Source organism: Streptomyces sp. NPDC093261, assembly GCF_044753645.1.
GTDB lineage: Bacteria > Actinomycetota > Actinomycetes > Streptomycetales > Streptomycetaceae > Streptomyces.
The window spans coordinates 184186-414871 of sequence record NZ_JBIVNO010000004.1 but is presented as its reverse complement, the minus strand read 5'-3'; the positions used below and the strand labels follow the sequence as shown (position 1 = coordinate 414871).

The window sequence follows — 230686 nt, the reverse complement described above, 5'->3', positions numbered from 1 at the left end:
GCCCCGTCGGTGAGCTTGATGCCCGCCATGCCTCCCGCCGGGCGGCCCTGCGGACGCACCTGGGACGCCGGGTAGCGCAGCAGCTGTGCGTCGTCCGTGATGAAGACCAGGTCCTCCTCCCCGGTGCGCAGTTCGGTCGCGCCGACGATCCGGTCGCCCTCCTTGAGGGTGATGACCTCCAGCTCCTCCCTGTTCGCCGGGTAGTCGGGGACCACACGCTTGACGACGCCCTGCGCCGTGCCGAGCGCGAGGCCCGGCGAGGACTCGTCCAGCGTCGTCAGGCAGACCACCGTCTCGTCCGCCTCCAGGGAGACGAACTCCGAGACGGGCGCGCCCCCGGACAGGCTCGGCCGTGCCGCCGTCTCCGGCAGCTGCGGCAGGTCGATCACGTTCAGCCGCAGCAGCCGCCCGGCCGACGTCACCGCGCCCACCTCGCCGCGCGCCGTCGCCGGGACCGCGGAGACGATCACATCGTGCTTCGCGCGCCTGCCCTCGGTTTCCTCCTCGAACGGGTCGCCGTTCGCCGTCCGCGCCAGCAGGCCCGTCGAGGACATCAGCACCCGGCACGGGGCGTCCTCGACCTGAAGCGGGACCGTCGGGGCCGGGGCACCGGAGGACTCCAGGAGCACCGTGCGCCGCTCCGTGCCGAACTTCTTGGCCACCGCGGCCAGTTCGGCCGAGACCAGCTTGCGCAGTTCCGCGTCCGACTCCAGGATCCGGGTCAGCTCCGCGATCTCGGCGTTGAGCCGGTCCTTCTCCGCCTCCAGTTCGATCCGGTCGTACTTGGTCAGACGGCGCAGCGGGGTGTCGAGGATGTACTGCGTCTGGACCTCGCTCAGCGAGAAGCGCTCCATCAGGCGCTCCTTGGCCTGCGCGGAGTTGTCGCTGGAGCGGATCAGGCGGATGACCTCGTCGATGTCCACGAGCGCCGTGAGCAGGCCCTCCACCAGGTGGAGGCGGTCGCGGCGCTTTCCGCGGCGGAACTCCGAGCGGCGGCGGACGACGTCGAAGCGGTGGTCGAGGTAGACCTCCAGCAGCTCCTTGAGGCCCAGGGTCAGCGGCTGGCCGTCGACCAGCGCCACGTTGTTGATGCCGAAGGACTCCTCCATGGGCGTCAGCTTGTAGAGCTGCTCCAGGACCGCCTCCGGCACGAAGCCGTTCTTGATCTCGATGACCAGGCGCAGACCGTGCTCGCGGTCGGTGAGGTCCTTGACGTCGGCGATGCCCTGGAGCTTCTTCGAGCCGACCAGGTCCTTGATCTTGGCGATCACCTTCTCCGGGCCGACCGTGAAGGGCAGCTCCGTGACGACGAGGCCCTTGCGGCGCGCGGTCACGTTCTCCACCGACACCGTGGCGCGGATCCGGAAGGTGCCGCGGCCCGTCTCGTACGCGTCGCGGATGCCCGAGAGGCCGACGATCCGGCCGCCGGTCGGCAGGTCCGGGCCCGGGACGTGCCTCATCAGGGTGTCCAGATCCGCGTTCGGGTGGCGGATCAGGTGGCGGGCGGCCGCGATGACCTCACCCAGGTTGTGGGGCGGCATGTTCGTGGCCATGCCGACCGCGATGCCCGAGGCGCCGTTCACCAGAAGGTTCGGGAAGGCGGCCGGCAGGGCCACCGGCTCCTGCTCCTGGCCGTCGTAGTTGGGCGCGAAGTCGACCGTGTCCTCGTCGATCGACTCGGTCATCAGGCTCGTCGCCTCGGCCATCCGGCACTCGGTGTACCGCATGGCGGCCGGCGGGTCGTCGTTGCCCAGCGAACCGAAGTTGCCGTGTCCGTCGACGAGCGGGACGCGCATCGAGAAGGGCTGCGCCATGCGCACCAGGGCGTCGTAGATCGACGCGTCGCCGTGCGGGTGCAGCTTGCCCATGACCTCGCCCACGACGCGGGCGCACTTCACATAGCCGCGCTCGGGGCGCAGGCCCATCTCGTTCATCTGGTAGACGATCCGCCGGTGCACCGGCTTGAGGCCGTCGCGGGCGTCCGGCAGGGCCCTGGAGTAGATGACCGAGTACGCGTACTCGAGGAAGGAGCCCTGCATCTCGTCGACGACGTCGATGTCGAGGATCCTCTCCTCGTACGCGTCGTCGGGCGGCGGGGTCTTCGTGCTGCGGCGGGCCATTGCTGCCGGCTCCTTCACAGTCTGTGCTGGGCATGAACGAATCTGACGCGGACCATTGTGGACCGCCGCACCGACAACGCGGACCAGGACCCGTCCTCCGACGCCCTCGGCCCGGGAACGGGCGCGTTTCGGGGCCGTCAACACCGTAGGGTGTCCTCCACCCCCCGTAATCGCGGTCTCGCTCTCGGCGTACGCAGGCCGGGAACTTCGCCACTGGTCCGCACGCTTGCATACAGTGACAGGACCGGCAGGAAACCGCGGGTTTCCGCGACAGCTCCGCGATCGAAGGGACGTACATGCCCATGGGTCACACGGCCACAGCCGAGGCAGGCTCCGGGGGCCTGACAGCGACCGAGCACCGCCTGGCCAACGGCTTGCGCGTGGTGCTCTCCGAGGACCACCTGACCCCGGTCGCGGCGGTGTGCCTCTGGTACGACGTCGGCTCGCGTCACGAGGTCGAGGGCCGCACCGGTCTCGCCCACCTCTTCGAGCACCTGATGTTCCAGGGCTCGGGGCAGGTGAAGGGCAACGGCCACTTCGAACTGGTGCAGGGCGCGGGCGGCTCGCTGAACGGCACGACGAGCTTCGAGCGCACGAACTACTTCGAGACCATGCCGGCTCACCAGTTGGAGCTCGCCCTCTGGCTGGAGGCCGACCGCATGGGCTCCCTGCTCGCCGCGCTGGACGACGAGTCCATGGAGAACCAGCGGGACGTCGTGAAGAACGAGCGCCGCCAGCGCTACGACAACGTTCCGTACGGCACCGCCTTCGAGAAGCTGACCGCGCTCGCCTACCCCGAGGGCCACCCATACCACCACACGCCCATCGGCTCGATGGCGGACCTGGACGCGGCCACCCTGGAGGACGCGCGCGCCTTCTTCCGCACGTACTACGCGCCCAACAACGCCGTCCTCTCCGTCGTCGGCGACATCGACCCGCAGCAGACCCTCGCCTGGGTCGAGAAGTACTTCGGGTCCATCCCGGCCCACGACGGCAAGCCCACGCCGCGCGACGGATCGCTGCCCGACGTCATCGGCGAGCAGCTGCGCGAGGTCGTCGAGGACGAGGTCCCGGCGCGCGCCCTCATGGCCGCCTACCGGCTGCCGCACGACGGCACGCGCGCGTGCGACGCGGCGGATCTGGCCCTCACCATCCTCGGCGGCGGCGAGTCCTCCCGTCTCTACAACCGGCTCGTACGGCGGGACCGCACCGCCGTCGCCGCCGGCTTCGGTCTCCTCCGGCTCGCCGGGGCACCCTCTCTTGGCTGGCTGGACGTCAAGGCCTCCGGCGACGTCGAGGTGCCCGTCATCGAGTCCGCCATCGACGAGGAGCTCGCCCGGTTGGCCGAGGAGGGCCCCACGGCCGAGGAAATGGAGCGCGCCCAGGCCCAGTTGGAGCGCGAATGGCTGGACCGGCTCGGCACGGTCGCCGGCCGCGCCGACGAACTGTGCCGGTACGCCGTGCTGTTCGGCGACCCGCAGCTCGCCCTGACCGCCGTGCGGCGGGTGCTCGACGTCACCGCCGAGGAGGTGCAGGAGATCGCCAAGGCCCGCCTGCGTCCCGACAACCGCGCGGTGCTCGTGTACGAGCCGGTCGCGGCCGAGCCCCCGGAAGCCGCCGGGACCACCACCGCCGAAGGCACCAGCGACGACGAGGAGGCGGCGAAGTGACCGAGCTCGCGACCATGGACTTCCACCCGCGGCCCCAGGCCGGGACGGCCCGGCCCTGGGCGTTCCCGGCACCCGAGCGCGGCGCCCTGGACAACGGCCTGACGGTGCTGCGCTGCCACCGCCCCGGCCAGCAGGTCGTCGCCGTCGAGGTGCTCCTCGACGCGCCCCTGGACGCCGAGCCGGCCGGCCTCGACGGCGTCGCCACGATCATGGCGCGCGCCTTCTCCGAGGGCACCGACAAGCACTCCGCCGAGGAGTTCGCCGCCGAGCTGGAGCGCTGCGGCGCCACCCTGGACACCCACGCCGACCACCCCGGTGTGCGCCTGTCCCTCGAAGTGCCCGTCTCCCGCCTCCCGAAGGCGCTCGGGCTGCTCGCCGACGCCCTGAGGTCACCGGCGTTCGACGTCAGCGAGGTCGAGCGCCTGGTGCGCAACCGCCTCGACGAGATCCCGCACGAGATGGCCAACCCGGCCCGCCGCGCGGCCAAGGAACTCTCCAAGGAGCTGTTCCCGGCAACCTCGCGGATGTCGCGCCCGCGTCAGGGCACCGAGGAGACGGTCGCGCACATCGACGCCGCCGCCGTCCGCGCCTTCTACGAGCGCCATGTACGGCCCTCGACGGCCTCCGTGGTCGTGGTCGGCGACCTGCACGGCGTCGACCTCGACGCGCTCCTCGGCGACACGCTCGGCGCCTGGACGGGGAAGCCCGCCAAGCCGCGCCCCGTGCCGCCGGTCACTGCCGACGACACCGGCCGGGTGATCATCGTGGACCGCCCCGGGGCCGTCCAGACGCAGCTGCTCATCGGCCGCATCGGCGCGGACCGCCACGACCGGGTGTGGCCCGCACAGGTGCTCGGCACCTACTGCCTCGGCGGCACCCTCACCTCCCGCCTGGACCGCGTCCTGCGGGAGGAGAAGGGCTACACCTATGGTGTGCGGGCGTTCGGCCAGGTGCTGCGCTCCGCGCCCGACGGCACCGGCGCCGCGATGCTGGCCATCAGCGGCTCCGTCGACACGCCGAACACCGGGCCGGCGCTCGACGACCTCTGGAAGGTGCTGCGCACCCTCGCCGCCGAGGGACTGACCGATGCCGAGCGTGACGTCGCCGTGCAGAACCTGGTGGGCGTGGCGCCGCTCAAGTACGAGACGGCGGCGGCCGTCGCGAGCACGCTCGCCGACCAGGTCGAGCAGCATCTGCCGGACGACTACCAGGCGACGCTCTATCAGAAGCTGGCCGAGACGGGCACGGTCGAGGCCACGGCCGCCGTCGTGAACGCCTTCCCCGTGGACCGTCTGGTGACCGTCCTGGTCGGTGACGCCGCACAGATCGAGGAGCCCGTCACGGCGCTCGGCATCGGCGAAGTGCACGTCGTACGGGCCGAGTAGAGACTCCTCGTACGCGTCCGGAACGGCGAGGTCGCGAAGGGGCCCTGGTGACATCTTCCGTCACCAGGGCCCCTCACGCGGTTTGTCCGTATTGCCTTGGAGGCTGCTTCTCCGCCCTGTGGGATGCGCTACAAACCCCCTGCTCGGTTTGCCGAGGGAAAGAGGGCCCTTCTAGCGTCTGTCGGGCTGTCCGTCAGGCAGTGCGCCGCACCCGCGGCACCGGACAGTCATCGCCGAGTCCCCGTACGGCGCGAGCCAGGGGAGCCGGGGACCCACCCTGCCCTCGCGCCTTCGCGGCGAGGGGGCTTACGCAGTCCCTGGGGTGAATCGGGCGTCAGCCCGTAGGAGACCTTCCTGCTCCGAACCCGTCAGCTAACCCGGTAGGCGAGAGGGAAGGAAAGGACCAGCCACTTCATGGCGTTCACCTGCGCCACCGGGAAGCACCGCCGTCCGAGCCGTATGCGGCGTACGGCCACGAACGCGGTGGGCGTCGCGGCGCTCACCACCACCGGCGCCATCGGCGCCCTGGCCGCCCCGGCCTTCGCCGCCGGGCACCCGGTCGAGGAGACCGGACTCATCCAGGCCGTCACCCTCGGCGACTCGGTCGCCGAGAAGATCGACGCCCAGGCCGCCGCACAGAAGCAGGCCGCCGAGCAGAAGCAGGCCGCGGAGGCCGCGCGCCGGCAGGCGGCGGAGAAGGCCCGTGAGGCGCGCGAGGCCAAGGAGCGCGCGGCGCGCGACGCCGAGCGTGAGCGCCTGAACGCCTTCGTGCCGCCGATCTACCACTCGTTCGTCTCCACCGGCTACAAGACCGGCGGCTCACTGTGGTCCTCCGGCGCCCACACCGGCATCGACTTCCACGCCGCCACGGGCACGCCCGTCCACGCGGTCGGCGCGGGCACCATCGTGGAGACCGGCTGGGGCGGCGCGTACGGCAACCAGATCGTCATCAGGATGAACGACGGCACCTACACGCAGTACGGCCATCTGTCGTCCATCGGTGTCTCCGTGGGCCGGCGTGTCGCCCCCGGTCAGCAGATCGGCCTCTCCGGGGCCACGGGCAACACGACCGGGCCGCACCTCCACTTCGAGGCGCGCACGACCCAGGAGTACGGCTCGGACATGGACCCGGTCGCCTATCTCAGGTCGCACGGCGTGAACGTCTGACCGCGGCCGCCGTACGGCGGCCGGACGTGAGACGGCCCCGTCCGCCGGGGCCGTCGTCGTTTCGAACTGCTGTCTGCCAAAAAATATCCATGGATTCCGGTCTGCCGTCGGAAATTCCGCCCCGCTGCAATAGAGTCGGCTGGACACATGTCAACCGGCGACGTTTCCCGGGGATTAAGGCGGTGGTCGGTCATGCGTATTCCGGCGCACTCGGTATGCACGGCGATCCGTGATGACATCGTCGCGGGTGTCTACGAGCGCGGCGGCCGGCTCACCGAGGAACTGCTCGCCCGCCGCTACGGCGTCTCCCGCGTCCCTGTCCGCGAGGCCCTACGCACCCTGGAGGCCGAGGGCTTCGTCGTCACCCGCAGACACGCGGGCGCGTGTGTCGCGGAACCCACCGAGCAGGAGGCCGCCGACCTCCTGGAGATGCGGATGCTGCTGGAGCCGCTGGGGGCCGCCCGCGCGGCGCAGCGCCGTACCGAGGCCCATCTCAAGGTGCTGCGTGGCCTGGTCAGACTGGGCCAGGAGCGCGCAAGAAGGGGCCCGAGCGAGGATCTGCGCTCGCTGGGAGGCTGGTTCCACGAGACCCTGGCGCAGGCCTGCGGGAGCCCCGCGCTCACCTCGACGCTCGGCCAGCTGCGCCACAAGATCGCCTGGATGTACGCGGTCGAGGCGCCGGCCAACCCCATGGAGTCCTGGGCCGAGCACGGCGGCATCGTGGACGCCGTCGCGCGCGGCGACAGCGAGCGGGCGCGCGCCATCACGGCGCTGCACACCGAACGCGCGACCGCCGCGCACCGGCTGCGTTTCCCCGGCGCGGGCGACCGCGGTGACCGTGTGAGGACTTCGCAACATGCCGTAAACGTGTCGGGGTCCCGGCATTAACACAGGCGCCGTATACAAAGAGGGATATTCCGCGAAGCGCATTTCGGCTGCGCTGGTTGCCGTGTGCCCCGTAAATTCGGCGTACGTGATTTCCGTGCGCCACGCGTAATTCTCGCGAGCGCGCCGCATTTCCCCGCGCGCGCCCTGTCAAGGCGCCGTCCTCGCGACCGCGAAGCCCACCGCGTCCGCTGCCCGAAGACGGCGAAAGCCGCGTCCGCCCGAGGCGACGCGGCTTTCGTGACCGGTTCTCTCCGAAGGGTCAGACGGTCTCGGGAAGCTCCTCGAGGCCCTCGGCGACCAGCTTGGCCAGGCGGTCCAGCGCGGCGTCCGCACCCTCCGCGTCGGAGGCCAGGACGACCTCTTCGCCGCCCTGGGCGCCCAGGCCGAGAACCGCCAGCATGGACGCGGCGTTGACCGGGTTGCCGCCGGCCTTGGCGATGGTCACGGGGACCCCGGAAGCCGTGGCTGCCCGGACGAAGATGGAGGCGGGGCGGGCGTGGAGGCCCTCGGCCCAGCCGACGTTGACGCGGCGCTCAGCCATGTGTTGCTGCCCTTCAGGTGTTCAGGGTTGTCTAGACCAGTTTTCCATATGGTGAAGGGTTCCCGGACCGGACGGAAGCCCCTTCCCCGGGCGGTCCGCATGCTGGGACGGCCCGCGCACGTGCCCCCAGCCTGCCTCGCACCGTTGTCGGACGCGAGCCGTACTCTGGGGCCCATGCAGACCGCGTCGGACCGGCACGAGTACCCCGCCCACTGGGAGGCCGACGTGGTGCTGCGCGACGGGGGCACCGCACGCATCAGACCCATCACCGTTGATGACGCCGAGCGCCTCGTCAGCTTCTACGAGCAGGTCTCCGCCGAGTCGAAGTACTACCGCTTCTTCGCGCCGTACCCTCGTCTGTCCGCCAGGGACGTCCACCGCTTCACGCACCACGACTTTGTGGACAGGGTGGGACTCGCGGCCACGATCGGCGGCGAGTTCATCGCCACCGTACGCTACGACCGCATCGGCACCGACGGCATGCCCGCCTCCTCGCCCGCCGACGAGGCCGAGGTCGCCTTTCTCGTGCAGGACGCGCACCAGGGACGCGGGGTCGCCTCGGCCCTCCTCGAGCACATCGCGGCGGTCGCCAGGGAGCGCGGCATCCGCCGGTTCGCCGCCGAGGTGCTGCCCGCCAACGCCAAGATGATCAAGGTGTTCACGGACGCCGGATACCGGCAGAAGCGCAGCTTCGAGGACGGCGTCGTACGCCTGGAGCTGGACCTGAAGCCCACCGACCGGTCGCTGGCCGTGCAACAGGCGCGGGAGCAGCGGGCCGAGGCACGGTCGGTGCAGCGGCTGCTGGCGCCCGGCTCGGTGGCCGTGATCGGCGCGGGCCGCACAGCCGGGGGAGTGGGCCGCAGTGTGCTCGGCAATCTCAGGGACGGCGGGTACACCGGCCGCCTGTACGCGGTGAACAAGGCCTTCGAGGAGGACCGGAAGGAACTCGACGGGGTGCCCGCCCACCGCTCCGTCCGCGAGGTCCCCGAGCCGGTGGACCTCGCGGTCGTCGCCGTCCCCGCGGAGCGCGTCCCCGAGGTCGTCGCCGAGTGCGGCGAGCACGGGGTGCAGGGGCTTGTGGTGATCTCCGCGGGATACGCCGAGATCGGACCGGAGGGACGGGAGCGTCAGCGCGAGCTGGTGCGCCAGGCACGGTCGTACGGCATGCGGATCATCGGACCCAACGCCTTCGGGATCATCAACACCTCACCGGACGTCCGGCTCAACGCCTCCCTCGCGCCCGATATGCCGCGCACCGGGCGCATAGGGCTGTTCGCCCAGTCCGGCGCCATCGGCATCGCGCTGCTCTCGCGGCTGCACCGGCGCGGTGGAGGCGTGACCGGGGTCACCGGGGTGTCGACCTTCGTCTCCTCCGGGAACCGGGCGGATGTCTCGGGCAACGACGTCCTCCAGTACTGGTACGAAGACCCGGACACCGATGTCGCCTTGATGTACCTGGAGACCATCGGCAGCCCGCGCAAGTTCAACCGGCTCGCACGGCGCACGGCGGCCGCCAAGCCCCTTGTCGTGGTGCAGGGCGCGCGGCACGGAGGCGCCCCTCAGGGCCATGCCGTACGCGCCACGCGACTGCCGCACGCCACGGTCTCCGCGCTGCTGCGGCAGGCCGGGGTGATCCGGGTGGACACGATCACGGAACTGGTGGACACGGGGCTGCTGCTGGCCCGCCAGCCGCTGCCCGCCGGGCCACGGGTGGCGATCCTCGGCAACTCCGAGTCGCTCGGCCTGCTGACCTACGACGCCTGCCTGACGGAGGGGCTGCGCCCCCTGCCGCCGCTCGACCTGACGACGGCGGCGTCGGCCGAGGACTTCCACCGGGCGCTCACCACGGCGCTCGCCGACGACGCGTGCGACGCCGTGGTGGTGACGGCCATCCCGACGGTGGGGGAGACCTCGGCCGGGGACGCCGCGCTCGCGCGGGCCCTCCGCTCGGCCGCCGCGGCTGCCCCCGCGAAGCCGGTACTCGTGGTCCACGTCGAGCTGGGCGGGCTCGCCGAGGCCTTGTCCGCCGCGGCCGGCACCTCGCCCCAGGCACAGCGCACCGACCTCCCGCGCCCGGCGGAACGGCCGCCCACCACGGTTCAGACGCCGGCGGACGCCCGTCTGATCCCCGCCTATCCCGCCTCCGAGCGCGCCGTCCGGGCCCTGGCGGAAGCGGTCAGATACGGACAGTGGCGACGCGACGCCGCCGAGCCCGGCAAGGTGCCCGAGTACGACGACATCGACGAGAAGGGCGCCGCCTCGCTGATCGGGAGGCTCCTCGCCCGGGGCCAGGGCCTCACGCTCGGCGCCGACGAGACCTGCGACCTGCTGGCGCGCTACGGCATCCACGTCCGCAGGGCCCTGCCCGCACCCACCCCCGACGACGCCGCCCGCGCCGCCCGGGTGATCGGCTACCCGGTCGCCCTCAAGGCCACCGCGCCGCACCTGCGGCACCGCGCCGACCTGGGCGGGGTACGCCTCGACCTGGCCGACGAGGAGCAACTGCGGCGCGCGTACGCCGAATTGACCGAGCTGTTCGGGAAGCCGGAGGAGCTGCGGCCGGTCGTGCAGGGCATGGCGCCACGCGGCGTGGACACGCTCGTACGGGCCGTGATCGACCCGGCCGCCGGCGCCGTGCTGTCCTTCGGGCTGGCCGGGGCCGCCTCACAACTCCTCGACGACATGGCGCACCGCCTGATTCCGGTCACCGACCGCGATGCCGTCTCCCTGGTCCGGTCGATCCGGACCGCGCCGCTCCTGTTCGGCTGGCGGGGCTCCGCACCCGTGGACACTCCCGCCCTCGAAGAGCTGATGCTGCGCGTGTCACGCCTGGTCGACGACCACCCCGAGGTCGTCGCGGTCACCCTGGAGCCCGTCGTCGTCGCGCCCCGTGGCCTCAGCGTGCTCGGCGCCTCCGTGCGGCTCGCGCCGCCGCCGGCCCGCGGCGACCTCGGCCCGAGGACGCTCCCGCCGTACTGAGCGGCGACAAGCGGTGCCTCGCAGTCAGTGCGCCCCCGTAGGATGGACGTCATGGCCAAGACCAGTACGACGACCCAGGGGCTGCGCGCGGCGATCGAGCGCAGCGGCTACTACCCGGCTCTCGTGGCCGAAGCGGTGGAAGCCGCGGTGGGCGGCGAGCCCATCCGGTCGTACCTGGTCCACCAGGAGACCACGTTCGACGCCAACGAGGTGCGTCGCCACGTCACCGTGCTGGTCCTCACCGGGACCCGTTTCATCGTCAGCCACACCGACGAGCAGGCCGCGGACGACACCTCCCCGACGCCGTACGCCACGACGTCGACGGAGTCGGTGAAGCTCGGCCGGATCTCGTCGGTCGTCGTCAGCCGGGTGGTCGCCAACCCGGAGGCGTACACGCCGGGCACCCTGCCCCGCGAGATCGTGCTGACCATCGGCTGGGGTGCCGTCTCCCGCATCGACCTGGAGCCCGCCGCCTGCGGCGACCCCAACTGCGAGGCGGACCACGGCTACACGGGCAGCTCGACGGCGGACGATCTCAGCCTCCGGGTCAGCGAGGCCGGGGACGGCCCGGAGACGGTGCGCCAGGCACTCGCCTTCGCGCAGTCCCTCTCCGAGGCGACCGCGGATCCGAACCACTGATGGCGCTGCCCACCTGGGAGGACCACCCGGAGCCGCTCGCCGCCGGGTCCGCGCCCCTGCCCCAGTACGGATCCGGCTCCCTCGCCGACCTCCTGCCCACCCTGGCCGCAGGCATGGACGTGCCGGGCCAGACCCCGGTGATAACGGAACTGACCGCAGCCGACCGCAACTGCGTGTTCCTGATCGACGGTCTCGGCTGGGAGCAACTGAAGGCGCACCCCGACGAGGCACCCTTCCTCACCTCCCTCCTGGCGTCCTCCCGCGGCGGCACCGGCCGCCCCCTGACCGCGGGCTACCCGGCGACCACCGCGACGTCGCTCGCCTCGGTCGGCACCGGTCTGCCGCCGGGAGCGCACGGACTGCCCGGATACACGGTCCGCAACCCCGACACCGGCGAGCTGATGAACCAGCTCCGCTGGCAGCCCTGGACCGACCCGTACGCCTGGCAGCCGTACCCGACCGTCTTCCAGCTCGCGGACGCGGCCGGGGTGCACACCGTCCAGGTCTCCTCCCCTACCTTCGAGCACACCCCGCTCACCAAGGTCGCGCTCAGCGGCGGCACCTTCCTCGGCCGGCTGACCGGTGAGGACCGCATGGACCTGGCCGCCGAGCAACTGGCCGCCGGCGACCGCTCATTGGTGTACACGTACTACGCCGAACTGGACGGCGCCGGCCACCGCCACGGCGTCGACTCCGACACCTGGCGCGGCCAGCTCATGCACGTCGACCGGCTCGTCCAGCGCCTGGCGGAGCAGCTGCCGCCGCGCACCGCTCTGTATGTCACCGCCGACCACGGCATGCTCGACATTCCGTTCGACGAGCGGCACCGCATCGACTTCGACGAGGACTGGGAGCTGCGCGCCGGAGTCGCCCTCCTGGGCGGCGAGGGACGCGCCCGGCATGTCTACGCCCTTCCCGGCGCCGAGAACGATGTGCTGACCTGCTGGCGCGAGGTGCTCGGCGAGCAGTTCTGGGTGGCCTCACGGGACGAGGCGATCGCGGCCGGCTGGTTCGGCCCGCACGTCGACGAACGGGTGTACGCCCGCATCGGTGACGTGGTCGCGGCGGCCCACGACGACGTCCTCATCATCGCCTCGCAGCGGGAGCCGAAGGAGTCGTCGATGGTCGGCAACCATGGCTCGATGACGGCCGTGGAGCAGTTGGTGCCACTGCTCGAAGTCCGCACCTGAGGCGCGGGGCGCACACCCGCGCCTCCTGCCCTCCTCCTTCCCCCCTGCCCTGAAAGGCCGCACTTCCCCATGCCCGAGCTGGTGTTCTTCTCCGGGACTATGGACTGTGGAAAGTCAACTTTGGCGCTTCAAATTGGGCACAACCGTTCGGCTCGCGGGCTGCAGGGGCTGATCTTCACGCGTGACGACCGTGCTGGGGAGGGGAAGTTGTCGTCCCGTCTGGGATTGGTCACCGATGCGGTGGAGGCCGAGCCGGGTCTGGATCTGTACGGGTATGTGGTGGAGGAGCTGTCGCGAGGCGGCAGGGTTGACTACGTGATCGTGGACGAGGCCCAGTTCCTGGCCCCCGAGCAGATCGACCAGCTCGGTCGGATCGTGGACGACCTTGAGCTGGACGTTTTCGCCTTCGGTATCACCACGGACTTCCGTACCCGGTTGTTCCCTGGCTCGCAGCGGTTGATCGAGTTGGCCGACCGGCTGGAGACGTTGCAGGTCGAGGCGATGTGCTGGTGCGGGGCGCGGGCGACGCACAACGCTCGGACGCTGGGCGGGGAGATGGTGGTCGAGGGGGAGCAGGTCGTGGTCGGTGACGTGGACCGGTCGGCCGGGGAGGTCGGCTACGAGGTGCTGTGCCGTCGCCATCACCGCCGGCGGATGACGGCGGCCGCTGCCCGTGCGGCCGCCCTCTCCCCGGACGTGCTGCCGGTGTCGTCCACCTGACGACCCGCCGGTTCACCCGCGCACCCGGTCGTGCCGGCTGACGAGCGCGAACACCGCGCCCTCCGGGTCCGCGACGGTGGCCGCGCGGCCGACGGCCGTGACGCCCCCGGGACGCACCACACGCCCGCCCAGTGCGGCGACCCGCTCGGCCGCCCGGTCGACGTCCTCGACCTGGAAGTACGTCATCCAGTGCGGGCCGTGGTCCCGGGACAGTGCGGGACCGGCGCCATGGATCGCGGCGACCGGACGCCCCTCGATGCGCAGGGTGATGTCATCGGGGCTGTCGTGCACGTCCGGATCCCCTCCGGAGGCGAAGACGGTCCGGTAGAACTTGGCGACACCCGCGGCGTCGTAGGTGAGCAGCTCGTTCCAGGCGGGGGCCCCGGGGATGCCCGTCAGGCTCGTGCCGAGGTGCCGTGCCGCCTGCCAGATGCCGAACACCGCGCCCATCGGGTCCGAGGCGATCGCGAGCCGTCCGGCCTCGGCGGCGTCCAGCGGACCGACCGCGACCGTTCCGCCGCAGCTACGCACCGATTCGGCGGTCGCGTCCACGTCGTCCGAGGCGAAGTACGGAGTCCAGGCGACCGGCAGATGGCGGTCCGGCGGCAGCCGCCCGATGCCGGCCACCTCGCAGCCGTTCAGCAGGGCCCGCACATACGGCCCCAGCGGCCGGGGCCCCGGCCGGAACTCCCAGCCGAACAGCGCCCCGTAGAACTCCTTGGTCTCGGCCATCCCGTGCACCATGAGACTCGCCCAGCACGGGGTGCCGGGCGGCTGCCATGAGTGCGTCGTGCCGTTCGGGCCGGCCGGCTCCCGCGCCTCGGTCATGGTCACTCTCTTCTCGGCCTCTCGTGGTGGCCGCTCGCCTTCCACCGCGTGCGCATGTGCCGCGCACGCGCAGGTGCACGCCCCGTGCCGATGCTCGCACCACGGCGCGTGTCCTGCGCCGTGGCCGCGCCGGGGCGCGGCGCCCGTGGTCGGCGGAGGCCGCGAGCCCTGGGTCCTGGCCGTCCCGGCGTGAGGGCGCGGTCAGGGGTACGGGGTGTGCCCGATTCCGTACGGACGGTGATCGGGCTCGTCCGGCCGAGCAGAGTAGCCGGACCCGGGCCAGGCGGCCACCCCGTGCGCAAGGATGGGGCCATGAAGGCCATCATCTCCGCATCCGAACTCGCCAGTGACCTGGCGGGACCACGTCCGCCGACGCTCCTGGACATCCGCTGGCAGCTCAGTACGGCGGCCGGTACCCGCTTCGACGGCCGCGCCGCCCACGCGGCCGGGCACATTCCGGGGGCCGTCTTCGTAGACCTGGACGCCGACCTCGCGGGCCCGCCCGGTCCCGGGGGCCGCCATCCGCTGCCCGACACGGATCGCTTCGGTGCGGCGATGCGGGCCGCCGGCGTCTCCTCCGACAGGCCGGTCGTCGTGTACGACGGCGGACCGGGCTGGGCCGCCGCGCGCGCGTGGTGGATGCTGCGCTGGACGGGCCACCCGGATGTGCGGGTACTCGACGGTGGACTGAACGCCTGGGAAGGGCCGCTGGCCACCGGAACCGAGGAGACCGCCGTCGGCGACTTCCGGCCCACGCCGGGCGCGCTGCGACTGCTCGACGCCGACGGCGCAGCGGCGCTCGCCCGCACGGGCCTGCTGCTGGACGCGCGGGCCGGCGAGCGCTACCGGGGCGAGGTCGAGCCGCTCGACCGCGTGGGCGGCCATGTCCCGGGCGCGGTCTCCGCGCCGACCACGGAGAACCTGACGGAGAGCGGGCACTTCCGGCCCGCCGCCGAACTCGCCGACCGCTTCAAGGCGCTCGGCGTGACGGAGGGCACCGAGGTCGGCGTGTACTGCGGTTCGGGGGTCTCCGCCGCCCAGGAGGTCCTGGCGCTCACGCTCGCGGGGATTCCCGCCGCGCTGTATGTGGGCTCGTGGTCGGAGTGGTCGTCGGACGGAAGCCGCCCGGTGGCGGTGGGTTCCGACCCGCAGTGAACGCGCGTCAGCCGGCTTGATCGCCTGAGGACGACCACATGGGTGCGGGGCCCACGCGATCGCGTGGGCCCCGCACCCATGTGTCTACCGTTCCTGTGGGCGTCGACGTGGAGCGTCCGCCTACTCCTGCTTCTTGCGCCGTGTCCCGAACACGATCTCGTCCCAGCTCGGGACCGCCGCCCGCCGGCCCGGACGGACCCCGTCCGCCTCGGCCTGACGGTCCGTCGCACCGATGAGGCGATCGCGGTGGCTGTTCACCGTGCGCGGCATGAGAACGTCCGCGTACGCCGAACCGGCCGAGGCCGAGGCCGCGGGCGCCGGGGGCTCCTCCGCCACGGGCTCCTCGACGGGCTCCTCCTGCGGTTCCGCGGGCCGCTCGGGCACCACCATGTCGCCGCGGAAGCTCGGCACCGCCTCCAGGAGACTGGTGAGCGAGTCCCGGTCACCGGTGCTCTCCTCCCCGGGCTCGGGCGCCTGCGAGGGCAGGACGGGCCGGTCCGCCGAACGGTCCAGGGCGCGGTCGAGCCGGCCCTCGCGCGGCAGCCGGGCGATCCGCGGTACGAACGGGTAGCTCGGTTCGGGCGCCGCCAGGTCGTCGGACTCCCCGATCAGCGAACGCGCCTCGTCGTCGACGGCCTGGACGAGTCGGCGGGGCGGGTCGTACGTCCAGCTCGCCGAGTGGGTCTCGCCCGCGACCCGGTAGACGAGCAGGACCTCCCAGGTGCCGTCGTCGCGGCGCCAGGAGTCCCACTGGACGGTGTCCTTCTCGGCGCCGCGCAGCAACAGCCGTTCCTGGACGGCCTCGCCGAGCTGGGGGCCGGCGTTCTCCCCGGGCCTGCGCACGGGGGTCTTGCGGGCCCGCTCGGCCATGAAGGCACGCTCGGCGAGCACCGGACCCTCGAAGCGGCGTACGCGGTCGACGGGAATTCCGGCGAGCTGTGCCACCTCTTCGGCGGACGCGCCGGCCCGTATCCGGGCCTGGATGTCTCGGGGGCGGAGATGGCTCTCCACCTCGATCTCGATCTGGCCGAGGCGGGGACGGTCGCCGCGCACGGCGGCGCGGAGCCGTTCATCGATCGGAAGCGTGTACTCCGTGCTGTCCGCAGCCTTCAGCACCAGCCGTGTGCCGTCATTGGAGACGGCCACGACACGCAGTTCGGGCATGGGGACCTCCCGGGTGGTGCCTGCCGACGTCACGTGCGTCGCTGCTTCCGCTAGTCGAGTGTGGCCTGCCCGGGTGCAGCCTGCCACAACCTTGCCGAGTTGCCCGGCGTGTCGGGCACGGGCCCTGGATCGCCGTTATGGCACGGTTACCTATTCGCAACGCTAAGTGACCAACTGCGTCACCCTGTGCAACTAGCCCCCTCCAGGCGGTCCGGCAAGGCCCCGGACATCCTGGCGGGAGACCGGACCCAGGGCTCGCAACAGTACTCCATTCGGGCCACCTCCGTGGATCGGCGCGCCGCCCAACTTCTGGCAAGGTGCGCGACTTGGCCGTCCGATGCGCCGTTTTCGTGGCCCCCAAACGTGGCACACCTCACCCAACCACCCGAAACGGAACCAATGGTGAGGGCCGCGCGTCCTCCTCTCGCGTGGGCGGACGATCGTCCACGGCCGGCCGGGTGCGCCTGTGCGGAAGGCTGAGGGGCGCGGGAGGCGCGGGCCATGGGGGTGCGAGAAGCGCGAGCCATAGGGGTGCGGGTAGGTGGAAGCCGGTGTTGATGCGGAATCCGGAGCGCGAACAGTGGGCGCCACGGCCGAATCTGAGCGCCCGTTACGAGCCCAGTACCCGGCGGAGGTAGTCGTTCCCGAAGCGTCGGTCGGGGTCGAGCCGGTCCCGTACGGCCGTGAACTCGCCGAAGCGCGGATAGACCCCGGCGAAGTACTCCGCGTCCCGGGTGTGCACCTTGCCCCAGTGCGGCCGTCCCTCGTGCGCCGTGAAGATCCGCTCGGCGGCGGTGAAGTATGCCTGATATGGCGTAGCGCGGAACATGTGTACAGCGACGTACGCGCTGTCCCGCCCGGAGGCCGTGGACAGGATGATGTCGTCGGCCGGGGCGGTGCGGACCTCGACGGGGAAACTGACGCGCAGGCTCGATCGGTCGACCATGGCCTTCAGTTCACGCAGCGTGTCCACCAGGGCCGCGCGCGGGACCGCGTACTCCATCTCCACGAACCGCACCCGCCGCGGCGAGGTGAAGACCTTGTAGGGGATGTCGGTGTAGGTGCGTGCCGACAGGGCGCGGCTGGAGATCCGGGCGATCGCCGGGATGGCGGCGGGAACGGCGCGGCCGACCAGGTTGGCCGCCTGGAAGACGCCGTTGGAGAGGAACTCGTCCTCGAACCAGCCGCGGAATTGCCCGACCGGCTTCTCGGGGCCGGCGCTTCGGTTGTTGCGCTTGGTGTTGGTGTTCCCGGTGTGCGGGAACCAGTAGAACTCGAAGTGCTCGTTCTCGGCCCACAGTTCATCGAAGTCGGTGAGGACCTTCTCGAGCGGCATCGGCTCCTCGCGGGCCGTGAGCAGGAAGATCGGCTCCACCGCGAAGGTGATCGCGGTGATGACCCCCAGGGCGCCGATGCCGATGCGCGCCGCCGCGAAGATCTCCGGGTTCTCCTTCTCGGAGCAGGTGAGCACCGAGCCGTCGGCCGTGACCAGTTCGAGTCCCCTGATCTGAGCGGCGATCGAGCCCGAGTCGCGGCCGGTGCCGTGCGTACCGGTGCTGGTGGCGCCGGAGACGGTCTGCTCCATGATGTCGCCCATGTTCGTGAGCGACAGCCCCTCGCGCGCGAGCGCCGCATTGAGCCGCTTGAGCGGGGTGCCCGCCTCGACGGTGACCGTGCCGGCCGCACGATCGATCGCGCGTATCCCGGTCAGCAGTTGAGGACGTATCAAGACGCCGTCGGTGGCCGCGGCGGCCGTGAAGGAGTGCCCGGTGCCGACAGCCTTCATCTTGAGGCCGTCCTCGGCCGCCCTGCGTACGGCGGCGGAGAGTTCCTCGACCGAGGCGGGGGTGATCTCCCGCAGGGGCCGGGCGGTGACGTTCCCCGCCCAGTTACGCCACGTGCCGCTCTTCCCGCTCACTGTGGTGCTCATGGGACCCTCCCCGCTGCGGAGCCGGCCTGCCGAGCCGGCGGTACCCGAGGAAACCGACCGCGGCCGCGACGGCACCGGACACGGCCGGAACCCCGTACCCGGTCCTCGCGCCGGCCGCGTCGATCACCCAGCCTGCCGCGGAGGAGCCGATCGCGACCCCGACCGCGAGCCCGGTGGACACCCAGGTCATTCCCTCGGTCAGATGCGCGCGTGGTACGTGCCGCTCGATGAGGGCCATCGTCGTGATCATGGTGGGTGCGATGGTCAGGCCCGCAACGAACAACGCCACGGCCAGAAACGGCAAGTTCCCGACCAGTAGGAGGGGGATCATACTCACGGCCATGGCACATATGCCCAGCAGCCACCTGCGTTCCGGGGCGCCCGTGAAGCGCAGCAGCCCGAAGACCAGGCCGGCGACGCAGGAGCCCGCCGCGTAGAGCGCCAGGACGACGCTGGCGGCCGCCTTGTGGCCCTGCTCGTCGGCGAAGGCCACCGTCACCACGTCGACCGCGCCGAAGATCGTTCCCGTGGCCACGAACGTGGCGACCAGCACCTGGAGTCCCGGTGAGCGCAGCGCGGTGCCGCCGGTGTGGTGGTCGCGCGGGTGCGGCGCGGGTTCGGTGGCGCGCTGCGCGGTGAGCCAGAAGACGCCGGTGGCGAGGAAGCATGCGGCGAGGAGGGGCCCGGCCTCAGGGAACCAGCTCGTGGACAGGCCGATGGAGATGATCGGCCCGAAGATGAAGCACACCTCGTCGACCACCGACTCGAAGGAGTAGGCGGTGTGCAGGTGCGGGGTGCCCCCGTACAGGGTCGCCCAGCGGGCCCTGACCATGGCGCCGAGACTGGGCACCGCGCCGATACCCGCGGCGCACCCGAAGAGCACCCAGTCCGGCCAGGCGAGGTGGGCGGCCAGGAGCAGACCGGCGGCCGCGGTCAGCGCGAAGAGTGTCGCCGGGCGCAGCACCCGGCGTTGCCCGTACCGGTCGACCAGGCGCGAGATCTGGGGGCCGACGACGGCGGCGGAGAGCGCGATGGTGGCCGAGAGCCCGCCTGCCGGCCCGTAGCGCCCCGTGAGCTGGGAGAGCATCGTGACCACGCCGATGCCCATCATCGACAGCGGCATCCGGCCGACGAAGCCGGCGGCGGAGAAGCCCTTGGAGCCTGGAGCGGCGAACAAAGCGCGGTAGGGGCTGGGCACGGCGTCTCCGATACGTCCGGTAAGGCGTGAAAAGGAGGCATGCACCTTACGAGCTAGGCAACCCTAACGTATTCGGCGCGCCCTGTCCGCGCCAGTGTTCGGACATGGATGGGCCGGGTGCCGCCGGTGCCCTCGGTGGCCGGACCCGGGGGACCGGCCGGCCGAACCGCCGCGGTCCCGCGGGCGAACCCCCGGTCGCTCGCGGGTGAAGCGTCAGGCCGAGCGTCATCGGCACGGGCGGGTGGCGGAAGCGCTGTCGGTCGCGAGTGGCAGGATCGTAGACATGCCCGACGCAACTGACGCCAGCCCGTACGACGCCCTGCTGCTCCTCTCGTTCGGAGGTCCGGAGGGCCCGGACGACGTGGTTCCGTTCCTGGAGAACGTGACGCGGGGCCGGGGCATCCCCAAGGAGCGCCTGAAGGAAGTGGGGCAGCACTACTTCCTCTTCGGCGGGGTCAGCCCCATCAACGGCCAGAACCGCGCCCTCCTGGACGCCCTCCGCAAGGACTTCGCCGGTCACGGCCTCGACCTGCCCGTCTACTGGGGCAACCGCAACTGGGCGCCCTATGTGACCGACACCCTGCGGGAGATGGTCACGGACGGCCACCGCCGCATCCTGGTCCTCGCGACCAGCGCGTACGCCTCCTACTCGGGCTGCCGTCAGTACCGCGAGGACCTCGCCGGAGCCCTGGCCACGCTGGAGGCCGAGGGCCTTCAGCCGCCGAAGGTCGACAAGCTGCGGCACTACTTCAACCACCCCGGTTTCGTGGAGCCGATGATCGAAGGCGTCCTCACATCCCTGGCCGACCTCCCCGAGGACGTCCGGGACGGTGCCCACATCGCCTTCACCACCCACTCCATCCCGACGTCGGCGGCCGACACCTCCGGCCCGGCCGAGGAGCACGGGGACGGCGGGGCCTATGTGAAGCAGCACCTGGAGGTGGCGCGGCTGATCGCGGACGCCGTGCGCGAGCGGACGGGTGTGGACCACCCCTGGCGACTCGTCTACCAGTCGCGCTCGGGCGCGCCGCACATCCCCTGGCTCGAACCGGACATCTGCGACCACCTGGAGGAGCTGCACGGCGCCGGGGTCCCGGCCGCGGTGATGGCGCCGATCGGGTTCGTCTCGGACCACATGGAGGTCCTGTACGACCTGGACACGGAGGCCAAGGCGAAGGCCGAGGAGTTGGGCCTGCCGGTCCGCCGCTCGGCCACCGTCGGGGCCGACCCGCGGTTCGCCGCCGCCGTCCGCGACCTGGTCGTGGAGCGCGCGGCGACCGAGCGCGGGCTGCAGGCGACCCCGTGCGCCCTCGGGGCGCTGGGTCCGAGCCACCACGTCTGCCCGGTGGGCTGCTGCCCGTCCCGCGCTCCCAAGCCCGCCGCAGCGGGCGCCGACAGCCCGTACGCATGAGGAGCACCGTGACCGACCAGGCAGCGCCGTCCGAACGGCTGAAGACCGAACTCCTGGAACTCGCGCTGGAGGCGGCGACCCGGGCGGGGACCTTCCTGCGCGAGGGGCGCCCCGAAGACCTCGGGGTGGCCGCCACAAAGTCCAGCGCCATCGATGTCGTCACCGAGATGGACATCGCGGCGGAAAAGCTGATCACCGGCCTGATCACCGACCGCAGGCCGGACGACGGCCTCCTCGGTGAGGAGGGGGCCTGCGTCGAGAGCCGCAGTGGCGTCGAATGGGTGATCGACCCGATCGACGGCACGGTGAACTACCTCTACGGGCTGCCGAGCTGGGCGATCTCCATCGCGGCCCGCAAGGACGGGGAGACCCTCGTCGGGGTGGTTCACGCGCCGCTCCGCGGGGAGATCTTCCGGGCGGTCCAGCGCGGGGGCGCGTTCCTGAACGACCGCCCCGTACGGGTGCGCCCGGCGCCCGAGCTGGGGCTCGCCCTGGTGAGCACCGGCTTCGGCTATCTCGCCGAGCGCAAGGCCCAGCAGGCCGAGGTGGCGCGGCGGCTGATCCCCGAGGTGCGGGACATCCGCCGGGGTGGTTCCGCCGCGATCGACCTGTGCGACGTGGCGGCGGGACGCCTGGACGCGTACTACGAACGGGGACTGAACCCCTGGGACTACGCGGCCGGCGACCTGATCGCCCGCGAGGCGGGCGCCCTGACCGGCGGCCGCCCCGGGGAGCCGCTCTCCCCGGCCCTGACGATCGCGGCCCCACCGGGCCTGTTCGAACGCCTCCAGACCAGACTGGACGAACTGGGGGCGTGGCACGACTGACCGGCCACCGGGGGAGGCATCGCCGCCGCCGGGCCCGTCGGCGGCGGCGAGCCCACGGCGCCGAAGCTGCCTGCGGCCCCGGACCGGGGCGAGCCCGTGCGAAGGCGCTACGGCCCCGCCGGCCCCCGGAGGCGAGTTCATGGCGCGCGGAACCGCCCGCCGGCCCGGGCCCGGCGGCCCAGCCCGCGTGCAGCGCCGCGCGCCGCCAGGTCGGCGGTGCCGCACGTGAAGCGGGGCCCCGGCCTGGATCTGCCGGGGCCCCGCTTCGAGCGAGCTGATCAGACGCGTGTCGCGCCGACTTCCACACCGTGCTCGGCGGCAAGGCGGTGCAGGTCGTCGAGCTCCGACTGTTCGACATCCGCAAGGAAGTCGTCGCCGGTTTCGCGGGCACGCGTCAGGTCGGACTCGGTCGCCCGTATGCGCTGCAGAAGTCCTGCGGTGAATGCGTCCATGCTGCGCCCCCTCGTCCTGGGTCGTGGGTCGGTGGCACGGGGGTGTGCCGTCGGGAAGGGGCGATCACGTCTCCTGGGTGCCCAGCGCTGCCCTGGCTGGGCGGCGACGGTGCCGGACACCCACGCCCGCTCTACGGGAAGCGGTCAGCAGCCGACCACACGTGGTGTGGCACATGCAGAGCGTGATCGCGGGGTGTAAAGCCGTCCTCCCCCAGCGCTCTTCCCGGGAAACCTCAACCGCACGAGAAAATTTCTCACTCCCTTGGGCCGGGCCCCCGCCCAGACCCCCTCCCACCCGTCTTACAGCCGGTTTACGGCCGAAAAGGGCAGGATGGATGTCACACACCTACGACAGACCCGCCCGAGGGCTGCCCGCACCCGGGCGGCGCGGGTGGACACAGGAAGGACAAGCGACGTGCGCGTACTCGTCGTCGAGGACGAGCAACTGCTCGCCGATGCGGTGGCCACCGGGCTGCGCCGGGAGGCCATGGCCGTCGACGTCGTGTACGACGGTGCGGCCGCCCTGGAGCGCATCGGCGTCAACGACTACGACGTGGTCGTCCTCGACCGGGACCTTCCGCTGGTGCACGGTGACGATGTCTGCCGCAAGATCGTCGAGCTGGGGATGCCCACCCGCGTCCTGATGCTCACCGCTTCGGGCGATGTCAGCGACCGCGTGGAGGGCCTGGAGATCGGCGCGGACGACTATCTGCCCAAGCCGTTCGCGTTCAGCGAGCTGATCGCCCGGGTGCGGGCCCTCGGCCGGCGTACGAGCGTCCCGCTGCCGCCCGTTCTGGAGCGCGCCGGGATCAAGCTCGACCCCAACCGCCGCGAGGTCTTCAGGGAGGGCAGGGAGGTCCAGCTCGCGCCCAAGGAGTTCGCCGTCCTGGAGGTTCTCATGCGCAGCGAAGGCGCCGTCGTCTCGGCCGAGCAGCTCCTGGAGAAGGCCTGGGACGAGAACACGGACCCGTTCACCAACGTGGTGCGCGTAACCGTCATGACCCTGCGCCGCAAGCTCGGCGAGCCCCCGGTGATCGTCACCGTGCCCGGCTCCGGATACCGGATCTGATGACCGTGGCCACGACACCCGCACCGCCCACGGCACCGCCGCCCAAGCCCACCTGGGACCCCCGGCGGCCGGAACCCCCGTTCCCCTGGCTGCGCCCGACCATCCGGATAAGGCTCACGCTGCTGTACGGGGGCATGTTCCTGATCGCCGGCATCCTGCTGCTGTCGATCATCTATCTGTTCGCGGCACACGCGCTCAACGTGGGCAGCGACCTGCCGTTCAAGATCACCAAGGGTGAGGTCGTCAGCGACACCTGCAACTTCCCGGCCTCGGCGACGACGACGGCGAACGAGCTGAACGACGCCCTGAGCGCGTGCGTGAACGAGCAGCGCCAGCAAGCCCTGAACAACCTGCTCAGCCGCTCGCTGCTGGCCCTGCTCGGCCTCGCCGTGATCGCCTTCGCCTTCGGCTACGCGATGGCGGGCCGGGTGCTGTCGCCCCTCGGCCGGATCACCCGCACGGCCCGTGCGGTGGCCGGCTCGGACCTGTCCCGCCGGATCGAGCTGGACGGCCCGGACGACGAGCTGAAGGAACTCGCGGACACCTTCGACGACATGCTGGAGCGGCTCCAGCGGGCCTTCACGGCCCAACAGCGCTTCGTCGGCAACGCCTCGCACGAGCTGCGCACACCGCTCGCGATCAACCGCACGCTCCTGGAGGTCCACCTGTCCGACCCCGGGGCGCCCGTGGAGCTGCAACAGCTCGGCAAGACGCTGCTCGCCACCAACGAGCGCAGCGAGCAGCTCGTGGAGGGGCTGCTGCTGCTCGCCCGTAGCGACAACCAGATCGTCGAGCGCAAGCCCGTCGACCTCGCCGAGGTGGCCTCGCAGGCCGCCGACCAGGTACACACCGAGGCGGAGGCCAAGGGCGTCGAGATCCGCGGCGAGCGCGCCCCCGCGATCGTCCAGGGCAACGGGGTGCTCCTGGAGCGGATCGCGCTGAACCTCGTCCAGAACGCGGTGCGCTACAACATCCCCGAGGGCGGCTGGGTGGAGGTGACCACCCAGGCTCAGCACGGGCAGGCGGTCCTGGTGGTCACGAACACCGGCCCCGTCGTCCCGGCGTATGAGATCGACAATCTGTTTGAGCCGTTCACGCGGCTGCGGACGGAGCGCACGGGCAGCGACAAGGGCGTCGGCCTCGGGCTGTCCATCGCCCGGTCCGTGGCGCGCGCCCATGGCGGCCACATCACCGCGCAGCCCCGTGAAGGGGGTGGCCTGGTGATGCGAGTCATGCTGCCGGTCTGAGATCACGCTGCCCCTGGGCGACCCCGACGTTCGCTTTGAGCGGAATTTTCGGGCACGTGATCCCGGAGGCCGGTGTGTGATCTCTCACAAGGGCGGCTTTCCAGCCATCTACTCTCCGTGACCCGATGGCTCCCGTAAAGCCGGGAAAATCCGGGTTTTCCGGGGGCCTGATCACGGGAAGTACACGGTGAGATGGCTTTGAAGTGCGGCCCCCGGACCGTGTACGGTCCGCTTCGCCATCCAACCCGATCACTCTTGAGGAGTCCGGTTGGGTGTCGATTGAGTAACAGACCTTGATGTGAGGCAAAATCTCCGCCTCGAGGCGGGCACAAGTCCGGCCTCTCACGCGTTACGTGCGCTGGAGACACCCGCAGACACCCAGAGGGGGAGAGCGAAATGGCAACGGATTACGACACCCCACGCAAGACCGACGACGACGTGGACTCCGACAGCCTTGAAGAGCTGAAGGCCCGGCGGAACGACAAGTCCGCGTCGGCCGTCGATGTCGACGAGTTCGAGGCCGCCGAAGGCCTGGAGCTGCCGGGCGCCGACCTCTCGAACGAGGAGCTGGCCGTCCGGGTGCTCCCGAAGCAGCAGGACGAGTTCACCTGCATGAGCTGCTTCCTGGTGCACCACCGCAGCCAGTTGGCCCGCGAGAAGAACGGTCAGCCGATCTGTCGCGACTGCGACTGAGGCGGGGTCGGCCGTGAACGGCTCGACCCCTCCTAGGAAGCGCCGCTTCCCGCGCCGGGGAGCGGACCTCGAGCCGCTTGGCGGCTCTGACGGCGTGCGTGACGACGAGCGGGGCTCTTCCATCGAGGAAGTCGAGGGAACAGCCTCGCTCGAACCGGTACACGCCTCCGCGGCCCCCCAGGGGCCCGAGGAGGTGCCGGCCGACCCGCCGGCACCCGTCGCGCGCCGCCGTGCGGCCGCCGTCCGGGCCGGAATCCGGGAAGGCGTCCGCCAGGGCGGCAGCCGGGCCAGGGCGGGTCTGGCGTATCTCGCCGACCGGATCATCGACGTGGCCCCGCGGGTCCCGGTACGGGACCTTCAGACCCTCCGCAGGCAGTTCCCCGGGCTCGGGCCCGAGGAGCTGGCCGACAGGCTTGTGACAGGCGCGTCGAGAGCGACGGCCACCGTCGGGGCCGGAGTCGGCGCGGCCGCGATGATGCCGGTGCCGCCGGCCATGCCGACCGAACTGGCAGCGGAGATCACCGGCGTCGCGGCGATAGAACTGAAGCTGATCGCCGAACTGCACGAGGTGTACGGGGTACGGCCGTCCGGGACCCTCACTCAGCGCAGTTCCGCGTATCTGAGGTCCTGGTCCGGGGAGCGCGGGATCGAGGTGACCAAGCCCGCGACGATAGACGCGGCCCTGGGCGGCCGGATGAAGCGGGAACTGCGTCAGCGGATCATGAAGCGTGTGGTGCGGGGTCTGCCGAACCTGATGCCGTTCATGGTCGGGGCCGCGGTCGGAGCGGTCATGAACCGACGGGACACCCGGCGCCTCGCGGAACGCATCCGCAGGGATCTGCGACGCCGGCAGGTGGCCTGGGAGGCGCTGCCGGAGCTGCCGCCTCTGGAGGAGCCGAAGAACCCCCTGGAACTCGAGCCCTGACCGTCGGTGAAGCGGCCGTAGGGGAAGGGCGCGCCGCAGCGCGGCCCTATGCCTGGGTCCGGGCCGTCCTGAGCGCCGCCGCCAGCCGCTCCGGCTCCCGCGTCGACAGATACAGATAGGGCGTCGGGTCGGCCGGGTCCGTGACCTCGACCTTCAGGGCCGTCGGAATGTACGCCCGCAGCAGCATGAAGGCGCGTGTGTCCGCCTTGAACGTCCGCCAGGCACGCGCCTCCTCCGGGTCCAGCTCCTCGGCGTCTCCGAGGGCCGACAGCGGGATCCTCGCCTCGCCCGCCAGGAGCGAGTCCCCGACCACGCGGATCCGTACCGAGCCGTAGGAGCTGACCACCACGGCCGAGACCGCGGTGCCGCCGACCAGTCCGCCGAGCAGCGGGAGCGTGCCGAAGGGAAGCAGGACGAGAGCCAGGGCGACACCGACCAGGAGGCACATCAGCCACCAGGAGCGGGGCGCGGTGAGGCGTTCTTCGTACGGCGACGCGGAGGGCTGCATGGGCCCAAGCTTGGCATGGTGTCCGGGGGGCGTTCACGCGCGGGTAAGGTCTGCGGCTGTGAGTGGTACTTCCGCAGCCCTGACGCCCCCCGCCGACGCCGTGGCGCCCGTGCGGCACCCCGATGCGCCCGCTCCGGGAGAGCTGCTCGGCGCGCACTACGCGCAGTGCTTCGGATGCGGGGGAGACCAGCCCCACGGACTGCACCTCCAGGCGCGGGCGGGTGAGGGTGTGTCCCTCACCGCGGAGTTCACCGTCCAGGCCGGCCAGCAGGGGGCACCCGGCCTCGCCCACGGCGGGGTGCTCGCCACCGCCCTCGACGAGACCCTCGGCTCCCTGAACTGGCTGCTGCGTACCATCGCGGTCACCGGGCGGCTGGAGACCGACTTCGTACGGCCGGTTCCCGTGGGTACCGTGCTGTATCTGGAGGCCGAGGTGACGGCCGTGGCCGGACGGAAGATCTACTCGAGGGCCACCGGCCGGGTCGGCGGACCCGACGGGCCCGTCGCCGTCCGTGCCGAGGCCCTCTTCATCGAGGTCAAGGTCGACCACTTCATCGACCACGGCCGCCCACGGGAGATCCAGGCGGCCATGAACGACCCGGACCAGCTCCGGCGCGCACGAGCCTTCGAGGTGAACCCGTGACCCGCGACCCCGTGAACGTGCTGATCAGGCGCGTCGATCCCGATGTACCCCTTCCGGCGTACGCGCACCCCGGCGACGCGGGGGCCGATCTGCGCACCACCGAGAGCTGCGAACTCGGCCCCGGCGAACGCGCTGTTCTGCCCACGGGGGTGTCTGTCGCACTGCCTGAGGGGTACGCGGCCTTCGTGCATCCGCGTTCGGGTCTCGCCGCGCGCTGCGGTGTCGCCCTCGTGAATGCCCCGGGGACGGTTGATGCCGGGTACCGTGGGGAGATCAAGGTGATCGTGGTGAATCTCGACCCGCGCGAACCCGTGCGGTTCGAGCGCTTCGACCGGATTGCCCAACTGGTCGTCCAGCAGGTCGAGAGGGTCCGCTTCCACGAGGTCGCGGAGCTTCCCGGCTCTACGCGGGCCGAGGGGGGCTTCGGGTCCACCGGCGGTCACGCCGCCGTGGGCGGGGCAACGGGTGGGAATCGATACGCTTCGGTCGTATCCGACCGGGAAGGACAGTGACGTGTTCGGACGTCGCAACAAGAAGGGTGCCGCCGAGGACGCGGCCGGCGAGGCCGAGCAGGTCGTCGACGGTGTCGACACCGAGGCGGAGGAAGAGGTCGACCGTGAGCGCGTGAGGCTCGAGCCGGAGCCGCGCCCCGACGGCCCCTGGGACGACTCCGAGGTCCGCGAGCCCGGCGAGGGCCGGGTGGATCTGGGCGGTCTGTTCGTGCCCGGGGTCGAGGGCATGGAGCTGCGGGTCGAGGTCGCGGGCGACGCGATCGTCGCGGCGACCGTCGTGCTGCGGGACAGCGCCATCCAGCTCCAGGCCTTCGCCGCGCCCAAGCGTGAGGGCATCTGGGGTGAGGTCCGCGAGGAGATCGCCAGCGGCATCACCCAGCAGGGTGGCATCGTCGACGAGGTCGAGGGGCCGCTGGGCTGGGAGCTGCGCGCCCAGGTGCCGGTGCAGCTCCCGGACGGCACGAGCGGTTTCCAGGTCGTGCGGTTCGTCGGCGTGGACGGTCCGCGCTGGTTCCTGCGGGGTGTGATCTCCGGTCAGGGAGCCGTGCAGCCGCAGGCCGCGGGGCTGCTGGAGCAGATCTTCCGGGACACCGTCGTGGTGCGGGGCGAGGGCCCGATGGCGCCGCGCGACCCGATCGTGCTGAAGCTGCCGAACGACGCGCAGATGGTGCCCGAGGGTGTGCAGCAGGAGGAGGGCGGTTCCCGCTTCTCCGGTGGCATGGGCCAGCTGCAGCGCGGACCCGAGATCACCGAGGTGCGCTGACCGCTCGGCGGACACCACCATTCGAGGCCGTACCCCCAGGGGGTGCGGCCTCCGGAGTGTGCGGGCCCTTCCGGCCCCCGGCGCGTTCTTCCGGGCCCGGCTTGGCGGCCCGCCCAGGGGCCGCCGGACGCCGTGCGGGGTGCATCAGGGTTCCGTCAAAGAGGCATGCCCGGGTGCACCCTGTCCCATTTGTCGTAATTGTTGGCCGTAAGGTCGACGAAGCGTACGCAGGTATGTGTAGGAAGACAATGGGGCCATGGGACGCGGCAAGCTACGGATCTACCTCGGTGCGGCACCGGGCGTCGGCAAGACCTACGCCATGCTCTCGGAGGCCCATCGCCGCATCGAGCGGGGCACGGACTGCGTGGTGGCCTTCGTCGAGCACCATGACCGGCCGCGCACCGAGGTGATGCTGCACGGCCTGGAGCAGATGACGCGCAAGGAACTCGTCCACCGGGGTGCGGTCTTCACCGAGATGGACGTGGACGCGGTGCTGCGCCGCGCCCCCGCGGTCGCCCTCGTGGACGAACTCGCCCACACCAACATCCCCGGCTCGCGCAACGCCAAGCGCTGGCAGGACGTCGAGGAGCTGCTGGCCGCCGGGATCGACGTGGTCTCGACGGTCAACATCCAGCACCTGGAGTCTCTCGGCGATGTCGTGGAGTCCATAACGGGCGTACGGCAGCGGGAGACGGTCCCCGACGAGGTGGTGCGCCGCGCGGACCAGATCGAGCTGGTCGACATGTCCCCGCAGGCACTGCGCCGGCGTATGGCGCACGGCAACATCTACAAGCCGGACAAGGTCGACGCGGCGCTGTCGAACTACTTCCGCCCCGGAAACCTGACCGCCCTGCGGGAACTGGCCCTGCTGTGGGTGGCCGACCGCGTCGACGAGTACCTGAACGAGTACCGCAGGCGGCACCGGGTGTCCACGATCTGGGGCTCGCGCGAGCGGATCGTGGTCGGCGTGACCGGCGGCCCCGAGGGGCGGACCCTGATCCGCCGGGCCGCCCGGCTGGCGGAGAAGGGCGCCGGCGGCGAGGTGCTCGCCGTCTACATCTCCCGCAGCGACGGACTCACCTCCGCCTCACCCAAGGAGCTGGCGGTCCAGCGCACGCTGGTGGAGGAACTCGGCGGAACCTTCCACCACGTCGTCGGCGACGACATCCCGGCGGCGCTCCTGGACTTCGCCCGCGGAGTGAACGCCACCCAGATCGTCCTCGGCTCCTCGCGCCGCAAGGCATGGCAGTACGTCTTCGGGCCCGGCGTCGGCGCCACGGTCGCCCGTGAGTCGGGGCCCGACCTCGACGTGCACATCGTCACCCACGAGGAGGTCGCCAAGGGGCGCGGCCTGCCGGTGGGGCGGGGCGCACGGCTCGGCCGCACCCGCATCATCGCGGGCTGGCTGGTCGGCATCGTCGGCCCGGCCGTCCTCGCGGTGCTGCTGAACACCGTGGACCTCGGCCTCGCCAACGACATGCTGCTGTTCCTGTCGCTGACCGTGGCGGCGGCCCTGCTCGGCGGTCTCTACCCGGCGCTCGCCTCGGCGGCCTTCGGTTCCCTGCTGCTGAACTACTACTACACGCCCCCGTTGCACCGGCTGACGATCGCCGACCCGAAGAACATCGTCGCCATCGCGATCTTCGTCGGGGTCGCGGTGTCGGTGGCCTCGGTGGTGGACCTCGCCGCCCGGCGTACCCACCAGGCGGCACGGCTGCGGGCCGAGTCGGAGATCCTCTCCTTCCTGGCGGGCAGCGTGCTGCGCGGCGAGACCGGACTCCAGGACATCCTGGAACGGGTGCGCGAGACCTTCGGCATGGAGTCGGCGGCCCTGCTGGAGCGGACGAGCGATGTCGACCCCTGGACCTGCGCGGGCAGCGTGGGCCCGGGCACCGCGGTCGAACGGCCCGAGGACGCCGACGTGGACGTGCCGGTGGGTGATCACATGGCGCTGGCACTGTCGGGGCGGGTCCTGCCCGCCTCCGACCGCCGGGTGCTGGCCGCTTTCGCCGCGCAGGCCGCCGTGGTGCTGGACCGCCAGCGCCTCCAGCAGGAGGCCGAACAGGCTCGCGGGCTGGCCGAGGGCAACCGCATCCGCACCGCCCTGCTCGCGGCCGTCAGCCATGATCTCCGCACCCCGCTCGCGGGCATCAAGGCGTCGGTCACCTCGCTCAGGTCGGACGACGTGGAGTGGTCTGAGGAGGACCGCGCCGAGTTGCTGGCGGCGATCGAGGACGGCGCCGACCGGCTCGACCACCTGGTGGGCAACCTGCTGGACATGTCCCGCCTCCAGACCGGTACCGTCACTCCGCTCATCCGGGCGATCGACCTGGACGAGGTCGTGCCGATGGCGCTCGGCGGGGTGCCCGAGGACAGTGTCGAGCTGGACGTCCCGGAGACGCTGCCGATGGTCGCCGTGGACGCCGGGCTGCTGGAGCGGACGGTGGCCAACCTGGTCGAGAACGCGGTCAAGTACAGCCCCCGGGAATCGCACGTGCTGGTCTCCGCGAGCGCCCTCGCCGACCGGGTCGAGGTGCGCGTGGTGGACCAGGGACCGGGCGTCCCCGACGAGGCGAAGGACCGCATCTTCGAACCCTTCCAGCGCTACGGCGACGCCCCCCGCGGCGCCGGCGTCGGTCTCGGCCTCGCGGTCGCCCGTGGCTTCGCCGAAGCCATGGGTGGCACCCTGAACGCCGAGGACACCCCCGGTGGCGGACTCACGATGGTCCTCTCCCTGCGTGGCGTCGGGATTCCTGAGGGCCCCGCGCGCATCGCCGAACCAGAAAGGCAAACCACATGACCCGGGTGCTCGTGGTCGACGACGAGCCGCAGATCGTGCGCGCCCTCGTGATCAACCTCAGGGCGCGCAAGTACGAGGTGGACGCGGCTCCCGACGGCGCTACCGCACTCCAGCTCGCCGCCGCCCGCCACCCCGATGTCGTCGTGCTCGACCTGGGACTGCCCGACATGGACGGCGTCGAGGTGATCAAGGGGCTGCGCGGCTGGACCCGGGTGCCGATCCTCGTGCTGTCCGCCCGCCACTCCTCGGACGAGAAGGTCGAGGCGCTGGACGCGGGCGCCGACGACTACGTCACCAAGCCGTTCGGCATGGACGAGCTGCTGGCCCGCCTCCGCGCCGCCGTCCGCCGGACCGAGCCGACCGGGGGCAGCGAGGACGACGTCCTGGTGGAGACCGACGGGTTCACCGTCGACCTGGCCGCGAAGAAGGTCAACCGGGCCGGGAAGGACGTACGCCTCACCCCCACGGAGTGGCATCTGCTGGAGGTGCTCGTGCGCAACACCGGCCGCCTGGTCAGCCAGAAACAGCTGCTCCAGGAGGTGTGGGGGCCGTCGTACGGCACGGAGACGAACTATCTGCGGGTGTACATGGCCCAGCTGCGACGCAAACTGGAGGCGGACCCCTCGCACCCGAAGCACTTCATCACCGAGCCGGGCATGGGGTACAGATTCGAGAAGTGAGGTGCGTGAGTGGGGCGCCGGCAAGGGTGCTTGGCTGTCGCAGGGCCCCGGTACGCTTTCGGGTATGAGCGCTGTCCCTCGTTCCGAAAAACCGGTGAGCCGTTTCCGGCGGATGCTCGACCGGCTTTCCTCGTCACAGGAGGATCTGGAATCCGAGGAACTGCGTGAGGACGCCGAGACCGCGGGATGTACGCGTATCGGCGACTGCCACGACCGGCAGATCGTGACGGTTACTGGTACGTTGCGCACGGTCACCTTGCGCCCCCGGGCCGGTGTCCCGGCCCTGGAAGCCGAGTTGTTCGACGGCTCGGCCGCGCTGGACCTGGTCTGGCTCGGCCGGCGTTCCATCGTCGGCATAGAGCCGGGGCGCAAGCTCATCGCTTCGGGCCGGATCTCGATGAGCCGGGGCCGCAGGGTGCTGTTCAATCCCAAGTACGAACTCAGACCGCTCGGACGGGAGTAGCCGGTGACGTCACTCGAGAAGCCGACCGAAGACGCCCAGCACGATTCACGGGCGGTGACCGAGGCCGCGCTGTTCGAGGCGTTCGGCGGGGTGCGCGGCATGGTCGAGACCGTGGTGCCCGGTCTCTTCTTCGTCACCATCTTCACGATCAACAAGAACCTGCACTGGTCGGCGATCACCGCGCTCGCGGTGTCGCTGTTGCTCGTGGTCGTCCGCCTTGTCATGCGGGACACCGTGAAGCACGCCTTCAGCGGTGTGTTCGGTGTGGCCTTCGGCGTGGTCTTCGCGATGATGACCGGCAACGCGAAGGACTTCTATCTGCCGGGCATGCTCTACACGCTGGGCCTGGCCCTGGCGTACATCATCACCACGCTCGCCGGAGTGCCGCTGATCGGGCTGATCCTCGGCCCGGTCTTCAAGGAGAACCTCTCCTGGCGCACCCGCAACCCGGGGCGCAAGAAGGCGTACACCAAGGCCAGTTGGGCCTGGGGCCTGATCCTGCTCGCCAAGTGCGCGATTCTGTTCCCCCTGTACTGGTGGGCCAACACCGCCCAGCTCGGCTGGGTGCTGATCGCGCTCAAGATCCCGCCGTTTCTGCTCGCCGTCTGGCTCACCTGGGTCTTCCTGGCGAAGGCGCCCGCGCCGATCGACGTCTTCGCGGAGATGGAAGCGGAGGAGAAGGCCGAGGAGGAGCGAAAGGCAACAGTGACGGCCGTCGCCGAGGGGGAGACCCGGTCCGGGCGCCATCGGCGGGAGTCGTAGGCGATTACGTCGTCGGCACGGGCTTTGGGTGGCAGGCCGTCGCCTCAGTGCCGGCCGAGTGGACCGTCGCGGGGAGTCCCGGCCGTGCACGCCCTCGCCCGAGGCACCCGCACGGGGCCGCGACCGCCCGGCGTTCCCGGCAGGCACCCCATTCCCAGACCCGGGGCGGACACGTCGACGCCCGGAACCCCAGGACCGGCAAGCCCAGACCGGCACCCCCCGCACGAGAAAGAGCCGGGGCGCTCTGACGATGGCAGAGCGCCCCGGAGTGACGGATACGGCGGGGAACTAGTCCGCCGAGTCCTCCCGGCGCACCGAGAGCAGGTCCTCCAGCTGGCCCTCGCGTGCCTGGGCCGCCACGAACAGCAGTTCGTCGCCCGCCTCCAGGGAGTCCTCCCGGGACGGGGTCAGCACCCGGGTTCCGCGGATGATGGTCACCAGGGAGGTGTCCTGCGGCCACTCCACGTCACCGACCTGCGTGCCGGCCAGGGCCGACTCCGGAGGCAGGGTCAGCTCGACCAGGTTCGCGTCGCCGTGGCTGAAGCGGAGCAGACGGACCAGGTCGCCGACGCTCACCGCCTCCTCGACGAGCGCCGACATCAGTCGCGGGGTGGAGACCGCCACGTCCACGCCCCACGCCTCGTTGAACAGCCACTCGTTCTTCGGGTTGTTCACGCGGGCGACGACGCGCGGAACGCCGTACTCCGTCTTCGCCAGCAGGGACACGACCAGGTTCACTTTGTCGTCGCCCGTCGCGGCGATCACCACATTGCAGCGCTGCAGCGCCGCCTCGTCCAGCGACGTGATCTCGCAGGCGTCGGCCAGCAGCCACTCCGCCTGCGGTACCCGCTCGACCGAGATCGCGGTGGGCGCCTTGTCGATCAGCAGGACCTCGTGCCCGTTCTCCAGCAACTCGCCCGCGATCGAGCGACCCACGGCGCCGGCACCGGCAATGGCGACCCTCATCAGTGCCCGCCCTCTCCTTCAGGCCCCTTGGCGAACGCCGCCTCGACCTTCTCGACGTCGTGCGTCCGCATCATCACGTGCACCAGATCGCCCTCCTGCAACACCGTCTGCGAGCTGGGCAGCATCGCCTCGCCCAGCCGGGTGAGGAACGCGACGCGCACCCCGGTCTCCTCCTGGAGCCGGCTGATCTTGTGCCCGACCCAGGCCGGTGAGGCGTGCACCTCGGCGAGCTGGACACCGCCGGTGGGGTCCCGCCACAGCGGCTCGGCGCCCGAGGGGAGCAGACGGCGCAGCATCTGGTCGGCGGTCCAGCGGACGGTCGCCACGGTCGGGATGCCCAGGCGCTGGTAGACCTCCGCACGGCGGGGGTCGTAGATACGGGCCGCCACGTTCTCGATGCCGAACATCTCGCGGGCCACGCGTGCGGCGATGATGTTCGAGTTGTCCCCGCTGGAGACGGCGGCGAAGGCGCCGGCCTCCTCGATGCCCGCCTCGCGCAGGGTGTCCTGGTCGAAGCCCACTCCGGTGACACGGCGGCCGCCGAACCCGGAGCCCAGCCGTCGGAAGGCGGTGGGGTCCTGGTCGATCACGGCGACCGTGTGCCCCTGTTGCTCCAGGGTCTGGGCAAGAGCGGAGCCCACTCTTCCGCAGCCCATGATGACGATGTGCACGACCGTCCTTCCGATGTCAAGGGTCATGGCTCGGTCGAAAACCAAGAACAGGGTCTCAGACCGCCGCCCAAGCTACACACACGCGGTCCGCGGAGGGACCCCCGTGCACGCGCGCCGGACGGCTTCGTGCGCTCAGCGCCGGCCGAGGCCGCGGACGCGGAGAACTGTCAGGATTCCGAGGCCGACGAGCCGGGTCAGGACGCCGACGAGCGCCGCGGACACATGCATGGATCCTCCGGGGGCGGCAACTGAACGGGTTTTGTCATATAGGCATGCCTAACTCCTCACCTGCGGAATCCGCAGCGGGGCCCCTCCCCGAATTCACCCGTGAGGCAGATCTCCCACAGCGGGTGGGCTACGCCGGGACCGACCCCTTACGATCCTCTCTTGTGTCCAAACTGACCGACGTGCCCAAACGCATCCTCATCGGGCGCGCACTGCGCAGTGATCGGCTGGGGGAGACCCTCCTGCCCAAGCGCATCGCACTCCCCGTCTTCGCCTCCGACCCGCTCTCCTCCGTGGCCTACGCCCCGGGGGAAGTCCTGCTGGTCCTGTCCATCGCGGGCGTGTCGGCCTACCACTTCAGCCCCTGGATCGCGGTCGCCGTCGTCGTGCTGATGTTCACGGTGGTCGCCTCCTACCGGCAGAACGTGCACGCCTATCCGAGCGGCGGCGGCGACTACGAGGTCGCGACCACCAACCTCGGGCCCAAGGCGGGCCTCACCGTCGCCAGCGCCCTCCTCGTCGACTACGTCCTCACGGTCGCGGTGTCGATCTCCTCGGGCATCGAGAACCTGGGTTCAGCGATCCCCTTCGTCGTCGAGCACAAGGTCCTCTGCGCGGTCGCGGTGGTCGTCCTGCTCACGCTGATGAACCTGCGCGGGGTCAAGGAGTCCGGCACGCTGTTCGCGATCCCGACGTATGTCTTCGTCGCGGGCGTGTTCATCATGATCGCGTGGGGCGCGTTCCGCGGGCTGGTCCTCGGGGACACCATGCGCGCGCCCACGGCGTCGTACGCGATCAGGGCGGAGCACCAGGGCATAGCGGGATTCGCGCTCGTCTTCCTGCTGCTGCGTGCCTTCTCCTCCGGCTGTGCCGCGCTCACCGGTGTCGAGGCGATCTCCAACGGCGTCCCGGCCTTCCGCAAGCCCAAGTCGAAGAACGCCGCGACGACGCTCGCGATGATGGGCCTGCTCGCCGTCACCATGTTCTGCGGCATCATCGTGCTGGCCATGACGACCAAGGTCCGCATGGCCGAGAACCCGGCCACCGACCTGCTCCACCACGGTGTCGCGCTGGGCTCCGGCTATGTCCAGAACCCGGTGATCTCGCAGGTCGCCGAGGCCGTCTTCGGCAAGGGCAGCCTGCTGTTCATCGTGCTGGCCGCGGCCACCGCGCTGGTGCTGTTCCTCGCCGCGAACACCGCGTACAACGGCTTCCCGCTGCTCGGCTCGATCCTCGCCCAGGACCGCTATCTGCCGCGCCAGCTGCACACCCGCGGCGACCGCCTCGCCTTCTCCAACGGCATCGTGCTGCTCGCGGGCGCGGCCACCATGCTGATCTGCATCTACGGCGCCGACTCGACCCGGCTGATCCAGTTGTACATCGTCGGTGTGTTCGTGTCGTTCACGCTGAGCCAGACCGGCATGGTCCGCCACTGGAACCGGCACCTCGCCACCGAGCAGGACCAGGCCAAGCGCCGCCACATGGTCCGCTCGCGCGCGATCAACGCCTTCGGCGCCTTCTTCACCGGCCTGGTCCTGGTCGTCGTCCTCGTCACGAAGTTCACGCACGGCGCCTGGGTCGCCCTGCTGGGCATGTGCATCTTCTACGCGACGATGACCGCGATCCGCCGCCACTACGACAGGGTGTCCGAGGAACTGGCCGCACCCGAGGGCCCCAGCGACGACAGCGTCCGCCCCTCGCGCGTCCACTCGGTGGTCCTCATCTCCAAGATCCACCGTCCGACGCTGCGCGCCCTCGCCTACGCCGAGCTGCTGCGCACCGACACCCTGGAGGCGCTCAGCGTCAATGTCGACCCGGCGGAGACAAAGGCGCTCAAGGACGAGTGGGAGCGGCGGGGCATCGACGTACCGCTGAAGATCCTCGACTCTCCGTACCGCGAGATCACACGACCGGTGATCGAGTATGTGAAGAGCCTGCGCCGCGAGTCCCCGCGCGACGCCGTGTCCGTGATCATCCCGGAGTACGTGGTCGGCCACTGGTACGAGCACCTGCTGCACAACCAGAGCGCACTGCGGCTCAAGGGCCGGCTGCTGTTCACGCCGGGCGTCATGGTGACCTCCGTGCCGTACCAGTTGCAGTCGTCCGAGCTGGCGAAACAGCGGGCCCGCAGGCGGCAGGACTGGAGCGCGCCCGGCGCGGTGCGGCGCGGCCCGGCGGAGCAGCGCCCGAAGGAGTCGTCGGCCTCGCAGAGCTGAGCCCCTCGTCGCACAGCACGGCCCTCATGGTGAACGGCCGGACGACAGCCACGTAAACTGGTGGGCTGTCGTCCGGCCGCACCCATTGCGCACCGTTCCCCTCTCTCATCTGGAGTCGTCCCACCATGCAGGCAGAACCGAAGAAGTCTCTGGTGGACGAGGAGTACGAGGTCGAGATCGGCCCCGTCGCCCACGGCGGCCACTGCATCGCCCGTACCGAGACCGGCCAGGTCCTCTTCGTCCGGCACGCGCTGCCCGGGGAGCGCGTGGTGGCCCGCGTCACGGAGGGCGAGGAGGGAGCCCGCTTTCTGCGCGCGGACGCGGTGCGGGTGCTGGAGGCCTCGAAGGACCGCATCGACGCACCCTGCCCGTACGCGGGCCCCGGCCGCTGCGGCGGGTGCGACTGGCAGCACGCCAAGCCGGGCGCGCAGCGCCGGCTCAAGGGCGAGGTGATCGCCGAGCAGTTGCAGCGGCTCGCGGGCCTCACCCCCGAGGAGGCGGGCTGGGACGGCACGGTGGTGCCGGCCGAGGGCGACAAGCTGCCGGCCGGCGAGGTGCCGCAGTGGCGCACCCGGGTGCAGTACGCGGTGGATCCCTCCGGTCGGGCGGGTCTGCGCCGTCACCGCTCGCACGAGGTCGAACCGGTCGACCACTGCATGATCGCCGCCGAGGGTGTCAGCGAGCTGGGCATCGAGAAGCGGGACTGGACGGGCATGGACTCCGTCGAGGCCATCGCGGCGACGGGCTCACAGGACCGACAAGTCATCCTGACGCCGAAGCCGGGCGCGCGACTGCCGCTGGTCGAACTGGACAAGCCGGTCTCGGTCCTGCGGGTCGACGAGAGGACGGGGGGCGTGCACCGCGTGCACGGCCGCCCCTTCGTACGCGAACGCGCCGACGGCCGTACCCACCGCGTCGGCGCCGGCGGCTTCTGGCAGGTCCACCCGAAGGCGGCGGACACCCTGGTGACGGCGGTGATGCAGGGTCTGCTGCCGCGCAAGGGTGAGACCGCGCTCGACCTGTACTGCGGTGTCGGCCTCTTCGCCGGCGCGCTCGCGGACAGGCTCGGCGAGAAGGGCGCGGTGCTCGGCATCGAGTCCGGCAAGCGCGCGGTGGAGGACGCCCGGCACAACCTCGCCGACTTCCCCCGGGTGCGCATCGAACAGGGCAAGGTCGAGTCGGTCCTGCCGCGCACCGGCATCACGGAGGTCGACCTGATCGTCCTGGACCCGCCCCGCGCCGGCGCGGGCAGGGACACCGTGGCCCACCTGGCATCCCTGGGCGCACGCCGCATCGCCTACGTCGCCTGCGACCCGGCGGCCCTCGCCCGGGACTTGGCGTACTTCCGTGACGGCGGCTACCGGGTGCGCACGATGAGGGCGTTCGATCTGTTTCCGATGACGCATCATGTGGAGTGCGTGGCGATTCTGGAGCGTGCGGAAAAGGGGCTGTGACCTGCGGGCTCTTGTAGATTCCTCAGGCGCGGCCTGTGCGCTCGATCTGTTTCCCGGAATGCATGACGTGAACCACGTCCGATGCGCCTGAGCGTCACTGACCTGCTGTTTTGCGAGCACTACGGGGACGGCGGCTGTGCCTCGTTCGGTGCAGGCCAGCACGGCGGCAGGTTGTCTTGACGCTCGGACGACGCTCGCTCTGATGGCCTGTCAGGGCAGTGTCGACCGCGCTCGGCGCCGTGCGACGCGCCTTGGGCAGTCCGGGCCCGGTCCTGCTGGACGTCCTCACCAACCCCGACGAGATCGCCGTCCCGGCCAAGCCGACCGTCGAGCAGGGCTGGGGGCTTCGCGGTCGCCAAGGTGAAGGAAATCGTACGCAGCCATGGAGAGTCCGGCGAAAACTGACAGCAGTTCGAGGAATACCGCTCGCCAGCCCGGGTATGCGCGTGCTTGCCGGTCCAAGGGCCGGCGCAGACGAGGCCGATCGACTGGGAAGGGCGCAAACATGGCGACGACGACCGTGCGGACTGCCGAGCAGACGGTGGACGTTCCGGAGATCGCGGATCCTTCCAAGGTCGCGCCGAAGGACGCGCGGGAGTTGTCGAAGCTGTTCTTCGACCAGTTGGCGGTGCTGGAGGAGGGCACGCCGGAGTATCAGTACGCGCGCAACACGCTGATCGAGATGAACATGTCCCTGGTCCGCTACGCGGCCGGCCGGTTCCGCAGCCGGGGGCCGGAGGAGATGGAGGACATCGTCCAGGTCGGCATGATCGGCTTGATCAAGGCGATCGACCGGTTCGAGCTGTCCCGCGAGGTGGAGTTCACCTCCTTCGCCGTCCCCTACATCATCGGCGAGATCAAGCGGTTCTTTCGCGACACCTCCTGGGCCGTGCACGTCCCGCGCCGGCTCCAGGAAGCCCGCGTCCAACTCGCCCGCGCCAACGAGGAACTGCGTAGCCGCATGGGCCGGACACCGACGACCAAAGAGCTTGCCGAGCTGATGAGCCTCTCGGAGGACGAGGTCGTCGAGGCGCAGCTGGCCTCCAACGGCTACAAGTCGGCCTCTCTGGACGCGGCGATCAACGGCAGCGAGGACGGCGAGGCCGCGCTGGCGGACTTCATCGGCGACGAGGACGCCGCCCTCGGCCTGATCGAGGACTTCCACGCCCTCGCCCCGATGATCGCCGAGCTCGACGAACGTGACCGCAAGATCATCCACTGGCGCTTCGTCGAGGAACTCACCCAGGCCCAGATCGGCGAACGTCTCGGTGTCTCCCAGATGCACGTCTCCCGGCTGATCTCCCGTCTCCTGGCCCGCCTGCGCGAAGGCATGCTCAGCTCCATCTGACGCGTGAAGGCATGCTCAGCACCGTCTGACGGTCGGGGGCCCGGCAGCCGGACGGCAGCCGGGCGTCCTGCGGAGCGGGGGAGATGTCGGGTGTAGTGCCTCACTCTTGCGAGGTCCTGCCGATCGGGCCGGGCCCCGCGGCTGCGTGGTGCGGTCCGCCTCCACACTCGCCGCGCCGTTCTGCTTCCTGCACTGCTCCTCTTCGGTGCCGGCTTCGCCATCAAGATCCTCTGGTGGGTCGCTGTCGCCGTCCTGGTGCTGTGGCTTCTCGGCTTCGTCATGCGCTCGACCACCGCCGGTGGCGGCCGAGGTCGTTGGTACCGATGGTGATCTGACCCGCAGCGCGCCTTCATCACGGGGTCCGGCCGATATGACGGCCGGGCCCCGTGCGCATGCCGGACGTGAGGCGACCTGGTACGTAACAGGCTATACAGCCCATAGGCGTCCCAAACGGCAGCAGGGTAGGCGTGGTGCAGTCGGGGGCGGGACACGCACGCGCGATGGAACCCGCGACCTCCTGCCGTGTCCCCGTCGCCGGCCTTACCGGCGGCCGTGCGCCCAGCCGGGCTGCGGCGGCGTGCGGAGGTCCCGCGGCGCGACTCCCGGACGCAGTGGCCGGCGACCGGGACGCGGCTACCGAGGTTGCCAGGTAGAAAGCGACCGCGGCCGAGCTGATCCGTCGCAGCCCCGACCACGCCCGTACGGACCTCCCGTTGCCTTTCAGCTTCGGCTTCCGTTCGAAGCCTGACCCTGGGGAGACGTAACAGTGCTTCGATACCTGGATGCGGAGAGCGGCTCAGAGCCGGGCAGGGGCGGGGAGCCTTCTCCTCCCGGACTCCTGTACCCCGAGGCCGGCTTCTTGTACGCGCCCCGCCCTCAACGCCGCCCGTGCGGGCCGGTTTGACCTGACAGACCTGGGCATGGACCGCGGTGAGCAGGTTGCGGACGACCATGTGGCGGGCCGTCGCGGCAATGTGTCCACCGGTGACCGAAGCCGTTTCCGGTTCTCAGCGGCCAGATGCGGCAACTCGCAGTGCGCTGCGTCTCGTTCTGCGGCAGGGTCGCGAGGGGCCGCCTACCTGTGGCCGAGCCCGCCGACCGGCCCTGGAACCGCCCCGGTGAGCGGCTTTCGCGTGCCGCCGGGAGGACGATCGGTCTGTGGGACCGCGGGTACGGCGTGCCTTCGCTTCACGCGTGCGGCGCTGGTTGGCTCGTGCGGATCCTGCGGTTCGCCATTGTGCCGGGGTGCCGGTCGGCTCACAGGAAGCGCCGGATCGGGGTGACGGCGGCTTCCTTGGCGCGTTGCAGCACTGCCCGTCGTCTCCATCGAGTGAGCTCGATGCCCACGCTGTGGCGCAGGTCCGCCTCGTAGTCGCGGTCGAGGGAGGCAGTGAACTCCTCGTCCAGGACGGCGAGCATCACTTCTTCGTCGTGGTCCATGGACCGGCGGTTGAAATTGGTGGATCCGATGAGAGAGGCGACCGAGTCCACGGTGATGATCTTGGCGTGCATCATGGTCGGCTGGTACTGGCGGATGTGCACGCCGGCCTGCAGCAGACGCGTGTAGTGGTGTTGACCGGCGAGCTGGCAGGCGCGCTGGTCGGTGTGGGGGCCGGGCAGCAGGATCTCGACACGCACGCCGCGCCGTGCGGTCTGGCACAGCAGGTCGATGAAGTAGGCGTCAGGGGCGAAGTAGGCGGTGGCCAGCCGGAAGCGTTCCTCGGCGGAGGTGAGCATGACCCGGATGAGGGTTTGCATGTCCTGCCAGCCGATGCTTGCGGAGCCGCGCACGACCTGCACCACCGACGAGCCGGCCTGCGGGTGTTCCGTGAAACGGTCGCGGTCATCGAAGAGTTCGTCATGACACTCGGCCCAGTTCTGCGCGAACGCGGCGGCGATGCCGTCCACGGCCGGGCCGCGCACCTGGACGTGGGTGTCGCGCCACTCGGCAGGGTTGCGGGCGTTGCCGCTCCATTCCTCCGCGATGCCGACGCCGCCGGTGAAGGCGGTGTGTTCGTCGACGATGAGGGCCTTGCGGTGGCAACGGTGGTTCTGTTTGAACGGTGACAGCCACACGGGTTTGCGGAACCAGGCCACCTGCACGCCCGCGGCGCTCATGAGGTCCAGCAGCCGCCGCTCGATCTCCTTGGCGCCGAAGCCGTCGAGCAGCAGTCGCACGCGCACCCCCGCGCGGGCGCGGTCGGCCAAAGTGACGGCGAAGTCGTGGGCGATCTGACCCCGCCAATACACGAACGTCATCATGTCGACGGTATGCCGAGCCGAACGGATCGCCCCGAGCATCGCGGGGAAGATCTCATCACCATTGCGCAGGGGCACCAGGTCATTGCCTTCGGTGGCGGCCACGCCGATCAGTCGCTCCAGGCGACGGCGTAGGCGCTGCTTGCGCGCTGCTGCGTCAGGCGCGGTGTCGCGCGCAGGGGGTGCCGGTATGCCGTCGAGTATCACGCCGAATCTCCCACTGGACCATGAAGACAGAACGTCACGGGCGCTGGGCGGGCCCGAACAACCACATTCCCGGCCGGCACCGCGGCACTCCAGCAGTCTGCCTGGACCGAGCCCACCGACACCGCGACGCCAGCCGCACAGTCTTCGCTGTGGACGTCACTCGAGCGATCACCGTCGTGTCGTCACGAAGCTCGTTTGACGTTCCAGACATCCGCAAGGGTGGTCGGTGCAGCCGCAACCCCCGATCTGACCTGCGGTTGTTTCGGCTCCGGGTTCCTGTGACGTGATTTCCATGACGTCGCACATGGAGTGCGTGGCTGTTTTGGAGCCTGCCGCAAAGGGGCTCTGACCTGCTGTTTCCCTGGTTTCCCAGGGTCCGGGCCGGTCGCGTCGACATGTTTTCGGTGGGCGCATGACGTGGAGCGGGTCGTGTGCCGGACGTACGCCCCTGACCTGCGGCTTCGATCAGTAAGGAGAAGGTGGGCGCGTGGCGCTCTCGGTCTTCGCAGGGTCCGCGCCAGGCAGTTCCGACGCTCATGTGACGCTCGCTCTGATGGTGCGTCAGGTCGTGGGCGAGGGGGTGGACTGTGCGGTCCGTGACTCGAGTCGGGCGGCGACCGGACAGGGCGTGCCGCCATGACGGCCTTTGAATGTGAGGGGGAGGTTGGTCAGTGCTGGGCGGCGAAGACCGACCGTACCTCGCGGATGGCGTAGTAGACGAGCACGTACCCCGCGGCGGGGTCGGCCCACCAGAAGCCGAAGGCGGCGTTGAGGACCAGACCGAGCAGGACTGCGGCGGCCAGCAGCCCGTCGATGAGTGTCACCCGGCCCTCGGTCTTGAGGACCGGGTTGTCCAGCGCGGTGCCGGTGCGAGCTTTGCCCGCAGCGAGGGCGAACATCACGGCCGCGGTGATGGCCGTCCATCCGATGCCCAGTGGTGAGTGGTGGGGGCGGTAGTCGACGGCCAGCACCCAGGTGGATTGCACCACCAGATAGACGGCCAGGAGCGCGAAGCCGATACCGATCAGCTTCAGCGCGCGGCGCTGGCGGGCCTCGCCGGTCCCGGACAGTTCCCAGATCACCACGGTTGAGGCACCGATTTCGATCAGGGAGTCCAGGCCGAACCCGGCCAGCGCCACGGACCTGGCGGAGATCGCCGCGAGGGCGAGCACCACGATCCCGACGACGTTCCAGGCGAGCGTGGCGTATTCCAGGGCGAAGCCCCTGCGGAGCAGGGTGCTGCGGGCGGCGTCGGCAGTGGTCACCGGCCCGATTCTGACAGGCGGCTTGGTGGTCACCGGCCAGGGGTCATGCGTCATCACCTTCGGCGAGGATGCGGTAGTCGGTGGCGACCGAGGGGTGTTCGCCCTTGTTCTTGCCCGAGGTGATGACGAGCTTGCTCGCGATCTGCGGCACGGGCACCCCTTTGGCGCGCAGGCCACGGGCGTAGGTGGCCATGTCGTCGTCGACGACCTTCGGGCGTCCGCCGTGACGGCCGCGCTCGCGGGCGGACGCCTGTCCTTCGAGGGACTTCTCCCGGATGTACTCCCGCTCGGACTCCGCCATGCCGGCGAAGAACGCGAACAGCGCGGCCCCGTGCCCCGAGGGGTCGTACACGCCCTGGCCGGGCCGTACTGCAACGGGCATACCTCACCCTCGTGGGCTTCGTCGCGGCCTCGGGCACCGCCGCGTCGATGGTCGGGCCCTTCTCCCAGGCGCGGTCGGGGCCGCGGTCGGCGGGGGTGCGGACTTCGAGTTCGGCGCGGGGCTGGGGGACGAGCATGAAGCGCGGGGTGTGATATTTGCGGGCGACCTTGCCGCCGCGGGTGCCGCAGGTGTTCCGGCGGGCACCTCACAGGTCGGACAGTCAACCGACCGACGGCGGCGGCCGTCTCGTGCGGCGCGGTGGTCTACGCCGTCCAACGCCCCGCCCCCTCGCCCCGCTGGTTCGGCTTCCACGAGGTGTTCCACGCCTTGACCGTGGCGGCCTTCACCGCGCACTACATCGCCATCTCCCTCGCCGCCTACTGACGGGGGAGCCGTTCGGACACGAGAATCATCTCTGCGTGCCGGGTGACCCGGATGCGGTCATCGAAGACCCTGCGGAAGCCGAACGGCAGCAGACCAATGCCTCGAAGCACGCCCTGGCTCGCAGCCGCCGCACATGCGCACCCCCGGCCTGTAGTGCGGCACCAGGGGAGCCGTATGCGCCCGTCTCGCCCGGTTGCGCCATCGTCCAAGCCGCTCGGGCGGGCCGGTGCATAGAATCCGATCCCATGCCGAAGCTTGACGAGCTGCTCGTTGCGATAGCTGCCCTTGTGGAGTCCGGGCAGAGCAATCAAATGTCCCTGACCGTGGTCACCAGTGGTGCTGTCATCACCGGTCGGCTGGCTCCGGAAGCCATGTGGAGGCAGAGGGTGTCTGAGGTGCTGACGGACTCCGCCGACCTGGGCGAGTTCTCCGCCGTCTTCGACACCCCCGCGAGGAAGGACGGACCGCCCACGCACCTGCATTTCCACGTCGCCCGGATCCTGCAGGGTACGGTGGGGATCCCGGAGACAGGCGGGATGTACCGCGTCGCGATCGAGGACGTCAGTGCCTGGACCGTGGGCGACTTCAGCTACTCCGACCACTGACTCACCGACCCACAGCACGCAGTGAGGCCCCACCGGCACGCTTCCGTTCTAGTGGTCGTCGCAACACCCCAGTCCAAGGGGTGCGATGGACTTCGAGATCCGGAAGGATCTGCGGCCTCAGGGGCCCAGGAGGTTGGACCCTGAGTGGGAGGAATACCTTCGGCTCGTGGATCTTGGAATAGGGAACGCGGAAGTTTGGTACAGGGCAGCCCCGCCCAGCGTGGACACGGGGCTGCCCTGGCAAGCACCCGAACCCCCGGCTCGCCCTGAGGAACCCATCGACCCGTCGCGCTACCTCACCGAGGCCGACCGCATCCACCTCGCTGACCGGCTCCGGGAGAAGGCGTTCGTCCGGGCCATCGCGGCCGAGCTGCCCGCAGTCCCTCCACCGTAGGCCGGGAGATCCGCCGCAACCACGGGCTCATGTCAGGCGGCGGCTGGTCCTACCGTCCGCACGCCGGCCAGCGGCGCGCGGACGCCCGCGAACCGCGCCCCAAGCCCGGCAAGATCGGCCAGAAGGTGGTCCCCGGTCACGCATCCGCGATCCCCGCAGCCCCGCCCTCCCAGGCGGCACCTGCGAAAAAGGAAGGCCGGCACGGTGTGCCGGTAGATGGTGTTGAAAGCTCGGGGCCCGGGTCCCAGTACGGCGCCCGGGCCCCCCGACGCGTCCCCCGGAAGAAGAGTCGTCCCCGGACACCGTTGTGGTGCCCCGACCCTGTCGGGAGGAGGTAATGGATCACCCTGTCCCGCTCTCCGGGTACCGTCAGGGTATGAGTCATCCGCATCCCGAGCTGAAAGCCCCGCCGCCTCTTCCCGAAGGTGGGCTGCGGGTCATCGCCCTGGGCGGCCTGGGGGAGATCGGCCGCAACATGACCGTCTTCGAGCACGCGGGCAAGCTGCTCATCGTCGACTGCGGCGTGCTGTTCCCCGAGGAGACCCAGCCCGGGGTGGACGTGATCCTGCCGGACTTCACCTCGATCCGGGACCGGCTGGACGACATCGTCGCCGTGGTCCTCACCCACGGCCACGAGGACCACATCGGCGGCGTGCCGTACCTGCTGCGGGAGCGGTCCGGCATCCCCGTCGTCGGCTCCAAGCTGACGCTTGCGTTCCTGGAGGCCAAGCTCAAGGAACACGGCATCCGGCCGCGGACGGTGCGGGTGCGGGAGGGCGACCGGCGTGGCTTCGGGCCCTTCGACTGCGAGTTCGTGGCGGTCAACCACTCCATTCCCGACAGCCTCGCGGTTGCGATCCGTACCCGGGCCGGGATGGTGCTGCACACCGGCGACTTCAAGATGGACCAGTTCCCTCTCGACGACCGCATCACCGATCTGCGCGCCTTCGCCCGCCTCGGCGAGGAGGGCGTGGACCTGTTCCTCACCGACTCGACCAACGCCGAAGTACCCGGCTTCACCACCTCCGAGCGTGAGCTGAACCCGGCGATCGAGCAGGTGATGCGCACCGCGCCGCGCCGGGTCATCGTCTCCAGCTTCGCCAGCCACGTGCACCGCATCCAGCAGGTCCTGGACGCCGCCCACCAGCACGGCCGCAAGGTCGCCTTCGTCGGCCGTTCGATGGTCCGCAACATGGGCATCGCCCGTGACCTGGGCTATCTGAAGGTCCCCTCCGGTCTGGTCGTGAGCACGAAGGAGCTGGAGAAGCTCCCGGACCACAAGATCACTCTGGTGTGCACCGGCTCCCAGGGCGAACCGATGGCCGCGCTGTCACGGATGGCCAACCGCGACCACGTGATCCGCATCGGCAAGGACGACACCGTCCTGCTCGCCAGCTCCCTCATCCCCGGCAACGAGAACGCCATCTACCGGGTGATCAACGGACTGACCCGGTGGGGCGCCCACGTGGTCCACAAGGGCAACGCCAAGGTGCACGTCTCCGGGCACGCCAGCGCCGGCGAACTCGTCTACTGCTACAACATCGTCAAGCCCCGCAACGTCATGCCCGTGCACGGTGAATGGCGCCACCTGCGGGCCAACGGCGACCTCGCCATCCGTACCGGTGTCGACCCCGAACGGGTCGTCATCGCCGAGGACGGTGTCGTCGTCGACCTGGTCGATGGGCGCGCCTCCATCACGGGCAAGGTCCCCGCCGGCAACGTCTACGTGGACGGCATGGAGGTCGGCGGCGCCACCGAAGCGTCCCTCAAGGACCGCCTCACCCTCGCCGCCGAAGGCGTGGTGACGGTGGTGGCGATCGTCGACGCGGACACCGGCGCGCTCGCCGAGGCCCCGGACTTCCTGGCCCGGGGCTTCGTGCACGACGACGCCACCTTCGAGCCGGTCATCCCCGTCATCGAGAAGACCCTGGCCACCGCAGCCGAGGAAGGTGTCGGGGACGCGCGCCAACTCGAACAACTCCTCGCCCGCGCCGTGGCGAACTGGGCGTTCCGCACCTACCGCCGCAAGCCCCTCATCATCCCCGTCATCATCGACGCCTGAGCCACACCCGGGCAGGCTTCCGGGGGCGGACGCCGATGTGCACGAGGTGAAACTCGGCGACTAGTCGGTCCTGATGTCCAGCCTCATCACCGGCCCGCCGGGTCGGCCCGGGCGGCCCGGTGGCGAGCGCTGCGCCGGGCATCCCGCAGCGCTTCCAGCAGCTGACCTACCGCCCGAGCAGCAAAATGACGGCCACGGGGATCAGAAACGCGGACAGCCCGGTGTACTGGCCAAAGGAGGAGAAAAAGTCCGTCAGACATGACGCTCATTTGACGCTCCGGCCGCCTCAAGCCCGTGCCCAAGGCCGGAAAACCCCATGTGACTTGCAGATTCCCCCGTCCACACACCTTGTGACGTGTTTCCGATGACCCATCACGTGGAGTGCGTGGCGATCCTGGAGCCCGCGCGAAAGGTCGGTTGACCTGGCAGGGCCCCGTGCGTTGGGGCCTGCGTCCTCTGCGTCGAGGACGTTGTCCGGGTCCTGGCTCGCGGGGAGACCGGCGACCCGGCCCCGCAGAGTGCTCGCCCTCACCGGCCGGCGGGCGGGCCTGACCCGCGGGGCAAGGGTCCCGGCCGCCGGCCGGCGGTGTGGGGGCGCTCAGCCCAGTTCGGCTCCCTTGGCCGCGGCCTCCTCCTCGGTCCGGGCCTGCCCGGTGGCGAGAGTGCCGCCCGCACTCTCCAGGTGGGCCCGCACGAACCACTGGAACTGCTCCAGGTCGCGCAGCTGCTCGATGAGCAGGTCCTCGGTGGCAGTGTCGATGTCCCCCGCCTCCTTGATCGCGGCACGGACGCCCTCGACCACTCCCGTGTAGACGAGGTCGAGCGCACCGAGATGGGCGATCGCGTCGGCCCGGCCGATGGAGTAGTCGTCCCAGGTGCGCTCGGCGACGAGCGTCCCCGGCGTGCCCTGCGCGACGCCGCCGAGCGCGGCGATGCGCTCTGCCACGTCGTCGGCCATGTCCCGGACCCGGTCCACCTGGGGGTCGATCATCTCGTGGACGGCGATGAAGTGCGGCCCGACCACGTTCCAGTGCACATGCTTGAGCGTCAGATGCAGATCGTTGAGCGCGTGCAGGCGCAGCCGGAGCAGACCGATCAGTCGGCCGGCCGCCTCGCGCTCGATGCCGGGAACCGTGTACTTGGGGGTCAGATCCTGCGTCATGGCTCACCTCGGTTTTCGGTGCAATACATAGCTGCACCAGCACGGTTGCCCCGGTTCGCCCAGGTCAGACCTGGCGAACCGGGAACGTCGGTCCGGGGTGCACCCCTGGGTCACCGAACGGGACGTGTACCGCGGGCGATGATGTTCACCGTCAGCCGCACCCAGGCCCGCCGATGCCGCACGAACACCTGCCCACCGGATCCCCGCCGTGGCCGCGCCCTGGACCCTGGACGGGAAGGAGTCGTCCGGAGCCGAGGTGAGTCGAGCGGAAACCGGAAGAAGTTCGAGGAATACCGCTCGCCAGCCCGGGTATGCGCGTGCTTGCCGGCCCAAGGGCCGGCGCAGACGAGGCCGATCGACTGGGAAGGGCGCAAACATGGCGACGACGACCGTGCGGACTGCCGAGCAGACGGTGGACGTTCCGGAGATCGCGGATCCTTCCAAGGTCGCGCCGAAGGACGCGCGGGAGTTGTCGAAGCTGTTCTTCGACCAGTTGGCGGTGCTGGAGGAGGGCACGCCGGAGTATCAGTACGCGCGCAACACGCTGATCGAGATGAACATGTCGCTGGTCCGCTACGCGGCCGGCCGGTTCCGCAGCCGGGGGCCGGAGGAGATGGAGGACATCGTCCAGGTCGGCATGATCGGCTTGATCAAGGCGATCGACCGGTTCGAGCTGTCCCGCGAGGTGGAGTTCACCTCCTTCGCCGTCCCCTACATCATCGGCGAGATCAAGCGGTTCTTCCGCGACACCTCCTGGGCCGTGCACGTCCCGCGCCGGCTCCAGGAAGCCCGCGTCCAACTCGCCCGCGCCAACGAGGAACTGCGCAGCCGCATGGGCCGGACACCGACGACCAAAGAGCTTGCCGAGCTGATGAGCCTCCCGGAGGACGAGGTCGTCGAGGCGCAGCTGGCCTCCAACGGCTACAAGTCGGCCTCTCTGGACGCGGCGATCAACGGCAGCGAGGACGGCGAGGCCGCGCTGGCGGACTTCATCGGCGACGAGGACGCCGCCCTCGGCCTGATCGAGGACTTCCACGCCCTCGCCCCGATGATCGCCGAGCTCGACGAACGTGACCGCAAGATCATCCACTGGCGGTTCGTCGAGGAACTCACCCAGGCCCAGATCGGCGAACGTCTCGGTGTCTCCCAGATGCACGTCTCCCGGCTGATCTCCCGCCTCCTGGCCCGCCTGCGCGAAGGCATGCTCACCACCGACTGACGGCTTGGGACCACACTGAACCGGTCGGCCTGGCGCAGACGGCGCCAGGCCGTCGCCCGCCGCTGCCTCCACCGGAGAAGAACCGGATCAGGTGACGCTTTTCGACCGGAAACTAGTCCTTGGGGGGCTTGACGGCGATGTCGAGGTAGAAGGCGTCGATGCTGCGGACCGCCGCCTCGAATTGCTCGAGGTTGACCGGCTTGGTGACGTAGGCGTTGGCATGGTGGCGGTACGCTCCGCTGACGTCGTCGGGAGCGGCGGACGTGGTCAGTACGACGACCGGGATGGTCCGCAGGTCGGCGTCCTCCTTCACCACCGCCAGGAACTCGCGGCCGTTCATACGCGGCATGTTGAGGTCGAGCACGATCAGGTCAGGGCGCTCGTTGTCCGGGTCGCGCAGATACTCCAGGGCCTCGATGCCGTCGGAGACCCGGGTGAGGTTACGAGTACCGCGCTCGGCGAGGGCATCCTGGATGAGCATCGCGTCAGCGACGTCGTCTTCGACCAGCAGCACGTCGTAGGGGCGGGTTGCGGCGGCAGCCATGATTCACGAGCTCCGAGGTGTGGGGCGATGGGTCGGGTGGTCCGTGCTGTTGGTGATCAGCCCGGGCCAGCGGCGCCGGGCTCCTTGGCGGCTCATGCCGACGGCCTGGCCGATCTCGGGGTAGCCGGCTCCGCTCGCGGCAGCGGCGTGGGCGGCCTGGTCCTCCAGGCGCCGTACGGCCTGCTTGACGTTGGCGAGGACGCGCAGCCGCAGCAGGGCATGCCGACGGGACTCGTCGGCCTTGTCGATGGGTTCTGCCGGCGGGTGGGCGGTCTCCTGCGTAAGCCGCCGGGTGAGTTCGTCCACCACCTGAGTCACCAGCGCGGCCGTCTCCCCGCCCGCAGGACGAGAGGTGGAGGGTGGACCAGGCATGGCACCACTCTAAAGCGTTGATCCAGGACGGGACAACATGCGTTGTCGGGCCGCAGGTACAGTGTGCTTGCCGCGCGCTGCGATGCGGCCCGGGCGGTCGGCCGAGGAAGGAAGCTCACCGCGATGACAAGCAGACCGTCGGACACCGTGGGCCCGTTCGCCGGCTGGACCACCCGTCGTTGGCTGCGGGCAGGGGTAGCCGGCACCTTGGTCGTTCTCGCGGTATTGGGGTCACTCGGCGGCTGGGCCGTGTGGCGCACCTCGCAGATCACGACCTCGTTGGTGGACCGGCGCTCTCCGGCCTTGATCGAGTCGATGCGGGTGGAGGAGGCTCTGGTCAACCAGGAGACCGGCATCCGCGGCTACGGTCTGTCCGGCCGACAGGACTTCCTGGAGCCTTACGCGCAGGGCGCGGCCGACGAGAAGGCGGCGCTCAAGCGGCTGCGGCCCCTGCTCCGCGACGACGGCCGGGCTCTCGCCGACCTGGCCGATGTGGAGAAACTGGCCGACGCCTGGCAGGAGCGAATAGCCCAGCCCATCTCGGCGGCTCCACCCGAGGCGGCTGTGCAGATCACTACGGCGCGGGCTGCCGAGGGCAAGGCCGCGTTCGACGCGCTGCGGCGCGCGATGGGACGTCAGCAGGCCCATCTGCAGGACGAGCGGGTGGCGGCCACTCGTGAGTTGCGGCAGGCGGTGACACTGCGGAACTGGATGTGCGCCGTCATCGCGGTCGTCATCGCCCTGGTGGCGGTGCTCGTCTTCGAGGCACTGCGGCGCGGTGTCACCGGTCCGCTCAGCGGGCTCGGCTCGGCCGCCCGTGACGTCGCGCGGGGCCGTTTCGACCGTTCCCTCGTCGGCACCGGTCCCGCCGACCTGCGGCAGCTGGCCTCCGACGTGGACTCCATGCGCCTGCGGCTGGTGGAGGAACTGCGGTTCAGTGAGGCGGCCCGCAGGCTGCTGGACGAGCAGGCGGAGGACCTGAAGCGCTCGAACGCGGAACTGGAGCAGTTCGCCTACGTCGCCTCGCACGACCTGCAGGAACCGCTGCGCAAGGTGTCCAGCTTCACCCAGCTGCTGCAACGTCGCTACGGCGGCCGGCTGGACGCGAAGGCCGATCAGTACATCGGCTTCGCCGTCGACGGCGCCAACCGCATGCAGACGCTGATCAACGACCTGCTGGCCTTCTCCCGGGTCGGCCGCGTTCACAACGACCACCAGACCGTGGACCTGGAGGAGTTGGTAAGCAGGACGCTGGACGACCTCAGCATGAGCGTCGAGGAGACCGGCGCCGAGATCACTCACGACGCGCTGCCCACCGTCGTGGGGGACGCGACCCAGCTGGGCATGCTGTGGCAGAACCTGCTGTCCAACGCGATCAAGTTCCGCAGTCCCGACCAGCCGCCTCGTATTCACATCAGTGCCGTGTGCGACGAGGGGGTGTGGGAGCTCACGGTGACCGACAACGGCATCGGCATCGCGCCCGAGTTCCAGCAGAAGGTCTTCATCCTCTTCCAACGACTGCACACCAAGGACGCTTATCCGGGCACCGGCATCGGCCTGGCGATGTGCAAAAAGGTCGTGGAGTTCCACGGCGGCGCGATCAAGATCGACCCCGACTACAGGCTCGGCACCCGCGTGGTCTTCAGCCTTCCCGCCGTCGCGGCCGCGCCGGCGGCTCCGGACAGAGAGACACAGCCGTGACCGCTCCAGCCGCAGGCCGCGCCGAACAGTATGACGTGCTGCTGGTGGAGGACGACGACGGAGACGCTCTCCTGGTCGAGGAGCTCCTCTACGACACCGATCTGCCGCATACCCTGACGCGCTGCCGCACGGCCGCCGAAGCGCGCCGGGCGCTCACGGCGGGCCCCGTCGACTGTGTCCTGCTCGACCTGCACCTGCCCGACGCGTCCGGCGTGGAGACGGTACAGGCGATCCAGGCGGACACACACGCCGCCATCATCGTCCTGACCGGCCTGGAGGAACCCCGCGCGGGCGTCGACGCCCTCGCCGCCGGTGCCCAGGACTACCTGATCAAGGGCAAGGTCGAACCGGACCTGATGCAGCGCGCCGTCCGCTACGCCGTCCAGCGCAAGCAGGCCGAGCGCGCCAACGCCGCCCTCCAGATCGGGCGCCTGCGCGCGGAGGAGAACGCACGTCTGGAACGCGGGCTGCTGCCGGAGCCCCTGTTGTCCTCCTCCGCCGCCGTCACCGCCTCCAGCCGCTACTACCCCGGACGGGCCCAGGCCCTGCTGGGCGGAGACTTCCTCGACGTCGTCCAGACGGACGACGACCAGGTCCACGCGATCATCGGAGACGTCAGCGGCCACGGGCCCGACGCCGCCGCGCTCGGCGTCTGCCTCCGCATAGCCTGGCGCGCCCTCACACTGGGTGGTCACCGCGACCAGCAGCTGCTCCACCTGCTGGAACAGATACACATCGCCGAACGCGCAGGCAGCGACCTGTTCACCACCTGCACTCTCATCACCCTGGACCCCAAGGCCGCCACCCTCACCCTGCACCTGGCCGGCCATCACGAACCCCTCATCGTCACCTCCGACGGCACGCGGCAGGTCGGCGCCGCCCACGGGATCGCGCTGGGCATCGCACCCGGGCTGGGCAACTGGCCCGCCACCACGCTGGCTCTGCCCGCCGACGGCGCGCTCATCGCGTACACCGACGGTCTCATCGAGGGCTTCGCGGACAGTACGGGCGCCCGGCTCGGAGTGGATGGCCTGCTGCGCATCATCGACACACTGCACACGCCGGATCCCGGCACCCACCTCGACCAGCTCATCGCCCGCACCCGCGCGCTCAACGCGGACCGTCACACCGACGATCTCGCGGTCCTGCGCCTGGACTGGAACACCGGCACGTCCGGTCATACGGCGAGGGGCTGACGCTCCACCCACTGCGGTCCGGGAACCTGGGGCCGGTGATGCCGTCGAAAAAGCCGAAAGGGGCCTCCCCTGTCGAAAGGGGCCTCCCCTATGCCGGGCGGGCAGGCACGAGGGAACCCGCGCGGCCTCCTGCGGTGTCTGCCCCCGGCGGCGCGGCCCGTGCCGTTGGGCGATGCGGCTCCTAACGGCGTTTGCGCAGGCTGAGCTCGGTTGTGACCTGTTTGCCGACGTCGAGCGGGACGGTGTGGAACCGTCCGCAAAGCCGGGTGATCAAGTGCAGGCCGCGTCCCCCGATGCGGTACGGGTCGGGGACAAGCAGGCGCGGCTGCCAGGGTGAGCTGTCGTGGACGGTGACCCGCAGCAGGCTGTTCTCGGGAATGACTTCCAGGAAAAGTTGGCCGGGGCCGGGTGCGTGGCGCAGTGCGTTGGTGACGAGTTCGCTGACGACGATCTGGGCGTCCTGACTCGGCTGGCGGTCAAAGTGGTGTCCTGCCCGGCGAAGCAACGTGCGAACGGCGTGCCGGGCGTCTGCGATGGATGTCCCTTCGCTGCCCCAGGCGGCGCCGTAACGCAGGGGCGCTGCCGGGTCGTGCTCATCCACCGCCTGATTCCTGAGCGGGATCACCATGGCCTTTCCTGTGCGGTGAGGTCGGATTTCCGGTTACTGATCGTTTCTGTCGTGTTTTCACTTGCCCGCTGTGGCCGCATTCATGGGGACGACTGATGTCACGGGCGCTGACGAGGATCCGAATTCACGATCGTGAGGTGCTCGAGGGCCGCCGCTGACGACCGGAAATCGAGCCGAGCCCGCGCTCTCGACCGGGCGCGTCGCAGGAGCGGTGGCGCGGACTTCGGGGCAGGCGCCGACGGGCCGGGCGTTGTCTTCGAGGTGCGCACTTGAGACCTTCTTGAAGAAACCGCAGGACTGGGACGCGGCCACGGGGCAATCAGCGAGGGGTGAAACGCATTGCAATCGTCGTCCTGACTCTGGTTGCCGGCATGCTGGCGCTCGCCGCCGCGATGGGTGCATCGCCGTGGTGGTGGTTCGGCGCCGTACCGGTCATGTTCCTGGGGCTCGTGGGTGCCTGGGATCTGCTGCAGCGTCGGCATTCGGTGCTGCGAAACTACCCCGTTCTGGGGCATGCCCGGTTCCTGCTGGAGCGGATCCGTCCGGAGTTGCAGCAGTACTTCATCGAGCGGAACTTCGACGGTCGTCCCTTCGACCGGGATGTCCGCGACATCGTCTACGAGCGGGCGAAAGGCACGGACGCCGAACAGCCCTACGGCACCGAACGGGACGTGTACCTGCCCGGCTACGAGTTCCTGGTCCCGTCGATGGCTCCGTGTCCGGTGCCGAAGACGCCTCCGCGGGTGCGGATCGGCGGCCCCGACTGCAGCCGTCCCTACGACATGGCCTTGCTGAACGTGTCGGCGATGAGCTTCGGCTCGCTGTCGGCCAACGCGGTCCTCGCCCTCAACGGCGGTGCCGCCGCCGGGGGTTTCGCCCACGACACCGGCGAAGGCGGCCTGTCCGAGTACCACCTGCGGCCGGGCGGAGACCTGATCTGGGAGATAGGCACCGGATACTTCGGCTGCCGGACCCGCGATGGCGACTTCGATCCCGCCGAGTTCGCCGACAAGGCCGCGCACGATCACGTCAAGTGTGTGTCACTCAAGATCTCGCAGGGCGCCAAGCCGGGCATTGGCGGGGTTCTGCCGGGTGCGAAGGTGAATGCCGAGATAGCGAGGGTGCGAGACGTTCCCGAGGGGCGGACGGTGATCTCGCCGCCGTACCACCGGGTGTTCTCCACCCCACGTGAGCTGGTGCGTTTCATCGCGCGGATGCGGGAACTGGCGGGCGGCAAGCCGACCGGCTTCAAACTGTGTGTCGGTTCGCGCCGGCAGTTTCTCGCCGTCTGCAAGGCGATGCTGGAGGAGGGGACCGCTCCCGACTTCATTGTCGTGGACGGCGCCGAGGGCGGGACGGGTGCGGCGCCCCTGGAGTTCGCCGACCATGTGGGCGCTCCACTCACGGAGGGCCTTGTCACCGTGCACAACGCCCTGGTCGGCGCCGGTCTGCGCGACCGGGTCAGGGTGGGGGCGAGCGGCAAGATCGCCACCGGAACCGACCTGGTGAAACGCCTCGTGCAGGGCGCCGACTACGGCAACGCCGCACGGGCGATGATGTTCGCCGTAGGCTGCATCCAGGCCCAGAGGTGCCATACCAACGCCTGCCCCACGGGTGTCACGACCCAGGATCCCCGCCGCGCCCGTGCCCTTGACGTGCGGGACAAGACCCCGCGCGTGCGGCGCTTCCAGCAGGCGACCGTCGCCAGCGCTCTGCAGATCATGGCGTCCATGGGCGTCACCGATCCCGCGGAGCTGCGTCCCCACATGCTCCGGCGGCGCATCGACCCGCACACCGAGCGTTCGTACGCGGAGCTGTACGAGTGGCTGGAGCCGGGGCAGTTGCTCGCCGAGCCCCCGGCATCCTGGGCGGCCGACTGGAAGGCCGCCGACCCCGACCGTTTCACCGTGTGATCTGGAGGTTCTCGTGGCTCGTACCGTCGCCCGCGTCATCGTTGACGCGCTGAGTGAACTGGGTGTGCGTCAGGTGTTCGGCGTCGTGGGGGACGCGCTCAATCCCCTCACGGATGCCGTGCGTACCACCGAGGGACTGGAATGGCTCGGCTGCCGGCACGAGGAGGCCGCGGCGTTCGCCGCGAGCGCCCAGGCGCAGCTCACCGGCACCCTCGGCGTCTGCATGGGCACGGTCGGACCCGGTTCGGTGCACTTGCTGAACGGACTGTACGACGCGGCGAAGAGCCACGCCCCGGTCCTCGCGATCGCCGGCCAGGTACCGCTCGCCGAGCTCGGCAGTGACTACTTCCAGGAAGTGGACAACGACGCCCTCTTCAACGACGTGGCCGTCTTCCGCGCCACCATCACCTCGCCCGACCAGCTGCCGCAGATGCTGGAGACGGCGGTGCGCGGCGCACTGGGCCGCAAGGGCGTGGCCGTCCTGACGATTCCCGGCGACCTGGGGGAGCGGGAGGTGAGCACGGACCGTGCGGCGCGCTTCTCGCTGAACCCTCCGGTGAGCCGGCCGGAGGAGTCCGCCGTGCGGAAAGCGGCCGAACTCCTCGATCAGGCCGAACGGGTCACCCTACTCGTCGGGAGGGGTGCCCATGCCGCTCGCAAGGATGTGCTCGCCCTGGCCGACCGGCTGGCCGCGCCGATGGTCCTCACGCTGAAGGCCAAGGAGGGCTTCGAGGGCGATGCCAACCCGTTCCAGGTCGGCCAGACGGGGCTGATCGGCAACCCGGCGGCCGCGGCGGCCCTGCAGGACGCGGGCACCCTGCTGCTCCTCGGCACCGACTTCCCCTACCGGGACTGGTATCCGGAAGGGAAGACCGTGATCCAGGTGGACACCGAGGCCGCCCACATCGGGCGGCGCGTACCCGTCGACCTCGGCCTCGTCGGCGACACGGGCGCCACCGTCCGGGACCTCCTCACGCACCTCGCGGCGCCGCCCGCCGGGACCGAAGGCGCGCGGGACCGCACGCATCTGGAGCAGGCGCGTGCGCGTTTCCGGCACTGGCGCGAGGGTCAGGCCCGGCTCGCCGACCCGGCGCACGACAAGGGCCTGATCGGCCGTGTCCGCTCCTCGCTCGACAACCGCACCCACGACATCCGCCCGGAAGCACTGGCGGCCGTGGTGGACCGGCTGGCCGACGACGACGCCGTCTTCACGTCAGACACGGGCATGGCTACGGTGTGGCTCTCACGGTTCGTCGAGATGCGCGACGAGCGGCGGCTGATCGGTTCCTACAACCTCGGCTCGATGGCCAACGCGATGCCGCAGGCGCTGGGCGCCCAGTGCCTGGACCGGGAGCGTCAGGTCGTGGCCTTCTGCGGAGACGGCGGGCTGAGCATGCTCCTCGGTGACCTCATGACACTCAGGACGCACCGGCTGCCCGTGAAGCTCGTCGTCTTCGACAACCGGCGGTTGGGCATGGTCAAGCTCGAACAGGAACAGGCCGGGCTCCCGGAGTTCGGCACCGTCCTGGACAATCCTGACTTCGCCGCCGTTGCCACGGCCATGGGCCTCCCCGGGATCCGCGTGACCGACCCGGCGGAACTGGAGAAGGCCGTACGCCGTGCCTTCGACACCCCGGGGCCCGTACTGCTCGACGTGCTCACCAACCCGGACGAGGTCGCGGTGCCCGCCAAGCCGACAGTCGAGCAGGGCTGGGGGTTCGCGGTGGCCAAGGTCAAGGAGATCGTGCGCAGTCACGGTGACGACAGCGCGCACTGACACGGCCGCAGCAGTCCCGGCAAAGGCCGGGCATGTACGTCTCGGCTCGGGCACGCGGCCCCGCGCCGTGCGGGGCCTTAACAGGTGCCGGGGCGCCCGGGCGCACGGCCCTCTGTAGGATCGACCCCGTTCGCGATCTTGGAGCGGGGGCCTGAACGGCAGTGAGCGACAAGCGAGTTGTCATCGTGACCGGCGGAGGCACGGGCATCGGGGCGGCCACCGCGGTACGGTGCCGGAGCGCGCCCGGACCGTGTTCTGTGCCCTCAGGCGACGTTCCCCTCGGAGCCGGGCCAGGTCACCGGCGTGTTCGAGGCGTGTCTCGGTGTCGAGTACGACGCGTTCGATCTCGTCCGCCGCCTCGGCGCGGTCCCGGGCGGTGAGGTCCCGGGCGTCGCCGTGGAAGCGGCGCGGCCATGCGCCCGCGCGGCGGTGCAGGGCACGCCGGCGGCCGGGGTGAGGACGAGGGCCCCCACGGGGCGGCCGGGGACCGCGGTCAGCAGCAGGCCCGGTGGTGTGCGTCGGTCTCCAGCAACCGTGGCACGCTGTCCCGCTCCAGCGCGGGGGCCGCCTCGCGGTAGGCGCGGGTCTCGCGGGCGTACGACGCCGGTGTCGGGGCGACCTTGAGGTAGGCGCGGCCGCCTTCTCCCAGGCGTCCAGGGTTTCCCCCGCCTCCTTGGCCGGCTTCTTCCGGGCGGCCGGAGGGCCCGGCGGCACGCCTCGCGCCCGATGTGTCGCCGCCGGGTCACCTGAACACGTGGGTGAGCAGGTGCAGCAGATCCCCGGTGGCATCCGCGGCGCCCAGCGCCGGCAGGGCCCCGAGCGCCAGCGTCGTCGCGGCGAGCGGCCACAGGTGCGGCGGGGGAGCGACCTGGAGGGCGGCGATACGGCGGCTGACCGCGCGGTCGGTGAAGTGCAGGGCGCACGCCGGTGCCCGGCGACCTGCGCTCAGCGCGGCGCGCGCGAGGGCCCGGGCCGTGGTGGAGCGGTCGCCGACCGCGTCGGCCGCCTGCTCGTCCGCCCAGCGTTCGATCAGGAACGTGACCGTGTTGCGGACGGGAGCGAGGAGCGGGTCGGCCGCGGTGGCGAGCGTCAGCGCCGTCACCAGAGTTGCGTGCCGGTGGTGAAGGTGGGCGCGCTCATGGGCCAGCAGAACACGGCGCTCTGCGGGTTCGAGGGCGCTGAGCATCGCCGAGGTGACCAGGATCCGGCCCGGTGCGCCGCCGCTGCCGGGGATGGCGAACGCCTGGGGTACGGGTGAGGCGGCGACGACCAGTTCGGTGTCCGGCGGATGCCCGGCGCACAGGCGGCGCAGCGCGCGGCGGGTGTGGCGCTCGGCGCGGGCGGTGCGGTAGACGCGCAGGGCGACCAGGACGAGGGTGAGGGCGGCGGCCAGGGCGACCGCCTCCGGGACCGGATCGGGCAGCCCGCGGCCGTCGTCGCGGGCGTCCGCCACGATGGGCGGGGCCCGGTCGATCAGCGTGACGGCGAGCAGGAGCAGCGACCAGGTGGTGGCGGCCGCCGTGAACACGGCGGAGGCGGTCAGCACCCGGGCCGCGAGCGCGGGCGCCACCCGCCGGCCGACCGCCGGACCGACCACGGCCAGCAGCAGCGAGAGCAGGATCGGGAGGTAGACGTCGATCTTCATGCGGCGTCCCCGTTCGGATGCCGGTGCGCACCCCCGCCCAGGAGATCGCGCAGGGCCTGCTCCTCCTCGGGGCTCAGTCCGGTCACGAACTGCTGGAGCGTGGCGATCGGGTCGGGCCCGCGGTTCAGGGCCTCGTGCATGGCCTCGGCGGTGAGCTGGGCCGCGTTCTTGGCGGCCCGGTACGCGCCGCGCCGCCCGTCCACGTCGCGCAGCACAAGTCCCTTGTCGTAGAGGCGCTTCAGAATGGTGTGCACGGTGTTGTAGGCGAGGCCGCCGCCGATCTCGGCCTGGATCTCGGCGGGGGTGAGGGTCCGCTCGGTGGCCCACAGCGTGGCGAGCACCTCGCTCTCCAGCTCGCCGGCGTTGCGCCGTTCCGCCCTGCCCTGGGGGCCTCTGCCAGCCATGCCCGCAACCTTACAGCGCGTAGGGAAGTGGCCTGCACCGGCGGTGGGGGGTCGCCGGGCGGGCGCCCGGATCACCCGTTCGGCTCAGTGCGATCCACTCTGACCGGTGTGGCGCGCCGGTTCGCCCTGCAACGCCCCGCCACCCGGGTTAACTTGTCCGTGTTGTGCCGACTTCATTCGCGACTCACGCCGTCGACCCTACGGCTTGTAGGGTGTGAGGTCCCTACAGTCTGTAGGGAAGTGAGGGGTGAGCCGTGGCCAACAGCTCGAACATCACGCTCGCGGGAGTCCGCCGGACCGCCGGACCGTCGGTCGCCGGCACCTCGTGGCGCGACCGCGGCCCGCGCCTGATCGCCGTGGTGGCGGGCGCCTTCACCCTGGCCCAGCTCGTCCTCGTACGGCCGGGGATGGGTCTCGGCTGGGACGAGACGGTGTACGTCAGCCAGGTCAGCGCCCACGCCCCCGCCGCGTACTTCAGCGCGCCGCGTGCCCGGGGCATACCCCTGCTGGTCGCGCCCGTCACCCTGTGGTCCTCGTCCACCGCACTGCTCCGGGTCTATCTGGCGGTGCTGTCCGGGACCGCCCTGTACGCCGCCCTGCGCGCCTGGCGGGGTCTGTTCCCGGTCCGGGTGCTCGCGCTCGGCGGCGCCCTGTTCGCGAGTCTGTGGGTCACCCTGTTCTACGGCCCGCAGGTCATGCCCAACTACTGGGTCGCGATCGGCGCCCTGGCCGGTGCCGGCTGCTTTCTGCGCGCCCATGCCGACAGCACCGACCAGCCGGCCGTGTGGGGGGTCGCCGTGAGCGCCGCGCTCATGGCGTGGATGCGGCCCACGGACGCCCTGTGGATCACGACACCCCTGCTGGTGCTTGTGGTGTTCCTCCGCCGATGGCGGCGCGCCGCACTGCTGTTCGCACTGGTGGCCGGGCTGGTCGTCGGGGCGGCCGAGTGGGTCGCCGAGGCGTATGCCGCCGACTACGGGGGACTGCTGCGGCGCCTGTCCGAGGGCTCCCGGATCCAGGGCGGCCTGGGCTGGGACATCGCCGTCGCGGACCAGCTGCGCAGTCTCGCCGGACGATCCCTGTGCCGCCCGTGCACCGGCCCTCTGCCCAACCCCGCGGTCACCGCCTGGTGGTTCGCGCTGCCGCTGCTCGCCGGTCTCGCGGCGTTCGTCGCGATCGGGGACCGGCGCCCGGCCCGCACCCTGGTGCCGCTGGCCTGCGCGGCGACCGCGGCCTTCCCCTACCTCTTCCTGATCGGATACGCCGCGCCCCGCTTCCTGCTCCCCGCCTACGCCCTCCTCGCGATCCCGGTCGCCGATGCCCTCCTCGAGCTGGTCACCGCACCGGACGGCCGGTGGCGGCCCCTCATGGGGGCGCTCGTGGCGCTCGGGCTGGCCGGCCATCTGGCGGTGCAGTTCACGATCCTGCACCGCACGGTGGCCCGCACCGACACCGACCGCCACGGCTGGTCCCGCACCGCCGCCGAACTGCACCGGCTCGGCGTCCGGCCGCCCTGTCTGCTGACCGGGAACGAGTCCGTCCCGATCGCCTTCTACGCCGGCTGCTCCTCGGCGGCGACCAGCGGCAGCAACGCCAACAGCACCGCCGCCGTCATCACGCGCACCGCACAGCGCATGCCCGTCGCCTATCTGGGCACCCCGACGGGCCGTCCGCCGGGGTACGCCCATGGCTGGACCGCCCACTCCTTCGATGGCATCCGCCTGTACATCGCACCGAGGACCAGTGCCCCGACGCCCGCGGGCGGACACCGATGACGCCGCCCACGACCAGGCAGGCGGTCCCCGACGCCCCGGCGGCGGCGCCCGCCCGGACCAGGCCCCTGCCGGTACGCGCCTCCTGGCACGCCGCCGTCACCCTGGTGGTGCTCGTATGCACCGCGCCGCTGGCCTGGCGCCACTGGCCCGTGATCGAGGCCGGCGCCGCCCGGCTCGCGGGCGCCGACCCGGGCTGGCTGCTGCTCGGGGCGACCGCCGCCGCGTCGACCTGGGCCTGCTCGGCCATCGCCCAGCAGGGCGCGGTGGCCGAGGCGCTGCCCGGCCGACGGCTGGTGGCGGCGCAGTTCGCCGCCTCCGCCGCCAACCATGTGCTGCCCGCGGGCGTCGGCGCGGGCGCCGTCAACCTGCGCTTTCTGACCCGCTGCGGACTGTCCGTGCCCCGCTCGGCGACCGCGCTCGCGGTCAAGGCCACCGCCGGGGCCGTGGCCCGCGGCGCACTGATCGCCCTCCTCGCCCTCGCCGGACCCGGGCTGCTACGGCTGCCGCGCGTCTCCCCGACCGTGGTGACGGCGGCGCTGCTGTCGATCGCCGCGCTTTCGCTGCTGCTCCTGTCCGGACCGCTGCGCCGTGCCGTGCGGGCCGTGTCGGCGGACGTACGGGCCGTGCACCGGCTGCCCGCCCGGGCGGCCGCCCTGTGGGGCGGGTCCCTGGCCTTCGCCACGCTGCACGCGCTGGTGGTCATCGCCGTCAGCCGCGCGCTCGGCCTGCCCCTGCCACCGGAGCGGCTGGCGCTGGCCTACCTCGCGGCGAGCAGCGCGGCCGTCCTGCTGCCCACCCCCGGCGGCATCGGCTCCCTCGACGCCGCGCTGGCACTCGCGCTCACTCTCGCCGGAGTCCCCGGCAGCGCGGCGGCCTCCGTGGTCATCGGCTACCGGCTGCTGACGGTGTGGCTGCCGCTCGTCCCCGGTCTGCTGGTCCTCGGCCTGCTCGTACGCCGCAGGGCACTGTGATCCGGCGAGGAGCCGGGCGGCAGTCAGAACGAGTTCAGGTTCCCGGTGGCAGCGTCCGGTCCCATGAGTGGCGGTGGCCCGCTTCGGCCTCGGCCTGAGCGCCGTGTGCAGCTTCCGGATCGCGTACGTCCTCACCCGTCCGCTGGGCGCCTCGACGGGTGATTACCTCTCCCAGCCGACCGGCGACGGCGGCCTCGGCCTGGGACCGTGGTGACCGGCGCACTGTTCCCCGCGGTCATCCTCGGCCTGGTCATCCGCCTCTCCGTGACCCGCACGGACGTCACCGAGACCGAAACCCCCACGGAACACGCCGTATGACGGCTCGTCATACGTTCAGGATCAATTCAGGGCACCACTGACAGGGTCGGACACCGACGCGGCCGTCGCGCGCGGCCGTCCCCACCGTCCGTGCAGGGCGCTCGCCATGGACGAGCGCCCTGCGTCGTCGCACGAACAGGAGTGTCCGCCCATGGAGAAGTCCGAGACCCGCACCGGTCCCGACAGCGCAGAGGCGCGACAAGAGGCACGAAAGAGCGTGGTGAAGAAGCTCCCGGAGGTCACCCTCGCCTTCTGGATCATGAAGGTCGCGGCGACGACGCTGGGCGAGACCGCGGGCGACCTGCTCGCCCAGACCCTCAGGCTGGGCTATTTCCTCACCACGATCGCGCTGCTCCTGGTCTTCGCGGTGACCCTGGTCGTCCAGCTGCGCTCCGCCCGCTACAACCCCTTCTTCTACTGGACCGTCATCCTGTCGACCAGCATGGCCGGCACCACCATGTCCGACTTCATGAACCGTGACGCCGGCGCCGAGTACCTGTCGAACGGCGCCACCTCGCTCGGCTGGGGACCGCAGGGCCTGGGGCTCGGCTACCCCGCCGGCGCCACCCTCCTCATCTCGGTCCTGCTCGTCATCTTCGGGATCTGGAAGCTGACCGGGATGACGTTCCGGATCCGTGACATCGTCAGCTTCCGCGGCGAGGCTTTGTTCTGGTCGGCGATCCTCGTCTCCAACACGCTCGGCACCTCCATGGGCGACTTCCTCTCCGACAGCTCCGGCCTCGGCTACGCGGGCGGGGCACTGCTCGTGACCGGCCTGCTGCTGGTGCTCGTGGCCTTGACGCGGGTGCCCTCGGTGCCCAATGTGCTGCTGTTCTGGATCGCCTTCGTCCTCACCCGCCCGCTCGGTGCCACCGCCGGTGACTTCCTCACCAAGCCGGTCGCCAAGGGCGGACTGGACCTCGGCACCCCGGGCTCGTCCGCCGTGCTCCTCGCGATCCTGTTCGGTCTCATGGCCTACGCCCACTTCCGGGAACGCAGGCGGGGTACCGCGCTCGCGCCGGACGCCGGCGGGAGGGAGCCGGTCACCCAGCAGGCAGGCTGACCACGAACCGTGCGCCGGGGCCCTGCCCGGGATCGTGGTGCACCTCGCCGCCGACCGAGCGGGCCAGTCGTCGCGCCAGCGGCAGCCCCAGGCCCGCCCCGCCGTGCCCGTCGTGCGGGTCGGCCCGCTGTCCCGGCTGGAAGAGCCGCCCGGCGAACGACTCCGGCACCCCGGGGCCATCGTCCATGACATCGATGCGTACGCCGTCGGTGGTACGCCGGGCCTCCACGGTGATGTGCGCCCGGGCGTACCGCAGGGCATTGGCGAGCAGCGGGCTGACGATCCGTTCGAGCAGCGCGTCCTGGACGCCCGCCTCCAGCCGCTCGTCCTCCGCGCGGACCTCGGCCGTCACCCCGGCCGGGTGGTCGAGGCCCGCGGCGAGGTGCCGCAGTGCCGGCAGCAGCCGGGTCGTGCCGGGAGCCGCGGACGCGCCCTCCCGGGCGTCGTCGAGAAGGGTGTCGCAGATGGTGCGCATCGACTGGGCGGCGTCGGCGATCACCGCGTGGGTGGCCCTGGTCTCGGCGTCCGTGCGCGGCCGGGCCTGCCACCAGTCCAGTTCGGCGACGATCCGGCTGAGCGGTGTGCGCAGCTCGTGCGACAACTCGGCGGTCAGCTGCCGCTCATGGCGCAGCACCGCCCGGATGCGGTCGAGGAGGGCATCCAACGAGCCTCCCAGGAGGGCGAGTTCGGTCGGCCGCGGGACCGTGCCGAACCGCTCCCCGGAGGCCACGGCACCCCACTGTGTGGCCTGGTCCGTCATCGTGCGCACGGGCCACAGGGCTCGGCCCACCGCCAGACGGGTGAGCGCGTAGGTGCACACGAGCATCACGGTGTCCAGGACGAGCGACCCCAGCAGCAGCGTGTCCGCCGAACTCCGGTACGGCGACAGGTCCAGGGCGGTGACCACCGTGGCCGCGCGCTCTCCCGCACCCCTCGGCAGGGGCCGGGCGCACAGCCGGACAAGCCCGTGGCCGTGGTCCTCGACGGTGACGCAGCCGGGGCCGCCCCGGGCCACCAGGGCGTTCGCGACCCGGGTCAGCGGCCCGCGCGCCCAGGGGGAGGAGGGCTGTTCGAGCAGACGGGCACCGGCGTAGATCCATGCATCGGCATCGAGGAGCGCGTCGTTGGAGTTCTCCAGGACGCGCACCCGGGGGCCCCTGGTGTCGATCGTCGTGGCGACCGCCGCCGCCCGGGTGCGCAGTTCGTCGTCCGCCTGACGCTGGAGGTGCTGTCGTACCACGGTGTTGAAGACGACGGTGAGGATCACCATGATGAGCGCGGCCGTGGTGAGCGCGACCAGAGAGAGACGGCCCCGCAGGGTGCGCGGTTCCAGCCGGGCGAGGAGTGACGCCGGCCGGGCGAAAGGTGACCTCGGCCGGGTGGACCCGGTTCTCATGACAGCCGGTGGCCGATGCCGCGTGCGGTGCCGATCGTCCGCCCGCTGCCCGCCTCCCGCAGCTTGCGGCGCAGCCGGCTCAGATACTGGTCCAGCGTGTTGTCGCTGACCTGGGCGCCCTCGGGCCAGCCCGCCCGGACCAGCTCGCGCCGGCGCACGATGTCCCCGGAAGCCGCCGTCAGAGCCGCGAGGAGACGGAACTCCGTCGGCGTCAGATCGACATGTCTGCCGTGCACGGTCACGTCGTGCCGGACGGCGTCCAGGACCAGGTCCCCGACGGGGGCCGGACGGGGGGCGGTCCGCTTGAGCGCCGCCCGCAGCCGGGCGGTGAGTTCGGCGAGGTGGAAGGGCTTGGCCAGATAGTCGTCGCCGCCCGCGGAGAACCCGGAGAGCCGGTCCGTGAGCCGGTGATGGGCCGTCAGGAAGATGACGGGTCCGGCGAACCCGTTGGCCCGGATCGCCTGACACACATCCCGCCCGTCGGCGTCCGGCAGCCCGATGTCGAGGATGGTCGCGGAGACGTCGTCGCCGGCCAGCCGCAGCGCGGTCGCGCCGTCCGGGGCGGCCACGGTGTCGTACTCCTCGTCCCGCAGTCCGCGCAGCAGCACATCCTGCAGTGCGTGGTCGTCCTCCACGACCAGGATCCTGTGACGCATGGTTCTCCGTGGCTCGCTACTCGGGTGCTGTGCCGGGGGTTAGGCGGCGGTGTCGACCCGCTCCGAGGCGGTTTCCGACTCGGGCGCGGACGCCGTGAGCAGAGGGCGGAGCCGGGTGCTCTCCAGGCGACGGGCCAGGGTGTCCGGGCGGCTGCTCAGCGGGATCATCGTGACAGAGGAGACAAGCGCTCCGACGACGAACCCGGCCACCACGTCGTGCGGGTAGTGGGCGCCGACCCACACCCGGGCAACGGCCATCGCGCCCGCCGCCACCAGCGCGACGTAACCGATCCGGCGCGAGACGAATATCAGGGCGACCGCGGCCGCCGCGGCTATCGCCGTGTGGTTGCTGGGGAACGACCAGTCGCCCGGCGCCGGACACGCCTCCAGCGTCACGACGTGCAGGCTCTGACAGGGGCGGTCCTCACGGACCAGCAGCTTGACCACCGAGTTCACCGCGTACCCGAGGACGGCCACCAGCGGCACCGCAAGAGCGACCAGGCCCGGACCCGAACCGGCGTGCCGCGCCCTCCACCAGCCGGCCAGCATCAGCGCGGCGAACAGCCCGAGCCCGTACGCCGACCAGGCGGAGACCAGGGAGTCCAGCCAGGAGGGGGCGCGGTGGGCCAGGTCCACCACATCGGTGTAGGCGGGGCCGTCGATCGACGAACCGTCAAAGGCGTACATCATCCGCGGACACTCTCCTTGGCGGCACGGCGGGAGCGCAGGAACTCCAGGGCGAGGGGGATCAGCGAGACCGCGACGATCACCGCGATCATCGGCAGCAGATATCTGTCGACGTTCGGCACCGACGAACCGAGCGCGTACCCGGCGAGGGTGAGGCCGAGGCTCCACACCAGGCCGCCGGCCATCTGCCAGACGGTGAAGGTCCGCACGGGCACGCGCAGCGCGCCGGCCATCGGATTGAGCACCGTGCGCACCACGGGGACGAAGCGGGCCAGGACGATCGCCTTCGCGTGTCCGTACCGCTCGAGGAGTTCCTCGGCGCGCTGCGCGCCCTCGTGCAGCCGGGCCGAGCGGCTGCGGGCGAGCAGTGCGCCGCCGGCCTTGCGTCCGAGCAGATAGCCGCACTGGGACCCGGCGAGCGCGCCCACGGCCGCCGCGACAAGCAGCGCGGGCAGCGACAGCTTCACCCCGTGCCGGCCGGAGCCGGTGCACAGCAGGCCCGCCGTGAACAGCAGGGAGTCGCCGGGGAGGAAGAAGCCGATCAGCAGCCCCGTCTCGGCGAACATCACGACGCCCACCCCCAGGACGCCGAAGGCCGCCAGCAGGGACTGGGCGTCCAGCACATTCACCGCGAGCTGTGAGCCCAGGGACAGGGATGTCGCCATCGTCGCGCGCCTTTCCGTACCGGGAGGCCGGGGCGCGACAAGCCGCCACCGGCGTCCGACTACACACATGTAGACGTCTACTGAACTGTAGACGAGAACGGGGTGGCCGGCGTTCCCTCGATCACCGTCACGAGTGAGTGACGCGGCTCGCGGCCACCGCCCGGGTGTGGGGGAGCCGTCGGGTGCGCTCAGGAGGTGGCGAGCGAGATCTCCGTCGACTTGATCAGGGCGACGACCGTAGAGCCGGGCAGGAGTCCCAAGTCGTCCGCCGCGTCCCTGGTGATCGCGGCCGTCAGTGTGCCGCCCACGATCGCGACCTTCACCGAAGCCATCGCCGCGCCCGTGATGACGCCGTCGACGGTGCCGGGGAGCTGGTTGCGGATGGACACGCCCTCCACCGCCGCCGTGGCGAGCGCGACCTCCGTGGACTTGACCAGGGCGGACACGGAGGCTCCGGGAGCGAGGTCCAGCTCGTCCACGGCCTCCGCGGTGACCGCCGCCGTGATGTCCTGACCTCCGGCCAGTCTCACCTTGACGGTCGCCATGACCTCGCCCGGGGTGACGGACGTGACGATGCCGGGAATCCGGTTGCGGATGCTCAGGTGCATGGGCGCGCCTCGCGGAAGGTGGGGGAGTGGGGAACACGGCAACTCCGGGAAAGGTCGGATTCCGTCCCGGTGGACCACCGTAGCCGCAGTCGGGGGCGTGGCCGGTGCGGCGCTCGCGCGGCGCGTCAGGCGGGATACGCGTGCGTCTGCGCCGCCTTCACCGTCGCCCAGACCGTGGCGCCCGGCTGGAGACCGAGTTCGGCCGCGGCGACGGTGGTCAGGTCCGCGGCCAGGGGCAGTTCACCGGTGAGGTCGGCGCGGATCTGGTCACCGTGAGTCTCGAGCCCCGCGACCTCGCAGCGCCACAGGTTCCGGGCGCTGGAGCCGCCGGGCCGCTCCCGGTACAGGGTCACGGAGGCCGGCGGGAACGCCACGAAGACGGGCCCGGCGAGGTCCTCCGTAGTGGTGATCGCGGGTCCGGAGTCGAGCCGCACGGTGTGGCCGTCGGCATGCCCCCGGTAGAGGTTCAGGCCGACGAGCTGCGCGATGTAGTCCGTACGGGGACGGCGGGCGATCTCGCCGGGGGCGCCCGTCTGGACGACGCGGCCGTGCTCGATCACGACCAGCCGGTCGGCGAGCACCATCGCGTCCAGCGGGTCATGGGTGACCAGCACCGCGACCGCCTCGAACTCGTCGAGATGGCGCCGGAGCTGGGCGCGCACATCGAGCCGGGTACGGGCGTCGAGCGCGGCGAGCGGCTCGTCCAGGAGCAGCAGCCGGGGACGGATGGCCAGGGCGCGGGCCAGGGCGACGCGCTGGGCCTGGCCGCCGGAGAGCCTCCGGGGCTTGGCGCCGGCGTGGTCGGCGAGGTTCATGCGGTCCAGCCACGCGGCGGCCTGCCGGCGCGCCTCCGCCCTGGACGCGCCCCGGCAGCGCGGGCCGAAGGCCACGTTGTCCAGCGCGGACAGATGCGGGAAGAGCAGGTAGTCCTGGAAGACCACCCCGACCGGGCGGGACTCAGGCGGCGTACGGTCCAGGGCCCTGCCGTCCAGGCGCAGATGGCCGCCGGTGAGCGGGACGAGACCGGCCAGGGCGCGCAACGCGGTGGTCTTGCCCGCGCCGTTCGGGCCGAGTACGGCGAGGACGTCGCCCGGCGCGGCGGACAGCGCGACGTCCAGGCGGAAGGAGCCGCGGTCGACCACGAGCCGGGCGTCGAGGCCCTCCGCACGGACGCCGGCCCCCCGAGCGGCCGTGGTGTCGTCGATGTCGGTCATCGCGGGGCCGCCCATGCTTCCGTGGGGCGGCCGGTCATCGCGGGGCCGCCCATGCTTCCGTGGGGCGGCCGGTCATCGCGGGGCCGCCTGGCTCTTCGTAGGACGGCCGGTCATGGCCCCGTCATCCAACGGTCCCGCAGCCCCGCCAGGACCGCGATCGACACCGCCAGCAGCACCAGGCTCAGCGCGATCGCAGCCGCCGGGTCGTTCTGCAGCGCCAGGTAGACGGCCAGCGGCATCGTCTGCGTACGGCCGGGGAAGTTGCCCGCGAAGGTGATCGTGGCCCCGAACTCGCCGAGCGCCCGGGCCCACGCGAGCACGGCACCGGCCGCGACGCCCGGCGCGACCAGCGGCAGCGTGACCCGGCGGAAAGCGGTGAAACGGGATGCGCCGAGCGTCGCGGCGGCCTCCTCGTATCGCGGATCGGCGGCCCGCAGTGTGCCCTCGACACTGATGACCAGGAACGGCATCGCCACGAACGCCTCCGCCACCACCACACCGGCCGTGGTGAACGGCAGTGTGATCCCGAACCATGCGTCCAGCCACCGCCCCACCACCCCGTTGCGCCCGAGCGCCAGCAGCAGCGCCACACCGCCCACCACCGGGGGCAGCACGAGCGGCAGCGTCACCAGGGCCCGTACCAGGCGCCGCCCCGGGAAGTCCGTACGAGCCAGCAGCCACGCCAGCGGAACGCCCAGCACCAGGCTCAGCGCGGTGGCGGCGGTCGCGCTCACCAGGGACAGCCGGAGCGCCTGCCACACCTCTGTGCTGGTCAGCTGGGCCGGCAGGGTGCGCCACGGGGCTCGTATCAGCAGAGCCACCAGCGGCAGCAGCAAAAACGCCAGGCCGGCCAGCGCGGGCAGCAGCAGCGGCAGCGGCACCCCCGGCCCCCGGGCACGCCCGCGCCGCGGCCCGCCCCACAGGGGGCCGGCCGCGGTGTCGGAGGTGCCGGTGCGGGTCACGGCTGGAGGAACCCGGCCCGGGTCAGCACGTTGCGGCCCTCGTCGGACCGCACCAGGGCGATGAACGCCCTGGCCGCCTCGGCGTTGGGGGCGTTCTTGAGCAGGGCGATCGGGTAGTCGTTGACGGCCTTGGCGGACTCGGGGAACTCCACGCCCTCCACCTTGTCACCCGCCGCCTTCACATCGGTCTTGTAGACGACCGCGGCGTCGGCCTCCTTCAGCTCCACCTTTGTCAGGGCGCTCTTGACGTCCTGCTCGTACGACACCGGCGTGAGCTTCAGCTTGCTCGCGTCCAGCGCCTTCTGCGCGGCGGCGCCGCAGGGGACGGTCCTGTCGCACAGCACGACCTTCAGGCCGGACTTGGTGAGGTCCTTCAGGGAGGCGAGCCTGTCCGGGTTGCCGGGCAGGGTGGCGATCTCCAGCTGGTTGCGCACGAAGGTGGCCGGGGTGCCGGCCGCGTCCTTCTTGTCGGTCACGATGGCCATGGTCTTGGGGCTGGCCGCGGCGAAGACGTCGGCGGGGGCACCGCCGGTGATGCTCGCGGCGAGGGTGTCGCTGCCGCCGAAGTTGAGGACGACATGCGTGCCGGGGTGCTCCTTCTCGAACCGCTTGCCCAGGGTGGTGAAGCTCTCCTTGAGGGAGGCGGCGGCGAAGACGGTGACCGTACCGGACGGCTTCTGCGACGAGGCCGCCGAGGAGTCCGGCCTCCTCGTGGAGCCGGAGCCCGAGCCGGACCCGGAGCCGGACGAGGAGGAACAGGCGCTCAGGGCCAGCAGCGCGGCGGCCACCGCACCGGTCATGTGCAGCATCCGGCGGCCGAGGCGCACGGAAGAGGTCATCACGGGTCCACTCCCTCTGTTCGTCGCGAGAGAGATCCCCCGGACCCCTCCGATACGCCGATCATACTGACGCAGATGCCATCCGAAAGTCCGCTGCGGCATCGCATGAGCTGGGTGATCGCGCACCGAGGCCCGCATGTGCGTTCCTACGGGGCTCCTCTCCGCCGGACCGCGGCACCTCCCACCCGTCCGGCGGGTCACGCGCGGCCGGAGCGGCGGCACTCCCGAAGGGGCGTCACGGGCGGTCGATGTGCACGTTCGTCGACTTCACTCGGGCGGTGGCCTCCATCCCGACCTCCAGGCCGAGTTCCTCCACCGCCTCCCGGGTCAGCAGCGAGACCAGGCGGTGCGGACCCGCCTGGATCTCCACCTGGGCGGCCACATCACCGAGCTTCACGGCGGTGACGATCCCGGAGAAGGCGTTGCGGGCGGAGGTGTACGAGGGGGCGTCCTCCTCGCCGGTGTCGCCGCGTGCCAGCTCCACCGAGAACGCGGCCAGATCCCTGCCGTCGACGACCCGGCGCCCGCTCTCGTCGCGACGGGTCGCCACCCGGCCCGCGTCCGCCCACCGCCGGGCGGTGTCCGGGCTCACCCCGAGCAGACGGGCGGCCTGCCCGATTGTGTAGGACTGCATGGGCGCCACGATAGGCGCCCCGGTCGACCCGGCCGCAACACGCCCCGGACGGCCTCCGGCGCGCCGGATCTGCGGAATCCGGCGTGGCCGTCTCCGCCCGCATGGCAGGATCCCACCCCATGGGTGTGTCCTGGGCGGTGCGGAGCGTGCGCGCGGCGGTGTTCGCCGTCGTGTGCGTCCTGCTGGCCGCCGGTGGGCACACACTGGCCACCGGCGCGGTGCCCGCGCTGTGGGTGGACGCGGCCGGATTCCTGCCCGTGTTCGCGGGCAGCGCCCTGCTCGCCGGACGTGAGCGTTCGCTCCTCGGCATCGGCTTCGCGATGCTCCTCGTGCAGGGCGGGCTGCACCTCGTCTTCGACGCGGTCGGGCCGCGGGACACGGTGATGCACATGCCGGGCATGGCGATGCAGATGCCGGGCATGGCGATGCACATGGCGGGCATGGCGCACGGCATGCCTATGGCGGCCGAGCCGCCTGCCATGACCTCGCACGCCATCGCCGCGCACCTGACTGCCGCACTCCTGGCCGCCTGGTGCCTGCGGCGCGGCGAAGCCGCCCTGTGGTCCCTGCTGCGCAAGGCCGTGGCATTCGTCCCGCGTCTCGTCGCCTGGTGGCGCAGGGCGCCCCTGCCCGCGTACGCCCGGCTCCCGCGTCCGTACGCCCACCCGCGCCGCCCCCTCCGGCAGGCGCTGCTCCGCCACGCCCTGTCCCGGCGTGGACCGCCCCCGGCTGCCTCGTACACGATCTGAACCCCCAAAAACCGAGCACGAGTACGGAGCGCCACCACCCATGTCCCCCCTGCGTATCACCCTGCGCCGCGCCGGCACCGTCGCCGCCCTCACCGCCGGCGGTGTCCTCGCCGCGGCGGGCGCGGCCTTCGCGCATGTCACCGTCCACCCCGAGAGCTACGCGAAGGGCGCCACCGACGGCGTGCTGACCTTCCGCGTCCCCAATGAGGAGGACACCGCCGCCACCACGAAGGTGCAGGTCTTCCTGCCCACCGACCACCCGGTGCTGGGCGTGCTGGTCACCCCCGAGGACGGCTGGACCGCCCAGGTGACCACCACCAGGCTCAAGACGCCGGTCAAGACGGACGACGGCACCATCACCGACGCGGTCTCCGAGGTCACCTGGTCCGGCGGGCGCATCCGGCACGGCCAGTACCAGGACTTCCACGTCGCCTTCGGTCAGCTGCCCGACGACACCGACCAGCTGACCTTCAAGACGCTGCAGACCTACTCCGACGGCAATGTCGTCCGCTGGATCGAGGAGACGCCGAAGGGCGGGGCGGAGCCGGAGAACCCCGCGCCGGTCCTCTCGCTCACGGCCAAGGGAACGGCGGAGGGCACGGCCGAGGGCGGCGCCTCGACGGCGGCTTCGTCCGGCAGCGGCACCACCGGGAAGGCGGGCGCGGCCGTCACGAAGGCCACTTCCACCAGTGACTCCACGGCCCGGGGGCTAGGCATCGCCGGCCTGGTCGTCGGCGTTCTGGGCCTGGCCGCCGCCGGCTTCGCGTTCGTCCGCGGCCGTGGCCGCACCGGCGCCGCCTCCGAGTGACCGGATCCCGTCCCGCCGGCGTCGGTTCCGCCGGCGGGACGGGATGTACACCGCGTGTCGATCCCTGTCGGCCGCCGGCACGCCGGGGCGGCCGCCCACGGGACGTGACGAGCGATCAGTTCGAGCGCTCGCGTCTCTCGGGCCCCCTCGGCCGTACGCGGCCCTGGAGCCCTCTCAGCTCGTCGCGCCCTTCGAGGTCTTCGGCCCCTTCGAGCCCTTGGACCCCTTCGAGCCCTTGGCATCCTTCGACCCCTTCAAGGGCACCTGCTCGCGCTCCAGGCGAATGTCCTGGCTCGACAGGGTCATCGGTGACGCGGAGAACGCGCGCAGCCGGATGCGGGTGCCCTTCTTGGGGATCACGAAGCTGCCGCCCGGCGCCTGGATCCGGTAGGTGGCCGTCGTATGACCGGCGACGGACGAGGGGCCGTCGAGCACCGTCCAGTACCGGCTCATGCCCTGCCCGGTGGTCACCATGAAGTGGGGCTGCAGGGCCGCGTCCCCGCTGTTGCGGACCTGGATCCCGAGTGTGCTGACCGTCAGGGGTGTCCGGGAGACGGCGGTGGTCCGCATGCGCAGCGGCGGCCGGCCGGTCGCCGCCACGGCCACGGCCACCAGCGAGGGCGCCACCAGGGCACCGGCCACCACCATCCGGGCCACCCGCCGCCCGTGCAGCAGCCGGGGCTGCCAGGCGGTGGTGAAGGCCGTGGGCGGCACGGTGACGGCGGCCGCCAGCCACAGCGGCGTCATCAGCAGGTAGTAGCCGTCCTGCGAGCGGGTGGCGAGGAAGAACGCGCACCACGGCAGCACGGTCGCCGCCGGTCCCAGCCGGCGCACGAACAGCACGAACAGCACCAGCAGGCCCGCGAGCAGCAGCATGCTGGCGTGCGAGTACCAGGTCAGACGGTCGCTGCCGTCGGTGTAGTACAGGGAGATGCCGACCAGGCCCTGGCCGTGGATCACCGCGCCCTGGGTGATCGGCAGCACGATGCCCGACAGCCAGGTGCGCGGCTCGCTCACGATGAAGTACACGTTGATCAGCAGCCAGGTTCCGGCGGCTATGCCGACGATGCGTCCCACCGCCGCGGCGGCCCCGCGCATGCCCAGCTCACTGCGGCGCAGCGCGAAGACCCCGGCGAGCAGGAACGGTGCCAGGAACCAGGGCAGTTGCTGGGTGGCGCAGGCCGCGCCCAGACATGCGGCCCGCACCCAGTCGGCCGGGCCGCCCGCGCCCATGCGCGTCCAGCGCACCACGACCGGGATCAGGAGGGCGAGCGCGACGACCGCCGGATAGCCGAGCCGGGCATAGGTCGGGACCATGCCGAAGCCGAGACACACCATGGTGGCCGCCGAGCGCCACGGCGTCGGCAGCATCCTCCACATGACGACCGCCCCGAGGGTGATCGCGGTCGTGGTGACCAGGGTCTCGGGTATCGCGCCGTGGCCGAGCCAGAGCAGGGGAGCGGTCAGCAGGGCGGTGAGCGGCGGGTAGCCGTAGGTGTAGTCGTAACCGCCCGTGACCGTCGGGGTGTAGGCGATACCGTGGCCGAACAGCCAGGGCCACGGCTGCCCGTACACCGGGTGGCCGTGGAGCAGTTCACGGGCGGCCTGTGTGGTGAGGATCGACTCGTCGCTGAAGCCGTGCTTCACGGCCAGCGCGCAGTAGGCGAGGATGACCGCCGTCACCAGGACGACGAGGTCGAGCCGCGCCAGCGACCGGCTGTTCCGTACCACCAGTGTCAGCACGCCGGTGACCAGGATCGACGCGTAGCACAGGGAGATGACCGCGGCGATCAACGGCTGGTGGCTGGCGGCGGAGGTCCACACGTCGCGGGTGCCGATGAACAGGCTGATGTCCGCGAGCAGTGTCAGCACGCGATGCCACTGCGCGGGAGTCCGTTCCGGCTCGTCCGGCGCCACCAGGGGCCGCAGACGCGCCCATCGGCTGCTTGTCGAGGGCCTCACTTCTGCCAACTGCACGCCACGGAACGTAAGCGGACTGGATGAACGTCGACCCCCTGGAGGTGAAGAGTCCGGTGTGAGGGCAGTAAGAAGTACGCGTCGATGTTGCCCGCCGCCTGGCCGAGGCCGAGGACCTGGCCGACGCGGTCGCCGCCGGGCCCCCCGGACGGCACTTCCGGCCGCGGTGATCCTGCTCTTCATCCTCGGAAGGCGATCCTGGTCCAGGGCCGGACCCCGGCTGTAGCCGAGCGGCACCGCCAGGGCGACCTTCCGGTGGTACTGGAGACCAGGGGGGCGGATGCCGTCCCGGCTGCTGGAAGTGGTTTTGCCGCGGCTGCGGCAGCCGACTCCCGGCGCCGGTCCCGCCCCGGCCGGCCTCAGCCCACCGCCTTCTCGACGAGCGCGCTGATGCGCTGTTCGTCGGCTGCGGTCAGCTTCTTCAGGGCGTAGGCGGTCGGCCACAAGACGCCGTCGTCGAGCGCCGCCTGGTCGCTGAATCCGAGCGTGGCATACCTCGACTTGAACTTCTGCGCGCTCTGGAAGTGACAGACGACCTTGCCGTCTCTGGCGTAGGCGGGCATGCCGTACCAGAGCTTCGGCGTGAGGTCGGGAGCGGCGGCCTTGACGATGGCGTGAATCCGCTCGGCGAGGACCCGGTCCGCCTCCGGCATCTCGGCGATCTTCGCGAGCACATCCCGCTCCGCTGCCGCCTCCTTCTCCTCCCGCGAACCGCGCCGCGCCGCCGCCTTCTTCTGCTCCTGCGCGTGCTCCTTCATCGCGGCCCGCTCGTCGGCGGTGAATCCGCTGTACTGCTCGGCGGCCGTGCCGGAGTTCTCGGCGGACGACTTCGTGTGCTGCATGGCAGATTTCCTCTCGTACAGGGATGGCGCAGGGCGGGGCGGGAGTTCCGGGCGGGAGTCAGGTCAGGGCGGACTGCCTGGAGGGCGCGGGGACGAGCGACGTGGCGGCCTCCCAGGCGAATCCGTCCGGGTCGGTGAAGGGGCCGGCGGTGCTGCCGAGGACGACGCGGTGCGAGCCGGTGCCGTCGGCGGGGACGCCGAGGTCCTTGGCCAGGCCGCGGCGCTTGTACAGCGCCAGCTTGACGGGGCTGGACTCGTCGGAGGCGAATTCGGCGTACTTGCCTCCGAAGCTCCTGGCCACGGTCAGGCCCCGGCCGACGTAGAACTCCTTGCTGGCCTTCACGTCCTCGACACCGAGCAGGAGGACGATCCGGTCGATCTCGCGGGTGGCCGGGCCGGTGTCCTTCTTCGCCGAAGTCGCGACCTTCCAGATCGTCCCGTCCGGCGCCTGGACGACGCCGCCGTAGCCCCACAGCGACTTCTCGGCGGGCTTCAGCACCGTGGCGCCGGCGTCCACGGCGCTGCCGAGGAAGCCGGCGACGGTGGCCGGCCGGGACACCGTGAGCGCCAGGGTGAAGCCGCGGAATCCGGTGGAATGCGCCTCGGACGCCCGCAGACGTATGTGCGTGTCCACTCCGAAGGTGCTGTAGAAGCGGTGGGCGGCATCGGGGTCGGCCACCTCGAGGGTGACGGACGTGATGGACGTCGTGGATGCGGTGGTTGCCATGGCCGTCACGCTAGGGGCTGCGCGGCGGCCGCCGCTTCTCGATTCCTGACCGATCCCGTCACCGCTCCGCCTCACACGCCGGCATCCCCTGCACCCTGACGATGCCGCCCTGCTGATTGCTCGACGGAGGCCGCGGGAGCCGGCGGCGCACCCTAGTAGACGTCACGCAGATAGCGCTTCTCGGCGGCCAGTTGCTTCACATACGCGGCCGCCTCCGGTTCGCTCAGCCCGCCGTGCACGGCCGCGATGTCCCGCAGCGCCCGGTCGACGTCCTTGGCCATGCGGGAGGCGTCCCCGCAGACGTAGAGGCAGGCGCCCTCCAGCAGCCAGTGCCACAGCTCCGGGCCGTGTTCGCGCATCCGGTCCTGGACGTACACCTTGGCCCGCTGGTCGCGGGAGAAGGCGGTGTCGAGCCGGGTGAGGAGGCCTTCCCGGTGGAGCGAGGACAGCTCGTCCTCGTAGTAGAAGTCCGTGGCGCGGTGCTGCTCGCCGAAGAACAGCCAGTTCGGCGCCTTGTGCCCCAATGCGCGGCGCTCCTGGAGGAAACCGAGGAAGGGCGCGACTCCGGTCCCGGGTCCCACCATCACCATCGGCGTCGAGCCGTCGGCCGGCGGGCGGAAGTGCGGGGAGCGCTGTACGAAGACCGGTACCGGCGTGCCCGGCTCGGTGTCCGCGAGGAAGCCGCCGCAGACTCCGGCCCGGCGCCGCCCGCCCAGGCCCTCGTAGCGCACCACGGACACCGTCAGCGACACCCGGTGCGGGTCGACGAGCGGGCTCGACGAGATCGAGTACAGCCGGGGCCGCAGTCGCCTGAGTACTCCGGTCCACTCCTCGGCCGACGCCTTCACCCCGTGCTCCGCCACCACGTCGACGGCCTGCCGTCCCCACGACCAGCGCGCCAGGCCGTCCTTGTTGTCGGGCCGCAGCAACTGCCGTAGTTCCCGGTCGTCACGGGTGCGGTCGGCGACGAAACGCAGCAGGTCCGGGGTGATCCGGGTAATGTCGAGATGCCGCAGCAGGAGGTCGGCGAAGGGAATCCCGTCGCCCTCCGGGGCCTGGACCGCCGTGGAGCCGTCGTTCCCCGTCGCCTCAAGCCACTCCTCCACAAGGGCGGGGGAGTTGACCGGGTACACCCCGAGCGCGTCCCCGGACTCGTACGAGAGGTCCGTCCCGCTCGTGTCGAAGGTGAACCGCCGCACCTCCTTGCCCGCACCGGGCCGGCTGAGCGGCCGATTGCCGATGAGGCGGGCGGTGGCCGGGGAGGGCTTCCCGGCCCCGGTGGCGGCCGGGGCCGGCTCGCTCGCGCCCTCGGCCGTCTGTAGCGGGGGCCGCGGACCCGGTACTGGTGCGGCGGGTGCTCCCGTGCCGGGCGCCTGCGGGTCCCGCGCCGATGGCGTGCCGCCGAGGGCGCCGAGGACCTCCTCCAGCCAGGCCCCGGCCGACGGCTCGTAGTCGGGCTCGCAGTCCGTGCGCGGCGCGAGGCGCACCCCGCCCAGCTCGTGCAGGCGCGCGTCCAGCCGGCGTCCGTGCCCGCAGAAGTCGTCATACGAGGAGTCCCCGAAGGCGAGCACGGCGTACCGCACGCCGTCGAGCCGTGGGGCCTCCTGGCCCGAGAGGTCGCTCCAGAACCCGGAGCCGTTGTCCGGGGGCTCCCCGTCGCCGAACGTGCTCGTTATGAGCAACAGGTCGGCCCCGAGGGGAAGTTGACGGACATCGGTCTCGTCCATGCCGACCAATGTCACCCGGTGTCCGGTCTCCGTGAGCCGCCGTACGGTGGCGGCCGCGAACTCCTCCGCGTTCCCCGTCTGCGAGGCCCACAGCACGACGACCTCGCGGCCCGCCTGCTCCGCGGGTGCGCTCCCGGACCTGGAGTACAGGCCGGCCAGAAGGCCGTTGACCCACAGGGCGTGCTCGGCGCTGAACGGTGCGTCCGGCGGCAGTACGGGCACGCCCGGCGCGCCGGAACCGAGGCCCGCGAGGAACCCGGTCAGATACCGGCGTTCCCGGCTGGTCAGGACCGGGGGCGGGGAGGGGACGAAACCGAAGGGGGCGCCGGCCGAGGCGGCGGGGGACGGGGGAGTGCCCGGTGCGGAGGCGTCGGCGCGAGCGTGGCCGTCGGCGGCGGGCGGGTCCGCGAGGGAGGCACCGGCCGCCGAGGCCACTGCGGCCTGCGGGCCCCCTGCGGGCGGGACCGGTCCCGCCACCTTCGTCAGCGATACGGCGCACGCCTTGAACTCCGGCTGGAACGACACCGGGTCCACCGCGTCGCTGGTCACCGCGTTGACGCTCAGATACTCGCCGAACAGGTCATTCCAGTGGAACGGCGCGAAACAGCACCCCGGCCGCACCCGGTCCGTCACCACCGCCGGCAGCACGGCCCGCCCGCGCCGCGAGGCGACCTCGACCCGGTCGCCCTCCGCGAGCCCGAGCGCCGCGGCGTCCTCGGGATGCACTTCCACGAACGGCCCCGAGTTGAGCCTGTTGAGTCTGGCGACCTTCCCGGTCTTCGTCAGCGTGTGCCACTGGTGCTGCACCCGCCCGGTGTTGAGCAGGAACGGGAAGTCGTCGTCCGGGAGTTCGGCGGGCGGCAGATGCGGCCGTGCGTGGAACACCGCCCGCCCGCTCGGTGTCGGAAAGGACAGCCCGCCCTCGACGTACCGGATGGGATTGCGGGCCGGGCCGTCCTCCCGCGCGGCCGGCCACTGCACGGGGCCGGACCGCAGCCGCCCGTACGTCACCCCTCGCAGATCCCAGCCGGTCACCGGGTTCCAGGCCCGCCTGATCTCCTCGAAGATCTCCTCCGCGCTGTCGTACGAGAACCCGTCCGCGTACCCCATCTCCCGTGCGACGGCGGCGACAAGCCGCCAGTCGGCCGTCGCCTCACCCGGCGGGTCCAGCGCGGGACGCGCGAGCGTCAGCCCGCGCTCGCTGTTGACCATGACGCCCTCCGCCTCGGCCCACAGCGCGCCGGGCAGCACCACATCGGCGTACGCGTTGGTCTCGGTCTCGGCGAACGCGTCCTGCACGACGACGAACTCCGCGGCCTCCAGCCCCTCGATGACCGTCTTCCGGTTCGCCACCGACGCCACGGGGTTGGTGCACATGATCCAGCAGGCCTTGATCTCCCCGTCCGCCATCTTCCGGAACATCTCGACGGTCCCGCGTCCGGTCCCGTCCGCGCGGAGCGTGCCGGAGGGCAGCCCCCACAACTCCTCGACGCACGCTCGCTCCTCGGGCACCAGCACGGAGCGCTGCCCCGGCAACCCGGGCCCCATATAGCCCATTTCGCGTCCGCCCATGGCATTGGGCTGACCGGTCAGCGAGAGGGGACCGCTGCCCGGGCGGCAGATCGCACCGGTCGCGAGATGCAGATTGACGAGCGCGTTGGTGTTCCACGTCCCGTGTGTGGACTGGTTGAGCCCCATCGTCCAGCAGCTGGTCCACTCCTTCGCCTCGCCGATGAGCCGCGCCGCCTCCCGGATGTCGCGCTCGGCGAGACCGGTGATCTCCGCTACGGTCGCGGGCGGATAGTCGGCGAGGAAGCCGGGCATCGCCTCCCAGCCCTCGGTGTGCCGGGCGATGAAGGCGTCGTCCGTGTGACCGGCCTCGTGCAGCAGCTGCAGCAGGCCGTTGAGCAGGGCGAGATCGGTCCCTGGCCGGATCTGGAGAAACAGATCGGCCTTCGCCGCGGTCGCGGTGCGCCGAGGATCGACGACGATCAGTCTGGCACCCGCCTTGACCCGGTCCATCAGCCGCAGAAAGAGGATCGGGTGGCAGTCGGCCATGTTGGAGCCGATGACCAGGAAGACGTCCGCCTGGTCCAGGTCGTCGTACGACCCCGGCGGTCCGTCGGCACCCAGCGACAGCTTGTAGCCCGCGCCCGCGCTCGCCATGCACAGCCGTGAGTTGGACTCGATCCGGTTCGTCCGCACAAAGCCCTTGGCGAGTTTGTTGGCCAGATACTGCGCCTCCAGGCTGAGCTGCCCCGACACATAGAACGCGACCGCGTCCGGACCGTGCCGGTCCACGATCTCCCGCAGCCGGTGCGCGGTCGCCCGGACCGCCGCGTCGACGGACGCGGGCTCCGGCTCCGCACCGCGGTCGGCGCGGACGAGTGCCGTGGTCAGCCGCCCCGGGGCGGCCAGCAGGTCCGCGGTGGTCGCGCCCTTGGTGCACAGCCGGCCGCGGTTGGCCGGGTGCTCCTTGTCGCCGGACGCCTTGACGACGCGGCGGCGGCCGTCGGCGCCGGTCGCGACGTCGAGCACGATCCCGCAGCCGACGCCGCAGTACGAGCAGACGGTCCGTACCCGCCGCGTTCCGGGACTGGTGGTCATGACGACGACCGTAGGAACCGGCGGTTACGCGGATGTCACACGCCTCGATCTTGAGGGGTTACGGGCGCTGCACAGGGGGCGCCCGGACGCTGTGAGGGGGCGCGCGGGCGGTGCCAGGGGAGCGCGGTGCGGCGGAAGCGGCCGCTTCGGTCGGAGTGACCGGTGCGGTCTGAATGCATGGTGCGCCTGGAAGCGCCCACTGCGACCCAAGCGGCCGGAGCGGCGGAAACGACTGCTGCGGTCGCGGCGGCCGGAGCGGCGGAAACGACTGCTGCGGCCGTGGCGGCCGGAGCGGCGGAAACGACCCCTATAGCCGCGGTGGCCGGAGCGGCGGATGCGTCCGAAGCGGCCACCGGTGGCGTCGCGATCCGTGTCGCTGTTGGGCCGAACGGGTGACCATGCGTAAGAATTGGCCGGTGCAGACGATGAGTGCGAGCCAGCGGGGAGGGCCGGTGAACAGCCACGATGTCACCGACGAACAGTGGGAAGGGCTCGCTCAGGTCGTTCCGTTGCGTGGCCGGGACGCCTGGCCGTCCTCGGTCGGCCACCGGTCCATACCCGAGGCGCCGACCGAGGCCCGCCGCCGTTTTGTGGTCCTGCGGGTCAACGTGTTCGCGGACGCCCGCGAGGTCGCCGAGACGCTGATGGCGGGCGTGCCCGTGCTGCTCGACCTCACGGGCGCCGAGACCGAGGTGGCCAAGCGGGTGCTGGACTTCAGCACGGGTGTCGTCTTCGGTCTGGCCAGCGGGATGCACCGCGTCGACCGCAATGTCTTCCTCCTGACCCCGCCGGGGACCGAGGTGCGGGGCCTGATGGAGGGGGCGGGAGTCCCCGGCCTCTGAACGCCGGGTGCCGGCCGTTGACGTCGGGTCGCCGGGTCGCCGGGTCGTCGGGTGCCGGGTTGTCGGGTTGTCGGGTTGTCGGGGTGCCTCGCCGGATCTCCGGATCTCCGGATCTCCGGGTCGTCGGGTTGCCGGGTTGCCGGATCGCCTCGCCGGGGTGCCGATGGGCGTCCGTCGTCGTCGTGCGGCTGCTGAGGTCGCCCGATCGTAGGAAGGGTGTGAGGGCGGAACGGTTCGCCCGGGCCGCGGGCCCCTACGGTCCCGGACATGACCGCCTTACCCGCGCTGTTCCCGCCCAACGGGCCCGGCTCCATCGATCCGCGTCCGGACCGGCCCCGCGTTCCCGACCAGGGCCCGGGCCGCCCCCGCGTCACCGAGCTGCGGCTGTCCGCGTTCGCCGGGCACCGGCGGGCCGTTTTCGCGCTGGGCCCGTTGACGCTCCTGACCGGGCCGAGCGGCTCGGGCAAGTCCCGGGTGTTGCAGGCCTACGAGGCGCTGGCGCGGCTCGGCGGCGGCGCCGAGCTGGGGGAGGCGTTCCCGGACCCGGCGCGCTGCGTGCCCGAGCGGGCGCGGCCCGACGCCCAGCGGCGCCGGGGCTTCCGCATCGGTTGCACGGCCGACGGCCCCGAGGGACCCGTGCGGCTCGACCTCGCGGTGCAGGCCGAGCCCGACCTGCGCATCGTCGGTGAGCGGCTGACCTCGGGCGGGCTGGTGCTGCTGGAGACAGCCCTGCGCGATCCGGGCCGGGCGGCGGTGCAGGCGGCCTGGCACACGGCCGGCTCCGCACCGGTCACGCGGGGTCCGCTCCCGGACGACCGCCTCGGCACCGCCCTGCTGCCGCTGCGGGTCGCGGGCAAGACCGAGGGCCAGCGCCGGGTGCTCGCCGCGGCCGAGCAGATGGTGGTCGCCCTGCGCTCGGTCTTCGCCTGCGACCCGCGTCCCCGCCGGATGCGTGCCCCCGTCCCGTCGGGAGCGGGCCGGCTGCTGCCCGGGTGCGACAACCTCGCCGACGTCCTGTGGCGTACCCGTGAGGAGTGTGCCAGGCGGCACGCTCTGCTGGCCTCGGCGGTCGGTGCCGGATGCGCGGGACCGGTCGCCGACCTGCTGGCCGAACCGCTCGGCGACGGCAGGGTCCGTGCCCTGCTCGACCGGGGCGACGGGCTGCGGACACCGCTGGAACTCCTGGGCGACGGCGAACTGCGCTATGTGGCCCTGGCCCTGGTGCTCCTCACCGGTCCGGGCGTGCTCGACGTCGACCCGGTGGGGGAGGTGCCGGCGGCGATGCAGACCCTCACGGTGCTGGCGGACGGCTTCGACCGCTGCCTGGACCCCACGCAGACGCGGGAACTGCTCCGGCTGGCGGCGCGGATGTGCGAACGCGGCCATGTCCGTCTGGTAGGAGCGGTGAGTGAGGCGCGCTGGGCGACGGAGACGGACGGGGTGACGGTGGTAGACCTGAGCCCGTGACACCGGAAAGCGAACCCAAACCCCAGCCGGAACCCGAACCCGCACCCGAACCGGGACGAGGCGAGGGGCTCGATGTGGCACGGCTGCAGCGGCGCCTCGCCGACTTCGCCGCGGCCCGCGACTGGCAGCCGTACCACACGCCCAAGAACCTGGCGACCGCGCTGAGCGTCGAGGCCTCCGAACTGGTCGAGATCTTCCAGTGGTTGACGCCGGAGGAGTCCGCGCGGGTGATGGACGACCCGGCGACGGCGCATCGGGTGACGGACGAGGTGGCGGATGTGCTCGCGTATCTGCTCCAACTGTGCGAGGTGCTCGGCATCGACGCGCTGGCCGCGCTCGACGCGAAGATCGACCGCAACGAGGAGAGGTTCCCGCTTCCGGGAGACGGCTGACACGAAAACCGCCCCAGCCCCCGGCAGGGTGGGTGACGCCCGGCCCCCCCGCCACCCCGGAGGCCCATCCGGCAGTCACTCTCCGGAGTCACCGAGTTGTCCCCACTCCGCATGTTGTCCACAGATTTCGGTCCAGCTCTGGCTTTTCGTCCCGCGAGCATTCACTCTGGGTAGTGGACAACGGAGTTCGGGCTGGACGTGCGCGAGCGCGTCGGGACAGAGCGGGGGCAGCGCATGGACGCGGTGCGGCTCATCGTGATGAGCAGGCGCGCCCTGTCGGGGAGCGAGGACGGGACGAGGATCATGACGGAGGCGTGGCAGGCCTACGCACTGGCACAGGCGATCGGCAGTCGCCTGGCGGTCTCGGGCCCGCCCGAACTGCGGGGCGAGGCACTGGGGTTGACGGAGCTGGCGGGCAGAGGCTGCGGTGTCCTGGACACACCCTCCATCGACGTGGCGCAGCTGCGAGCGGCTCAGCTCACGGACCTCGGCGACGCCCGCACGGCTCTTCTCGACCTCGGCACCCTCCTCACGGAGCTTGGCATGGCCCTGGTCGCGGTCGCGAGCGCGGCGGACGAGGAGGGCACGTACTGGCAGTGCATGGAGGCCATAGACGCGGCCGACGAGTCGAGGGACCGGGTCAGGGAGATGCTGCGCAGACTGGCGGCCAGGGACGGCGAGATACGGGAGCGGTACAGAACGGCGGGCTGAGCGACACCCCCTCCCCCCCGGCCGGGAGCAGGTCGACGGTCTCACGGATCTCACCCGACCGATTCCGCGGGAGCCGGCGGCAGTGCCGAGGCCGCCGGGCGTTCGAGCGTGCAGGATGGAGGCATGGATCTTCGCGTCTTCACCGAGCCCCAGCAGGGGGCGACCTATGACACCCTCCTCGCCGTCGCCAAGGCCACCGAGGAACTGGCCTTCGACGGGTTCTTCCGTTCGGACCACTATCTGAAGATGGGCGCCGTGGACGGCCTTCCCGGTCCCACCGATGCCTGGATCACCCTCGCCGGCATCGCCCGCGAGACCAAGCGCATCCGCCTCGGCACGCTGATGACCGCCGCCACCTTCCGCCTCCCCGGTGTCCTCGCCATCCAGGTCGCGCAGGTCGACCAGATGTCCGGGGGCCGCGTCGAACTGGGCCTGGGTGCGGGCTGGTTCGAGGAGGAGCACAAGGCCTACGGCATTCCGTTCCCGAAGGACAAGTTCGCCCGTCTCGAGGAGCAGCTGGCGATCGTCACCGGGCTGTGGGCGACCGAGGTCGGCAAGACCTTCAGCTTCCATGGGAAGTACTACGACCTGACCGACTCGCCCGCCCTGCCCAAGCCCGCCCAGCCCAAGGTCCCGGTGCTCATCGGCGGCCACGGCACGACCCGCACCCCGCGGCTGGCCGCTCGGTACGCCGACGAGTTCAACATGCCGTTCGCGTCGATCGAGGACAGCGAGCGTCAGTTCGGCCGGGTCCGTGCGGCCGCCGAGCAGGCCGGACGCGGCGCGGACGCGTTGACGTACTCGAACGCGCTGGTGGCCTGTGTCGGCAAGGACGACCAGGAGGTGGCCCGCCGCGCCGCCGCGATCGGCCGCGAGGTCGAGGAGCTGAAGGCCAACGGCCTGGCGGGCTCCCCGGCCGAGGTCGTCGACAAGATCGGCCGCTATCAGGAGATCGGCTCCCGCCGTATCTACCTCCAGATCCTCGACCTCCACGACCTGGACCACCTGGAGCTGATCTCCTCCCAGGTCCAGTCCCAGCTCCGCTGACCCGAGCGAGCCCCGGGCCCGGTCCGGGGCCCCGCCCCGGACCGGAGGGAGCCCGGCCGGGTCACCGCCCCAGGCCGGCCGGGCGCGCCGTCCGAAAACCGGTGGTCGCCGGCGCCCGGTGCCGGAAGACTCGGTGCATGTTCCTGACGATCAGTACCACCGGCACGTCCGAACGACCGGCGGCCGACCTGGGTTTCCTGCTGCACAAGCACCCCGGAAAGGCGCAGGCGTTCTCCACCTCCTACGGCACCGCGCACGTCCTCTACCCCGAGGCGGACGCCGAGCGCTGCACGGCGGCGCTGCTGCTGGAGGTCGACGCGGTGGCACTGGTCCGGCGCGGCAAGGGCAAGGGCCGTGGCGGTGCTCCCGACGCGGCCCTCGCGCAGTACGTCAACGACCGCCCGTACGCGGCCTCCTCCCTGCTCGCCGTGGCGCTGAGCGGTGTGTTCTCGACCGCGATGCGGGGGGTGTGCACGGCCCTGCCCGAGCGCGCCGCGCAGCCGCTGCCCCTGCGCATCGAGATACCCGCCCTGCCCGCCCGGGGTGGCCCCCATCTCGTACACCGTCTCTTCGCGCCGCTCGGCTGGACGGTCACCGCCGAACCGGTGGCGCTGGACACCGAGTTCCCGCAGTGGGGCGACTCGCGGTATGTGCGCCTGGTGCTGGAGTCGGAGGCGCTGACCCTGGCCGAGGCCCTGCGCCATCTGTATGTCCTGCTCCCGGTCCTCGACGACGCCAAGCACTACTGGGTCTCCGCCGACGAGGTCGACAAGCTGCTGCGGGCGGGCGAGGGCTGGCTGCCCGGTCATCCGGAGCAGGCGCTGATCACCAGCCGTTATCTGTCGCGCCGCTGGTCGCTGACCCGGCAGGCGAGGGAGCGACTGGAGCTGGTGCGGCTCGCGGAGACCGACGACAGCGAGGTCGAGGAGATCGACAACGCGGTCGAGGCGGAGGCCGAGACCGAGGAGAAGCCGACCCCGCTCGCGGTGCTGCGCAGGGAGGCGATCATCGCCGCGCTCCAAGAGTCCGGCGCCGCCCGTGTCCTCGATCTGGGCTGCGGACAGGGCCAGTTGGTGCAGGCGCTCCTGAAGGACGCCCGGTTCACGGAGATCGTGGGCATGGACGTCTCGGTGCGGGCGCTCACCATCGCCGCCCGGCGCCTGAAGCTGGAGCGCATGGGCGAGCGGCAGGCCTCGCGCGTGCGGCTTTTTCAAGGCTCGCTCGCGTACACCGACCGCCGTCTCAAGGGCTATGACGCCGCCGTGCTCAGCGAGGTCGTCGAGCATGTCGACCCGCCGCGGCTGTCCGCCGTGGAGTACGCGGTCTTCGGCGCCGCCCGCCCCCGGACGGTGCTCGTGACGACCCCCAACGTCGAGTACAACGTCCGCTGGGAGAGCCTCCCGGCCGGGCACGTCCGCCGTGGCGACCACCGCTTCGAATGGACCCGCGGGGAGTTCCGCGCGTGGGCGGACGCGGTGGCCGAACGGCATGGCTACGACGTGCGGTTCGTCGCTGTGGGACCCGACGACCCCGAGGTGGGGCCGCCCACCCAGATGGCCGTGTTCACGCTGACCACGAAGGAGGAGAAGGCCGCATGACCGAGACCCACGCCACGGGACGCACCCTGCCCGTGACCGACCTCTCCCTGGTGGTCCTGATCGGCGCGTCCGGCTCGGGCAAGTCCACCTTCGCCCGCCGGCACTTCCGGCCGACCGAGGTCATCTCGTCGGACTTCTGCCGCGGGCTGGTCGCCGACGACGAGAACGACCAGAGCGCGAGCCGGGACGCCTTCGACGTCCTGCACTACATCGCGGGCAAGCGGCTGGCGGCGGGCCGCCGCACGGTGGTCGACGCCACCAGCGTGCAGCAGGAGAGCCGCCGCCGGCTGATCGAGCTGGCCAGGCAGTACGACGTGCTGCCGATCGCGATCGTGCTGGACGTGCCCGAGGAGGTGTGCGCCGAGCGCAACGCGGCCCGTACCGACCGGGCGGACATGCCGCGCCGGGTCATCCAGCGCCACACCCGCGAACTGCGCCGCTCCCTGCGGCACCTGGAGCGCGAGGGCTTCCGCAAGGTGCACATCCTGCGAGGCGTGGCGGAGGTCGAGAACGCGACCGTCGTCACCGAGAGGCGCTTCAACGACCTGACCCATCTCACCGGCCCCTTCGACATCATCGGCGACATCCACGGCTGCGCGTCCGAACTGGAGGCCCTGCTCGCCAAGTTGGGCTACGCCGATGGCACGCACCCCGAGGGCCGCACCGCCGTCTTCGTCGGCGACCTGGTCGACCGCGGCCCGGACAGCCCGGGCGTGCTGCGCCGGGTGATGTCCATGGTGGCGTCCGGCGACGCGCTGTGCGTGCCCGGCAACCACGAGAACAAGTTCGGGCGCCATCTGCGCGGCCGCACGGTCCAGCACACCCACGGACTCGCCGAGACCATCGCGCAGATGGAGGGCGAGAGCGAGGGGTTCAGGCAGCGGGTACGGGAGTTCATCGACGGCCTGGTCAGCCACTACGTCCTCGACGGCGGACGGCTGGTGGTGTGCCACGCCGGGCTGCCGGAGAAGTACCACGGCCGCACCTCGGGCCGGGTCCGCTCGCACGCGCTGTACGGCGACACCACGGGCGAGACGGACGAGTTCGGCCTGCCGGTGCGCTACCCGTGGGCGGAGGACTACCGGGGCCGGGCGGCCGTGGTGTACGGACACACCCCGGTCCCCGAGGCCACATGGCTCAACAACACGATCTGCCTGGATACCGGTGCCGTCTTCGGCGGCAAGCTGACCGCGCTGCGCTGGCCGGAGCGGCAGCTCGTCGACGTACCGGCCGAGCGGGTCTGGTATGAGCCGGCCAGGCCCCTGCGCAGCGAGGCGCCCGGCGGCCACGACGGCCGTCCGCTGGATCTCGCCGACGTCCAGGGCCGCAGGGTCGTGGAGACCCGGCACGCGGGCCGGGTCTCGATCCGCGAGGAGAACGCCGCGGCGGCCCTCGAGGTCATGAGCCGCTTCGCGGTGGACCCGCGGCTGCTGCCCTATCTGCCCCCGACGATGGCACCGACCGCGACCAGCCACGTCGAGGGCTATCTGGAGCACCCGGCCGAGGCCTTCGCGCAGTACCGGGAGGACGGGGTCGCGCGGGTCGTGTGCGAGGAGAAGCACATGGGTTCGCGGGCGGTGGCCCTGGTGTGCCGGGACGCCGGGGCGGCACGGAAGCGCTTCGGCGTCGGGAGTGCCTTCGGCCCGGGCACGGGCGGGAGCGACGACGGTCCCACCGGGTCGCTGTACACCCGCACCGGCCGCCCGTTCTTCGACGACGACGCGGTCACCGAGGAGATCCTCGGCCGGCTGCGCTCGGCGATAGGCGAGGCGGGCCTGTGGCAGGAGCTCCAGACGGACTGGCTGCTGCTCGACGCCGAGCTGATGCCGTGGTCGCTGAAGGCCTCCGGGCTGATGCGCTCGCAGTACGCGGCGGTGGGCGCGGCGTCCGGGGCGGCGTTCCCCGGGGCGCTGGCCGCGCTGGAGGGTGCGGCGCGGCGGGGCGTGGACGTGACGGACCTGCTGGCGCGCCAGCAGGCACGGGCGGCGGACGCGGCGGCGTTCACGGCGGCGTACCGCCGCTACTGCTGGACGACCGAGGGACTGGACGGCGTGCGCCTGGCCCCGTTCCAACTGCTGGCGGTCCAGGGCCGCAGTCTCGCGGCGGTGCCGCACGACGAGCAACTGGCGCTGATCGACCGGCTGGTCGAGCACGACGGAAGCGGGCTGCTGCAGACGACCCGCCGGCTCTACGTCGACACCGGCGACCCGGAGTCGGTGCGCGCCGGGATCGACTGGTGGCTGGAGATGACCGGGCGCGGCGGCGAGGGCATGGTCGTCAAGCCGGTGGATGCCGTGGTGCGCAGTGCGGCCGGCCGTCTGGTGCAGCCGGGCATCAAGTGCCGCGGCCGTGAGTACCTGAGGATCATCTACGGTCCCGAGTACACACGCCCGGAGAACCTCGCCCGGCTGCGCGGCCGGTTCCTGAACCACAAGCGCTCCCTCGCACTGCGCGAGTACGCCCTCGGCCTGGAGGCCCTGGACCGTCTCGCGGAGGGTGAGCCGCTGTGGCGGATCCACGAGGCGGTTTTCGGGGTGCTCGCCCTGGAGTCGGAACCGGTGGACCCCCGGCTGTGACGGAACCGTACTCCTCGGGCGGGGCGTCCTTGCGGACGATCAAGCCCGAGGAGTACGCACTGTGCGGATCTACATCAGCGCCGACATGGAGGGCATCACCGGACTCGTCGACCGTGACGACGTCCAGCCCGGCGGCCGGGACTACGAGCGCGGTCGGCGGATGATGGCGGAGGACGTCAACGCGGCGGTCCGGGGCGCGCTCGCGGCCGGGGCCACCGACGTCCTGGTCAACGACGCCCACGGTCCCATGCGCAATCTGCTGCCCGAGTTCCTGCACCCCGCGGTCCGGCTGGTCCGGGGCAGGCCCAAGCGGATGGGCATGCTCGAAGGGCTCATCGCCGGGCACGACGCCATGGTCTGCGTCGGCTACCACTCCCGGGCCGGCGAACCCGGCGTGCTCAGCCACAGCTTCATGGGGCACGAGATCGAGGACATGTGGCTGGACGGCCGGCCGGTCGGCGAGATCGGACTCGCCCACGCCACCGCGGCGGCGCTGGGCGTCCCCGTCGTGGCGCTCACCGGGGACGACGCGGCGTGCGGGGAGGCCGCCGCCTGGGACGGGTCGATCACCACCGTGGCGGTGAAGTACGCGCGCGACCGGTTCGCGGCCGAGCTGCGCCCGGAGGCGGAGGCCCGGCAGGCGATCGAGGAGGCGGTCACCGCCGCCCTCACCGCACCACGCGATCCGGTTCCTGCGGCACAGGGGCCGTCCGTCCTCACCGTCCGCTGGCAGTCGGCCTCGGTGCCCGCCACGCTGCTCGGCATCCCCGGCGTCACCGCCACCGACAGCCGGACCGTCCGCGCCGAGGGCGAACTGCCCGCGCTCTACCGGCTCTTCGGCGTGTGGATGCGCGTCGCGGCTTCCCTGACCGACCAGCCGCCGTACTGCTGAGGGGTGTCTGCCGGCGGTCCACGGGGCGTCGTATCGCCGATTGCCGATTGCCGATTGCCGATTGCCGATGCGCCCGCCCTCAGCCCACCAGCCGCAACCGCTCCCCGCACACCCCCACCCGCACCGTCTGCCCCCACGTCAGCTCCACCGCGTCGCCCTCCATGCCGTCCCCGAAGGCGATCAGCCGGTCCGACTCCACGGTGACCCGGAGCCGGTCGGAGTGCGTGAGCTCGCCGGCCACCAGGGACGTCCCGGTGGCCGGCGACGGCCAGGCCTCGCGGACGAACCACAGCAGGCGCGGTTCCGCGGCGCCCGGGAGCGGGAGCGCGCTGCCCCGTTCCTGCCACACCGAGCGGAGCCATCCCGTGGCGCCGGTGCCCGTGCCCACCAGCACCCCGGAGGAGGCCTGGGCCTCGACGACACCCCTGTCGCCGTCGAGGCCCAGGCGGTAGCGGGCGGTCTGGTGACCGGCGGCTCCCAGATAGATCTCGTTGAGCGCGACGAGCCGCTGGGTGTCGTCGGCCACGGCCTCGACCATGGTGAGTTCGTCGACCCCGCCGTCGCGGGCGAGGGCGGCCGGCAGCAGGGTGCCCGCGTCCCGCGCCCGGTGCCTGACCAGCACCCCCGGGTTGCGCCCGGGATCCGTGTCGATCCCCACCACCGGCTGGCCCGCGAGGTACTTGGCGACGTTCGCCACCAGGCCGTCCTGCCCGACCACGACCACCACGTCCTCGGGCGCGAACAGGAACCGGTCCAGGTCGCGCCGCTCCACCCGTGCCTGACGCCAGGTCAGCGGCACCGCGGCAGCCACCTCGGCCATCGCCTGACGCGCCCGCCGGTGCCGCTCCGCCACCTCCTCCAGCGACCGCCCCCGGGACGCCAGGAAGAACGCGGCCTGCCCGTGTGTGCCGTGCCGGGCCACCAACTCCTCGTACTCGGTGGCGCGATGGACCAGCACGGCGCGTGGCGCGAGGCTCAAGACCGCTCTCCCGAGGCTCCGCCCAGCCGGGCCAGCAGCCCGGTGAGCACATCCGGCGAGACGGTCACGCTGTCGATGCGCGGCAGGTTCTCGGCCAGCAGGGTCCCCGTCAGCGCGTGCAGCGTCGCGACATCCACGTCCGCGTGCACCCGCAGCCAGGCCGCCTGCGCCCGGGCCCGCGCCTCGCCGATCTCTCGCGCGCCCTCGGCCTCCGCGCGGGCGAGCCGCACGGAGCGGGCCGCCTCCGCCTCGGCGAGCCGCTCGGTGCGCCGCGCCTCGGCGTCGGCCAGCCGTACCGTCCGCGCGGCCTCCGCCTGGGCGCGCACCGCGTCCGCAGCCGCCTGCTCCTCCGCCTCGCGCCGTGCGTTCGTGCCCCGCTGCTCGACCAACTGCTCCTCGCGCCGGGCCAGTTCGATCCGGCTGGCCAGTTCGTTCTCGGCGATGGCGCGTTCCCGCTCGACGGCCACGGCCCGGCGCTCGTACGTGGCCCGGTCCGCGTCCTGCTGGATCCGCTCGCGCGCCGGAGTGCGCAGCGCCCGCTCCACCTCGGGCTCCGGGCGCAGCGCCACCACCCGGACCGCGACCATCTCGATCCCTGTCGCGGGCAGCCGGGGCTCGGCGGCGAGTCCGGCCGCGACGCGCTCCCGTACCGCCGCGACGCCGTCGACGAGCGCCGCCGACAGGGGCGTACGGGCCAGGACGTCCAGGGCGTGCTGCTGGGCCGTCTCCGTCAGCAGCGTGGAGAGCTGTTCCAGCGGCGCCCCCCGCCAGACTCCCGTGTCCGGGTCGATGGAGAAGTCCAGCCGCTCGGCGGCGACGCCCGGGTCGCTGATCCGGTAGGTGACGGTCGCCTGCACCGCGATGTCCTGGAAGTCGGACGTACGGGCGCGGAACGTCATCGCCAGCTCGCGGTCCTCCACGGGGATCTCGGAGAGCGCGGCGGTCAGCGAGCGGTACCAGAAGCTGAGCCCCGGCCCGTCGTGGACCAGGCGGCCCGCCCGGTGGTGCCGGATGTGCGCGGTCGGTGCCCCGCGCAGATGACGCCAGCCGAGGCGTCTGGTGATGTCGGCCATGTGTGCTGGGCCCCCTTGTCCGCGAGCGGATTATCGTCACGGGGACGATAACGAGGGAGGAGTCTTATCGTCAAGCAGACGAAATCGAGGGCTCTGCTCCGCACGGACCAAACCGCCCCGTTCTCGTGGAACGAAGGGTGAACAGGCGCCCGAATGGTCAGGATGGAGGCATGGGATTCCATGTCGACTCCGAGGCCGGGCGACTGCGCCGCGTCATCCTCCACCGGCCGGATCTCGAGCTGAAACGGCTCACGCCGAGCAACAAGGACGCGCTGCTCTTCGACGACGTGCTGTGGGTGCGCCGGGCGCGCGCCGAGCACGACGGTTTCGCCGATGTGCTGCGCGACCGCGGGGTCGAGGTCCATCTCTTCGGTGATCTGCTCACCGAGGTCCTGGAGATCCCGGCGGCCAGGGCCCTCGTCCTGGACCGTGTCTTCGACGAGAAGGAGTACGGGCCGCTCGCCACCGATCATCTGCGCGCCGCCTTCGAGGCCATGCCCGCCGCCGAACTGGGCGAGGCCCTTGTTGGGGGCATGACCAAGCGGGAGTTCCTGGAGGGTCATCCGGAGCCGATGTCCGTGCGGTTCCATGTCATGGATCTCGACGACTTCCTGCTGCGCCCCCTCCCGAATCACCTCTTCACCCGCGACACCTCCGCCTGGATCTACGACGGTGTCTCCATCAACGCCATGCGCTGGCCCGCCCGGCAGCGCGAGACCGTCCACTTCGAGGCGATCTACCGGCACCATCCGCTCTTCCGCGACGAGACCTTCCATGTCTGGTCGGAGGGGCAGGCCGACTATCCCTCCACCATCGAGGGCGGGGACGTGCTGGTCATCGGCAACGGCGCCGTGCTCATCGGCATCAGCGAACGGACCACGCCCCAGGCTGTCGAGATGCTCGCGACCAAGCTCTTCGCCGCGGGCTCGGCGCGGTCCATCGTGGCGCTCGATCTGCCCAAGCGGCGCGCCCTCATGCATCTCGACACCGTGATGAGCATGGTGGACGCGGACACCTTCACCCAGTACGCGGGGCTCGGCATGCTCCGCTCGTACACCATCGAGCCCGGGGGCGGCGACAAGGAACTGAAGGTCACCGATCATCCGCCGGAGCATATGCACCGGGCCATCGCCGCATCGCTGGGGCTGAGCGAGATCCGGGTGCTGACGCCCATGCAGGATGTGCACGCGGCCGAGCGGGAGCAGTGGGACGACGGCTGTAATGTCCTCGCTGTCGAGCCGGGGGTCGTCATCGCCTATGAGCGGAACTCGACCACCAACACTCACCTGCGCAAACAGGGGATCGAAGTGATCGAGATCCCGGGGAGCGAGCTCGGCAGGGGCAGGGGCGGGCCCCGGTGCATGAGCTGTCCGGTGGAGAGGGACGGTATCTGAGGGGCGGGGCGGCCGGGGCGGGCCAGGGTCCGTATAGAAATGTGGAGCATCGTATAGACTTCCATTCGTCCCCTTGTTCGTCCTGCCTTCGCACCCCCTGGAGCGCCCCCATGGCGACAGTCCCGACCGCCCTCGCCGGACGTCACTTCCTCAAGGAGCTGGACTTCACCGCCGAGGAGTTCCGCTTCCTGGTGGAGCTGGCGGCCGAGCTCAAGGCGGCCAAGAAGGCCGGGACCGAGACACGTCATCTGACCGGCAGGAACATCGCCCTGATCTTCGAGAAGACCTCGACCCGCACCCGGTGCGCCTTCGAGGTCGCCGCCGCCGACCAGGGCGCCCACACCACCTATCTGGACCCGGCCGGCTCACAGCTCGGGCACAAGGAGTCGGTCAAGGACACCGCCCGGGTGCTCGGCCGGATGTTCGACGCCATCGAGTACCGGGGACACGGGCAGCACGTGGTCGAGGAACTGGCCACCCACGCCGGGGTCCCCGTCTACAACGGCCTCACCGACGAGTGGCACCCCACCCAGATGCTCGCCGACGTCCTCACCATGACCGAGCACTGCGCCAAGCCGCCGGCCGGCATCGCCTTCGCCTACCTCGGCGACGCGCGCTCCAACATGGGCAACTCCTACCTCGTCACCGGCGCCCTGCTCGGCATGGACATCCGGGTCGTGGCGCCCCGGGCGCTGTGGCCGGACGGCACGGTCGTCGAGGCGGCCGAGCGGCTCGCCGCCGCCTCCGGCGCCCGGATCACGCTCACCGAGGACGTGAAGGACGGCGTGCGCGGCGCCGACTTCGTCGCCACGGACGTATGGGTGTCGATGGGCGAGCCCAAGGAGGTCTGGGACGAGCGCATAGCGCTGCTCGGCCCCTACGCCGTGACCATGGACGTGCTGCGCGCCACCGGGAACGACGACGTGAAGTTCCTGCATTGCCTGCCGGCCTTCCACGACCTCGGCACCGAGGTGGGCCGCGAGATCCACCGGCGGCACGGGCTGACCGAACTGGAGGTCACCGACGAGGTGTTCGAGTCCGCGCACTCCCTCGTCTTCGACGAGGCGGAGAACCGGATGCACACGATCAAGGCCATGCTGGTCGCCACTCTCGCCTGACCGGCGTGCCCGCTGCCACAGCGGAACCCGGCACCCTTCCCGTACGATCCTCGGCGAGCCCGGAACCACCCCTTCCGCGGCTCGTCTCGCGACCTCCCTCAGCGCCCGGCAAGCTCTCGGCTTCGCCCGGGTGGAGGACCACCCCCCGGTCGCCCCGCACCATGGAAAAGAGCACCGCCTTCATGCCCGGCAGCCCCGCCAACCGCTTCCGTATCAAGTCACCCGAGCTGCTCGTCGCCGAGGCCGGCGCCGATCTCGCGGGTCATGGCCTCAAGCGCCATATGGGCCTGTTCCAGCTCGTCTGCTTCGGCGTCGGAGCGATCGTCGGCACCGGCATCTTCGTCGGCCTGTCCGACTCGGTCGCCCAGGCCGGGCCCGCGGTCGTGGTCTCCTTCGTACTCGCCGCCCTCACCTGCGTCTTCACCGCCTTCGCGTTCGCCGAACTGGGCGGGGCCATCCCGGTCTCCGGGTCCTCGTACTCCTTCGCCTACGCGGGCCTCGGCGAGGGCACGGCCTTCCTCGTCGGCTGGTGCCTGCTGCTGGAGTACGGGGTGTCCGTGTCGGCGGTCGCGGTCGGCTGGAGCCAGTATGTGAACGAACTGCTGTCCAGCCTCACCGGATGGGAGCTGCCCGCGGCGCTCTCCGCCGGACCGGGCGACGGCGGGGTGATCAACCTGCCCGCCGTGATCGTCATCGCCCTGGCCTCCGTCCTCCTGGTGCGCGGTGTCCGCGAGAGCGCCCGGGCCACCGCCGCGATGGCGGTCCTCAAGCTCGCCATCCTCGTCGCCTTCTGCGCCATCGGCTTCACCGCCTTCAAGCACGGCAACCTGACCCCGTTCGCGCCCGCCGGGCTCGGTGGCATCGGCGCCGGCACCACGGCGGCGTTCTTCTCGTACATCGGCTTCGACGCGATCACCACCGCCGGCGAGGAGGCCAGGAACCCCCGCCGGAACATCCCCGTCGCGATCCTCGTCTGCATCGGCCTGGTCACCCTGCTGTACTGCGCGGTCGCGCTCGCGGCGGTCGGCGCCATCGGCGGCCCCGGGGTCGGCGGCCGGCCCGCGGCACTGTCGTACGTCGTCAACCAGGTCACCGGCTCGACGGTCGGCGGCGGTGTCATCGCCTTCGGCGCGGTCGTCGCCATCGCCTCGGTCGTGCTCGCGGTGATGTACGGCCAGACCCGCATCCTGATGTCGATGTCCCGCGACGGCCTCGTCCCGCGCGTGTTCGAGCGGGTCTCGCCGAAGACCTCGACCCCGGTCAGCGGCACCCTGATCGTGGCGGTCGTCTTCGCCGTCCCGGCGGCCTTCTCCTCACTGGACGCGGTGGTCAACCTGTGCACCATCGGCACCCTCGCCACCATGGCCGTGGTCAACGTCGCGGTGATCACCCTGCGCCGCCGCGAACCGGGCCTCGCCCGCTCCTTCCGGGTGCCGCTGTACCCCGTGATGCCGCTGCTCGGCGTCGGCTTCTGCCTCTACCTCATGTACGAGACCGGCTGGACGACCTGGGTGCAGTTCGCGGCCTTCCTGGCGGCCGGCTGCCTGGTCTACGCGCTCTACGGCCGTCGCCGCTCCCGGCTCGTGGCCGCACCCGTCACCGCGGACGACGCTGTCGCGGAACCGCAGGCAGTCTGAACCACACCGCCTTGCCGGACGCGGTGGGGCGGTGACCACAGGAGGAGCTGAGGCTGCGGATCAGCAGCAGGCCGCGCCCGTGCTCCTGCCAGGGGTCGGCGTGCGTCACGGCGGCCCGGGTCAGATCGCCCGGCGGCGCCGGGTCCGGATCGTGGACCTCGACCGTGCAGCCGGTCGGCATCAGCTCGACGACCAGCTCGATCGGCCCCTCGCCCGCCGCGTGCTCCACGGCGTTCGCCACCAGCTCCGCGGTCAGCAGTTCCGCGGTGTCGCTGTCGGCCGTGTGCTCCAGCCCCGCCAGGGCCGTACGGACCAGTGCGCGGGCGACCGGCACCGCCGCGGCGGTGTGCGGCAGCGCGACGCGCCAGGAGGCGGGTGCGGGGGGTTCGTACACGGCGGGTCCGTTCATGGCGCAGGCGGTCCTGCTTTCGACACGAGGCATGCATGGTACGGCGCGCCCCGTGCGGGGCGGTCGGCGGGGGCGCCGGGGGCCCCGCGCGCCCCGGGGCGGGGCCGGCCCCGGGACCCCCGCAGGACGCCCGCCCCCCCCCCTCGGGTGCCCGTCGTACCAGGCTGCCGACGAGGCGTGACGAGCCGCGGGCGGCTGTCACACGGCGCCGCACGGCACACATCCCCCCGTTCGGGGTATCGCGCACTCGTGACGACAGTCACGGATCAGTGATAACTTCATCACAGAGCAGCAGTGCGGACAGCCGCCCCCCTACCGAGGAGGCCGCACGTCATGAGTCCCTTCACCGGCTCCGCCGCCCACACCTCCGAGTGGCGTCACCTCAGGTGCGCCCAGGCCGACGGGGTCGCCACGGTCACCCTGGCCCGCCCCGAGAAACTCAACGCACTCACCTTCGGCGCCTACGCCGACCTGCGCGACCTGCTCGCCCAGCTGTCCCGGGAGAGATCCGTACGGGCCCTGGTGCTGGCCGGCGAGGGACGCGGCTTCTGCTCCGGCGGCGACGTCGACGAGATCATCGGCGCCACCCTCTCCATGGACACCGCCCAGCTTCTCGACTTCAACCGCATGACCGGGCAGGTCGTCCGGGCCGTCCGGGAGTGCCCGTTCCCGGTGATCGCCGCCGTGCACGGGGTCGCCGCGGGCGCGGGCGCGGTGCTGGCGCTGGCCGCGGACTTCCGGGTGGCGGACCCCTCCGCCCGCTTCGCGTTCCTCTTCACCCGGGTGGGGCTGTCCGGCGGCGACATGGGCGCCGCCTATCTGCTGCCCAGGGTCGTCGGGCTCGGCCACGCCACCCGGCTGCTCATGCTCGGAGAGCCGGTGCGGGCACCCGAGGCCGAGCGGATCGGGCTGATCAGCGAGCTGACCGAGGAGGGCCACGCAGACGAGGCGGCCCAAGCGCTGGCCCGCCGTCTCGCCGACGGCCCGGCACTGGCGTACGCGCAGACGAAGGCGCTGCTCACCGCCGAGCTGGACATGCCGCTCGCCGCGTCCGTCGAACTGGACGCCTCGACCCAGGCACTGCTGATGAACGGCGAGGACTACGCCGAGTTCCACGCCGCCTTCACCGAGAAGCGGCCCCCGAAATGGCAGGGGAGGTAGCCATGACAGCGGCCCACCGGCCCCTGCGCGTCGCCGTCATCGGCGGGGGGCCCGGCGGGCTGTACGCCGCGGCCCTGCTCAAGCGTCTCGACCCGGCGCGGGAGGTCACCGTCTGGGAGCGCAACGCCCCCGACGACACCTTCGGCTTCGGTGTCGTCCTGTCGGACGAGACCCTCGGCGGCATCGAGCACGCCGACCCCGTCGTGCACGCGGCCCTGAAGAACGAGTTCGTGCGCTGGGACGACATCGACATCGTGCACCGGGGAGTGCGCCAGACCTCCGGCGGCCACGGCTTCGCCGCACTCGGCAGGCGGCGGCTGCTGCAGATCCTGCACGAGCGCTGCCGCTCGCTCGGCGTCGAGCTGCGCTTCCACGCCGAGGCCCCGCACCCGGCCCGGCTCATGAAGACGTACGACCTGGTGATCGCCGCCGACGGCGTGCACAGCACCGCCCGCGAGGCCTACGCCGAGGTGTTCCGGCCGTCCGTCGAAGAGCATCGCTGCCGCTACATCTGGCTCGGCGCCGACTTCGCCTTCGACGCGTTCCGCTTCGAGATCGCCGAGACCGAACACGGCGTGATGCAGTTGCACGGCTATCCCTACTCCCGCCCCACGCCCGGCCACCAGCCCGCGACGAAGCCTGCCGCACCGGCGGATCAGGGGGCCTCCACGGTGATCGTGGAGATGCGCGAGGAGGTCTGGCAGGCGGCCGGATTCGCCGAGCTGGACACGGCCGAGTCGATCGAGCGCTGCGCCAAGATCTTCGCGGACGCGCTCGGCGGCCGGCCCCTGCGCTCGAACAACTCCACCTGGACCACCTTCCGCACGGTCGTCAACGCCCGCTGGTCGCACGGCAACCTGGTCCTCCTCGGCGACGCCGCGCACACCGCCCACTTCTCCATCGGCTCCGGCACCAAACTCGCCGTGGAGGACGCGCTGGCGCTGGCCGCGTGTCTGGAGGAGCACTCCTCGCCGGTGGACGCCCTTGTCGCCTACGAGGAGGAGCGGCGCCCGGTCGTCGCCTCCACCCAGCGCGCGGCCCGGGCCAGCCTGGAGTGGTTCGAGAACCTGCGGCTCCACCTCGACCAGCCGGCCCGGCAGTTCGCGTTCAACCTCCTCACGCGCAGCCGCCGGGTCACCCATGACAATCTGCGGCTGCGCGACGCGCGCTTCACCGAGTCGGTGGAACGGGAGTTCGGCTGCCCGCCCGGAACCCCGCCCATGTTCACCCCCTTCCGGCTGCGCGGCCTGACCCTGCGCAACCGGGTCGTGGTCTCACCGATGGACATGTACTCGGCGGTGGACGGAGTCCCAGGCGACTTCCACCTCGTCCACCTGGGCGCCCGGGCGCTCGGCGGGGCCGGCCTGGTGATGACCGAGATGGTGTGCGTCAGCGCCGAGGGGCGCATCACCCCGGGCTGCGCCGGACTCTACACGGGACGGCAGGCCGAGGCCTGGCGGCGGATCACGGACTTCGTGCACGCCCAGGCCCCGGGCACCGCGATCGGCGTGCAGCTCGGACACAGCGGACGCAAGGGCTCGACCAGGCTGATGTGGGAGGGCATGGACGAGCCGCTGGAAGAGGGCAACTGGCCTCTGATGGCCGCCTCCCCGATCCCGTACAAGCCCGGCAGCCAGACGCCCCGTGAGCTGTCCCGCGCCCAACTCACCGACGTCCGCGAGCAGTTCGCGTCCGCCGCGTGCCGGGCTGCCCGCAGCGGCTTCGACCTGCTCGAACTGCACTGCGCCCACGGCTATCTGCTGTCCGGCTTCCTCTCGCCGCTCACCAACCGGCGCACCGACGCCTACGGCGGCACCCTCGCCAGGCGGCTCCGCTTCCCGCTGGAGGTCTTCGACGCCGTGCGGGCGGTGTGGCCCGAGGAGCGGCCCATGACCGTACGGATCTCCGCGACCGACTGGGCCGAGGGCGGCACCACCGCCGAGGAGGCCGTCGAGATCGCCCGTGCCTTCGCCGCCCACGGCGCCGACGCGATCGATGTGTCGACCGGCCAGGTGGTGGCCGAGGAACGGCCGCAGTACGGGCGGTCGTACCAGACGCCGTACGCCGACCGGATCCGCCATGAGACCGGCGTCCCGGTGATCGCGGTGGGCGCGATCTCGTCCTGGGACGACGTCAACTCGCTGATCCTGGCCGGGCGCACCGATCTGTGCGCCCTCGCCCGGCCGCATCTGTACGACCCGCACTGGACGCTGCACGCGGCGGCCGAGCAGGGCTACAGCGGACCGGGCGTCGCGTGGCCCGCGCCCTACCGCGCGGGCAGCCGCCGCCCGCAGACCGGACGCACGGACGCCCCCAAACCCCGCCTCGCCTTCAGCAGTTGAGGAGGCAGTCGCCCGGCGGGGAAAGCGGCACATCCCGGAGCCTCACCAGGTCATCCCTCCGGGCTGGTCCCCGCGAAGACCGCCGGATCATGCCTCCGGGCTGATCCCCGCGAAGACGACCGGATCATGCCTCCGGGCTGATCCCCGCGAAGACGACCGGATCATGCCTCCGGGCTGATCCCCGCGAAGACCGCACCCGCGTCCCGAAGGCGCTCGTGCAGCGCCCGGAAGACCGCGGCGGAGCGGGTGCCGGGCCAGTCCTCGGGGAGCAACTCGGCCGGCAGCCCCGGGTCGACGTACGGCAGATGCCGCCAGGAGTCCAGGGCGAGCAGATAGTCGCGGTAGGCCGCCTCCGGAGGGGTGCCCTCGCGTGCCTCCCAGTCGTGCAGGACGCGCGCGTGACGGCCGAGGAACGCCTCGTGCTGCTTGGCGATCCCGGCCAGGTCCCACCAGCGCGCCACCGCCTGACCGGTCGGCGCGAAGCCGAGGTGCTCACCGCGGAAGAAGTCCACATACGGGTCGAGGCGCAGCCGCTGAAGGGTGTGCCGGGTCTCCTCGTACAGCCGGGCCGGAGCGATCCACACCCCGGGGGCCGCGGTGCCGAAACCGAGCCCGGCGAGCCGGGAGCGCAGCAGATGGCGCTTCTGCCGCTCCGACTCCGGCACCGAGAACACCGCGAGCACCCAGCCCTCGTCCTCGGGCGGCGTCGTCGCGTACACGCGCCGGTCGCCGTCGTCGAGCAGTTGCAGGGCGTCCGGCGACAGCGCGTACCCGGCCGCGCCCGTGGCCGTGCGCGCCGGCACCAGCAGCCCGCGCCGCTTCAGCCGGGACACCGACGAGCGCACGGAGGGTGCGTCCACGCCGACCGCGGCGAGCAGTCTGATCAGCTCGGCGACCGGCACCGGTCCGGGCGTGAAACGGCCGTAGGCGCCGTAGAACGTCACGATGAGGGAACGGGGAGCGTGCTGATCGGACACGATGATCACTCTAGAACGTCCGCGTCACTCATGATCGCCAAGTGGCGGCACCCGGTGGATGTCCGTCCGCAGCCGGAAGCGCTGGAGCTTGCCCGTCGCCGTGCGCGGCAGCGCGTCGGGGAAGACGAACTCGCGCGGGCACTTGTACGGCGCCAGCTCGGCCTTGAGGAAGGCACGCAGCGCCTCCGGGTCGCGGCGCGCCCCAGGCCTGAGGACCGCGTACGCCACCACCACCTGCCCGCGCGCCTCGTCCGGCCGGCCGACGACCGCCGTCTCGACCACGTCCGGGTGACGCAGCAGGGCCTCCTCGACCTCCGGCCCGGCGATGTTGTACCCGGCCGAGATGATCATGTCGTCGGCGCGCGCCACATAACGGAAGTACCCGTCGGGGTCGCGGACATAGGTGTCGCCCGTGATGTTCCAGCCGTCCCGGACGTACTCCCGCTGCCGGGGGTCGGCGAGGTAGCGGCAGCCGACCGGGCCGCGCACGGCGAGCAGCCCGGGTTCGCCGTCGGGCACGGGCGTGCCGTTCGCGTCCTGCACCCGGGCGTGCCACCCCGGCACCGGAACCCCCGTGGTCCCCGGGCGGATCCCGCCGTCCGCGGCGGAGATGAAGATGTGCAGCAGTTCCGTCGCGCCGATGCCGTTGATGATCCGCAGCCCGGTGCGCTCGTGCCAGGCCCGCCAGGTCGCGGCCGGAAGGTTCTCACCGGCCGACACACATCGCCGCAGCGACGCGATGTCGTGTCGGCCGTGCTCGCCGTCCCCGTTCAGCTCGTCGAGCATCGCGCGGTACGCCGTCGGGGCCGTGAACAGCACGGAGACCCGGTGTTCGGCGATCGCGGGCAACAGCTGCCGGGGGCCCGCCTGTTCGAGCAGCAGGGCGCTCGCGCCCGCCCGCAGCGGGAAGACGACGAGCCCGCCGAGCCCGAAGGTGAAACCGAGCGGGGGACTGCCCGCGAAGACGTCGTCGGGGCGGGGCCCGAGCACATGCCGGGAGAAGGTGTCCGCGATGGCGAGCAGATCGCGGTGGAAGTGCATACAGCCCTTCGGGCGGCCCGTGGTGCCCGAGGTGAAGGCGATCAGCGCCACATCGTCGGCCGCAGTGTCCACCGGTGTGTACGGCTCCCCGGGCGCCGGCAGTCGCAGCAGGTCGTCCGGGGAGTCGCCGCCGTAGGGGGTGATGCGCAGCCCGGGAACGTCGGCCTTGACCAGGTCGTCGACGGCGCGGGCGTCGCACAGGGCGTGCCCGACCCGGGCGATCTCGCACAGGGTGCGCAGCTCGTGCGCACGCTGCTGGGCGAGCACGGTGACGGCGACCGCGCCCGCCTTCAGCACCGCGAGCCAGCAGGCGGCGAGCCAGGGGGTGGTGGGGCCGCGCAGCAGGACGCGGTTGCCGGGGACGACGCCGAGGTGGCCGGTGAGCGTGTGCGCGATCCGGTCGACCCGGGCCCGGAGCCGACCGTACGTCCACACCTCCCCGGCCGCCGTGCGGAAGGCGGGGCGCCCGGGGGCGGTGCCCGCCAGCAACTCGACGGCGGCGTTGAGCCGTTCGGGGTACCGCAGCTCCGGCAGATCGAAGCGGAGTTCGGGCCACTGCTCGGGGGGCGGGAGGTGGTCCCGGGAGAACGTGTCGAGGTGGGCGGTGGGGGCGCCGACCGGGTCGACGGCGCCGGTTGCCTCCGCGGCGCCGGTTGCCTCCGCGGCGCCGGATCTCTCCGCGCTGTCGGAGGCCTCCGCGATATCGGAGGTGCCCGCGCGGCCGGCGGTGTCCGAGGCGCTGCCGGCGTCCCTCGGGTCCCTGGCTTGCCTGGCTTCCATGGCGTCTCGCCCCCTTGTCGTGGTGGGCTCGCGCATCGAGCGTATCGTGTTGGTGACGACAGTCAATGGTCCGCGATACGCTCGGGTGGGCAGCCCACCCGCCCCGGTGCGCCGTCAGGGAGAGGGACCGGCAATGACCGCATTCTCGCTCGATCCGGCACAAATCGCCTGGTGCACGGAACTGCACACCCTGGCCGAGCAGCGACTGCGCCCGCTCGCGGGTAAGGGCGAGCCGGGCCGGGTCAACCGGGACCTCGTCGCGGAACTCGGCCGGCTCGGACTGCTGGACCGGCTGTTCACCTCGGGCGCGCTGGAGCTGTGTCTGATGCGGGAGTCGCTGGCCCAGTCCTGCACGGAGGCGGAGACGGCCCTCGCCCTGCAGGGCCTCGGCGCGTACCCCGTGCACGCCCACGGCACATCGGCCCAGCGCGCCCGCTGGCTCCCCGGTGTCCGCGCGGGTACCGCGGTGGCGGCCTTCGCCCTGACCGAGCCGGACGCGGGCTCGGACGCCGCGGCGCTGGCCCTGCGCGCGGACCCGGACGGCACCGCGCCCGTCCCGGCACCGTCCGCCGACGACAGCGAAGGCCGCGGTGGTGGCGGCAGCGACGAGGGCGGCGGCAGTGGCAGGGACATGGACGGCGACGGCAACGGCAACGGTTCCGTGCGTGCCGAGCGCGACGGCGGGCGGGGCTGGCGGCTCACCGGCGAGAAGTGCTGGATCTCCAACGCCCCCGAGGCCGACTTCTACACCGTCTTCGCCCGCACCACCCCCGGCGCGGGCGCGCGCGGCGTGACCGCCTTCCTCGTTCCCGCCGACCGCCCCGGCCTCACCGGCTCCCCGCTCGACATGCTCTCGCCGCACCCCATCGGCGCCCTCGTGTTCGACGCCGTGCCCGTGACCGCCGCCGACGTCCTCGGGGAGCCGGGCAGGGGCTTCCGGGTCGCCATGGGCACCCTCAATCTCTTCCGGCCCAGCGTCGGCGCCTTCGCGGTCGGCATGGCGCAGTCGGCCCTCGACGCCACCCTCGTCCATACGGCGCAGCGGGACGCGTTCGGCGGCAAGCTGAAGGACCTCCAGGCCGTCGCGCACCAGGTCGCCGAGATGGCCCTGCGCACCGAGGCGGCCCGTCTCATGGTCTACGCGGCGGCCACGGCGTACGACGAGGGCGCCCCGGACGTCCCGAAACGGGCCGCGATGGCGAAGCTGCTGGCCACCGAGACCGCGCAGTACGTCGTCGACGCGGCCATCCAGTTGCACGGCGCCCGGGCCCTGCGCCGCGGCCACCTTCTCGAGCACCTGTACCGCGAGGTGCGCGCGCCCCGCATCTACGAGGGCGCGAGCGAGGTTCAACGCGGCATTGTCGCCAAGGAGTCGTACGCCACCGTGGAGGCCCCGTGACCACCGAGCGCCCCGATCCGCCCGACCTCGCGCGCATCAACCCGCCCGACCTGTCCCCTCCGGGGGGCTTCTCCCACGCGGTGGTCGCCGCCGGTTCCCGGGTGGTCTTCCTGGCGGGGCAGACCGCCCTCGACACGGACGGCAAGGTCGTCGGCGCCACCCTCCCCGAGCAGTTCGAGCGGGCGCTCACCAACCTGCTCACCGCCCTGCGCGCAGCCGGCGGCGCTCCCGCCGACCTCGCCCGCGTCACCGTCTACGCCACCGACGTCGCCGGCTACCGCGCCCACGCCCCCGAACTCGGCCGCATCTGGCGGCGACTGGCGGGCCGCGCCTATCCCGCGATGGCCGTCGTGGGAGCCGTGCGCCTCTGGGACGAAGAGGCCCTCGTGGAACTCGACGGCTTCGCGGTGCTTCCGTAACCGCCGCCTCCAAGGCACGGAGTGAACCGTGCGACAGTGCCCGAGCCCCCTCGTTCGACGCGGTGAGCGAGGGGGCTCAGGGCCGCCCCGTGGCAGCGGACCGTGTCTCAGATGTTCCGGAACGTCTCGATCTGCGCGCCGACCGAGTTGAGTCGTTCGGCCAGGTCCTCATAGCCGCGGTTGATGACGTACACATTGCGCAGCACGGAGGTGCCCTCGGCCGCCATCATCGCCAGCAGGACCACCACGGCGGGCCGCAGGGCCGGCGGGCACATCATCTCGGCGGCGCGCCAGCGGGTCGGGCCCTCCACCAGGACGCGGTGCGGGTCGAGAAGCTGAAGCCGCCCACCGAGCCGGTTGAGGTCGGTGAGGTAGATGGCCCGGTTGTCGTACACCCAGTCGTGGATCAGCGTCTTGCCCTGCGCGGAGGCCGCGATGGCCGCGAAGAACGGGACGTTGTCGATGTTCAGGCCGGGGAACGGCATCGGGTGGATCTTGTCGATCGGCGCCTCCAGCTTGGAGGGCCGTACGGTGAGGTCGACCAGCCGGGTGCGGCCGTTGTCCGCCACGTACTCGGGGCTGCGGTCGTGGTCGAGCCCCATCTCCTCCAGTACCGCCAGCTCGATCTCCAGGAACTCGATCGGCACCCGGCGCACGGTCAGCTCCGACTCGGTGACGACCGCGGCGGCCAGCAGGCTCATCGCCTCGACCGGGTCCTCGGAGGGGGAGTAGTCGACGTCGACGTCGATGTTCGGCACACCGTGCACCGTGAGCGTGGTGGTGCCGATGCCCTCGACCGCGACGCCGAGCGCCTCCAGGAAGAAGCACAGGTCCTGGACCATGTAGTTGGAGGACGCGTTGCGGATGACCGTGACCCCGTCGTGGCGGGCGGCGGCGAGCAAGGCGTTCTCGGTCACGGTGTCGCCGCGCTCGGTCAGCACAATCGGCCGGCCGGGGGAGACGGACCGGTCCACCACCGCGTGGTAGTGCCCCTCGGTGGCGGTGACGTCCAGCCCGAACCGGCGCAGGGCGATCATATGCGGCTCGACGGTGCGCGTACCGAGGTCGCAGCCGCCCGCGTACGGCAGCTTGAAGCGGTCCATACGGTGCAGCAGCGGACCGAGGAACATGATGATGGACCGCGTGCGGCGGGCGGCCTCGGCGTCGATGGCGTCCAGGTCGAGGTCGGCGGGCGGCACGATCTCCAGATCGATCCCCTCGTTGATCCACCGGGCCCGCACACCGATCGAGGCCAGCACCTCCAGGAGGCGGTACACCTCCTCGATGCGGGCGACCCGGCGAAGTACGGTGCGCCCCTTGTTGAGCAGCGAGGCACACAGCAGGGCCACGCACGCGTTCTTGCTTGTCTTGACGTTGATGGCGCCGGAGAGCCGGCGGCCGCCGACCACCCGCAGATGCATGGGACCCGCGTAGCCCAGGGACACGATCTCGCTGTCCAGGGCCTCGCCGATCCTGGCGATCATCTCAAGACTGAGGTTCTGGTTGCCGCGCTCGATCCGGTTGACGGCGCTCTGGCTGGTGCCGAGCGCCTCGGCGAGCTGCGCCTGAGTCCAGCCACGGTGCTGCCGGGCGTCACGGATGAGCTTGCCGATACGTACGAGGTAGTCGTCTGACATGTGACCGAGGTTATCTCAGATATGAGATGGTGCCTCCCGGGGGGTCCATTCGGGTGATGCGCCGTCAAGAATGCCTGGTGGAACGGGTGCGAGCCAGCCGAAAGTACCCGGCAAATCACTCGATATCGTACGACGTCCCGTACTGCTGGGTGGGCGCGATCCGTACCGCCTGCCCGGTTCACGCCCGATTCATGCCGCATACCCCGGCTCGGTGGATTGATGGCAGGCCGGACGGAGAGTCCGGCGTACCTAAGGCCCCGGGGATCTGCCGGACCCTGCGGAGTCTTTCGGGAACCTGGGGCGGCTCCGGCATGACCGAGCCGCACCCATGTACTAGAGTTATCTCGACATCGAGATATCTGCCGAGGCGCACCGCAGCCACCGCTCCAGTAAGGGTTACCTAACTTAGCCTTACCTTAGCGGATCGGTCGAGCCGTCATGGCGGCAGGATTGCGGTGGTACGCGCACATCAATGAAGGAGACTGTCGTGTCGGCGAACAGCTTCGACGCCCGCAGCACGCTGCAGGTGGGCGACGAGTCGTACGAGATCTTCCGGCTGGACAAGGTGGAGGGCTCGGCCCGCCTTCCGTACAGCCTCAAGGTCCTGCTGGAGAACCTGCTCCGCACCGAGGACGGCGCGAACATCACCGCCGACCACATCCGCGCCCTCGGCACCTGGGACTCCCAGGCCCAGCCGTCGCAGGAGATCCAGTTCACGCCGGCTCGCGTGATCATGCAGGACTTCACCGGCGTTCCCTGTGTCGTGGACCTCGCCACCATGCGTGAGGCCGTGAAGGAGCTGGGCGGCGACCCGGCGAAGATCAACCCGCTGGCCCCGGCCGAGCTGGTCATCGACCACTCCGTCATCGCCGACAAGTTCGGCACGAACGACGCCTTCAAGGTGAACGTCGACCTGGAGTACGGCCGCAACAAGGAGCGCTACCAGTTCCTGCGCTGGGGCCAGACCGCCTTCGACGAGTTCAAGGTCGTCCCGCCGGGCACCGGCATCGTCCACCAGGTCAACATCGAGCACCTGGCCCGTGTCGTCATGGTCCGCGACGGCAAGGCCTACCCCGACACCCTGGTCGGCACCGACTCCCACACCACCATGGTCAACGGCCTCGGCGTCCTCGGCTGGGGCGTCGGCGGCATCGAGGCCGAGGCCGCGATGCTCGGCCAGCCGGTCTCCATGCTGATCCCGCGCGTCGTGGGCTTCAAGCTCACCGGTCAGCTCCAGCCCGGCACCACCGCCACCGACCTCGTGCTCACCATCACCGAGATGCTCCGCAAGCACGGTGTGGTCGGCAAGTTCGTCGAGTTCTACGGCGAGGGCGTCGCCGCCACCTCCCTGGCCAACCGCGCCACGATCGGCAACATGTCGCCGGAGTTCGGCTCCACCGCCGCGATCTTCCCGATCGACGACGAGACCCTGAACTACCTGCGCCTGACCGGCCGCTCCGAGCAGCAGGTCGCGCTCGTCGAGGCCTACGCCAAGGAGCAGGGCCTCTGGCTGGACCCGAAGGCCGAGCCGGACTTCTCCGAGAAGCTCGAGCTGGACCTGTCCACCGTCGTCCCGTCGATCGCCGGCCCGAAGCGCCCGCAGGACCGTATCGTCCTCGCCAACGCCGCCGAGCAGTTCAAGCAGGATGTCCGCAACTATGTGGACGTCGTGGACGAGGCCGGCGTCGAGTCCTTCCCGGCCTCGGACGCCCCGGCCCTCCACCCCAACGGCGCCCCGTCCAACCCGGTCCAGGTCACCGCCCCCGACGGCACGAGCTACACCCTGGACCACGGTGCGGTGACGGTCGCGGCCATCACCTCCTGCACCAACACCTCCAACCCGTACGTCATGGTCGCCGCCGCCCTGGTGGCCAAGAAGGCGGTCGAGAAGGGCCTGACCCGCAAGCCGTGGGTCAAGACCACCCTCGCCCCGGGCTCGAAGGTCGTCACCGACTACTTCGAGAAGGCGGGCCTGACCCCGTACCTGGACAAGGTCGGCTTCAACCTGGTCGGCTACGGCTGCACCACCTGCATCGGCAACTCCGGCCCGCTGCCGGACGAGGTCTCCAAGGCCGTCAACGACCACGACCTCGCGGTCACCTCGGTCCTCTCCGGCAACCGGAACTTCGAGGGCCGGATCAACCCGGACGTCAAGATGAACTACCTGGCGTCCCCGCCGCTGGTCGTCGCGTACGCCCTCGCGGGCTCCATGAAGGTGGACATCACCAAGGACGCCCTGGGCACCGACCAGGACGGCAACCCGGTCTACCTGAAGGACATCTGGCCCTCCGAGGCCGAGGTGAACGACGTCGTCGCCAACGCCATCGGCGAGGACATGTTCAACAAGTCCTACCAGGACGTCTTCGCGGGCGACGCCCAGTGGCAGTCCCTGCCGATCCCGACCGGCAACACCTTCGATTGGGACGCCGAGTCGACCTATGTCCGCAAGCCCCCGTACTTCGAGGGCATGCAGATGGAGCCGGCCCCGGTCACCGACATCGCCGGCGCCCGCGTCCTCGCCAAGCTGGGCGACTCGGTCACCACCGACCACATCTCCCCGGCGGGCGCGATCAAGGCCGACACCCCGGCCGGCAAGTACCTCACCGAGCACGGTGTGGAGCGTCGCGACTTCAACAGCTACGGCTCGCGCCGTGGCAACCACGAGGTCATGATCCGGGGTACCTTCGCCAACATCCGCCTGCGCAACCAGATCGCGCCGGGCACCGAGGGCGGCTACACCCGCGACTTCACCCAGCCCGACGCACCGGTGTCGTTCATCTACGACGCCTCGCGCAACTACATCGAGCAGGGCATCCCGCTGGTCGTCCTGGCCGGCAAGGAGTACGGCTCCGGCTCCTCCCGCGACTGGGCCGCGAAGGGCACCGCGCTGCTCGGCGTCAAGGCCGTCATCGCCGAGTCCTACGAGCGCATCCACCGCTCGAACCTGATCGGCATGGGCGTGCTGCCGCTCCAGTTCCCGGAGGGCCGGTCCGCCGAGTCCCTCGGCCTGACCGGCGAGGAGACCTTCTCCATCTCCGGCGTCACCGAGCTGAACGAGGGCACCACGCCGCGCACGGTCAAGGTCACCACCGACACCGGTGTCGAGTTCGACGCGGTCGTCCGCATCGACACCCCCGGTGAGGCCGACTACTACCGCAACGGCGGCATCATGCAGTACGTGCTGCGCAGCCTGATCCGCAAGTAAGCGGTCCGGCACGGCAGTAGAGGGCCGCATCCCCGCCCGGCGGGGATGCGGCCCTTGCCGTGTTCCGGGCCGGGGGGTCACACCCACCCGGACCCGGGCCCCACACCGCCTAGATCCACCCCGCGGCCTGAGCGATCGCGAACGGCGCGGGGACCAGGGTCGCCATGCCGAGCCACAGATGCAGCGGCCGGCCCTCCTGCCAGGGCATGAGAACGTCCACCACCAGCACCATGCCGAGGACGAACGCGCCGCCCAGCACCGCGCCGAGCGTCATGCCGAGCGTGTTGTCCGGTGACTTGCCGACACAGCCGAATCCGTCGGCGCAGTGGATCACCGCGTATCTGGCGAGCAGCCACCGCACGCACAGGCCGGGCAGTATCGCGATCAGTCCGATCAGGAGATTCGCCACGGCGGGCGCCCACCAGGAACCGGCGGTGCCCTTCTCGTGGTCACCGTCCGCACCGGAACCGTGCACAGCCCGCCCTCTCCCAGGTCATCACGTTCGTACAGGTAGATGACCACGAGAGCACTGGGGTTGCCCCGTTCGCGCCCTGGTACGGCCAACACCGCCCCCACGAGTGACCTCTCGGGTACCAGGGGTGCCTCGGGTGGCCAAGGAGGGTGGGGATGTGGACGCAGGGTGACGGACGGGACTCCGGGCGGACCGGGTGGGCGGTGAGCGTGCCACCCGGTCCGCGAGCCGGCTCGGCCGGAAGGGGGGAGTGGGCCGTACCGGAGGGGACATGGCTTGTGGCGACCGGCGACAACGTTGTCTCAGTGGTCTGTACATGACTGTACCGGGTCAACGGACAACGATGTCAAGGGCGTTCACCCGTACCGGGGATGCCGAGGGGTGCTCTTCCCCGGCGCGGGCGGCGCACGCCTCCGCGCCCGCCCCTTGGCTCACGGGGGTGTCAGGAGAGCAGCTCCACCTCCGCCAGTGTCGACTCGGTGTTCAGGACCAGGCGGTAGTGCGCGTACGAGCCGGGGTGCGGGATCGAGAACGCCCTGGTCTGCCGGTCCCAGGGGAAAGACTGGTCCGAGCGCTGGTCGAGGGTCGTCCACCCGGTGCCGTCCTCCGAGCCCTGCAAGGTCCAGCCGGTGGGGGCCTTCGTGTGGTCCGCCGGGGACGTCAGCGTGTACTGCACCGCCTTGGCGGGGCCCGCCACCGGCAGGTCCACGCTCGTCGCGGCGGCCTCCGTCACCGAGGTGTCGTCGAAGAGCGGCCCGTCGCCCTTGAGCACGTCGGCGCGCGGCGAGGGCACCTTGTCGTCCTGGGTGACCGACACGGGGGCCGCGTTCTTCCCGCTGCCCCAGGCCGACGGCCGCGGGCCCATGTCGAAGTCCAGCACTCCGCCCCGGGACAGCAGGGAGTGCGGCAGCGCCGTCGACGTCCACGGGTCGCCGTTGACCTTCAGCCCCTGGATGTACACGTTCCGCGTGTTGTTCCTCGGGGCGTTGACGACCAGGTCCCGGCCGTTCTCCAGATGCACGGTGGCCTTCTTGAACAGCGGCGACCCGATGGCGTACTCCCCGCTGCCCATCACCAGCGGGTAGAAGCCAAGCGCCGAGAACACATACCAGGCCGACTGCTCGCCGTTGTCCTCGTCGCCGTGGTAGCCCTGCCCGATCTCGCTGCCGTTGTACAGCCGGGCGAGCACCTCGCGGACCTTGGCCTGGGCCTCCCAGGGGCGGCCCGCCGCGTCGTACATGTAGATCACATGATGCGCGACCTGGTTGGAGTGCCCGTACATGCCCATCCGGACGTCACGCGCCTCCGTCATCTCGTGGATGATCCCGCCGTAGGAGCCGACGAACTCCGGCGAGGCCGTCTCCGGTGTCGCGAAGTACTGGTCCAGCTTGTCCGCCAGCTTGGCGCGGCCGCCGTACAGGTTCGCCAGACCCCGGCTGTCCTGGGGGACCGAGAAGGCATAGCCCCAGCCGTTGGTCTCGGTGTAGTCGTAGCCCCACACCCTCGGGTCGTACTTCGACGAGTCGACCCGCCAGTTGCCCTGCGCGTCGCGGCCCTGGAAGAAGCCGGCCTTCGCGTCGAAGAGGTCGACGTAGTCCCGGGCGCGGTTCAGGAAGTACTGCGACTCCTCCTGGTAGCGCTTGTCGCCGGTCTTCTCGTACAGCGCCTGGCCCATCTTCGCGATGCCGTAGTCGTTGACATAGCCCTCCATCGCCCACGACATGCCCTCGCCGGTGCTGGTGCTGGTGTAGCCGAGGAACGGCGAGGTCGCCATGCCCTTGCGGCCGACGCCGGACGCGGGCGGTGCGACCGTCGCGTTCTTCACCGCCGCGTCGTAGGCGGCCGTCGCGTCGAACTTCACGCCCTTCACATAGGCGTCCGCGAACGCCACGTCCGAGGAGGTGCCCGTCATCAGGTCCGCGTAGCCGGGCGAGGACCACCGGGAGGTCCAGCCGCCGTCCTTGTACTGCTGCACAAAGCCGTCGACCAGTTCACCGGCCTGCTTCGGGGTGAAGAAGGAGTACGCCGGCCAGGTCGTCCGATAGGTGTCCCAGAAGCCGTTGTTGACGTACACCTTGCCGTCGACGATCTTCGCCCCGGTGTGCGTGGGGGTGTCCTGACCCGTCATCGGGGAGAACGGAGAGGCGTACTGGTAGCCCGAACCGACCTTCTCGAAGCCGGAGTTGGGGTAGAGATACAGCCGGTACATCGAGGAGTAGAGCGTCGTCAGCTGGTCGGTGGTCGCGCCCTCGACCTCGATCGTGCCGAGCAGCTTGTCCCAGGCGCGCTGGGCGCGTGCCTTCACCTGGTCGAACGAGGTGCCGTCCGGGACCTCCTGGCGCAGATTGTCCTTCGCCTGGTCGATGCCGATCAGCGAGGTGGCGAGGCGGAGGGTCACGGTGTGGTCCGCACCCGGGCGCAGACGCAGATACCCCTTCACCCCCGAGGTCGCCCCGTCCGTCACGGGTGCGTCGAAGACGCCGTAGACGAACAGGCGTGTAGCCCCCGTCGACAGCCCGGACTTCACGTCGGAGAACCCGGTGACGATCCCCTTCTCCTTGTCGAGGGTCAGCCCGGCCTGCTCGGTCACATTGTCGAAGATCACGCTCGCGTTGTCGCCGGGATAGGTGAACCGGAGCACCGCCGCGTGGTCCGTCGGCGTCATCTCCGCCTTGAGCCCGTTCTCGAAGGTCACCCCGTAGTAGTACGGGCGCGCCGTCTCGTTCTCGTGCTTGAACGCCAGCGCCCGCGCGCCGCGGCCGGTGTCCGGGGTGCCGGCGGCGGTCGACGGCATGACCTGGAACGTCTGCCGGTCACCCATCCACGGGCTCGGCTCATGGCTCGCGCTGAACGCCTCGATGGTCGGCAGGTTGTCCGCGTTGTTCGCCCGGGCGTAGTCGTACAGCCAGTTCAGCGAGCCCGCGTTGGTCACCGGCGTCCAGAAGTTGAAGCCGTGCGGCAGGGCGGTCGCCGGGAAGGTGTTGCCGCGCGAGAAGGAGCCGCTGGAGTTGGTGCCGCGGGTGGTGAGCGCGTAGTCGGACAGATGGGCCCTCGGCTTCTCCGGCGGCGCCACCTTCAGGGCGACGTCGTCCAGCCAGCCACGGAACTTCGCCGGTCCCTTCGGCGAGTCGTACGCCACCAGGATCCGGTCCACCGTCTTGCCCGCCGCGACCGACCCGATCCGCGAGGCCACGTCGTTCCACTGGTTGACGTAGAGCACCTTGGACGCGCCCTGGCCCTGCGGGGTCAGCGGGAAGCCGTGCTCGTCGAGCGCCCCGAGGCCGCTCAGATAGGTGCCGTCGGTGAAGGCGAGGTCGACGGAGACGTTCGTGGCGTCGTAGTCCCGGTCCTTGTCCGCCATCGACGGGAAGACCCGGTAGGACAGCCGCGTGTTCGGCTCGACGCGCACGTTCACGTCGAAGACCTTGTTGTACGAGTACGCCCGGCCGTCCGTCGTGTGCGTTCCCGCGTACCTCAGGGCCCGCCGGCCCGTGAAGCCGGCGCCCGCCTTGGCGGTGGGGGAGCCGATCGGGCCGCGGTCCACCAGCGTGCGCATGTCCTTGGGCGTGGGCTCGCTGTCCTTGCCGGTGGACAACTGCACATCGGCGAGCTGGAGGATGTCCGCGCCGTGGTTCTTGGTGATGTCGAGCCGGAAGTGGGCGTACTCGGCCGGCTCCGCGAGGTCGTACGACCTGGTCTGGAAGCGCTGGTCGAACGATTCGCCGGTGCGGGTGTCGAGGGTCTTCCAGTCCTTGCCGTCCGTGGAGCCCTGAAGGGTCCAGTCGGCGGGGTCCCGCTCGGCGTAGTCGTTGGCCGAAGTCAGCGCATAGGTGACCACCTTGACGGGCGCGTCGAGGTCGAACTCGACCCAGCCCGTGGGCGCGAATGTGAGCCATTTGGTGCCGGGCTCGCCGTCGATGAGGTTCTCCTTGACCTCTCCGGCGCCCGCGTTCTCGGCGCTCGCACGGACGTCGGTGACCTCGTCGGTCACATTGCCGGGGATGCCCGTGGTGTATCCGCCGTCCACGCCGGACGCCCGCTTGCTGCCGTCCGCTGCCGTGTCCACGGTGTTCAGCCACGTCGGCGCCGGGTCACCCGCCTCGAACGAGGAGGCGAACTCCCGGTCCGCGGTGGAGCCTTGGCCGGGCAGCGCCTCCGCCGCGCCCTGAAGACCCACCAGCAATGCGAAGGCGGCCGTTGCCACGACCGCCGACCGAGCCCGTCTGTGCCGAGATCTGTGCTGCATGCGCGAGCACCCTCCCTGCGCTGTGAAAATATGGACAACGTTGTCAACTCTGCTGCGCAAGGACCAGTAGGTGCCCAAGTGCTCTGTGATGTCAAGGGCGTTGAGTGTGGCATTCGGGGTCATTGCGGCGGATATCCCGTCCGAGTGGCATACGGGCATCCCGTATTTCCGCGAGGTCTCAACTCGGAAAAGCAAAGAGTCAACCTTGCATTCGATCTTGCTCCGTTGGCGGGAAGTGGACTATACCTGTCGGCGTTCGGACAGCCGTCGCCCCGCGCCACGGCAGCCGTGGACAGGCACGACCGGGGGGAATCGGGAGGTGGCGGACCGTTTTCGGCACGACGGGCCGCAATGCCGTCCCACTGAATCCCTCATGCACGACCCCAGCTTCACCATCACCGCGGTGCCGGGGAGGATCCGGTTCACCGCCTGAGTCCTGGAGAAGGCGAGGACTTGAGCATGGGATCCACTTCCGGCGAGAACACCACCCCCGGCGGCGTCGGCCGCCGCGACCTCATCAAGCGGTCCGCCGCGCTCGGCCTGATCTCCGTCCCCGCGATGGGCTTTCTGTCGGCGTGCGCCAGTGGCGGCGGCAACAGCTCCGGCGATGACAACACCAAGGGGAAGACGTCGAAGACAAACCCCTTCGGCGCGGAGAAGGGCAGCAAGCTCGACGTCGTCATCTTCAAGGGCGGCTACGGCGACGACTACGCCAAGGCGTGGGAGGCCGACTACCAGAAGAAGCTCGGCATCACCTCGACCCACACCGGCACCCAGGAGATCACGGGCAAACTCCAGCCCCGCTTCAACGCGGGCAACCCGCCGGACCTCGTGGACGACTCCGGTGCCCAGCAGATCAAGGTCGACGTCCTCTACAAGAACGGGCAACTGCTCGACCTCGCTGAGGTCCTCGACGCGCCGTCGGTCGACGACCCGAGCAAGAAGGTCCGCGACACCCTCATCCCCGGCACCCTGGACCCGGGCGTCCAGGAGGGCAAGGTCGTCGCCCTCAACTACATCTACACGGTGTGGGGCCTGTGGTATTCCGGCAAGCTCTTCAAGGAGAAGGGCTGGACGGCGCCCAAGACCTGGGACGACTTCCTCGCCATCTGCCAGGAGGCCAAGAAGCAGGGCATCGGCGGGCTCGCCCACCAGGGCAAGTACCCCTACTACATCAACGTCGCCATCATGGACCTGATCGCCAAGAAGGGCGGCATCGACGCCGTCAAGGCGATCGACAACCTCGACCCGAAGGCGTTCGTCGGCTCCGACGCCGCGCTGGCGGGCATCGAGGCGATCTACGAGGTCGTCGAGAAGGGCCTGTTGATGCCCGGTACGAACGGCCTGACCCACACCGAGTCGCAGACCCGCTGGAACCAGTACAAGGCCGCGTTCATCACCTGCGGTTCGTGGCTGGAGAACGAGCAGCTCAAGCAGACGCCGTCCGACTTCGACATGAAGTTCCTGCCGATGCCGCTGCTGTCCGGCAGCGCGATGCCCTTCGAGGCGATCAGGGCCGGCTCGGGCGAGCCCTTCATCATTCCCGCGAAGGCCAAGAACCTGCCCGGGGCCAAGGAGTTCATGCGGCACATGCTCTCCAAGGAGTGGTCGACGCTGTTCGCCAAGCAGGCCAACTCGCTCACCATCCTCCAGGACGGCGTCGACGCCGGCGTGACCCTGCGCCCGGGTACGCAGTCCACGGTCGAGGCGTCCAAGGCGGCCGGCACCAACACCTTCCGCTACCTCTACCCGGACTGGTACAGCGAGATGGACACCGCGATCCAGAACGCGTCCAACGAGCTGATGGCCAAGCGGATCCAGCCCAAGGAGTGGCTGAAGCGCTGTCAGGCCGCGGTCGACAAGCAGGCCAAGGACCCGGCCTCCAAGAAGAACCACCACGACTGAGGCTCGCCGCCGGCCGGGCCCCCGCGACCGGGCCCGCTCGACCGACCGGATTCCGGGCCGGGAATCCTTCCGATTCCCGGCCCGGGACGGGACACCAGGGGCAGGAACGCATGCGCAAAGGGCAGTACCGGTTCGTCGCGGGTTTTCTCTTCGTCCCCGTGGCGCTCTATCTGATCTTCGTCATCTGGCCGTACATCCAGACGTTCGGCTATTCGCTGACCGACTGGAAAGGCCAGTCGCAGACCTTCAAGTTCGTCGGCCTGGCCAACTACCGGGCGCTGTTCCAGGACGACGTCTTCCTGGAGGCCATCTGGCACAACATCCTGTTTCTGATCTTCATCCCGGTGATCACCATTCTGCTCGCCCTGTTCTTCGCCTTCATGGTGAACGCGGGCGGGCGCGGCCGGGCCGGCGGCGTCCAGGGCGTGGCCGGGGCGAAGTTCTACAAAGTCGTCTACTTCTTCCCCCAGGTGCTGTCACTGGCGATTCTCGCGGTGCTGTTCAACGCGGTGTACCGCAGTGACGGCGGCGGTCTGCTGAACGGCTTCCTGATCAAGCTCGGCCTGGTCGACCCCGACAATCCCGTGGAATGGCTCAACGAGCCCAACCTGGTGCTGTGGGCGCTGATCCTGGTCGTGGTCTGGCACGGCGTCGGCTTCTATCTGGTGCTGTTCTCGGCCGCCATGCAGTCCATTCCGAAGGACATCTACGAGGCGGCACTCATCGACGGGGCCAACCGTTCCCAGTCCTTCTTCGGCATCACGCTGCCGCTGCTGTGGGACACCGTGCAGACCGCATGGGTGTACCTGGGCATCGTGGCCATGGACATGTTCGTCCTGGTCTCCTCCATGACCCAGAACATGGGGGCCTACGGCGGCGGCCCCGACCATCACAGCGACGTCATGTCGACCGTGATGATGCGCAATTTCCTCTATTTCGGAAAGAGCGGCTATGCCTGCGCCATGGGCGTCGTCATGCTGCTGCTCACCCTGGTCCTGTCCGTGGTCACGCTGCGCGCCACCCGCCGCGAGCGCATCGAGTTCTGAGCGGGAGAGACGACGATGAGCGCACCCATCCAGGAGACCGCGGCCGTTCCCGCCCAGCGGTCCGCGGCCAAGGTTCCCGTCCGCCCCGGCGACCGGCGCAGCGAGGGCGTCGTCCTGAACGTCTTCTCGCACGGCTTCCTCGCCCTGTGGGCCCTGCTGATCGTGCTGCCGCTGCTGTGGCTGGTGCTCAGCTCCTTCAAGACCGACGCCCAGATCGGCGGCTCGGCCTTCGGCTGGCCGCACGACTGGTCCTTCGACGTATTCCGGCGCGCCTGGGACAAGGGCATCGGCGACTACTTCCTGAACACCGTGATCGTGCTGGTGTTCTCGGTGCCGCTGACGATGCTGTTCGGCTCGATGGCCGCGTACGTGCTCGCCCGCTACCCGTTCCCGGGCAACCGGTTCCTCTACTACTTCTTCGTCGCCGGCGCGATGTTCCCGGTGTTCCTGGCGCTGGTCCCGCTGTTCTTCATGGTCAAGCGGCTGGACATGCTGAACACCTACCAGGGCCTGATCCTGGTCTACATCGCCTACTCGATGCCGTTCACGGTGTTCTTCATGCACGCCTTCTTCCGGACCCTGCCGACGGCGGTGTTCGAGGCGGCCGTCCTGGACGGTGCCTCGCACACCCGCACCTTCTTCCAGGTGATGCTGCCGATGGCGAAGCCGGGTCTGCTCAGTGTCGGGATCTTCAACACGCTGGGTCAGTGGAACCAGTTCATCCTGCCGACGGTCCTGATGCAGCCGCAGAGCGGTTCGGACCCCGAGCGCTATGTGCTCACCCAGGGCCTCATCCAGCTTCAGCAACAGCAGGGGTACGCCTCCGACCTGCCCGTTCTCTTCGCGGGCGTGACCATCGCCATGATCCCGATGCTGGTGGTCTATCTGTCCTTCCAGCGCCAGGTGCAGGCGGGCCTGACCTCGGCGACCCTCAAGTAGCCCAGCGGGGCATCACGCTCCGTGACGAGTTCGGTGCGCGCCGCTCAGGTCTCCCGGGTGGCGCGCACAGATGTGTCCAAGGACCCGGATGCGGTTCAACCTCTTGACGGGAGGCAACCCGAACGGCTCAGCTTAGAGTTCACTAGTTGGACATAGGCGGGGCCTCACCGAAGCGGTCCCGTGCTCAGGAGGTCGTCGTGGAGACTCCAGGGTCGCAGTCGTCGCTGCACCGAGCCAACCTGGAGCGGGTCGTACGCGCCGTGCGGCTGGCAGGATCCCTCACGCAGGCGGAGATCGCGAGGACGACGGGCCTGTCCGCGGCAACGGTCTCCAACATCGTGCGGGAGCTCAAAGACGGTGGAACCGTCGAGGTCACGCCCACGTCGTCGGGCGGCCGACGGGCCCGGAGCGTCTCCCTGAGCGGTGATGCCGGCATTGTGATCGGCGTCGACTTCGGGCACACCCATTTGCGCGTCGCGGTCGGGAACCTCGCCCATCAGGTGCTGGCCGAGGAGTCGGAGCCCCTGGATGTGGACGCCTCCGCCGCGCAGGGCTTCGACCGGGCGGAAGAGCTGGTCAACAGGCTGATCGAGGCGACCGGGGTGGACCGTTCCAAGATCGCGGGGGTGGGTCTCGGCGTGCCCGGTCCCATCGACGTCGAGTCGGGCACGCTCGGCTCCACCGCGATCCTGCCGGGCTGGACCGGCGCCAGGCCCGCCGAGGAGCTGCGGGGGCGGCTCGGCGTTCCGGTGCACGTGGACAACGACGCCAACCTGGGCGCCCTCGGCGAGCTGGTCTGGGGCAGTGGCCGGGGGGTCAAGGACCTCGCCTACATCAAGGTCGCGAGCGGTGTCGGCGCCGGGCTGGTGATCGACGGGACGATCTACCGTGGGCCCGGCGGCACGGCAGGAGAAATCGGGCATATCACCCTTGATGAATCCGGTCCCGTCTGCCGCTGCGGCAACCGGGGCTGCCTGGAGACGTTCACGGCGGCGCGGTATGTGCTGCCCCTGCTCCAGCCCAGCCACGGCACCGATCTGACCATGGAGGGCGTGGTCAGGCTGGCGCGGGACGGTGACCCTGGCTGCCGTCGGGTGATCGCCGACGTCGGTCGCCACATCGGCAGCGGAGTCGCCAATCTCTGCAATCTGCTGAACCCGAGCCGAGTGGTCCTGGGCGGTGACCTCGCCGAGGCCGGAGAGCTGGTTCTCGGGCCCATCAGGGAGTCGGTCGGCCGCTATGCGATTCCCAGTGCCGCACGTCAGCTCTCGGTGTTGCCGGGGGCCCTCGGCGGCCGCGCCGAGGTGCTCGGGGCGCTCGCGCTCGCGCTCAGCGAGATGGGTGATTCGACCCTTTTGGATGGCTCGCTTCCCGCCGTGGCCCCTGCCTTCACTTAGAGAACGGATGGCACCGTTGCCATCTCGTTAAGGATTTACTTCTTGACGTCGCACGTGCGGCCGAGTTGACTTCCAGCCACCTCGGCCGCAACGACGCGGCCTCGTCAGGGAGGTTTCTGAAGTGAACACGCGTATGCGTCGTGCGGCCTTTGCCGTTGCTGCTGGTGCCATGGCCGTCTCGCTGGCCGCATGTGGCAGCGCCAAGGAGTCGGGTGGCGGCTCCTCCTCGTCGTCCTCGTCGAGCGCCAAGAAGGGCGACGCCATCAAGGTGGGTCTGCTTCTCCCCGAGAACCAGACCGCGCGTTACGAGAAGTTCGACCGCCCCTTGATCGAGAAGAAGGTCAAGGAGCTCACGAACGGCAAGGGCGAGGTCGTCTACGCCAACGCCAAGCAGGACGCCAGCCTGCAGAACCAGCAGGTCGACACCATGATCACCAACAAGGTCGACGTGCTGATCGTGGACGCGGTGGACTCCGCGGCCATAAAGAACTCGGTCCAGAAGGCGAAGGACGCCGGCATCCCGGTCGTCGCCTACGACCGCCTGGCGCAGGGCCCGATCAGCGCCTACACCTCGTTCGACAACGAGACCGTCGGCAAGACCCAGGGCCAGGCCCTCCTTGACGCGCTCGGCTCCAAGGCCAAGTCCGGCAAGATCGTCATGATGAACGGCTCCGTCACCGACCCGAACGCCGCGCAGTTCAAGAAGGGCGCCCACGAGGTGCTCGACGGCAAGGTGAACATCGGCAAGGAGTACGACACCAAGGACTGGAAGCCGGAGAACGCCAACCAGAACATGGAAGGCGCCATCTCCGCCCTTGGCAAGAAGAACATCGTCGGCGTCTACTCCGCCAACGACGGCATGGCCGGCGGTATCATCACCGCCCTCAAGGCCGCCGGCATCTCCAACATCCCGGTCACGGGCCAGGACGCGGAGCTCGCGGGTGTGCAGCGCATCGTCACGGGCGAGCAGTACATGAGCGTCTACAAGTCCTACCCGCAGGAGGCGGACATCGCCGCGCAGATGGCCGTCGCCCTCGCCCAGGGCAAGTCGCTCGACTCGATCGCCAAGGACAAGGTCGACAGCCCGACCACCAAGCAGGTCCCGTCGGTCCTGGTCCCGGTCCAGTCGCTGACCAAGGACAAGATCAAGGACACCGTCATCAAGGACGGCATCTACACGGTCGCCGACATCTGCACCGCCCAGTACAAGGCGGCCTGCGACAAGATCGGCCTGAAGTAATACACCGAGAGTCCTTTCCCCGTAAGGGAATTCGCTCTTGAATTCCCTTACGGGACTGGCGAATGAAGGCTCCTCCGGCGTCCCGCTCTCACCAGCCCCGCAAGCTCGTAGCGGGGCGCCGGACGGAACATCCCCCAAACTTCTGCACAACCTCCCGCCGGGTCAGGCGGCGAAGGAGATGGTTCACGTGTCCGCTACGCCCGTGCTGGCGTTGCGCGGGGTCTCCAAGCGGTTCGGTGCCGTACAGGCGCTCACCGACGTAGAGCTTGAGGTCCACTCCGGAGAGGTCGTCGCCCTGGTCGGCGACAACGGCGCCGGAAAATCCACGCTGGTCAAGACGATCGCCGGCGTGCACCCCATCGATGAGGGCGTCATCGAGTGGGAGGGCAAGACCGTCCACATCGGCAAGCCGCACGACGCCCAGAACCTGGGCATCGCGACGGTCTACCAGGACCTCGCGCTGTGCGACAACATCGACGTCGTCGGCAACCTGTACCTGGGCCGGGAGATCCGCCGCCGCGGCGTGCTGGACGAGGTGGAGATGGAGCGCCGCTCGCGTGAGCTCCTGGACCAGCTGTCCATCCGCATCCCGAGCGTCCGCATCCCGATCGCCTCGCTCTCCGGCGGTCAGCGTCAGGTCGTGGCCATCGCCCGTTCCATGCTCGGCGAGCCCAAGCTGGTCATCCTCGACGAGCCCACCGCCGCCCTCGGCGTCGAGCAGACCGCGCAGGTCCTCGACCTCGTGGAGCGGCTGCGCGAGCGCGGTCACGCCGTGATCCTCATCAGCCACAACATGGCCGATGTGAAGGCCGTCGCCGACAAGGTGGCCGTGCTGCGTCTGGGACGCAACAACGGCATCTTCGAGGTCAAGTCGACCTCGCAGGAAGAGATCATCTCCGCCATCACCGGCGCCACGGACAACGCCGTGACCCGTCGTGCGGCGCGCAGCAATGGGGAGATCAAGAAGTGAGCATCGACAAGACCTCCACGCCCCCCGAGGACACAGCCGTGGAGAACCCCGAGGCGGCCGCGAATGCGGTCACCGCGGTCGACCCCCGGCTGCTGGTGCGCGAGCAGGGATTCGCGGGCTACATCAGCGAGTTCAAGCGCAAGATGAAGGCCGGTGACCTGGGCGCGATCCCGGTCGTCCTCGGCCTGGCGATCATCTGGATCATCTTCCAGAGCCTGAACTCGAACTTCCTCACCGCGGGCAACCTCTCCGACATCTCCGTCGCCATGGTCGGCACGGGCATGATCGCCGTCGGTATCGTCTTCGTGCTGCTGCTCGGTGAGATCGACCTGTCGGTCGGCTCGGTGTCCGGTGTCGCGGGCGCCACCTTCGCGGTGCTGAACATCACCCACGGCATGAACGAGGTGCTGGCCTTCGTGCTGGCCATCCTCACCGGCACGGTCGCCGGAGCCCTCCACGGCTTCGTCTTCGCGAAGATCGGTGTGCCGGCGTTCGCCGTGACCCTGGCCGGTCTGCTGTTCTGGAACGGCTTCATGCTCCAGATCCTGGGCGACAGCGGCACGATCAACCTGAACAGCGACGGTCTGGTCGCCAAGCTGACGACGTACTACTTCTCCGACGTGGCCGCCGCCTACGGGCTCGCGCTCGCCGTGACGGTTCTGTACTTCCTCAGCTCCTACTTCGGCAACAAGCGGCGCGAGGCCGCCGGTGTGCCGTCCCGGCCGCTGAGCGAGACGATCCTGCGGACGGTGCTGCTGGCGATCGTCGCGTTCGCGGTGGCCGTCGTCTTCAACCAGTACAAGGGCCTGCCGCTCGCCGTGGTGATCTTCATCGGTGTGCTGCTGATCACCGACTTCGTCCTGCGCCGCACCGCGTACGGCCGCAAGGTGTTCGCACTCGGCGGCAGCGTGGAGGCGTCCCGCCGTGCCGGTATCAACGTGGCCGCGGTCCGGATCTCGGTGTTCGCCATCTCCGGCACGTTCGCCGCGATCGGCGGTCTGTTCATCGCCTCGAAGATCGCGTCCGCCAACCAGGGTGCCGGTGCCGGTGACCTGCTGATGAACGCGATCGCGGCGGCGGTCATCGGTGGTACCTCGCTGTTCGGTGGCCGTGGGCGCACATGGAACGCGCTGCTCGGTGTGCTGGTCATCGTGTCGATCCAGTACGGCCTCGCCCTCGAGGGCATCGCCTCGCCGGTCCAGTACATGATCACCGGTGGCGTTCTGCTGGCGACCGTCGTCATCGACGCGGTCACCCGCAAGACCCAGAAGACGGCGGGCCGCGCGTAGTCCCACGACCGCGGGGGCGCGCACAGCGCCTCGTGGACGGGACGCGGCCGTCCCTCTTCGACCCGTGCCCGGTACCCATGGGGGTGCCGGGCACAGTCCTGTGCGGCCGGGGCGGCCCGGGAAGCCGTGGAGCCCACGCGGCCTGGGCAACGTCGTGGACCCCGCTGCCCCGGGAGCCCGTAGCGCGCCCACGCGGCCGGTGCAGCCCGTGGAACGCACGCTGCCCGGGAGGCTCCCGGACCGCCCGTGCAGCTCACAGGGCCCGTGCGGCGTGGTGCGGCCGAAAACGGATACGCCGAATGTGAGGGCGGCCCATGATCCGCACAGGCGGAACATTAGACTCGACGGGCCCGGCAAGCTCGACTCAGCTCTACTGCAAGGAGGCACGGGTGCCGCTGCTGACCCGCATCAGGGGACCGCGCGATCTGGACCGGCTCAGCCTGGAGGAGCTGGACCAGCTGGCAGAGGAGATCCGGACCTTCCTCGTCGACGCCGTCTCCAAGACCGGCGGCCACCTCGGCCCCAACCTCGGTGTGGTCGAGCTCACCATCGCGCTGCACCGCGTCTTCGACTCGCCCAAGGACAAGGTCCTCTTCGACACCGGTCACCAGGCCTATGTGCACAAACTGCTCACCGGCCGTCAGAACTTCTCCGGGCTGCGCAGCAAGGGCGGTCTCTCCGGCTACCCCTCCCGCGCCGAGTCCGAGCACGACATCATCGAGAACTCGCACGCCTCCACCGTCCTCGGCTGGGCCGACGGCCTCGCCAAGGCCAACGAACTGCTGGAGCGCGACAGCCATGTCGTCGCCGTCATCGGTGACGGGGCGCTGACCGGCGGCATGGCCTGGGAGGCGCTCAACAACATCGCGGACGCCAAGGACCGCCCCCTGGTCATCGTCGTCAACGACAACGAGCGCTCGTACGCTCCCACGATCGGCGGTCTCGCCAACCACCTGGCCACCCTGCGCACCACGGACGGCTACGAGAAGTTCCTGGCCCGCACCAGGGAGGTGCTGGAGCGCACCCCCGTCGTCGGCAAGCCTCTCTACGAGACCCTGCACGGCGCCAAGAAGGGCCTGAAGGACTTCATCGCCCCGCAGGGCATGTTCGAGGACCTGGGCCTGAAGTACGTCGGCCCGATCGACGGTCACAACATCGAGGCCCTGGAGTCCGCGCTGGCCCGCGCCAAGCGGTTCGGCGGCCCGGTCATCGTGCACTGCCTCACCGAGAAGGGCCGCGGCTACAAGCCCGCCGAGCAGGACGAGGCCGACCGTTTCCACGGCATCGGCCCCATCCACCCCGACACCGGCCTGCCCATCAAGGCGGCCGCCGCGAGCTGGACCTCCGTCTTCGGCGACGAGATGGTCCGGCTCGGCCGCGAGCGCAAGGACATCGTGGCGATCACCGCGGCGATGCTCCAGCCGGTGGGCCTGAAGAAGTTCGCGGACGCCTTCCCGAACCGGATCTACGACGTCGGCATCGCCGAGCAGCACGGCGCGGTCTCCGCGGCCGGTCTCGCCACCGGCGGACTGCACCCGGTCTTCGCGGTGTACGCGACCTTCCTCAACCGCGCCTTCGACCAGGTCCTCATGGACGTCGCCCTGCACAGGTGCGGGGTGACCTTCGTGCTGGACCGGGCCGGCGTCACCGGCGACGACGGCGCCTCTCACAACGGTATGTGGGACATGTCGATGCTCCAGGTCGTCCCCGGCCTCAGGATCGCCGCGCCGCGCGACGCCGAGCAGTTGCGCGCCCAGTTGCGCGAGGCCGTGGACGTCGACGACGCGCCGACCGTGCTGCGCTACTCCAAGGGCGTCGTCGGCCCGGCGGTTCCCGCGGTGGGCAAGGTCGGCGGGATGGACGTCCTGCGCAAGGCCGACGCCCCGGTGCCGGACGTGCTGCTGGTGTCCGTCGGCGCGCTCGCGCCCATGTGCCTGGAGATCTCGGACCTGCTCAAGAAGCAGGGCATCTCCACCACCGTGGTCGACCCCCGCTGGGTCAAGCCCGTCGACGAGGCGCTCGCCCCGCTCGCCGAGCAGCACCGGGTGGTCGTCACCGTCGAGGACAACTCGCGTGTCGGCGGTGTCGGTTCGGCGGTCGCGCAGACCCTGCGCGACGCGGGCATCGATGTGCCGCTGCGTGACTTCGGCATCCCGCCGCGCTTCCTCGACCACGCCTCCCGCAAGGAGGTCATGGCGGAGATCGGCCTGACCGCGCCGGACATCGCCCGCCAGGTCACCGGGCTCGTCGCCAAGCTCGACGGCCTCCCCCACTCCCGGCTCGGCTCCACCGAGGGGACCGCCACCGACGGTAGGCCCGCGGCGCGGTCCGTGGACTCGGTGGAGTCCGCGCGGGACTGACGCCTCCCCCCGATCGCCCCGGGCCGGTCCCGCCATCCTTTACGGTGGCGGGACCGGCCCGTTTGCGTGAATCCCACCCTTTCGGGGCATACGCACTACGCCCCCTCTCGATCATGTCGAGGACGACGAGCGTGGGAGGTACGCCGTGAGCAGCACCCTCTTCCGGACGAAGAACGTCGAGCGGTCGATCCAGGACACCGAGGAGCCGGAGCGCGCGCTCAGGAAGACCCTCTCCGCGCTGGATCTGACCGTGTTCGGCGTCGGGGTCATCATCGGCACCGGCATCTTCGTGCTCACCGGCAAGGTCGCCAAGGAGAACGCGGGACCGGCCGTCTCGCTGTCGTTCGTCGTGGCGGCTGTCGTCTGCGCGCTCGCCGCCCTCTGCTATGCCGAGTTCGCCTCGACGGTCCCGGTCGCGGGATCCGCCTACACGTTCTCCTACGCCACACTCGGCGAGCTGCCCGCCTGGATCATCGGCTGGGACCTGATCCTGGAGTTCGCGCTCGGCACGGCGGTGGTCGCCGTCGGCTGGTCCGGATACATCCGCTCCCTGCTCGACAACGCGGGCCTGCATCTGCCCGCGTGGCTGAGCGGCCGCGAAGGGACAGGCGGGTTCGGCTTCGACATCCTCGCCGCCGGCCTCGTCCTGCTGCTCACCACCATCCTCGTCGTCGGGATGAAGCTGTCGGCCCGGGTGACCCGGCTCGTCGTCGCCGTGAAGGTCGCCGTCGTGCTGATCGTGATCGTCGCGGGTGCCTTCTTCGTCAACACCGCCAACTACAGGCCGTTCGTCCCGAAGGCCGAGGCCGTACCGGCGAGTGCCAGCCTCAAGGCACCGCTCATCCAGCTCATTGCCGGCTGGGTGCCCTCCGACTTCGGTGTGCTGGGTATCTTCACCGCCGCGTCCGTCGTCTTCTTCGCCTTCATCGGCTTCGACATCGTGGCGACGACGGCCGAGGAGACCCGCGACCCGCAACGCGACATGCCCCGCGGTATCCTCGGCTCCCTGCTGATCTGCACCACGCTGTATGTGGCGGTGTCGATCGTCGTCACCGGGATGCAGCACTACAACGATCTGTCCGTGGACGCACCGCTCGCCGACGCCTTCAAGAGCATCGGACATCCCTGGTACGCGGGAGTGATCAGCTTCGGTGCCGCCGTCGGTCTGACCACGGTCTGCCTGATTCTGCTCCTCGGCCAGACCCGGGTCTTCTTCGCGATGAGCCGGGACGGACTGCTGCCCCGGTTCTTCTCCCGGGTCCACCCGCGTTTCCAGACCCCGCACCGGCCGACCATCGTGCTCGGCGTGATCGTCGCCGTCGTCGCGGGCTTCACCAGCCTCAGCGAACTGGCCGAACTCGTCAACATCGGTACGCTCTTCGCCTTCATCGTCGTCGCGATCGGCGTGGTCATCCTGCGCCGGACCCGCCCCGATCTGCCTCGCGCCTTCCGCACCCCGTTCGTGCCGGTGGTGCCGATCCTCTCGGTGTGCGCCTCGCTGTGGCTGATGCTGAACCTGCCCGCCATGACCTGGCTGCGGTTCGCCGTCTGGCTGGTGGCCGGCTTCCTCGTGTACTTCCTCTACGGCCGCACGCACAGCCGCGTGGGCGAGGAGCAGCGCGCGGCGGGGCGGGTGACCGGGCGGCCGGACGACGTGACCCCGTGACCGCTGCTCAGCGCGGGCCGGCCGGAGGCTCCGGCTCGCGCACCGACCGCGGGCCCATGACCTCCGCGCCCCGCTCCCCGACCCGGCGGCGCAGCTCCCGGTCCGCCGTGACCACCAGGACCGGACGGTCCCCGGCCTCCTCCACCAGCTCGACGATGCGATCGTCCCCGCTGCCGGGCGCCGCCTCCACCCGTACGCCGGGCACCGACTCCACCCCGCGGGCCGCGCCCTCGACCACGAGCACCAGCTCCACCGGTCCGGGGCGGCCGGGCAGCCCTGCCTCGGCGTATCCCGCCAGGCGGTCCCGCAGTCGCTCCGCCGCGCCGCGCCGGTCCCGCCACCAGCCGTCGGGCACCGATCCGACGACATTCGCGGCGTCAACGATCACCAGGGGCGGGGCGCTCATGTCCACAGCCTCGCACGAGCCCGCGACGCCCGCTCGGCGGGCTCCCGATTAGAGTGGGGGAGTGTCAACGGTCCCCACTCTGAACGGCTCCTGGCTGCTGCGCGGCCGGGACGGCAGCCTGAGCGCCTATGCCTCGCGGGACGAAGCGGTGTGGTGCCGGGCCGAACACCACCCCGGTCTTCCCTGGACGCCCCCGCGCAAGGTCGGCGGGGACCAGCGGCTGTACACCCAACTGGCGCTCGGCCAAGGCCCCGACGGGTATGCCCACCTCCTCGCGTGGCGCCCCACGGTCCCGGGCGAGTCGGGGCTTGTCCACTCCACCCACTTCCGTCCCCACCTGTCCGCGCTCGACTGGCTCCCGATCGGCCACCCGGACAACAAGGGCGACCGGACCGGCCTGCCGGCGGTGGCGGTGGACGCCGAGGGCCGCGCCCATGTCTTCGCGCGCAACAAGGGCGGGGGCGTCAGCATGGTCGCCCAGAAGGAGCGCGGCGGCTGGGACCCCTGGCGCGACATCGGAGGCCCGGGCGCGCACGAGGAGCTCGCCGCCGTGACCGGAGGGTCGGGGCGCGTCGAGCTGTACGCCACCACCTCGGACGGCATTCTGCGCTGGCGTCAGGAGGAGCCCGGTGCGACCCTGGTCCCCGACGAGGCGCTGGAGGCGGCCGTCAGGCCGGGCACGCTGACCGCCCTGCCCACCTCCAAGGAGCACACCACGCTGTTCTTCGCGGACCCCGAGGGCATGCTGCACGCGTGGCGTCCGGGCGGTGACCCGGTTCCGCTGCTCCGTGCCGCGGGCCCGGGCCCGGCGGCGGCACTGCGCTGCGCCGTCGACGGCTACGACTGCACGCTGCTCGCCCAGCGCTCGGAGTCCGGCCGTGTCGTCGTCGCGGCCTGCCCCACCGAACAGGAGTCGGCCGGCCTGTGGTGGAGCGAGTCGGGCCCGCAGTTGCCGGTGGGCACGCGGGTGGCGCTGGCCGAGGACGCCGAGGGCCGGGTGGTGGCCGCGAGCCTGACCCCGGACGGTGAGCTCCGCGTGGCCCGCCAGAAGGACGAGCCGGGGCTGGCGCTGGCGGCGTGGCAGTCGGTGTGACGGGCGGTCACCGGGGGCGTTGCCTCACCGGGCGGCACGATCGCCCACGCGCCCGCGGCCGCCTTCGGCGCGCTGGGCCGTGCCACGATCGCGGCCCTCGGAGCAGACGGCCGCCTGGCAGTCTCCCGCCAGACGGCCCCGGGCTCCCCGGAGTCCGGCCCCTGGCAGCTGACCGGCTGACCGGTCAGGGGGCAGTGCGCCGTTGACCCCCGACCGGGGAGGGGATACCGCGGACGGGTCGGCGAAGTGAGGCGCCGAGCCGGGCGGTCCGGCCCATCGGTCTCGCGGTTACGACGAAGGGCCTCCGCGGAGTGCGGAGGCCCTTGTCATGTACGGCGGTTGCCGTCGCGTTCGGTTACGCCGGGATCGACGCCACGCCCGGCTCCAGGAACGTCTTGCCGTTCACGCGCTCGGAGACGCCCTCGCGGTCCAGGTACGGCGTGATGCCGCCCAGGTGGAAGGGCCAGCCGGCGCCCGTGATCAGGCACAGGTCGATGTCCTGGGCCTCGGCGACGACACCCTCGTCGAGCATCAGGCCGATCTCCTGGGCCACCGCGTCCAGGACGCGGGTGCGGACCTGCTCCTCCGTCAGGGCGGTGTCGCCTTGCTTCAGCAGCGCGGCGACCTCCGGGTCCAGCTCCGGCTTGCCGCTGTCGTAGACGTAGAAGCCGCGCTTGCCGGCCTCGACGACCGCCTTGAGGTTCGGGGAGACCGTGAAGCGGTCCGGGAACGCCTTGTTGAGGGTCTCCGAGACATGCAGGCCGATCGCCGGGCCGACCAGTTCCAGCAGCACCAGCGGGGACATCGGGAGGCCGAGCGGCTCGACCGCCTTCTCCGCGACCTCGACCGGGGTGCCCTCGTCGATGACGTTCTGGATCTCGCCCATGAAGCGGGTCAGGATGCGGTTGACGACGAACGCGGGGGCGTCCTTGACCAGAACCGCGGTCTTCTTCAGCTTCTTGGCGACGGCGAACGCCGTGGCGAGCGACGCGTCGTCGGTCTTCTCACCGCGGACGATCTCCAGCAGCGGCAGCACCGCGACCGGGTTGAAGAAGTGGAAGCCGACGACCCGCTCGGGGTGCTGGAGCTTCGACGCCATCTCCGTCACCGAGAGGGAGGAGGTGTTGGTGGCGAGGATCGCGTGCGCGGGCGCGACCGCCTCGACCTCGGCGAACACCTTCTGCTTGACCGTCATCTCCTCGAACACGGCCTCGATGATGAAGTCCGCGTCCGCGAAGCCCTCCGCCTTGTCCAGAACACCGGACACCAGCGCCTTCAGGCGGTTGGCCTTGTCCTGGTTGACGCGGCCCTTGGCGAGCAGCTTGTCGATCTCGGCCTGGACGTAGCCCACGCCCTTGTCGACGCGCTCCTGGTCGATGTCCGTGAGGACGACCGGGACCTCGAGGCGGCGCAGGAAGAGCAGGGCGAGCTGCGAGGCCATCAGGCCCGCGCCGACCACGCCCACCTTGGTGACCGGGCGCGCCAGGTTCTTGTCGGGGGCGCCCGCGGGACGCTTGCCGCGCTTCTGGACGAGGTTGAACGCGTAGATGCCGGCGCGCAGTTCCCCGCCCATGATCAGGTCCGCGAGGGCCTGGTCCTCGGCGTCGTAACCCTGCTGGAGGTCACCGTTCTTGGCCGCGGCGATGATGTCGAGCGCGCGGTAGGCGGCCGGAGCCGCGCCGTGCACCTTGCCGTCGGCGATGAAGCGGCCACGCTCCACGGCCTGGTCCCAGGCCTCGCCGCGGTCGATCACCGGGCGCTCGATCTCGATCTCGCCCTTGAGGACGGACGCCGTCCAGATCAGCGACTGCTCCAGGAAGTCGGCGCCCTCGAACAGGGCGTCGGCGATGCCCAGTTCGTAGACCTGCTTGCCCTTGAGCTGCTTGTTCTGGTTGAGCGAGTTCTCGATGACGACCGAGACGGCCTTGTCGGCGCCGATCAGGTTCGGCAGCAGGGTGCAGCCGCCCCAGCCCGGAACGAGGCCGAGGAACACCTCGGGAAGGGAGAACGCCGGGAGGGCCGCGGACACCGTGCGGTAGGTGCAGTGCAGGCCGACCTCGACGCCGCCGCCCATCGCCGCGCCGTTGTAGTACGCGAACGTCGGGACGGCCAGCTTCGACAGACGCTTGAAGACCTCGTGGCCGCCCTTGCCGATGGCCAGCGCGTCCTCGTGCCGCTTCAGCAGCTCGACGCCCTTGAGGTCGGCGCCGACCGCGAAGATGAACGGCTTGCCGGTGATGCCGACGCCGACGATCTCGCCGTCCGCGGCCTCCTTCTCGACCTGGTCGATCGCGGTGTCGAGATTCGCGAGCGACTGCGGTCCGAAGGTGGTCGGCTTGGTGTGGTCCAGGCCGTTGTCGAGGGTGATCAGGGCGAAGCGCCCGGCGTTCAGCGGCAGGTCGAAGTGCCGTACGTGCGCCTGCGTGACGACCTCGCCGGGGAACAGCTCGGCCGCACCCTTCAGCAGCTCAGCGGTGGTGCTCACTTGTCCCCCTCGAAGTGCGGGTTCTCCCAGATGACCGTCGCGCCCATGCCGAAGCCGACGCACATGGTGGTCAGGCCGTAACGGACCTGCGGCTGCTCCTCGAACTGGCGGGCCAGCTGCGTCATCAGACGGACGCCGGAGGAGGCGAGCGGGTGACCGAAGGCGATGGCGCCGCCGTACTGGTTGACACGCTCGTCGTCGTCCGCGATGCCGTAGTGGTCGAGGAAGGCCAGGACCTGCACGGCGAAGGCCTCGTTGATCTCGAACAGGCCGATGTCCGAGATGGACAGACCCGCCTTGGCGAGGGCCTTCTCCGTGGCCGGGATCGGGCCGTAGCCCATGACCTCCGGCTCGACGCCCGCGAAGGCGTAGGAGACGAGGCGCATCTTGACGGGCAGGCCGTGCTCGCGTGCGAAGTCCTCGGACGCGATGATCGAGGCGGTGGCGCCGTCGTTCAGACCGGCCGCGTTGCCCGCGGTGACCCGGCCGTGGACGCGGAACGGCGTCTTGAGGTTCGCCAGGCTCTCCAGGGTGGTGCCCGGGCGCATCGGCTCGTCGGCGGTGACCAGGCCCCAGCCCGTCTCGCCGCCCTCGGGGTTGGTGCGGCGGACCGAGATCGGCACGAGGTCCTGCTGGATCTTGCCGTTGGCGTACGCCTTGGCGGCCTTCTCCTGCGAGCGCACGGCGTACTCGTCGGCGCGCAGCTTGGTGATGTGCGGGTAGCGATCGTGCAGGTTCTCCGCCGTCATGCCCATGAACAGGGCGGACTCGTCGACCAGCTTCTCGCTCACGAAGCGCGGGTTCGGGTCGACGCCCTCGCCCATCGGGTGGCGGCCCATGTGCTCGACACCACCGGCGATGACGGCGTCGTAGGCGCCGAACGCGATGGAGCCCGCCGTGGTCGTCACGGCCGTCAGCGCGCCCGCGCACATGCGGTCGATGGAGTAGCCGGGCACCGAGGTCGGCAGGCCCGCGAGGATGCCCGCGGTGCGGCCGAGGGTCAGGCCCTGGTCGCCGATCTGGGTGGTCGCGGCGATGGCGACCTCGTCGATCTTCTTCGGGTCGAGACCCGGGTTGCGGCGCAGCAGCTCCCGGATCGCCTTCACGACGAGGTCGTCGGCGCGGGTCTCGTGGTAGATGCCCTTCGGGCCCGCCTTGCCGAACGGGGTACGGACGCCGTCGACGAAGACGACGTCCCTGACGGTACGAGGCACGATGGCTCTCCTCCAGGGTGCGGGGTGGCACTGCTGCGACGCGCTGAGCGCGCGCTCAGCACCATGCTACTTGTGGGTAACCAAGCTGCCCAGTCCCGCCGGGCCAAGCGGTGAAGGTCACACCGTCGGCCCAGGGGCGGAAAGGGGAGGAGAGGGACAGAGGGGGGGAGAGCCAGGGGGATGCGCAGGCGTCGGGCAAGGATGCCTGCGCGTCCGGTCCGCGCTGTGCACATGTCCGGCAAGGGCCGGTCCGCGCCGTGTACACGTCCGGCAGGGGGTGCCATCCGCACCGTGTACACGTTCGGCAGGCGGTGCGTAGGCGCCGGCGAGGGTCGCGGTCGTGTTCCCCCGGTGGCGGGGCGGCGCATGGCCGCGCCCGCACACGCGTCCTTCGTGCCTGTGCGCCGGGGCTCAGGCGTCCACGGACAGCGCGGTCACCAGCACCGGGGTGACCTGCTCGACCTGCCAGGGCCGGGCGCCGTATCCGGTGAGCGCGGCGGCGACCGACGCGGCGTCGGCCGGCTTCGGCGGCTCCCAGCACAGGCGCCGCACCACGTCCGGGGAGATCAGGTTCTCCTGCGGCATGGCGAGCTCCTCGGCGAGCGCCGAGACCGCGGCCCGCGCGGCGGACAGCCGGGCCGCGGCCGCCGGGTCCCGGTCGGCCCACGCCCGCGGCGGCGGGGGACCGGCCACCGGCTGGCCGGGCTGCGGCAGCTCGGCCTCCGACAGTGCCCTCGCCCGGTCGATCGCGGCCTGCCACTGCTCCAGCTGACGCCGGCCCATGCGGTGGCCGAAGCCGTTCAGCGAGGCCAGGGCGTGCACGTTCGGCGGCAGGGCCAGCGCCGCCTCGACGATCGCGGCGTCCCCGAGCACCTTGCCCGGCGAGACATCGCGGCGCCGCGCGATCCGGTCCCGGGTCTGCCACAGCTCACGGACGGCCGCCATCTGCCGGCGGCGGCGCACCTTGTGCATCCCGGACGTACGGCGCCAGGGATCCTTGCGCGGCTCCGCCGGCGGCGCGGAGGCGATCGCGTCGAACTCCTGCTGGGCCCAGTCCAGCTTGCCCTGCCGGTCCAGCTCCTTCTCCAGGGCATCCCGCAGGTCGACGAGCAGCTCGACGTCGAGGGCGGCGTAGCGCAACCACGGCTCGGGCAGCGGCCGGGTCGACCAGTCGACGGCCGAGTGCCCCTTCTCCAGGACGAAGCCCAGGACGCTCTCCACCATGGCGCCGAGGCCCACCCGCGGATATCCGGCGAGGCGCCCCGCCAGCTCGGTGTCGAACAGGCGCGTGGGCACCATGCCTATCTCGCGCAGACAGGGCAGGTCCTGGGTGGCGGCGTGCAGCACCCACTCCACACCGGAGAGTGCCTCGCCCAGGCCCGACAGGTCGGGGCAGGCCACGGGGTCGATCAACGCGGTGCCCGCGCCCTCGCGGCGGAGCTGGACCAGATAGGCGCTCTGGCCGTAGCGGTAGCCGGACGCGCGTTCGGCGTCGACGGCGACGGGGCCGCTGCCGGCGGCGAACGCGGCGATCACCTCGGCGAGCGAGGCCTCGTCGGCGATCACGGGCGGAACGCCGTCGCGCGGCTCCAGCAAGGGGATCGGCGCCGCTTCGACATCGTCCGGAGGGGCGCCTCCGGTGGTTCGCAGTGGGCTGTCTGCTGCGGTCTCTTGGGCGTCGGTCACCTGTCAAGGGTATCTGTGCGTGGACGGCGCCCGTCGACGGAACGTTCCGCCGACGGACGCGAGAGGGGCGTAAACCAGTCATGTGTGACACAGGGCGGCATGTGCTTCCCGTGCCCGCGGGCGGCGCGGGGAGGAGGCGTCCAGCGGATCGGGGGCCCGAAAGCGTGTCGGCGGCGGCTCGGTGTCGACACGTTCGGGAAAGCGGCTCGGTGGGGGAGTGAAGTAGGGGGCTGGTCAGTGGATGATGCCGGTCCGCAGGGCCACCGCGACCATTCCGGCGCGGTCGCCGGTGCCCAGCTTGCGAGCGATGCGGGCGAGGTGGCTCTTGACGGTCAGTGCGGACAGGCCCATGGAGACGCCGATCGCCTTGTTCGACTGGCCCTCGGCGACGAGGCGCAGCACCTCGACCTCGCGGCCGGACAGCTCGCGATAGCCGCCCGGGTGACTCGGGGCACCCGGGGGGCGTCGGTGCAGGCGCGCGGCCGCGGCGCCGATCGGGGCGGCGCCGGGCCGGGTGGGGAGCCCGACGTTCGTGCGCGTACCGGTGACGACGTAGCCCTTCACGCCGCCCGCGAGGGCGTTGCGCACCGCGCCGATGTCGTCGGCGGCGGACAGGGCGAGACCGTTGGGCCAGCCCGCGGCGCGGGTCTCCGACAGGAGGGTGAGACCGGAGCCGTCGGGGAGGTGGACGTCGGCGACGCAGATGTCACGCGGGTTGCCGATACGGGGGCGGGCCTCCGCGATCGACGACGCCTCGATGACGTCGCGCACTCCGAGCGCCCAGAGGTGGCGGGTGACGGTGGAACGGACCCGGGGGTCGGCGACGACCACCATGGCGGTCGGCTTGTTCGGGCGGTAGGCGACCAGGCTTGCGGGCTGCTCGAGGAGAACGGACACCAGGCCTCCTGGGGGTGCGGGACGGGGCCGGCTCTGGGGATGAAGCCGGGACGAACCGTGCTTTCAAGGTCACAGTCGTCTTCGGCACCAAACCCGTGCTCCTTTAGAGAATGATCGCGATTTGGTGAGTAACAATCCGGGCAATTCGGATGCACGAGCGATCAGCTGAAGATCGAATGAGTTCGGTCCTTTATGGATAAGAGGCCGAAAGTGGTCGTATCGACAAAGAGACGGCAAGAATGGTCAAGTCGGTGTTGACAAGGGCGGGATGTACGCGCGCGTGATCGTCACGGCATCCGTCGCCGGGGGTGTCAGCGGGGCTGTGGCCCCCGCCGTTGCGGAAGCGTCACCACCGACGGGTCCCCGGGGCTCGCGGGGGGCAGACCCGCCACCTGGGCCAGCAGATCGCACCAGGAGGCCAGGTGGCCCGCGGTGTCCGGGGCGCCGCCGGCACCCTCACGCGGCGTCCAGGAGGCGCGGATCTCGATCTGGGAGGCGGCCGGCCGGGCGGCGAGCCCGCCGAAGTAGTGCGAACTCGCACGGGTCACGGTGCCGCTCGGCTCCCCGTACGACAGACCGCGGGCCTGGAGCGCGCCGGTCAGCCAGGACCAGCACACCTCGGGCAGCAGTGGATCAGAGGCCATCTCCGGTTCGAGCTCCGCGCGCACCAGGGTGACCAGCCGGAAGGAACCCTGCCAGGCCTCGTGCCCGGCGGGATCGTGGAGCAGGACGAGACGCCCGTCGGCCAGATCCTCGTCCTCCTGGACGACCGCCGCTTCCAGGGCATAGGCGAAGGGGGCGAGCCGCTGCGGCGGGCGGGTGGGCTCGATCTCGATCTCCGCCCGGAGGCGCGCGGTCCTCAGCGCGTCGACCGCGGCGCGGAAGGGCGGCGGAGCCGTATCCCTCGCATCCGGGTCCCCCTCCTGCTCGTCGTCCATTCCGCCAGCGCCGTCCGTCAGTCGTCCCTGAGCCGCAGCCATGCGGGGAAGAGTAAGGGGAGGAAAGCGCGTTCGCAGGGAGAGACACCCGAAGCCCGCGGCGGTTTGGCGGGGAACGGCGCGGTGTGGTTGCGGCCGCCGGCGCCGAGTCACGACCGCGCGCCGTCGCGCCGGGGTCAAGCGGTTCGAGCGGGGCCGCCGCGGTACGCACCGGGGCCCCACCCGGGACTGGCATGTCGGTGCGCCGTGCGAGACTTTGATGGTGAGCGCCAATGACCGCCCCGCGACGGGCCAGCCGACAGCGACGTACGACTCCGCCTTCCTGAAGGCGTGCAGGCGCGAGCCCGTGCCGCATACGCCGGTGTGGTTCATGAGGCAGGCAGGGCGCTCGCTGCCCGAGTACCGCAAGGTGCGCGAGGGCATCCCCATGCTCGAGTCCTGCATGCGACCCGAGCTGGTCGCGGAGATCACGCTCCAGCCGGTCCGCCGGCACGGCGTGGACGCGGCGATCTACTTCAGCGACATCGTCGTCCCCCTGAAGGCCATCGGCGTCGACCTCGACATCAAGCCGGGCGTCGGCCCCGTCGTCGAGCACCCGATCCGCACCCGCGCCGACCTGGCGCGGCTGCGCGACCTGACCCCCGAGGACGTCTCGTACGTCACGGAGGCCGTCCGGCTGCTCACCGCCGAGCTGGGCGCGACCCCGCTGATCGGCTTCGCGGGCGCCCCCTTCACCCTCGCGAGCTACCTCATCGAGGGCGGCCCCTCCCGGACGTACGAGCACACCAAGGCGCTCATGCACGGCGACCCGCGGCTGTGGGCCGACCTGCTCGACCGGCTCGCGGACATCACGGCGGCCTTCCTGAAGGTCCAGATCGAAGCGGGCGCCTCGGCCGTCCAGCTCTTCGACTCCTGGGCCGGCGCCCTCGCCCCCGTGGACTACCGCCGCTCGGTGCTGCCCGCCTCCGCCAAGGTCTTCCGGGCCGTCGAGGGGTACGGCGTGCCCCGTATCCACTTCGGTGTCGGCACCGGAGAGCTGCTCGGCCTGATGGGCGAGGCCGGCGCGGACGTCGTCGGTGTCGACTGGCGCGTCCCGCTCGACGAGGCAGCCCGCCGCGTCGGCCCCGGCAAGGCCCTCCAGGGCAACCTGGACCCTGCGGTCCTCTTCGCCCCGAGGGAGGCCGTCGAGGCGAAGACCCGGGAGGTGCTGGACACCGCCGCGGGGCTCGAGGGCCATGTCTTCAACCTCGGCCACGGCGTGATGCCGTCCACCGACCCGGACGCCCTGACCCGGCTCGTGGAGTACGTCCACGCGCAGACGGCCCGCTGACCGTTCCCCGGCCGCCCCTTCACCACCCGGTCCGCGCCTGCCTGCCCCACCGCGGACCGCGCGGCTCGGGCGGCGCCGGGGTGCCCGCGCGCAGCGGCCAGGCAAGGATCATGCCCACGAGGAAGCCGACCACATGGGCCGCGTACGCGACGGTCCCGGCGCTGGAGACGCCCTGGCCGGACGAGTAGAACGCCTGGAGCACGAACCAGAAGCCCAGCACGATCCAGGCGGGCAGCCGCAGCGGCAGGAAGAGCAGGAACGGGACGAGGATCCAGACCCTGACCCGCGGATACAGGACCAGATACGCGCCGAGCACGCCCGAGATCGCACCGGACGCGCCGATCAGCGGGGCGCCCGAGGTGTCGTTGAGAAGGGCGAAGCCGTACCCGGCCGCATAGCCGCACGCCACGTAGAACAGCGCGAAACGGATGTGGCCGAGGCGGTCCTCGATGTTGTTGCCGAAGATCAGCAGGAACAGCATGTTGCCCAGCAGATGGAGCCAGCTGCCGTGCAGGAACATCGCCGTGAAGACGGACGCCGGCGGCGACTTGTGGTAGCCCGGCGGGGCCACCACGCAGCCCGCGCCGTGCGGGCCGACGCCCACCGCGCCCGTGGGCACGAGCCGTGGCAGCTGATCGTGGATCAACTCCCGGGGCACCGCCGCATAGTGGTCCAGGAACGCCTGGAGATGGCACAGCTGGGACAGGTCGCTCTGTCCGGCCACCGAGCCCGCCATGCCGGGGGTGAGCAGGAAGACGACGAAATTGGCGGCGATCAGCGCGTACGTCACATAGGGCGTGCGCCGCACCGGGTTGACGTCATGAACGGGAATGACCACAAGAAAGTAGTGCCCGGGATGCGATCGGCGAACCGGTGAACGCGCCGCTCCGCCCGTGCGTATGTCTCCTCAACCGCCCGCGGTGCGGGGAAGGCGTGTCGCGGGGACGACGTGAGGAACAGGCGATGAACGACCGAGTTACTCCTCCGATACACGCCCTGCCCGACGGCGAGGCCGAACTGGCGCTCGTGATCCACCTGCCCTGGGAGGACGTCGCCCGGCTGGGCCAGGAGGCGGGCCGGCTGGCGTCCCAGATGCAGCGTCCCGTGACCCTCGACGAGGCCGTCAGCCACCGGCTGCGCTCCACCCGGCCCGGCGCCGCGCACGCCAAGCCGGCGGTGCAGCCCCAGCCGGCCGCCGTCGCCTCCAGTGCGTCCGTGTCCTCGCTGCCGCCGCGCCCACCCGCCGAGCAGGCCCGGCAGGCGATCGAGCGGATCAACGGGGTCGGCCAGCACGAAACGGCCTGACGGAGCAGGGCGGCACGGGACGGCCTGACGGACAGGCCGGACGGGACGTGCGTGACCGGGCCGGGCGGGCCGTGCGTGACCGGGCCGGGCGGGCCGTGCGTGACCGGGCCGGGCGGGACGTGCCTGACGGACAGGCCGGAGGGGGACCTGTGTGACGGACAGGCCGGATGGGACGTGCCTGACGGACGGGCCGGACGGCCGTGCGTGACCGGGCCGTGCGTAACCGGGCCGGACGGCGGTACGAAGCGGCAGCCTGACTCCCGCTCCTACCGGGGGGCTTCGGCCACCGCCGCTGCCGCCTTGCGCGCGGTCACCAGGACCGGGTCCCACACCGGCGAGAACGGCGGTGCGTAGCCCAGGTCGAGGGACGTCATCTCCTCCACCGTCATCCCCGCCGTCAGCGCCACCGCCGCGATGTCGACGCGTTTGGCCGCGCCCTCCCGGCCGACGATCTGGACGCCGAGCAGCCGCCCCGTACGGCGCTCGGCGAGCATCTTGACGGTCATGGGCGCGGCGTCCGGGTAGTAGCCCGCGCGGCTGGTCGACTCGACGACGACCGTCTCGTACCGCAGCCCGGCCCGTCGCGCGTCCTTCTCCCGCAGCCCGGTGCGCCCGATCTCCAGGTCGCAGACCTTGCTCACCGCCGTGCCGACCACGCCCGGGAAGGTGGCGTAGCCCCCGCCCACGTTGGTGCCCATGACCTGGCCGTGCTTGTTGGCATGGGTGCCCAGCGCGATGTGCCGCATCCGCCCCGAGACCAGGTCGAGCACCTCGACGCAGTCGCCGCCCGCCCAGATGTTCTCGTGGCCGCGCACCCGCATCGCCAGATCGGTGAGCAGCCCGCCGTGCGCGCCGAGCGGCAGACCGGCCGCGCGCGCGAGCGCCGTCTCCGGGCGCACGCCGATCCCGAGGATCACCACGTCGGCCGGGTACTCGGCCGCGTCCGTGCCGACCGCCCGGACCCGGCGACCCGGGCCGGCGGCTCCCGTGAGGATCTTGGTGACCTCGGCGTCGTTCACCATGGTGATGCCGAGGCCCTCCATGGCGCGGTTCACCAGCCGGCCCATGTCCGGGTCGAGGGTCGCCATGGGCTGGCTGCCGCGATTGACCACCGTGACCTCGTAACCGCGGTTGATCATCGCCTCGGCCATCTCCACACCGATGTACCCCGCGCCGACGACCACCGCTCGGCGCCCCCGTGTGGCGGCGAGCGAGTCCAGCAGGGCCTGGCCGTCGTCGAGTGTCTGCACCCCGTGGACCCCGGGCGCGTCGGCGCCCGGCAGGTCGGGACGGATCGGGCGGGCGCCGGTCGCGATCACGAGCTTGTCGTAGGACATCCAGGACTCGGCTCCGGAATCGACGTCCCGCGCGCGTACCCGGCAGCGCGCGACGTCGATCTCCGTGACCTCCGTCCGCATCCGCAGATCGATGTCGCGCGCCCGGTGCTCCTCGGGCGTCCGGGCGATCAGCCGGTCCCGGGTGCCGACGCCCCCACCCACCCAGTACGGGATGCCGCACGCCGAGTACGAGGAGAAGTGGCCGCGCTCGAACGCCACGATCTCCAACCGGTCGGGGCCCTTGAGGCGACGTGCCTGCGACGCGGCGGACATGCCGGCCGCATCGCCGCCGATGACGACGAGGCGCTCTCTCGTACGGCTCATGCTCATGCGCACACGCTACGAGGACGCGGCATCCGCGTCCCGCCCGGGCCGCCCGTCGGGCCCGGGCGCCGTATCCGCCGTCGGCGCCACCGCCCCGTGCCCGGCCGGCCGGGGGCGCACGGCGCGCACCCAGAGCAGTACCAGCAGCGCGGCGAGCACCGCGAAGGGCAGCGCCGCCCCGATCGCCAGGGCGATCCACCGCAGCAGGGTGACGAAGACGCGCCAACCGCCCGCCAGGGCGTCCAGGAAGCCCGGCCCGCTCTTCTTCGTCTCGTTCCTCACCGGTGGCGCCGACAGCGACAGCGTGATGGTGGCGAGGCCCGTGCGGTCCTTCAGGGACGCCTGCCGGGCCAGCAGCGCCTCCAGATCGGCCTGGCGCGTGTTCAACTCGTCCTCCAGGGCGACGACATCGCGGATGCCGGTCGCCCGGTCCATCAGCTCGCGCACCCGCGCGACACCGGCGCGCTGGGACTTGACGCGGCTGTCGACGTCGACGACCTGGTCGGTGACGTCCTCGGCCCTGGCGGTGCGCTCGACGAGCGTGCCCGCTCCTTCGAGCGCGGCGAGCACCTCGTCGTACGTCCCGGTGGGCACGCGCAGGACGAGCCGGGTGCGCTCGTGGCCCTCCAAGTCGCGGCTGGTGTTCTCACTGCCGACGTACCCGCCCGCGTTCTCGGCGGTCGTGCGCGCCTCGTCGAGCGCCTTGGGCACGTCCTTCACCCGCACAGTGAGGGACGCCGTCCGGATGATCGCGTCGGTGAGCCGGGGCACGGCGCCGCCGGCCCGGGAGCCCCCGCCCGCGCCGCCGCCGGCCGCGCCCTGCCCCTGTGCGCCGGACGCGGCGGCCTTGGCACCGCCGGCGTCCGTGGTGCTCTTGGTGTCGTCGCCGGCCGCGCCGCAGCCCGCGAGCGCGAGCGCCGCGACGAGCAGGGTCGCGGCCAGCGCCCGGACCGGCCGAGCCGAACGTGGAGTGTGCATACGGTCCAACCCCCGAGGGTCGTCGTGACGGACGATCCTTCGACGTCGGGTGAGGCCGGAACGTTTGGCCGGATCCGGTCCCCGTGCGGTCACGGTCCGGACCCGGCGAGGACACCCACCCCTGCGGGACGAGGACACCCGGCCCTGGAAGGACGGGGACACCCGGCCCCTGCGGGCCTGCCGGTGGTGTTTGAGAGGCTGGGGGACATGAGCGCACTGCACGCCCGCGCGGACGCGGGGCACGTCGTCGTCATCGGAGGCGGGATCGCGGGTCTGGCCGCCGCCCACCGGTTGCTGGGCCGGGGCGCGCGGGTGACGGTGCTGGAGGCGTCGGACCGGATCGGCGGCAAGCTGCTGCCCGGCGAGATCGCGGGTGTGCGGGTCGACCTCGGGGCCGAGTCGATGCTGGCGCGGCGCCCCGAGGCGGTGGAGCTGGCCCGTGCCGTGGGTCTCGGGGACCACCTCCAGCCGCCGACCACGGCGACGGCCTCGATCTGGACCCGCGGCGCCCTGCGGCCGATGCCCAAGGGCCATGTCATGGGCGTCCCCGGCACCGCGTCCGCGCTCCTCGGCCTCCTCTCCGACGACGGCCTGCGCCGCATCGAGCAGGACGCACGGCTGCCGCGCACGGAGGTCGGCGACGATGTCGCGGTCGGGGAGTACGTCGCGGAGCGCCTTGGCCGCGAGGTCGTCGACCGCCTGGTGGAGCCCCTGCTCGGCGGGGTGTACGCGGGCGACGCGTACCGCATCTCGATGCGCTCGGCGGTGCCGCAGCTCTTCCAGGCCGCACAGGTCCACGACTCGCTGACGGAAGCGGTACGCGAGATCCAGGCGAAGGCCGCCGCGGCCGCCCAGACGGGCCCCGTGTTCATGGGCATCGAGGGCGGCGTCGGCAGGCTTCCGCTCGCGGTCGCGGAGTCGGTCCGGGCCCGGGGCGGCGAGATCCTCCTGAGTTCCGCCGTGGACCGGCTGCACCGCACGGACGAGGGCTGGAAGGTCCTCGTCGAGGACTACCGGTTCGAGGCGGACGCGGTGGTCGTCGCCACCCCCGCCCCCCAGGCCGCCCGCCTGCTGCGCACCGCGTCCCCGGAGGCCGCCGCCGAACTGCGCACGGTCGAGTACGCCTCCATGGCCCTGGTCACCCTCGCCTACCGCCGCACCGATGCCGCCCTCCCCGAGGGCAGCGGCTTTCTGGTGCCGCCGGTCGACGGGCACACGATCAAGGCGTCGACCTTCGCCTCCCGGAAGTGGGGCTGGATCGCCGACGAGATGCCCGACCTGTTCGTCCTGAGGACGTCCGTGGGGCGGTACGGGGAGACCGAGATCCTCGAGCACGAGGACGCCGACCTCGTGGCCGTCTCGCGCAACGACCTGTGGGAGGCGACCGGCCTGGACGCCTCCCCGGTGGAGACCCGCGTCACCCGCTGGACCGACGGCCTGCCCCAGTACCCCGTCGGCCACCACGCGCGCGTGGCCCGCGTCCGTGAGTCCGTCGCGAAGCTCCCGGGACTGGCCGTGTGCGGTGCGGCCTACGACGGCGTCGGCATCCCCGCCTGCATCGCGAGCGCGTACGCGGCCGCGGACCAGCTGGGCGGCGATCTGCGCGGTGTGCAGGAGCTCACCGCCAACCCGGTGCAGAGCCTCCATGGCGGAGCGGGAGAATAGGCACATGAGCGACGACGCCCCCACCACCGACTCCGGCAGGATCCCGAACAAGGGCAAGCTGGCCAAGGACCTCAACGAGGTCATCCGCTACACGCTGTGGTCCGTCTTCAGGCTGAAGGACGCGCTGCCCGAGGACCGCGCCGGTTACGCCGACGAGGTCCAGGAGCTGTTCGACCAGCTCGCCGCGAAAGACGTGACCATCCGCGGTACGTACGACCTCTCGGGCCTGCGCGCCGATGCCGACCTCATGATCTGGTGGCACGCGGAGACCAGCGACCAGCTCCAGGAGGCGTACAACCTCTTCCGCCGCACGAAGCTGGGCCGCGCCCTCACCCCGGTCTGGTCGAACATGGCGCTGCACCGCCCGGCCGAGTTCAACCGCTCGCACATCCCGGCGTTCCTCGCCGACGAGACGCCGCGCAACTATGTGAGCGTCTACCCGTTCGTGCGCTCCTACGACTGGTACCTGCTGCCGGACGAGGACCGCCGCCGCATGCTCGCGGACCACGGCAAGATGGCCCGCGGCTACCCGGACGTGCGCGCCAACACGGTCGCCTCGTTCTCCCTCGGCGACTACGAGTGGGTCCTCGCCTTCGAGGCCGACGAGCTGCACCGCATCGTGGACCTCATGCGCCATCTGCGCGGCTCCGAGGCCCGGATGCACGTCCGCGAGGAGATCCCCTTCTTCACCGGCCGGCGCAAGTCGGTGGCCGAGCTGGTCGCCGGTCTCGCCTGACCGCGGCGCATGCGCGCCGGGCACCCCTGGGTGCCCGGCGCGTCAGCCTGTCACGGGGGGAGGGGGGCTGGATGCGGCGGGCGGCAGCGGATACGTCGCCGACGGGGTCACCGGAACGGGAGTGCCCGGGTCGCTCGCGGGACCCGGCGGGGCGGGGGAGTAGGTGAGCGGCGGCGGGGCCGCGGTGGCCGCGTCCCGGGCCAGCGCGTCGAAATCCACGAAGCCGGTGGCTTCCAGCACCTTGATGTGGTCGAGCACGGTGGCGTTCGCGTCGTCCGCGAGGGCACGCACCAGTGAGTTGCGGGTGGTGGCGCGCACCTGGGCGACCACGGTGAAGACCTTGCCGTGGGCCTGGCGCAGGAGGTTGGCGAAGTCGCGGTCGTACTCCTCGCCCTGCGCCGAGTCCAGGGTCGCGAGCCACTGCTGCTGTTGCGCGTTCGGCTGGTTGGGCAGGGCGAGCCCGAGGCGTCCGGCGACATCGCGGACGCGCGCGTCGAGGAAGGTGTGGCCCTGGACGAGGTGCTCTCCCGCGGTGCGGACGGCCTGCGTGGTGCCTTTCTGCTCGGCCTGCTGTCCCGCCGGCAGCTCCCAGAGCCCGGCCAGCCGGACCCGGGTGATGAAGTCCCGGTCCAGCGCGGACAGCGGGCCGTAGCTCGTCGGGATGGTCTGGGCGCTCAGGGTGTCCACGCCCGTGCCGGAGCGGTCCGCGTAGGACCAGACCGGGAAGACCAGTGCGGCGAGGGTCCCCGCGAGCATGGTGATGAGGATCCCGGTGCCACTGAGGATTCCGCGGCCTTTGACGGGTCTGGATCGCATGGTGCCTCCTGCTTGCGGCACAGCACGCTGGTGCGCTTCGGGTGCGGTTTGGCATATTACTGCGCTGCCTGCGTCAACTGCCGTGCAGGAAGAAACAGTTGGAAAAACGGGCAAGTCGCATGGAATGCCGCAGGAGCGGCGAGGGGTATTCCCTTCCGAAGGCATGCAAATCGCCCGCTGTGGGTGAGCCGCGGGGCCGCTGTGTTAACCGGGGCACATTCCGCGGAGCAGGCCCCGGCGTGCAGTCGAGAGTGGTAAGGGTGGCGTACGGGGCTGGGCTGGGGGAACGATGGGGCGGGCCGGCCGCTCAGTGCCGTAGCAGTACCCGGCGCGTGGCCCGGGCCAGTCGGGCCGCGGGGTGCCGTGACGGCGGGGTGGGGCCCGAGCGCTCCAGCCACCAGTCCCGCAGCCGTCGCCGCGCCCCGGCGTCCTCGGGGAGCCCGGCACACAGCAGACGCCCGGCGAAGTCGAGGGCGTCACGCCGGTAGCCGCCGGTCATCGCACGGCTGTGGGCGTAGTCGAGGAAGAGCGGCCGGTACGCCTCCCCGAGGATCAGCGGCAGCTCGGGCGCGACCTTCGCGACGACACCGGCTCGCTTGGCGGCGAGGGCGCGCGACTGCACCCCGAGTCGTACGCGGTCGAAGCCCTCGGGCACGGGAGTGCCGGCGACGAGACAGGACAGCAGCGCGGTCTGCGCGAGCGCGAGCCGCTCCCGCGCCGACGCGCCACCGCCATCAACATGGCCGGATCCCGACCCCACCGCGTCCGCCGACTCGTCCGAACCCACCGCGTCCGTCGACTCCGGAGCCGCGACGGCCCCACGCGCCCCGGCCGCGCGCGCCGGGACTGAGACAGCCCGCGCGGCCCCTGCCGTCCGTCGTGCTGCCATGGCGCCGACACCGGCGTCCGTCCCGATCGCCGCCATCTCGACCGTCTGCCGAATGGCGGTCAACTCCCGTTCCAATTCCTCCGGTTCGGGAAAGTTCTCGTCACGCTCCAGCAGGACCCCGGGCGGGGTGGCGCGCGACGCGAGGCCGGCCAGGATGTCGAGGACCGGCTGCGGCACGGGGTGGGCGTGGCTGTCGTGCCAGACGCCGTCGCGTTCGAAGCCGCCCGCGACATGGACGTACGCGATGGCCTCGACGGGCAGCTCGTCCAGCGCCCTGGCCGGGTCCTCGCCCCGATTGACATGGTTCGTGTGCAGATTTGCGACGTCGATCAGAAGTCGTACGCCCGTGCGGTCGGCCAGGTCGTACAGGAACTGTCCCTCGGTCATCTCCTCGCCCGGCCAGGCGATCAGCGCCGCGATGTTCTCCACGGCGAGCGGCACGGGAAGCGCGTCCTGGGCGATGCGGATGTTCTCGCACAGGATGTCCAGCGCGTCGCGGGTGCGCGGGACCGGCAGCAGATGGCCCGCCTCCAGCGCCGGGGAGGCGGTCAGTGGCCCGCCCGCCCGTACGAACGCGATGTGCTCGGTGACCAGCGGAGAGCCCAGGGCCCCCGCGCGCTCGGCGAGCGCGGCCAGTCGTGCCTCGTCGGGACGGTCAGCGCCGCCGAGGCCGAGGGAGACCCCATGAGGGACGACGGTGACGCCGCGCTCGCGCAGACGCACCAGCGACTCGGGAAGGTGCCCGGGGCACACGTTCTCGGCGACGGCCTCGACCCAGTCGATGGCCGGCATCCGCTCCACGGCGTCGGCGATCTCCGGCCGCCATCCGATGCCCGTACCCAGTCGCTCCATCGTCCCCTCCTCCGCCACGGATCCACCGGCGCACCCTCGTGCGGACCACGGCGAGCGGCAACGGCGACCCCCGCCGCTGCCGGTGTGACGGAGTGATGGCCCCGGCGTCCAGGGCCGAACCCCTCCAGGGGGACCTTCAGAGGAACATTTGAGGTTCCGCCCACCTTCGCCCGTCTCCACTTGTCTGCGCGGACTCCGCCCGTCTCCACCCGCAGGACCTCCTCCGAGCCCACGGGTTCCGAGTTCCACTCCAACGGGCGGCACTACGGCATGCGACCTCCAGGAAGAGCTGCTGATGACCATGCGGCACCTCGCGGCTGCCCGAGACGTACGCCCGCCGCCCTGCCGCCCGCGGCCAACGCCCACCCGGAGGAACCGTGATCACCCGTCCCCACAGGCACCGCCGGCACGGTGCGGTCGCCCTCGTCCTGGCCGCCCTCGTGATGTCCTCCGGCATGGCCCCGGCGCACGCGGCGACACCGTCTCAGGACGCCTGCCACACCGTCGGCGACGCGATGCCCCACGGCGACTGCGGGCCTTTCCACCAAATCTTCGCGGACAACTTCAACGGCCAGTACGTGCCACTCGGGGCCTTCAGCGGCTGCGCCGGGGACGGTGACTTCCACTGCGCCGGCCTCAGGATGTTCGGCGCCGTCTACCACCAGATCGGCGCCTACCCGCGCGGCTGGTACGACACGGCCAACCCCAAGAACCACTCCAACGGCAACACCCGCGTCTTCGGCGGCGAGTACCGGGCCGACGACACCACCTGGATCGGCCCGTCCCCCACCGGCGACGGCCAGCTGCACGTGCGTATGTACCGGCCGCTCATCGGCGACAACCATGTGTCCGCAGCGGTCCCGCTGGGCTGCATGAACATCCGCTACGGCAAGTTCAGCGAGCGCTGGCGGGTGCACGGCACGCTCGACGGCTACAAGATGGCCCACCTGCGCTACGCCGGAAGCGAGATCGACTTCCCGGAGGCCGGCGAGAACTTCGCCTACGACCCGATCAGCGCCTTCGTCCACGGCTTCCGCGAGTACAACGCCGACGCCCCCGGCCGCTGGACCGACTGGCACACCAGCACCTACGAGATCACCCCGTCCGGCGTCACCTTCTACCTGGACGGCAGGAAGATCGGCGGAGTGTCGGGCAACAACCCCGACGCCGCGCCCTGGGTGCTCCAGAACGAGTCCAGCCTCGGCGGCCACTATGCCGCCAGGGGCTCCTCCGTCCAGATCGACACGACCTGGCTGACCTGCTACACCTACGCAGCGGCGAACAGGTGAGCCCTCGGCGCCCCGTGGGCCACCGCCTCACCTCTTCACCCTTCGTGAACCCGGCCGTCACACTGCGTGGATGTCCGGCCGGACCTCCACGATGATGTCCGCGTCCGCCGCGTCGCCCTCCTCGTCGCGCCACAGGAAGACCCGCACATGCTTCGCCCGGGGAAAGCCGCGCGCCTTCCACTCGGTCATCAGGTCGGCGACGACGAGGGCGACGGCGTACTGGGCACCGTCGCTCGAATCGGCGGCGCTGATCGCACCCCGCCACCGTTCGGGGTCGCTGCCGTAGGGGCGCCATCCCTCCGAGCCATGCGGCTCGAACACCCGGTACACCCAGTCGGTCTCGGTGCCCATAACGCCGATCCTGTCACCAAGGAGTCCCCCGCGCCGCCTCGGAGACCATCCATCCGGTCGGACTCGCATCACGGGCACTCCGGCCGGCGGCGGCCCCGGGAAGGGGCGGTTTCGCAGCGTCGGCCTGCTGCCCCGGCGCGGGCCGTCAGTCCCGGTGCAGGGCCGGGTGGTCCGCCACCACCGTGCAGCTGCCGGGGGCGATCTCCGTGAAGCCGGCGTCGCGTACCAACGGGAGGCCGGAGGCGGTCAGTTCGGGCCAGCGGGACGGGGGCGCCGTGCGGACCCGGAGCGGGAATCCGGCCTCGCGCCAGGCGGCGCGCTCGTCGTCCGGCAGGGCCCACCAGGCGAGCTGTGCGCCATGACCGACCTGGGCCATCGCCTTGCCCGCGGACATCTCCAGGTCGGGGTTCAGCCACAGCACCGGCGTCAACGGGTCCGGCTCGACCGGCGGCTCCGGGTCGTCGAGCTCCGTGCCCGAGACCTGGAGCCGGGCCAGGTCCTTGGGCCAGCCGTCCAGCGGAACCGGAGGGAAGCCCCGTACCTCCGCGGACTTGCCCGTCACCGTGATGCCGGGCAGTGCCTCGGCCCGGCGCCACTCCGCGCCGCGCGCCCGGCGCACCACCTTGCGGATCCGCGCGTCCTGCCAGTCCCGCATCGCCTGGGCCCACTCGCCCTCGCCCAGCGAGCGCGCGTCGCTGAGCATCACCAGCACGGCGCGTGCCGCGGTCTCCAGCGCGTCCGTACGCGCCGGGGGAGCGGCCCGCTCGATGCGCACGACCAGCGGCATGACGAACTGCGGCGCCTTGTCGCGCGCGGTGCGCTCGGCGTGGAAGGGGCTGTCCTGGCCGTCGCGCGGGGAGTCCGCCGACGCTGCGGGGGTCCGGTCACTGCTCACGACGCCCAGTGTGCCAGGCGGTAGATCCGGTCATCGGTGAGTCGTACGGGGGGACGTCGTCGGCGGCGGACTCGGCCGGCCCTCACCCGGAGCAGGCCGTGCGCTGTGCCTCCTGCCACGTACAGACCGGGCAGAGCGTGATCCCCTTGAAGGACTCCGGATACTCGGTCGGCTCCCGGCACAGCACGCACTCGGCGAACGGCGGGCCGTCCGCCGTGGACGGGGCCGCCGCCTCCGTGTCGCGGTACTCGCTCATGCCTCCGGCGTAGGCCGAGACGGCCGGGTGCCTACCGGCGTCCGCCGGGCGCCCCGATCAGCTCGGAGACCTTGACGAAGCGGTAGCCCTGCTTGCGCAGTTCGGGCACCAGCGTCCGCACCGCCGGTTCCGTCACCGGTGCCGCGCTCTGTGTGCAGTGCATGATGACCACGGAACCCGGCCGGACCCCGCGCAGCACCTGCCGCGCCACCGCGGCCGCGTCCGTGGCGAACGCGTCCCCGCTGACCACGTCCCACTGGATCGCGGTGATCCCGAGTGGACTGAGCGCGCGCAGGGCGCGGTTGTCGTAGCAGCCGCCGGGGAAGCGGAAGTACGGCATCGGATGCGCGACGCCCGCCTTGCGGATCGCCGTGAAGGCGTGCTCCACGTCCGCGCGCATCTTCGACTCGGGCAGCACCGGCAGGCCGTAGCAGCTGTCGGTGAACGAGTAGTGGCTGTAGGAGTGGTTGGCGACCTCGAAGAGTGGGTCCCGGCCGATGTCCCGGGCTTCCTCGGGGTACTGGTCGGCCCATCGGCCGGTCATGAACAGGGTGGCCGGCACCTTCAGCTCGCGCAGTGTGTCGATCAGCTCGGGATTGTCGAAGTGCTCGCCGTCCGCCGCCCGCGGCCCCTGGTCGGCGGTCATGTCCGCGTCGAAGGTGAGAGCGACGGTCTTCTCCTGTGTCCGGCCGTTCTTGAACACCGGCGTCAGCCCGGCGGGCCCGGGCGCGAGCGTCGGCATCCTGGAGGCGGCCGTCGAGGACGGCGCCGAGGGTTGCGCCGGGCCGTGCGGCGCCTTCGGGGCTCCGCAGGCGGCGAAGACGGCGCCGAGCACACAGACGGAGGCGATACGTCGTACAAGCGCGATCACCGCACCAACGTACGGGCGGCCCTACGAGGAAACGGGCCCCGGCGCCGGTGCGCCGGGCCCGTACGACGGCGAAGTCACCCGCCCGGCCGCCGCGGACGCCCGGCCGCGGCGGCCGGGCGCCGGTGGATCAGTCGTCGTGGGTGACCGAGGCGGGGGCGGGTGTCGGCGGCACCTCCTCGGGCGGGGGCTCCGCCCACAGCTCCGGAGGGGCCTCACCCGAAGGAGCCGAGGCACCTTCGCCGAGGGGAACCTGGGCGACTCCGTGCACAGCCGCCGCGCCCGCCTCCTCCGACGGCCCCGGTGCCGTCTCGCCCGCCGGCTCCGCTGTGCCCTCGGCCGGCCGCTCCGGAGTGTCGGGGGCCGGCCGGTCCGGGGCGCCGAGGGCCGACGGCGTTCCGTCCCGTTCACCCGCGCTCTCGGACGGCGCGGACCGCTCCAGGAACCGCAGCAACTCGACCGGGAACGGCAGAACCAGCGTGGAGTTCTTCTCCGCCGCGACCGCCACCACCGTCTGGAGCAGCCGCAGCTGAAGCGCGGCGGGCTGCTCGGACATCACCCCGGCGGCCTCCGCCAGCTTCTTCGACGCCTGGAGTTCCGCGTCCGCGTTGATGATGCGCGCACGGCGCTCCCGGTCCGCCTCGGCCTGGCGGGCCATCGACCGCTTCATCGTGTCGGGCAGCGACACGTCCTTGATCTCGACCCGGTCGATCTGCACGCCCCAGCCCACGGCCGGGCTGTCGATCATCAGCTCCAGGCCCTGGTTGAGCTTCTCCCGGTTGGACAGCAGGTCGTCCAGATCGCTCTTGCCGATGATCGAGCGCAGCGAGGTCTGCGCCATCTGCGAGACCGCGAACCGGTAGTCCTCGACCTGGATGACCGCGCTCGCCGGGTCGATCACCTTGAAGTAGACGACCGCGTCCACGCGTACCGTCACATTGTCCCGGGTGATGCCCTCCTGCGCCGGGATCGGGAGCGTAACGATCTGCATATTGACTTTCTGCAGCCGGTCGATGAAGGGAACGATCACGGTGAAGCCCGGCGGCCTCGGCGGGCCGAGGAGCCGTCCGAAACGCAACACGATCCCACGCTCGTACTGCTTGACCACGCGGGCCGCCGCGGACACATACACAAGTCCCACGGCACCGAGCCCGACCAGCGCACCCACCAGCTCCGAGAGCATGACGACCTCCTCACCGAGAGGTCCGGTGTAGCCCGTGCATCCGGTGTCTCCGGATACATCCGCACTTGCCACGATAATTCCGCCCGGTGGATGAGGCGAGGGCCCGCCGGTGCGGCACCGGCGGGCCCTGTGCGCCGGGGCCGAGCGGCCCGGAGTGTCAGCCGCCGGACGTCAGACGGACGGGTTCCGTCCCGGCCGCGCTGTGCCGCTCCGCCCAGTTCTCCAGGGCCGTACGGCAGGCGTGGTCCAGATGGTGCAGCCCGGTCAGATCCAGCTCCACCGGCCGGTCCTGCGGCAGCGCCTCCAGGCTCTCGAGGATCTTCGGCAGCCGCAGGAACGTCGCATTGCCCGACAGATACGCCTGCACCGGGCCCGCGCCCTTGTCGATGACCTCCAGCCGGATGTGCGAGGCCTCCCACGCCGTCTTCAGCACGGCCAGCGCGAGCCCGATGAGCACGCCCTCGAACATGCTGACCGCCACGATGGACACCGCGGTGACCAGCAGTATCAGCGCCTCGCCCCGGTGCTCGCGCCACAGCGCCACCAGCGCCCGCACGGGGACGAGCTTGGCGCCGGAGTACACAAGGACACCGGCCAGCGCCGGGACCGGCAGGTACGCCAGCACGGACGGCAGCAGCGCCGCGAACAGCAGCAGCCACACACCGTGCAGCACCCGTGACGCCTTTGTGCGGGCGCCCGCCTGGACATTGGCCGCGCTGCGCACGATCACCGCGGTCATGGGCAGCGTCCCGAGCAGTCCGCACACCGCGTTGCCGGCACCCTGGGCCATCAACTCCCTGTTGTACTGCGTGCGCGGACCGTGGTGGAGCCGGTCCACGGCGGCAGCGCTGAAGAGGGACTCGGCGGAGGCGATCAGGGTGAACGCGACGACCGTGCCGAGCAGCCCCGGGTCCGCCAGCTCGCCGTAGGCGCTCAGCGGAGGCGGCTGGATCGAGCCGAGCAGCCCCTTCACCGCGACCGTTGCCACCGGCAGGCCGAGGACCGCGGCGGCGAGGCCGGCGAGGCCGACCGCGGCGAGCGGACCGGGCACCGTACGCACCGCGCGCGGCAGGTGTTTCCACATGAGGAGGATGGCGATGGTGCCCGCGCCGAGGGCCAGGGAGGCCAGTGCCCGAGTGCTCGACGCGGCCTCGACGAGCGCCCCGGGCAGCCCGGCTATCCTGCCCAGGCCCGAGGCCGGGGCCTTCGCCCCGACCACGGAGTACAGCTGTCCGGCGATCAGCACCAGGCCGATGCCGGCCAGCATGCCCTCCACGACGGAGACCGAGATGGCGCGGAACCAGCGCCCCAGCTTCAGTGCGCCCATGAGGAGCTGGAGCAGCCCGGTGGCGAGCACGATCACACCCAGCAGCGGCAGTCCGAACTCCCGTACCGCTTCGAAGACCAGCACGGTCAGCCCGGCGGCGGGTCCGGACACCTGGAGGCTGCTGCCGCGCAGCATTCCGGTGACGAGACCGCCCACGATGCCGGTGACCAGGCCGAGTTCGGCGGGCACGCCGGAGGCGACGGCCACGCCCACGCACAGCGGGAGCGCGACCAGGAAGACGACGAGGGAAGCGGTGAAGTCCTGCCTGAGATAGGGAGCTTTCTTCATCGGGCCGCTCACAGGGCTTCGAAGGTGTCGGTGGCGGTGCGGTGTTCGTGCACGGCTCCGGTGTGCACCTCGTAGTACCAGCCGTGCAGGCGCAGCCGGCCCGCCGACAGACGCTGTTCCACGCACGGGTAGGACCGCAGGCGCAGCAACTGGGCGAGCACATGGTTCTGCACGGCGTCCGCCACCGCCGGGTCGTCCGCGTCGGCCGCGCGCGGCTCGGGCGCGGCGTGCGCGAGCCAGTCGCGCACGGCAGGGACGGCGGTGAGGTCGTCGCCGCGTACCAGCGCGCCGACCGCACCGCAGTGGGAGTGGCCGCAGACGACGACGTCCCCGACGCCGAGCACCTCCACGGCGTACTCGATGGTGGCCGCCTCGCTGGTGGGGTGCGCGGAGGCGTAGGGGGGCACGATGTTGCCCGCGGTGCGCAGTTCGAACAGCTCACCGGGCCGGGCTCCGGTGATCAGTGCGGGCACGACCCGGGAGTCGGAGCAGGTGATGAACAGGACCTGCGGGGACTGGCCCTCGGCCAGCCGGGCGAACTTCTCGGGGCGCTGTCCGTGGGCACGGGCGTGATCGATGAGGGGCTGCATTGTCAGTTCCTCCTGGCGCGCTTCGTTCGGCGCGTCGGTGTACGAGAACGTGGCATATGCGGGTACGGCGACATGGCCCCACGTCGACGCGCTCGGCCAACGTGGCGTGGTGAGGGGGGGCGCTGTCAGTCCGTACCGGGCGGATCGCTCAGCAACGGAACACCTGGAGTGCCGCGGCAGTGTGAGCGGCCGCGGGTCTGGATATGTGCGGCGAGACGGGCCGGACGGCCGGGGCGTCACACGCCGATCGCGTCGGCGCGGGGCTTCCCGGGACGGGGTCCACGGCCGTGCGATGGCGGTCGCGGATGCGCGGCGGGCCGGACGAAACCGCCAGGCGGCCGGTCCCGCCGTGGAGGACGGGCTCGTCCGTGTCCTCGGCGCGCTTGGTCGTGACCGGCTCCGGGGAGCCGGCGGCGGTCACCTGGGTCCGGTGCGCGGAGGCGCCGGAGGCGGTGGGCGCGAAGAGCGGCAGGGCCAGCAGGACGGCGGACAGCGCCGTCAGCACCCACCGGACCGTCGTGCCGCGAACCATGCGCCCCTCCTCCCCGCTGTGTGCGTGCGTCACGGATGACGTGACCAACACGTTAACCCGGCCCACTCGTTTGCGGGGTCAACTTCGCGTTTCAGGTAAAGGAGAGCCCAAAAACCGAGGTGAGGATGGCCGGAAGGCGCCGACGGCGCACAACCGTTTGAGACTGTTACGCCGTGACGAGACCCTTTGCGTCACGGGCGAGGGCGGTGAGGCGGGAGATCGCGCGGAAGTACTTCTTGCGGTAGCCGCCCTTGAGCATGTCCTCGCTGAAGAGCCGGTCGAACGGCAGTCCGGAGGCGAGCACCGGCACCTCCCGGTCGTAGAGCCGGTCCGCGAGCACGACCAGCCGCAGGGCCGTCGACTGATCCGGCACCGGCCCGACGTCGGTCACGCAGACGGCCTTCACCCCGTCGGTCAGCGCGCCGTAGCGGCTCGGGTGGACACGGGCGAGGTGCTCCAGCAGCTCGGGGAAGGCGTCGAGCGAGGCGCCCTCGGTGGCGTACGCCGTCTTCGCGACCTGCTCGTCGGTGAACGGCGCCGGGGCCTCGGGCAGACCACGGTGCCGGTAGTCCTCGCCGTCGATGCGCAGGGTGCGGAAGTGCGCGGACAGGCCCTGGATCTCCCGCAGGAAGTCGGCGGCGGCGAAACGGCCCTCGCCGAGCTTGCCCGGCAGGGTGTTGGAGGTGGCGGCGAGCGCGACGCCCGCCTCGACGAGCTTGCCGAGCAGGGTGGAGACGAGGACGGTGTCGCCGGGGTCGTCGAGCTCGAACTCGTCGATGCACAGCAGGCGGTGTCCGGAGAGCGTGCGGACCGTCTGCTGGAAGCCGAGCGCGCCGACCAGGTTGGTCAGCTCCACGAAGGTGCCGAAGGCCTTGAGCGCGGGCTCGGCCGGGGTGGCGTGCCACAGGGAGGCGAGCAGATGGGTCTTGCCGACGCCATAGCCGCCGTCGAGGTAGACACCGCGGGGGCCGGCCGGGGCCTTGGGGGCCTTCGTCTGCCCGAAGCCGAAGAGCGAGCGCTTGGCGGGGGCGGACGGGGCGCCGCCGAGGCCTGTGGCGAAGCTCTCCAGGACGCGCACGGCCTCGCTCTGGCTGGGCTGGTTCGGGTCCGGGATGTACGTCGCGAAGCGGACCGAGTCGAACCGCGGCGGCGGCACCATCTCGGCGACGAGCCGGTCGGCGGGGACGTGCGGCTCGCGGGCGCACAGGGACAACGGGACCGCGTCGGCTATCGGCTCGATCCCGGAGGCGGCGGAGGAGGAGGACACGGTTCCCCATGCTAAAGGGCGTGCCACACTGCACGTCATGCGACGCCTGTTCCCTGTGACCGACGAGACAGCGCCCCGGCCGGGCGGCACGCCCCCCGGCGCTGCCGAGGCCGCGGGAGCGGGCGCGGCGGGCGGACCCGCCGCCGCGGACGCCGCCGGCCGGGAGTGGAGCCTTCGGGAGCTGGCCGCCGCGTACGCCTACCCCGAGCCCGGCCCCGGCGGCCGGGAGCCCTGGCTGCGCGCCAACATGGTCTCCACCCTCGACGGCGCCGCACAGCACGAGGGGCGCTCCCAGCCCATCTCCGGCACCGCCGACATGCGGATCTTCGGCACGCTGCGGGGGCTCGCGGACGTCGTCCTCGTGGGCGCCGAGACGGTACGGCAGGAGGGCTACCGCCCGGCACGTGCGCGTGCGGCCTTCGCGGAGGCCCGGGAGGCCGCCGGGCAGGCCCCCGCACCCGCGATCGCCGTGGTGAGCGCCGGCCTCGACCTGGACTTCTCATGGCCGCTGTTCACGTCGCCCCTGGTGCCCACGCTGGTGCTGACCGGCGCCGCCGCCGCACCGGACCGGGTGGCCGCAGCCGAGAGGGCGGGCGCCCGCGTGCTGATCGCCGGGGACGGCATGGGGGTGGACCCCGCCCGCGCCGTACGCGCCCTGGCGGACCTCGGGATGACCCGGATGCTGACCGAGGGCGGCCCGCGCCTGCTGGGGCAGCTGATCACCGCTGGGGTCCTGGACGAGCTGTGTCTGACGATCTCCCCGATGCTCACGGCGGGTGACGCCCAGCGGATCGCCGGGGGCCCCTCGGTGGCGGTGCCCCGGCGCTTCGGGCTGGTGTCGCTGCTGGAGGAGGAGGGCTTCCTCTTCAGCCGCTACTGCCGGGCCTGACGGCGTCGGGTTGGACCGGGCCTGACGGCGACGGGTTGGACCGGGCCCGACGGCGACGGGTTGGACCGGGCCCGACGGCGACGGGTTGGACCGGGCCCGACGGCGACGGGTTCGACCGTCACGACCGCTACGGCCCGGCCGGAGTGCGTCCGTCGGGCCTGACGAGCTGGTCGTCCGCCAGGCACAATAGATCTTGCTAACCCCGTGCGATCACGGGGCAGGATGGTTTCCGCAGGGCCTCCGCGGCCCACGGACAACAGAGGCCCCCGGCGGGGTCCTCACAGGAGGAAGGGGCGCCTGCCGTGTTCACGAGCGTACTGATGATCGAGAAGGCCCTCACGTCGGCCGATGTGGAGTTCGTGACGACACTGCACGGTGAGGAGCCGGTCTCCTTCCGCGTGCTGCTCCAGCCGCGCGGCGACCAGGCCGACCGCCTGCTGCGGGCCATCGACGACATCGCCCTCGGCGAGCTGGACGAGGCCGCGCACGAACGGGAGACCCCGGAGGGCAAGGACGCCGCGGCCCTCGGGCAGCAGTCCCTGGAGGTGTCGCTGACCGCGCTGCGGGCGGCCGGCAGCGAGGCGGAGGGCCGCCTCATCGAGGACCATCCGCTGGACGCGCTGAAGAAGCTGGTCGACGAGGTCGCCGCGGACGAGGTGATCGTGCTGACCGACCCGCACTACGTGGAGGAGTTCTTCCACCGCGACTGGGCGTCCAGGGCCCGGCACAAGGTGGGCGTGCCGGTGCTGAAGCTGTTCTCGCACAGCAAGGCGTGAGCAGCGCGGAGAAAGCCTTGCGCGCGCGATACGACTAGGGTGGTGTGCCCGTCGACGTTCGCCGCACCACCCCAGGAGACGCATATGGCCCCCGGCCTTCCCACCGCCATGGAGCGACCGCACTTCATCGGCATCGGCGGCGCCGGAATGTCGGGCATCGCCAAGATCCTCGCGCAGCGCGGCGCCCGGGTCGCGGGCAGCGACGCCAAGGACTCGGCGACCGCCGAGGCCCTGAGGGCACTGGGGGTGACCGTACACACCGGACACGCCGCCGAGCACCTCGCCGACGACGCCACCTGCGTCGTCGTCTCCTCCGCGATCCGGGCGGACAACCCCGAGCTGGCCCGCGCGGCGGAGCTGGGCATCCCCGTGGTGCACCGCTCGGACGCGCTCGCACGCCTGATGGACGGCCTGCGCCCGATCGCCGTCGCCGGCACCCACGGCAAGACGACCACCACGTCGATGCTGGCGGTGTCCCTGACCGAGCTGGGCCTCGCCCCGTCGTACGCCATCGGCGGCGACCTGGACGCCCCCGGCTCCAACGCCCTGCACGGCGAGGGTGAGATCTTCGTCGCCGAGGCCGACGAGAGCGACCGCAGCTTCCACAAGTACGCGCCCGAGGTCGCGATCGTCCTCAACGTCGAGCTGGACCACCACGCGAACTACGCGTCCATGGGGGAGATCTACGACTCCTTCCAGACCTTCGCGGGCAGGATCGTGCCGGGCGGCACGCTGGTGATCACGGCCGACCACGAGGGCGCACGCGAGCTGACGCGGCGGCTGGACGGCTCGGTGAAGACGGTGACGTACGGCGAGGCGGAGGATGCCGACGTACGCATCCTCTCGGTCGTCCCGCAGGGTCTGAAGAGCCGGGTGACGGTGGTCCTGGAGGGCTCGGAGCTGAGCTTCACCGTCTCCGTTCCGGGCCGCCACTACGCGCACAACGCGGTCGCGGCGCTCGCGGCGGGCGTGGCGCTGGGTGTCCCGGCGGCCGGCCTGGCCGGGGCCCTGGCCGCCTACACGGGCGTCAAGCGCCGCCTCCAGCTCAAGGGCGAGGAGGCCGGCGTCCAGGTCATCGACTCCTACGCGCACCACCCCACGGAGATGACGGCCGACCTGGAGGCGATGCGGGCCGCGGCCGACGGCTCCCGCATTCTGGTCGTCTTCCAGCCCCACCTGTTCTCCCGCACTCAGGAGCTGGGCAAGGAGATGGGCGAGGCGCTGGCCCTCGCGGACGCCTCCGTGGTCCTGGACGTCTACCCGGCCCGCGAGGACCCCATCCCCGGGGTGACGAGCGAGCTGATCATCGCGGCGGCCCGGGCGGCGGGGGCCGAGGTGCAGGCCGTCCACGACAAGGCGGAGGTCCCCGAGGCGGTGGCGGGAATGGTGAAGCCCGGTGATCTGGTTCTCACCATGGGTGCGGGCGATGTCACCGACCTCGGTCCGCACATCCTGAACCGTCTGTCGAAGTAAGGGGCTGATACGGCATGGCGTACGACGTCGACAAGCCGGACGAGCAGTGGCGCGCGGAGCTGACCCCGGCCGAGTACGCGGTTTTGCGTCAGGCCGCGACGGAGCCCGCGTTCACCGGTGAGTACACCGACACCAAGACCAGGGGTGTCTACTCCTGCCGGGCCTGCGGTGCCGAACTCTTCACCTCGGGCACGAAGTTCGAGTCCCACTGCGGCTGGCCGTCCTTCTACGACCCGAAGGACAGTGACGCGGTGGAACTGATCGAGGACCGCTCGCACGGGATGGTCCGCACCGAGGTGCGCTGCCGCCGCTGCGGATCGCATCTGGGGCATGTCTTCGAGGGCGAGGGCTACCCGACCCCGACGGACCAGCGGTACTGCATCAACTCGATCTCGCTGCGGCTGCTCCCCGACGAGGGCTGACACCCGCCGGGCGGCGGAGCGCACGTTCGCGGTGGCGTCGCGGCGCAGCGGCGCCGCTGCGGGCACCGGGGGAGTGCCTCCCGTATCTGCGAGGCAAAAGACCCTGTCTCTGCCGCAGGGGCCAAGGCCTTTCCGTGTTTCGGCGGGCGGATGCGTTTGTGCGGGGTCGCCGTGTGGGTACCGTTGCCCACGGAGGTGGTGGCCCATGAGCCCGTCCCCGAGGGGGCCGGCCGTCGGCACCGGACCGGCGGCGGAGCTGGCGCTGACCGGTGACCTCGCACGCCCGGTCCGGCTGACCGTGCCCGGCCTCCGCGCCTGGCCCCAGCACCGGGTGCGGGTCAGCTTCGAGTGCGCCACCAGCGGCGTACGGCACCACCGGTTCACCGGCCCGCTCCTGTACGACGTGCTGTCGGCCGCGGGCCCCGGCTTCGATCCCGCCCGGCGCAAGGACCGGCTCCGCTTCCTGATCGCCGTGACCGGCGCGGACGGTCATCATGTGCTGTTGTCCTGGGCCGAGATCGACCCCGACTTCGGGCGTGCGCCCGTGCTGCTCGCGGGCAGCATCGACGACACCCCGCTGGACCGGCCGGGGCCCCAACTGGTGCTGCCCCAGGACCGCTGCGGGGCACGGTACGTCAGCGGCGTCCACGCGATCCGGGTGGACGGCACCTTCGGGGCGTGGGCCTGACGGCGACGCCGTTCCCCGGTCCAGGACGCGTCCTGTGACTCTTCCGCGGGCCGACCCCCAGGTCACCCGCCACAGGGCCGCAACACTCGCCGTCTACACTCTCCCCGCAACGGCCCGTGCGACATCGGCCGGGGATCGGGCCGCTCCTGCCACACCCGAAGGGTATTCGGCGCTTTGATACGGATAGAGTCACTCACCAAGCGGTACCCGGACGGCACGGTGGCGGTCGACCGGCTGTCCCTGGAGATACCGGACCGCTCGATCACCGTCCTCGTCGGTCCTTCCGGCTGCGGCAAGACCACGACCCTGCGCATGATCAACCGGATGGTCGAGCCGAGCGAGGGCACGATCACCATCGACGGCGTCGACATCGGCCGCCGGCCCGTCAACTCGCTGCGCCGGTCCATGGGTTACGTCATCCAGAACGCGGGCCTCTTCCAGCACCGCACCATCGTCGACAACATCGCGACCGTGCCCCGGCTGCTCGGCTGGGGCAAGGACCGCGCCCGGACGCGCGCCCGGGAGCTGATGGAACGGGTCGGTCTCGACGCGTCACTCGCCAAGCGGTACCCCTACCAGCTCTCCGGAGGGCAGCAGCAGCGCGTCGGCGTGGCGCGGGCGCTCGCCGCGGACCCGCCGGTGCTGCTGATGGACGAGCCGTTCTCCGCGGTCGACCCGATCGTGCGCAAGGGTCTTCAGGAGGAACTCCTCAGGATCCAGGACCAGTTGGGCAAGACCATCGTCTTCGTCACCCATGACATCGATGAGGCGATCCGGCTCGGCACGATGGTCGCCGTCATGCGGACCGGCGGCCGGCTCGCGCAGTTCGCCCCGCCCGCCGAACTGCTCTCCTCCCCGGCCGACTCCTTCGTGGAGGACTTCCTCGGCACGGACCGGGGCATCCGCCGGCTGTCCTTCTTCACCTCCGGGGCGCTGGAGTTGACGAAGACCCCGATTGTCGCCGTCGACTCCACCGCCGAGCAGATCGCCTCCCGCATCACCCCGGACACGCCCTACCTTCTCGTCACCGACCTCGACGGCAGGCCGCTCGGCTGGAGCGAGCCCGGGAAGCTGACCGCGGGGGGCATCGCGCCGGAGCGACTGCTGCCGTACGGGCGGCCGTTCGTCCACGGCAGGGACTCGCTGCGCGCCGCGCTCGACGGCGCCGTGCTGTCGCCCACCGGCTGGGCCGTCGCCGTGGACGGCGACGGCCGGGTGGCCGGGGTCGTGTCGCAGCAGACCGTCGGCGAGGCCATCCGCAGCGCCCACGCCGCGGGCGAGCGGGAGGACCAGCGCGAGGAGAAGGTCGCCGGATGAACCGGTTCTTCGACATCCCGAGCGACCTCCAGCACAGCTGGCTCGGCCTGATCGGGCTGCATCTGCGGGAGGCCCTGCTGCCGGTCCTGGCCGGTCTGCTCGCGGCCCTGCCGATCGCCCAGCTGTGCGTGCGGTTCCGCTGGCTGTACCCGCCGGTGCTCGGCGTGACGACCGTGCTCTACGCCGTCCCGTCGCTGGCGTTCTTCGTCGTCCTCATCGACTACACCGGCCAGACCGAGCTGACGGTCATGATTCCGCTGGCCGTCTACAGCCTGGTCGTCCTGGTCCCGGCGATCGTCGACGGCGTCCGCTCGGTGCCGCAGGAGACGCTCGACGCGGCCACCGCCATGGGCTTCGGGCCGCTGCGCCGTTACGTCCAGGTGCAGTTGCCGATCGCCGTGCCCGCCATCCTCGCGGGCCTCAGGGTGGCGACCGTGTCCAGCATCAGCCTTGTCAGCGTCGGCATGCTGATCGGCAACCAGGGCGCACTGGGCAATCTGCTCAACGACGCGAACATCTACCACCGGCCCGAGCTGGCGTGGAACTCCGTGCTCACCACGGCGGTCCTGGCGATCCTCGCCGACGGCCTGCTGGTCCTCGTCCGCGTCCTGCTGACCCCCTGGATGCCGCGGGGCACGGGCCGGCGGCAACCCAAGGACGCCGGGGCCCGGCCCGAACCCGCCCTGCCCGCCCTGGAGGAGGCCGTCCGGTGAACGTACTCCACTTCGTCAACGCCTTCTTCGGCGACAGCGCCCACTGGCACGGCTACGACGGCATTCCGCACCGTCTGCTCGAACACGTCCGGTACTCGCTCCTCGCGCTCGCCTTCGCCGCCGCGATCGGGCTGCCGATCGGCCTGATCACCGGTCACAGCGGGCGCGGCGGCAACACGCTCGCCCTGATCGCCACCGCCGCCCGGGCGCTGCCCAGCTTCGGCCTGCTGGTGCTGATGTTCATCCTGCTCGGGTTCGGACTGCTGCCCGTGATGATCCCGCTGGTGGTGCTCGCCGTGCCGCCGATCCTGGTCACCACGTACGAGGCCGTGCGGTCCGTCGACCCGCCGCCCGTGGACGCCGCGCGGGGCATGGGGATGACCGAGCCGAGGATCCTCTTCCAGGTCGAGGTGCCCGTCGCGCTGCCGCTGATCCTGAGCGGTCTGCGCTCGGCGGCCATCCAGATCGTCTCCACGGCCACCATCGCCGCGTACGTCAGCCTCGGCGGCGTCGGCCGGTACATCGTGGACGGGCTCTACCAGCGCGACTACGAGAAGGTCGTGGGCGGGGCCACGCTGGTGGCCGTGCTGGCGCTGGTGACCCTCGGCGTGTTCTGGGCGGTGGCGCGGACCGCCGTGTCGCCCGGAGTGCGCAGAAGCGCCTGACGGCACATACGAGGGCCCGAGGGCCCGGAGGGAGACCCCCGGGCCCTCGGGCGTTTCTCAGCCCTCCGTGAGGGCCAGCGCCTGCTCCAGTACGACGAGCAGCGCGTCCCGCACCGAGCCGCGCTCCCGCGCGTCGAACACGATGACCGGGACATGCTCGGCGACGTCCAGCGCCCAGCGGACCTGGTCCACGTCGTACTCCACCTTGCCGTCGAAGGCGTTGAGGGCGACCGCGAACGGGATCTCCCGGTGCTCGAAGTAGTCGACGGCCGCGTAGCAGTCGTCGAGGCGGCGGGTGTCGACGATGACGAGCCCGCCGACGGCACCCTCCACGATGTCGTCCCACATGAACCCGAACCGCTCCTGGCCCGGCGTGCCGAACAGATACAGCTTCAGGGTCGGGTCGATGGTGATGCAGCCGAAGTCCATCGCGACCGTGGTCGTGGTCTTGCGCGGGGTGTGCGTGAGGTCGTCCACGCCCGCCGCGACCTCGGTGATGGCCGCCTCGGTGGTGAGCGGCTCGATCTCGGAGATCGAGCCGACGGCGGTGGTCTTGCCCACCCCGAAGCCGCCCGCGATCACCATCTTGACCGGCAGCGGCGGTCGTACGGCGGTCTGTGTCCCGGCACCGCGGATGACGGGTTCAGTCGGTGTCACGGAGTACCCCCCGGGAGTCGGGAATGGCCCGGAGGCCATCGATAACCCTGCGCAGCACGGACGCGTGGTGGGTGACGTCGGTCTGCGGCACATGCACCGTCAGATGCCCGGTGGCGCGCAGGTCCTCGGCCAGGACGCGGACCACGTTGAGGTGCAGCCGCAGCCGGGCCGCGATCTCCGCGACGGACTGCGGCTGCCTGCATACGGCAACGATGTCGTGCTGCTCGAACGAGAGCCCGTCGAGTGCCTCGAGGCCGGCGGCGGTGGCCACCACCTGGGTCTCGACGGGGACCGGCCGGCCGGAGGCGGTGGGCGCCACCCGGCCGGCGGTGACCAGGAACGGTCGTACGGCGGGGGCGGGGCCGACGGGCTCCAGGCCGCCCTCCTCACCGGCACCGCGCGCAGTGCGGCCGTCCGCCATGGGTGCCACGTCCTTCCTCGACCGGGCGAAGACCTGTCACCCCGTCGACGTGGCGCCGACGCTGTTCTTCAGTTCCAGCACAAGCCGGGGGCTGAGGGCGGCACCGGCCCGGTTGGCGAACAGGGTCATCTCGTAGGCGATGTTGCCCAGCTTGGCCTCCTTGCCGGCGACCACGCCGAGCACGGCGCCGCTGCCGATCGCGGAGACCAGGACATGGCCGCCCTCCAGATCGATGATGACCTTGTTGAGACCGCCCAGGCCGTAGTTGCCGGAGGCACCGGCGGCCAGGCTGGTGATGCCGGAGACGATGGCGGCGAGCCGCTCCGAGTCGGCGTGCTCGCGCAGTTCGGAGACGGCGATGAGCAGTCCGTCCGAGGACACCGCGATGGCGTCGACGACGCCCGCGGTCTCCGTCGCGAACCGGTTGAGCAGCCAGGTGAAGTCGGCTGCGGCGGCCTTCAGGTCGGTCGGCGTGGTGCCTCCTGCCGGAGTGTCACCTGTCGACGTGCTCACTGCTCCGCTCCTTCCGGGAGGTGGTTCTGGTCATGCGGGTCATGCGGGTCGAGCCTGTCGTGCGGGTCATGCGGGTCGAGCGTGTCCTGCGGGTCGTGCGAAGCGGTCGGGACGGAGCTGTCGCGGTGCGCGCGCTCCACGGCGGCCTCGAACTCCTCGAGCGCCGCGCGTACTTCCTCCGGGTCGGCGGGCCGGGACACCTGCCGTGCCGGGCGCTCGGCGGCCTCGGCGGTGGTCCACAGCGTCGCACCCCGGACGCGACGGCGCAGCGGGCGGGGCGCGCCCGGGTCCGGCGCGCTCTCCTCGGTCCGGGGACGGGGGATGAGCGGGGGCTCCTCGGCGCGGACGTGGGGCGCGGCCGTGCCGGAGGCGTCCGTGGGATCCCGGTGGTTCTCGGGGGCCGGACCGGCATCGCGGCGGGGGACCCTCCGGGGCAGGGGGTCCGGCCCGTCGTCGGCGGCGGGGACGGACTCCGCGGCCGTGGAGTCCGCGGCGGCGGAGCCGGTTCGTCGTGCGGGCGTCGCGTCCTGGGCGGTGGCGGCCCGTGAGGGCACCAGCCCTGACACGGCGGGCGCGGGTGCCGGTGCGGAGGGAAGGGGTGTCGCGGCGGAGACCACCGGGGAGCTCACCGGGCTCATCCTCAGCAGCAGTGACGAGGGGATCTCGACCGTCGCCGTGACACCACCGCCGGGCGTACGGGACAGCACGACCCCGACCTCCCAGCGGCGCGCCAGCGTGCCGACCACGAACAGGCCGAGCACCCTGGTCGGGACGAGGTCCAGGCGCTCGCGGCGGATCAGCCGGGCGTTCTCCTCGGCCAGCCGCTCGGCGCTCATGCCCAGGCCGTGGTCGACGATCTCGACCACCGCGCCCTCGGCGCCCGCGCGCACCGTGACCTCGACGGGGCTGCCCGCGGGCGAGAACGAGACGGCGTTCTCCAGAAGTTCGGCGACCATCAGGGTCAGATCCCCGATGATGTCGGGCTCCACCATGACCTCGGCCCCGGCCAGCAGCCGCACCCGCTGGAAGCCCTCGATCTGGCCGAGAGCGGCGCGTACGACATTGGTGAGCGCCGTGGGGCCGGAGTCCAGGACCGTCTCGCGGATGCCGGCGAGCAGCATCAGACTGTCCGCGTTGCGGCGCAGACGCACGGCGATGTGGTCGATGGAGTAGAGGCGTTCCAGCAGCGCGGGGTCGGTCTCCCCCCGCTCCACCGCGTCGATCAGCGACAGCTGACGCGTGGTCAGATTGCTCACTCGGCGGCCGACGTTGCCGAACATCTCGGCGACGTTGCGGCGGCTGAGCACCTGGCGCTCCAGCAGCGCGGCGGCGGTGGTCTGCACCTGGTTGAAGGCCTCGGCGAGTTCGCCGATCTCGTCGCGCGCGGTGACGGGCATCTCCCGCAGCCGTGGCGGGCCGTCGTCCTCGGCGTCGTCGTCGGCCACCCGGGCGAGTTCGCGGCCGGCGACCTCCGCGACCTGTCGCGCGGCGCCGGTGAGGGCCTGCACGGGGCGGGCCACCGAGCGGCGTACCGCCACGGAGAAGGCGATCCAGACGACGAAGCCGATCAGCGCGAGGTTCAGCAGCAGTCCCGCCCGCCACTGCGCGGTGTCGGAGGCGTCCTCGGCCCGGTCGGCGATCTGCCGGATCAGGGAGGTCGTGATCCTGAGCCGGCTCTCGGCCTGCTTCGGGTAGGCGGGGTAGTCCGTCAGCGCGGTCTCGAACGCCTGCCGGATCTGCGCCGGAGTGTCGGCCTGCAACCCGCTCGGGTCGATGCTGAGCTCGGCGTAGGCCGTGGCGATCTCCCGCTGGGCCGCGCTGTGTTCCATGCCGGACAGCTCGTCCGCCTGCTCGTCGGTGGCGAACCGTCCGAAGCGGTCGGCCTGATAGGTGTACAGCTCGTAGGAGCCGACCGCGCCCGTGAACTCGATGAGCGCGTTGGCGTCCCCGGTCGTCGCCGAGAACACACCGGTCTCGAAGGCCGCGTGGGCGGAGCCGGCGCGCAGGAGGGAGTCGAGCAGATTGCCGGTGAAGGTCGTCGCGAGATCCGTGTCGCGCTCCAGGCCGAGACCGTCGATCAGGCCCTTGGCGGCGTTGGTGTACGCCGGGTCGATGTTGTCGGCGGGCAGATAGCTCTGCTCGACGCTCTCGCGCAGGCTGGTGAGCCCCTCGACCTGCTTCAGGGCCTGGTCCTCCGTCGCCGGCAGCCGGTCGCCGAAGGTGCGGCGCACGGTGCCGATCTGGGCGTCGACGGCTCTTTGGGCGCCACGGTAGGCGGACAGGGAGGGCCTGCCGTGGCCGGCGGCGGCCTCGTACCGCACGGAGAGCAGCACGGCCTGCTGGTGCTCGGCCTCCACCCGGTCGACGAGCCGGGCGACCTGGGTGCTGTCCCGGACGAGCCGGGCCGCCGACTCGGCGCTGCCCGACCGCTGGAGCAGGTCGGTGATGAGGTAGGCGAGCAGCACGGCGACCACCGCGAGCGGGATGCCGACGAGGACGTTGAGCTTGCGTCTGAACGGCCACCGGTCGGCGAAGCCGCGGGGGCCACCCCTCGGCGACGACGGCGCCGGCCGGGCCGGCGCGTCCACCTCGTTCGTGGGCACCAAGCCTCCTTCGAAGGCCTCTCAGGGCGCGCGAGGATTTCACATGATCGTCATCGGTCGACGGGGGGTCACCCTCGGAACCGGACGTGGTCGGCACAGATCGGAATGCGGCGGCCGGAACATCGTTGTCGGCCCGCAGTGCGGCCGGCCCCCAACTTCCGGGAGACTACCGCCTCTTCAGGCCCCGCTCCGATCGCCCTACGTCAAGAATCCATTACAAAGAGCGCCTGGTTCCGCTCCGGTCCGTCCGTCGTTGCCTCACCGCCGGGCGTTCACAACAGGCCGTACGCCGAAGCCAATCGTGACCAGAAGAGACTTGACTGACCGAGAACCGGCTGGATTGGATCGGTGAGTGCGGTGCCCGCATGTCCGCACAGCTCTGCCATGCCCTGCCTCAACCCCTGAGCCGGAACGGGAATCGTGACTTCTACCGCGAACACCAGCACGTCCAGCAGGAGACTCCCCGGCGCGGCCGCCGTCGCCCTCGCCGCCACGGCGGCACTGCTCGCGGGGTGTTCCTCGTCCTCCGACGGCAAGTCCGACAACCCCCTCTCGGGCGGCCAGGCAGGCGGCGACACCGTCGTCGTCGGCTCCAACAACTTCGCCGAGAGCATCCTGCTCGCCGACATCTACGGCGAGGCCCTCAAGGCCAAGGGCGTCAAGGTCACCTACAAGCCCAACATCGGCAGCCGCGAGACCACGTACGGCCTGCTCAAGAACGGCTCGATCACGGTCCTTCCGGAGTACAACGGCGCCCTGCTGGCCTACCTCGACAAGAACGCGGCCCCGAAGACGATCGCCGCCACGACGGCCGCGATCAACGCCAAGCTCGACTCCAAGCTGACGCTGCTCGACCCGGCGCCCGCGCAGGACAAGGACTCGGTCACCGTCAACGCGGCCAGCGCGCAGAAGTACCACCTCACCGGCAAGTCCAGCATCGCGGACCTGAAGAGCGTCGCCAAGGACCTGGTCATGGGCGCCTCGCCGGAGTTCCAGACCCGGCACCAGGGCCTCGCCGGCCTGAAGGACGTCTACGGGCTGGAGTTCAAGTCCTTCAAGGCGCTCGACGCGGGCGGCCCGCTGACCCAGGCCGCGCTCCAGAAGAACACCGTGCAGGCCGCGGACCTCTTCACCACGGACCCGACCATCTCCAAGGAGAAGTTCGTCGTCCTCCAGGACACGGAGAACCTCTTCGGGTTCGAGAACGTGCAGCCACTGGTCTACAAGTCGGGGCTGTCCCAGAAGGGTGTCCAGGCCCTCAACGCGGTCTCGGCCAAGCTCGACACCGCGGCCCTGCTCGACCTGGACAGCCAGGTGCAGCTCGACAACAAGGACCCGCTCGACGTCGCCAAGGCCTGGCTGAAGTCGGCCGGCCTGGACTGATCCGCCCGCCGTGGACACCACCGCGGACGGACCGGCGCGGATACCCCCGTGCCCCGGGGGCACGGTAGCCCGTGTCGTCCTGGACGGCACCGGCCTCGACGTCGGCGGGGTGGTCCGCCTCGCCGACGGCACGGCCGTGCCCGCCGTGTCCCCGGAGGCGCTCGATCGTGCCCGGCGGTCCTGGCGCACGGCCCAGCGGCACGCCGCCACGGGCCGGCTGTACGGCCGGGGCACGGGCGTCGGCGCCCATCGCTCGGTGACCGTCCCGGCGCACGACCAGGCCGGCCACGGACTGCGCGTGCTGCGCAGCCACGCGGGCGGTGCGGGCGCCCTGCTCCCGGCCCGTGAGGTACGGGCCATGCTCGCCGTGCGCGCCAACCAGTTGCTGGCGGGCGGCTCCGGCATCCAGCCCGCCTTCGTCGGTGCGCTCGCCGAGGCACTGCGCCTCGGCGTCCACCCCGCCGTCAACGAGTACGGCGGCATCGGAACCGGTGATCTGACGGCGCTCGCCCAGACCGGGCTGACCCTGATCGGCGAACGCCCCTGGTTCGGCGACCCGGCCGGCGGCCTGCCCGCGCCCGTGACCCCGGGTCCCGGCGACGCGCTCGCGCTGCTCAGCAGCAACGCCCTCGCGCTCGGCCAGTCCGCGCTGGCCTGCCACGCGCTGTCGGTGCTGCTGCGCGCCGCACACGCGGTGGCCGCCCTGTCGCTGGCCGCGGTCTCCGGCTCCCTGGAGGCCTACGCGGCTCCCGTGCACGCCCTGCGGCCCTACCCGGGAGCGGTCCGTGCCGCCGCGGAGGTACGCCGGCTGCTCGGGGCCCCCGACCGGCCCGCGCCGGCGCCGGGCCGCATCCAGGACCCGTACGGCTTCCGGGCCTTTCCCCAGGTGCACGGCCCGGCCCTGGAGGCCGCGGACAGGCTGCGCGGGATCCTCGAAGTCGAGATCAACTGCCCCTCGGAGAACCCGCTGATCGGCGAGGACGGCACCGCCCACCACCACGGCGGCTTCTTCGCGGCGCCGCTGGGGCTCGCCCTGGACGGACTGTGCCTCGCGCTGCTGGGCACCGCCCGGCTGTCCATCGCACGGCTCACCGCACTCGGCCGGCCGGACCTCACCGGGCTGCCCGCGTTCCTCGCCTCGGGACCCGCGAGCAGCTCGGGCACGATGATCCTCGAATACACCGCCAACTCCGCGCTCGCCGAACTGCGCGCCTGCGCGGCACCGGCGTCCGCGGGCCACGCGGTCCTCTCGCACGGCCTGGAGGAGGCGGCCAGCTTCGCCTCGCAGGCCGCCCGCCAGTCCCTGCGGGCCGTGGACTCCTACCGCATCGTCCTGGCCTGCGAACTGGTCGTCGCCGTCAGGGCGTTGCGTGTGCACCCCGCCCCGCCGGACGTACCGGCTTTCCGGGCCGCCGCGGCGGCGCTCCCCGACGGCACGGAGGACCGCCCCCTGACGGCGGACGTGACGGCGGCCGCGGAACTGCTGTCCGGCCTCTCGGAGTTGTAGCGGGGTCCCCCCGGCTCAGGGCTTGCGGGCCACCGCTCCGTACATCGCGATGTCCTCGTCACGGAGGTCCTTCTCGCCCGAGCCGTCCGGATGCCACTTGTGCACCTGCACGATGCCGGGCTCCATCAGCTCAAGCCCCTCGAAGAACTCATGGGCCTCGTCGATCGTCCGCAGCCGCATCGGCATGTTGCGCGCCGCGTACTCGCGCGCGACCCGCCCCACCTCCTCCGGCGCGAACTCGGCCGTGCCGATGGTCATCGCCAGATGGCTGCCGGACGGCAGCGGTTCCAGCAGCCGCCGTACGATCCCCACCGCGTCGTCCTCGTCCAGCATGAAGTGGACGATGGCGATGACCGTGAGGGCGACCGGCCGTGTGAGGTCGAGGGTCTCGCGGAACTCCGGGGCCCCGAGGATGGCCTCCGGGTCGCGGAAGTCGGCCTCGACATACGCGGTCCTCCCCTCGGGCGCGCTCGCCAGCAGGCCCTGGGAGAGGGTGAGCACGATCGGGTCGTTGTCGACGTACACCACCCGGCACTCGGGTGCCACCGACTGGGCGATCTCGTGGAGGTTGGGGGAGGTGGGGATGCCGGTGCCGATGTCCAGGAACTGGCGGATCCCCTCCTGCTCGGCGAGCCGGCGCACCGCCCGGTTCATCCAGTCGCGGTTCGCGCGCATATGGACGGGGAGAGCGGGCCACTCCCGGGTCATGGCGTCGCCCGCCTCCTGGTCGGCGGGGTAGTAGTCCTTGCCGCCCAGGATGTAGTCGTAGATACGCGCCGAATGCGCGCTCTCGGTGTCGATGCGGTCGGCCGGCCATCCGTTGTCGGACAACGCTGCCTCCTCTTCCAGAGGTCTCGTGGGGTTGGGACGGGGCGGGAGTGGGGGAGGGGGCCCTCACCACTCCTTGCGGATCGCGCCGAGGACGGCCTCGGTCCTCTTCGCGGGAGCGGCCTGCGCGCCCAGCCGGTCCAGGGCCTCGCGGTAGACCATGACGTCGTCGGTCTTGTCGAGGTAGACCGCGCCCACGAGGCCGCTCAGATACACGACGTCCGGCAGCTCGGGCGCCCGGAACCGGAAGAGATGGAACGCACCGGTGCGCAGGGCCGGGTGCGGGCCGTTGCCGAACGGCATGATCTGCACGGTGACATGGGGGAGCGCGTGCACCGCGATGAGATGGTCGATCTGGGCGCGCATCACCTCCCGGCCGCCGACCGGCCAGCGCAGCACCGTCTCGTCCAGTACCACCCACATGCGCGGCGGCGCGGGCCGCGTCAGCAGCTCCTGACGCCGCATGCGCAGCGCCACCCGCCGCTCGGTCGCCTCGGCGGGGGCGTGCGGGGTGGCCGCGCTCAGCTGGGCACGCGCGTAGTCCTCGGTCTGCAACAACCCGGGCACGAACTCGGTCTCGTACGCCCGGATCTGCAGTGCCGCCTGCTCCAGGCTCAGATACGCCTCGAACCAGTCCGGGAGCACATCGCGGTAGGTGTGCCACCAGCCGCGCTTGTTGGCCTCGCGGACCGACTTCAGGAACGTGTCGATCTCGTGGCGGTCCGTGACGCCGTAGGTATGCAGCAGTTTCTCGGCGTCCGCGAGCCGCAGCCGGGCCACCTTGGCGCCCTCCATGCGGCGGATCGTGGAGTGGCTGACGCCGATCGCGTCGCCGGCCTGCTCGTAGGTCAGGCCGGCCCGGGTCCGCAGCTCCTCCAGCTGCCGGCCGAGGATCATGCGCAGGACGGAAGGGGCGCCGCCCCAGTCGGTCTCCGCCGTCACGCCTACCCCCTCGCCCGGGATGCACGGTCGCCGTACGGCACGATCACCCGCCGACCGAAGCAGCATGCACCTCGCGGAATGCAATTTTCAACTTGCCGGTTGCGAGGGCCTGTTGGCGGATGCCAGAGTGTTCCCACCGCCGAAGGCCGATGAACGAAGCGGCTGAGCAGCTTGGTCGGGGGAGACCGGGGCTGCGCGTCAGTACATGCGGCGAGGGACACGGGGCACGCGTCCGGGCGCCCGGCGGCGGGCACCGGCCGGGGTGCCCCGGCAGACGAAAGGCGAACGGCGATGGCTCCGCCCTCCCTCCCCCGCTCCTCCGCCCGCCTTCCGGCGGGCGCGTCCCCAGACGGATCCGCCGTCTTCGACCTCCCGGCCGTCCCGGCCGCGCCCGGCGCGGCCCGCAGCGGCGTCCGTGGGCTGCTCCGCCGGTGGGGCACCGGCGCGGCGACGGGCGACAACGCCGTCCTGGTGATCTCCGAACTCGTCACCAACGCGGTGCTGCACACCGCGAGCGAACGGGTCGTCTGCCGGGTGAGCTCCGACGGCCACCGGCTGCGCATCGAGGTCGAGGATCAGAGCCTCAGCGGCACCGTGCCGACCCGGGCCTGCCCCGGCCCGGACGACCAGGGCGGCCGCGGGCTGGTGCTGGTCGACGCCCTGAGCAGCGGCTGGGGCGTGCGGGACGCCCCGCACGGGTCCGGCCGCGTCGTCTGGGCCGAGCTGCCACCGGAACCCGGCGAAGTGGTCGCGACCGCCCCGCACCTCTAGGCCCGTCCCCCATCCGGCCGACCGAGCCGACGGGGCGCACCGGCGGGCAGAGGGCGTAGGACGCCCGGACCCCTGCTCCCCGGCGCACGACCCCGGAGGCGAACGAGCACCAAGGACTCCCCCCATGAAACGACCGCACTCCTGCGACCCGCTGACGTATCCGTCCCTCGGCCGGCCGTCTGTCCGCCTGCCGTCCGCCCCCGCCGGGCGGTTCGCCCTCCCCGCTGAGCCGGCCGCCCGTCTCGGCTGCGACGCCGTGGGCACCCCCCGGGAACACGGCGCGAAGATCATGAACTGTCTGCCCCGCGTAGGCTGCGTCTTCGCCGACGAGCTCCGCTGGTGGTGGATCGTCCCCGCGGGCTCGGACATCGGTGTCACCTGGCCACCGTCGACGTCCTACGCGGTCGGGGCGCGCCTGGAACGGTCCGTGGCCCCGCCCACGGACGCGCCGCTCGCCGACCCCTCCTGGCGCGGCCCCCGCCCCGCCCTGCCGTTGCTGATCCACCGCCCGGACGGTGACTCTCCGTACACACCGCCCCTCCCGCTGTATTTCCTGGTCTGCCGCCTGGCCGGCAGCGTTCCGCACTGGTCACCGGGCGTCGGCGCCTGAGGCGGTTCCGGGCCTCAGGCGCCCGGGCCGGTCCCGCTCCGGATGACGTCCGGCGTCCGGTGGCGCATCCTTGCAGGGGCGCGATCGGGGTACCCGGATGCCCTGAGCGAGCGAGGGGAGAGGTGGCCGGCGCCTCCCCCGAGGAACCGGGCGGTGTGTGGGCATGGCCGAGAACGCGACCAGCGGCAAGGGGGGAGTCTTCAGCGACGCGGTCTTCGGCGCGCCGTGCTGGGTCAGTCTGACCACACGCGACGTCGAGACCACGGAGGAGTTCTACCGGGCCGTGTTCGGCTGGGAGTGGCGGCCGAACAGCCTCGGCGACCGGTTCAGGGTCGCGCAGGTGGACGGCGTGCCCGTCGCCGGGATCGCGGCCGTGGCCTCGATGTGGCAGATGGCGGTGGCCTGGACGGTGTACTTCGCGGTCCCGAGCGCGGACGACGTCGCGGCCCGCTGCCGCGAACGCGGAGGCACGACCGCCGTCGGCCCGCTCTCCCTGCCGCCTGGCCGGGCGGCTCTCCTCGCCGACCGCGACGGGGCCGTCTTCGGCATCTGGGAGGGCCGGCTCGTGACGGACTGGGAGCAGTGGCGCAAGGCCGCCCAGACCTTCATACGGCTGCACACCCGCAACGCCTTCGACGCTGCCATCTTCTACGGGGAGGTCCTCGACTGGGCCTCCTCGCGCCAGGGGTGCTGCGAGGTGCAGTACGTCGGTGACGAGGTCGTCCTGCGCAGCGGGGGAGTGGTGGTGGCGCGGATCCACTCGGGGGCGGTGGAGTCGGCGCCGGACCCCACGATCCGCCCCCACTGGCAGGTGAACTTCGCGGTCGCCGACGTCGCCGCCTGTGTACGGACCGCCCGCATGCATGGCGGCGAGGTACTCCAGTGGGAGGACGGCGCCGAGGAGGCGGTCCTGGCCGACCCGGACGGCGCCCGCTTCACGGTGACCTCCAAGCGTGAGGGCTGACGTCGGATCCGGCTCCCCGGGGCCCCGGCGGACCGGATCCGGCGGGGCCCCGGGGGGGAGGGAGCCTGTGGGGGGAGGGGGAGGGGCTCAGGACACGGCCGAGTCGGGGGTGGTGGACGGCGCCCGACGGCGGCGCAGCAGGCGCCGGCGCGGCTGCTGGTCCGGCAGCCAGCCGAACGCCAGACAGCTGCCCGTCGCGCCCAGCAGCAGGCCGATCAGGAATCCGCCCAGGTTGGACGTGAGCCAGGTGCCCAGGGACGCCAGGATGCCGACGATCGAGTAGAAGAGCCGCTGCGCGGAATGGAAGAGGAGCAGCAGACCGCACAGCAGCATCACCGTCGGCAGCAGATAGCCCGCCAGGCCCTGCATGCCGATGTGCGTGATCACCTTCAGCGGCGCCTTCTCCGTGAGGAGGATCTCCGCCCCGCCCAGCGCGAGCAGCAGCCCGCCCCAGAAGGGGCGGTTGCCCTGCCAGCGCCGGAAGGCGGACCTCGCCCGGCCGGACATCAGCAGCCCGTCTCGTGGAAGCTGAGATGGAGTCCGGGCAGCGTGAACACCCCTGCCGTGGTGGCGTAGTTGGTCTGCCGCAGGTTGTCGATGTGCACGGTGTCGGCCTGCTGGCTGAAGACGCCCTTGGCGCCCTGCACCCCGCCCTTGTCCAGGGTGCTGGCGTCGTCGCCGATCTCGATGTTGCGGAACGCGGCGTTGCCGGACATCACGGTGGAGTCGGTGGTCAGATCGGTCGCGGTCACCTTGTCCTTGCCGTCGCCCGCGGTGATGTACAGATTGGTCCCGCCCAGGTCGACGCTCTGGCACAGCTTGGTGAGCGTCGCGTTCTTCACCACGGAGGTGACGACCAGCACCTGGCCACCGGTGTCGCCGGCGTTCGGGCTGTCCTCCGCCATGGTGTCGAGGTTGCCGAACTGCTCGAAGCCGGTGCCGTCCAGATCGACGGCGGTGACCGTGAAGGGCATGCCGGAGATCGCGAACTGCACGCCCAGCGCCCCCTGAGCGGTCATGATGGCGAGCCCCGCGGCGAGGGCGAGCGCAGGCACCGCCATCACCGCGGCCCGGCGCAGGCGGACCCGCCCGCGTCTCGCGGTCGAAAGCTCGGCGGTGGAACCGCTTTCCGGGTGGTCGGGGGTGGAACCGGGGGACGCCGTGGCGTCCGAGGGCGAGGCCATGTCTGCTCCTGGGCATAGGCGATGCGGGGAGGGCTTCTCCGGCACGGCGTCCTGGCGCGGACAGTGGCTGCCGCGTGACGCCTCCTCACACTCCCGTCGGGTGCAAGGGCTTTCTCGTGACGCGGCAGTTACCGACGAGGAAGTTACCGGGGGTTACATGAAGGGTCAAGGGAGATGTGGCAGAAGGTGTGCCGAATACGGGGTGCCTGTGAGGGAGCGGTGCCGGCGCCCCGTCCGCCGCACCCGCCCCCACCCGGCCCGTAGCAGCGTCATTCACCAACTCCCGTGCGGATCCTTGACGTTGATGTCCCATCAGGTCTACAAATTCGACTGCTTCCCACGGATCCGTGGCGCCGGATCCGTGGCACCGCGCAATGCCGCTCTCCCGGCCCCGTCCGCCCGGGGGGTCGCGACATCCCCTTTCGCGCGGTGCCCCGCACGGATCCCGTCACCTTCCGACCGCGATCCGTTCTTTCTCCTCCGCGACACCGGCACGGCCGCCATCCCCTGTCCGCGGCCCGCCCGGTGGCCGGCGGTCGCTGCCGGCCCGTCTCGTACGGAGAAGGCGTCCGGGCCGGTAGCGGCCCCTCACCCGCACAGCTCCCCGTTACGGAGAAGAGGCACCCCCCATGCGTACGACTCGACCCCTCCTCGCCCTCACCGGCGCCGCCGCGGCGCTCGCCCTGGCCGCCGCCTCCCCCGCCTCCGCGGACAGCGCGGTGCTCACCGCCGGAGGCACCGCCGTCGCCGTCGGCGATGTGCTCAACGCGTCGCTGGCGAGCGGCACCACCGCCACTCTCTACTCCAGCGCCACCGGCACCAGCGGCGTCTCCTGCACCTCGTCCGCGTTCACCGCCACCGTCACCGACAACCCCGCCGCGCCCGGCATCGCCACGGAGTCGCTCACCGGCCACACCTTCACCAGCAGCAGCTGCACCAGCAATGTCACCGGCGTCCTGGGCGTCACCGGCATCACCGTCGACAATCTGCCCTACACCACGGCGGTCGCCTCCGACGGCACGGTCAGCGTCACCCCGGCCGCCGGCTCCACCATCCAGACCACGGTCAAACTGCGCACCCTGCTCGGCACGATCACCTGCGTCTACCAGGCCGCCGGCCTGACCGGCAAGACCGACAACACCGACAACAGCCTCGCCTTCACCAACCAGCAGTTCACGAAGTCGTCGGGCTCGTCCCTGTGCTTCGCCAACGGCTACTTCACGGCGAAGTACGCCCCGGTCACCGACACCAGCCAGTCGGGGAGCCCGGCGGTCAGCGTCAACTGAGGGCCCGGCCCGAAGGCCGCCCCCGGCCCATGTGGGCCGGGGGCGGCCCCTCCCGGCCGTCTCACCCGCGCCGGCGGCGCAGCGCCAGGGCGGCGCCCCCGGCGAGGGCCGCGAGCACCACGGCACCACCCGTCAGCAGCGGCAGCGACGGGCCTCCGCCACCGGGCACGGTGGCCGCCGCCGGAGCCCCGGACACGGTGGCCGCCGGCTCGTCGGGTGACGGCGCGGGCGCGCCGGAGGCGCCGGGCGAGCCCGGGCTCCGGGACGGGCCGGGCGGCGTGCCGGGCGTGCCCTTCTTCCCGTCGGCGTCCTTCCGGCCGGCGCTCCTTCCGTCGGCGTTCGAGGCGCCGGAGGCGCCCGACGCCGAAAGGACCACGTCCGAGCACGAGTAGTACGTGTCGGTCGTGCTGGAGTTCCGCCAGATCGTGTAGAGGACGTGGTGCCCCGAGCGGTCCGCCGGGAGCGTCGCCCTGATCCGGTACGCGCCGTTCGTCAGCGGCGGGTCCGTGACCTCGGCGAACGGCTTCGCGGGCAGGTCGGACCAGGTCAACGGCTTGGTGGGGTCGTACCCCTGCTTCGTCAGATACAGCTCGAACGTGCCCGTGTGCGGGATCGTCGAGCTGTACCTCATCGTCAGCGCGGCCCCCGGCGCGAGCCGGGTCGAGGGCCAGTCCGCGCGCGCCAGGTCCAGCCCCCGGTAGGCGGGCAGTCCGCCGCTGCACAGGCGGCCGTCCGGGATGAGTTGCCGGTCCCTGCCCTTCACATCCGCCACCCGCAGATTGTCCCAGGCCGTGAACGGCGCGCCGTTCGCCGAGATCGCCTCCCGGCACGCGGCGGTGCGCTGGCGTCCGCCGCCCTCGGGCGAGCACGCGAACACCCGGCTGACCGGGTCGGTGGGCGCGCCATGGGCGAAAGCCGGGGTCGCGGGCAGCAGCGTGACCGCCACGGCGACGGCGGCCGCGGCGGTGGTGCGGTGTGCGGTCATCCGGTGCCTCCAACGCGCATCGGGTCCGGCGGGTGCGTATGGAGAGGTACGCGGAAACGGCGACGGGCGTTCACCCGCGGCCCCACCTGCGGCGAGCGACGACGGCCGGAGCGGCCGGAAGCCCTGTCGGTCGGAGCCGGCCGGCGGCGGCCGTTAGCGTAGGGCCATGGCAACGGAGAGCGTCCCAGAAGCGGTCGAGGTGATATGTCCGGGCTGCGGCTCAGCCGACGCGCGGTCGGCAGCGGAGGTCTGCGCCGACCAGACCGCCCGGAGCCAGGGCCTGGCCGACCGGCTGGCGCGGTCTCCGGATGCGCCCTCGCGGTTCGACAGCTGTCTGCACTTCGCGGAGGGCATGCTGATGGCCGGTGTCGGCGCCGCCCTCGCCTACGACGGCATGGACGGCGGCAAGCCGCTCTACACCGCCGGCGGCGCCCTGCTCGCCGTGCTGGTGATCATCGGCACGTTCGTCGTGGTCCGGGGAGAGGGCCGTGAGCGGGCCCTCGTGGCGGCGGGTGCGCCCCGGGCCGACGCGCTGTGGCGATCGGCGTACTACTGCGCCGGGTGCGCGTCGGTGTTCTGCCCCGGCGGCACTCCGTGGCAGGGTCGGCTGACGCCGGAGCAGTTCAGGAAGCTGGTGTGGACCGAGGCCGGCTACGGACGGCAGCTCGAGGAACAGTTCACGGACGTGGAACTGCCGCCCGGGGTCCCGGCCGGCCCTGGAGGAGGCCCCGACCATGCCTGACGCCCCCGTGATCCTCGCCGACCAGCCGGGTTCCTTCGCGCACGGTGTGCTCGCCGCGCGTCACCCCGCCCTCATCCACGCGGTACGAGACGCCTTCCCGTACGGACCCGGGCAGCGGCGGGCGCTCGACAGGCTGCTGGCCAGCGCCACCGAGGGCGTGATCGAGCCGCTCGGCACGGACGACGACGAGCGCTGGGCGGCGTGGGGCGCCCGGCCGTACCTCGGCCGCTCCTGGTTCGAGGTCCCCTTCCTGTGGTCCGAGAGCTACTTCTACCGCCAACTCCTCCAAGCCGTCGGCTACTTCGGCCCCGGCCCCTGGCAGGGCCTCGACCCCTTCCGGCCCTTCAAGCTCGCCGAACTCGACGCGCCGGAGACGGACGAGGAACTCGCGGCGCTCGACCGGCTGACAGGGCGGCCCGAGCGGGAGCAGGCCCGGGCCCTGCTCCACGGCTCGCTCTGGGGCAACCGCGCGGACCTCGGCTTCCGGCTCTCCATGCCCGGCGCCACCACTGCGGTCTCCCAGCTCGTCGCCGACGACAGCGAGGCACTCTGGTCCCTGCTGCCCGCCGACACCGTCTGCCTGGTCGCCGACAACGCGGGCCGTGAGCTGATCCCGGACCTGCTGCTCCTCGATCATCTGCTGCGCCACGGGCGGGCCCGGCGGACTCTGCTGCACGTCAAGCCGTACCCCTACTACATCTCCGACGCCACGACGGCCGATGTCGTGGACGCCGTACGCCGGCTGACCGCCGCCAAGGGCGCGGCCGCCGACGCCGGGGAGCGGCTGTGGGCGGCGCTGGCCGACGGCCGTCTCGAGGTCAGGGCGCACCCCTTCTCCTGTGCCCCGCTGCCCTACGCGGACATGCCGGAGGACCTGCGCGCCCAGTTCGCCGCCGCGGACCTGACGATCTTCAAGGGGGACCTCAACTACCGCCGCCTGGTGGGCGACCGGCTCCATCCGCCGACGACCCCCTTCGCGGACATCACCGCCTACTTCCCCGGCCCGGCAGCGGCGCTGCGCACCCTGAAGTCGGACGTGATCGTCGGCCTGGACCCGGCCACGGAGGCCGCGCTGGTCGCCGCCGAGGGGCAGCGATGGCGCACCAGCGGCACCCACGCGCTGGTCCAGGTCCGGCCGTGAATCTCAAGTTACGTGCAGCACAAGCGACTTGACGCCGTTGATGAAGTTGGAGACGAGCCGTCCCGGCGGCGCCGCCAGGCGCGGCGCGGCCAGGGCGCGCAGGGCCTCCTCGTAGAGCACCCGCAACTGGAGCCGGGCGAAGTGCGCGCCGAGGCAGACATGCGGGCCGTCCCCGAAGGAGACATGCGGGTTCGGCGTCCGGAACGGGTCGAGCCGGTCCGGCGCGGTGAAGACACGCTCGTCCCGGTTGGCGGAGGCGTGGAAGACCACCACCTTGTCGCCCGCGCGAATGCGCCGCCCGGTCAGCTCGGTGTCGCGGGCGGCGGTCCGCCGGAAGCTGAGCACGGGCGGGTGCCAGCGCAGCAGTTCCTCGACGGCGAGCGGCAGCCGGTCCGGGTGCTCCCGCATCGCGTGGTACGCCTCCGGGTGCTCGGCCAGGGCCAGCAGTCCGCCGGGCGCGGCGGCGCGAACCGTGTCGTTGCCGGCGATCGTCAGCAGGAAGAAGAACATCTCCAGCTCGCGGCCGCTGAGTTCGGAGTCCGTGGCGAGCGTGGTCATGATGTCGTCCGCGGGGTGCCGCCGCTTGTGCGCCGCCAGCTCCTGGGCGTACCCGAACATGTCCCGCAGGGCGGTCGGCGAGCGCGGATCCACGGGCCGGCCCGTGACGTCCCGCCGTGCCTCGCCCTCGTCCGGGTCCTGGTAGCCGATCACACGCTGGGTCCAGCGCAGCAGCAAGCTCCGGTCGGACTCCGGCACCCCGAGCAGGTCGCCGAGGTTGAGGACCGCGTAGTCGTCGGTGACGGCGGCGACGACGTCGCAGGTGCCGTCACCGGCCCGCGCCCGGTCCACCGCCCCGGTGAACAGGGCCCGGGCCCGGGCCCGGGCGACCGCCGTGAAGCGGTCGATGCGCCGCGGCGTGAAGGCGCGGCTCACCAGGCGTCTCAACCGCCCTTGTTCAGGCGGGTCCTGATTGAGCATCATCCTGCGGATGAACGGCAGGTCGGCGGGGTCGGGATCCCGGATCTGGGTGGCACCGACATACGAGGAGTACGTCGCCGAGTCCTTCAGCACGCGCACCACGTCCGCGTGCCGGGTCACGGCCCAGAAGCCGGGCCCCGCCGGCCAGCCGAGCACCTCGGGCTCGTCCTGCCAGGCGACGGGATGGTGGTCGCGCAGCGTCCGGTACGCCGCGTGGGGCACCCCGTCGGCATACCGGCGCGGGTCGAAGACATCGGGGACGGGCGGCGCCTGTCGTACGTTCACGCCGAAACGTCCTCGGCCCGCAGGAAGTCCTCCACCGCGCGGATCAGGTCGAGGGGCGCCTCGTCCATCGCGTAGTGGCCGGCCGACGGCAGTTCGACCAGCGAGCCACCGGGATACCAGCGCAGCCAGGTCTCGCGCAGCAGCGTCGTCGTCAGCGCCGGGTCGAGCGCGCCCGTGACGGCCAGCGCGGGCACGGTCGACCCCTTGACCTCCGCGTGGAAGTCCTCCCCGGCCCATGAGTCCAGCCACGACCGGAACGCCGTCGCGTCGCTGTGCGCCAGCGACCGCGCGACCATGCGGTCCAGCCAGGCGGCCGGGGCCCGGCCGCCGGTGGTGACATCGAGGATGGCGCGCCGGTTCGCCGGCTTGTCGGCGGCCCCGGCGAACAGCTCCCACTGGTCGGCGGGCAGCGCCATCCCCGAGGCCGGGACGGGCGAGACCCCGACGATCCTGCGCAGCCGGCCGGGGGCGAGCGCGAGCAGCCGCTGCGCGACCGCGCCGCCCATCGAGTGCCCGACCACCGAGAACCGGTCCCAGCCCAGCCGGTCCGCCAGGGCCACGAGGTCGGCGGCGGCCTCGGCGGTGCCGAACGCGCCGGACGCGTCCCGCGCCGCCCCGTACCCGCGCAGATCCACCAGGGCGTAGGTGAAGGCGTCGCGGTCGAGATCCGGCAGCACCGTCGCGTACGCGGACCGGTCGGCGAACCAGCCGTGCACCGCGAACACCTTGTGGGCGCCGTCGCCGTGCACTTCATGAGGCAGCACGAAGGAGGTCATGCGACCACCGTGGCCCGGGGGAGGAGGGGCGGCAAGGGGGCGTGACACGTCGTGCGCCGGAAAAGCCGCCAGGGCCCGCGCCCCGGACGGTGCCTCCGCCTCCGATTCACGCGATGGTGTGATCACATCCCGTCACACGGATGGCCCGCAGGGCCCCCGGGTAGTGCCCGGCCATGACGCAGCCGTTCCAACTCCCGCACTTCTACATGCCGTATCCCGCGCGGCTGAACCCGCATCTCGACGAAGCGCGGGCCCACTCCACGGAATGGGCCCGCGCCATGGGCATGCTGGAAGGCTCCGGCATCTGGGAGCAGTCCGACCTCCAAGCGCACGACTACGGGCTGCTCTGTGCGTACACCCACCCCGACTGCGACGGCCCGGCCCTCTCCCTCATCACCGACTGGTACGTCTGGGTGTTCTTCTTCGACGACCACTTCCTGGAAGCCTTCAAACGCACCCAGGACCGCGACGCCGGCAAGGCCCACCTGGACCGGCTGCCGCTGTTCATGCCCATGGACCCGGCGGCTCCCGTACCGCAGCCGGAGAACCCCGTGGAGGCGGGACTCGCCGATCTGTGGGCGCGCACCGTGCCGTCGATGTCCCCCGACTGGCGCCGGCGGTTCGCGGTCGCGACCGAGCATCTGCTCAACGAGTCGCTGTGGGAGCTGTCCAACATCAACGAAGGACGCATCGCCAACCCCGTCGAGTACATCGAGATGCGCCGCAAGGTCGGCGGCGCCCCCTGGTCCGCGGGCCTGGTCGAGTTCGCGACCGCCGAAGTGCCCGCCGCCGTGGCCGGGTCGCGCCCGCTGCGCGTGCTCATGGAGACGTTCTCCGACGGCGTCCACCTGCGCAACGACCTGTTCTCGTACCAGCGCGAGGTCGAGGAGGAGGGCGAACTCAGCAACGGTGTGCTCGTCCTGGAGACCTTCTTCGGCTGCACCACACAGGAGGCGGCGGACACCGTCAACGACATCCTCACCTCACGGCTGCACCAGTTCGAGCACACCGCGCTCACCGAGGTGCCCGCCCTCGCCCTGGACAGGGGGCTCACCCCGGACGAGGTCGCCGCGATCGGCGCGTACGCGAAGGGACTTCAGGACTGGCAGTCCGGCGGCCACGCATGGCACATGAGGTCCAGCCGCTATATGAACAAGGAGGTCCGCCCCGGGCGCGGCCCGGCTCCGACCGGCCTCGGCACATCCGCCGCCGACGTCCGGGCACTGCTCGCCGACGCCGGGGCGGAGCGGATGCGCGCCTACACCCATGTCCCCTTCCAGCGGGTGGGTCCCTCGCTGCTCCCCGACTTCGTCATGCCCTACGAGCTGGAACTCAGCCCACACCTGGACGGGGCCCGCGACAGACTCACGCCCTGGGCCCACCGGACGGGCATCCTCCAGGAGGGCGTCTGGGACGAGGACAAGCTCCTCGCCTACGACCTTCCGCTGTGCGCGGCCGGTCTGGACCCGGACGCGACCCCCGAGGCGCTGGACCTCAGCTCCCAGTGGCTAGCCTGGGGCACCTACGGCGACGACTACTACCCGCTGGTCTTCGGTCTTCGGCGCGACCTGGCGGCGGCGCGGGTGTGCACCGAGCGGCTGTCGTCGTGCATGCCGCTCGACGGCGAGGAACTCCCGGTGCCGGTCAACGGCATGGAGCGCGGTCTGATCGACCTGTGGGCGCGTACCACCGCCGGTATGACCCTCGACCGGCGGCGCACCCTGCGCGCCGCCGTGGACACGATGACCGAGAGCTGGCTGTGGGAGCTGTCCAACCAGCTCCAGAACCGCATCCCGGACCCCGTGGACTATCTGGAGATGCGCCGCGCGACCTTCGGCGCCGACCTCACCAAGAACCTGTGCCGCATGGGCCACGGCCCCGAGGTGCCGCCGGAGGTGTACCGCAGCGGCACGGTCCGCGCCCTGGAGAACGCGGCCATCGACTACGCGATGCTGATCAACGACGTCTTCTCGTACCAGAAGGAGATCCAGTACGAGGGCGAGATCCACAACGCCCTGCTCGTCGTGCAGAACTTCTTCGGCTGCGACTACCCGACGGCCGTGCGGATCGTGGGCGATCTGATGACCCAGCGCATGCGGCAGTTCCAGCATGTCGCCGCCCGCGAACTGCCCGTGCTCTGCGACGACTTGGGCCTCACGGCGGAGTCCCGGGCCATCCTGGACGGCTATGTCGTGGAACTGGGGAACTACATGTCCGGCATCCTGAACTGGCATCGCGGCTGCCATCGCTACGGCGCCGCCGACCTGGCCCGGCGCACCCACGGCTTCGTCCCGGACCTGGCGTCGGCCGCCGGCCTGCGGCCTGAGCCGGTGCCCCGCTGACCGCGTGCGTGCCGGGCGGAGGCGAGGCGGGACGATGGGGAGACGATCCATGGACCAGGGCGCGTCGCGCCCCGACGCGGTGCCCGGCCGGGAGAGCGGCGAGGGGCGGCCGTCCGGGCCCGCACGGCGCCCGCACGCCCCCGCGCGCCGGGGAGGACGCCTGACCACCCTGCTGTGCGTCCTGGTCGTCGGGATGTTCATGGTGCTGTCCGGGGTGGGGCTCGGCACGGTGGGCGCCACGGTGACCGGCATGAGCAGGCTCGCGCAGGTGAAGCGGCATGCGGCGGCGTCCGGGCGGATCACCCCCTCGGTCTCCGGCGGCCGGTCGCCAGGCACCGGGCGCACCCCGGCGCACACCACCTCCGCCGCGGCCCGCGGGGGCGGCCCGGGTCCCGCGCCTGCGCCCTCCCGGCCCTCGCTCGGCATCGAGGCCGTCGACGCCGCATCCGGCGGCGCTCTGCTGGTCGGCGTGCATGTCCCGGGCCCGGGCCACACGGCGGGTCTCGTCCGCGGCGACGTCCTGCTCGCCCTCGACGAGACGCGCCTCGGCTCGGCCGCCGACCTCGCGAGGGCGATCGCCGCCGTCCGCCCCGGCACCGCCGTCACCCTCACCGTCCGCCATGCCGACGGCACCCATGCGCTCCTGACCGCGACACCCGGCGTTCCCATGTGAGCCGTACCGCCGCGGTCGTCCACCGATCGTCGCGGTACCCCGCTGCGGCCGGTCCGCCCGTCGAACAGGACGGCCGCCATGGTCGCGATGGGCTCGCATCCGTCCCGGTGGAAGGGCAGGATGCTGCCCGTAGACCCTGGGAGAATCCGGACCCGCGGAGGACAAGGATGACCGGCACGCCCGCGCAGCCCGACCAAGGCGGCCCCGCGCCCTTCACCGCCGACGACTACGCGGCCCGTATGCGGCGCGCCGCGCAGGCCGCCGACGCGGCCGGGCTCGCCGGGTTGCTGATCGCGCCCGGACCCGACCTGGTGTGGCTGACCGGGTACCGGCCGGTGGAGACCGAACGCCTCACCCTGCTGGTGCTGCGGGCCGGGCACGACCCCGTTCTCGTCGTGCCCACCCTGGAGGCGCCCGACGCGGCGAAGGCGGCCGGCGCGCCCGCGCTGACACTGCGCGACTGGACCGACGGCAAGGACCCGTACGAGGCCGCCGCCGCCCTGCTGCGGCCGGACGGCCGGTACGGCATCAGCGACAACGCCTGGGCCCTGCACCTGCTCGGCCTGCGCGAGCGCCTCCCGGACGCCGGGCACATCGCCCTCACCCGCGCCCTGCCGATGCTGCGGGCCGTCAAGGACGCCGCGGAACTCGACCGGCTGGCGGCCGCCGGGGCCGCCGCGGACGCGACCTACGAGGAGATCAGGAAGGTCCCCTTCGCGGGGCGCCGGGAGCGGGAGGTCGCCGCGGATCTCGCGGACCTGCTGCGGCGGTTCGGGCACAGCCAGGTCGACTTCACCATCGTCGCCTCCGGCCCCAACGGCGCCAATCCGCACCACGAGGCCGGTGAGCGCGTCATCGAGCGCGGCGACATGGTCGTCCTCGACTTCGGCGGCCTCAAGCACGGCTACGGCTCGGACACCTCCCGCACCGTCCACGTGGGCGAACCGACCGACGAGGAGCGCAGGGTGCACGATCTGGTGCGCGCGGCCCAGGAGGCGGGCTTCCGCGCGGTCCGGCCGGGCGCCGCCTGCCAGGACGTGGACCGTGCGGCTCGCGCGGTCATCGCCGACGCCGGGTACGGCGAGTACTTCATCCACCGCACCGGGCACGGCATCGGCGTCACCACACACGAGCCGCCGTACATGATCGAAGGCGAGGAGCAGCCCCTCGTCCCCGGCATGTGCTTCTCCGTGGAGCCCGGTGTCTATCTGCCCGGCCGCTTCGGCGTCCGGATCGAGGACATCGTGACGGTGACCGAGAACGGCGGTCGCCGCCTCAACGACACCTCCCGGGAGATGGCGGTGGTCGACTGAGCGGGCAGGGGCCGGCCGCGCCGCGACCGCGCGGCACACACGGCTCGCCGCCCCGGCACCAGGAGCCCCCAGCACGCCCCCGAGACGACAACGGCGCGATCATGACCCAGGCACCGACACCGACGGCGGAGACCGTTCGCCGACTGGTCCGCTCCCTGCTTCCCGACCAGGGCGGCCCCGAGGTGACGCCGGCCGCCGAGAGCCCGGGACACTCCACCTGGTGGGTCGGCACCCGCCATGTGCTGCGGCTGGCCACCGACCGGGACGCCTCCGCGCGCCAGCGTCGCGAACTGCGGCTGCGCGCCCTGGTGCGGCCGCACGCCGGGGTCGCGGTGCCGACGAGTGTCGCGCACGGAGAGTGGGCCGCCGGCCTCGGCTACACCCTCGACACCCGGCTGCCGGGCACCACCGGTGAGGGACCGGCCGTCTCCGCGCTCGGCGAGGCGGACCTCGCGACGCTGCTCACCGGGTTGCGCGAGGTGCCGGTGCGTCAGGCCGAGTCGCTCGGCGTGCCCCGGGTGCCGCCCCGCTCCCTGGAGGCGCTCCGGGGCGCCGCGGCGGGCGCCGCCGGCCGCCTCGCCGAGGACGACGAGTTCGACCCCGCGCGACTCGCCCAGCTCACCGCGGCCGCCGGCCGCCAGCTCGTCCCCCAGCCCGGCGCCGCCGTCCTGGTCCACCACAACCTCCGCGGCGACCACCTCGTGGTGAGCGGCGACGGGCGGGTGCGCGGCGTCCTCGGCTGGACCGAGGCGGTCGTCGGCGACCCGGCCGAGGACATCGCCTCCCTCGCGGTCGCCGCCGGCGCCCCCGCGGCGGTGCGCGCGGCGACCCTGGCGGGCTACGGTGCCCGCCCCTGTCTGCGTGGCCTGTGGCTGGCCCGCTGCGACACGCTGACCCGCCTCGCCGACGGGCTCGACGGCCGCGACCCCACCCCGCCGCCCGTGCTGCGCTCCCGGCTGCGACGCGCATGGGAGGCGATCCTGTTGGAGCGGGTCACCGAACTGCCGGACGATGAGACCCCGTAGGGGGCGCCCCGTACCGGCGGTCCGCCGGCACCGGCGGTCGGTCCCGCATCGGCGGTCGGTCCGGTACCGGCAGTTGGTCCGGTACCGGCGGTCCGACCAGCATCGGCGGTCCGTCGGGCACGGGCCGTCGGTCCGGTTACCGGCGGTCCGTCCGCCATCGGCCGTCGGTTCCGTACCGGCGGTCCGTCCCACATCGGCGGTCCGTCCGGCATCAGCCCTCCGTCCCGCACCGGCCGTCCGTCCCGCACCGGCCGTCCGTCCCGCACCGGCCGTCCGTCCCGCACCGGGCCCCCGACGCCTCGTCACCCCTGGGTCAGCACCACGCACGACTCGCCCGGCAGTTGCAGCACCCCCTCCTCGTCCGGCGGCTGCACGGGCTCCCACGCGGCCAGTAGGCGCGCGTGCGGGAGACCGAGGCGGATCCGCGCGGGTTCCTTGGCGAGGTTCACGGCGACCCGTACATCGCCGCGGCGGAAGGCGAACCAGCGCGCGTCCTCGTCGTAGGCGACCTTCACGCCCTCGAGGTCGGGGTCCACGAGGTCGGGCCGGTCGCGGCGGAGCGCGATCAGCTCGCGGTACCAGGCCAGCACGCGCGCGTGGGGGTCGCTCTCCGGCTCGGACCAGTCGAGGCAGGAGCGGTCGCGGGTCGCCGGGTCCTGCGGATCCGGCACGTCCTCCTCCGCCCAGCCGTGCGCCGCGAACTCCCGGCGCCTGCCCCGTCGTACGGCCTCGGCCAGTTCGGGATCGGTGTGGTCGGTGAAGAACTGCCAGGGCGTTCCCGCGGCCCACTCCTCGCCCATGAACAGCATCGGGGTGAACGGGGCGGTGAGCACCAGGGTCGCCGCGCACGCCAGCAGCCCGGGGGAGAGGGACGCCGAGAGCCGGTCCCCGAGGGCGCGGTTGCCGACCTGGTCGTGGGTCTGGGCGTAGCCGAGCAGACGGTGGGCGGAGACACGCGTACGGTCCAGGGGGCGTCCGTGCCGCCGGCCACGGAACGTCGAGTAGGTGCCATCGTGGAAGAAGCCGCCCGTCAGGGTCTTGGCGAGGGCTGCGAGGGGCGCCCGGGCGAAGTCCTCGTAGTAGCCCTGGGACTCCCCGGTCAGCGCGGTGTGCAGCGCGTGATGGAAGTCGTCGTTCCACTGGGCGTGCAGCCCGAGCCCGTGCTGCGTGCGTGGGGTGATGACCCGAGGGTCCCCGAGGTCCGACTCGGCGACCAGGAAGAGCGGCCGGCCGGTCTCGTCGGCCAGCGCGTCCACCGCCGACGACAACTCCTCCAGGAAGTGCAGCGCGCGGGTGTCGTGGAGCGCGTGCACCGCGTCCAGGCGCAGCCCGTCGAGCCGGTAGTCGCGCAGCCAGGCCAGCGCGCTGCCGATCAGATACGCGCGCACCTCGTCCGAGCCCGGCCCGTCCAGGTTCACCGCGGCGCCCCAGGGCGTGTGGTACGTCTCCGTGAAGTACGGGCCGAACACGGGAAGATGGTTGCCGGAAGGGCCGAGGTGGTTGTGGACCACATCCAGCACGACCCCGAGGCCCCGTTCGTGGGCCCGGTCGACGAACCGTTTCAGCGCCTCGGGCCCGCCGTACGGCTCGTGCACCGCCCAGAGGCTGACGCCCTCGTACCCCCAGCCGTGCCGTCCCGGGAACGGGCACAGCGGCATCAACTCGACATGGGTGACGCCCAGTTCCACGAGATGGTCCAGCCGCCGCGCCGCCGCGTCCAGCGTGCCCTCGGGGGTGTACGTCCCCACATGCAGCTCGTACAGCACCGCACCGGACAGCCCGCGCCCCGCCCACCGGGTGCGCCAGTCGTACCGCCCCTGGTCGACCACCGCGCTCAGCCCGTCCGGGCCGTCCGGCTGGCGGCGCGACCGAGGATCGGGCAGCACCGGGCCGTCGTCCACCGCGAACCCGTACCGGGCGCCGTCCCCGGCCTCCGTCTCACCGGTCCACCACCCCGAGCGCTCCGAATCGCGCTCCAACGCGCGCGTGGTGCCCTCGCAATGGAGCGTCACCCGGGCTGCCTGTGGTGCCCACACCTCGAACTGCACGGACGGTTCCCCCTCGTCTGCTCATCGTGATGTAGCCCGTCCATGGTGCTTCATACGAGATCAATCGGCCGCCGGATCCACTCTTTTGACACGCCCGAAGGACCCCGACGGCGTCGGCGGTCGTTTTGTCGTTTCCTGGACAGTGCTTGCCGACTGACCGACAATCTCCTCCGTGACGTCGTCTTTCGAGTTCCACACGTACCCCGCGCGGCTCTCGGACGCCGAACGCGACAGGGCGCTGAAGGTGCTCAGCGACGGCGTCGCCCTGGGGCGCCTGTCGCACGAGACGTTCCTGCGGCGGATGGAGCTGGCCCTGGCCGCCCGGCAGCCGGAGGAACTGGCCGCGCTCACCGCCGACCTGACCACCGAGAAGCGCTGGTCGCGTCTTGTCTTCGGGACGGTCGAGGCCGTCTCCGGGTTCACCGTGCGGCTGCGCCGGGCCTGGCAGGCCGAGCGGCTGCCGAAGCTGTTGCTGCCGCACCCGGCCAACCCCTATCCGCTGCGGATCGGCCGAGACCCCGCGAGCGGCCTCAGGCTCAGCCATGAGACGGTCTCCCGGGTGCACGCCGAACTCCGGCATCAGGGCGGCCTGTGGGTGCTGCGCGACCTCGGCTCGACCAACGGCACCACCGTCAACGGCCGCCGGGTGATCGGCGCCGCCGTCGTCCGGGACGGGGACCAGGTGAGCTTCGGGTCCATGACCTTCCGGCTGGCCGCTGGGTAGCGGGCCGCCCGGGCGCACCGGAGCGCGCCGGTCCGGCCCGTTCCGCCGTCGGAGTGCCGTCCCGCCCCCGCCCCGTCCGCCTCCCCGCCGCGGTGTTGACGTAGCTCCCGGGCCGTGACTGACTGTGCGTACGCCGTGCACATCAGGTGAACCGACGGCACCGCACAGTGGAGGTGTGCCCTGTCGCCACTCCTCCGCTACCCCACCGTGGACGAACTCGGCGCGCACGCGGCGGCGCTTGTCGCCCGCCGCCCAGGCGACGCCCGGCTGCGCCGCATCGGCACGTCCCGGGGCGGCACACCCCTGTGGCTGCTCTCCGTCGGCCACGGCGACCGCCACGCCCTCGTCGTCGCCGGACCCCACGCCAACGAACCCGTCGGCGGAGTCACCGTCCTGCGCCTGGCCGAGCGGGTGCTCGCCGACCCCCGCCTGGGCGCCGGCACGACCTGGAACCTGCTGCTCTGCCTCGACCCCGACGGCGCGCGCCGCAACGAGGGCTGGCTGTCGGGCCCGTACACCCTCGGCCGGTACTTCCGGAACTTCTTCCGGCCCGGTTTCCTGGAGCAGCCCGAGTGGCTGCCCGACGGCGCGGAGCGCGCCGCCCTGCCCGAGACCCGCGCCCTGCTCGCCCTGCAGGACGAGTTGCGGCCCTTCTTCCAGTGCTCCCTGCACGGGGTCGACGTCGGCGGCGGCTTCGTCGAGCTGACCCGCGACCTGCCGGGCATGGCCCAGCGAGTCGCCCAGTCCGCGGCCCGGCTCGGCATCCCGCGCGAACTCGGCCCCTACGACACCCTGTACTGGCCGACCCTCGGGCCCGCCGTGTACCGCATCCCGCCGCCCCGGCGCGGCGACCTGGCCGCCGCGATCACGGAGGCCGCGGTCGAGTCGACCTGGTTCCACCCGCACCGCTACGGCACCGTGACGGCGGTCGTGGAGGCTCCCATGTGGGGGGTGAGGGCCGTGGAGGACGCCTCGCGGCCCCCGGACCCCGAGTCGGTGCTGCGCGCCGTCAGCGCCACCCTGCGCCATGACACCCGGCTGCTCGCGGGACTCCTGGACCGTATCCGCCCCCGGCTGGCCGTCGTCCCGGACGCCGCCCGGCTGCTCGCCCCGGTCGACGACTATTTACTGGTCGGCCCCGGACTCGCCGACTCCTGGGACCCGGACGTCTACGGCGCCGGTCAGCGGCCCCTGCCCCCGCTCGACACCGCCCGGCTGACCGCCCTCGGCATCTCCGGGCGCCGTGTCGCGCTGCGCACCGCCGGGCTGCTCCAGCAGCTCGCCCGGGCCGCCGGGCGCGAGGCGGCCGGGGTGCTGCCGGAACTCGACCGGCTCATCGACGACTGGTGCGCCGACTACCGTGACGGCTACGGGGCGCGCTGGATCCCGGTCGCCCGCCAGGCCGAGTACCAGGCGCGCGTGGTGCTCGCCGCCGTCGAGCTGGCCGGCCGGGAGGCGCCCGTGCGCTCCCATTCGGGTGAGTCCGGCTGGGGCCCGGAGGCCGCGGTGCCGATGCATACGGAATGACGACCAAGACCACCCTGGCCGTGGGCGGCGCCCTGATCGCCGCGGCCGCCCTGCTCCCCATGACCCCGGCGCAGGCCGCGCCCCGGCCGGCCGTCGCCGGCAACTGGCTCTATCTGACCGTCACCAACGGCGACGACCGGTCCCGGGACATCAGCGGCACGCTGCTGCTGTGCGACCCGCCCCGGGGCCACTCCCAGGCCGCCGAGGCCTGCGCGGAACTCGACGCGGCCGACGGGGACATCGGCCGCATCCCGCCGGACGACTCGCTCTGCCCGATGCTCTACAGCCCCGTCAGCGTGTCCGCGCGCGGCGAGTGGGACGGCCGTCCGGTGGAGTACAGCCACACCTTCTCCAACGCGTGCGAGCTACAGGCGCGCACCGGGGCGGTGTTCGCGCTGGCGGACCGGTCGGTTCCGGGCGTACGGCACCGGACGGTCCCGGGCGTACGGCACCGGACGGTCCCGGGCGTACGGCACCGGACGGTCCCGGGTGTACGGCACTGAGCCGCGCCCCGCGCGCGTGCCTGGCGTCCAGCACGGCACGCGCGCGGGCTGACGCCTGCCCCCCTTGCGGCCCCGGCCCGCCCCCGCTTCCGGCGACGGGCCCCTCACTCCCCGGCGACCCGCTCCAGCAGCGCCACCGGCAACCGCGCGAAAAGGTCCTCCACACGCGTGTGCCCCTCGAACCGGCGCTCGGGGGCCAGTACGTCCGTCCACCGGCCGGGCGGCAGCGCGAGGGACGTGTCGCGCCAGCCGCCGCTCTCCGCGAGTCGCAGCGACAGCCGGGTGACCGCCGTCAGCACCTCCCCCGACCGTACGAAGGCCACGCAGTGCGCGGCGGCCGGACCCTCGGCCCCGAGCGGTGTGTACGTTCCCGACGCCCCGAAGACCTCCGGGCGCCGTGCGCGCAGCCGCAGCGCGGTCACGGTGAGGTCCGCCTTCCCCGAGGGCGCCTCCCGCGGCGCGAACGGCCGCCGGTTGTCCGGGTCGACCAGCGCCCGGTACTCACCCTCCGTGCCCTGGTAGACGTCCGGCACGCCCGGCATCGTCAGGTGGACCAGCGCGGCCCCGAGGGCGTTCGCCCGGATATGCGGCGCGAGCGCGTCCCGCAGTCGCGTCACAAGCCGGCCCGGGGCCCCGCACGGCCCCTGACCGACGAACGCCGCCACGGCCTCCTCGTAGGCCGGATCCTGCTCGGTCCATGTCGTGTGCAGCCCCGCCTCCCGTACGTGCTTGAGCAGGGCCCCGCCCAGACGCTCCCGATCGGCCCGCCCGAGCCCGAAGAGCGTCTGCCAGGCGACCCACGCCAGGTGCGGGTCGGGCCCGGGGTCGCCCGCGCGGGTCACCTCGGCCAGCACGTCGGCCCAGCGCTCCGGGCACTGGCTGAGCACCGAGACGGCGGCCCGCACATCCGCGCTGCGCTTGGTGTCGTGCGTCGACAGCACCGTCCCGGTGGCGGGCCAGTCGCGCTGCACGCGCCCGCAGTAGGCGTGGAAGTCCTCCGGAGCTACGGCCGGGACGCCGGGGTCGCCGCCCACCTCGTTCGCGGACAGCAGCGGCACATAGCGGTAGAACGCCGTGTCCTCCACGGACTTGGCGCGCAGTGCCGACGCCGTCTGCGCGAACCGGGCCCGGAACTCGGCGTGCAGGGGCCCGTCCCCGGCCCGTCCCAGCGCGAGGTCCCGTACGACGGTCACCGCGTGGGCCTCCTCCGGCACGGTGAAGGCCGCGCGGGCCTCGGCGGCGGCCTCCTCGGTGACGACCGCGGCGGCGTCCTCCGGGGTGTACGGCCGGTACACCTCCAGGCGGACGAGGAGTTCGCGCAGCGCGGAGCGCAGCGCCCAGGGGGCGTGGTCGTGCAGCGCCGGGTCCGGGGAGGCCTCGCACAGGCGGCTCGCCACGCGCGTGAGGCGGTCCACCTCGGCCGCCAGCTCATGGGTGACCACCTGGTGGGCGGCGCGGCGTACGGTGGAGGCCCAGTGCCCGCCGTGGTCGCCCAAGGGGGCCGCGAACCGGCGGTAGTGGCCGAGCAGGTCCGCGGCGCCCGCGGGGTCCGTGAACAGCCCGTCCACCCGCCGCAGGGCGTCGTATCCGGTGGTGCCCGCGACGGGCCAGGCGGCGGGCAGGCGCTCGTTCGCGGCGAGGATCTTCTCCACCACGGTCCACCGCCCGCCGGTGGCCTCGTGCAGCCGGCGCAGATACCCCCCCGGGTCGGCGAGCCCGTCCGGGTGGTCCACGCGCAGCCCGTCGATCACCCCCTCGTCGAGCAGCCGCAGCAGCGTCGCGTGAGTCGCCGTGAAGACCTCCGGGTCCTCCACGCGCACCCCGATCAGCTCGGAGATGGTGAAGAACCGCCGGTAGTTCAGCTCCGTCCGGGCCAGCCGCCACCACACCGGGCGGTACCACTGCGCGTCGAGCAGCTGCGGCAGCGGCAGGTTCCCGGTGCCCTCGCGCAGCGGGAACACGTGGTCCCGGTAGCGCAGCACGTCCCCGTCGACCTTGAGCTGCCCGATCTCCTCGCCGAGCCGGCGCCCGAGCACGGGCAGCAGCACCTGCCCGCCCCGTGCCTCCCAGTCGATGTCGAACCAGCGTGCGTACGGCGACTCGGGCCCCTCGCGCAGCACCTCCCACAGGGGACGGTTGTGGCGTGGGGCGGCGGCCATGTGGTTGGGCACGATGTCCACGACCAGGCCCAGCCCGTGTTCCCGGGCGGTACGGGCCAGGGCGCGCAGCCCTGCCTCGCCGCCGAGTTCCTCCCGTACGCGCGCGTGGTCGACGACGTCGTAGCCGTGCGCCGACCCGGGGACGGCCTCCAGGACGGGAGACAGATGCAGATGCGAGACGCCGAGTGCGGCCAGGTACGGCACGGCCGCCTCGGCCGCGCCGAACGGGAACTCCGGCTGGAGCTGGAGCCGGTAGGTGGCGGTGGGCACCGGCGGGGCGGGACGCTCAGGTGTCATGGAGACCTACGTACCCGCCCCGACGGCTTTCGTGCCGGGAACGCGCCGTCGGGTGCCGTCCGGCCTCCCCTAGGCGGGCCGGTGGAGCACCACCAGGCTCCGGTCCACCAGTGTCAGCAGCCCCCCCGCCGCGATCTTGTCACCGGTGCCCGGCGTCACCCCCTCGGGGACGGAGGTGTCGACGACCACCTGCCACTGGCGCCCGTGGTCGACGGGCACCACGAACTCCAGCGGCTTCGGCGAGGCGTTGAACATCAGCAGGAAGGAGTCGTCGGTGATCCGCTCGCCGCGCGGGCCGGGCTCGGAGATCGCGTTGCCGTTCAGGAACACGGTCAGCGCGCCCGCCTGCGCCGACGTCCAGTCCCGCTGGGTCATCTCCTGGCCCTGCGGGGTGAACCAGGCGATGTCGGACAGCTCGTCGTGCGTGCCCTGCACCGGGCGGCCGTGGAAGAAGCGCCGCCGGCGGAAGACCGGGTGGTCCCGGCGCAGCCACACCATCGCGCGCGTGAACGCCGGCAGCTCCCCGCCGTCGTCCTCGGGCCACTCCACCCAGGACAGCTCGTTGTCCTGGCAGTAGGCGTTGTTGTTGCCCTGCTGGGTCCGGGCGAACTCGTCGCCGTGGCTGAGCATCGGCACGCCCTGGGAGAGCATCAGCGTGGCGATGAAGTTCCGCATCTGCCGGCCCCGCAGCTCGAGCACCGCCGGGTCGTCGGTCTCACCCTCGGCCCCGCAGTTCCAGGAGCGGTTGTAGCTCTCCCCGTCGCGGTTGTCCTCGCCGTTGGCCTCATTGTGCTTGTCGTTGTAGGCGACGAGGTCGTGCAGCGTGAAGCCGTCGTGACAGGTCACGAAGTTGATCGAGGCGAGCGGCCGGCGGCCGTCGTCCTGGTAGAGGTCCGAGGAGCCGGTCAGCCGGGAGGCGAACTCCGCGAGCGTGCGGGGCTCGCCGCGCCACAGGTCCCGTACGGTGTCGCGGTACTTGCCGTTCCACTCCGTCCACAGCGCCGGGAAGTTGCCCACCTGGTAGCCGCCCTCGCCCACGTCCCAGGGCTCGGCGATCAGCTTCACCTGGGAGACCACGGGGTCCTGCTGGACCAGATCGAAGAACGACGACAGCCGGTCGACCTCGTGGAACTGCCGGGCGAGCGTCGCCGCGAGGTCGAAGCGGAAGCCGTCCACATGCATCTCGGTCACCCAGTAGCGCAGCGAGTCCATGATCAGTTGCAGCACGTGCGGGGAGCGCATCAGCAGGGAGTTGCCGGTCCCGGTCGTGTCCATGTAGTAGCGCGGGTCGTCCGTCAGCCGGTAGTACGAGGGGTTGTCGATGCCCCTGAAGGAGAGCGTGGGGCCGAGGTGGTTGCCCTCGGCGGTGTGGTTGTAGACGACGTCGAGGATGACCTCGATCCCGGCCTCGTGCAGCGCGCGGACGGCCGACTTGAACTCCAGCACCTGCTGGCCGCGGTCGCCCCAGGAGGCGTAGGCGTTGTGCGGGGCGAAGAAGCCGATGGTGTTGTAGCCCCAGTAGTTGGCGAGGCCCATGTCCACCAGACGGTGGTCATTGACGAACTGGTGTACGGGCATCAGCTCCAGTGCGGTGATACCCAACTCGGTCAGGTGTTCGATGATGGCCGGGTGGGCGAGGGCCGCATAGGTGCCGCGCAGTTCGTCGGGCAGCGCCGGGTGGCGCATCGTCAGGCCCTTCACATGGGCCTCGTAGATCACCGTGCGGTGGTACTCGGTGTGCGGCCGGCGGTCGTCGCCCCAGTCGAAGTAGGGGTTGATCACCACGGACGCCATGGTGTGGGGCGCCGAGTCGAGGTCGTTGCGCTTGTCGGGGGAGCCGAAGGGGTAGCCGTACACCTCCTCGCCCCATGTCACGGTGCCGCTGACGGCACGCGCGTACGGGTCGAGCAGCAGCTTCGCCGAGTTGCAGCGCAGCCCGCGCTCGGGGGCGTACGGGCCGTGCACCCGGAACCCGTACCGCTGCCCGGGCATCACTCCGGGCAGATACGCGTGCCGCACGAACGCGTCGGTCTCCCGCAGCTCCACCGCCGTCTCCGAACCGTCGTCGTGCAGCAGACACAGCTCGATCCGGTCGGCGGTCTCCGAGAAGACCGCGAAGTTGGTCCCTGCGCCGTCGTAGGTGGCGCCGAGCGGATATGCTTCTCCAGGCCAGACCTGCATGGATACGACTCTCCCAGTTGTCCTGGCCCCAAGGGGCGCCCTGAGGGCGAGTCTTCCCCGAAAGTCGGGGAACCCCCCATGACTTACATCCCTCTTAACAGCCGACCAGTGCATACGTGTCAGGGCGCAGCCACCCGTGCGACCGCGTATGCCGAACCAGTGGGGCTCGATCCACTCCCGTGACGCAGGGGGAGTGGGGGGAGACGTGCGCAAGATGGTGCGCCGCCATCTGGGCAAGGTGGTGGCGGGTGCGGCCATCGCGGTGACGGGGACCGCCGTGATGGCCGGGATCACCTCCCCCGGTCAGCTGATGCTCACCGGCATCGTCCACCGGGCGGTCCCGGGAGCCCAGCCGGCCGTCCTCGACCAGTGTGGCCTCCACCGCTGTGTGCGGCTCTTCCCGAAGATCCCGAACGGTGCCTGGGTCGACAGCCGTTCCTTCGTGGTCGACCTGAGCGCCCGGAAGGTCGGCAGGCTCGGCTGAGCCACGCGCCGGCGCGCGCCGAACGGAGCGCTTCCGCGGACCGCGGGCGTCCCGTCTCGCCTTTCTCGTCTCTCATCTTCCCGCTTTGTCCTTCTCGCCTTGTGCGATGTGTGCAAGAGGAGTCTCTTCGTCATGCGCGTGAACAGAAACAGCCGCGCCCGCAGGCGGGCCCTGACCGGCCTCCTCGCGGCCGGGCTCGCCTTCGGGGATACGGCGGCCGCACCGGCCGTCGCCCAGCCGGCCGCCGAGTGCACGCGGCGTACCGGATCGAGCAGAAGCTCTCCACCAGGGCAAGGACCTGTTGGTCTACACCGTCAACAAGGTCGGCTGGTACGAGTACATCACCGAGTGGCGCTTCCAGGACGACGGCACGATCAACATGAACGTCGGCGCGACCGGCAGCCTCTCGCCGTACGACTACGACGCGGGCGACGGCCGCGGCTGGCCGATCGGCAAGGGCGCCCGGGCCTACGCCACCAGCCACAGCCACAACGTCTTCCGGCGGCTCGACTTCGGCCTCGACGGCTCGTCCGAGAGCCGCATCGAGCAGTACGACTCCCAGGTCAGCCCGCCGTCCCGCGGTGCCCAGGCGCCGACCGACAAGACCACGCGCACGAGGGTGGCCAAAGAAGCGGGCGACGCCGCGAACATGCGCTGGTGGCGGTCGTCAGCGGCACCGGCAAGAACAGGGACGGCCACGCGCGCTCGTACGAACTCGTCCCGGGCGCCAGCACCAAGTACCTCGGGCACGACTTCACCCGCCACGACGTCTACTTCACCGAGTACGACAAGTGTGAGCGGTCGCCAGCGACAACCTCGGCGACTGCGGCGCCCGGGCGGGCACGTCCCTCGACACATGGGTCAACGGACAGACGCTCACTCACCCGGTGGTGTGGGTGAATGTCGGCTTCCATCACATCGCGCGCGACGAGGATCAGCAGCCCATGCCGGTCCACCGGCAGGGCTTCTCGATCGCTCCGCGCGACGTCACGGCTATGAATCCCCTCACTCCACCGGCCCTCGCGGGCCGGAACGGGCTTGGCCGACCGGGTAGTTGAGAAACGACCCTGTGCATCCGGCTGCATCCCGCCGCTCTCCCGGAGTACTCTTCCTTGATCGTTGGCTGGGGCCTGGCCCCTGAGGAGGCTCGGGGGAGCGGAAGGCGGTGCGCGGGTGGGCTCGGGAGGGCTGGAGCTGCCCCCTGGTGACGAGGGTCACGAGGGGAACTCCACGGATGTCCCGCCCGGGGCGGTGTCCCTGGCACGGCCGATGGAAATGGGGTCCATCGGACCGGAACTGGACTGGAACGCCGAGGCATGGCGTGAGGTACGGACCCGCGCCCAGCGGGCGGGACGCGCCTACATCTGGCTGAATCTGGTCGAACAGCGGCTGCGCGCGGTCGTGGCCGCTGTTCTCCGCCCCATCTACGAGCCCGTCCACGGCGACGACTGGGTGGTCGCCGCGGCGGGGCCGGCCGGCCAGGAGTGGGTGCAGCGCGCGGTCGCGGTACGCGAGGTCAGCCGCCGCAAGGGCTACCTGCTCGACCCCGCCGACGACAACGTGCTCAGCTTCCTGACGCTGCCGCAACTGCGCGAGCTGATGGTGCAGCACTGGCCGTGCTTCGAGCCGTACATAGACGAGCGCCGTGACGTCGAACTCGCCCTGGACGAGCTGGAAGTGACCCGGAACGTGGTCTCGCGCAACCGGGCCCTGTCGGAGACGGTGCTCGCCCAGGCCGAGCGCGCCTCCGCCCGGCTGCTGGAGATCCTCGGCGCGGGCGGCGACGTGCCGTCCGCGCGCAGGCTGCCCGTGGACGCGGTCGAGGACCTGGTGGGTGACCGGTACGCGGATGTGGTCGCCGTCCACCCCGACCGGGTACGGCTGCTGCGGCAGTTCCCCGCCGAGGACATCTTCGGGGGCGCCCGCCGCCTCGACGCCATCGGCATCGGCCTCAACCTGCTCGTGCAGAACTTCTCCGGGCGCCGGCTGCTGCGCCTCGCGGAGGCGGGTGCCCGGGTGCGTCTGCTGTTCCTCAACCCCGCCTCCAGCGCCGTCAAACGGCGGGAGCGGGAACTCGGCATCAGGAAGGGCGAGCTGAGCCGGGCCGTCGAGATGAACATCCTGCACATGCGCCGGGTGCGCGCCCGGCTGCGCGACCCGGGCGCCTTCGAGATCCAGGTCTTCGACGAGACGCCCCGCTTCACCGCGTACCTGGTGGACGGGGACGGCTCCGACGGAATCGCGGTGGTGCAGTCCTATCTGCGGCGCAGCCGGGGCATGGAGGCGCCGGTGCTGGTGCTGCGCAACGGCAACCGGGTCGTGAAGTCGGACGAAACCGTCGAGGGCGGGCTGTTCCCGACCTATCGCGAGGAGTTCGAGCAGGCATGGGCAGATTCGCGCCCCGTGTCCTGAGCTCTCCTGTGGGGGCGTCGGCCGGGGCCGAGCGGAACGCGATCCGGGGATTGTCAGTGGTGGATGCGAAGGTGGTGGCCACTGGGGGAACGCACCACCGAGAAGGGGGGCCGCCATGGCCTGGCACCGAGAGCTGCTGATCGGATTCGACCTGGAGACGACCGGGACGGATCCGTACGAGGCGCGCATCGTCACGGGGGCGGTGATCGAGGTCAAGGACGGGCAGCCGCTCGGCCGGCGCGAATGGCTGGCCGACCCCGGAGTGGAGATCCCGGCGGACGCGGTCGCGGTGCACGGGATCAGCAATGAGCGGGCGGCCGCCGAGGGCAGCCGGGCCGACCGGGTCGCGGACGCGATCGCCGACGTCCTGGCCGGGTACTGGAAGACGGGCGTCCCGGTCGTCGCCTACAACGCGTCCTTCGACCTCACCCTGCTCACGGCCGAGCTGCGCCGGTACGGACTGCCCTCACTGCGCGAGCGGCTCGGCGGTCCGGGGCCCGCGCCCGTCATCGACCCGTACACCATCGACCGCCGGGCCGACCGCTACCGCCGCGGCAAGCGCACCCTGGAGGCGGTCTGCGCGGAGTACGGCGTCCCGCTGGACGCGGCGCACAACGCCGCCGCGGACGCCCTGGCCGCGGCCCGGCTCGCCGGCGCGATAGCCCGCCGCCACCCGAAGATCGCGGCGCTCGGCCCGGCGGAGCTGCACCGCCGTCAGATCGAGTGGCACGCGGACTGGGCGGCGGACTTCCAGGCGTTTCTGCGCCGCAAGGGCGACACCGAGGCCGTGGTGGACGGGGCGTGGCCGTTGCGCGAGGCATTGCAGCACACGGTCTGACCGGGCCTCGCGGGCTGAGAGCGCAGGGCTCAGAAGGTATACCAGCGAACGGTCTCGTCCCCGTCCCGCAGGGACGCCACCCGCCGCTCGAACTCGGCGAGTGCCTTGGGGTTGCTGGGCGCGTGCTGCGCGACCCAGGCGCAACTGGCGGTCTCGCGCGCGCCCCGCAGCACGGAACAGCCCTCCCAGGCGCGCACGTCCCAGCCGTAGGTCCGGGTGAAGGAGTCGTACGCCTCGGCGGGCAGGCCGTAGCGGTCGCGGGACAGTGCCATGACCACCAGGTCGTGCTCGCGCAGATCCGCGGCGAAGGTCTCCAGGTCCACCAGCACCGGTCCGTCCGGGCCGATGTGCACATTGCGGGGCAGCGCGTCGCCGTGGATGGGGCCCGGCGGCAGATGCGGCGTCAGGGCCGCCGCCGCGGCGGCGAACCCGTCCCGGCGCTCGCGCAGATACGCCGCGTCGGCAGGATCGATCGCGTCGCCCGCCAGCCGCAGCCAGCGCTCCACACCGCCCAGCAGATCGCGGGGCGGCAGATCGAAGGAGGGGGAGGGGAGTGCGTGCACGATCCGCAGCAGTTCGGCCAGGTCCCGCGGCTCGGCGGGGCGTACGGGCTCGGGCAGCCGGTGCCACACCGTCACCGGGTGGCCGTCCACGAGGAGCGGCCGGGGCTCGGCGGCCCGTACGGCGGGGACGCCCTCCTCGGCGAGCCAGACGGCGGTGTCCAGCTCCCGCCGTGCCCGGTCCAGGAGTTCGGCGTCGCGGCCCACCTTGACCACCAGTTCACCGGCGGCGAACACCGCGTTCTCGCCCAGGGCGAGGAGTCGCGCGTCCCCGGCCGGCCCGGGCAGCACGCCCGCCGCCGCCAGCAGCTCGCGCGCCGTTGCCTCGTCCATGTGTTCGTCTCCGTGCCTCGCCGCGGTCCTTGATGCCCTGGTGAACAACCGCCGGGGCACACACCCCTCGGGCCGCCGCCCCGGCCGTCCGCACCGCCAGTGTCGCATTCCCCCAGGTCGCGCAGTGTGCGTGGGGTCACCGCCTACGGGGGGAGGGGCCGCGCGATCCGGCGCCGCGGAACGCGTGATGGTGGCGGTGCGGCCGTGAGCGCGGCAACGTGGCCGGAGGGGACGGTGGCGCGGCCGGTGAACACGGCATGCGTGGCCGGGATGCTCACCCCGGCCACGCATGCCCTCGGTGTCCTCACCGGCAGGGATCAGACGCCGACCTTCTCCCCCTCCACCGCCGGCGGCGGAGGCGGCGGGGAGGCCAGGGCCGACTCGTCGTGTGTGAGGTCGGGCAGCCGGTGCAGCCACTTCGGCAGGTACCAGTTCCGTTCGCCCAGCAGGGCCATCACGGCCGGGAGCAGCACGCCCCGGATGACGGTCGCGTCGATGAGCACCGCCGCGGCGAGGCCCACGCCCATCTGCTTCATGGACTGCATCGACAGCGTGCCGAAGATCGCGAAAACGGCCACCATGATGACCGCGGCGCTGGTCACGACGCCCGCCGTCGTCACCACACCGTGCGCGATGGCCTCCTTCGTCGTCCGGCCGCGCAGCCGCGCCTCGCGGATCCGGGAGACCACGAACACGTGGTAGTCCATCGAGAGACCGAACAGGATGACGAAGAGGAACAGCGGCAGCCAGGTGACGATGGCCCCCACGCCGTGGGCGCCCACCAGCGAGGCGCCCCAGCCGTGCTGGAAGACGGCGACCAGGATGCCGTACGCCGCGCCGACCGACAGCAGATTGAGCGCGATCGAGGTGATAGCGACCGTCAGCGAGCGGAAGGAGACGAGCATCAGCAGGAAGGCGAAGACCACGACGAACGCGAAGACCGGGACCACCGAGCCGACGAGCTGGTCATTGAAGTCGTGCGAGCCCGCCACCTGCCCGGTGATCGGCGCCTGCACGCCCTCGACCTTGCCGAGGGTGTCCGGCCGCACCTTGTCACGCAGCAGTTCCAGGCTCCTGCCCGCCCGGTCCAGGTCCGAGCCGCCGACCAGCGGGACGGAGACCACGGCCACGTTCTGCGCGTCGTGCAGCCTGATGTCCACCGGGCCACGCGAGGCGCCCGAACTGATCGCCTGCGCCCGGAAGTCGGCGAGCGCGGACTTCACGTCGGGGGCGTTGATGTCCTTCGCCCGGACGATCACCTGGGCCGGCTCGGAGCCGCCCGGGAAGGCGTCGTTGACCCGGTTGTACGTGGCCACGATGGGCAGCTTGTCGCCGAACTCCTGGTCCATCGTCAGGTTCTGGGTCTTCATGCCGAGCGCGGGCGCCGCGACCGCCAGCAGCGCACCCGCCGCGACCACCAGCGAGACGGCGGGCCTGGCGAGGACGACCTTGAGCACGGCGGCCCACAGCCGGCTGCCCTCGGCGGAGGAACGGGCGCCGGCACCGCGCCGCCGGCGCAGGAACGGAAGACGGCCCTTCTCCACCCGCTCGCCGAGGAGGGAGAGCAGCGCGGGCAGCACGGTCACCGAACCGACCATGGCGACCGCCACCACCATCAGTGAGGCCAGCCCCATCGCCTCGAAGGTGGCGATGCCCGTGAAGAGCATGCCGGCCATGGCGACGCACACGGTGACACCGGAGACGATGACGGCGCGTCCGCTGGTCGCGGCGGCGATCCGCAGCGCGGTGCCCGGGTCGCGGCCGGCCGCCCGCTCCTCACGCTCGCGCCGCAGGTAGAACAGGCAGTAGTCGACGCCGACGGCCATGCCCACCAGCAGCATCACGGAGTTGGCGGTGTCGTTCATCGCCTGCAGATGGCTGACGAGGCCCATCAGACCCATCGTCGCCATGATCGCGGTGATCGCGAGCGCGACCGGGAGCAGCGCGGCGACCAGCGCGCCGAACGCGATCAGCAGGATGCCGAGCGCCACCGGCACCGCGGAGTACTCGGCCTGCTTGAAGTCGTCGCCGAACGCGTCGGAGAACGTCTTCTGCATGCTGGCGCCGCCGATCTCCTCGATCCGCAGCCGCCCGTGCTCCTTCTGGACCCCGGCGACGGCCTGCAGCACCGGCTCGACCCGGACGCCCGCGGTGTCCGCGTCGCCGCGCATGTCGAACTGCACCAGCGCGCTGCGGCCGTCCCGGGAAATGGTCTTGGTGTCGTACGGAGACGTCACATCCGTCACCCGCCCGGTGCCCTCGACGGCCCGCACGACCGCGGTGACGGCGGCGTGGAACTCCGGGTCCGTGGCGGTGGTCCGGCCGTCCCTGGCCTGGACCAGGACGGTCTCACCGGCCGGCTGCTCGATCCCCGCGTCCTGGATGATCCGCGCGGCGGTGTGCGTCTCGCCCCCCATCTGGTCGCTGTCCTTGACGTCGACGCGGCCGACCGCCGAGCCGAGAGCCATGGCCAGGACGACGAACAGTACCCAGATGCCGACGGCAGCCCATCGGTGCCGGGCGCTCCAGCCGCCGGCCCGGGCGGCGATGCCCCGCACCCGTGTGTCTCCGTTCCCCATGACGGGCTTGCCCCCTCGTGTGCGGGTGACGGCCCCCTGCCGCCACCACTCGCTACGACGGTAGGGGCGGCAGAAGGGCCCACACCTCGTGCTCGTCGGTGAACCGCACACCCCCCGGCTCCTCCCCGCGGACCCCGCCGCCTCACCATCGGGGAGGAGGACGGCCCTTACACCTACTCGGGGTTCTCGGGGGCCCGCCCCCAGGGTCCGCCCGGCTTTAGGGTGTGCGGATGACGACGACATACGCGGTGCTGCTGCGCGGGATCAACGTGGGCGGCAGCAGGAAGCTGCCGATGGCCGAACTGCGGACCCTGATGGAGGGGCTCGGCTACGACGGCGCCCGTACCTACCTCCAGAGCGGTCAGGCCGTCTTCTCCTGTGACCGGGGAGACGAGGAGTCCCTCGCCGCCGAGCTCACCGGGGCGATCGAGAAGCGTTTCGGTTTCTCCGTCGACGCCATCGTGCGCGACCACGCCTATCTGACGTCCGTACGCGAGGCCTGTCCGTTCCCCGCGGACCGGCTCGAGGGCAGGCAACTGCATCTCACGTACTTCTCGCGGCCGGTCGACGCGGAGCGGTTCGCCGAGATCGACCCGGCCGTGTATCTGCCGGAGGAGTTCCGGCTGGGCGACCGCGCCCTCTACCTCTACGCACCCGACGGGCTCGGCCGCTCCAAGCTCGCCGAGCACCTCGCCAAGCCCCGGCTGACCAAGGGCCTGATCGCCACCACCCGGAACTGGAACACCGTCGTCAAGCTGGCCGAGATGACCGCTCCGGGAGCATGACCCCACAGGGCCCCCGGTGTGGGGTACAGGCCGAGCCCACGGGACGGGTCCACCGGCACACGCCGGTTGTGCGTTGACGGGGTGCGCGCCCAGCGGGCCCGGGGCTCTCAGGCCCCGAGGGCCGTCAGCAGCGGCAGCCGGGCCTCGTCGTAGCGCTCCAGCACCGCCCTGGCCACCTCCGGCGCGGGCCCGAGGACTTCGGCCAGCACGTCCGCCTCGGCGGCACCCCGGGCGATGCGGTCCGGCAGAAAGCCGGGGGCGAGGACGTACGGTGCCACGGCCACCCGCGCGCAGCCCGCCGCCCGCAGCTCCCGCACCGCGTCCTCGGTGCGGGGCAGGGATGCGGAGGCGAACGCAGGCCGCACGGCGCACCAACCGGTGTGCCGCCACTCCCGCGCGATGTCAGCGATCACTGCGCTCGCCTCCGGGTCCGTGGACCCCGCCGAGGCCAGCACGACCCCGGTCGAGGACTTGTCGGCGGGGGTCAGCCCCGCCTCGTACAGCCGCCGCTCCAGCGCGTGCAGCAGCAGCGGCGAGGGGCCCAGCACCTCCGCCTGCCGGATCCGCAGCCGGGCCGGAGCCTCCCGCAGGACCGCCGGGATGTCCGCCTTCGCGTGGAAGGCCCGGGTCAGCAGGAGCGGGAGCGCCACGACCTCGCGCACTTCCTGAGCCGCCAGCGCCTCCAGCGCCCCCTGCACGGAGGGGACGTTGAAGTCCAGGAAGCCGGTCTCCACGCGCAGCCCGGGCCGCAGCGACCGCACCCGGCGGACCAGGGCGTGCACCGTGGCGGCGTGCCGTGGATCGCGGCTGCCGTGGGCGATGACGAGGAGAACAGGCTGGGAGTGCATGGGACTTCAGCTCTTGACGAGAAGACCGCGACTGCGCAGCACCCACCGCTCCAGCGGACTGAAGATCAGCAGGTCGATCGCGATGCCGACGATCAGGATCAGGATGACGGCCTCGAAGACCATGGACATGGAACTGGCGTTGCGGCCGTTCTCCAGCAGCGCTCCCAGCCCGATGCCGAGGTCGGGCGAGGAGGCGATGATCTCCGCTGCCATCAGCGAGCGCCAGGAGAAGGCCCAGCCCTGCTTCAGACCCGCCAGATAGCCCGGCAGCGCGGCCGGCATGACGATGTGCCAGGTGCCCCTGAGTCCCCTCGCCCCCATCGTCCGGCCCGCCCGCAGAAACAACGGCGGCACCTGGTCGACGCCCGACACCAGGCCGTTGGCGATCGACGGCACGGCTCCGAGCAGGATCACCGCGTACATCATCGAGTTGTTCAGGCCCAGCCAGATCACCGCCGGCGGCACCCAGGCCACCGACGGCAGCGACTGGAGCCCGGACAGGATCGGGCCGATGGCGGCGCGCACGAACTTCACGCGGGCCACCACCAGACCCAGCGGGGTGCCGATCGCCAGGGCGAACAGGAAGCCCAGCAGGCCGCGCGAGACGCTGGTCCAGATATAGCCGAGCAGCTTGCCCTGGAGCCAGGCGTCCTTCACCTCGCCCCAGACATCGGCGGGAGAGGGAAGCTTGGTCGGATCATCGACGATCTTGAAAGAGACGAGTGCCTGCCAGACCAGCAGGACGACCGCGATCGCGACGAGGGGCGGCAGGATCTTGTGGACGAAGGTCTGCCGGAAGGGCGTCCGGCCGGTGGCGGAGACCTCCAGGGCGTCGAGGCCCGCCTCCAGGCCGCCCAGCCCGGCGCTGTCCCCGCCGGAGGAGTCCGCCGTCCGCTCGGTGGTCTCAGTGCTGGCCATGACGGCGGATCTCCCCACGCAGTACTTCGGTGATCTCGACGGACAGCTCCGCCACCGGGGCGTCCTCGATGCGGCGCGGCTGCGCGATGTCGACCGTCCACTCCCGTGCCACCCGGCCCGGACGCGAGGACAGCAGCACGACGCGCTGCGCCAGACGCACCGCCTCACGCACGTTGTGCGTGACGAACAGCACGGACACGCCCGTCTCCGCCCAGATGCGGGTCAGCTCGTCGTGCAGCACGTCCCGGGTGATCGCGTCGAGGGCCGCGAACGGCTCGTCCATCAAGAGCAGTCGGCTGTCCTGCGCCAGGGCGCGGGCCATGGCGACACGCTGGCGCATACCGCCCGACAGCTCGTGCACCCGCTTTCCGTACGAGCCCTTCAGCCGTACGAGTTCGAGCAGCTCCTCGGCCTTGCCGCGCCGCTCGCCCTTCGCAACACCCCTGAGTTTCAGGGCGAGTTCGATGTTCTTGCCCGCGGTCAGCCACGGGAACAGGGCGTGCTCCTGGAACATCAGGGCCGGGCGCCCCTGGGTGGTGATGGTGCCGGCGGAGGGCTTGTCGAGCCCCGCCACCAGGTTGAGCAGGGTGGACTTGCCGCAGCCCGAGGCCCCCAGGAGGGTGACGAACTCACCCGGGGCGACATTCAGGGTGATGTCGTCGAGGACGAGCTGCTGCCCGGCGGGCCCGGCGAAGGACTTCGAGACATGCTCGATCCGGGCGGCGTGCTCCACCGACGCGGCGCCTTCGGCGGCCTTGGCGAGGGCGGTGGCCATGGTCGTCACCTCCTGGGAACTCTTCGGGATCCGGGCTTACTCGGCGCCGAGGCCGGCGTCGTCGACGGTGCTCTCGCCCTCGTTCTTGAGGACCTTGTTCAGCAGGGTCAGGTCGTAGATGCCGGCCAGCTTCGGGTCCTTCAGCAGACCGGCCTTGACCGCGTGCTGCGCCTCGGTGTTCAGGGTCGAGGCCAGCGGGTCGTCGGTGATCTGGATGGACTTCCACGCCGGGTCCAGCACGTTCGTCGGCAGGGCCTTGCCGGAGTCGGCCTCCAGCTGCCTGTTCGCCGCGGCCTTCGCCTCGTCCGGGTTGGCGTTGATCCACTTGTTGGTGTCGACCGACGCCTTCAGCACCGCCTCCACGGCCTTCGGGTGCTCCGTGAGGAACTTCTGCGACACGACGATGTTGGTGATCACGAACTTCTTGCCGGGCCACAGCGACGACTCGTCCAGCAGCACCTTGCCGCCCGCGGCGACCAGCTTGGACGCGGTCGGCTCCGGCACCCAGGCGCCGTCGATCGAGCCCGACTTGAAGGCGTCCGGAGTGACCTTGTTGTCGGTGCGGACGACCGAGACATCGCCCTTGCCGCTCTCCGCGTCGACCTTCCAGCCCTGCTCCGCGATCCAGTTGAGGAAGGCCACGTCCTGCGTGTTGCCGAGCTGAGGCGTCGCGATCTTCTTGCCCTTGACGTCCTTCAGCGACTTGATCTTCTTCGGGTCGACGACGAGCTTCACCCCACCGGACGCCGAACCGCCGATGATGCGCAGGCTCTTGCCGTCGGACTTGGTATAGCCGTTGATCGCCGGGGAGGGGCCGATCCAGCCGATGTCGATGGCACCGGAGTTGAGGGCCTCGATCTCGGAGGGACCGGCGTTGAAGATCTGGTACTTGGCCTGCGTGGCACCGAGCGCCTTCTGGAAGAAGCCCTTCTGGACGCCGACGAGTGCGGTCGCGTGGGTGAGGTTGCCGAAGTAGCCGATCTTCACGGAGTCGAGACCGTCGATCTTCTTGGCTCCGGCGGCGACCTTCTGGCCGGCGGTGTCGTCCTTGGCCTCGGACCCGTAGCCGCAGGCGGCGAGGGCGAGGAGAGGGAGAGCGGCGAGCGTGGCTATGCCGCTGCGAAGCAGTGAGCGGTTGGCAGGCACGGGAGGCGGTCCTCTCGTTGGCCCGGCGGTCACGGTCTCTCAGGTCGTGGCCGGGGGGTCGGCTGAGGGTCTTCGTCGCTTCTGGGACGTCAGGTGGGGGGACAGGGCGCGCAGGCAGTGCGCGTACGTCATCGCGCACATCGCGCCACTCCGCCCTGCCCGCTCCCGAGGGCACCGCTGCCGACGCGGCCGCCCTCCTTCGCGAACATCGAGTAGAAGCAGGTGGTGGTCATGATCAGAAGTCCCACCCGTCGTCGGCGTCGTCCTTCACCGGCTCGGGCGCGGCGAACGACTCGCCGACCATGCCCGCGGTGAGCGTGGTGCCGTCGGCCGGGTCGATCAGGATGAACGATCCGGTGCGGCGGGAGTCCGCGTACGAGTCCACCGGCAGCGGCTCCGCGGTGCGGATCTTCACCCGGCCGATGTCGTTGGCGACGAGTTGTCCCGGGTGCGGGTGCAGGGACAGGTCGTCGAGGGTGAGGCGGGAGGGAATGTCCTTGACGATCGCCTTGACCGTGCGGGTGCCGTGCTTGAGCAGCACCCGGTGGCCGACGGTCAGGGCCTGGTCCGCCACATGGCAGACCGTCGCCTCGATGTCCTGGGTGGTCGCGGGCGCGTCCTTGCCGGGCACGATCAGGTCGCCGCGCGAGATGTCGATGTCGTCCTCCAGCAGAAGGGTCACCGACTGCGGGGTCCACGCCACGTCGACCGGCTCGCCGAGCAGATCGATCCCGGAGACCTTCGTGCTCCGGCCGGAGGGCAGCACGGTGACCTGCTCGCCGACGCGGAAGGTGCCGGCCGCGATCTGGCCCGCGTAGCCCCGGTAGTCGGGGTGCTCGGCGCTCTGCGGCCGGATCACGTACTGCACGGGCAGCCGCGCGTGGCAGTGCGCCAGGTCATGGCTGACCGGGACGGTCTCCAGATGCTCCAGGACGGTCGGGCCGCCGTACCAGTCCATGTTCGCGGACGGCTCCACCACGTTGTCACCGGCCAGCGCCGAGATCGGGATGGCGGTGACCTCGGGGACGCCCAGCTCGGTCGCGTACGCCGTGAACTCCTCGGCGATCGCCGCGAACACGGACTCCCGGTACTCGACGAGGTCCATCTTGTTCACGGCGAGGACCACGTGCGGGACGCGCAGCAGGGCGGCGATCGCGGCGTGGCGGCGGGTCTGCTCGACGACGCCGTTGCGGGCGTCGACCAGGATCACCGTCAGCTCCGCGGTGGAGGCGCCGGTGACCATGTTCCGTGTGTACTGCACATGGCCGGGCGTGTCGGCGAGGATGAACCGCCGGCGAGGGGTGGCGAAGTAGCGGTACGCCACATCGATGGTGATGCCCTGTTCGCGTTCGGCGCGCAGGCCGTCGGTGAGCAGCGCGAGGTCCGGGCCGTCCTGGCCACGGCCGGCCGAGGCGCGTTCCACGGCCTCCAGCTGGTCGGCGAGGACCGACTTGGAGTCGTGCAGCAGCCGTCCGACGAGGGTGGACTTGCCGTCGTCGACCGAACCGGCGGTGGCGAACCGCAGGAGGGTGGTGGCGGAGAGTTCCGTGGTCGTGGTCATGGCTAGAAGTACCCCTCGCGCTTGCGGTCCTCCATGGCGGCCTCGGAGAGCTTGTCGTCGGCGCGGGTGGCGCCGCGCTCGGTGAGCCGGGAGGCGGCGATCTCGGCGATCACCTGCTCCAGGGTCACCGCCTCCGAGTCGACGGCACCGGTGCAGGACATGTCACCCACGGTCCGGTAGCGCACCAGACGCCGCTCGACCGTCTCGCCGTCCTTGGGGCCGCCCCAGTCACCCGCGGTCAGCCACATGCCGCTGCGCCGGAAGACGTCGCGCTCGTGGGCGAAGTAGATCTCGGGCAGTTCGATGCCCTCGCGGGCGATGTACTGCCACACGTCCAGTTCGGTCCAGTTGGACAGGGGGAACACCCGGACGTGCTCACCGGGCGCGTGGCGGCCGTTGTAGAGCTGCCACAGCTCGGGGCGCTGGCGGCGCGGGTCCCACTGGGAGAACTCGTCGCGCAGCGAGAAGACGCGCTCCTTGGCGCGGGCCTTCTCCTCGTCCCGGCGTCCGCCGCCGAAGACGGCGTCGAACCGCTCGGCCTGGATCTTCTCCGTGAGGGGCAGGGTCTGCAGGGGGTTGCGGGTGCCGTCGGGGCGCTCCTTGAGGACCCCGCGGTCGATGTAGTCCTGAACGGACGCCACGTGCAGCCGCAGGCCGTGCTTCTCGACGGCGCGGTCGCGGTACTCCAGCACCTCGGGGAAGTTGTGCCCGGTGTCCACGTGCAGCAGCGAGAAGGGCACCGGCGCGGGCGTGAACGCCTTGAGCGCCAGGTGCAGCATCACGATGGAGTCCTTGCCGCCGGAGAACAGGATCACCGGCCGCTCGAACTCGCCCGCCACCTCACGGAAGATATGGACGGCCTCGGACTCCAGCGCGTCCAGATGGGACAGCGCGTACGGGCTGTCCGTGCCCTCCGCGGTCGTGGCGACGGTGGTCGTCATGCCAGCCCCCTTTCGCTGAGCAGCGCGTACACCGCCGCCGCCGACTCCTGCACGGTCTGGTTCTGGGACTCGATCCGCAGATCGGGAGACTCGGGCTCCTCGTACGGGTCGTCGACTCCTGTCAGGCCCGTCAGCTCACCTGCGGCCTGCCTGGCGTACAGGCCCTTCACATCGCGTACGGAGCACACCTCCAGGGGAGTCGCCACATGCACCTCGAGGTACGGCGCCCCGCTCTCCTGGTGGCGCTTGCGCACCGCCTCGCGGCTGTCCGCGTACGGCGCGATCACCGGGACCAGCGCCTTGACGCCGTTGCGGGCGAGCAGATCGGCGAGGAAGCCGATGCGCTGCACATTCGTGTGCCGGTCCGCGCGGCTGAAGCCGAGGCCCGCGGAGATGAACTCGCGGATCTCGTCGCCGTCGAGCACCTCGACCCGGTGGCCCTCCTCGCGCAGCCGGCCGGCCAGCTCGTAGGCGATCGTGGTCTTGCCGGCGCTCGGCAGACCCGTGAGCCAGACGGTGGCTCCGGTTGTCACGTGGGTCTCCCTGGTTGTCGGAACGTCTCTGGAAAGCCGATTCATGGTCAGCCGTGCAGCCCGCACTCGGTCTTGGCGCGGCCCGCCCAGCGGCCGGCGCGCGCGTCCTCGCCCGCCAGGACCCGGCGGGTGCAGGGGGCGCAGCCCACGGAGGCATAGCCGTCCATCAGCAACGGGTTGGTGAGGACGCCGTGTTCGGCGATGTACGCGTCCACGTCGTCCTGGGTCCAGCGGGCGATCGGCGAGATCTTCACCTTCCGCCGCTTGTCGTCCCAGCCGACGACGGGGGTGTCGGCCCGCGTCGGGGACTCGTCGCGGCGCAGTCCGGTCGCCCAGGCGTCGTAGCCCGTGAGCCCTTCCTGCAGCGGCTGGAGCTTGCGCAGCCTGCAGCACAGGTCGGGGTCGCGGTCATGCAGCCGGGGCCCGTACTCGGCGTCCTGTTCGGAGACCGTCTGACGGGGGGTCAGCGTGATGACGTTGACGTCCATCACGGCCTCGACCGCGTCGCGGGTGCCGATGGTCTCCGGGAAGTGGTAGCCGGTGTCGAGGAACACGACATCCACACCCGGCATCGCGCGGGAGGCGAGGTGGGCCACCACGGCGTCCTCCATCGAGGAGGTCACGCAGAAGCGCCCCCCGAAGGTGTCGGCCGCCCACCGGAGGATCTCCAGCGCGGAGGCGTCCTCCAGGTCGCGGCCCGCCTGCTCGGCGAGCGCCTTCAGCTCGTCGGTGGTGCGCTCTTGCTGAGTCGTCGTCATATCTCGTCCCCTCCGCTGTCGGCTCGCTGGAGCCCCCGGGCCAGCAGGCCCAGGAACTTCAGCTGGAAGGCTCGATTGCACGCCGCGCATTCCCATGCCCCATGTCCCTGCTCGCTCGGACGAAGGTCCTCGTCGCCGCAGTAGGGGCAGTAGAAGGGGGCCGCTCGCTCGCTCACGACAGTGCCTCCTCGGAAGCCCGGGCCGCCCAGGTCGCGAACCGCTCGCCGTCCTCGCGCTCCGCCTCGAATCGCTTGAGCACCCGCTCGATGTAGTCCGGCAGTTCCTCGGAGGTGACCTTCAGACCGCGCACCTTGCGGCCGAATCCGGCCTCGAGACCCAGCGCGCCACCCAGGTGCACCTGGAAGCCCTCGACCTGCTCGCCCTTGTCGTTGATGACCAACTGTCCCTTGAGACCGATGTCCGCCACCTGGATGCGCGCACAGGCGTTCGGGCAGCCGTTGACGTTGATGGTGATCGGCTCGTCGAAGTCCGGGATGCGGCGCTCCAGTTCATCGATCAGCGCGGAACCGCGCGCCTTGGTCTCGACGATGGCGAGCTTGCAGTACTCGATGCCGGTGCAGGCCATGGTGCCGCGCCGGAACGTGGACGGCCTCACCCTGAGGTCGAGCGCTTCCAGGCCCTCGACGAGCGAGTCGATCCGGTCCTCCTCGACGTCGAGCACGATCATCTTCTGCTCGACGGTCGTCCGGACCCGGCCGGAGCCGTGGGCCTCGGCGAGGTCCGCGATCTTCGTGAGCGTCGCCCCGTCCACGCGGCCCACGCGCGGCGCGAACCCGACGTAGTAGCGCCCGTCCCTCTGCCGGTGCACACCGACGTGGTCGCGCCAGCGCCGTACGGGCTGCGCGGGCGCCGGGCCGTCGGTCAGCCTGCGCCCCAGGTACTCGTCCTCCAGCACCTGACGGAACTTCTCCACGCCCCAGTCGGCGACCAGGAACTTCAGCCGGGCGCGCGTGCGCAGCCGGCGGTAGCCGTGGTCACGGAAGATCGAGATGACGCCCTCGAAGACGTCCGGCACCTCGTCCAGCGGCACCCAGGCGCCGAGGCGCTGCCCGATCTTCGGGTTGGTGGACAGACCGCCGCCGACCCACAGGTCGAAGCCGGGGCCGTGCTCCGGGTGGACCACGCCGACGAAGGCGACGTCGTTGATCTCGTGCGCCACGTCGAGCAGCGGCGAACCCGAGATCGCGGTCTTGAACTTGCGCGGCAGGTTCGAGTACGCCTGGTTGCCGATGACCCGGCGGTGGATCTCCTCGATGGCCGGGGTGCCGTCGATGATCTCGTCCTCGGCGATGCCGGCGACGGGCGAGCCGAGGATGACGCGGGGCGTGTCGCCGCAGGCCTCGGTGGTGGAGAGCCCGACGGCCTCCAGACGGTTCCAGATCTCGGGGACGTCCTCGATCCGGATCCAGTGGTACTGGATGTTCTGCCGGTCGGTGATGTCGGCGGTGCCGCGCGCGAACTCCTGCGAGATCTCACCGATGACGCGCAGCTGACGGGTGGTCAGTCGGCCGCCGTCGATGCGGACGCGGAGCATGAAGCAGGTGTCGTCCAGCTCCTCCGGCTCCAGGATCGCGGTCTTCCCGCCGTCGATCCCGGGCTTGCGCTGGGTGTACAGACCCCACCAGCGCATCCGGCCCCGCAGGTCGTTGGGATCGATGGAGTCGAAGCCGCGCCGGGAGTAGATCGTCTCAATGCGTGTCCGCACATTGAGACCGTCATCGTCCTTCTTGAACTGTTCATTGCCGTTGAGCGGGGTGAAGTGACCCGCCGCCCACTGGCCCTCACCACGGTGACGGCTCACCTTGCGGCGGGGCGCGGCGGGATTCTGCGGGGTGGCGGCCATGGTGGGTACGTCCTTCGGGACAGACGGGGGCAGCGGCTCTGACCTGCGCTTACCGGCGCACGTCACACGTGCGCGACGCTGCGCGAGGGCGAAGAGAAGAAGAAAAAGGCGGGAACTGGCTGTGGTCTCAGCTCGCCGGACAGATGGCGCTGGACATGCGGCCGAGATCGACGTGTCGTCGACTCACCAAGGCGATTCCAGTTCCAGACATGACGGAAGCGTGTCACGGCGTATTGGAACCAGTCCAGATCCATCCGTCATGTGGACACCCTTGTCCCGAAATACGGGACAGGGGTGTCCCTGGTCACACGGCGGAAGGCGCCGCATGGACGCGGTCAGGCCGGGTAAGCCCCCAGCCAGGGACCCGGAGTGGGCGCCTCGGGCTCCTCCTCGACCTTGGTGTCGAAGAGCCGGAAGCCCCGGCGCTGGTAGTTGTCCATGGCGAACTCGCCGTCCTTGCTGCAGGTGTGCAGCCACACCCGCTTCGTCGGCACACGCCCCGGCCAGCGGTCCGCGAGGTCCCAGGCACGCGCCGTGCCGTACGACAGGAGGTGCCCCCCGATCCGCCGCCCGCGGAACGCCGGGATGAGCCCGAAGTAGGCGATCTCGACGACTCCCTCGTCCACCGGGTCCAGTTCGACATACCCGGCGGGCGTGCCCCGGTCGTAGGCCACCCACGTCTCCACGCCCGGCCGGTCCAGATACTCCTGCCACCGTGCGTAGGGCCAGCCCAGCCGGTCGGTCCAGCGGATGTCACCGCCGACCGACGCGTACAGGAAGCGGCTGAACTCCGGCGAGGGCACCTCCGCGCGGACGATCCGGACATCGCCCTCGGGGGCCGTGGCGGGGCGCAGATCGGCCGGGGAGGTCTGTTCCAGGGACCACGTGGTCACGGTGAGGGTGCTCATGCGGTCAGGGAATCATGGGGCCGCGCGGCCTGACGAGGTGGGTCCGCGGTCCGGACCCGACCCCGGCCGGCCCGCGTTCGCTACTCCAGCGCGTCGTCCACGGAGTCCAGCGGGACCGCGTACAGCACCCGCCCGTCGGCCGCGCCCGTCCCCGAGTCCTCGTCCCCGCCGATCGCGCCCTCCGTCAGCGTCCACAGCTCGCCGGTCTGCTGCCAGTACGACAGGGACGTGGTGTGCCGGCCCCAGCAGGCGTGGGTCTCGTCGGCCGCGCAGGTGGCCGCCTTGGCCCCGGACGCGGTCTGCCGCCAGAGCGTTCCGTGCCGGCCGCCGACGGTGGGCGCGCGGTCGACGTACCAGTCGGACCCGGCCGCTCCGGGGTGCCTGTGCGACAGCACGCCCTGCACTCCGGCCGCGTCGGTCTCGTAGGCCTCCGTGGTCCGGACGTCTCCATGCGCGTCCGTGGCCAGCAGTCCGGTGTGCCCGGGCGCGGTGCTGTAGGCGTAGCGCCACAGACGGGCCGGCCGGCCGGCGCCTCCGGGCGGGAACCACTCGCTCGCCACCAGGCTGTCCGGGGTGGAGGTACGGTCCAGGGAGAGGGCGGAGAAGCAGGGCACCGCGCGGTCGTCGGCCGTCGAACAGGGGCCGCCGGTCAGGCGGTACGACCCGATCACGGGCAGGACGAACTGGTAGCCGTGCGCCGAGTAGCCGCCCTTGACCCGGCCGACGGCGTCACTGTCGACGTCCGCCTTCAGGATGCGTCGCAGGTCGAAGACGAGCAGGGAGTCGCGGGCGGTGACGATCAGCTTGTCCTGGTACCACACCATTCCGGACAGACGTGTGCGCACGGCCTGGAAGTCCTTGCCGCCGGCGCTCGGGGCGACCAGCAGGACCCATCGGTAGGCGAGGCGCGCCGGATCGTTCGCGTCGATGAAGGCGACCCGGGCGAGGCCCCGGTCGGCGGCGGGGGAGGTGGGCCCGGCGTGGCGGTCGTCGTGCGTCCAGCCGGACAGGATGACCCGGTCGGGGCCCCAGCGGCCGTCGTCGTCGGCGTCCCCGGAGGTGGTGACGGACCGGGGCAGCCACTGGGTGGTCGTCGCGTCGCCGTTGTCCCAGCAGTACGCGCGCGTGGCCGTCGGCTTCACCGGCAGCGCGGCCGTCTCGGCGGTATCGCACGCTGACTGGTCCCGCATCGGGTGGTCGGCGGCCTGAAGAACGTCGTGGACACCCACGCGGCCGCCCATCGCGCGGGTGAGCGAGTCGAGCGTGCGGTGGTCGGTGAGGTCCTCGTGAAGGCGGAGCCCGGCGGTCTCCGCCGCGGCGGAGACCCGGGTCAGGCCCCCGGGGTTGTCCCCGCCCGCGGCCTGGGAGGTGCTGATCAGCGTGGCGGCGGCGGTGAGCGCCAGCGCGGTACCGGCCAGCGTGGCCCGCAGCGCACGGCCCCGGCGCCTGCGGCGATGGCGGCCACGGTGCTTCATACAACCTCCTGGCGTAGGCCAACTGCTCCTTGTGGTCCGGACGTTGACTGGGGGAGCGGGTGGGGTGGCCTGTGAAGGGGATGCTACGGCAGACGCATGCGGTACCGGTCCAAGACCCGGGAAAAGGAGGGATATCCCCACCGTGAGGGCTAGGGGATGTGCGGCCGTTCGCACCGGGCGCGCCCCGCCCGTCACCGGTGTCACGGACGCCGCTCTTCGACGTCACGGCCTCGATGTCACGGCCGCGCCCCCCGCCGTCAGGACGGCGGGGGCGCGGTCCTGGCCCTCACCACCGCCGGAGCCACCGAGTGCGGCAGCAGGTCCTCGGGGTCGGGGGGCAGCAGCACCTCCACCTCCGCCGCATCGCGGAAACGATACGGCCGGTGTTCCAGAAAGGCCCCGAGGTACCGCCTGACCCGGGACATCTCCGCGCGCACCGTGACCGTGCGAGCGGGGTCGCCGAACAGGTCGGCGGAGAGCGCCGCGGCCGAGCGGCCGGCGCGGTGGAGCGCGAGGAGATACAGCAACTCGGCGTGCCGGGGGCTCAGTTCGTGGGTCCAGGACCCCGTGTCGCCCGAGACCGTCACGGACCAGCGGCGCGGGTGCGCCACATCCAGGACCACACGGGTGGCGTGCTCCGGCGCGGGCGCGTCCGCCGCGCGGATCAGCCAGCCCTCCGGCAGCGGCTCCACCGTGCAGGGCCCCACCGCCGGCAGCAGACAGCGGCCGGGTGCGAGCGCCACGGGCAGGGCCACCCGGGTCGCATACGGCATCCCCGTCACCGCCGCCGTCCAGCCGTCCTTGTCCACCGCCAACGCCCGGCCGCCGAGCCCGGCGAGCAGCGGCGCCGCCACCGCGCGCAGCCGGTCCAGCGAGGTCAGGTGCAGCTCGCGCAGCCGGGCCTCGGCGAGCTTGGCCACCGTGTTTACCCAGGCGAGCGTCGCCGGATGCATCGTCTGCAGCGGGCCGCTGACATCGACGACGCCGATCAGCCGGCCGTCGCGCGGGTCCGTGATCGGGGCGCCGGCGCAGGTCCAGGAGGTGTGGGCGAGGACGAAGTGCTCGGACGCGAACACCTGGACCGGGCGTCGGGTCACGGCGGCGGTGCCCACGCCGTTGGTGCCGACGACTTCCTCGCCCCAGTCCGCACCGGGCTCGAAGCCCAGTCCGTCCGCCCTGCGCAGTACCGACGCGTTGCCCTCGCGCCACAGCACCCGTCCGTCCGCGTCGGCGACCGCCATGATGTGGTGGGCGCCGTCCGCGACCGACAGCAGGCCCTCCCGCAGCACCGGCAGCACCTGACTGAGCGGCGAGTCCCGGCGGCGCCGTTCGATCTCGTCGTGGCTGAGCGGATCGGTCCGGACGCCCTGGTCGGGGTCGACTCCGCCGCGCAGCGCACGCCCCCACGACGCCTCGATCACCGGGCGCGGCGGGACGGGGGCGCGCTGCCCCGCGAGCGTCGCGCTGCGCACCTCGCTGAGCACGCGTGCCGCCTGCGCGGGGTTCAGGGCGGCGAGCCGTGTGACGTCTTGCGCCGAGAGCGCCACTGGAACCTCCCCCAAGGACCTGCCGCTGCCGTCTGGCTCGTCCGACGCGGGTCGCCCGGGCCGGTTCCGAGAACTCGGCCGTGGGCAGCCCCTCCTCGTCGGGGCCTCACGCCCCTGGCCTCGGTCTCCGCGGCACGCTCGCCCTGCCCGTGGGCCGTTTCCGGCCGGATACTGCCCGGACCCGTGTTGACGGTGGTTCTCATATTGCCGTCTGCCCACGGCGGAGGGGCGCAGTCCGGCCAACTGCGGGCACAAAGTTGCAACCCTCTGCAACCCTGGCGGACGTCCCCGGGCTGGTTGAAACTTGTGCAACGTCGCTTCGGCGGCGTCCGCGCTCCTTGAGGGGGGCCAGGTGAGCGGGGGTGGTGCCGTGTCGGCGCAGCACCACTCCCGCTCGCGCTCCGGCGCGACGGCCGGAGACACACCCGGCCTCGGGGGCAGGTTGCGTCGTACGCCCTGATGTGCCTGACGGTGTCCTGAATGTGTCCTGATACGACCGGTTGGGCCTGTTGCGTCGCGAAGGCGTCAAACGACCGGTCGCGCCCGTTCCACCACCGTGGCCAGATCCAGTGTGTGCGGCAGTGTGCCGAAGGCCGTGCCCCAGTCGCCGCCCAGCCGGGAGGCGCAGAAGGCGTCGGCGACCTCCGCCGGCGCGTACCGCACCAGCAGCGATCCCTGGAGCACCAGCGCCATCCGCTCCACCAGACGGCGCGCCCGCGCCTCGATGCCCTCCAGATCGGCGAGTTCGGTCAGCAGATCCTTGATCGCGCCGTCCAGCCGGTGGTCCGCGCCGCGTGCCCGGCCGACCTCCTTGAGGAAGGCGTCCAGGGACCCCGGCTCGCGCTGAAGGGCCCGCAGCACATCGAGCGTCTGCACATTGCCCGCGCCCTCCCAGATCGAGTTCAGCGGCGATTCCCGCAGCAGCCGGGGCATGCCCGACTCCTCGACATAGCCGTTGCCGCCGAGGCACTCGGAGGCCTCGGCCACCACCGGGGTGCAGCGCTTGGTCACCCAGTACTTGGCGGCGGGCACCGCGAGCCGCAGGAACGCCCGCTCCTGCTCGCTCCCGTCGTCGTACGCCGCCGCCAGCCGCAGCGCCAGCGTCGTCGCCGCCTCCGACTCCAGGGCCAGATCGGCCAGCACATTGCGCATCAGCGGCTTGTCGACGAGCCGGCCGCCGAACGCCTCCCGATAGGTGCAGTGGTGGATCGCCTGCACCAGCGCCTGCCGCATCAGCGCCGTCGAGCCTAGGACGCAGTCGAGCCGCGTGGCCGCGACCATCTCGATGATGGTCCGCACCCCGCGCCCCTCCTCGCCGACCCGGCGCGCCCAGGTCCCGTCGAACTCCACCTCGCTGGAGGCGTTCGACCGGTTGCCCAGCTTGTCCTTGAGCCGCTGGATCATGAACACGTTCCGCGTGCCGTCCTCCAGCACACGCGGAACGAGGAGGCAGGTCAGCCCTCCCGGTGCCTGCGCCAGCACCAGGAACCCGTCGGACATGGGCGCCGAGCAGAACCACTTGTGGCCCCTCAGCGCATACGTCCCGTCCTCCGCGAGCGGCCGGGCCTCGGTCGTGTTCGCGCGTACGTCGCTGCCGCCCTGCTTCTCCGTCATCCCCATGCCGAAGAGCACCCCGGCCTTCTGCGCGGCGGGGCGCAGATCCCGGTCGTAGATCAGTGAGGTCAGCCGGGGCTCCCACTCGGCGGCGAGCGCCGGGTCCGTGCGCAGGGCCGGCACCGCGGCATGCGTCATCGACAACGGGCAGCCGTTGCCCGCCTCGACCTGCGACCAGACCACGAACGCGGCCGCGCGCCGCACATGACCGCCCGGCCGCACCCAGGCCGCGGTCAGCCCCGCGGCGACCCCCTTGCCGAGCAGCCGGTGCCAGGCCGGGTGGAACTCGACCTCGTCGACGCGGTTGCCGTAGCGGTCGTGGGTGCGCAGCTTCGGTGGGTTCTCGTTGGCCTGGAACCCCCACTCCTGCACCTGGGCGGAACCGGCACCGCGCCCGAATCCGGACAAATCAGAGCGGGCCTCATCGAGGAGCGCGGGGTCGAGATGCCGATCGACGGCCTCCACAAGGGCGCGGTCGGCGGTGAAGACGTCATACCCGACCAGAGGCGGAGCCTGGTTGGTCACGGTGTGCGTGGTGGCAGCCATGAAGCGAACCTACCCCTCGGTACGCCCTAGGTCACCCGTCTCTCCCAGGCATACGCCACCCCCTCGGGAAGCGGCCCGGGCAGGGGATGAGCGCAGGCCCGGGCGGCCGATACGGTTAAGGCGTGCAGTCAGCAGCAAGTGAACCCGCCCAGCGGCCCTCCGGCCGTCTCCACCGGGCCCGCGCCCTGTACCGGAACGTCTCCAAGCGCAGGACCGCCTGGCTGCTGCTGAAGGACACGGTCAACTCGTGCATGGAGTACCGGATCCTCGGGCTCGCGGCCGAGGCGGCGTTCTTCACGCTGCTGTCCGTGCCGCCGTTGCTGCTCAGCCTCATCGGGCTGCTCGGATACGTGGACGCCTGGACCGGCGCCGACACCATCCAGAGCCTGGAGCGCAACCTCCTGGAGGCGTCCCGCACGGTTTTGTCCGACAAGGGCGTCACGGAGATCGCCCAGCCGATCCTGCACGACGTGATGAAGGGCGGCCGGCCCGACGTCATCTCCATCGGGTTCCTGTTCGCCCTGTGGTCGGGATCCCGGGCCGTGAACGTCTTCATCGACACGATCACGGTGATGTACGGGCTCGACGGCACCCGGGGCATCGTGAAGACCCGGCTGCTCTCGTTCGTCCTGTTCATCGTGGCACTGCTGATCGGCTCGGTGGCCCTGCCGCTGATGGTCGCCGGGCCGGACGCCGTGGTGAACGTCGTGCCGTGGTCCACGACGGTGGTGCAGATCCTGTACTGGCCCGTGGTCATCGTCCTGTCGATCGTCTTCCTGACGACGCTCTACCACGTGTCCGTGCCGGTGCGTTCACCGTGGGTGGAGGACGCGCCCGGAGCCCTGGTGGCCCTCGCGATGTGGGTGCTGGGCAGCTTCCTGCTGCGCATCTACCTGACCCACACGATCGAGGGGCCGACGATCTACGGCTCGCTCGCCGCGCCCGTGGCCGTGCTGCTGTGGATCGGGGTGTCCGCCTTCGCCGTACTGGTCGGCGCCGCCGTCAACGCGGCCATCGACCGGGTGTGGCCCGCCGCGGCCACGGCCGTGGCGCGCGCGGCGAACGAGCGGCTGCGACAGGAGCAGGCCGCCGAGTACGTGGCCCGCGTCGCCGCGGCGCGCGCCGCCGAGCCCGACGACCCCGACGATCCGGACATGCCCTCCGAGTTCCCGGAGCGCTGGTCCCGCTTCCTGCCCCACGAGGACGTGACCTCCCGCCTGCGGACGACGCATGCCCGCAGCGCGCCCCGGCAGCCCGGGAAGAAGGGCGGGACCGCGGGGGACTGACGGCCGCTACGACGCCGCCGACGCGGGTGTGACGACAGCCCCCAGGCTCGGGCCGTGTTCGGTACGTGTCCTCGCCCCAGCGGACGCATCCCCGTACGAGGGCGGCGGGATGGGCCAGGACCATCCGCTGGTGTGGTGCCGTGAACAGGGCGCGGGACGGGTCTTCTACACGACGCTCGGCCACGCCCGCGAGGCGTAGGGGATCCCGCCTTCCAGGCCCGTCTGCCCGGCGGCATCCGCTGGGCGGCCCGGACGGGGTAGCCGGACGGCCCGGCGCAGGGGGCACCCCCCGATACGCCGTGCCGCGGAAGCCGGGCCGGATCCCGACGGAAGTGCGGCCGGGCGGGGAAGAGATGAGATGCGGTGAGGCGGGCAGGTCCCGTGCGATCCGGTGGGCCCCAGGCGGTGTCGGGCGCTTCCCGGGCGATCGGGTGGGCCCCCGGGCGGTGTCGGGCGCTTGCCGGGCGATCGGGTGGGCCCCCGGGCGGTGTCGGGCGCTTGCCGGGCGATCGGGTGGGCCCCCGGGCGGTGTCGGGCGCTTCCCGGGCCATCGGGTGGGCCCCAGACGAGGAGGAGAGACCGGATGGAGCGTGCGTACGAGGTGACCGCGGACCCGGTGGACACGGCGGACCCCGTGGTCCGCACACCGTACGGAGCCGTGCGCGGGCGGTACGAGCACGGGATCGCCGTCTTCCGGGGCATCCCCTTCGCCGCCCCGCCCTTCGGCCCGCGCCGCTTCCGCCCGCCCGTGCCGCCCGAGCCCTGGGAGGGCGTGCGGGACGCGGGCGCGTTCGGGCCGACGCCCCCCAAACCGCCGTACTCGCAGGCCTTCTCCCGCTATCTGTCCGATCCGGTGGTCGCGGGCGACGACTGTCTCAACCTCAATGTGTGGACACCGGCACCGGAGGCGGGGGCCCGGCTCCCGGTCATGGTCTGGATCCACGGCGGTGCCCTGACCCGCGGCTCCTCCGCCGTACCCGTGTACGACGGCAGCTCCTTCGCCCGCGACGGGGTCGTCCTCGTCTCCTTCAACTACCGCCTCGGAGTGGAGGGGTACGGACTGTTCCCGGACGCCCCGCCCAACCCCGGGCTGCGCGACCAGCTCGCCGCTCTGGAGTGGGTGCACGACGCCGTCGCCGCGTTCGGCGGGGACCCGGACCGGGTGACCGTCTTCGGCGAGTCCGCGGGCGCCATCAGCATCGGCGCGCTGCTGGCGAGTCCCCGCGCCCGGGGACTGTTCCACCGGGCCGTGCTGCAGAGCGGGCCGCCCGAGTCGGCCGAACGGGACAAGGTGCGGCGGCTGGTGCGGCGGATGGCGACCCGACTGAAGGTACCGGCCACCGCGGCAGCGTTCGCCGAGGTGGACCGCACGCTGCTGGCCGAGACCCAGGCGGAGGTGGGCCGCCGGGCCGGTCCTATCCTCGGCGGCCCCGCCTTCGGGATCGTCGTCGACGGCGACCTGGTGCCCCGCGACCCGCTTGAGGCCCTGCTCGACGGCGCCGCCCGGGACGTACCCCTGCTCCTCGGCTGGACCAGTGAGGAGTACCGGCTGTGGCTCGTGCCCACCGGGCTGACCGAGCACATCGACAGGCTGGGCGCGGTGGCTCTGGCCGGGGCCATGGCCCGCTGCCGCTGCGGCCCCGAGGTGCCGCGCGGCTATCGCACCGCCCACCCGGACGCCACCGCCTCCGACCTCGTGGGCCAGATGGTCACCGACCATCTGCTCCGGTATCCGCTGCGCCGGCTGGCCGGCTCGCGCACGGACGGCGACCGTGCGCCCTGCCACGTCTATGAGTTCGCCTGGCGCTCCCGGCTGCCCGGCCTCGGCGCCTGTCACGCCTTGGAGCTGGGCTTCGTGTTCGACAGCGCGGAAGTGCCGGACTCGGCCAAACTGGCCGGCCCCGGCGCGCCCCGTGAACTCGCCCGCGAAATGCACACGGCGTGGGTGCGCTTCGCGACGGACGGCGACCCGGGCTGGCCGGCCTGGGACACCACCCATCCCGTGCGCGTCTTCGGCGGTGACGGGGAGCCCGTTGTCCACGGCCTCCGAGACCCCGAGACGGCGCTCTGGGAGGCGGCGTCCATCCGGCCGGAGCCCGCGCCCGCCGCGCCGGGCGGAAGCGGCTCGCTTCTCAGGGGCGCGCCCCCGCTGTCGGTGCTACGGCGCCTGCGCCGCCCGGGAGCCACCTCGCGGCTGTGAGGCATGGCCGACGCGGGCCCGGCGGGGCTCAGTCGGACGCCGTGTCCGCCGTCGCCCCGAGCACGTCCGCGATCGCTGTGATCGCCGCCGGGCTCACCCGGCAGCATCCGCCGATCAGCCGGGCCCCGGCCGCGCGCCAGCCCGCCACCTGCGTGGCGGTGAACGTGCTGCGACCGTCCCAGGCACGGGCCCCGGCGTCCCACCGCTCGCCGCTGTTCGGGTACACCACCACCGGCTTGCCGGTCACCCGCGCGGCCGTCTCCACCGCGGCGTCGACATCCTCGGGGGCGCAGCAGTTCACGCCCACCGCGATGACCTCGTCCGCGTCGGCGGCCAGGGCGAACGCCTCCTCGAGCGGCTGCCCGGCGCGCGTACGGTCGCCGGAGATCGTGTACGACAGCCAGGCGGGGACGCCGAGCCCGCGCACCGTCCGCAGCAGGGCCTCGGCCTCGTCCGCGTCGGGCACCGTCTCCAGGGCCAGGGCATCGGGGCCGGCCGCCGCCAGCACCTCCAGGCGCGGGCGGTGAAAGGCCGCCAGCTCGGCGATCGTGAGGCCGTAGCGGCCCCGGTACTCGGAGCCGTCAGCGAGCATCGCCCCGTAGGGGCCGACGGACGCCGCCACCCACAGCGGCCGGGTGATGCCCCGCGCCCGCGCCCGCGTCGCCGCCTCGCGGGCGAGGCCGACACTCAGGGCGAGCAGTCCGGCCGCGCGGTCGCGGTCGAGGCCGCGCCGGGCGAAGCCCTCGAAGGTCGCCTGGTAGCTCGACGTGATCGCCACGTCCGCGCCCGCCTCGAAGTACGCGAGGTGCGCCTCGGTGATCGCCTCGGGCCGGTCCGCGAGCAGCCGCGCCGACCACAGCGCGTCACTCAGGTCGTGCCCGGCCGACCCGAGCTGGTTCGACATGCCGCCGTCCAGGACGAGCGTCCCGGCGGCGAGCGCCTCGGCGAGGGGGGGAGTGGTGTTGCCGGTCATGGCCTGACGCTAGTCGAACGAGCCCTCCCCGGGACAGCTCGGGCGGGCCTCAGGCGACCCGGATGCCCACGATGCAGGTGTCGTCGTCGGTGTCCGACCTGCTGTAGGTCAGCAGGCGGTCCAGCTGCTGGTCCAGCGTCGGCGGAACGGTCCGCGCGGCGGTCAGCAACTGGGCGAGGGACTCCTCCACGGAGCGGTCACGGCGTTCGATCAGGCCGTCCGTGTACATCAGAAGCGTGTCGTCGACGGCGAGCTGGACCTCGTGCTCCTCGTACACCGCCTCCGGTACGGCCCCGAGCAGCATGCCCTTGACCAGGGGCAGCACCGCTGTCTCGCCCTCACGCACCAGGACGGGGGGCAGGTGGCCCGCCCTGGCCCAGCGAAGGGTGTGGCGGTTCGGGTCGTACAGGCCGCAGACGGCCGTGGCGGTGACCGCGCCGGTCAGATGGTGCGCCACCATGTTGAGCCAGGACAGCAACTGAGCCGGCCCGGCGCCCGTCACGGCGAGCCCGCGCAGCGCGTTGCGCAGGACGACCATGCTCGTGGCCGCCTCGATGCCGTGTCCGGCGACGTCGCCCACGCACAGCAGCACCAGCCGGGACGGCAGGACGACCGCGTCGTACCAGTCGCCGCCCACCAGTTGCTCGGTCTCCGCGGGCCGGTAGCGCACCGCCACCTGGAGGCCGTCGGCCTCCAGCGGGGCCTGCGCCGGGGGCATGATGGCGTGCTGCAACTGGAGGGTGAGCCGGTTGCGCTCACTCGCCTGCTGCTCGGTGTGCGCGAGCTGGTCGCGGGTCGCGGCGAGCGCCATCTCCGTCCAGTGCTGGGCGGAGATGTCCTGGTATGCCCCCCGTACGACGAACAGCCGCCCGTCGGAGTCGAGGACCGGTTCGGCCACGACCCGGATGTGCCGCGTCACCCCGTCCGGGCGTTGCAGCCGGAAGGCCGTGGACGCCGGCCGCCGGTGGTGGAGCAGGGTGCGCAGAAACCTGCCGATGGCGACGGCGTCGTCCGGGTGGGCGTGCGCGGTCAGGTCCTCCAGGGGCACCGGCAGGCTCGACGCGGGCTTGCCGTAGAGGGCGAAGAGCTGACCGTTCCAGGTGATTTCACCGGTGACCAGGTTCTCCTCGAAGCCGCCGATACGGCCGAGGCGCTGAGCGTGCTGGAGCAGGCTCGCGAGACGGGCCGCCTCGTCCTCGATGCGCCAGATGAGCAGCACGCTGCCCGCGAGCCGGCTGATGCTGATGTCGGCGACCGCCGCCAGCGGGACGTCGCCCACCAGCGCGGTGAGCCGCATCCGATGGGCGCGGAAGGGCTCGCCCGTGGCGTAGACGCGCTCTATCCGGTCGAACAGCTCGCTCTGCCCGGCGGCCATCGGGTACGCCTCCAGCAGCAGGGCACCGCTCACAACGCCCCGCGGCCGGCCGGCGGGGTCCAGGAAGCGGCCGTTGACATGCTGGATGCGGAAGTCGACGAGATTCCCGTCGGGGCCGAGATGCGGCACCAGCACCAGAGCGGGGTCGTGCAGCCCGTCCGCCAGGTCCATCAGCTCCGCGGTGTCCGGTACGACGCGGGGCCCCGCGTCCCCGTCGGGGAAGGGGCGCGCACAGCTCTCCAGGGTGTGCGCGCACAGCTCGGCCAGGGCCTCGATCTGACGGGCGATCTGCGGTGGCTGCGGGTCCAGCGGAGCGGGCCAGGCGATCTCCAGCACACCGTGGATGCGTCCGCCGGTACCGGCGGGCAGGGCCACCCGTCCGCCGTCGGGGTGGTGGTGCTGCCCGATGGAGGGCAGACCCGTCGTGGACAGGGAGGCGATCCACTGCCCCGCACGCTCGGCGAGACCGCGTCGCGCCACGGTCGCCACCCCCGGGGGCACATACCGCCAGCGGCCGGCCTCCGCCGCCGAGAACCCGGCACTGCCGGCCAGTGTGAGGGAGCCGTCCGAGCCCACGGCCCAGATGGCTACGGCCACCGCGCCGAGCGGAGTCAGGGCGTGCTCCAGCAGGGAGTCGGCCACGGCCTGGGTGTCATCGGCGGCCAGCGCGCCGCTCTCGGCGGCCCGCAGCCGTACGGCGGAGGACGTGCCCGGGGCCGTCGCGCCCTCCTCCTGGGCGCCGGAGTTCGTCGTGGCGGCCAGGAAGCCCGAGGTGACCTCCGACAGCCGGTCGCGGGAGGCCTGGTTGATGACCTCCACCGCGAACTCCAGCGGGGTCGCGCCCGCCTGCTCGGTCAGCTCGGCGAGCTGCCGGGCCGCCTGCGCGGGGCCGCAGCCCAGCCGTTCGACCAGGATGCCCTTGGCGAGTTCGATCAGGGCGCGGCCATCGGCCTGGGCGTGCGCCGCCAGCACCTCGCGCCGAAGCCGTTCGACGGTGGCCGCGAGCCTTCCGACGCGCGAGGCGGAGGGCCGCGCCACGTCACCTGAAGCGACGGTATCGACGTAGCCGCCGCTCGTCCGCGCGCTGCCGTCCGGGCCGACTCCGGTGGACTCCAAGCCCTCCAGGCCGACGACGGCGGACTCGAAGCCGTCCGGGCCGACGACGGTGGACTCGAAGCCGTCCGGGCCGACGACGGTGGACTCGAAGCCGTCCGGGCCGACGACGGCGGAGACGAAGCCGGCCGCGGGGACGACGGCCGGGTCGGCGGCCGTCGGGAGCGCGGCGTCCGGACCGACGGCGGGTGGACCCTCTGCGGTCGGGCTCGGGCCGGCGGGCCCCGTGGTCGCCGGGCTCACGGCCGTCGCGGCGCGGGCCCCCGGATCCGTCGGCTCGGTGCCGGCCGGGCTCGGGGCGGGCCCCTCGGGGGCGTGCTGGGGATCGCTCACGGTTGCCCTGTTCCTCGGCTGGGACGTCCGGGGACGCCACACGGACGGCGCCGGCAGGCGCCCGGTCGGCTGGTACGCACGGCGGGGCACCCCCTGTCAGGCGGGCAGCCAGCGTCGGACGCAGGCGATGAGGTCGTTCGTGTCGACGGGCTTGGTGACATAGTCGTTCGCCCCCGACGCGAGGCTCTTCTCCTGGTCGCCCGGCATCGCCTTCGCGGTGACGGCGATGATGGGCAGATCCGCGTACTGCGGCATCGTGCGGATCTCGGCCGTGGCCGCGTACCCGTCCATCTCCGGCATCATCACGTCCATCAGGACCACCGCGATGTCAGGGTGGGCGAGCAGCGTCTCGATGCCCTTGCGGCCGTTCTCCGCGTGCAGCACGCGGAAGCCGTGCAGCTCCAGGATCCCGCTCAGTGCGAAGAGGTTGCGCGCGTCGTCGTCGACCACCAGCACCGTACGGCCGAGGAACGCGTCGTCCAGGGGCTGCGCGGCCGTGTGCTGCGGTTCCTCGGCGCGGACCAGGGACAGCACGTCCCCCGGTTCCTCGGCGGACAGATGCAGGGTGATGTGCTCACGCAACTCGTCCAGGCTGGACAGGAAGTCCAGCGGCCGGCCCCCCGAGCGGGACCGCAGGGCATGCTCCTGGGACAGGTCCACCCGGTGGCCGCTGTGCACGAGCACGGGGACGCTCGCCAGCGCGGAGTCGCCCTGCATCGCCTCCAGGAAGCGCGACGCCTCCTCGTCCGGCATGCCCAGTTCGAGGACGACGCAGTGGCACGGCTCGGCGGCCAACGCACTCGCCGCCTCCTGCGCCCCGATGGCGGTGATGATGTCGATCGCCCTACGCGTGTCGCCGCCGTCGCGATCGTGCGCGATGTCCGCGACCGCGCTCTCCGCGACCAGGGTCAGCAGACCGCGCGGACGCTCCTCCACGACCAGCAGCCGCCGCCTGCGCTGCCCCGGCATCGCCACGGGGACGGAGGAGCTTGGACGCGGCGCCGGTACCACCTCGGCGGTCACCGGGGGGCCGGCCTGCTCCGGCGGCCGCCCGCTGCCGTCCACCAGCTCCTCGAAGTCGGCGCGCGCCACGGGCAGATAGAGCGTGAATGTGCTGCCCTGCCCCGGCGTGCTGTCGACCGTGACAGCGCCGCCGAGCAGATGGGCGATCTCCCGGGTGATCGACAGACCGAGCCCGGTGCCGCCGTACTTGCGGCTCGTCGTCCCGTCCGCCTGCTGGAACGCCCCGAAGATGCTCTCCAGTTGCTGCTGGGGGATGCCGATGCCGGTGTCCTTCACCCGGAAGGCCACGACCGCGCCGCCGCGGACGACCTGACCGGGCACCTCCTTGTCGGCGGCCGGCTCGATGCGCAGCTCGACGCTTCCCTGCTCGGTGAACTTGACCGCGTTCGACAGCAGGTTGCGCAGGATCTGACGCAGCCGGGAGTCGTCGGTGAGCAGGTCGGCCGGGGCGCCGAGGGCGGTGGTGACCGTGAACTCCAGGCTCTTCTGCGTCGTCATCGGGCGGAACGTGGCCTCGACGTACTCCAGAAGCTGCCGCAGCGAGACCCGCTCCGGGCTGACGTCCATCTTGCCCGCCTCGACCTTCGACAGATCGAGGATGTCGTTGATCAGCTGGAGCAGGTCGGAGCCCGCGGAGTGGATGATGCCCGCGTACTCGACCTGCTTCGGGGTGAGGTTGCGCGAGGGGTTCTGCGCGAGCAGCTGGGCCAGGATGAGCAGGCTGTTCAGCGGGGTGCGCAGCTCGTGGCTCATGTTCGCCAGGAACTCCGACTTGTACTTGGAGGCCAGCGCCAGCTCCTGGGCGCGGGTCTCCAGCTCCTGCCGGGCCTGTTCGATCTGGAGGTTCTTGGCCTCGATGTCGCGGTTCTGCGAGGCCAGCAGGGACGCCTTCTCCTCCAGCTCGGCGTTGGAACGCTGAAGCTCGTCCTGCTGGACCTGCAACTCCTCGGAGCGCGCCTGGAGTTCCGTGGTCAGCCGCTGGGACTCCTCCAGCAGTTCGTCGGTACGGGCGTTGGCCACGATGGTGTTGAGGTTGACGCCGATGGTCGGCATCAACTGGCCCAGGAAGTCCTGGTGGATCTGGGTGAAGCGGGTGACCGAGGCCAGCTCGATCACGCCGAGCACCTGGTCCTCGACCACGATGGGCAGCACCACCAGGGCGCTCGGCACCACCTGGCCGAGCCCCGAGGAGATGGTCACGTATCCCGGCGGAAGCTCCTCCACACTGATGGCGCGGTGGTTGCGGGCGGCCTGGCCGACCAGTGAGCGGCCGACGGGGATACGGGTGGGGCGCTCCTTGTCGTCGGGGTACCCGTAGGAGCCCACCAGCCGCAGTTCGGGCCCGCGTTCGGTGTCCTCCGCGAGGTAGAAGGCGCCGTACTGGGCCGACACCAGGGGCGACAGCTCATCCATGATCAGCTCGGCGACGACGGGGAGATCCCGGTGACCCTGCATCAGCCCGGAGATCCGGGCGAGGTTGGTCTTGAGCCAGTCCTGCTCCTGGTTGGCCCGCGTGGTCTCCCGCAGGGACTCGACCATGGAGTTGATGTTGTCCTTCAGCTCGGCGACCTCGCCGGAGGCCTCCACGGTGATCGAGCGGGTCAGATCGCCCTCCGCGACCGCGCTCGCGACCTCGGCGATGGCACGGACCTGCCGGGTCAGGTTCCCGGCCAGCTCGTTGACGTTCTCGGTCAGCCGCTTCCAGGTGCCCTCGACGCCTTCGACCTCGGCCTGCCCGCCGAGCCGCCCCTCGCTGCCGACCTCCCGCGCCACACGGGTGACCTCGGCGGCGAACGACGAGAGCTGGTCCACCATCGTGTTGATGGTGGTCTTGAGCTCCAGGATCTCGCCGCGGGCGTCGACGTCGATCTTCTTCGACAGGTCGCCGTTGGCCACCGCGGTCGTCACCAGCGCGATGTTGCGCACCTGGCCGGTGAGGTTGTTGGCCATCGAGTTGACGTTGTCCGTGAGGTCCTTCCAGGTGCCCGCCACATTGGGCACGTGCGCCTGCCCGCCGAGCCGCCCCTCGGTGCCGACCTCGCGGGCGACGCGGGTGACCTCGTCGGCGAACGCGGACAGTGTGTCGACCATCGTGTTGATGACGTCCGCGAGGGCGGCGACCTCGCCCTTCGCCTCGACGGTGATCTTCTGCGACAGGTCGCCGCGCGCCACGGCGGTGGCTACCTGGGCGATGGAGCGGACCTGGCCGGTCAGGTTCGACGCCATCACGTTGACGTTGTCCGTGAGGTCCTTCCAGGTGCCCGACACGCCCCGGACGATGGCCTGCCCGCCGAGGTTTCCCTCGGTGCCGACCTCGCGGGCGACGCGGGTGACCTCGTCGGCGAAGGCGGAGAGCTGGTCGACCATCGTGTTGATGGTGTTCTTGAGTTCGAGGATCTCGCCGCGGGCGTCGACGGTGATCTTCTGGGAGAGGTCGCCCTGGGCGACCGCGGTGGCCACCTGGGCGACGTTGCGGACCTGGGCGGTGAGGTTGCCCGCCATGAAGTTGACGGAGTCGGTCAGGTCGCGCCAGGTGCCCTTGACGCCCTTGACGTCCGCCTGTCCGCCGAGCCGCCCCTCGGTGCCGACCTCGCGGGCGACGCGGGTGACCTCGTCGGCGAAGGCGGAGAGCTGGTCGACCATCGTGTTGATGGTGTTCTTGAGTTCGAGG

General features: G+C 71.6%; 192 protein-coding genes, 5 pseudogenes and 1 riboswitch (1 of these 198 cut by a window edge). Of the genes and pseudogenes, 103 read left to right on the top strand and 94 right to left on the bottom strand.

The genetic code is table 11. The annotated features are described in order from the left end of the window. Positions 1 to 2120, bottom strand: partial view of a DNA topoisomerase (ATP-hydrolyzing) subunit A gene (locus ACIP94_RS13440; protein ID WP_402423965.1) — the 5' portion only. It extends 337 nt beyond the left edge of the window; 2120 of the gene's 2457 nt are visible here — the first part of the coding sequence; the start codon lies at positions 2118 to 2120; its stop codon lies off the left edge, out of view. Positions 2121 to 2416: 296 nt separating this feature from the next. Here ACIP94_RS13440 and ACIP94_RS13435 point away from each other — a divergent pair, with 296 nt between their 5' ends. The 4 genes from ACIP94_RS13435 to ACIP94_RS13420 all read left to right on the top strand — a co-directional run bounded on the left by ACIP94_RS13435 (position 2417) and on the right by ACIP94_RS13420 (position 7230). Then, entirely contained in the window at positions 2417 to 3790 is a 1374-nt protein-coding gene (locus ACIP94_RS13435) for a M16 family metallopeptidase (RefSeq protein WP_402423963.1), read from the top strand. After that, positions 3787 to 5175, top strand: a complete 1389-nt coding sequence (locus ACIP94_RS13430; RefSeq protein ID WP_402423960.1) for a M16 family metallopeptidase — start codon at positions 3787 to 3789, stop codon at positions 5173 to 5175. The genes ACIP94_RS13435 and ACIP94_RS13430 overlap by 4 nt, the downstream gene beginning before the upstream one ends. A 221-nt stretch (positions 5176 to 5396) precedes the next feature. Next, a riboswitch (cyclic di-AMP (ydaO/yuaA leader) is annotated at positions 5397 to 5577 on the top strand. A gap of 12 nt (positions 5578 to 5589) precedes the next feature. Continuing rightward, the gene (locus ACIP94_RS13425) at positions 5590 to 6342 is read left to right on the top strand and encodes a M23 family metallopeptidase (protein WP_402423958.1); all 753 of its coding nucleotides are present in this window, start codon (positions 5590 to 5592) and stop codon (positions 6340 to 6342) included. 192 nt (positions 6343 to 6534) lie between these two features. Beyond that, entirely contained in the window at positions 6535 to 7230 is a 696-nt protein-coding gene (locus ACIP94_RS13420) for a GntR family transcriptional regulator (protein ID WP_402423955.1), read from the top strand. A 259-nt stretch (positions 7231 to 7489) separates the two neighbouring features. Here ACIP94_RS13420 and ACIP94_RS13415 read toward each other — a convergent pair whose 3' ends face one another. Then, on the bottom strand, positions 7490 to 7771 hold the full coding sequence (locus ACIP94_RS13415; protein WP_361658492.1) for an HPr family phosphocarrier protein: 282 nt from the start codon (positions 7769 to 7771) through the stop codon (positions 7490 to 7492). A 174-nt stretch (positions 7772 to 7945) separates the two neighbouring features. Between ACIP94_RS13415 and ACIP94_RS13410 the strand changes: the two genes are divergently transcribed. The 4 genes from ACIP94_RS13410 (at position 7946) to ACIP94_RS13395 (ending at position 13299) form a co-directional block, all read left to right on the top strand. After that, positions 7946 to 10750 carry a GNAT family N-acetyltransferase gene (locus ACIP94_RS13410; protein WP_402423952.1) on the top strand — a complete coding sequence of 935 codons (2805 nt, stop codon included), beginning with the start codon at positions 7946 to 7948 and terminating at the stop codon, positions 10748 to 10750. 51 nt (positions 10751 to 10801) lie between these two features. Beyond that, positions 10802 to 11389 carry a DUF5998 family protein gene (locus ACIP94_RS13405; RefSeq protein WP_402423949.1) on the top strand — a complete coding sequence of 196 codons (588 nt, stop codon included), beginning with the start codon at positions 10802 to 10804 and terminating at the stop codon, positions 11387 to 11389. Beyond that, the gene (locus ACIP94_RS13400) at positions 11389 to 12579 is read left to right on the top strand and encodes an alkaline phosphatase family protein (protein ID WP_402423946.1); all 1191 of its coding nucleotides are present in this window, start codon (positions 11389 to 11391) and stop codon (positions 12577 to 12579) included. Before ACIP94_RS13405 ends, ACIP94_RS13400 begins: the two co-directional genes overlap by 1 nt. Positions 12580 to 12648: 69 nt before the next feature. Then, entirely contained in the window at positions 12649 to 13299 is a 651-nt protein-coding gene (locus ACIP94_RS13395; RefSeq protein ID WP_402423943.1) for a thymidine kinase, read from the top strand. 12 nt (positions 13300 to 13311) lie between these two features. Here ACIP94_RS13395 and ACIP94_RS13390 read toward each other — a convergent pair whose 3' ends face one another. After that, on the bottom strand, positions 13312 to 14127 hold the full coding sequence (locus tag ACIP94_RS13390) for a VOC family protein (protein WP_402423940.1): 816 nt from the start codon (positions 14125 to 14127) through the stop codon (positions 13312 to 13314). 312 nt (positions 14128 to 14439) lie between these two features. On the opposite strand from ACIP94_RS13390, the gene ACIP94_RS13385 reads away from it, so the two are divergent. Next, the gene (locus tag ACIP94_RS13385) at positions 14440 to 15282 is read left to right on the top strand and encodes a sulfurtransferase (RefSeq protein ID WP_402423937.1); all 843 of its coding nucleotides are present in this window, start codon (positions 14440 to 14442) and stop codon (positions 15280 to 15282) included. A 120-nt stretch (positions 15283 to 15402) separates the two neighbouring features. Here the strand turns inward: ACIP94_RS13385 and sepH are convergent, their stop codons facing one another. The 3 genes from sepH to ACIP94_RS13370 all read right to left on the bottom strand — a co-directional run bounded on the left by sepH (position 15403) and on the right by ACIP94_RS13370 (position 19574). Further along, positions 15403 to 16446, bottom strand: coding sequence for a septation protein SepH (gene sepH, locus ACIP94_RS13380; protein ID WP_402423934.1), 1044 nt, complete (start codon positions 16444 to 16446; stop codon positions 15403 to 15405). Between the two features lie 610 nt (positions 16447 to 17056). Continuing rightward, positions 17057 to 18376, bottom strand: a complete 1320-nt coding sequence (locus tag ACIP94_RS13375; RefSeq protein WP_402423931.1) for a D-arabinono-1,4-lactone oxidase — start codon at positions 18374 to 18376, stop codon at positions 17057 to 17059. Further along, positions 18336 to 19574 carry an MFS transporter gene (locus ACIP94_RS13370; RefSeq protein ID WP_402423928.1) on the bottom strand — a complete coding sequence of 413 codons (1239 nt, stop codon included), beginning with the start codon at positions 19572 to 19574 and terminating at the stop codon, positions 18336 to 18338. The genes ACIP94_RS13375 and ACIP94_RS13370 overlap by 41 nt, the downstream gene beginning before the upstream one ends. 283 nt (positions 19575 to 19857) lie before the next feature. On the opposite strand from ACIP94_RS13370, the gene ACIP94_RS13365 reads away from it, so the two are divergent. Together ACIP94_RS13365 and ACIP94_RS13360 are read left to right on the top strand one after the other, a co-directional pair. Next, positions 19858 to 20985 carry a ferrochelatase gene (locus ACIP94_RS13365; RefSeq protein WP_402423925.1) on the top strand — a complete coding sequence of 376 codons (1128 nt, stop codon included), beginning with the start codon at positions 19858 to 19860 and terminating at the stop codon, positions 20983 to 20985. Beyond that, positions 20982 to 21812: an inositol monophosphatase family protein gene (locus tag ACIP94_RS13360; RefSeq protein WP_402423922.1), complete on the top strand. Its 831-nt coding sequence runs from the start codon at positions 20982 to 20984 to the stop codon at positions 21810 to 21812. Before ACIP94_RS13365 ends, ACIP94_RS13360 begins: the two co-directional genes overlap by 4 nt. 278 nt (positions 21813 to 22090) lie before the next feature. Here ACIP94_RS13360 and ACIP94_RS13355 read toward each other — a convergent pair whose 3' ends face one another. Then, positions 22091 to 22264 (bottom strand): hypothetical protein, encoded by a 174-nt coding sequence (locus ACIP94_RS13355; protein ID WP_234513720.1) that lies wholly within the window; start codon positions 22262 to 22264, stop codon positions 22091 to 22093. A gap of 415 nt (positions 22265 to 22679) precedes the next feature. Here ACIP94_RS13355 and ACIP94_RS13350 point away from each other — a divergent pair, with 415 nt between their 5' ends. The 4 genes from ACIP94_RS13350 (at position 22680) to ACIP94_RS13335 (ending at position 26198) form a co-directional block, all read left to right on the top strand. Continuing rightward, positions 22680 to 23333 (top strand): response regulator transcription factor, encoded by a 654-nt coding sequence (locus ACIP94_RS13350; RefSeq protein WP_071369401.1) that lies wholly within the window; start codon positions 22680 to 22682, stop codon positions 23331 to 23333. Between the two features lie 5 nt (positions 23334 to 23338). Further along, entirely contained in the window at positions 23339 to 24580 is a 1242-nt protein-coding gene (locus ACIP94_RS13345; RefSeq protein WP_402424283.1) for a sensor histidine kinase, read from the top strand. Between the two features lie 396 nt (positions 24581 to 24976). After that, positions 24977 to 25273 carry a DUF4193 domain-containing protein gene (locus ACIP94_RS13340; protein ID WP_003993510.1) on the top strand — a complete coding sequence of 99 codons (297 nt, stop codon included), beginning with the start codon at positions 24977 to 24979 and terminating at the stop codon, positions 25271 to 25273. A 13-nt stretch (positions 25274 to 25286) separates the two neighbouring features. Continuing rightward, positions 25287 to 26198: a hypothetical protein gene (locus tag ACIP94_RS13335; protein WP_402423917.1), complete on the top strand. Its 912-nt coding sequence runs from the start codon at positions 25287 to 25289 to the stop codon at positions 26196 to 26198. A 46-nt stretch (positions 26199 to 26244) separates the two neighbouring features. Here the strand turns inward: ACIP94_RS13335 and ACIP94_RS13330 are convergent, their stop codons facing one another. Beyond that, entirely contained in the window at positions 26245 to 26706 is a 462-nt protein-coding gene (locus tag ACIP94_RS13330; protein ID WP_402423915.1) for a DUF3093 domain-containing protein, read from the bottom strand. 58 nt (positions 26707 to 26764) lie between these two features. Between ACIP94_RS13330 and ACIP94_RS13325 the strand changes: the two genes are divergently transcribed. The 7 genes from ACIP94_RS13325 to ACIP94_RS13295 all read left to right on the top strand — a co-directional run bounded on the left by ACIP94_RS13325 (position 26765) and on the right by ACIP94_RS13295 (position 33329). Continuing rightward, a complete protein-coding gene (locus tag ACIP94_RS13325; RefSeq protein WP_402423913.1) occupies positions 26765 to 27349 on the top strand; it encodes a PaaI family thioesterase in 585 nt (194 codons plus the stop codon). After that, positions 27346 to 27861: a dUTP diphosphatase gene (gene dut / locus ACIP94_RS13320; RefSeq protein ID WP_402423911.1), complete on the top strand. Its 516-nt coding sequence runs from the start codon at positions 27346 to 27348 to the stop codon at positions 27859 to 27861. The genes ACIP94_RS13325 and dut overlap by 4 nt, the downstream gene beginning before the upstream one ends. A 1-nt stretch (position 27862) precedes the next feature. Continuing rightward, positions 27863 to 28624: a DUF3710 domain-containing protein gene (locus tag ACIP94_RS13315; protein WP_402423908.1), complete on the top strand. Its 762-nt coding sequence runs from the start codon at positions 27863 to 27865 to the stop codon at positions 28622 to 28624. A 256-nt stretch (positions 28625 to 28880) separates the two neighbouring features. Further along, positions 28881 to 31424, top strand: a complete 2544-nt coding sequence (locus ACIP94_RS13310; protein ID WP_402423905.1) for an ATP-binding protein — start codon at positions 28881 to 28883, stop codon at positions 31422 to 31424. Beyond that, positions 31421 to 32104, top strand: coding sequence for a response regulator (locus tag ACIP94_RS13305; RefSeq protein WP_402423903.1), 684 nt, complete (start codon positions 31421 to 31423; stop codon positions 32102 to 32104). The genes ACIP94_RS13310 and ACIP94_RS13305 overlap by 4 nt, the downstream gene beginning before the upstream one ends. Before the next feature lie 64 nt (positions 32105 to 32168). After that, positions 32169 to 32567 carry an OB-fold nucleic acid binding domain-containing protein gene (locus tag ACIP94_RS13300; RefSeq protein ID WP_402423900.1) on the top strand — a complete coding sequence of 133 codons (399 nt, stop codon included), beginning with the start codon at positions 32169 to 32171 and terminating at the stop codon, positions 32565 to 32567. A gap of 3 nt (positions 32568 to 32570) precedes the next feature. Further along, positions 32571 to 33329 carry a DUF3159 domain-containing protein gene (locus ACIP94_RS13295; protein ID WP_402423897.1) on the top strand — a complete coding sequence of 253 codons (759 nt, stop codon included), beginning with the start codon at positions 32571 to 32573 and terminating at the stop codon, positions 33327 to 33329. Positions 33330 to 33617: 288 nt separating this feature from the next. Here ACIP94_RS13295 and ACIP94_RS13290 read toward each other — a convergent pair whose 3' ends face one another. Together ACIP94_RS13290 and ACIP94_RS13285 are read right to left on the bottom strand one after the other, a co-directional pair. After that, a complete protein-coding gene (locus tag ACIP94_RS13290; protein WP_402423894.1) occupies positions 33618 to 34295 on the bottom strand; it encodes a potassium channel family protein in 678 nt (225 codons plus the stop codon). Further along, complete coding sequence (locus tag ACIP94_RS13285; protein WP_402424281.1) at positions 34295 to 34966, bottom strand: potassium channel family protein; 672 nt, start codon at positions 34964 to 34966, stop codon at positions 34295 to 34297. The genes ACIP94_RS13290 and ACIP94_RS13285 overlap by 1 nt, the downstream gene beginning before the upstream one ends. A gap of 389 nt (positions 34967 to 35355) precedes the next feature. On the opposite strand from ACIP94_RS13285, the gene ACIP94_RS13280 reads away from it, so the two are divergent. The 4 genes from ACIP94_RS13280 to ACIP94_RS13265 all read left to right on the top strand — a co-directional run bounded on the left by ACIP94_RS13280 (position 35356) and on the right by ACIP94_RS13265 (position 40539). Further along, positions 35356 to 37407 (top strand): APC family permease, encoded by a 2052-nt coding sequence (locus tag ACIP94_RS13280; RefSeq protein WP_402423891.1) that lies wholly within the window; start codon positions 35356 to 35358, stop codon positions 37405 to 37407. A gap of 125 nt (positions 37408 to 37532) precedes the next feature. After that, the gene (locus ACIP94_RS13275) at positions 37533 to 38861 is read left to right on the top strand and encodes a class I SAM-dependent RNA methyltransferase (protein WP_402423888.1); all 1329 of its coding nucleotides are present in this window, start codon (positions 37533 to 37535) and stop codon (positions 38859 to 38861) included. Positions 38862 to 39366: 505 nt separating this feature from the next. Beyond that, entirely contained in the window at positions 39367 to 40209 is an 843-nt protein-coding gene (locus ACIP94_RS13270; RefSeq protein WP_402423885.1) for an RNA polymerase sigma factor SigF, read from the top strand. 141 nt (positions 40210 to 40350) lie between these two features. Further along, on the top strand, positions 40351 to 40539 hold the full coding sequence (locus ACIP94_RS13265) for a hydrophobic protein (protein WP_402424278.1): 189 nt from the start codon (positions 40351 to 40353) through the stop codon (positions 40537 to 40539). Positions 40540 to 41466: 927 nt separating this feature from the next. Here ACIP94_RS13265 and ACIP94_RS13260 read toward each other — a convergent pair. From ACIP94_RS13260 to ACIP94_RS13250, 3 genes are all read right to left on the bottom strand, one after another. Beyond that, positions 41467 to 42675, bottom strand: coding sequence for a phosphatidylserine/phosphatidylglycerophosphate/cardiolipin synthase family protein (locus ACIP94_RS13260; RefSeq protein ID WP_402423883.1), 1209 nt, complete (start codon positions 42673 to 42675; stop codon positions 41467 to 41469). 668 nt (positions 42676 to 43343) lie between these two features. Continuing rightward, complete coding sequence (locus ACIP94_RS13255) at positions 43344 to 43940, bottom strand: cation transporter (protein ID WP_402423880.1); 597 nt, start codon at positions 43938 to 43940, stop codon at positions 43344 to 43346. 43 nt (positions 43941 to 43983) lie between these two features. Continuing rightward, the gene (locus tag ACIP94_RS13250) at positions 43984 to 44322 is read right to left on the bottom strand and encodes a hypothetical protein (RefSeq protein ID WP_402423878.1); all 339 of its coding nucleotides are present in this window, start codon (positions 44320 to 44322) and stop codon (positions 43984 to 43986) included. 246 nt (positions 44323 to 44568) lie between these two features. Between ACIP94_RS13250 and ACIP94_RS13245 the strand changes: the two are divergent. From ACIP94_RS13245 to ACIP94_RS13230, 4 genes and pseudogenes are all read left to right on the top strand, one after another. Further along, positions 44569 to 44706, top strand: a pseudogene (locus ACIP94_RS13245) (hemolysin III family protein); the annotation flags it as partial. 245 nt (positions 44707 to 44951) lie between these two features. Beyond that, entirely contained in the window at positions 44952 to 45311 is a 360-nt protein-coding gene (locus ACIP94_RS13240) for a hypothetical protein (protein WP_352086624.1), read from the top strand. 85 nt (positions 45312 to 45396) lie between these two features. Further along, the gene (locus tag ACIP94_RS13235) at positions 45397 to 45705 is read left to right on the top strand and encodes a hypothetical protein (protein WP_402423874.1); all 309 of its coding nucleotides are present in this window, start codon (positions 45397 to 45399) and stop codon (positions 45703 to 45705) included. A 376-nt stretch (positions 45706 to 46081) separates the two neighbouring features. Next, positions 46082 to 47767, top strand: coding sequence for a ribonuclease J (locus tag ACIP94_RS13230; RefSeq protein WP_402423871.1), 1686 nt, complete (start codon positions 46082 to 46084; stop codon positions 47765 to 47767). A gap of 598 nt (positions 47768 to 48365) precedes the next feature. On the opposite strand, the gene dps is transcribed toward ACIP94_RS13230, so the two are convergent. After that, the gene (dps, locus tag ACIP94_RS13225) at positions 48366 to 48929 is read right to left on the bottom strand and encodes a DNA starvation/stationary phase protection protein Dps (RefSeq protein WP_402423868.1); all 564 of its coding nucleotides are present in this window, start codon (positions 48927 to 48929) and stop codon (positions 48366 to 48368) included. A 376-nt stretch (positions 48930 to 49305) separates the two neighbouring features. On the opposite strand from dps, the gene ACIP94_RS13220 reads away from it, so the two are divergent. Then, positions 49306 to 50148, top strand: a complete 843-nt coding sequence (locus tag ACIP94_RS13220) for an RNA polymerase sigma factor SigF (protein WP_402423865.1) — start codon at positions 49306 to 49308, stop codon at positions 50146 to 50148. Positions 50149 to 50260: 112 nt separating this feature from the next. On the opposite strand, the gene ACIP94_RS13215 is transcribed toward ACIP94_RS13220, so the two are convergent. Beyond that, a complete protein-coding gene (locus ACIP94_RS13215) occupies positions 50261 to 50692 on the bottom strand; it encodes a response regulator (RefSeq protein ID WP_402423862.1) in 432 nt (143 codons plus the stop codon). Between the two features lie 3 nt (positions 50693 to 50695). Next, the gene (locus ACIP94_RS13210; protein WP_402423859.1) at positions 50696 to 51064 is read right to left on the bottom strand and encodes a hypothetical protein; all 369 of its coding nucleotides are present in this window, start codon (positions 51062 to 51064) and stop codon (positions 50696 to 50698) included. Positions 51065 to 51187: 123 nt separating this feature from the next. Between ACIP94_RS13210 and ACIP94_RS13205 the strand changes: the two genes are divergently transcribed. Next, positions 51188 to 52765 carry an ATP-binding protein gene (locus ACIP94_RS13205; protein WP_402423856.1) on the top strand — a complete coding sequence of 526 codons (1578 nt, stop codon included), beginning with the start codon at positions 51188 to 51190 and terminating at the stop codon, positions 52763 to 52765. Next, positions 52762 to 53961 (top strand): PP2C family protein-serine/threonine phosphatase, encoded by a 1200-nt coding sequence (locus tag ACIP94_RS13200; RefSeq protein ID WP_402423853.1) that lies wholly within the window; start codon positions 52762 to 52764, stop codon positions 53959 to 53961. Before ACIP94_RS13205 ends, ACIP94_RS13200 begins: the two co-directional genes overlap by 4 nt. A 181-nt stretch (positions 53962 to 54142) precedes the next feature. Here ACIP94_RS13200 and ACIP94_RS13195 read toward each other — a convergent pair whose 3' ends face one another. After that, positions 54143 to 54589 (bottom strand): ATP-binding protein, encoded by a 447-nt coding sequence (locus ACIP94_RS13195; RefSeq protein WP_402423850.1) that lies wholly within the window; start codon positions 54587 to 54589, stop codon positions 54143 to 54145. A gap of 329 nt (positions 54590 to 54918) precedes the next feature. On the opposite strand from ACIP94_RS13195, the gene ACIP94_RS13190 reads away from it, so the two are divergent. Then, positions 54919 to 56502, top strand: coding sequence for an FMN-binding glutamate synthase family protein (locus ACIP94_RS13190; RefSeq protein ID WP_402423848.1), 1584 nt, complete (start codon positions 54919 to 54921; stop codon positions 56500 to 56502). A 13-nt stretch (positions 56503 to 56515) separates the two neighbouring features. Beyond that, on the top strand, positions 56516 to 58279 hold the full coding sequence (locus tag ACIP94_RS13185; protein ID WP_402423845.1) for a thiamine pyrophosphate-dependent enzyme: 1764 nt from the start codon (positions 56516 to 56518) through the stop codon (positions 58277 to 58279). 742 nt (positions 58280 to 59021) lie between these two features. On the opposite strand, the gene ACIP94_RS13180 is transcribed toward ACIP94_RS13185, so the two are convergent. Together ACIP94_RS13180 and ACIP94_RS13175 are read right to left on the bottom strand one after the other, a co-directional pair. Further along, on the bottom strand, positions 59022 to 59924 hold the full coding sequence (locus ACIP94_RS13180; protein ID WP_402423842.1) for a M56 family metallopeptidase: 903 nt from the start codon (positions 59922 to 59924) through the stop codon (positions 59022 to 59024). Continuing rightward, positions 59921 to 60328 carry a BlaI/MecI/CopY family transcriptional regulator gene (locus tag ACIP94_RS13175; protein WP_402423839.1) on the bottom strand — a complete coding sequence of 136 codons (408 nt, stop codon included), beginning with the start codon at positions 60326 to 60328 and terminating at the stop codon, positions 59921 to 59923. The genes ACIP94_RS13180 and ACIP94_RS13175 overlap by 4 nt, the downstream gene beginning before the upstream one ends. A 254-nt stretch (positions 60329 to 60582) precedes the next feature. Between ACIP94_RS13175 and ACIP94_RS13170 the strand changes: the two genes are divergently transcribed. The 4 genes and pseudogenes from ACIP94_RS13170 to ACIP94_RS13155 all read left to right on the top strand — a co-directional run bounded on the left by ACIP94_RS13170 (position 60583) and on the right by ACIP94_RS13155 (position 64455). Then, positions 60583 to 62103 (top strand): hypothetical protein, encoded by a 1521-nt coding sequence (locus ACIP94_RS13170; protein ID WP_402423836.1) that lies wholly within the window; start codon positions 60583 to 60585, stop codon positions 62101 to 62103. Next, entirely contained in the window at positions 62100 to 63074 is a 975-nt protein-coding gene (locus tag ACIP94_RS13165; RefSeq protein WP_402423833.1) for a lysylphosphatidylglycerol synthase domain-containing protein, read from the top strand. The genes ACIP94_RS13170 and ACIP94_RS13165 overlap by 4 nt, the downstream gene beginning before the upstream one ends. 67 nt (positions 63075 to 63141) lie before the next feature. Then, positions 63142 to 63392 (top strand): annotated as a pseudogene (locus ACIP94_RS13160) (hypothetical protein); the annotation flags it as partial. A gap of 151 nt (positions 63393 to 63543) precedes the next feature. Further along, entirely contained in the window at positions 63544 to 64455 is a 912-nt protein-coding gene (locus tag ACIP94_RS13155; protein WP_402423830.1) for a hypothetical protein, read from the top strand. Here the strand turns inward: ACIP94_RS13155 and ACIP94_RS13150 are convergent. From ACIP94_RS13150 to ACIP94_RS13110, 9 genes are all read right to left on the bottom strand, one after another. Further along, entirely contained in the window at positions 64436 to 65851 is a 1416-nt protein-coding gene (locus tag ACIP94_RS13150) for a sensor histidine kinase (RefSeq protein WP_402423827.1), read from the bottom strand. The genes ACIP94_RS13155 and ACIP94_RS13150 overlap by 20 nt on opposite strands. After that, on the bottom strand, positions 65848 to 66507 hold the full coding sequence (locus ACIP94_RS13145; RefSeq protein ID WP_402423824.1) for a response regulator transcription factor: 660 nt from the start codon (positions 66505 to 66507) through the stop codon (positions 65848 to 65850). Before ACIP94_RS13145 ends, ACIP94_RS13150 begins: the two co-directional genes overlap by 4 nt. A 39-nt stretch (positions 66508 to 66546) precedes the next feature. Next, entirely contained in the window at positions 66547 to 67197 is a 651-nt protein-coding gene (locus tag ACIP94_RS13140) for a phosphatase PAP2 family protein (protein ID WP_402423821.1), read from the bottom strand. After that, entirely contained in the window at positions 67194 to 67859 is a 666-nt protein-coding gene (locus ACIP94_RS13135; RefSeq protein ID WP_402423818.1) for a DedA family protein, read from the bottom strand. The genes ACIP94_RS13140 and ACIP94_RS13135 overlap by 4 nt, the downstream gene beginning before the upstream one ends. Positions 67860 to 68047: 188 nt before the next feature. After that, the gene (locus tag ACIP94_RS13130; RefSeq protein ID WP_402423815.1) at positions 68048 to 68467 is read right to left on the bottom strand and encodes a molybdopterin-binding protein; all 420 of its coding nucleotides are present in this window, start codon (positions 68465 to 68467) and stop codon (positions 68048 to 68050) included. 125 nt (positions 68468 to 68592) lie between these two features. Then, positions 68593 to 69681, bottom strand: coding sequence for an ABC transporter ATP-binding protein (locus ACIP94_RS13125; RefSeq protein ID WP_402424275.1), 1089 nt, complete (start codon positions 69679 to 69681; stop codon positions 68593 to 68595). A gap of 110 nt (positions 69682 to 69791) precedes the next feature. Beyond that, positions 69792 to 70643, bottom strand: coding sequence for an ABC transporter permease (locus ACIP94_RS13120; protein WP_402423812.1), 852 nt, complete (start codon positions 70641 to 70643; stop codon positions 69792 to 69794). Then, positions 70640 to 71482, bottom strand: a complete 843-nt coding sequence (gene modA, locus ACIP94_RS13115) for a molybdate ABC transporter substrate-binding protein (protein ID WP_402423809.1) — start codon at positions 71480 to 71482, stop codon at positions 70640 to 70642. Before modA ends, ACIP94_RS13120 begins: the two co-directional genes overlap by 4 nt. A gap of 235 nt (positions 71483 to 71717) precedes the next feature. Then, the gene (locus tag ACIP94_RS13110; RefSeq protein WP_402423806.1) at positions 71718 to 72116 is read right to left on the bottom strand and encodes a molybdopterin-binding protein; all 399 of its coding nucleotides are present in this window, start codon (positions 72114 to 72116) and stop codon (positions 71718 to 71720) included. Positions 72117 to 72235: 119 nt separating this feature from the next. On the opposite strand from ACIP94_RS13110, the gene ACIP94_RS13105 reads away from it, so the two are divergent. Together ACIP94_RS13105 and ACIP94_RS13100 are read left to right on the top strand one after the other, a co-directional pair. Continuing rightward, a complete protein-coding gene (locus ACIP94_RS13105; protein ID WP_402423803.1) occupies positions 72236 to 72865 on the top strand; it encodes a hypothetical protein in 630 nt (209 codons plus the stop codon). Positions 72866 to 72905: 40 nt separating this feature from the next. Further along, the gene (locus tag ACIP94_RS13100; RefSeq protein WP_402423800.1) at positions 72906 to 73673 is read left to right on the top strand and encodes a YcnI family protein; all 768 of its coding nucleotides are present in this window, start codon (positions 72906 to 72908) and stop codon (positions 73671 to 73673) included. A 174-nt stretch (positions 73674 to 73847) separates the two neighbouring features. Here ACIP94_RS13100 and ACIP94_RS13095 read toward each other — a convergent pair whose 3' ends face one another. From ACIP94_RS13095 to ACIP94_RS13080, 4 genes are all read right to left on the bottom strand, one after another. Next, entirely contained in the window at positions 73848 to 75650 is a 1803-nt protein-coding gene (locus tag ACIP94_RS13095) for a hypothetical protein (protein ID WP_402423797.1), read from the bottom strand. A gap of 359 nt (positions 75651 to 76009) precedes the next feature. Next, a complete protein-coding gene (locus ACIP94_RS13090) occupies positions 76010 to 76492 on the bottom strand; it encodes an iron chaperone (protein WP_402423795.1) in 483 nt (160 codons plus the stop codon). 58 nt (positions 76493 to 76550) lie between these two features. Beyond that, positions 76551 to 77219 carry a glyoxalase gene (locus ACIP94_RS13085; RefSeq protein ID WP_402423792.1) on the bottom strand — a complete coding sequence of 223 codons (669 nt, stop codon included), beginning with the start codon at positions 77217 to 77219 and terminating at the stop codon, positions 76551 to 76553. A 152-nt stretch (positions 77220 to 77371) separates the two neighbouring features. Beyond that, entirely contained in the window at positions 77372 to 81553 is a 4182-nt protein-coding gene (locus ACIP94_RS13080; protein WP_402423789.1) for a molybdopterin-dependent oxidoreductase, read from the bottom strand. 452 nt (positions 81554 to 82005) lie between these two features. Between ACIP94_RS13080 and ACIP94_RS13075 the strand changes: the two genes are divergently transcribed. From ACIP94_RS13075 to ACIP94_RS13040, 8 genes are all read left to right on the top strand, one after another. After that, the gene (locus tag ACIP94_RS13075) at positions 82006 to 82395 is read left to right on the top strand and encodes a cell division protein SepF (protein WP_402423786.1); all 390 of its coding nucleotides are present in this window, start codon (positions 82006 to 82008) and stop codon (positions 82393 to 82395) included. Between the two features lie 267 nt (positions 82396 to 82662). Continuing rightward, positions 82663 to 83862 carry an AAA family ATPase gene (locus ACIP94_RS13070; protein WP_402423783.1) on the top strand — a complete coding sequence of 400 codons (1200 nt, stop codon included), beginning with the start codon at positions 82663 to 82665 and terminating at the stop codon, positions 83860 to 83862. A 74-nt stretch (positions 83863 to 83936) separates the two neighbouring features. After that, positions 83937 to 84254: a nucleotide pyrophosphohydrolase gene (locus ACIP94_RS13065; RefSeq protein ID WP_402424273.1), complete on the top strand. Its 318-nt coding sequence runs from the start codon at positions 83937 to 83939 to the stop codon at positions 84252 to 84254. Positions 84255 to 84488: 234 nt separating this feature from the next. Continuing rightward, entirely contained in the window at positions 84489 to 84965 is a 477-nt protein-coding gene (locus ACIP94_RS13060) for a DUF6099 family protein (RefSeq protein WP_402424270.1), read from the top strand. Positions 84966 to 85088: 123 nt separating this feature from the next. Further along, the gene (locus tag ACIP94_RS13055) at positions 85089 to 86012 is read left to right on the top strand and encodes an LLM class F420-dependent oxidoreductase (protein WP_402423780.1); all 924 of its coding nucleotides are present in this window, start codon (positions 85089 to 85091) and stop codon (positions 86010 to 86012) included. A 137-nt stretch (positions 86013 to 86149) separates the two neighbouring features. Further along, on the top strand, positions 86150 to 87610 hold the full coding sequence (locus ACIP94_RS13050; RefSeq protein ID WP_402423777.1) for a 3' terminal RNA ribose 2'-O-methyltransferase Hen1: 1461 nt from the start codon (positions 86150 to 86152) through the stop codon (positions 87608 to 87610). Beyond that, complete coding sequence (locus tag ACIP94_RS13045) at positions 87607 to 90186, top strand: polynucleotide kinase-phosphatase (protein ID WP_402423774.1); 2580 nt, start codon at positions 87607 to 87609, stop codon at positions 90184 to 90186. The genes ACIP94_RS13050 and ACIP94_RS13045 overlap by 4 nt, the downstream gene beginning before the upstream one ends. A gap of 61 nt (positions 90187 to 90247) precedes the next feature. Continuing rightward, positions 90248 to 91078 carry a M55 family metallopeptidase gene (locus tag ACIP94_RS13040; RefSeq protein WP_402423771.1) on the top strand — a complete coding sequence of 277 codons (831 nt, stop codon included), beginning with the start codon at positions 90248 to 90250 and terminating at the stop codon, positions 91076 to 91078. Positions 91079 to 91157: 79 nt separating this feature from the next. On the opposite strand, the gene ACIP94_RS13035 is transcribed toward ACIP94_RS13040, so the two are convergent. Both ACIP94_RS13035 and ACIP94_RS13030 read right to left on the bottom strand, forming a co-directional pair. Beyond that, the gene (locus ACIP94_RS13035; protein ID WP_402423768.1) at positions 91158 to 92057 is read right to left on the bottom strand and encodes a hypothetical protein; all 900 of its coding nucleotides are present in this window, start codon (positions 92055 to 92057) and stop codon (positions 91158 to 91160) included. Next, positions 92054 to 93130, bottom strand: a complete 1077-nt coding sequence (locus ACIP94_RS13030) for an SPFH domain-containing protein (RefSeq protein ID WP_402423765.1) — start codon at positions 93128 to 93130, stop codon at positions 92054 to 92056. The genes ACIP94_RS13035 and ACIP94_RS13030 overlap by 4 nt, the downstream gene beginning before the upstream one ends. Positions 93131 to 93300: 170 nt before the next feature. Between ACIP94_RS13030 and ACIP94_RS13025 the strand changes: the two genes are divergently transcribed. From ACIP94_RS13025 to ACIP94_RS13015, 3 genes are all read left to right on the top strand, one after another. Further along, positions 93301 to 94524, top strand: a complete 1224-nt coding sequence (locus ACIP94_RS13025) for an arginine deiminase (protein ID WP_402423763.1) — start codon at positions 93301 to 93303, stop codon at positions 94522 to 94524. A 110-nt stretch (positions 94525 to 94634) separates the two neighbouring features. Beyond that, positions 94635 to 95642, top strand: coding sequence for an ornithine carbamoyltransferase (argF, locus tag ACIP94_RS13020; protein WP_402423760.1), 1008 nt, complete (start codon positions 94635 to 94637; stop codon positions 95640 to 95642). Positions 95643 to 95803: 161 nt separating this feature from the next. Next, entirely contained in the window at positions 95804 to 97279 is a 1476-nt protein-coding gene (locus ACIP94_RS13015) for an amino acid permease (protein ID WP_402423757.1), read from the top strand. Here the strand turns inward: ACIP94_RS13015 and ACIP94_RS13010 are convergent. Then, positions 97239 to 97688 carry an ATP-binding protein gene (locus tag ACIP94_RS13010; RefSeq protein ID WP_402423754.1) on the bottom strand — a complete coding sequence of 150 codons (450 nt, stop codon included), beginning with the start codon at positions 97686 to 97688 and terminating at the stop codon, positions 97239 to 97241. The two genes, ACIP94_RS13015 and ACIP94_RS13010, sit on opposite strands and share 41 nt — an antisense overlap. 333 nt (positions 97689 to 98021) lie before the next feature. Between ACIP94_RS13010 and ACIP94_RS13005 the strand changes: the two genes are divergently transcribed. After that, a complete protein-coding gene (locus tag ACIP94_RS13005) occupies positions 98022 to 98849 on the top strand; it encodes an enoyl-CoA hydratase family protein (RefSeq protein ID WP_402423751.1) in 828 nt (275 codons plus the stop codon). A 2-nt stretch (positions 98850 to 98851) separates the two neighbouring features. Further along, entirely contained in the window at positions 98852 to 101191 is a 2340-nt protein-coding gene (locus ACIP94_RS13000; RefSeq protein ID WP_402423748.1) for a bifunctional salicylyl-CoA 5-hydroxylase/oxidoreductase, read from the top strand. 161 nt (positions 101192 to 101352) lie between these two features. Here ACIP94_RS13000 and ACIP94_RS12995 read toward each other — a convergent pair whose 3' ends face one another. Continuing rightward, a complete protein-coding gene (locus tag ACIP94_RS12995; protein WP_402423745.1) occupies positions 101353 to 102177 on the bottom strand; it encodes a PaaX family transcriptional regulator C-terminal domain-containing protein in 825 nt (274 codons plus the stop codon). A gap of 15 nt (positions 102178 to 102192) precedes the next feature. Further along, positions 102193 to 103911 carry an AMP-binding protein gene (locus tag ACIP94_RS12990; protein WP_402424267.1) on the bottom strand — a complete coding sequence of 573 codons (1719 nt, stop codon included), beginning with the start codon at positions 103909 to 103911 and terminating at the stop codon, positions 102193 to 102195. A gap of 211 nt (positions 103912 to 104122) precedes the next feature. On the opposite strand from ACIP94_RS12990, the gene ACIP94_RS12985 reads away from it, so the two are divergent. Both ACIP94_RS12985 and ACIP94_RS12980 read left to right on the top strand, forming a co-directional pair. Next, positions 104123 to 105388, top strand: coding sequence for an acyl-CoA dehydrogenase family protein (locus tag ACIP94_RS12985; protein WP_402423741.1), 1266 nt, complete (start codon positions 104123 to 104125; stop codon positions 105386 to 105388). Next, positions 105385 to 105807 carry a RidA family protein gene (locus ACIP94_RS12980; protein ID WP_402423738.1) on the top strand — a complete coding sequence of 141 codons (423 nt, stop codon included), beginning with the start codon at positions 105385 to 105387 and terminating at the stop codon, positions 105805 to 105807. Before ACIP94_RS12985 ends, ACIP94_RS12980 begins: the two co-directional genes overlap by 4 nt. 107 nt (positions 105808 to 105914) lie before the next feature. On the opposite strand, the gene ACIP94_RS12975 is transcribed toward ACIP94_RS12980, so the two are convergent. Continuing rightward, on the bottom strand, positions 105915 to 107444 hold the full coding sequence (locus ACIP94_RS12975) for a helix-turn-helix domain-containing protein (protein WP_402423736.1): 1530 nt from the start codon (positions 107442 to 107444) through the stop codon (positions 105915 to 105917). A gap of 487 nt (positions 107445 to 107931) precedes the next feature. Here ACIP94_RS12975 and acnA point away from each other — a divergent pair, with 487 nt between their 5' ends. Continuing rightward, a complete protein-coding gene (acnA, locus tag ACIP94_RS12970) occupies positions 107932 to 110649 on the top strand; it encodes an aconitate hydratase AcnA (RefSeq protein ID WP_402423733.1) in 2718 nt (905 codons plus the stop codon). Positions 110650 to 110758: 109 nt separating this feature from the next. Here the strand turns inward: acnA and ACIP94_RS12965 are convergent, their stop codons facing one another. Together ACIP94_RS12965 and ACIP94_RS12960 are read right to left on the bottom strand one after the other, a co-directional pair. Further along, positions 110759 to 111124 carry a hypothetical protein gene (locus tag ACIP94_RS12965; protein ID WP_402423730.1) on the bottom strand — a complete coding sequence of 122 codons (366 nt, stop codon included), beginning with the start codon at positions 111122 to 111124 and terminating at the stop codon, positions 110759 to 110761. Between the two features lie 439 nt (positions 111125 to 111563). Further along, complete coding sequence (locus ACIP94_RS12960) at positions 111564 to 115367, bottom strand: GH92 family glycosyl hydrolase (RefSeq protein WP_402423727.1); 3804 nt, start codon at positions 115365 to 115367, stop codon at positions 111564 to 111566. A gap of 459 nt (positions 115368 to 115826) precedes the next feature. Between ACIP94_RS12960 and ngcE the strand changes: the two genes are divergently transcribed. From ngcE to ACIP94_RS12915, 9 genes are all read left to right on the top strand, one after another. Next, positions 115827 to 117272, top strand: coding sequence for an N-acetylglucosamine/diacetylchitobiose ABC transporter substrate-binding protein (gene ngcE / locus ACIP94_RS12955; protein ID WP_402423724.1), 1446 nt, complete (start codon positions 115827 to 115829; stop codon positions 117270 to 117272). Between the two features lie 110 nt (positions 117273 to 117382). Beyond that, on the top strand, positions 117383 to 118318 hold the full coding sequence (locus ACIP94_RS12950) for a carbohydrate ABC transporter permease (RefSeq protein ID WP_402423721.1): 936 nt from the start codon (positions 117383 to 117385) through the stop codon (positions 118316 to 118318). A gap of 15 nt (positions 118319 to 118333) precedes the next feature. After that, entirely contained in the window at positions 118334 to 119257 is a 924-nt protein-coding gene (locus ACIP94_RS12945) for a carbohydrate ABC transporter permease (RefSeq protein WP_402423718.1), read from the top strand. Between the two features lie 197 nt (positions 119258 to 119454). Then, complete coding sequence (locus ACIP94_RS12940; protein WP_402423715.1) at positions 119455 to 120654, top strand: ROK family protein; 1200 nt, start codon at positions 119455 to 119457, stop codon at positions 120652 to 120654. 133 nt (positions 120655 to 120787) lie between these two features. Further along, on the top strand, positions 120788 to 121894 hold the full coding sequence (locus ACIP94_RS12935) for a sugar ABC transporter substrate-binding protein (protein WP_402424264.1): 1107 nt from the start codon (positions 120788 to 120790) through the stop codon (positions 121892 to 121894). Positions 121895 to 122072: 178 nt separating this feature from the next. Next, the gene (locus ACIP94_RS12930; protein ID WP_402423712.1) at positions 122073 to 122864 is read left to right on the top strand and encodes an ATP-binding cassette domain-containing protein; all 792 of its coding nucleotides are present in this window, start codon (positions 122073 to 122075) and stop codon (positions 122862 to 122864) included. After that, positions 122861 to 124153, top strand: a complete 1293-nt coding sequence (locus ACIP94_RS12925; RefSeq protein ID WP_402423709.1) for a sugar ABC transporter permease — start codon at positions 122861 to 122863, stop codon at positions 124151 to 124153. The genes ACIP94_RS12930 and ACIP94_RS12925 overlap by 4 nt, the downstream gene beginning before the upstream one ends. Before the next feature lie 389 nt (positions 124154 to 124542). Next, the gene (dxs, locus tag ACIP94_RS12920) at positions 124543 to 126513 is read left to right on the top strand and encodes a 1-deoxy-D-xylulose-5-phosphate synthase (protein ID WP_402423706.1); all 1971 of its coding nucleotides are present in this window, start codon (positions 124543 to 124545) and stop codon (positions 126511 to 126513) included. 145 nt (positions 126514 to 126658) lie between these two features. Beyond that, the gene (locus ACIP94_RS12915; protein WP_402423704.1) at positions 126659 to 128179 is read left to right on the top strand and encodes an amino acid permease; all 1521 of its coding nucleotides are present in this window, start codon (positions 126659 to 126661) and stop codon (positions 128177 to 128179) included. Between the two features lie 7 nt (positions 128180 to 128186). Here the strand turns inward: ACIP94_RS12915 and ACIP94_RS12910 are convergent, their stop codons facing one another. Next, entirely contained in the window at positions 128187 to 128585 is a 399-nt protein-coding gene (locus ACIP94_RS12910) for an NTP pyrophosphohydrolase (RefSeq protein ID WP_402423701.1), read from the bottom strand. A 79-nt stretch (positions 128586 to 128664) separates the two neighbouring features. On the opposite strand from ACIP94_RS12910, the gene ACIP94_RS12905 reads away from it, so the two are divergent. Next, positions 128665 to 129678: a hypothetical protein gene (locus tag ACIP94_RS12905; protein ID WP_402424261.1), complete on the top strand. Its 1014-nt coding sequence runs from the start codon at positions 128665 to 128667 to the stop codon at positions 129676 to 129678. Between the two features lie 355 nt (positions 129679 to 130033). Here ACIP94_RS12905 and ACIP94_RS12900 read toward each other — a convergent pair whose 3' ends face one another. The 5 genes from ACIP94_RS12900 to ACIP94_RS12880 form a co-directional block, all read right to left on the bottom strand. Beyond that, positions 130034 to 132163, bottom strand: coding sequence for a 3-hydroxyacyl-CoA dehydrogenase NAD-binding domain-containing protein (locus ACIP94_RS12900; RefSeq protein WP_402423698.1), 2130 nt, complete (start codon positions 132161 to 132163; stop codon positions 130034 to 130036). After that, positions 132160 to 133377, bottom strand: coding sequence for a thiolase family protein (locus tag ACIP94_RS12895; protein ID WP_402423695.1), 1218 nt, complete (start codon positions 133375 to 133377; stop codon positions 132160 to 132162). The genes ACIP94_RS12900 and ACIP94_RS12895 overlap by 4 nt, the downstream gene beginning before the upstream one ends. A 411-nt stretch (positions 133378 to 133788) precedes the next feature. Continuing rightward, positions 133789 to 135063, bottom strand: a complete 1275-nt coding sequence (locus ACIP94_RS12890) for an HRDC domain-containing protein (RefSeq protein WP_402423692.1) — start codon at positions 135061 to 135063, stop codon at positions 133789 to 133791. 234 nt (positions 135064 to 135297) lie between these two features. Beyond that, positions 135298 to 135960, bottom strand: a complete 663-nt coding sequence (locus ACIP94_RS12885; protein ID WP_003993737.1) for a response regulator transcription factor — start codon at positions 135958 to 135960, stop codon at positions 135298 to 135300. A gap of 311 nt (positions 135961 to 136271) precedes the next feature. Beyond that, positions 136272 to 136898 (bottom strand): DUF3000 domain-containing protein, encoded by a 627-nt coding sequence (locus tag ACIP94_RS12880; protein WP_402424258.1) that lies wholly within the window; start codon positions 136896 to 136898, stop codon positions 136272 to 136274. A gap of 262 nt (positions 136899 to 137160) precedes the next feature. On the opposite strand from ACIP94_RS12880, the gene hemE reads away from it, so the two are divergent. Next, complete coding sequence (gene hemE / locus ACIP94_RS12875) at positions 137161 to 138228, top strand: uroporphyrinogen decarboxylase (RefSeq protein ID WP_402423688.1); 1068 nt, start codon at positions 137161 to 137163, stop codon at positions 138226 to 138228. A 19-nt stretch (positions 138229 to 138247) separates the two neighbouring features. Here hemE and ACIP94_RS12870 read toward each other — a convergent pair whose 3' ends face one another. Continuing rightward, positions 138248 to 139066: a rhomboid family intramembrane serine protease gene (locus ACIP94_RS12870; RefSeq protein WP_402423685.1), complete on the bottom strand. Its 819-nt coding sequence runs from the start codon at positions 139064 to 139066 to the stop codon at positions 138248 to 138250. A gap of 125 nt (positions 139067 to 139191) precedes the next feature. On the opposite strand from ACIP94_RS12870, the gene ACIP94_RS12865 reads away from it, so the two are divergent. After that, a complete protein-coding gene (locus ACIP94_RS12865; RefSeq protein WP_402423682.1) occupies positions 139192 to 139533 on the top strand; it encodes a hypothetical protein in 342 nt (113 codons plus the stop codon). A 266-nt stretch (positions 139534 to 139799) separates the two neighbouring features. Here the strand turns inward: ACIP94_RS12865 and ACIP94_RS12860 are convergent, their stop codons facing one another. After that, on the bottom strand, positions 139800 to 141200 hold the full coding sequence (locus ACIP94_RS12860) for an FAD-dependent oxidoreductase (RefSeq protein ID WP_402423679.1): 1401 nt from the start codon (positions 141198 to 141200) through the stop codon (positions 139800 to 139802). Between the two features lie 9 nt (positions 141201 to 141209). Further along, positions 141210 to 142172, bottom strand: a complete 963-nt coding sequence (locus ACIP94_RS12855; protein ID WP_402423676.1) for a DUF4349 domain-containing protein — start codon at positions 142170 to 142172, stop codon at positions 141210 to 141212. A 207-nt stretch (positions 142173 to 142379) separates the two neighbouring features. Here ACIP94_RS12855 and hemG point away from each other — a divergent pair, with 207 nt between their 5' ends. Beyond that, on the top strand, positions 142380 to 143837 hold the full coding sequence (gene hemG / locus ACIP94_RS12850) for a protoporphyrinogen oxidase (RefSeq protein ID WP_402423673.1): 1458 nt from the start codon (positions 142380 to 142382) through the stop codon (positions 143835 to 143837). A 4-nt stretch (positions 143838 to 143841) separates the two neighbouring features. Next, positions 143842 to 144573, top strand: coding sequence for a hydrogen peroxide-dependent heme synthase (hemQ, locus tag ACIP94_RS12845; protein ID WP_402423671.1), 732 nt, complete (start codon positions 143842 to 143844; stop codon positions 144571 to 144573). A 42-nt stretch (positions 144574 to 144615) separates the two neighbouring features. Here hemQ and ACIP94_RS12840 read toward each other — a convergent pair whose 3' ends face one another. Both ACIP94_RS12840 and ACIP94_RS12835 read right to left on the bottom strand, forming a co-directional pair. Continuing rightward, entirely contained in the window at positions 144616 to 145389 is a 774-nt protein-coding gene (locus tag ACIP94_RS12840) for a DUF4142 domain-containing protein (protein ID WP_402423669.1), read from the bottom strand. A 307-nt stretch (positions 145390 to 145696) separates the two neighbouring features. Continuing rightward, positions 145697 to 147130 (bottom strand): DUF692 domain-containing protein, encoded by a 1434-nt coding sequence (locus ACIP94_RS12835; RefSeq protein WP_402423667.1) that lies wholly within the window; start codon positions 147128 to 147130, stop codon positions 145697 to 145699. Between the two features lie 377 nt (positions 147131 to 147507). On the opposite strand from ACIP94_RS12835, the gene ACIP94_RS12830 reads away from it, so the two are divergent. After that, positions 147508 to 148419, top strand: a complete 912-nt coding sequence (locus ACIP94_RS12830; RefSeq protein WP_402423664.1) for a glycosyl hydrolase family 16 — start codon at positions 147508 to 147510, stop codon at positions 148417 to 148419. A 57-nt stretch (positions 148420 to 148476) separates the two neighbouring features. Here ACIP94_RS12830 and ACIP94_RS12825 read toward each other — a convergent pair whose 3' ends face one another. The 9 genes from ACIP94_RS12825 to zapE all read right to left on the bottom strand — a co-directional run bounded on the left by ACIP94_RS12825 (position 148477) and on the right by zapE (position 155976). After that, positions 148477 to 148770 carry a hypothetical protein gene (locus tag ACIP94_RS12825; RefSeq protein ID WP_402423661.1) on the bottom strand — a complete coding sequence of 98 codons (294 nt, stop codon included), beginning with the start codon at positions 148768 to 148770 and terminating at the stop codon, positions 148477 to 148479. Positions 148771 to 148915: 145 nt separating this feature from the next. Further along, the gene (locus tag ACIP94_RS12820) at positions 148916 to 149665 is read right to left on the bottom strand and encodes a peptidyl-tRNA hydrolase (RefSeq protein ID WP_402423658.1); all 750 of its coding nucleotides are present in this window, start codon (positions 149663 to 149665) and stop codon (positions 148916 to 148918) included. Between the two features lie 82 nt (positions 149666 to 149747). Then, positions 149748 to 149921 (bottom strand): hypothetical protein, encoded by a 174-nt coding sequence (locus tag ACIP94_RS12815; RefSeq protein ID WP_402423655.1) that lies wholly within the window; start codon positions 149919 to 149921, stop codon positions 149748 to 149750. Between the two features lie 31 nt (positions 149922 to 149952). Beyond that, positions 149953 to 150792, bottom strand: a complete 840-nt coding sequence (locus ACIP94_RS12810) for a polysaccharide deacetylase family protein (protein ID WP_402423653.1) — start codon at positions 150790 to 150792, stop codon at positions 149953 to 149955. A 127-nt stretch (positions 150793 to 150919) separates the two neighbouring features. Continuing rightward, positions 150920 to 151972, bottom strand: a complete 1053-nt coding sequence (locus tag ACIP94_RS12805; protein ID WP_402423650.1) for a slipin family protein — start codon at positions 151970 to 151972, stop codon at positions 150920 to 150922. Between the two features lie 157 nt (positions 151973 to 152129). Continuing rightward, positions 152130 to 153587 (bottom strand): SulP family inorganic anion transporter, encoded by a 1458-nt coding sequence (locus tag ACIP94_RS12800; protein WP_402423647.1) that lies wholly within the window; start codon positions 153585 to 153587, stop codon positions 152130 to 152132. 8 nt (positions 153588 to 153595) lie between these two features. Then, complete coding sequence (locus tag ACIP94_RS12795; RefSeq protein ID WP_402423644.1) at positions 153596 to 154177, bottom strand: carbonic anhydrase; 582 nt, start codon at positions 154175 to 154177, stop codon at positions 153596 to 153598. Between the two features lie 148 nt (positions 154178 to 154325). Next, positions 154326 to 154709 (bottom strand): hypothetical protein, encoded by a 384-nt coding sequence (locus tag ACIP94_RS12790; RefSeq protein WP_402423641.1) that lies wholly within the window; start codon positions 154707 to 154709, stop codon positions 154326 to 154328. A gap of 166 nt (positions 154710 to 154875) precedes the next feature. Continuing rightward, complete coding sequence (gene zapE, locus ACIP94_RS12785) at positions 154876 to 155976, bottom strand: cell division protein ZapE (RefSeq protein WP_402423637.1); 1101 nt, start codon at positions 155974 to 155976, stop codon at positions 154876 to 154878. A gap of 37 nt (positions 155977 to 156013) precedes the next feature. On the opposite strand from zapE, the gene ACIP94_RS12780 reads away from it, so the two are divergent. From ACIP94_RS12780 to ACIP94_RS12745, 8 genes are all read left to right on the top strand, one after another. Beyond that, positions 156014 to 156865: a pyrimidine reductase family protein gene (locus ACIP94_RS12780; protein ID WP_402423634.1), complete on the top strand. Its 852-nt coding sequence runs from the start codon at positions 156014 to 156016 to the stop codon at positions 156863 to 156865. A 302-nt stretch (positions 156866 to 157167) separates the two neighbouring features. Next, positions 157168 to 157641 carry an indole-3-glycerol phosphate synthase gene (locus ACIP94_RS12775; RefSeq protein ID WP_402423631.1) on the top strand — a complete coding sequence of 158 codons (474 nt, stop codon included), beginning with the start codon at positions 157168 to 157170 and terminating at the stop codon, positions 157639 to 157641. Between the two features lie 84 nt (positions 157642 to 157725). Further along, complete coding sequence (murC, locus tag ACIP94_RS12770) at positions 157726 to 159114, top strand: UDP-N-acetylmuramate--L-alanine ligase (protein WP_402423628.1); 1389 nt, start codon at positions 157726 to 157728, stop codon at positions 159112 to 159114. 14 nt (positions 159115 to 159128) lie between these two features. Next, the gene (msrB, locus tag ACIP94_RS12765; protein WP_402423625.1) at positions 159129 to 159536 is read left to right on the top strand and encodes a peptide-methionine (R)-S-oxide reductase MsrB; all 408 of its coding nucleotides are present in this window, start codon (positions 159129 to 159131) and stop codon (positions 159534 to 159536) included. Positions 159537 to 159741: 205 nt separating this feature from the next. After that, positions 159742 to 160224 carry a molybdopterin-dependent oxidoreductase gene (locus tag ACIP94_RS12760; protein WP_402423622.1) on the top strand — a complete coding sequence of 161 codons (483 nt, stop codon included), beginning with the start codon at positions 159742 to 159744 and terminating at the stop codon, positions 160222 to 160224. A gap of 174 nt (positions 160225 to 160398) precedes the next feature. Continuing rightward, entirely contained in the window at positions 160399 to 161541 is a 1143-nt protein-coding gene (locus tag ACIP94_RS12755) for an ABC transporter ATP-binding protein (protein WP_402423619.1), read from the top strand. After that, positions 161538 to 162254 (top strand): ABC transporter permease, encoded by a 717-nt coding sequence (locus ACIP94_RS12750; protein ID WP_402423616.1) that lies wholly within the window; start codon positions 161538 to 161540, stop codon positions 162252 to 162254. The genes ACIP94_RS12755 and ACIP94_RS12750 overlap by 4 nt, the downstream gene beginning before the upstream one ends. Further along, positions 162251 to 162919: an ABC transporter permease gene (locus ACIP94_RS12745; protein WP_402423614.1), complete on the top strand. Its 669-nt coding sequence runs from the start codon at positions 162251 to 162253 to the stop codon at positions 162917 to 162919. Before ACIP94_RS12750 ends, ACIP94_RS12745 begins: the two co-directional genes overlap by 4 nt. 57 nt (positions 162920 to 162976) lie before the next feature. Here ACIP94_RS12745 and ACIP94_RS12740 read toward each other — a convergent pair whose 3' ends face one another. Genes ACIP94_RS12740 through ACIP94_RS12725 form a run of 4 tightly spaced genes read right to left on the bottom strand, consistent with a single transcriptional unit; the run spans position 162977 to position 167113 of the window. Then, positions 162977 to 163576: a GTP-binding protein gene (locus ACIP94_RS12740; protein ID WP_402423611.1), complete on the bottom strand. Its 600-nt coding sequence runs from the start codon at positions 163574 to 163576 to the stop codon at positions 162977 to 162979. Beyond that, a complete protein-coding gene (locus ACIP94_RS12735) occupies positions 163563 to 163997 on the bottom strand; it encodes a DUF742 domain-containing protein (protein ID WP_402423608.1) in 435 nt (144 codons plus the stop codon). The genes ACIP94_RS12740 and ACIP94_RS12735 overlap by 14 nt, the downstream gene beginning before the upstream one ends. A 36-nt stretch (positions 163998 to 164033) precedes the next feature. Continuing rightward, positions 164034 to 164510 (bottom strand): roadblock/LC7 domain-containing protein, encoded by a 477-nt coding sequence (locus ACIP94_RS12730; protein WP_402423606.1) that lies wholly within the window; start codon positions 164508 to 164510, stop codon positions 164034 to 164036. After that, a complete protein-coding gene (locus tag ACIP94_RS12725) occupies positions 164507 to 167113 on the bottom strand; it encodes an ATP-binding protein (protein WP_402423604.1) in 2607 nt (868 codons plus the stop codon). The genes ACIP94_RS12730 and ACIP94_RS12725 overlap by 4 nt, the downstream gene beginning before the upstream one ends. A gap of 420 nt (positions 167114 to 167533) precedes the next feature. Here ACIP94_RS12725 and ACIP94_RS12720 point away from each other — a divergent pair, with 420 nt between their 5' ends. Together ACIP94_RS12720 and ACIP94_RS12715 are read left to right on the top strand one after the other, a co-directional pair. Then, the gene (locus ACIP94_RS12720; protein WP_402423602.1) at positions 167534 to 168496 is read left to right on the top strand and encodes an ABC transporter substrate-binding protein; all 963 of its coding nucleotides are present in this window, start codon (positions 167534 to 167536) and stop codon (positions 168494 to 168496) included. A 10-nt stretch (positions 168497 to 168506) separates the two neighbouring features. Continuing rightward, entirely contained in the window at positions 168507 to 170003 is a 1497-nt protein-coding gene (locus ACIP94_RS12715; RefSeq protein WP_402423600.1) for an aromatic amino acid ammonia-lyase, read from the top strand. A 15-nt stretch (positions 170004 to 170018) separates the two neighbouring features. Here ACIP94_RS12715 and ACIP94_RS12710 read toward each other — a convergent pair whose 3' ends face one another. Next, the gene (locus ACIP94_RS12710) at positions 170019 to 170834 is read right to left on the bottom strand and encodes an SAM-dependent methyltransferase (RefSeq protein ID WP_402423597.1); all 816 of its coding nucleotides are present in this window, start codon (positions 170832 to 170834) and stop codon (positions 170019 to 170021) included. Positions 170835 to 170897: 63 nt separating this feature from the next. Continuing rightward, positions 170898 to 171773 carry a helix-turn-helix domain-containing protein gene (locus tag ACIP94_RS12705; protein ID WP_402423594.1) on the bottom strand — a complete coding sequence of 292 codons (876 nt, stop codon included), beginning with the start codon at positions 171771 to 171773 and terminating at the stop codon, positions 170898 to 170900. A 291-nt stretch (positions 171774 to 172064) separates the two neighbouring features. On the opposite strand from ACIP94_RS12705, the gene ACIP94_RS12700 reads away from it, so the two are divergent. The 3 genes from ACIP94_RS12700 (at position 172065) to ACIP94_RS12690 (ending at position 174118) form a co-directional block, all read left to right on the top strand. Then, complete coding sequence (locus tag ACIP94_RS12700) at positions 172065 to 172544, top strand: ATP-binding protein (RefSeq protein WP_402423591.1); 480 nt, start codon at positions 172065 to 172067, stop codon at positions 172542 to 172544. Positions 172545 to 172668: 124 nt separating this feature from the next. After that, positions 172669 to 173154: a hypothetical protein gene (locus tag ACIP94_RS12695; RefSeq protein WP_402423588.1), complete on the top strand. Its 486-nt coding sequence runs from the start codon at positions 172669 to 172671 to the stop codon at positions 173152 to 173154. A gap of 163 nt (positions 173155 to 173317) precedes the next feature. Continuing rightward, entirely contained in the window at positions 173318 to 174118 is an 801-nt protein-coding gene (locus ACIP94_RS12690; RefSeq protein ID WP_402423585.1) for a VOC family protein, read from the top strand. An 87-nt stretch (positions 174119 to 174205) separates the two neighbouring features. Here ACIP94_RS12690 and ACIP94_RS12685 read toward each other — a convergent pair whose 3' ends face one another. Both ACIP94_RS12685 and ACIP94_RS12680 read right to left on the bottom strand, forming a co-directional pair. Continuing rightward, positions 174206 to 174625 carry a DUF6114 domain-containing protein gene (locus ACIP94_RS12685; protein WP_402423583.1) on the bottom strand — a complete coding sequence of 140 codons (420 nt, stop codon included), beginning with the start codon at positions 174623 to 174625 and terminating at the stop codon, positions 174206 to 174208. Beyond that, on the bottom strand, positions 174625 to 175302 hold the full coding sequence (locus ACIP94_RS12680) for a DUF6230 family protein (protein ID WP_402423580.1): 678 nt from the start codon (positions 175300 to 175302) through the stop codon (positions 174625 to 174627). The genes ACIP94_RS12685 and ACIP94_RS12680 overlap by 1 nt, the downstream gene beginning before the upstream one ends. A 629-nt stretch (positions 175303 to 175931) precedes the next feature. Here ACIP94_RS12680 and ACIP94_RS12675 point away from each other — a divergent pair. After that, positions 175932 to 176588 carry a Tat pathway signal sequence domain protein gene (locus ACIP94_RS12675; RefSeq protein ID WP_402423577.1) on the top strand — a complete coding sequence of 219 codons (657 nt, stop codon included), beginning with the start codon at positions 175932 to 175934 and terminating at the stop codon, positions 176586 to 176588. A gap of 61 nt (positions 176589 to 176649) precedes the next feature. On the opposite strand, the gene ACIP94_RS12670 is transcribed toward ACIP94_RS12675, so the two are convergent. Then, positions 176650 to 177573 (bottom strand): lytic polysaccharide monooxygenase, encoded by a 924-nt coding sequence (locus tag ACIP94_RS12670; RefSeq protein ID WP_402423575.1) that lies wholly within the window; start codon positions 177571 to 177573, stop codon positions 176650 to 176652. 166 nt (positions 177574 to 177739) lie between these two features. On the opposite strand from ACIP94_RS12670, the gene ACIP94_RS12665 reads away from it, so the two are divergent. Both ACIP94_RS12665 and ACIP94_RS12660 read left to right on the top strand, forming a co-directional pair. Beyond that, on the top strand, positions 177740 to 178315 hold the full coding sequence (locus tag ACIP94_RS12665) for a hypothetical protein (RefSeq protein WP_402423572.1): 576 nt from the start codon (positions 177740 to 177742) through the stop codon (positions 178313 to 178315). Then, positions 178308 to 179456 carry a damage-control phosphatase ARMT1 family protein gene (locus ACIP94_RS12660; protein WP_402423570.1) on the top strand — a complete coding sequence of 383 codons (1149 nt, stop codon included), beginning with the start codon at positions 178308 to 178310 and terminating at the stop codon, positions 179454 to 179456. Before ACIP94_RS12665 ends, ACIP94_RS12660 begins: the two co-directional genes overlap by 8 nt. Before the next feature lie 3 nt (positions 179457 to 179459). On the opposite strand, the gene ACIP94_RS12655 is transcribed toward ACIP94_RS12660, so the two are convergent. Together ACIP94_RS12655 and ACIP94_RS12650 are read right to left on the bottom strand one after the other, a co-directional pair. Next, on the bottom strand, positions 179460 to 180719 hold the full coding sequence (locus tag ACIP94_RS12655) for a cytochrome P450 (RefSeq protein WP_402423568.1): 1260 nt from the start codon (positions 180717 to 180719) through the stop codon (positions 179460 to 179462). Further along, positions 180716 to 181495, bottom strand: coding sequence for an alpha/beta fold hydrolase (locus ACIP94_RS12650; protein ID WP_402423565.1), 780 nt, complete (start codon positions 181493 to 181495; stop codon positions 180716 to 180718). Before ACIP94_RS12650 ends, ACIP94_RS12655 begins: the two co-directional genes overlap by 4 nt. A 173-nt stretch (positions 181496 to 181668) precedes the next feature. Between ACIP94_RS12650 and cyc2 the strand changes: the two genes are divergently transcribed. The 4 genes from cyc2 (at position 181669) to ACIP94_RS12630 (ending at position 186848) form a co-directional block, all read left to right on the top strand. Then, complete coding sequence (gene cyc2, locus ACIP94_RS12645) at positions 181669 to 183837, top strand: germacradienol/geosmin synthase Cyc2 (protein WP_402423562.1); 2169 nt, start codon at positions 181669 to 181671, stop codon at positions 183835 to 183837. A 49-nt stretch (positions 183838 to 183886) separates the two neighbouring features. After that, positions 183887 to 184510 carry a PDZ domain-containing protein gene (locus tag ACIP94_RS12640; RefSeq protein ID WP_402423559.1) on the top strand — a complete coding sequence of 208 codons (624 nt, stop codon included), beginning with the start codon at positions 183887 to 183889 and terminating at the stop codon, positions 184508 to 184510. Positions 184511 to 184677: 167 nt separating this feature from the next. Next, on the top strand, positions 184678 to 185823 hold the full coding sequence (locus ACIP94_RS12635; protein WP_402423557.1) for a M24 family metallopeptidase: 1146 nt from the start codon (positions 184678 to 184680) through the stop codon (positions 185821 to 185823). Positions 185824 to 185924: 101 nt separating this feature from the next. After that, entirely contained in the window at positions 185925 to 186848 is a 924-nt protein-coding gene (locus tag ACIP94_RS12630) for a phosphotransferase family protein (RefSeq protein WP_402423554.1), read from the top strand. Positions 186849 to 187150: 302 nt separating this feature from the next. On the opposite strand, the gene treZ is transcribed toward ACIP94_RS12630, so the two are convergent. Beyond that, positions 187151 to 188896 (bottom strand): malto-oligosyltrehalose trehalohydrolase, encoded by a 1746-nt coding sequence (gene treZ / locus ACIP94_RS12625; protein WP_402423551.1) that lies wholly within the window; start codon positions 188894 to 188896, stop codon positions 187151 to 187153. 172 nt (positions 188897 to 189068) lie between these two features. Between treZ and ACIP94_RS12620 the strand changes: the two genes are divergently transcribed. The 3 genes from ACIP94_RS12620 to ACIP94_RS12610 all read left to right on the top strand — a co-directional run bounded on the left by ACIP94_RS12620 (position 189069) and on the right by ACIP94_RS12610 (position 191650). Beyond that, positions 189069 to 189620, top strand: a complete 552-nt coding sequence (locus tag ACIP94_RS12620) for an FHA domain-containing protein (protein ID WP_402423548.1) — start codon at positions 189069 to 189071, stop codon at positions 189618 to 189620. 207 nt (positions 189621 to 189827) lie between these two features. After that, positions 189828 to 191147 carry a M14 family zinc carboxypeptidase gene (locus tag ACIP94_RS12615; protein WP_402423545.1) on the top strand — a complete coding sequence of 440 codons (1320 nt, stop codon included), beginning with the start codon at positions 189828 to 189830 and terminating at the stop codon, positions 191145 to 191147. Beyond that, a complete protein-coding gene (locus ACIP94_RS12610) occupies positions 191144 to 191650 on the top strand; it encodes an SSI family serine proteinase inhibitor (RefSeq protein ID WP_402423542.1) in 507 nt (168 codons plus the stop codon). The genes ACIP94_RS12615 and ACIP94_RS12610 overlap by 4 nt, the downstream gene beginning before the upstream one ends. 104 nt (positions 191651 to 191754) lie before the next feature. Here the strand turns inward: ACIP94_RS12610 and treY are convergent, their stop codons facing one another. Both treY and glgX read right to left on the bottom strand, forming a co-directional pair. Beyond that, on the bottom strand, positions 191755 to 194106 hold the full coding sequence (gene treY, locus ACIP94_RS12605; RefSeq protein WP_402423538.1) for a malto-oligosyltrehalose synthase: 2352 nt from the start codon (positions 194104 to 194106) through the stop codon (positions 191755 to 191757). A 69-nt stretch (positions 194107 to 194175) separates the two neighbouring features. Continuing rightward, entirely contained in the window at positions 194176 to 196287 is a 2112-nt protein-coding gene (gene glgX, locus ACIP94_RS12600) for a glycogen debranching protein GlgX (protein ID WP_402423535.1), read from the bottom strand. A gap of 289 nt (positions 196288 to 196576) precedes the next feature. Between glgX and ACIP94_RS12595 the strand changes: the two are divergent. From ACIP94_RS12595 to ACIP94_RS12580, 4 genes and pseudogenes are all read left to right on the top strand, one after another. Continuing rightward, positions 196577 to 196771 (top strand): annotated as a pseudogene (locus tag ACIP94_RS12595) (Tat pathway signal sequence domain protein); the annotation flags it as partial. Positions 196772 to 197057: 286 nt separating this feature from the next. Continuing rightward, positions 197058 to 197829: pseudogene (locus ACIP94_RS12590) on the top strand (copper amine oxidase); the annotation flags it as partial. Between the two features lie 115 nt (positions 197830 to 197944). After that, the gene (locus tag ACIP94_RS12585; RefSeq protein ID WP_402423533.1) at positions 197945 to 199183 is read left to right on the top strand and encodes an SAV2148 family HEPN domain-containing protein; all 1239 of its coding nucleotides are present in this window, start codon (positions 197945 to 197947) and stop codon (positions 199181 to 199183) included. Positions 199184 to 199298: 115 nt separating this feature from the next. Beyond that, entirely contained in the window at positions 199299 to 200021 is a 723-nt protein-coding gene (locus ACIP94_RS12580; RefSeq protein WP_402423530.1) for a 3'-5' exonuclease, read from the top strand. A 29-nt stretch (positions 200022 to 200050) separates the two neighbouring features. Here ACIP94_RS12580 and ACIP94_RS12575 read toward each other — a convergent pair whose 3' ends face one another. Further along, positions 200051 to 200914: a phosphotransferase enzyme family protein gene (locus ACIP94_RS12575; RefSeq protein WP_402423527.1), complete on the bottom strand. Its 864-nt coding sequence runs from the start codon at positions 200912 to 200914 to the stop codon at positions 200051 to 200053. Positions 200915 to 201231: 317 nt separating this feature from the next. After that, a complete protein-coding gene (locus ACIP94_RS12570) occupies positions 201232 to 203493 on the bottom strand; it encodes an MMPL family transporter (RefSeq protein WP_402423524.1) in 2262 nt (753 codons plus the stop codon). A gap of 230 nt (positions 203494 to 203723) precedes the next feature. On the opposite strand from ACIP94_RS12570, the gene ACIP94_RS12565 reads away from it, so the two are divergent. Continuing rightward, positions 203724 to 204278, top strand: coding sequence for a DUF1697 domain-containing protein (locus tag ACIP94_RS12565; protein WP_402423522.1), 555 nt, complete (start codon positions 203724 to 203726; stop codon positions 204276 to 204278). A gap of 107 nt (positions 204279 to 204385) precedes the next feature. On the opposite strand, the gene ACIP94_RS12560 is transcribed toward ACIP94_RS12565, so the two are convergent. The 15 genes from ACIP94_RS12560 to ACIP94_RS12490 all read right to left on the bottom strand — a co-directional run bounded on the left by ACIP94_RS12560 (position 204386) and on the right by ACIP94_RS12490 (position 219712). Next, the gene (locus tag ACIP94_RS12560) at positions 204386 to 205126 is read right to left on the bottom strand and encodes a sirohydrochlorin chelatase (protein ID WP_402423519.1); all 741 of its coding nucleotides are present in this window, start codon (positions 205124 to 205126) and stop codon (positions 204386 to 204388) included. A 6-nt stretch (positions 205127 to 205132) separates the two neighbouring features. Continuing rightward, the gene (locus ACIP94_RS12555; protein ID WP_402423516.1) at positions 205133 to 206044 is read right to left on the bottom strand and encodes an ABC transporter permease; all 912 of its coding nucleotides are present in this window, start codon (positions 206042 to 206044) and stop codon (positions 205133 to 205135) included. Next, entirely contained in the window at positions 206031 to 206819 is a 789-nt protein-coding gene (locus tag ACIP94_RS12550; protein WP_402423514.1) for an ABC transporter ATP-binding protein, read from the bottom strand. Before ACIP94_RS12550 ends, ACIP94_RS12555 begins: the two co-directional genes overlap by 14 nt. Before the next feature lie 36 nt (positions 206820 to 206855). Then, positions 206856 to 207965: an aliphatic sulfonate ABC transporter substrate-binding protein gene (locus ACIP94_RS12545; protein WP_402423512.1), complete on the bottom strand. Its 1110-nt coding sequence runs from the start codon at positions 207963 to 207965 to the stop codon at positions 206856 to 206858. A gap of 235 nt (positions 207966 to 208200) precedes the next feature. Next, complete coding sequence (locus ACIP94_RS12540; protein ID WP_402423509.1) at positions 208201 to 209526, bottom strand: sulfate adenylyltransferase subunit 1; 1326 nt, start codon at positions 209524 to 209526, stop codon at positions 208201 to 208203. Between the two features lie 2 nt (positions 209527 to 209528). Next, positions 209529 to 210467 (bottom strand): sulfate adenylyltransferase subunit CysD, encoded by a 939-nt coding sequence (gene cysD, locus ACIP94_RS12535; protein WP_402423506.1) that lies wholly within the window; start codon positions 210465 to 210467, stop codon positions 209529 to 209531. Beyond that, the gene (gene cysC, locus ACIP94_RS12530; protein WP_402423503.1) at positions 210464 to 211000 is read right to left on the bottom strand and encodes an adenylyl-sulfate kinase; all 537 of its coding nucleotides are present in this window, start codon (positions 210998 to 211000) and stop codon (positions 210464 to 210466) included. Before cysC ends, cysD begins: the two co-directional genes overlap by 4 nt. Positions 211001 to 211047: 47 nt before the next feature. Then, positions 211048 to 211758, bottom strand: coding sequence for a phosphoadenylyl-sulfate reductase (locus ACIP94_RS12525; protein ID WP_402423500.1), 711 nt, complete (start codon positions 211756 to 211758; stop codon positions 211048 to 211050). Continuing rightward, entirely contained in the window at positions 211755 to 211934 is a 180-nt protein-coding gene (locus ACIP94_RS12520; RefSeq protein WP_365155433.1) for a hypothetical protein, read from the bottom strand. Before ACIP94_RS12520 ends, ACIP94_RS12525 begins: the two co-directional genes overlap by 4 nt. Beyond that, complete coding sequence (locus tag ACIP94_RS12515; RefSeq protein ID WP_402423497.1) at positions 211931 to 213622, bottom strand: nitrite/sulfite reductase; 1692 nt, start codon at positions 213620 to 213622, stop codon at positions 211931 to 211933. Before ACIP94_RS12515 ends, ACIP94_RS12520 begins: the two co-directional genes overlap by 4 nt. A gap of 127 nt (positions 213623 to 213749) precedes the next feature. Then, positions 213750 to 213833 (bottom strand): putative leader peptide, encoded by an 84-nt coding sequence (locus ACIP94_RS12510; protein WP_309486338.1) that lies wholly within the window; start codon positions 213831 to 213833, stop codon positions 213750 to 213752. Positions 213834 to 213957: 124 nt separating this feature from the next. Continuing rightward, complete coding sequence (locus ACIP94_RS12505) at positions 213958 to 214530, bottom strand: GNAT family N-acetyltransferase (RefSeq protein ID WP_402423494.1); 573 nt, start codon at positions 214528 to 214530, stop codon at positions 213958 to 213960. Between the two features lie 80 nt (positions 214531 to 214610). Continuing rightward, the gene (locus ACIP94_RS12500; RefSeq protein ID WP_402423491.1) at positions 214611 to 216005 is read right to left on the bottom strand and encodes a hypothetical protein; all 1395 of its coding nucleotides are present in this window, start codon (positions 216003 to 216005) and stop codon (positions 214611 to 214613) included. 257 nt (positions 216006 to 216262) lie between these two features. Continuing rightward, positions 216263 to 217552 (bottom strand): GAF domain-containing protein, encoded by a 1290-nt coding sequence (locus ACIP94_RS12495; RefSeq protein WP_402423488.1) that lies wholly within the window; start codon positions 217550 to 217552, stop codon positions 216263 to 216265. Between the two features lie 525 nt (positions 217553 to 218077). Continuing rightward, on the bottom strand, positions 218078 to 219712 hold the full coding sequence (locus ACIP94_RS12490; protein ID WP_402423485.1) for an acyl-CoA dehydrogenase family protein: 1635 nt from the start codon (positions 219710 to 219712) through the stop codon (positions 218078 to 218080). Positions 219713 to 219834: 122 nt separating this feature from the next. Here ACIP94_RS12490 and ACIP94_RS12485 point away from each other — a divergent pair, with 122 nt between their 5' ends. From ACIP94_RS12485 to ACIP94_RS12475, 3 genes and pseudogenes are all read left to right on the top strand, one after another. Next, the gene (locus tag ACIP94_RS12485; protein ID WP_402423482.1) at positions 219835 to 220998 is read left to right on the top strand and encodes a YihY/virulence factor BrkB family protein; all 1164 of its coding nucleotides are present in this window, start codon (positions 219835 to 219837) and stop codon (positions 220996 to 220998) included. Between the two features lie 58 nt (positions 220999 to 221056). Then, positions 221057 to 221259, top strand: a pseudogene (locus ACIP94_RS12480) (ThuA domain-containing protein); the annotation flags it as partial. A gap of 322 nt (positions 221260 to 221581) precedes the next feature. After that, complete coding sequence (locus tag ACIP94_RS12475) at positions 221582 to 223198, top strand: carboxylesterase/lipase family protein (protein ID WP_402423479.1); 1617 nt, start codon at positions 221582 to 221584, stop codon at positions 223196 to 223198. 28 nt (positions 223199 to 223226) lie between these two features. On the opposite strand, the gene mmuM is transcribed toward ACIP94_RS12475, so the two are convergent. The 3 genes from mmuM to ACIP94_RS12460 form a co-directional block, all read right to left on the bottom strand. Further along, positions 223227 to 224171 carry a homocysteine S-methyltransferase gene (mmuM, locus tag ACIP94_RS12470; RefSeq protein ID WP_402423477.1) on the bottom strand — a complete coding sequence of 315 codons (945 nt, stop codon included), beginning with the start codon at positions 224169 to 224171 and terminating at the stop codon, positions 223227 to 223229. Positions 224172 to 224220: 49 nt separating this feature from the next. Then, on the bottom strand, positions 224221 to 226584 hold the full coding sequence (locus tag ACIP94_RS12465) for a SpoIIE family protein phosphatase (RefSeq protein ID WP_402424256.1): 2364 nt from the start codon (positions 226582 to 226584) through the stop codon (positions 224221 to 224223). A gap of 504 nt (positions 226585 to 227088) precedes the next feature. Then, a partial coding sequence (locus ACIP94_RS12460; protein ID WP_402423475.1) for a HAMP domain-containing protein occupies positions 227089 to 230686 on the bottom strand: 3598 nt, incomplete at its 5' end.

What these genes read in the sequence shown, in the direction of transcription:
- ACIP94_RS13435 (WP_402423963.1), top strand. Translation starts at nt 2,417, where the DNA reads ATGCCCATGGGTCACACGGCCACAGCCGAGGCAGGCTCCGGGGGCCTG.
- ACIP94_RS13425 (WP_402423958.1), top strand. Translation starts at nt 5,590, where the DNA reads ATGGCGTTCACCTGCGCCACCGGGAAGCACCGCCGTCCGAGCCGTATG.
- ACIP94_RS13420 (WP_402423955.1), top strand. Translation starts at nt 6,535, where the DNA reads ATGCGTATTCCGGCGCACTCGGTATGCACGGCGATCCGTGATGACATC.
- ACIP94_RS13415 (WP_361658492.1), bottom strand. Translation starts at nt 7,771, where the DNA reads ATGGCTGAGCGCCGCGTCAACGTCGGCTGGGCCGAGGGCCTCCACGCC.
- ACIP94_RS13410 (WP_402423952.1), top strand. Translation starts at nt 7,946, where the DNA reads ATGCAGACCGCGTCGGACCGGCACGAGTACCCCGCCCACTGGGAGGCC.
- ACIP94_RS13405 (WP_402423949.1), top strand. Translation starts at nt 10,802, where the DNA reads ATGGCCAAGACCAGTACGACGACCCAGGGGCTGCGCGCGGCGATCGAG.
- ACIP94_RS13400 (WP_402423946.1), top strand. Translation starts at nt 11,389, where the DNA reads ATGGCGCTGCCCACCTGGGAGGACCACCCGGAGCCGCTCGCCGCCGGG.
- ACIP94_RS13395 (WP_402423943.1), top strand. Translation starts at nt 12,649, where the DNA reads ATGCCCGAGCTGGTGTTCTTCTCCGGGACTATGGACTGTGGAAAGTCA.
- ACIP94_RS13390 (WP_402423940.1), bottom strand. Translation starts at nt 14,127, where the DNA reads ATGACCGAGGCGCGGGAGCCGGCCGGCCCGAACGGCACGACGCACTCA.
- ACIP94_RS13385 (WP_402423937.1), top strand. Translation starts at nt 14,440, where the DNA reads ATGAAGGCCATCATCTCCGCATCCGAACTCGCCAGTGACCTGGCGGGA.
- sepH (WP_402423934.1), bottom strand. Translation starts at nt 16,446, where the DNA reads ATGCCCGAACTGCGTGTCGTGGCCGTCTCCAATGACGGCACACGGCTG.
- ACIP94_RS13375 (WP_402423931.1), bottom strand. Translation starts at nt 18,376, where the DNA reads ATGAGCACCACAGTGAGCGGGAAGAGCGGCACGTGGCGTAACTGGGCG.
- ACIP94_RS13365 (WP_402423925.1), top strand. Translation starts at nt 19,858, where the DNA reads ATGCCCGACGCAACTGACGCCAGCCCGTACGACGCCCTGCTGCTCCTC.
- ACIP94_RS13360 (WP_402423922.1), top strand. Translation starts at nt 20,982, where the DNA reads ATGAGGAGCACCGTGACCGACCAGGCAGCGCCGTCCGAACGGCTGAAG.
- ACIP94_RS13355 (WP_234513720.1), bottom strand. Translation starts at nt 22,264, where the DNA reads ATGGACGCATTCACCGCAGGACTTCTGCAGCGCATACGGGCGACCGAG.
- ACIP94_RS13340 (WP_003993510.1), top strand. Translation starts at nt 24,977, where the DNA reads ATGGCAACGGATTACGACACCCCACGCAAGACCGACGACGACGTGGAC.
- ACIP94_RS13330 (WP_402423915.1), bottom strand. Translation starts at nt 26,706, where the DNA reads ATGCAGCCCTCCGCGTCGCCGTACGAAGAACGCCTCACCGCGCCCCGC.
- ACIP94_RS13310 (WP_402423905.1), top strand. Translation starts at nt 28,881, where the DNA reads ATGGGACGCGGCAAGCTACGGATCTACCTCGGTGCGGCACCGGGCGTC.
- ACIP94_RS13305 (WP_402423903.1), top strand. Translation starts at nt 31,421, where the DNA reads ATGACCCGGGTGCTCGTGGTCGACGACGAGCCGCAGATCGTGCGCGCC.
- ACIP94_RS13300 (WP_402423900.1), top strand. Translation starts at nt 32,169, where the DNA reads ATGAGCGCTGTCCCTCGTTCCGAAAAACCGGTGAGCCGTTTCCGGCGG.
- ACIP94_RS13290 (WP_402423894.1), bottom strand. Translation starts at nt 34,295, where the DNA reads ATGAGGGTCGCCATTGCCGGTGCCGGCGCCGTGGGTCGCTCGATCGCG.
- ACIP94_RS13275 (WP_402423888.1), top strand. Translation starts at nt 37,533, where the DNA reads ATGCAGGCAGAACCGAAGAAGTCTCTGGTGGACGAGGAGTACGAGGTC.
- ACIP94_RS13270 (WP_402423885.1), top strand. Translation starts at nt 39,367, where the DNA reads ATGGCGACGACGACCGTGCGGACTGCCGAGCAGACGGTGGACGTTCCG.
- ACIP94_RS13250 (WP_402423878.1), bottom strand. Translation starts at nt 44,322, where the DNA reads ATGCCCGTTGCAGTACGGCCCGGCCAGGGCGTGTACGACCCCTCGGGG.
- ACIP94_RS13240 (WP_352086624.1), top strand. Translation starts at nt 44,952, where the DNA reads ATGCCGAAGCTTGACGAGCTGCTCGTTGCGATAGCTGCCCTTGTGGAG.
- ACIP94_RS13235 (WP_402423874.1), top strand. Translation starts at nt 45,397, where the DNA reads ATGGACTTCGAGATCCGGAAGGATCTGCGGCCTCAGGGGCCCAGGAGG.
- ACIP94_RS13230 (WP_402423871.1), top strand. Translation starts at nt 46,082, where the DNA reads ATGAGTCATCCGCATCCCGAGCTGAAAGCCCCGCCGCCTCTTCCCGAA.
- dps (WP_402423868.1), bottom strand. Translation starts at nt 48,929, where the DNA reads ATGACGCAGGATCTGACCCCCAAGTACACGGTTCCCGGCATCGAGCGC.
- ACIP94_RS13220 (WP_402423865.1), top strand. Translation starts at nt 49,306, where the DNA reads ATGGCGACGACGACCGTGCGGACTGCCGAGCAGACGGTGGACGTTCCG.
- ACIP94_RS13215 (WP_402423862.1), bottom strand. Translation starts at nt 50,692, where the DNA reads ATGGCTGCCGCCGCAACCCGCCCCTACGACGTGCTGCTGGTCGAAGAC.
- ACIP94_RS13210 (WP_402423859.1), bottom strand. Translation starts at nt 51,064, where the DNA reads ATGCCTGGTCCACCCTCCACCTCTCGTCCTGCGGGCGGGGAGACGGCC.
- ACIP94_RS13205 (WP_402423856.1), top strand. Translation starts at nt 51,188, where the DNA reads ATGACAAGCAGACCGTCGGACACCGTGGGCCCGTTCGCCGGCTGGACC.
- ACIP94_RS13195 (WP_402423850.1), bottom strand. Translation starts at nt 54,589, where the DNA reads ATGGTGATCCCGCTCAGGAATCAGGCGGTGGATGAGCACGACCCGGCA.
- ACIP94_RS13180 (WP_402423842.1), bottom strand. Translation starts at nt 59,924, where the DNA reads ATGAAGATCGACGTCTACCTCCCGATCCTGCTCTCGCTGCTGCTGGCC.
- ACIP94_RS13175 (WP_402423839.1), bottom strand. Translation starts at nt 60,328, where the DNA reads ATGGCTGGCAGAGGCCCCCAGGGCAGGGCGGAACGGCGCAACGCCGGC.
- ACIP94_RS13165 (WP_402423833.1), top strand. Translation starts at nt 62,100, where the DNA reads ATGACGCCGCCCACGACCAGGCAGGCGGTCCCCGACGCCCCGGCGGCG.
- ACIP94_RS13155 (WP_402423830.1), top strand. Translation starts at nt 63,544, where the DNA reads ATGGAGAAGTCCGAGACCCGCACCGGTCCCGACAGCGCAGAGGCGCGA.
- ACIP94_RS13150 (WP_402423827.1), bottom strand. Translation starts at nt 65,851, where the DNA reads ATGAGAACCGGGTCCACCCGGCCGAGGTCACCTTTCGCCCGGCCGGCG.
- ACIP94_RS13145 (WP_402423824.1), bottom strand. Translation starts at nt 66,507, where the DNA reads ATGCGTCACAGGATCCTGGTCGTGGAGGACGACCACGCACTGCAGGAT.
- ACIP94_RS13140 (WP_402423821.1), bottom strand. Translation starts at nt 67,197, where the DNA reads ATGATGTACGCCTTTGACGGTTCGTCGATCGACGGCCCCGCCTACACC.
- ACIP94_RS13135 (WP_402423818.1), bottom strand. Translation starts at nt 67,859, where the DNA reads ATGGCGACATCCCTGTCCCTGGGCTCACAGCTCGCGGTGAATGTGCTG.
- ACIP94_RS13130 (WP_402423815.1), bottom strand. Translation starts at nt 68,467, where the DNA reads ATGCACCTGAGCATCCGCAACCGGATTCCCGGCATCGTCACGTCCGTC.
- ACIP94_RS13125 (WP_402424275.1), bottom strand. Translation starts at nt 69,681, where the DNA reads ATGACCGACATCGACGACACCACGGCCGCTCGGGGGGCCGGCGTCCGT.
- modA (WP_402423809.1), bottom strand. Translation starts at nt 71,482, where the DNA reads ATGACCTCTTCCGTGCGCCTCGGCCGCCGGATGCTGCACATGACCGGT.
- ACIP94_RS13110 (WP_402423806.1), bottom strand. Translation starts at nt 72,116, where the DNA reads ATGCAGTCCTACACAATCGGGCAGGCCGCCCGTCTGCTCGGGGTGAGC.
- ACIP94_RS13105 (WP_402423803.1), top strand. Translation starts at nt 72,236, where the DNA reads ATGGGTGTGTCCTGGGCGGTGCGGAGCGTGCGCGCGGCGGTGTTCGCC.
- ACIP94_RS13100 (WP_402423800.1), top strand. Translation starts at nt 72,906, where the DNA reads ATGTCCCCCCTGCGTATCACCCTGCGCCGCGCCGGCACCGTCGCCGCC.
- ACIP94_RS13090 (WP_402423795.1), bottom strand. Translation starts at nt 76,492, where the DNA reads ATGCAGCACACGAAGTCGTCCGCCGAGAACTCCGGCACGGCCGCCGAG.
- ACIP94_RS13085 (WP_402423792.1), bottom strand. Translation starts at nt 77,219, where the DNA reads ATGGCAACCACCGCATCCACGACGTCCATCACGTCCGTCACCCTCGAG.
- ACIP94_RS13080 (WP_402423789.1), bottom strand. Translation starts at nt 81,553, where the DNA reads ATGACCACCAGTCCCGGAACGCGGCGGGTACGGACCGTCTGCTCGTAC.
- ACIP94_RS13070 (WP_402423783.1), top strand. Translation starts at nt 82,663, where the DNA reads ATGACCGCCTTACCCGCGCTGTTCCCGCCCAACGGGCCCGGCTCCATC.
- ACIP94_RS13060 (WP_402424270.1), top strand. Translation starts at nt 84,489, where the DNA reads ATGGACGCGGTGCGGCTCATCGTGATGAGCAGGCGCGCCCTGTCGGGG.
- ACIP94_RS13055 (WP_402423780.1), top strand. Translation starts at nt 85,089, where the DNA reads ATGGATCTTCGCGTCTTCACCGAGCCCCAGCAGGGGGCGACCTATGAC.
- ACIP94_RS13050 (WP_402423777.1), top strand. Translation starts at nt 86,150, where the DNA reads ATGTTCCTGACGATCAGTACCACCGGCACGTCCGAACGACCGGCGGCC.
- ACIP94_RS13045 (WP_402423774.1), top strand. Translation starts at nt 87,607, where the DNA reads ATGACCGAGACCCACGCCACGGGACGCACCCTGCCCGTGACCGACCTC.
- ACIP94_RS13030 (WP_402423765.1), bottom strand. Translation starts at nt 93,130, where the DNA reads ATGGCCGACATCACCAGACGCCTCGGCTGGCGTCATCTGCGCGGGGCA.
- ACIP94_RS13025 (WP_402423763.1), top strand. Translation starts at nt 93,301, where the DNA reads ATGGGATTCCATGTCGACTCCGAGGCCGGGCGACTGCGCCGCGTCATC.
- argF (WP_402423760.1), top strand. Translation starts at nt 94,635, where the DNA reads ATGGCGACAGTCCCGACCGCCCTCGCCGGACGTCACTTCCTCAAGGAG.
- ACIP94_RS13015 (WP_402423757.1), top strand. Translation starts at nt 95,804, where the DNA reads ATGGAAAAGAGCACCGCCTTCATGCCCGGCAGCCCCGCCAACCGCTTC.
- ACIP94_RS13010 (WP_402423754.1), bottom strand. Translation starts at nt 97,688, where the DNA reads ATGAACGGACCCGCCGTGTACGAACCCCCCGCACCCGCCTCCTGGCGC.
- ACIP94_RS13005 (WP_402423751.1), top strand. Translation starts at nt 98,022, where the DNA reads ATGAGTCCCTTCACCGGCTCCGCCGCCCACACCTCCGAGTGGCGTCAC.
- ACIP94_RS13000 (WP_402423748.1), top strand. Translation starts at nt 98,852, where the DNA reads ATGACAGCGGCCCACCGGCCCCTGCGCGTCGCCGTCATCGGCGGGGGG.
- ACIP94_RS12985 (WP_402423741.1), top strand. Translation starts at nt 104,123, where the DNA reads ATGACCGCATTCTCGCTCGATCCGGCACAAATCGCCTGGTGCACGGAA.
- ACIP94_RS12975 (WP_402423736.1), bottom strand. Translation starts at nt 107,444, where the DNA reads ATGTCAGACGACTACCTCGTACGTATCGGCAAGCTCATCCGTGACGCC.
- ACIP94_RS12960 (WP_402423727.1), bottom strand. Translation starts at nt 115,367, where the DNA reads ATGCAGCACAGATCTCGGCACAGACGGGCTCGGTCGGCGGTCGTGGCA.
- ngcE (WP_402423724.1), top strand. Translation starts at nt 115,827, where the DNA reads ATGGGATCCACTTCCGGCGAGAACACCACCCCCGGCGGCGTCGGCCGC.
- ACIP94_RS12950 (WP_402423721.1), top strand. Translation starts at nt 117,383, where the DNA reads ATGCGCAAAGGGCAGTACCGGTTCGTCGCGGGTTTTCTCTTCGTCCCC.
- ACIP94_RS12945 (WP_402423718.1), top strand. Translation starts at nt 118,334, where the DNA reads ATGAGCGCACCCATCCAGGAGACCGCGGCCGTTCCCGCCCAGCGGTCC.
- ACIP94_RS12935 (WP_402424264.1), top strand. Translation starts at nt 120,788, where the DNA reads ATGCGTCGTGCGGCCTTTGCCGTTGCTGCTGGTGCCATGGCCGTCTCG.
- ACIP94_RS12930 (WP_402423712.1), top strand. Translation starts at nt 122,073, where the DNA reads ATGGTTCACGTGTCCGCTACGCCCGTGCTGGCGTTGCGCGGGGTCTCC.
- ACIP94_RS12910 (WP_402423701.1), bottom strand. Translation starts at nt 128,585, where the DNA reads ATGAGCGCCCCGCCCCTGGTGATCGTTGACGCCGCGAATGTCGTCGGA.
- ACIP94_RS12880 (WP_402424258.1), bottom strand. Translation starts at nt 136,898, where the DNA reads ATGGACGACGAGCAGGAGGGGGACCCGGATGCGAGGGATACGGCTCCG.
- ACIP94_RS12865 (WP_402423682.1), top strand. Translation starts at nt 139,192, where the DNA reads ATGAACGACCGAGTTACTCCTCCGATACACGCCCTGCCCGACGGCGAG.
- ACIP94_RS12860 (WP_402423679.1), bottom strand. Translation starts at nt 141,200, where the DNA reads ATGAGCATGAGCCGTACGAGAGAGCGCCTCGTCGTCATCGGCGGCGAT.
- ACIP94_RS12855 (WP_402423676.1), bottom strand. Translation starts at nt 142,172, where the DNA reads ATGCACACTCCACGTTCGGCTCGGCCGGTCCGGGCGCTGGCCGCGACC.
- hemG (WP_402423673.1), top strand. Translation starts at nt 142,380, where the DNA reads ATGAGCGCACTGCACGCCCGCGCGGACGCGGGGCACGTCGTCGTCATC.
- hemQ (WP_402423671.1), top strand. Translation starts at nt 143,842, where the DNA reads ATGAGCGACGACGCCCCCACCACCGACTCCGGCAGGATCCCGAACAAG.
- ACIP94_RS12840 (WP_402423669.1), bottom strand. Translation starts at nt 145,389, where the DNA reads ATGCGATCCAGACCCGTCAAAGGCCGCGGAATCCTCAGTGGCACCGGG.
- ACIP94_RS12835 (WP_402423667.1), bottom strand. Translation starts at nt 147,130, where the DNA reads ATGGAGCGACTGGGTACGGGCATCGGATGGCGGCCGGAGATCGCCGAC.
- ACIP94_RS12825 (WP_402423661.1), bottom strand. Translation starts at nt 148,770, where the DNA reads ATGGGCACCGAGACCGACTGGGTGTACCGGGTGTTCGAGCCGCATGGC.
- ACIP94_RS12815 (WP_402423655.1), bottom strand. Translation starts at nt 149,921, where the DNA reads ATGAGCGAGTACCGCGACACGGAGGCGGCGGCCCCGTCCACGGCGGAC.
- ACIP94_RS12805 (WP_402423650.1), bottom strand. Translation starts at nt 151,972, where the DNA reads ATGCTCTCGGAGCTGGTGGGTGCGCTGGTCGGGCTCGGTGCCGTGGGA.
- ACIP94_RS12800 (WP_402423647.1), bottom strand. Translation starts at nt 153,587, where the DNA reads ATGAAGAAAGCTCCCTATCTCAGGCAGGACTTCACCGCTTCCCTCGTC.
- ACIP94_RS12795 (WP_402423644.1), bottom strand. Translation starts at nt 154,177, where the DNA reads ATGCAGCCCCTCATCGATCACGCCCGTGCCCACGGACAGCGCCCCGAG.
- ACIP94_RS12790 (WP_402423641.1), bottom strand. Translation starts at nt 154,709, where the DNA reads ATGGTTCGCGGCACGACGGTCCGGTGGGTGCTGACGGCGCTGTCCGCC.
- ACIP94_RS12780 (WP_402423634.1), top strand. Translation starts at nt 156,014, where the DNA reads ATGCGACGCCTGTTCCCTGTGACCGACGAGACAGCGCCCCGGCCGGGC.
- murC (WP_402423628.1), top strand. Translation starts at nt 157,726, where the DNA reads ATGGCCCCCGGCCTTCCCACCGCCATGGAGCGACCGCACTTCATCGGC.
- msrB (WP_402423625.1), top strand. Translation starts at nt 159,129, where the DNA reads ATGGCGTACGACGTCGACAAGCCGGACGAGCAGTGGCGCGCGGAGCTG.
- ACIP94_RS12760 (WP_402423622.1), top strand. Translation starts at nt 159,742, where the DNA reads ATGAGCCCGTCCCCGAGGGGGCCGGCCGTCGGCACCGGACCGGCGGCG.
- ACIP94_RS12750 (WP_402423616.1), top strand. Translation starts at nt 161,538, where the DNA reads ATGAACCGGTTCTTCGACATCCCGAGCGACCTCCAGCACAGCTGGCTC.
- ACIP94_RS12735 (WP_402423608.1), bottom strand. Translation starts at nt 163,997, where the DNA reads ATGGCGGACGGCCGCACTGCGCGCGGTGCCGGTGAGGAGGGCGGCCTG.
- ACIP94_RS12700 (WP_402423591.1), top strand. Translation starts at nt 172,065, where the DNA reads ATGGCTCCGCCCTCCCTCCCCCGCTCCTCCGCCCGCCTTCCGGCGGGC.
- ACIP94_RS12695 (WP_402423588.1), top strand. Translation starts at nt 172,669, where the DNA reads ATGAAACGACCGCACTCCTGCGACCCGCTGACGTATCCGTCCCTCGGC.
- ACIP94_RS12690 (WP_402423585.1), top strand. Translation starts at nt 173,318, where the DNA reads ATGGCCGAGAACGCGACCAGCGGCAAGGGGGGAGTCTTCAGCGACGCG.
- ACIP94_RS12685 (WP_402423583.1), bottom strand. Translation starts at nt 174,625, where the DNA reads ATGTCCGGCCGGGCGAGGTCCGCCTTCCGGCGCTGGCAGGGCAACCGC.
- ACIP94_RS12680 (WP_402423580.1), bottom strand. Translation starts at nt 175,302, where the DNA reads ATGGCCTCGCCCTCGGACGCCACGGCGTCCCCCGGTTCCACCCCCGAC.
- ACIP94_RS12675 (WP_402423577.1), top strand. Translation starts at nt 175,932, where the DNA reads ATGCGTACGACTCGACCCCTCCTCGCCCTCACCGGCGCCGCCGCGGCG.
- ACIP94_RS12670 (WP_402423575.1), bottom strand. Translation starts at nt 177,573, where the DNA reads ATGACCGCACACCGCACCACCGCCGCGGCCGCCGTCGCCGTGGCGGTC.
- ACIP94_RS12665 (WP_402423572.1), top strand. Translation starts at nt 177,740, where the DNA reads ATGGCAACGGAGAGCGTCCCAGAAGCGGTCGAGGTGATATGTCCGGGC.
- ACIP94_RS12660 (WP_402423570.1), top strand. Translation starts at nt 178,308, where the DNA reads ATGCCTGACGCCCCCGTGATCCTCGCCGACCAGCCGGGTTCCTTCGCG.
- ACIP94_RS12650 (WP_402423565.1), bottom strand. Translation starts at nt 181,495, where the DNA reads ATGACCTCCTTCGTGCTGCCTCATGAAGTGCACGGCGACGGCGCCCAC.
- cyc2 (WP_402423562.1), top strand. Translation starts at nt 181,669, where the DNA reads ATGACGCAGCCGTTCCAACTCCCGCACTTCTACATGCCGTATCCCGCG.
- ACIP94_RS12640 (WP_402423559.1), top strand. Translation starts at nt 183,887, where the DNA reads ATGGACCAGGGCGCGTCGCGCCCCGACGCGGTGCCCGGCCGGGAGAGC.
- ACIP94_RS12635 (WP_402423557.1), top strand. Translation starts at nt 184,678, where the DNA reads ATGACCGGCACGCCCGCGCAGCCCGACCAAGGCGGCCCCGCGCCCTTC.
- ACIP94_RS12630 (WP_402423554.1), top strand. Translation starts at nt 185,925, where the DNA reads ATGACCCAGGCACCGACACCGACGGCGGAGACCGTTCGCCGACTGGTC.
- ACIP94_RS12610 (WP_402423542.1), top strand. Translation starts at nt 191,144, where the DNA reads ATGACGACCAAGACCACCCTGGCCGTGGGCGGCGCCCTGATCGCCGCG.
- treY (WP_402423538.1), bottom strand. Translation starts at nt 194,106, where the DNA reads ATGACACCTGAGCGTCCCGCCCCGCCGGTGCCCACCGCCACCTACCGG.
- glgX (WP_402423535.1), bottom strand. Translation starts at nt 196,287, where the DNA reads ATGCAGGTCTGGCCTGGAGAAGCATATCCGCTCGGCGCCACCTACGAC.
- ACIP94_RS12580 (WP_402423530.1), top strand. Translation starts at nt 199,299, where the DNA reads ATGGCCTGGCACCGAGAGCTGCTGATCGGATTCGACCTGGAGACGACC.
- ACIP94_RS12575 (WP_402423527.1), bottom strand. Translation starts at nt 200,914, where the DNA reads ATGGACGAGGCAACGGCGCGCGAGCTGCTGGCGGCGGCGGGCGTGCTG.
- ACIP94_RS12570 (WP_402423524.1), bottom strand. Translation starts at nt 203,493, where the DNA reads ATGGGGAACGGAGACACACGGGTGCGGGGCATCGCCGCCCGGGCCGGC.
- ACIP94_RS12565 (WP_402423522.1), top strand. Translation starts at nt 203,724, where the DNA reads ATGACGACGACATACGCGGTGCTGCTGCGCGGGATCAACGTGGGCGGC.
- ACIP94_RS12560 (WP_402423519.1), bottom strand. Translation starts at nt 205,126, where the DNA reads ATGCACTCCCAGCCTGTTCTCCTCGTCATCGCCCACGGCAGCCGCGAT.
- ACIP94_RS12555 (WP_402423516.1), bottom strand. Translation starts at nt 206,044, where the DNA reads ATGGCCAGCACTGAGACCACCGAGCGGACGGCGGACTCCTCCGGCGGG.
- ACIP94_RS12550 (WP_402423514.1), bottom strand. Translation starts at nt 206,819, where the DNA reads ATGGCCACCGCCCTCGCCAAGGCCGCCGAAGGCGCCGCGTCGGTGGAG.
- ACIP94_RS12540 (WP_402423509.1), bottom strand. Translation starts at nt 209,526, where the DNA reads ATGACCACGACCACGGAACTCTCCGCCACCACCCTCCTGCGGTTCGCC.
- cysD (WP_402423506.1), bottom strand. Translation starts at nt 210,467, where the DNA reads ATGACGACCACCGTCGCCACGACCGCGGAGGGCACGGACAGCCCGTAC.
- ACIP94_RS12525 (WP_402423500.1), bottom strand. Translation starts at nt 211,758, where the DNA reads ATGACGACGACTCAGCAAGAGCGCACCACCGACGAGCTGAAGGCGCTC.
- ACIP94_RS12515 (WP_402423497.1), bottom strand. Translation starts at nt 213,622, where the DNA reads ATGGCCGCCACCCCGCAGAATCCCGCCGCGCCCCGCCGCAAGGTGAGC.
- ACIP94_RS12510 (WP_309486338.1), bottom strand. Translation starts at nt 213,833, where the DNA reads ATGTCTGGAACTGGAATCGCCTTGGTGAGTCGACGACACGTCGATCTC.
- ACIP94_RS12505 (WP_402423494.1), bottom strand. Translation starts at nt 214,530, where the DNA reads ATGAGCACCCTCACCGTGACCACGTGGTCCCTGGAACAGACCTCCCCG.
- ACIP94_RS12500 (WP_402423491.1), bottom strand. Translation starts at nt 216,005, where the DNA reads ATGAAGCACCGTGGCCGCCATCGCCGCAGGCGCCGGGGCCGTGCGCTG.
- ACIP94_RS12490 (WP_402423485.1), bottom strand. Translation starts at nt 219,712, where the DNA reads ATGGCTGCCACCACGCACACCGTGACCAACCAGGCTCCGCCTCTGGTC.
- ACIP94_RS12475 (WP_402423479.1), top strand. Translation starts at nt 221,582, where the DNA reads ATGGAGCGTGCGTACGAGGTGACCGCGGACCCGGTGGACACGGCGGAC.
- mmuM (WP_402423477.1), bottom strand. Translation starts at nt 224,171, where the DNA reads ATGACCGGCAACACCACTCCCCCCCTCGCCGAGGCGCTCGCCGCCGGG.